This is a genomic window from Streptomyces sp. NPDC005263 (assembly GCF_042872365.1).
Lineage (GTDB): Bacteria > Actinomycetota > Actinomycetes > Streptomycetales > Streptomycetaceae > Streptomyces.
Window position 1 is genome coordinate 574,734 of record NZ_JBIAKJ010000002.1, and the last position, 226,895, is coordinate 801,628.

192 protein-coding genes, 3 tRNA genes and 5 pseudogenes (2 of these 200 cut by a window edge) are annotated in these 226,895 nt (G+C 71.2%); 100 read left to right on the forward strand and 100 right to left on the reverse strand.

Translation table 11 applies throughout. The annotated features are described in order from the left end of the window. On the reverse strand, window positions 1-276 hold the 5' end (the start) of the coding sequence (locus ACFYRY_RS09875; RefSeq protein WP_389142014.1) for a glycogen debranching N-terminal domain-containing protein. Its footprint begins 1,662 nt before the window's first position; only the first 276 of its 1,938 coding nucleotides appear in the window; it begins with the start codon at window positions 274-276; the stop codon falls past the left edge of the window. Window positions 277-533: 257 nt separating this feature from the next. Beyond that, window positions 534-2,021, reverse strand: a pseudogene (locus ACFYRY_RS09880) (hypothetical protein); the annotation flags it as partial. Window positions 2,022-2,144: 123 nt separating this feature from the next. On the opposite strand from ACFYRY_RS09880, the gene ACFYRY_RS09885 reads away from it, so the two are divergent. From ACFYRY_RS09885 to ACFYRY_RS09895, 3 genes are all read left to right on the forward strand, one after another. Further along, a complete protein-coding gene (locus ACFYRY_RS09885) occupies window positions 2,145-3,347 on the forward strand; it encodes an ROK family protein (RefSeq protein ID WP_389142016.1) in 1,203 nt (400 codons plus the stop codon). A gap of 417 nt (window positions 3,348-3,764) precedes the next feature. Beyond that, complete coding sequence (gene ppdK / locus ACFYRY_RS09890; protein ID WP_389142018.1) at window positions 3,765-6,512, forward strand: pyruvate, phosphate dikinase; 2,748 nt, start codon at window positions 3,765-3,767, stop codon at window positions 6,510-6,512. A gap of 143 nt (window positions 6,513-6,655) precedes the next feature. Beyond that, window positions 6,656-6,994: a hypothetical protein gene (locus ACFYRY_RS09895; RefSeq protein WP_389142020.1), complete on the forward strand. Its 339-nt coding sequence runs from the start codon at window positions 6,656-6,658 to the stop codon at window positions 6,992-6,994. A gap of 209 nt (window positions 6,995-7,203) precedes the next feature. On the opposite strand, the gene ACFYRY_RS09900 is transcribed toward ACFYRY_RS09895, so the two are convergent. After that, the gene (locus ACFYRY_RS09900) at window positions 7,204-8,748 is read right to left on the reverse strand and encodes a sensor histidine kinase (RefSeq protein ID WP_389142022.1); all 1,545 of its coding nucleotides are present in this window, start codon (window positions 8,746-8,748) and stop codon (window positions 7,204-7,206) included. A gap of 266 nt (window positions 8,749-9,014) precedes the next feature. Then, window positions 9,015-9,812 (reverse strand): annotated as a pseudogene (locus ACFYRY_RS09905) (response regulator transcription factor); the annotation flags it as partial. Between the two features lie 224 nt (window positions 9,813-10,036). Here ACFYRY_RS09905 and ACFYRY_RS09910 point away from each other — a divergent pair. From ACFYRY_RS09910 to ACFYRY_RS09920, 3 genes are all read left to right on the forward strand, one after another. Then, window positions 10,037-10,660, forward strand: coding sequence for a carbonic anhydrase (locus tag ACFYRY_RS09910; RefSeq protein ID WP_389142024.1), 624 nt, complete (start codon window positions 10,037-10,039; stop codon window positions 10,658-10,660). 68 nt (window positions 10,661-10,728) lie between these two features. Next, on the forward strand, window positions 10,729-12,492 hold the full coding sequence (locus ACFYRY_RS09915) for a SulP family inorganic anion transporter (protein ID WP_389142026.1): 1,764 nt from the start codon (window positions 10,729-10,731) through the stop codon (window positions 12,490-12,492). A gap of 35 nt (window positions 12,493-12,527) precedes the next feature. Further along, window positions 12,528-13,454 (forward strand): oxidoreductase, encoded by a 927-nt coding sequence (locus tag ACFYRY_RS09920; protein WP_389142028.1) that lies wholly within the window; start codon window positions 12,528-12,530, stop codon window positions 13,452-13,454. Here the strand turns inward: ACFYRY_RS09920 and ACFYRY_RS09925 are convergent. From ACFYRY_RS09925 to ACFYRY_RS09945, 5 genes are all read right to left on the reverse strand, one after another. After that, entirely contained in the window at window positions 13,420-13,953 is a 534-nt protein-coding gene (locus ACFYRY_RS09925) for a hypothetical protein (RefSeq protein ID WP_389142030.1), read from the reverse strand. The genes ACFYRY_RS09920 and ACFYRY_RS09925 overlap by 35 nt on opposite strands. 80 nt (window positions 13,954-14,033) lie before the next feature. Beyond that, window positions 14,034-14,393 carry a nitrite reductase small subunit NirD gene (gene nirD / locus ACFYRY_RS09930; protein ID WP_389142032.1) on the reverse strand — a complete coding sequence of 120 codons (360 nt, stop codon included), beginning with the start codon at window positions 14,391-14,393 and terminating at the stop codon, window positions 14,034-14,036. Continuing rightward, window positions 14,390-17,014 carry a nitrite reductase large subunit NirB gene (gene nirB / locus ACFYRY_RS09935; RefSeq protein WP_389142034.1) on the reverse strand — a complete coding sequence of 875 codons (2,625 nt, stop codon included), beginning with the start codon at window positions 17,012-17,014 and terminating at the stop codon, window positions 14,390-14,392. Before nirB ends, nirD begins: the two co-directional genes overlap by 4 nt. After that, a complete protein-coding gene (locus tag ACFYRY_RS09940) occupies window positions 17,014-18,264 on the reverse strand; it encodes an NAD(P)/FAD-dependent oxidoreductase (RefSeq protein ID WP_389142036.1) in 1,251 nt (416 codons plus the stop codon). The genes nirB and ACFYRY_RS09940 overlap by 1 nt, the downstream gene beginning before the upstream one ends. 215 nt (window positions 18,265-18,479) lie before the next feature. Continuing rightward, window positions 18,480-19,409 (reverse strand): NAD(P)-dependent oxidoreductase, encoded by a 930-nt coding sequence (locus ACFYRY_RS09945; protein WP_389142038.1) that lies wholly within the window; start codon window positions 19,407-19,409, stop codon window positions 18,480-18,482. A 97-nt stretch (window positions 19,410-19,506) separates the two neighbouring features. Here ACFYRY_RS09945 and ACFYRY_RS09950 point away from each other — a divergent pair, with 97 nt between their 5' ends. Continuing rightward, window positions 19,507-19,896 carry a winged helix-turn-helix transcriptional regulator gene (locus ACFYRY_RS09950; RefSeq protein ID WP_389142040.1) on the forward strand — a complete coding sequence of 130 codons (390 nt, stop codon included), beginning with the start codon at window positions 19,507-19,509 and terminating at the stop codon, window positions 19,894-19,896. Here ACFYRY_RS09950 and ACFYRY_RS09955 read toward each other — a convergent pair. The 3 genes from ACFYRY_RS09955 to ACFYRY_RS09965 form a co-directional block, all read right to left on the reverse strand. Beyond that, window positions 19,834-20,475, reverse strand: a complete 642-nt coding sequence (locus ACFYRY_RS09955; protein ID WP_389142042.1) for a class F sortase — start codon at window positions 20,473-20,475, stop codon at window positions 19,834-19,836. The two genes, ACFYRY_RS09950 and ACFYRY_RS09955, sit on opposite strands and share 63 nt — an antisense overlap. Window positions 20,476-20,623: 148 nt before the next feature. Beyond that, window positions 20,624-21,151, reverse strand: coding sequence for a hypothetical protein (locus ACFYRY_RS09960; protein ID WP_389142044.1), 528 nt, complete (start codon window positions 21,149-21,151; stop codon window positions 20,624-20,626). A gap of 283 nt (window positions 21,152-21,434) precedes the next feature. After that, entirely contained in the window at window positions 21,435-23,084 is a 1,650-nt protein-coding gene (locus ACFYRY_RS09965) for a M4 family metallopeptidase (protein WP_389142046.1), read from the reverse strand. Window positions 23,085-23,307: 223 nt separating this feature from the next. On the opposite strand from ACFYRY_RS09965, the gene ACFYRY_RS09970 reads away from it, so the two are divergent. Further along, a complete protein-coding gene (locus ACFYRY_RS09970) occupies window positions 23,308-23,727 on the forward strand; it encodes a gamma-glutamylcyclotransferase family protein (protein WP_389142048.1) in 420 nt (139 codons plus the stop codon). Between the two features lie 88 nt (window positions 23,728-23,815). Here the strand turns inward: ACFYRY_RS09970 and ACFYRY_RS09975 are convergent, their stop codons facing one another. Beyond that, entirely contained in the window at window positions 23,816-25,981 is a 2,166-nt protein-coding gene (locus ACFYRY_RS09975) for a molybdopterin oxidoreductase family protein (RefSeq protein ID WP_389142050.1), read from the reverse strand. Window positions 25,982-26,362: 381 nt separating this feature from the next. On the opposite strand from ACFYRY_RS09975, the gene ACFYRY_RS09980 reads away from it, so the two are divergent. From ACFYRY_RS09980 to ACFYRY_RS09990, 3 genes are all read left to right on the forward strand, one after another. Beyond that, a complete protein-coding gene (locus ACFYRY_RS09980; RefSeq protein WP_389142052.1) occupies window positions 26,363-27,919 on the forward strand; it encodes an amino acid adenylation domain-containing protein in 1,557 nt (518 codons plus the stop codon). Continuing rightward, window positions 27,916-29,175: a hypothetical protein gene (locus ACFYRY_RS09985; protein ID WP_389142054.1), complete on the forward strand. Its 1,260-nt coding sequence runs from the start codon at window positions 27,916-27,918 to the stop codon at window positions 29,173-29,175. Before ACFYRY_RS09980 ends, ACFYRY_RS09985 begins: the two co-directional genes overlap by 4 nt. 61 nt (window positions 29,176-29,236) lie before the next feature. Next, window positions 29,237-30,004 (forward strand): enoyl-CoA hydratase-related protein, encoded by a 768-nt coding sequence (locus tag ACFYRY_RS09990; protein WP_389142056.1) that lies wholly within the window; start codon window positions 29,237-29,239, stop codon window positions 30,002-30,004. Here ACFYRY_RS09990 and ACFYRY_RS09995 read toward each other — a convergent pair. Then, the gene (locus ACFYRY_RS09995) at window positions 29,991-30,764 is read right to left on the reverse strand and encodes a vancomycin high temperature exclusion protein (protein ID WP_389142058.1); all 774 of its coding nucleotides are present in this window, start codon (window positions 30,762-30,764) and stop codon (window positions 29,991-29,993) included. The two genes, ACFYRY_RS09990 and ACFYRY_RS09995, sit on opposite strands and share 14 nt — an antisense overlap. A gap of 221 nt (window positions 30,765-30,985) precedes the next feature. On the opposite strand from ACFYRY_RS09995, the gene ACFYRY_RS10000 reads away from it, so the two are divergent. The 5 genes from ACFYRY_RS10000 to ACFYRY_RS10020 all read left to right on the forward strand — a co-directional run bounded on the left by ACFYRY_RS10000 (window position 30,986) and on the right by ACFYRY_RS10020 (window position 38,332). After that, entirely contained in the window at window positions 30,986-31,852 is an 867-nt protein-coding gene (locus ACFYRY_RS10000) for a sirohydrochlorin chelatase (RefSeq protein ID WP_389143705.1), read from the forward strand. Window positions 31,853-32,270: 418 nt separating this feature from the next. Next, window positions 32,271-33,563: a deoxyguanosinetriphosphate triphosphohydrolase gene (locus tag ACFYRY_RS10005; protein WP_389142060.1), complete on the forward strand. Its 1,293-nt coding sequence runs from the start codon at window positions 32,271-32,273 to the stop codon at window positions 33,561-33,563. A gap of 135 nt (window positions 33,564-33,698) precedes the next feature. After that, window positions 33,699-34,964: an NAD(P)/FAD-dependent oxidoreductase gene (locus tag ACFYRY_RS10010; protein WP_389142062.1), complete on the forward strand. Its 1,266-nt coding sequence runs from the start codon at window positions 33,699-33,701 to the stop codon at window positions 34,962-34,964. A 46-nt stretch (window positions 34,965-35,010) separates the two neighbouring features. Next, window positions 35,011-36,915 carry a DNA primase gene (gene dnaG, locus ACFYRY_RS10015; RefSeq protein WP_389142064.1) on the forward strand — a complete coding sequence of 635 codons (1,905 nt, stop codon included), beginning with the start codon at window positions 35,011-35,013 and terminating at the stop codon, window positions 36,913-36,915. A gap of 103 nt (window positions 36,916-37,018) precedes the next feature. Beyond that, window positions 37,019-38,332, forward strand: coding sequence for an RNA polymerase sigma factor (locus tag ACFYRY_RS10020; protein WP_389142066.1), 1,314 nt, complete (start codon window positions 37,019-37,021; stop codon window positions 38,330-38,332). Window positions 38,333-38,482: 150 nt separating this feature from the next. On the opposite strand, the gene ACFYRY_RS10025 is transcribed toward ACFYRY_RS10020, so the two are convergent. From ACFYRY_RS10025 to ACFYRY_RS10040, 4 genes are all read right to left on the reverse strand, one after another. Then, on the reverse strand, window positions 38,483-40,411 hold the full coding sequence (locus tag ACFYRY_RS10025) for an ABC transporter ATP-binding protein (protein WP_389142068.1): 1,929 nt from the start codon (window positions 40,409-40,411) through the stop codon (window positions 38,483-38,485). Next, entirely contained in the window at window positions 40,411-42,144 is a 1,734-nt protein-coding gene (locus ACFYRY_RS10030) for an ABC transporter ATP-binding protein (protein ID WP_389142070.1), read from the reverse strand. The genes ACFYRY_RS10025 and ACFYRY_RS10030 overlap by 1 nt, the downstream gene beginning before the upstream one ends. 230 nt (window positions 42,145-42,374) lie before the next feature. Continuing rightward, the gene (locus ACFYRY_RS10035) at window positions 42,375-43,829 is read right to left on the reverse strand and encodes an FGGY-family carbohydrate kinase (RefSeq protein ID WP_389142072.1); all 1,455 of its coding nucleotides are present in this window, start codon (window positions 43,827-43,829) and stop codon (window positions 42,375-42,377) included. A 73-nt stretch (window positions 43,830-43,902) separates the two neighbouring features. Continuing rightward, on the reverse strand, window positions 43,903-44,208 hold the full coding sequence (locus ACFYRY_RS10040) for a YtxH domain-containing protein (protein WP_389142074.1): 306 nt from the start codon (window positions 44,206-44,208) through the stop codon (window positions 43,903-43,905). Window positions 44,209-44,366: 158 nt separating this feature from the next. Between ACFYRY_RS10040 and ACFYRY_RS10045 the strand changes: the two genes are divergently transcribed. The 3 genes from ACFYRY_RS10045 (at window position 44,367) to ACFYRY_RS10055 (ending at window position 44,768) form a co-directional block, all read left to right on the forward strand. Beyond that, window positions 44,367-44,439, forward strand: a tRNA-Asn gene (locus ACFYRY_RS10045). 6 nt (window positions 44,440-44,445) lie between these two features. Beyond that, window positions 44,446-44,518, forward strand: a tRNA-Asn gene (locus ACFYRY_RS10050). Between the two features lie 176 nt (window positions 44,519-44,694). Continuing rightward, window positions 44,695-44,768, forward strand: a tRNA-Ile gene (locus ACFYRY_RS10055). A 275-nt stretch (window positions 44,769-45,043) separates the two neighbouring features. Here the strand turns inward: ACFYRY_RS10055 and ACFYRY_RS10060 are convergent. The 3 genes from ACFYRY_RS10060 to ACFYRY_RS10070 form a co-directional block, all read right to left on the reverse strand. Continuing rightward, window positions 45,044-46,309, reverse strand: a complete 1,266-nt coding sequence (locus ACFYRY_RS10060) for an alpha/beta fold hydrolase (protein WP_389142076.1) — start codon at window positions 46,307-46,309, stop codon at window positions 45,044-45,046. Between the two features lie 122 nt (window positions 46,310-46,431). Continuing rightward, window positions 46,432-47,091 carry a response regulator gene (locus ACFYRY_RS10065; protein ID WP_389142078.1) on the reverse strand — a complete coding sequence of 220 codons (660 nt, stop codon included), beginning with the start codon at window positions 47,089-47,091 and terminating at the stop codon, window positions 46,432-46,434. Beyond that, the gene (locus ACFYRY_RS10070) at window positions 47,076-49,097 is read right to left on the reverse strand and encodes a histidine kinase (protein WP_389142080.1); all 2,022 of its coding nucleotides are present in this window, start codon (window positions 49,095-49,097) and stop codon (window positions 47,076-47,078) included. The genes ACFYRY_RS10065 and ACFYRY_RS10070 overlap by 16 nt, the downstream gene beginning before the upstream one ends. A 270-nt stretch (window positions 49,098-49,367) precedes the next feature. Here ACFYRY_RS10070 and ACFYRY_RS10075 point away from each other — a divergent pair, with 270 nt between their 5' ends. After that, window positions 49,368-50,495: a serine hydrolase domain-containing protein gene (locus tag ACFYRY_RS10075; RefSeq protein ID WP_389142082.1), complete on the forward strand. Its 1,128-nt coding sequence runs from the start codon at window positions 49,368-49,370 to the stop codon at window positions 50,493-50,495. Between the two features lie 170 nt (window positions 50,496-50,665). On the opposite strand, the gene ACFYRY_RS10080 is transcribed toward ACFYRY_RS10075, so the two are convergent. Together ACFYRY_RS10080 and ACFYRY_RS10085 are read right to left on the reverse strand one after the other, a co-directional pair. Continuing rightward, entirely contained in the window at window positions 50,666-51,364 is a 699-nt protein-coding gene (locus tag ACFYRY_RS10080) for a response regulator (RefSeq protein WP_389142084.1), read from the reverse strand. Continuing rightward, window positions 51,361-52,635 carry a sensor histidine kinase gene (locus tag ACFYRY_RS10085; RefSeq protein ID WP_389142086.1) on the reverse strand — a complete coding sequence of 425 codons (1,275 nt, stop codon included), beginning with the start codon at window positions 52,633-52,635 and terminating at the stop codon, window positions 51,361-51,363. Before ACFYRY_RS10085 ends, ACFYRY_RS10080 begins: the two co-directional genes overlap by 4 nt. A gap of 132 nt (window positions 52,636-52,767) precedes the next feature. On the opposite strand from ACFYRY_RS10085, the gene ACFYRY_RS10090 reads away from it, so the two are divergent. Continuing rightward, the gene (locus ACFYRY_RS10090; RefSeq protein ID WP_389142088.1) at window positions 52,768-53,334 is read left to right on the forward strand and encodes a class I SAM-dependent methyltransferase; all 567 of its coding nucleotides are present in this window, start codon (window positions 52,768-52,770) and stop codon (window positions 53,332-53,334) included. Window positions 53,335-53,589: 255 nt separating this feature from the next. On the opposite strand, the gene ACFYRY_RS10095 is transcribed toward ACFYRY_RS10090, so the two are convergent. From ACFYRY_RS10095 to ACFYRY_RS10105, 3 genes are read right to left on the reverse strand one after another with little or no spacing between them, the layout of a single operon-like run. Beyond that, window positions 53,590-54,768 carry a low temperature requirement protein A gene (locus ACFYRY_RS10095; RefSeq protein ID WP_389142090.1) on the reverse strand — a complete coding sequence of 393 codons (1,179 nt, stop codon included), beginning with the start codon at window positions 54,766-54,768 and terminating at the stop codon, window positions 53,590-53,592. Between the two features lie 60 nt (window positions 54,769-54,828). Continuing rightward, window positions 54,829-55,680, reverse strand: coding sequence for an alpha/beta fold hydrolase (locus tag ACFYRY_RS10100; protein WP_389142092.1), 852 nt, complete (start codon window positions 55,678-55,680; stop codon window positions 54,829-54,831). Window positions 55,681-55,728: 48 nt separating this feature from the next. Continuing rightward, window positions 55,729-56,547, reverse strand: a complete 819-nt coding sequence (locus tag ACFYRY_RS10105) for an oxidoreductase (protein WP_389142094.1) — start codon at window positions 56,545-56,547, stop codon at window positions 55,729-55,731. Between the two features lie 216 nt (window positions 56,548-56,763). Here ACFYRY_RS10105 and ACFYRY_RS10110 point away from each other — a divergent pair, with 216 nt between their 5' ends. Then, window positions 56,764-57,342, forward strand: a complete 579-nt coding sequence (locus tag ACFYRY_RS10110) for a TetR/AcrR family transcriptional regulator (protein ID WP_389142096.1) — start codon at window positions 56,764-56,766, stop codon at window positions 57,340-57,342. Between the two features lie 68 nt (window positions 57,343-57,410). On the opposite strand, the gene ACFYRY_RS10115 is transcribed toward ACFYRY_RS10110, so the two are convergent. After that, complete coding sequence (locus ACFYRY_RS10115; RefSeq protein WP_389142098.1) at window positions 57,411-58,244, reverse strand: hypothetical protein; 834 nt, start codon at window positions 58,242-58,244, stop codon at window positions 57,411-57,413. A 360-nt stretch (window positions 58,245-58,604) separates the two neighbouring features. Here ACFYRY_RS10115 and ACFYRY_RS10120 point away from each other — a divergent pair, with 360 nt between their 5' ends. Then, complete coding sequence (locus ACFYRY_RS10120) at window positions 58,605-60,791, forward strand: SdrD B-like domain-containing protein (protein ID WP_389142100.1); 2,187 nt, start codon at window positions 58,605-58,607, stop codon at window positions 60,789-60,791. A 74-nt stretch (window positions 60,792-60,865) separates the two neighbouring features. Here the strand turns inward: ACFYRY_RS10120 and ACFYRY_RS10125 are convergent, their stop codons facing one another. After that, window positions 60,866-61,915, reverse strand: coding sequence for a Dyp-type peroxidase (locus ACFYRY_RS10125; RefSeq protein WP_389142102.1), 1,050 nt, complete (start codon window positions 61,913-61,915; stop codon window positions 60,866-60,868). 244 nt (window positions 61,916-62,159) lie between these two features. Here ACFYRY_RS10125 and ACFYRY_RS10130 point away from each other — a divergent pair, with 244 nt between their 5' ends. Next, window positions 62,160-63,542, forward strand: a complete 1,383-nt coding sequence (locus tag ACFYRY_RS10130) for a right-handed parallel beta-helix repeat-containing protein (protein WP_389142104.1) — start codon at window positions 62,160-62,162, stop codon at window positions 63,540-63,542. Then, window positions 63,539-64,273, forward strand: a complete 735-nt coding sequence (locus tag ACFYRY_RS10135) for a hypothetical protein (protein WP_389142106.1) — start codon at window positions 63,539-63,541, stop codon at window positions 64,271-64,273. Before ACFYRY_RS10130 ends, ACFYRY_RS10135 begins: the two co-directional genes overlap by 4 nt. 169 nt (window positions 64,274-64,442) lie before the next feature. Here ACFYRY_RS10135 and ACFYRY_RS10140 read toward each other — a convergent pair whose 3' ends face one another. Both ACFYRY_RS10140 and ACFYRY_RS10145 read right to left on the reverse strand, forming a co-directional pair. Continuing rightward, on the reverse strand, window positions 64,443-64,976 hold the full coding sequence (locus ACFYRY_RS10140; protein ID WP_389142108.1) for a class I SAM-dependent methyltransferase: 534 nt from the start codon (window positions 64,974-64,976) through the stop codon (window positions 64,443-64,445). A 220-nt stretch (window positions 64,977-65,196) separates the two neighbouring features. After that, a complete protein-coding gene (locus ACFYRY_RS10145; RefSeq protein WP_389142110.1) occupies window positions 65,197-66,630 on the reverse strand; it encodes a glycoside hydrolase family 43 protein in 1,434 nt (477 codons plus the stop codon). 713 nt (window positions 66,631-67,343) lie between these two features. Between ACFYRY_RS10145 and ACFYRY_RS10150 the strand changes: the two genes are divergently transcribed. From ACFYRY_RS10150 to ACFYRY_RS10180, 7 genes and pseudogenes are all read left to right on the forward strand, one after another. Continuing rightward, window positions 67,344-68,948, forward strand: coding sequence for a carboxylesterase/lipase family protein (locus ACFYRY_RS10150; RefSeq protein ID WP_389142112.1), 1,605 nt, complete (start codon window positions 67,344-67,346; stop codon window positions 68,946-68,948). Window positions 68,949-69,192: 244 nt separating this feature from the next. Further along, entirely contained in the window at window positions 69,193-71,301 is a 2,109-nt protein-coding gene (locus ACFYRY_RS10155; protein WP_389143708.1) for a molybdopterin cofactor-binding domain-containing protein, read from the forward strand. 22 nt (window positions 71,302-71,323) lie between these two features. Then, window positions 71,324-71,779 carry a (2Fe-2S)-binding protein gene (locus ACFYRY_RS10160; RefSeq protein ID WP_389142114.1) on the forward strand — a complete coding sequence of 152 codons (456 nt, stop codon included), beginning with the start codon at window positions 71,324-71,326 and terminating at the stop codon, window positions 71,777-71,779. Window positions 71,780-72,059: 280 nt separating this feature from the next. Continuing rightward, window positions 72,060-73,136, forward strand: a pseudogene (locus ACFYRY_RS10165) (urease subunit alpha); the annotation flags it as partial. Between the two features lie 152 nt (window positions 73,137-73,288). Then, window positions 73,289-73,729 (forward strand): Lrp/AsnC family transcriptional regulator, encoded by a 441-nt coding sequence (locus ACFYRY_RS10170; protein WP_389142116.1) that lies wholly within the window; start codon window positions 73,289-73,291, stop codon window positions 73,727-73,729. Window positions 73,730-73,780: 51 nt separating this feature from the next. Beyond that, a complete protein-coding gene (locus ACFYRY_RS10175) occupies window positions 73,781-76,750 on the forward strand; it encodes an aminotransferase (RefSeq protein WP_389142118.1) in 2,970 nt (989 codons plus the stop codon). Window positions 76,751-76,907: 157 nt separating this feature from the next. Next, the gene (locus ACFYRY_RS10180; protein ID WP_389142120.1) at window positions 76,908-77,423 is read left to right on the forward strand and encodes a zinc-binding dehydrogenase; all 516 of its coding nucleotides are present in this window, start codon (window positions 76,908-76,910) and stop codon (window positions 77,421-77,423) included. Window positions 77,424-77,608: 185 nt separating this feature from the next. Here ACFYRY_RS10180 and ACFYRY_RS10185 read toward each other — a convergent pair whose 3' ends face one another. After that, window positions 77,609-78,253: a hypothetical protein gene (locus tag ACFYRY_RS10185; RefSeq protein WP_389142122.1), complete on the reverse strand. Its 645-nt coding sequence runs from the start codon at window positions 78,251-78,253 to the stop codon at window positions 77,609-77,611. Between the two features lie 367 nt (window positions 78,254-78,620). Here ACFYRY_RS10185 and ACFYRY_RS10190 point away from each other — a divergent pair, with 367 nt between their 5' ends. Further along, entirely contained in the window at window positions 78,621-79,439 is an 819-nt protein-coding gene (locus ACFYRY_RS10190; protein WP_389142124.1) for an SDR family oxidoreductase, read from the forward strand. Between the two features lie 36 nt (window positions 79,440-79,475). Beyond that, window positions 79,476-80,360, forward strand: a complete 885-nt coding sequence (locus tag ACFYRY_RS10195) for a helix-turn-helix transcriptional regulator (RefSeq protein WP_389142126.1) — start codon at window positions 79,476-79,478, stop codon at window positions 80,358-80,360. 285 nt (window positions 80,361-80,645) lie between these two features. Here the strand turns inward: ACFYRY_RS10195 and ACFYRY_RS10200 are convergent, their stop codons facing one another. Further along, on the reverse strand, window positions 80,646-81,554 hold the full coding sequence (locus ACFYRY_RS10200; RefSeq protein WP_389142128.1) for a LysR family transcriptional regulator: 909 nt from the start codon (window positions 81,552-81,554) through the stop codon (window positions 80,646-80,648). A 132-nt stretch (window positions 81,555-81,686) separates the two neighbouring features. Between ACFYRY_RS10200 and ACFYRY_RS10205 the strand changes: the two genes are divergently transcribed. Together ACFYRY_RS10205 and dctA are read left to right on the forward strand one after the other, a co-directional pair. Further along, entirely contained in the window at window positions 81,687-82,805 is a 1,119-nt protein-coding gene (locus ACFYRY_RS10205; RefSeq protein ID WP_389142130.1) for a PrpF domain-containing protein, read from the forward strand. Further along, window positions 82,802-84,244 carry a C4-dicarboxylate transporter DctA gene (gene dctA, locus ACFYRY_RS10210; protein ID WP_389142132.1) on the forward strand — a complete coding sequence of 481 codons (1,443 nt, stop codon included), beginning with the start codon at window positions 82,802-82,804 and terminating at the stop codon, window positions 84,242-84,244. Before ACFYRY_RS10205 ends, dctA begins: the two co-directional genes overlap by 4 nt. Window positions 84,245-84,366: 122 nt before the next feature. On the opposite strand, the gene ACFYRY_RS10215 is transcribed toward dctA, so the two are convergent. Together ACFYRY_RS10215 and ACFYRY_RS10220 are read right to left on the reverse strand one after the other, a co-directional pair. Continuing rightward, window positions 84,367-85,347: an NADPH:quinone reductase gene (locus ACFYRY_RS10215; protein WP_389142134.1), complete on the reverse strand. Its 981-nt coding sequence runs from the start codon at window positions 85,345-85,347 to the stop codon at window positions 84,367-84,369. A gap of 2 nt (window positions 85,348-85,349) precedes the next feature. Further along, entirely contained in the window at window positions 85,350-85,925 is a 576-nt protein-coding gene (locus ACFYRY_RS10220) for a PadR family transcriptional regulator (RefSeq protein ID WP_389142136.1), read from the reverse strand. Window positions 85,926-86,091: 166 nt separating this feature from the next. Between ACFYRY_RS10220 and ACFYRY_RS10225 the strand changes: the two genes are divergently transcribed. Next, window positions 86,092-86,898 carry an alpha/beta fold hydrolase gene (locus ACFYRY_RS10225; protein ID WP_389142138.1) on the forward strand — a complete coding sequence of 269 codons (807 nt, stop codon included), beginning with the start codon at window positions 86,092-86,094 and terminating at the stop codon, window positions 86,896-86,898. Between the two features lie 57 nt (window positions 86,899-86,955). On the opposite strand, the gene ACFYRY_RS10230 is transcribed toward ACFYRY_RS10225, so the two are convergent. Next, on the reverse strand, window positions 86,956-87,744 hold the full coding sequence (locus ACFYRY_RS10230) for a DUF1963 domain-containing protein (protein WP_389142140.1): 789 nt from the start codon (window positions 87,742-87,744) through the stop codon (window positions 86,956-86,958). A 302-nt stretch (window positions 87,745-88,046) separates the two neighbouring features. Between ACFYRY_RS10230 and ACFYRY_RS10235 the strand changes: the two genes are divergently transcribed. Next, window positions 88,047-89,051 carry an SGNH/GDSL hydrolase family protein gene (locus tag ACFYRY_RS10235; RefSeq protein ID WP_389142142.1) on the forward strand — a complete coding sequence of 335 codons (1,005 nt, stop codon included), beginning with the start codon at window positions 88,047-88,049 and terminating at the stop codon, window positions 89,049-89,051. Window positions 89,052-89,196: 145 nt separating this feature from the next. On the opposite strand, the gene ACFYRY_RS10240 is transcribed toward ACFYRY_RS10235, so the two are convergent. Continuing rightward, the gene (locus ACFYRY_RS10240) at window positions 89,197-90,063 is read right to left on the reverse strand and encodes a LysR family transcriptional regulator (RefSeq protein ID WP_389142144.1); all 867 of its coding nucleotides are present in this window, start codon (window positions 90,061-90,063) and stop codon (window positions 89,197-89,199) included. 93 nt (window positions 90,064-90,156) lie between these two features. Between ACFYRY_RS10240 and ACFYRY_RS10245 the strand changes: the two genes are divergently transcribed. From ACFYRY_RS10245 to ACFYRY_RS10255, 3 genes are all read left to right on the forward strand, one after another. Beyond that, on the forward strand, window positions 90,157-90,894 hold the full coding sequence (locus tag ACFYRY_RS10245) for an SDR family oxidoreductase (protein ID WP_389142146.1): 738 nt from the start codon (window positions 90,157-90,159) through the stop codon (window positions 90,892-90,894). Between the two features lie 268 nt (window positions 90,895-91,162). Further along, entirely contained in the window at window positions 91,163-91,834 is a 672-nt protein-coding gene (locus ACFYRY_RS10250) for a hypothetical protein (RefSeq protein ID WP_389142148.1), read from the forward strand. Window positions 91,835-92,030: 196 nt separating this feature from the next. After that, window positions 92,031-92,687 (forward strand): sigma-70 family RNA polymerase sigma factor, encoded by a 657-nt coding sequence (locus ACFYRY_RS10255; protein ID WP_389142150.1) that lies wholly within the window; start codon window positions 92,031-92,033, stop codon window positions 92,685-92,687. A 20-nt stretch (window positions 92,688-92,707) separates the two neighbouring features. Here ACFYRY_RS10255 and arsM read toward each other — a convergent pair whose 3' ends face one another. Then, window positions 92,708-93,553, reverse strand: coding sequence for an arsenite methyltransferase (gene arsM, locus ACFYRY_RS10260; RefSeq protein ID WP_389142152.1), 846 nt, complete (start codon window positions 93,551-93,553; stop codon window positions 92,708-92,710). A gap of 105 nt (window positions 93,554-93,658) precedes the next feature. On the opposite strand from arsM, the gene ACFYRY_RS10265 reads away from it, so the two are divergent. From ACFYRY_RS10265 to ACFYRY_RS10275, 3 genes are read left to right on the forward strand one after another with little or no spacing between them, the layout of a single operon-like run. Continuing rightward, the gene (locus ACFYRY_RS10265; protein ID WP_389142154.1) at window positions 93,659-94,030 is read left to right on the forward strand and encodes an ArsR/SmtB family transcription factor; all 372 of its coding nucleotides are present in this window, start codon (window positions 93,659-93,661) and stop codon (window positions 94,028-94,030) included. Further along, a complete protein-coding gene (locus ACFYRY_RS10270; protein WP_389142156.1) occupies window positions 94,027-94,779 on the forward strand; it encodes an aquaporin in 753 nt (250 codons plus the stop codon). The genes ACFYRY_RS10265 and ACFYRY_RS10270 overlap by 4 nt, the downstream gene beginning before the upstream one ends. Before the next feature lie 28 nt (window positions 94,780-94,807). Then, the gene (locus ACFYRY_RS10275; RefSeq protein WP_389142158.1) at window positions 94,808-95,230 is read left to right on the forward strand and encodes an arsenate reductase ArsC; all 423 of its coding nucleotides are present in this window, start codon (window positions 94,808-94,810) and stop codon (window positions 95,228-95,230) included. 115 nt (window positions 95,231-95,345) lie between these two features. Here the strand turns inward: ACFYRY_RS10275 and ACFYRY_RS10280 are convergent, their stop codons facing one another. After that, a complete protein-coding gene (locus tag ACFYRY_RS10280) occupies window positions 95,346-96,266 on the reverse strand; it encodes a MerR family transcriptional regulator (RefSeq protein ID WP_389142160.1) in 921 nt (306 codons plus the stop codon). 139 nt (window positions 96,267-96,405) lie between these two features. Here ACFYRY_RS10280 and ACFYRY_RS10285 point away from each other — a divergent pair, with 139 nt between their 5' ends. The 4 genes from ACFYRY_RS10285 (at window position 96,406) to ACFYRY_RS10300 (ending at window position 102,207) form a co-directional block, all read left to right on the forward strand. Next, complete coding sequence (locus tag ACFYRY_RS10285; RefSeq protein WP_389142162.1) at window positions 96,406-97,944, forward strand: alpha/beta fold hydrolase; 1,539 nt, start codon at window positions 96,406-96,408, stop codon at window positions 97,942-97,944. A 139-nt stretch (window positions 97,945-98,083) separates the two neighbouring features. Next, on the forward strand, window positions 98,084-100,297 hold the full coding sequence (locus ACFYRY_RS10290; RefSeq protein ID WP_389142164.1) for an MMPL family transporter: 2,214 nt from the start codon (window positions 98,084-98,086) through the stop codon (window positions 100,295-100,297). A 4-nt stretch (window positions 100,298-100,301) separates the two neighbouring features. Next, a complete protein-coding gene (locus ACFYRY_RS10295; RefSeq protein ID WP_389142166.1) occupies window positions 100,302-101,504 on the forward strand; it encodes a sensor histidine kinase in 1,203 nt (400 codons plus the stop codon). 1 nt (window position 101,505) lies between these two features. Next, the gene (locus ACFYRY_RS10300; protein ID WP_389142168.1) at window positions 101,506-102,207 is read left to right on the forward strand and encodes a response regulator; all 702 of its coding nucleotides are present in this window, start codon (window positions 101,506-101,508) and stop codon (window positions 102,205-102,207) included. A gap of 33 nt (window positions 102,208-102,240) precedes the next feature. Here ACFYRY_RS10300 and ACFYRY_RS10305 read toward each other — a convergent pair whose 3' ends face one another. Then, window positions 102,241-102,663 carry a hypothetical protein gene (locus tag ACFYRY_RS10305; RefSeq protein WP_389142170.1) on the reverse strand — a complete coding sequence of 141 codons (423 nt, stop codon included), beginning with the start codon at window positions 102,661-102,663 and terminating at the stop codon, window positions 102,241-102,243. A 155-nt stretch (window positions 102,664-102,818) separates the two neighbouring features. Here ACFYRY_RS10305 and ACFYRY_RS10310 point away from each other — a divergent pair, with 155 nt between their 5' ends. After that, a complete protein-coding gene (locus ACFYRY_RS10310) occupies window positions 102,819-107,186 on the forward strand; it encodes an HAD-IC family P-type ATPase (RefSeq protein WP_389142172.1) in 4,368 nt (1,455 codons plus the stop codon). A 4-nt stretch (window positions 107,187-107,190) separates the two neighbouring features. Here ACFYRY_RS10310 and ACFYRY_RS10315 read toward each other — a convergent pair whose 3' ends face one another. The 5 genes from ACFYRY_RS10315 to ACFYRY_RS10335 all read right to left on the reverse strand — a co-directional run bounded on the left by ACFYRY_RS10315 (window position 107,191) and on the right by ACFYRY_RS10335 (window position 113,472). Further along, window positions 107,191-107,511, reverse strand: coding sequence for a hypothetical protein (locus ACFYRY_RS10315; RefSeq protein ID WP_389142174.1), 321 nt, complete (start codon window positions 107,509-107,511; stop codon window positions 107,191-107,193). 158 nt (window positions 107,512-107,669) lie between these two features. Further along, complete coding sequence (locus ACFYRY_RS10320) at window positions 107,670-110,426, reverse strand: alkaline phosphatase family protein (RefSeq protein ID WP_389142176.1); 2,757 nt, start codon at window positions 110,424-110,426, stop codon at window positions 107,670-107,672. A gap of 4 nt (window positions 110,427-110,430) precedes the next feature. Beyond that, the gene (locus ACFYRY_RS10325; protein WP_389142178.1) at window positions 110,431-111,813 is read right to left on the reverse strand and encodes an ABC transporter permease; all 1,383 of its coding nucleotides are present in this window, start codon (window positions 111,811-111,813) and stop codon (window positions 110,431-110,433) included. Beyond that, the gene (locus tag ACFYRY_RS10330; RefSeq protein ID WP_389142180.1) at window positions 111,810-112,754 is read right to left on the reverse strand and encodes an ABC transporter ATP-binding protein; all 945 of its coding nucleotides are present in this window, start codon (window positions 112,752-112,754) and stop codon (window positions 111,810-111,812) included. Before ACFYRY_RS10330 ends, ACFYRY_RS10325 begins: the two co-directional genes overlap by 4 nt. A gap of 283 nt (window positions 112,755-113,037) precedes the next feature. Then, window positions 113,038-113,472 (reverse strand): Lrp/AsnC family transcriptional regulator, encoded by a 435-nt coding sequence (locus tag ACFYRY_RS10335; RefSeq protein ID WP_389142182.1) that lies wholly within the window; start codon window positions 113,470-113,472, stop codon window positions 113,038-113,040. A gap of 79 nt (window positions 113,473-113,551) precedes the next feature. Between ACFYRY_RS10335 and ACFYRY_RS10340 the strand changes: the two genes are divergently transcribed. Genes ACFYRY_RS10340 through ACFYRY_RS10350 form a run of 3 tightly spaced genes read left to right on the forward strand, consistent with a single transcriptional unit; the run spans window position 113,552 to window position 115,470 of the window. Beyond that, window positions 113,552-114,307 carry an AzlC family ABC transporter permease gene (locus ACFYRY_RS10340; protein WP_389142184.1) on the forward strand — a complete coding sequence of 252 codons (756 nt, stop codon included), beginning with the start codon at window positions 113,552-113,554 and terminating at the stop codon, window positions 114,305-114,307. After that, on the forward strand, window positions 114,300-114,626 hold the full coding sequence (locus ACFYRY_RS10345; protein WP_389142186.1) for a branched-chain amino acid transporter permease: 327 nt from the start codon (window positions 114,300-114,302) through the stop codon (window positions 114,624-114,626). The genes ACFYRY_RS10340 and ACFYRY_RS10345 overlap by 8 nt, the downstream gene beginning before the upstream one ends. Window positions 114,627-114,660: 34 nt before the next feature. Further along, window positions 114,661-115,470, forward strand: coding sequence for a thioesterase family protein (locus ACFYRY_RS10350; RefSeq protein WP_389142188.1), 810 nt, complete (start codon window positions 114,661-114,663; stop codon window positions 115,468-115,470). Window positions 115,471-115,559: 89 nt separating this feature from the next. Here the strand turns inward: ACFYRY_RS10350 and ACFYRY_RS10355 are convergent, their stop codons facing one another. Together ACFYRY_RS10355 and ACFYRY_RS10360 are read right to left on the reverse strand one after the other, a co-directional pair. After that, the gene (locus ACFYRY_RS10355; protein WP_389142190.1) at window positions 115,560-118,781 is read right to left on the reverse strand and encodes an NPCBM/NEW2 domain-containing protein; all 3,222 of its coding nucleotides are present in this window, start codon (window positions 118,779-118,781) and stop codon (window positions 115,560-115,562) included. 271 nt (window positions 118,782-119,052) lie between these two features. Then, window positions 119,053-119,637: a hypothetical protein gene (locus tag ACFYRY_RS10360; protein WP_389142192.1), complete on the reverse strand. Its 585-nt coding sequence runs from the start codon at window positions 119,635-119,637 to the stop codon at window positions 119,053-119,055. 161 nt (window positions 119,638-119,798) lie between these two features. Between ACFYRY_RS10360 and ACFYRY_RS10365 the strand changes: the two genes are divergently transcribed. Beyond that, complete coding sequence (locus ACFYRY_RS10365; protein ID WP_389142194.1) at window positions 119,799-120,521, forward strand: anti-sigma factor family protein; 723 nt, start codon at window positions 119,799-119,801, stop codon at window positions 120,519-120,521. Window positions 120,522-120,641: 120 nt separating this feature from the next. Further along, window positions 120,642-121,187 (forward strand): hypothetical protein, encoded by a 546-nt coding sequence (locus tag ACFYRY_RS10370; RefSeq protein ID WP_389142196.1) that lies wholly within the window; start codon window positions 120,642-120,644, stop codon window positions 121,185-121,187. On the opposite strand, the gene ACFYRY_RS10375 is transcribed toward ACFYRY_RS10370, so the two are convergent. Beyond that, the gene (locus ACFYRY_RS10375) at window positions 121,120-122,001 is read right to left on the reverse strand and encodes a UbiA family prenyltransferase (RefSeq protein ID WP_389142198.1); all 882 of its coding nucleotides are present in this window, start codon (window positions 121,999-122,001) and stop codon (window positions 121,120-121,122) included. The genes ACFYRY_RS10370 and ACFYRY_RS10375 overlap by 68 nt on opposite strands. A 108-nt stretch (window positions 122,002-122,109) precedes the next feature. Here ACFYRY_RS10375 and ACFYRY_RS10380 point away from each other — a divergent pair, with 108 nt between their 5' ends. From ACFYRY_RS10380 to ACFYRY_RS10390, 3 genes are read left to right on the forward strand one after another with little or no spacing between them, the layout of a single operon-like run. Beyond that, the gene (locus tag ACFYRY_RS10380; protein ID WP_389142200.1) at window positions 122,110-123,186 is read left to right on the forward strand and encodes a type III polyketide synthase; all 1,077 of its coding nucleotides are present in this window, start codon (window positions 122,110-122,112) and stop codon (window positions 123,184-123,186) included. Between the two features lie 7 nt (window positions 123,187-123,193). Beyond that, window positions 123,194-123,751, forward strand: a complete 558-nt coding sequence (locus ACFYRY_RS10385; protein ID WP_389142202.1) for an isoprenylcysteine carboxyl methyltransferase family protein — start codon at window positions 123,194-123,196, stop codon at window positions 123,749-123,751. Then, window positions 123,736-124,764, forward strand: a complete 1,029-nt coding sequence (locus ACFYRY_RS10390; protein WP_389142204.1) for an NAD(P)/FAD-dependent oxidoreductase — start codon at window positions 123,736-123,738, stop codon at window positions 124,762-124,764. The genes ACFYRY_RS10385 and ACFYRY_RS10390 overlap by 16 nt, the downstream gene beginning before the upstream one ends. A gap of 68 nt (window positions 124,765-124,832) precedes the next feature. Here the strand turns inward: ACFYRY_RS10390 and ACFYRY_RS10395 are convergent, their stop codons facing one another. Next, window positions 124,833-125,117 (reverse strand): SHOCT domain-containing protein, encoded by a 285-nt coding sequence (locus ACFYRY_RS10395; protein ID WP_389142206.1) that lies wholly within the window; start codon window positions 125,115-125,117, stop codon window positions 124,833-124,835. Between the two features lie 288 nt (window positions 125,118-125,405). On the opposite strand from ACFYRY_RS10395, the gene ACFYRY_RS10400 reads away from it, so the two are divergent. From ACFYRY_RS10400 to ACFYRY_RS10445, 10 genes and pseudogenes are all read left to right on the forward strand, one after another. After that, a complete protein-coding gene (locus ACFYRY_RS10400) occupies window positions 125,406-125,849 on the forward strand; it encodes a hypothetical protein (RefSeq protein WP_389142208.1) in 444 nt (147 codons plus the stop codon). Between the two features lie 197 nt (window positions 125,850-126,046). Beyond that, a complete protein-coding gene (locus tag ACFYRY_RS10405) occupies window positions 126,047-126,886 on the forward strand; it encodes an SDR family oxidoreductase (protein WP_389142210.1) in 840 nt (279 codons plus the stop codon). 51 nt (window positions 126,887-126,937) lie between these two features. After that, a complete protein-coding gene (locus ACFYRY_RS10410; protein WP_389142212.1) occupies window positions 126,938-128,389 on the forward strand; it encodes a cytochrome ubiquinol oxidase subunit I in 1,452 nt (483 codons plus the stop codon). Next, entirely contained in the window at window positions 128,386-129,435 is a 1,050-nt protein-coding gene (locus tag ACFYRY_RS10415; RefSeq protein ID WP_389142214.1) for a cytochrome d ubiquinol oxidase subunit II, read from the forward strand. The genes ACFYRY_RS10410 and ACFYRY_RS10415 overlap by 4 nt, the downstream gene beginning before the upstream one ends. Further along, on the forward strand, window positions 129,432-129,980 hold the full coding sequence (locus ACFYRY_RS10420) for a gluconokinase (protein ID WP_389142216.1): 549 nt from the start codon (window positions 129,432-129,434) through the stop codon (window positions 129,978-129,980). Before ACFYRY_RS10415 ends, ACFYRY_RS10420 begins: the two co-directional genes overlap by 4 nt. A 49-nt stretch (window positions 129,981-130,029) precedes the next feature. Further along, window positions 130,030-130,518: a hypothetical protein gene (locus ACFYRY_RS10425; protein WP_389142218.1), complete on the forward strand. Its 489-nt coding sequence runs from the start codon at window positions 130,030-130,032 to the stop codon at window positions 130,516-130,518. 64 nt (window positions 130,519-130,582) lie between these two features. After that, a complete protein-coding gene (locus tag ACFYRY_RS10430; protein WP_389142220.1) occupies window positions 130,583-131,806 on the forward strand; it encodes an RNA-guided endonuclease InsQ/TnpB family protein in 1,224 nt (407 codons plus the stop codon). A 60-nt stretch (window positions 131,807-131,866) separates the two neighbouring features. Further along, window positions 131,867-131,965 (forward strand): annotated as a pseudogene (locus ACFYRY_RS10435) (RHS repeat-associated core domain-containing protein); the annotation flags it as partial. 118 nt (window positions 131,966-132,083) lie between these two features. Continuing rightward, the gene (locus ACFYRY_RS10440) at window positions 132,084-132,248 is read left to right on the forward strand and encodes a hypothetical protein (RefSeq protein ID WP_389142222.1); all 165 of its coding nucleotides are present in this window, start codon (window positions 132,084-132,086) and stop codon (window positions 132,246-132,248) included. A gap of 505 nt (window positions 132,249-132,753) precedes the next feature. Further along, window positions 132,754-133,302, forward strand: a complete 549-nt coding sequence (locus tag ACFYRY_RS10445) for an RHS repeat-associated core domain-containing protein (protein ID WP_389143711.1) — start codon at window positions 132,754-132,756, stop codon at window positions 133,300-133,302. A gap of 516 nt (window positions 133,303-133,818) precedes the next feature. Here ACFYRY_RS10445 and ACFYRY_RS10450 read toward each other — a convergent pair. Further along, window positions 133,819-134,037, reverse strand: a complete 219-nt coding sequence (locus ACFYRY_RS10450) for a hypothetical protein (RefSeq protein ID WP_389142224.1) — start codon at window positions 134,035-134,037, stop codon at window positions 133,819-133,821. 461 nt (window positions 134,038-134,498) lie between these two features. On the opposite strand from ACFYRY_RS10450, the pseudogene ACFYRY_RS10455 reads away from it, so the two are divergent. Further along, a pseudogene (locus ACFYRY_RS10455) lies at window positions 134,499-134,645 on the forward strand (VOC family protein); the annotation flags it as partial. Between the two features lie 51 nt (window positions 134,646-134,696). On the opposite strand, the gene ACFYRY_RS10460 reads toward ACFYRY_RS10455, so the two are convergent. Beyond that, window positions 134,697-135,128: a DUF6325 family protein gene (locus ACFYRY_RS10460; RefSeq protein ID WP_389142226.1), complete on the reverse strand. Its 432-nt coding sequence runs from the start codon at window positions 135,126-135,128 to the stop codon at window positions 134,697-134,699. 223 nt (window positions 135,129-135,351) lie between these two features. On the opposite strand from ACFYRY_RS10460, the gene ACFYRY_RS10465 reads away from it, so the two are divergent. Beyond that, window positions 135,352-136,737 carry a hypothetical protein gene (locus tag ACFYRY_RS10465; protein WP_389142228.1) on the forward strand — a complete coding sequence of 462 codons (1,386 nt, stop codon included), beginning with the start codon at window positions 135,352-135,354 and terminating at the stop codon, window positions 136,735-136,737. On the opposite strand, the gene ACFYRY_RS10470 is transcribed toward ACFYRY_RS10465, so the two are convergent. After that, window positions 136,721-137,683 (reverse strand): DUF389 domain-containing protein, encoded by a 963-nt coding sequence (locus tag ACFYRY_RS10470; RefSeq protein ID WP_389142230.1) that lies wholly within the window; start codon window positions 137,681-137,683, stop codon window positions 136,721-136,723. The two genes, ACFYRY_RS10465 and ACFYRY_RS10470, sit on opposite strands and share 17 nt — an antisense overlap. A 128-nt stretch (window positions 137,684-137,811) precedes the next feature. Between ACFYRY_RS10470 and ACFYRY_RS10475 the strand changes: the two genes are divergently transcribed. The 3 genes from ACFYRY_RS10475 to ACFYRY_RS10485 all read left to right on the forward strand — a co-directional run bounded on the left by ACFYRY_RS10475 (window position 137,812) and on the right by ACFYRY_RS10485 (window position 142,451). Then, window positions 137,812-138,744: a cyclase family protein gene (locus tag ACFYRY_RS10475; RefSeq protein WP_389142232.1), complete on the forward strand. Its 933-nt coding sequence runs from the start codon at window positions 137,812-137,814 to the stop codon at window positions 138,742-138,744. Between the two features lie 214 nt (window positions 138,745-138,958). After that, window positions 138,959-140,545, forward strand: a complete 1,587-nt coding sequence (locus ACFYRY_RS10480) for a GMC oxidoreductase (protein ID WP_389142234.1) — start codon at window positions 138,959-138,961, stop codon at window positions 140,543-140,545. An 88-nt stretch (window positions 140,546-140,633) separates the two neighbouring features. Next, window positions 140,634-142,451, forward strand: a complete 1,818-nt coding sequence (locus ACFYRY_RS10485) for a glycoside hydrolase family 15 protein (protein ID WP_389142236.1) — start codon at window positions 140,634-140,636, stop codon at window positions 142,449-142,451. Here the strand turns inward: ACFYRY_RS10485 and ACFYRY_RS10490 are convergent. Beyond that, window positions 142,411-143,706, reverse strand: a complete 1,296-nt coding sequence (locus ACFYRY_RS10490) for a chloride channel protein (RefSeq protein WP_389143714.1) — start codon at window positions 143,704-143,706, stop codon at window positions 142,411-142,413. The genes ACFYRY_RS10485 and ACFYRY_RS10490 overlap by 41 nt on opposite strands. A 346-nt stretch (window positions 143,707-144,052) precedes the next feature. Here ACFYRY_RS10490 and ACFYRY_RS10495 point away from each other — a divergent pair, with 346 nt between their 5' ends. The 3 genes from ACFYRY_RS10495 (at window position 144,053) to ACFYRY_RS10505 (ending at window position 147,066) form a co-directional block, all read left to right on the forward strand. After that, the gene (locus ACFYRY_RS10495) at window positions 144,053-144,511 is read left to right on the forward strand and encodes an SRPBCC family protein (protein WP_389142238.1); all 459 of its coding nucleotides are present in this window, start codon (window positions 144,053-144,055) and stop codon (window positions 144,509-144,511) included. A gap of 201 nt (window positions 144,512-144,712) precedes the next feature. Next, window positions 144,713-146,047, forward strand: a complete 1,335-nt coding sequence (locus tag ACFYRY_RS10500; RefSeq protein WP_389142240.1) for a hemolysin family protein — start codon at window positions 144,713-144,715, stop codon at window positions 146,045-146,047. After that, entirely contained in the window at window positions 146,044-147,066 is a 1,023-nt protein-coding gene (locus ACFYRY_RS10505; RefSeq protein WP_389142242.1) for a hemolysin family protein, read from the forward strand. The genes ACFYRY_RS10500 and ACFYRY_RS10505 overlap by 4 nt, the downstream gene beginning before the upstream one ends. A gap of 93 nt (window positions 147,067-147,159) precedes the next feature. Here ACFYRY_RS10505 and ACFYRY_RS10510 read toward each other — a convergent pair whose 3' ends face one another. Next, the gene (locus ACFYRY_RS10510) at window positions 147,160-148,215 is read right to left on the reverse strand and encodes a glycoside hydrolase family 5 protein (RefSeq protein WP_389142244.1); all 1,056 of its coding nucleotides are present in this window, start codon (window positions 148,213-148,215) and stop codon (window positions 147,160-147,162) included. 545 nt (window positions 148,216-148,760) lie between these two features. Next, a complete protein-coding gene (locus ACFYRY_RS10515; RefSeq protein ID WP_389142246.1) occupies window positions 148,761-149,438 on the reverse strand; it encodes an ANTAR domain-containing protein in 678 nt (225 codons plus the stop codon). 229 nt (window positions 149,439-149,667) lie between these two features. On the opposite strand from ACFYRY_RS10515, the gene ACFYRY_RS10520 reads away from it, so the two are divergent. Both ACFYRY_RS10520 and ACFYRY_RS10525 read left to right on the forward strand, forming a co-directional pair. Then, window positions 149,668-149,982 (forward strand): STAS domain-containing protein, encoded by a 315-nt coding sequence (locus ACFYRY_RS10520; protein WP_389142248.1) that lies wholly within the window; start codon window positions 149,668-149,670, stop codon window positions 149,980-149,982. Beyond that, complete coding sequence (locus ACFYRY_RS10525; protein ID WP_389142250.1) at window positions 149,979-151,028, forward strand: anti-sigma factor RsbA family regulatory protein; 1,050 nt, start codon at window positions 149,979-149,981, stop codon at window positions 151,026-151,028. Before ACFYRY_RS10520 ends, ACFYRY_RS10525 begins: the two co-directional genes overlap by 4 nt. Before the next feature lie 31 nt (window positions 151,029-151,059). Here the strand turns inward: ACFYRY_RS10525 and ACFYRY_RS10530 are convergent, their stop codons facing one another. From ACFYRY_RS10530 to ACFYRY_RS10565, 8 genes are all read right to left on the reverse strand, one after another. After that, on the reverse strand, window positions 151,060-152,097 hold the full coding sequence (locus ACFYRY_RS10530; protein ID WP_389142252.1) for a rod shape-determining protein: 1,038 nt from the start codon (window positions 152,095-152,097) through the stop codon (window positions 151,060-151,062). Window positions 152,098-152,264: 167 nt separating this feature from the next. Then, the gene (locus ACFYRY_RS10535) at window positions 152,265-156,653 is read right to left on the reverse strand and encodes an SAV_2336 N-terminal domain-related protein (RefSeq protein ID WP_389142254.1); all 4,389 of its coding nucleotides are present in this window, start codon (window positions 156,651-156,653) and stop codon (window positions 152,265-152,267) included. 73 nt (window positions 156,654-156,726) lie between these two features. Continuing rightward, window positions 156,727-157,749 carry an AAA family ATPase gene (locus ACFYRY_RS10540; RefSeq protein ID WP_389142256.1) on the reverse strand — a complete coding sequence of 341 codons (1,023 nt, stop codon included), beginning with the start codon at window positions 157,747-157,749 and terminating at the stop codon, window positions 156,727-156,729. Window positions 157,750-157,850: 101 nt separating this feature from the next. Further along, complete coding sequence (locus tag ACFYRY_RS10545; RefSeq protein WP_389142258.1) at window positions 157,851-159,548, reverse strand: trypsin-like peptidase domain-containing protein; 1,698 nt, start codon at window positions 159,546-159,548, stop codon at window positions 157,851-157,853. After that, on the reverse strand, window positions 159,545-160,018 hold the full coding sequence (locus ACFYRY_RS10550; protein WP_389142260.1) for a CU044_2847 family protein: 474 nt from the start codon (window positions 160,016-160,018) through the stop codon (window positions 159,545-159,547). The genes ACFYRY_RS10545 and ACFYRY_RS10550 overlap by 4 nt, the downstream gene beginning before the upstream one ends. 73 nt (window positions 160,019-160,091) lie before the next feature. Continuing rightward, complete coding sequence (locus ACFYRY_RS10555) at window positions 160,092-161,447, reverse strand: carboxyl transferase domain-containing protein (RefSeq protein WP_389142262.1); 1,356 nt, start codon at window positions 161,445-161,447, stop codon at window positions 160,092-160,094. After that, window positions 161,440-162,918 carry an acyl-CoA synthetase gene (locus ACFYRY_RS10560; protein ID WP_389142264.1) on the reverse strand — a complete coding sequence of 493 codons (1,479 nt, stop codon included), beginning with the start codon at window positions 162,916-162,918 and terminating at the stop codon, window positions 161,440-161,442. The genes ACFYRY_RS10555 and ACFYRY_RS10560 overlap by 8 nt, the downstream gene beginning before the upstream one ends. A 51-nt stretch (window positions 162,919-162,969) precedes the next feature. Next, complete coding sequence (locus ACFYRY_RS10565) at window positions 162,970-164,340, reverse strand: SLC13 family permease (RefSeq protein ID WP_389142266.1); 1,371 nt, start codon at window positions 164,338-164,340, stop codon at window positions 162,970-162,972. A 192-nt stretch (window positions 164,341-164,532) separates the two neighbouring features. On the opposite strand from ACFYRY_RS10565, the gene ACFYRY_RS10570 reads away from it, so the two are divergent. After that, window positions 164,533-165,240 (forward strand): FadR/GntR family transcriptional regulator, encoded by a 708-nt coding sequence (locus ACFYRY_RS10570; RefSeq protein WP_389142268.1) that lies wholly within the window; start codon window positions 164,533-164,535, stop codon window positions 165,238-165,240. Between the two features lie 122 nt (window positions 165,241-165,362). Here the strand turns inward: ACFYRY_RS10570 and ACFYRY_RS10575 are convergent, their stop codons facing one another. Next, a complete protein-coding gene (locus ACFYRY_RS10575; protein WP_389142270.1) occupies window positions 165,363-166,454 on the reverse strand; it encodes a serine hydrolase in 1,092 nt (363 codons plus the stop codon). 3 nt (window positions 166,455-166,457) lie between these two features. Continuing rightward, window positions 166,458-166,973, reverse strand: coding sequence for an ArsR/SmtB family transcription factor (locus ACFYRY_RS10580; RefSeq protein ID WP_389142272.1), 516 nt, complete (start codon window positions 166,971-166,973; stop codon window positions 166,458-166,460). Between the two features lie 148 nt (window positions 166,974-167,121). Between ACFYRY_RS10580 and ACFYRY_RS10585 the strand changes: the two genes are divergently transcribed. Beyond that, entirely contained in the window at window positions 167,122-167,991 is an 870-nt protein-coding gene (locus ACFYRY_RS10585; RefSeq protein WP_389142274.1) for a RimK family alpha-L-glutamate ligase, read from the forward strand. 48 nt (window positions 167,992-168,039) lie between these two features. Here ACFYRY_RS10585 and ACFYRY_RS10590 read toward each other — a convergent pair whose 3' ends face one another. Together ACFYRY_RS10590 and ACFYRY_RS10595 are read right to left on the reverse strand one after the other, a co-directional pair. After that, window positions 168,040-168,687, reverse strand: coding sequence for a dihydrofolate reductase family protein (locus tag ACFYRY_RS10590; protein WP_389142276.1), 648 nt, complete (start codon window positions 168,685-168,687; stop codon window positions 168,040-168,042). A gap of 182 nt (window positions 168,688-168,869) precedes the next feature. Continuing rightward, window positions 168,870-169,988 (reverse strand): FAD-dependent oxidoreductase, encoded by a 1,119-nt coding sequence (locus tag ACFYRY_RS10595; protein ID WP_389142278.1) that lies wholly within the window; start codon window positions 169,986-169,988, stop codon window positions 168,870-168,872. 53 nt (window positions 169,989-170,041) lie between these two features. On the opposite strand from ACFYRY_RS10595, the gene ACFYRY_RS10600 reads away from it, so the two are divergent. Beyond that, the gene (locus ACFYRY_RS10600) at window positions 170,042-170,743 is read left to right on the forward strand and encodes a TetR/AcrR family transcriptional regulator (protein ID WP_389142280.1); all 702 of its coding nucleotides are present in this window, start codon (window positions 170,042-170,044) and stop codon (window positions 170,741-170,743) included. Here the strand turns inward: ACFYRY_RS10600 and ACFYRY_RS10605 are convergent. Both ACFYRY_RS10605 and ACFYRY_RS10610 read right to left on the reverse strand, forming a co-directional pair. Beyond that, the gene (locus ACFYRY_RS10605; protein WP_389142282.1) at window positions 170,715-171,323 is read right to left on the reverse strand and encodes a hypothetical protein; all 609 of its coding nucleotides are present in this window, start codon (window positions 171,321-171,323) and stop codon (window positions 170,715-170,717) included. The genes ACFYRY_RS10600 and ACFYRY_RS10605 overlap by 29 nt on opposite strands. Before the next feature lie 207 nt (window positions 171,324-171,530). Continuing rightward, window positions 171,531-173,360 carry a hypothetical protein gene (locus ACFYRY_RS10610; RefSeq protein ID WP_389142284.1) on the reverse strand — a complete coding sequence of 610 codons (1,830 nt, stop codon included), beginning with the start codon at window positions 173,358-173,360 and terminating at the stop codon, window positions 171,531-171,533. Window positions 173,361-173,658: 298 nt separating this feature from the next. Between ACFYRY_RS10610 and ACFYRY_RS10615 the strand changes: the two genes are divergently transcribed. Together ACFYRY_RS10615 and ACFYRY_RS10620 are read left to right on the forward strand one after the other, a co-directional pair. Then, entirely contained in the window at window positions 173,659-174,432 is a 774-nt protein-coding gene (locus ACFYRY_RS10615) for an IclR family transcriptional regulator (protein ID WP_389142286.1), read from the forward strand. Then, a complete protein-coding gene (locus tag ACFYRY_RS10620; protein WP_389142288.1) occupies window positions 174,429-175,283 on the forward strand; it encodes an SMP-30/gluconolactonase/LRE family protein in 855 nt (284 codons plus the stop codon). The genes ACFYRY_RS10615 and ACFYRY_RS10620 overlap by 4 nt, the downstream gene beginning before the upstream one ends. A gap of 70 nt (window positions 175,284-175,353) precedes the next feature. On the opposite strand, the gene ACFYRY_RS10625 is transcribed toward ACFYRY_RS10620, so the two are convergent. The 4 genes from ACFYRY_RS10625 to ACFYRY_RS10640 all read right to left on the reverse strand — a co-directional run bounded on the left by ACFYRY_RS10625 (window position 175,354) and on the right by ACFYRY_RS10640 (window position 179,735). Further along, a complete protein-coding gene (locus tag ACFYRY_RS10625; RefSeq protein WP_389142290.1) occupies window positions 175,354-176,751 on the reverse strand; it encodes an NAD(P)/FAD-dependent oxidoreductase in 1,398 nt (465 codons plus the stop codon). A gap of 14 nt (window positions 176,752-176,765) precedes the next feature. Then, window positions 176,766-177,944, reverse strand: coding sequence for an MAB_1171c family putative transporter (locus ACFYRY_RS10630; protein WP_389142292.1), 1,179 nt, complete (start codon window positions 177,942-177,944; stop codon window positions 176,766-176,768). Between the two features lie 64 nt (window positions 177,945-178,008). After that, complete coding sequence (locus tag ACFYRY_RS10635; protein WP_389142294.1) at window positions 178,009-179,220, reverse strand: MAB_1171c family putative transporter; 1,212 nt, start codon at window positions 179,218-179,220, stop codon at window positions 178,009-178,011. Then, the gene (locus ACFYRY_RS10640) at window positions 179,217-179,735 is read right to left on the reverse strand and encodes a toxin (RefSeq protein WP_389143718.1); all 519 of its coding nucleotides are present in this window, start codon (window positions 179,733-179,735) and stop codon (window positions 179,217-179,219) included. The genes ACFYRY_RS10635 and ACFYRY_RS10640 overlap by 4 nt, the downstream gene beginning before the upstream one ends. Window positions 179,736-180,050: 315 nt before the next feature. Here ACFYRY_RS10640 and ACFYRY_RS10645 point away from each other — a divergent pair, with 315 nt between their 5' ends. Then, entirely contained in the window at window positions 180,051-181,565 is a 1,515-nt protein-coding gene (locus ACFYRY_RS10645; RefSeq protein WP_389142296.1) for an alpha-N-arabinofuranosidase, read from the forward strand. Window positions 181,566-181,575: 10 nt separating this feature from the next. On the opposite strand, the gene ACFYRY_RS10650 is transcribed toward ACFYRY_RS10645, so the two are convergent. Next, the gene (locus ACFYRY_RS10650) at window positions 181,576-184,608 is read right to left on the reverse strand and encodes a beta-galactosidase (protein ID WP_389142298.1); all 3,033 of its coding nucleotides are present in this window, start codon (window positions 184,606-184,608) and stop codon (window positions 181,576-181,578) included. An 86-nt stretch (window positions 184,609-184,694) separates the two neighbouring features. Here ACFYRY_RS10650 and ACFYRY_RS10655 point away from each other — a divergent pair, with 86 nt between their 5' ends. The 4 genes from ACFYRY_RS10655 (at window position 184,695) to ACFYRY_RS10670 (ending at window position 187,528) form a co-directional block, all read left to right on the forward strand. Next, on the forward strand, window positions 184,695-185,153 hold the full coding sequence (locus tag ACFYRY_RS10655; protein ID WP_389142300.1) for an RrF2 family transcriptional regulator: 459 nt from the start codon (window positions 184,695-184,697) through the stop codon (window positions 185,151-185,153). A 154-nt stretch (window positions 185,154-185,307) separates the two neighbouring features. Then, a complete protein-coding gene (locus tag ACFYRY_RS10660) occupies window positions 185,308-186,219 on the forward strand; it encodes a sulfite exporter TauE/SafE family protein (protein ID WP_389142302.1) in 912 nt (303 codons plus the stop codon). A 163-nt stretch (window positions 186,220-186,382) separates the two neighbouring features. Further along, window positions 186,383-187,033, forward strand: coding sequence for a DUF4360 domain-containing protein (locus tag ACFYRY_RS10665; RefSeq protein WP_389142304.1), 651 nt, complete (start codon window positions 186,383-186,385; stop codon window positions 187,031-187,033). An 81-nt stretch (window positions 187,034-187,114) separates the two neighbouring features. After that, window positions 187,115-187,528, forward strand: a complete 414-nt coding sequence (locus ACFYRY_RS10670; RefSeq protein ID WP_389142306.1) for a hypothetical protein — start codon at window positions 187,115-187,117, stop codon at window positions 187,526-187,528. 35 nt (window positions 187,529-187,563) lie between these two features. Here ACFYRY_RS10670 and ACFYRY_RS10675 read toward each other — a convergent pair whose 3' ends face one another. Further along, window positions 187,564-188,631 carry an ArsR/SmtB family transcription factor gene (locus tag ACFYRY_RS10675; protein WP_389142308.1) on the reverse strand — a complete coding sequence of 356 codons (1,068 nt, stop codon included), beginning with the start codon at window positions 188,629-188,631 and terminating at the stop codon, window positions 187,564-187,566. A gap of 189 nt (window positions 188,632-188,820) precedes the next feature. Here ACFYRY_RS10675 and ACFYRY_RS10680 point away from each other — a divergent pair, with 189 nt between their 5' ends. Continuing rightward, window positions 188,821-189,180: a hypothetical protein gene (locus ACFYRY_RS10680; protein ID WP_389142310.1), complete on the forward strand. Its 360-nt coding sequence runs from the start codon at window positions 188,821-188,823 to the stop codon at window positions 189,178-189,180. A 291-nt stretch (window positions 189,181-189,471) separates the two neighbouring features. Next, window positions 189,472-189,900 carry a peptidoglycan-binding protein gene (locus tag ACFYRY_RS10685; RefSeq protein WP_389142312.1) on the forward strand — a complete coding sequence of 143 codons (429 nt, stop codon included), beginning with the start codon at window positions 189,472-189,474 and terminating at the stop codon, window positions 189,898-189,900. Window positions 189,901-190,011: 111 nt separating this feature from the next. Here ACFYRY_RS10685 and ACFYRY_RS10690 read toward each other — a convergent pair whose 3' ends face one another. Both ACFYRY_RS10690 and ACFYRY_RS10695 read right to left on the reverse strand, forming a co-directional pair. Further along, complete coding sequence (locus ACFYRY_RS10690; protein WP_389142314.1) at window positions 190,012-190,251, reverse strand: DUF397 domain-containing protein; 240 nt, start codon at window positions 190,249-190,251, stop codon at window positions 190,012-190,014. Beyond that, window positions 190,248-191,087 (reverse strand): Scr1 family TA system antitoxin-like transcriptional regulator, encoded by an 840-nt coding sequence (locus ACFYRY_RS10695; RefSeq protein WP_389142316.1) that lies wholly within the window; start codon window positions 191,085-191,087, stop codon window positions 190,248-190,250. Before ACFYRY_RS10695 ends, ACFYRY_RS10690 begins: the two co-directional genes overlap by 4 nt. Before the next feature lie 129 nt (window positions 191,088-191,216). Here ACFYRY_RS10695 and ACFYRY_RS10700 point away from each other — a divergent pair, with 129 nt between their 5' ends. After that, entirely contained in the window at window positions 191,217-191,711 is a 495-nt protein-coding gene (locus ACFYRY_RS10700; RefSeq protein WP_389142318.1) for an ATP-binding protein, read from the forward strand. 50 nt (window positions 191,712-191,761) lie between these two features. Here ACFYRY_RS10700 and ACFYRY_RS10705 read toward each other — a convergent pair whose 3' ends face one another. Beyond that, on the reverse strand, window positions 191,762-192,556 hold the full coding sequence (locus tag ACFYRY_RS10705) for an intradiol ring-cleavage dioxygenase (RefSeq protein WP_389142320.1): 795 nt from the start codon (window positions 192,554-192,556) through the stop codon (window positions 191,762-191,764). Window positions 192,557-192,703: 147 nt separating this feature from the next. On the opposite strand from ACFYRY_RS10705, the gene ACFYRY_RS10710 reads away from it, so the two are divergent. Continuing rightward, window positions 192,704-192,997, forward strand: coding sequence for a hypothetical protein (locus tag ACFYRY_RS10710; protein WP_389142322.1), 294 nt, complete (start codon window positions 192,704-192,706; stop codon window positions 192,995-192,997). 55 nt (window positions 192,998-193,052) lie between these two features. Here the strand turns inward: ACFYRY_RS10710 and ACFYRY_RS10715 are convergent, their stop codons facing one another. Beyond that, on the reverse strand, window positions 193,053-193,421 hold the full coding sequence (locus ACFYRY_RS10715; protein ID WP_389142324.1) for a VOC family protein: 369 nt from the start codon (window positions 193,419-193,421) through the stop codon (window positions 193,053-193,055). A 63-nt stretch (window positions 193,422-193,484) separates the two neighbouring features. On the opposite strand from ACFYRY_RS10715, the gene ACFYRY_RS10720 reads away from it, so the two are divergent. Further along, window positions 193,485-193,955: a MarR family winged helix-turn-helix transcriptional regulator gene (locus ACFYRY_RS10720; protein ID WP_389142326.1), complete on the forward strand. Its 471-nt coding sequence runs from the start codon at window positions 193,485-193,487 to the stop codon at window positions 193,953-193,955. Between the two features lie 67 nt (window positions 193,956-194,022). Here the strand turns inward: ACFYRY_RS10720 and ACFYRY_RS10725 are convergent, their stop codons facing one another. Next, window positions 194,023-194,619 (reverse strand): NADPH-dependent F420 reductase, encoded by a 597-nt coding sequence (locus tag ACFYRY_RS10725; protein ID WP_389142328.1) that lies wholly within the window; start codon window positions 194,617-194,619, stop codon window positions 194,023-194,025. A gap of 56 nt (window positions 194,620-194,675) precedes the next feature. Continuing rightward, window positions 194,676-195,509, reverse strand: a complete 834-nt coding sequence (locus ACFYRY_RS10730) for an inositol monophosphatase family protein (RefSeq protein ID WP_389142330.1) — start codon at window positions 195,507-195,509, stop codon at window positions 194,676-194,678. Window positions 195,510-195,646: 137 nt separating this feature from the next. On the opposite strand from ACFYRY_RS10730, the gene ACFYRY_RS10735 reads away from it, so the two are divergent. Continuing rightward, window positions 195,647-196,546: a LysR family transcriptional regulator gene (locus ACFYRY_RS10735; protein ID WP_389142332.1), complete on the forward strand. Its 900-nt coding sequence runs from the start codon at window positions 195,647-195,649 to the stop codon at window positions 196,544-196,546. 88 nt (window positions 196,547-196,634) lie between these two features. Here ACFYRY_RS10735 and ACFYRY_RS10740 read toward each other — a convergent pair whose 3' ends face one another. From ACFYRY_RS10740 to ACFYRY_RS10775, 8 genes are all read right to left on the reverse strand, one after another. Continuing rightward, window positions 196,635-198,524, reverse strand: coding sequence for an aminotransferase class I/II-fold pyridoxal phosphate-dependent enzyme (locus ACFYRY_RS10740; RefSeq protein ID WP_389142334.1), 1,890 nt, complete (start codon window positions 198,522-198,524; stop codon window positions 196,635-196,637). 198 nt (window positions 198,525-198,722) lie between these two features. Then, a complete protein-coding gene (locus ACFYRY_RS10745; protein WP_389142336.1) occupies window positions 198,723-199,871 on the reverse strand; it encodes an aldose epimerase family protein in 1,149 nt (382 codons plus the stop codon). 138 nt (window positions 199,872-200,009) lie between these two features. Further along, the gene (gene mmsB, locus ACFYRY_RS10750; RefSeq protein ID WP_389142338.1) at window positions 200,010-201,254 is read right to left on the reverse strand and encodes a multiple monosaccharide ABC transporter permease; all 1,245 of its coding nucleotides are present in this window, start codon (window positions 201,252-201,254) and stop codon (window positions 200,010-200,012) included. After that, complete coding sequence (gene mmsA, locus ACFYRY_RS10755; RefSeq protein WP_389142340.1) at window positions 201,251-202,801, reverse strand: multiple monosaccharide ABC transporter ATP-binding protein; 1,551 nt, start codon at window positions 202,799-202,801, stop codon at window positions 201,251-201,253. The genes mmsB and mmsA overlap by 4 nt, the downstream gene beginning before the upstream one ends. Before the next feature lie 40 nt (window positions 202,802-202,841). Beyond that, a complete protein-coding gene (gene chvE, locus ACFYRY_RS10760; protein ID WP_389142342.1) occupies window positions 202,842-203,954 on the reverse strand; it encodes a multiple monosaccharide ABC transporter substrate-binding protein in 1,113 nt (370 codons plus the stop codon). 141 nt (window positions 203,955-204,095) lie between these two features. Next, window positions 204,096-205,064: a hypothetical protein gene (locus ACFYRY_RS10765; RefSeq protein ID WP_389142344.1), complete on the reverse strand. Its 969-nt coding sequence runs from the start codon at window positions 205,062-205,064 to the stop codon at window positions 204,096-204,098. Window positions 205,065-205,175: 111 nt separating this feature from the next. Continuing rightward, a complete protein-coding gene (locus tag ACFYRY_RS10770) occupies window positions 205,176-206,180 on the reverse strand; it encodes a zinc-binding dehydrogenase (protein WP_389142346.1) in 1,005 nt (334 codons plus the stop codon). Next, window positions 206,177-207,337, reverse strand: coding sequence for a mandelate racemase/muconate lactonizing enzyme family protein (locus ACFYRY_RS10775; protein WP_389142348.1), 1,161 nt, complete (start codon window positions 207,335-207,337; stop codon window positions 206,177-206,179). The genes ACFYRY_RS10770 and ACFYRY_RS10775 overlap by 4 nt, the downstream gene beginning before the upstream one ends. Before the next feature lie 291 nt (window positions 207,338-207,628). On the opposite strand from ACFYRY_RS10775, the gene ACFYRY_RS10780 reads away from it, so the two are divergent. Continuing rightward, on the forward strand, window positions 207,629-208,798 hold the full coding sequence (locus ACFYRY_RS10780) for a hypothetical protein (RefSeq protein ID WP_389142350.1): 1,170 nt from the start codon (window positions 207,629-207,631) through the stop codon (window positions 208,796-208,798). A gap of 41 nt (window positions 208,799-208,839) precedes the next feature. Here ACFYRY_RS10780 and ACFYRY_RS10785 read toward each other — a convergent pair whose 3' ends face one another. Further along, window positions 208,840-209,283 (reverse strand): MarR family winged helix-turn-helix transcriptional regulator, encoded by a 444-nt coding sequence (locus tag ACFYRY_RS10785; protein ID WP_389142352.1) that lies wholly within the window; start codon window positions 209,281-209,283, stop codon window positions 208,840-208,842. A 94-nt stretch (window positions 209,284-209,377) separates the two neighbouring features. On the opposite strand from ACFYRY_RS10785, the gene ACFYRY_RS10790 reads away from it, so the two are divergent. Then, window positions 209,378-210,400 carry an NADP-dependent oxidoreductase gene (locus ACFYRY_RS10790; RefSeq protein WP_389142354.1) on the forward strand — a complete coding sequence of 341 codons (1,023 nt, stop codon included), beginning with the start codon at window positions 209,378-209,380 and terminating at the stop codon, window positions 210,398-210,400. 284 nt (window positions 210,401-210,684) lie between these two features. Here the strand turns inward: ACFYRY_RS10790 and ACFYRY_RS10795 are convergent, their stop codons facing one another. Then, the gene (locus ACFYRY_RS10795; protein WP_389142356.1) at window positions 210,685-211,836 is read right to left on the reverse strand and encodes a serine hydrolase domain-containing protein; all 1,152 of its coding nucleotides are present in this window, start codon (window positions 211,834-211,836) and stop codon (window positions 210,685-210,687) included. A 242-nt stretch (window positions 211,837-212,078) separates the two neighbouring features. On the opposite strand from ACFYRY_RS10795, the gene ACFYRY_RS10800 reads away from it, so the two are divergent. Further along, entirely contained in the window at window positions 212,079-212,906 is an 828-nt protein-coding gene (locus tag ACFYRY_RS10800; protein WP_389142358.1) for an EI24 domain-containing protein, read from the forward strand. Here ACFYRY_RS10800 and ACFYRY_RS10805 read toward each other — a convergent pair. After that, window positions 212,857-214,104 (reverse strand): pyroglutamyl peptidase, encoded by a 1,248-nt coding sequence (locus tag ACFYRY_RS10805; RefSeq protein WP_389142360.1) that lies wholly within the window; start codon window positions 214,102-214,104, stop codon window positions 212,857-212,859. The two genes, ACFYRY_RS10800 and ACFYRY_RS10805, sit on opposite strands and share 50 nt — an antisense overlap. A gap of 122 nt (window positions 214,105-214,226) precedes the next feature. Between ACFYRY_RS10805 and ACFYRY_RS10810 the strand changes: the two genes are divergently transcribed. After that, complete coding sequence (locus ACFYRY_RS10810) at window positions 214,227-214,556, forward strand: YrdB family protein (protein WP_389142362.1); 330 nt, start codon at window positions 214,227-214,229, stop codon at window positions 214,554-214,556. 61 nt (window positions 214,557-214,617) lie between these two features. On the opposite strand, the gene ACFYRY_RS10815 is transcribed toward ACFYRY_RS10810, so the two are convergent. Beyond that, entirely contained in the window at window positions 214,618-215,193 is a 576-nt protein-coding gene (locus ACFYRY_RS10815) for a TetR/AcrR family transcriptional regulator (protein ID WP_389142364.1), read from the reverse strand. 104 nt (window positions 215,194-215,297) lie between these two features. Here ACFYRY_RS10815 and ACFYRY_RS10820 point away from each other — a divergent pair, with 104 nt between their 5' ends. After that, window positions 215,298-217,727 (forward strand): glycoside hydrolase family 3 protein, encoded by a 2,430-nt coding sequence (locus tag ACFYRY_RS10820; RefSeq protein WP_389142366.1) that lies wholly within the window; start codon window positions 215,298-215,300, stop codon window positions 217,725-217,727. Window positions 217,728-217,842: 115 nt separating this feature from the next. Here ACFYRY_RS10820 and ACFYRY_RS10825 read toward each other — a convergent pair whose 3' ends face one another. Together ACFYRY_RS10825 and ACFYRY_RS10830 are read right to left on the reverse strand one after the other, a co-directional pair. Further along, the gene (locus ACFYRY_RS10825) at window positions 217,843-218,814 is read right to left on the reverse strand and encodes an aldose epimerase family protein (RefSeq protein ID WP_389142368.1); all 972 of its coding nucleotides are present in this window, start codon (window positions 218,812-218,814) and stop codon (window positions 217,843-217,845) included. Window positions 218,815-218,853: 39 nt separating this feature from the next. Further along, entirely contained in the window at window positions 218,854-219,741 is an 888-nt protein-coding gene (locus ACFYRY_RS10830) for an SGNH/GDSL hydrolase family protein (protein WP_389142370.1), read from the reverse strand. Between the two features lie 444 nt (window positions 219,742-220,185). On the opposite strand from ACFYRY_RS10830, the gene ACFYRY_RS10835 reads away from it, so the two are divergent. Then, complete coding sequence (locus tag ACFYRY_RS10835) at window positions 220,186-220,680, forward strand: DUF3145 domain-containing protein (RefSeq protein WP_389142372.1); 495 nt, start codon at window positions 220,186-220,188, stop codon at window positions 220,678-220,680. Window positions 220,681-220,825: 145 nt separating this feature from the next. Here the strand turns inward: ACFYRY_RS10835 and fabF are convergent, their stop codons facing one another. The 5 genes from fabF to fasR form a co-directional block, all read right to left on the reverse strand. Beyond that, window positions 220,826-222,106 (reverse strand): beta-ketoacyl-ACP synthase II, encoded by a 1,281-nt coding sequence (gene fabF, locus ACFYRY_RS10840; protein WP_389142374.1) that lies wholly within the window; start codon window positions 222,104-222,106, stop codon window positions 220,826-220,828. A 98-nt stretch (window positions 222,107-222,204) separates the two neighbouring features. Next, on the reverse strand, window positions 222,205-222,453 hold the full coding sequence (locus ACFYRY_RS10845; protein ID WP_030678203.1) for an acyl carrier protein: 249 nt from the start codon (window positions 222,451-222,453) through the stop codon (window positions 222,205-222,207). Window positions 222,454-222,534: 81 nt separating this feature from the next. Continuing rightward, entirely contained in the window at window positions 222,535-223,566 is a 1,032-nt protein-coding gene (locus ACFYRY_RS10850; protein WP_389142376.1) for a ketoacyl-ACP synthase III, read from the reverse strand. 17 nt (window positions 223,567-223,583) lie between these two features. After that, the gene (locus tag ACFYRY_RS10855) at window positions 223,584-224,540 is read right to left on the reverse strand and encodes an ACP S-malonyltransferase (protein WP_389142378.1); all 957 of its coding nucleotides are present in this window, start codon (window positions 224,538-224,540) and stop codon (window positions 223,584-223,586) included. Between the two features lie 89 nt (window positions 224,541-224,629). Next, complete coding sequence (fasR, locus tag ACFYRY_RS10860; RefSeq protein ID WP_389142380.1) at window positions 224,630-225,832, reverse strand: fatty acid biosynthesis transcriptional regulator FasR; 1,203 nt, start codon at window positions 225,830-225,832, stop codon at window positions 224,630-224,632. A 192-nt stretch (window positions 225,833-226,024) separates the two neighbouring features. On the opposite strand from fasR, the gene ACFYRY_RS10865 reads away from it, so the two are divergent. Beyond that, the gene (locus ACFYRY_RS10865) at window positions 226,025-226,675 is read left to right on the forward strand and encodes a pirin family protein (RefSeq protein WP_389142382.1); all 651 of its coding nucleotides are present in this window, start codon (window positions 226,025-226,027) and stop codon (window positions 226,673-226,675) included. Here ACFYRY_RS10865 and ACFYRY_RS10870 read toward each other — a convergent pair. Continuing rightward, window positions 226,672-226,895 carry the end of a serine hydrolase domain-containing protein gene (locus ACFYRY_RS10870; RefSeq protein WP_389142384.1) on the reverse strand. 610 nt of this gene lie beyond the right edge of the window, so 224 of the gene's 834 nt are visible here — the last part of the coding sequence; its start codon lies beyond the right edge, outside the window — the gene reads right to left on this strand; it ends in the stop codon at window positions 226,672-226,674. The genes ACFYRY_RS10865 and ACFYRY_RS10870 overlap by 4 nt on opposite strands.

Sequence of the window (226,895 nt, forward strand, 5' to 3'; positions counted from 1 at the left end):
CGCGACGGCCTGTTCGCGGAAGAGCGTGCATGCGGGCGGCTCATCGCGACCGCCGCGCGGCACCAGCACACAGCGCGCGGTGTCCCCGTCGGCGACCGGCGACAGCGCCTCGGGCACCGCGCCGTCGACGGTGAGCTGCCACCGGCTCAGGTGCCGGGCGTCGCGCACGAACAATCCGTCCGGGGAACCGCCGCCCCGATGGCCGCTGATGTCCCCTCCGTCGCCGACGGCGGCGAACGTCCCGCCGTGCACGAGCAGATGATGCCGGTCCGTCATCCCCGGTCCCCTCCCTGGTCTGCCGTGACTGTGGTGCCTGCCATGACTGTGGCTTTTGCGTCTGCTGTGACGTGGGTGTCTGCGATCGCTGCGGTGTCTGGGGTCTTGGTGGTCGCGGTGGTGACCGCGGTCTCTGAAGTGCCTGTGGTGACTGAGGCGGCGCTCGCGGTCTCTGTGGTGAATGGGGTGACTGAAGCATCCGCGGTGTCGGCGGTGGCCGCGGCGGCTGCGGCTTCCGCGGTGTCCGCGGCATCGCTGTGCAAGAGGTCGAGCGCGAGCGCGGCGGTCCAGCTGAAGCCGGTCGCCCCGCAGGCCTCGCCGGTGTACGGGTCGACGTACTCCGCGAAGTCGGTGGCCTCGGCGAACTCCAGGGTCGTCGCCCGCAGCGCGTCGGCGTGCGCCCGCTCGCCGTGTGTGCGCAGCCCGCGCTCCACCAGCCAGCTCGTGTTGAACCAGGCCGGTCCGCGCCAGTAGCGGTGCGGGTCGAAGGACTCGCCGAGCAGGTCGTAGCTCGGGACCAGGTGGGTCGTGTCGCCGAGGCCGAAGTGCGGTCCGCTCAGGGTGCGGACCAGTGCCGTCGTGATCTCCCGGGGCAGGCCCGGCAGCAGCAGTGGGACCAGTCCGGAGACGCTGCGCTCGGGGATCAGCTCCCCGCCCGGCCGCTTTCCGCCCCGCAGGTCCCGGCACAAGAACATCCCGGCCGCCGGGTCCCACAGCCGCTCGACGAGCGCCGCCGTCAGACGTTCCGCGTGCGCGTGCCGGGCCGTACCGTTCGCGCCCAGTTCCCGCGCGATCCGGGCGAGCGCGTGCTCGGAGGCGATGAGCAGGGCGTTGAATGCGGGGTCCTCGACCGCGAACTCGCCGCCGTCGGCCCCATGGCCCCCGGCTGCGTCGACCCCATGGCCGCCGGCTGCGTCGACCCCGTGGCCCCCACTCGCACCGGCCCCATGATTCCCGCGGGTCCCTGTCCCACGGCCCTCGCCCGGCCCGTCCCGGTACCCGCGATCCCGGTAGTCGGCCGCCAGCCGCACGTACCGCCCGTAGTCCAGGTCCGTCGGCCGGTCCTCCGCCGCCCCGTGGTCGAGGTCCGCGCGCCGGAAGGAGCGGGCCGGGGCGGGTGCAATCCGGCTCAGCGGGGCGTCCCAGCAGGGGCTGTTGTCCATACCCTGTTCCCAGGGGTGCACGACGGACGCGAGAGAGCCCCCGCCCAGGTCCCGCCGGTGCAGCAGATACCGGTGCCAGGCCGCCAGCCGGGGATACATCCGGGCGAGGAAGCCGCGGGCCCGGGACAGCCCTGGGTCGGCGCGGTGCACCAGCCAGGCCGCCAGCGCGTGCACCGGTGGCTGCACGATGCCGGAGGTCTGTACGGTGCGCGGGGCGCCCGCGGCTCGCCCGGCGGTCGAGGAGCGCCAGAAGTCGGGGCTCGGGAAGTACGCGTCCAGCGGTACGGAGGGGTTGAAGACGATGTGCGGCACCCGGCCGTCGTCCCACTGGGCGTCGAGCAGTGTCTCCAGCTCCGTCTGCGCCCGCAGCGGTGACAGATGGCGCAGCCCGATCGCGATGAACGCGGAGTCCCAGGACCACTGGTGCGGGTACAGGGAGTGGGAGGGCACCGTGGACCGGCCCGTCCAGTTGCACTCCAGCACCCGGGCGGCCCTGACATGCAGCGACTTTCTCCTGGGGGTCGGATCGTATACAACGGCGGGCTTCGCCGGGCGCGCGATGAGCTGGGTACTGCGATCCACTCGGGGCTCCCCGAAGACGTAAGGTCGACCGACCAGTTCGGCTGTGACTACCGTAGGGTTACGTCTATTTAACACGCAAAACTCAATATGTAACGCAAGATTGAGAAACACAAGGGGGTGTACATGACTGGTCGAGGTCAGTTCGGCGCCGGAGAGCTGCTGGCACTGGTACGCAGTGGCCGGGCGACGACCCGCGGTGCGCTCCAGCGGGCCACCGGTCTCTCACGAGCCACCGTGGGCCAGCGTCTTGACCGTCTCTTCCGCGCGGGCTGGCTGCGCGAGGGCGCCGGCGGCCCGGTCGACTCACCGCTCGGCGGCCGGCCCTCCATCACCCTGGAGTTCGACGACTCCCACGCCGTCGTACTCGCAGCTGACCTGGACACCCGGCACGCACGCTCCGCCGTCCTGTCGCTGACCGGCGAGATCCTGGCGGAACAGGCCGGCACGCTGGTCATCGGGGACGGCCCCGAGGCGGTGTTCGGCGAGCTGGGCCACTGGTTCGCCGAACTCCTGGAGAAGGCGGGCCGCCGAGCGGGCGACGTCTGCGGCATCGGCCTCGCGGTGCCGGGCCCCGTCGACACCGGCACAGGCCGGGTCGTGCAGCCGCCGATCATGCCGGGATGGGACGGCTATGACATACGTGGCCGCCTGGCGAGGGCCTTCACCGAGCACACGGGCGTGGGTGCGGTGCCGGTGCTCGTCGACAATGACGCCAACCTGATGGCGTACGGCGAACAGCGCACCGCGTACCCCGACTGTTCGGCGTTCGTACTGGTCAAGGTCTCGACTGGGATAGGCGCCGGAGTCGTGGTCGACGGCTCGGTCTACCGGGGCATCGACGGAGGCGCCGGCGACCTCGGCCACATCCGGGTCCCGGCCGGCGCGGACGCGCTGTGCCGCTGCGGTTCCTACGGCTGTCTCGCCGCCGTCGCCAGTGGCGGTGCCGTGGCCCGGCGGCTGGCGGAGACCGGCGTGCCGGCGGCGTCCGGCTCGGATGTGCGGGACCTGCTGGCGTCCGGACACCCCGGGGCGGCGGCGCTCGCGCGGGACGCGGGCCGACAGGTCGGGGACGTCCTGGCGACCGTCGTCACCCTCCTCAATCCGGGGGTTTTGATGATCGCGGGGGATTTGGCCGGAACTGCCTTCCTCACGGGCGTGCGGGAGCTGCTGTATCAGCGGGCGCTGCCGCGCTCCACCGCTCATCTGGACGTCGTCACCTCGCGGCTCGGGGAGCGGGCGGCGCTGATCGGTGCGGGGGCGATGGTGGTGGAGCACCTGTACGCGCCGGATCGGGTGGAGGAACGACTGCTGGCGTTGGGCGTGTGACCACCTCGTTTCCGGCGGTGTTTCGGTCCGGATACATGTCCGCATGGTGAAATCCCGGCGTCTGTGACAGCGTGATTATCGCCACCCTTGATAAGGCTTACGCTCAGATGAGCAGCTCGTGATCGACTGCACTTCTCCAAACTGTGGCACTCAGTGCCACGGCTTGATCGTTCATCGATCGAAATCAGACGGGCTCGAAGCCGCTCAGATGAGCGGTATGGCGACTGCCTGAGTCCCCCTGCCTTCAAGAAGTGAAAACATGATCCTGTCTCCGCTTGCCAAGCTTTGACTTTCGATCCGGTGGCGGACGAGTGGTTACAGGCGTATGACGCGCAAGTGGACGTACCCAGGCGCCTTCGATCTGGGTATGTTCCTGGCCGTCAGGGCAGCCACCGCGTCCTCGAGGAGTCGAGACCCGTGTCGGAAAACAAAGATCTTCATGGAGCCGAGCCGGCCGCGAGCGTTGAGGGCGTGAAGTTCGTTTACGACTTCACCGAGGGCAACAAGGACCTCAAGGACCTCCTCGGTGGCAAGGGCGCCAACCTCGCCGAGATGACCAACCTGGGTCTCCCGGTACCTCCGGGCTTCACGATCACCACCGAGGCCTGCAAGGTCTACCTGGACAGCGGCGTGGAGCCGGCGGCACTGCGTGACGAGGTCAGTGCGCACCTCGACGCGCTGGAGCAGCGCATGGGCAAGAAGCTGGGCCAGGCCGACGACCCGCTGCTGGTCTCGGTCCGCTCCGGCGCGAAGTTCTCGATGCCCGGAATGATGGACACCGTCCTCAACATCGGGCTCTCCGACAAGTCGGTGCAGGGCCTGGCCAAGCAGGCCGGTGACGACCGTTTCGCCTGGGACTCCTACCGTCGCCTCATCCAGATGTTCGGCAAGACCGTCCTCGGCGTCGAGGGTGACCTCTTCGAGGACGCGCTGGAGGCGGCGAAGACGGCCAAGAAGGTCACGGTCGACACCGAGCTGGAGGCCGCCGACCTCAAGAAGCTCGTCAGCAAGTTCAAGAAGATCGTCAAGGCCGAGGCCGGCCGGGAGTTCCCGCAGGACCCCCGGGAGCAGATGGACCTCGCCATCCACGCGGTCTTCGACTCCTGGAACACCGACCGCGCGAAGCTCTACCGCCGCCAGGAGCGCATCCCGGGCGACCTCGGCACGGCCGTCAACGTCTGCTCGATGGTCTTCGGCAACCTGGGCCCCGACTCGGGCACGGGCGTCGCCTTCACCCGCGACCCCGCCTCCGGACACCAGGGCGTCTACGGCGACTACCTGCAGAACGCCCAGGGCGAGGACGTGGTGGCCGGCATCCGCAACACGGTGCCGCTCGCGGAGCTGGAGACGATCGACAAGAAGTCGTACGACCAGCTGATGCAGATCATGGAGACCCTGGAGAACCACTACAAGGACCTCTGCGACATCGAGTTCACCATCGAGCGCGGTCAGCTGTGGATGCTCCAGACGCGCGTCGGCAAGCGCACCGCGGGCGCCGCCTTCCGTATCGCCACGCAGCTCGTCGACCAGGGCCTCATCGACGAGGCCGAGGCGCTTCAGCGGGTGACCGGCGCCCAGCTCGCGCAGCTGATGTTCCCCCGCTTCGACGAGGACGCGAAGGTCCAGCAGGTCGGCCGGGGCATCGCGGCGTCGCCGGGCGCGGCGGTCGGCAAGGCGGTCTTCGACTCGTACACCGCCGTGAAGTGGTCCCGTTCCGGCGAGAAGGTCATCCTGGTCCGCCGTGAGACGAACCCCGACGACCTCGACGGCATGATCGCGGCCGAGGGCATCCTGACCTCCCGCGGCGGCAAGACGTCCCACGCGGCCGTGGTCGCCCGCGGCATGGGCAAGACGTGTGTGTGCGGCGCGGAGGAGCTCGAGGTCGACACCAAGCGCCGCCGGATGACGGTGCCGGGCGGCCACGTGGTGGAGGAGGGTGACCTCATCTCCATCGACGGGTCCAGCGGCAAGGTGTACCTGGGTGAGGTTCCGGTGGTGCCGTCTCCGGTCGTCGAGTACTTCGAGGGCCGGATGCACGCCGGCGCCAACGACGCCGACGAACTGGTCGAGGCCGTGCACCGGATCATGGCGTTCGCCGACCGCAAGCGGCGCCTGCGGGTGCGCGCCAACGCGGACAACGCCGAGGACGCGCTGCGGGCGCGGCGCTTCGGCGCCCAGGGGATCGGGCTGTGCCGTACGGAGCACATGTTCCTCGGCGACCGCCGTGAACTGGTCGAGCGCCTCATCCTGGCCGACACGGAGGTGGAGCGCGAGGAGTCCCTCAAGGCGCTGCTGCCCCTCCAGAAGCAGGACTTCGTGGAGCTGTTCTCCGCGATGGACGGCCTGCCGGTGACGATCCGTCTGCTGGACCCCCCGCTGCACGAGTTCCTCCCCGACATCACCGAACTCTCGGTCCGTGTCGCCCTGGCGGAGTCCCGCCAGGAGCCGCACGAGAACGAACTGCGCCTGCTCCAGGCCGTGCACCGCCTGCACGAGCAGAACCCGATGCTGGGCCTGCGGGGCGTACGCCTCGGCCTGGTCATCCCGGGCCTGTTCACGATGCAGGTCCGCGCGATCGCGGAGGCGGCGGCGGAACGCAAGGCGGCGAAGGGCGACCCGCGCGCCGAGATCATGATCCCGCTGGTGGGCACGGTCCAGGAGCTGGAGATCGTCCGCGAGGAGGCGGACCAGGTCGTCGCGGAGGTCGAGGCGGCGACGGGCACCAACCTGAAGCTGGCCATCGGCACGATGATCGAACTCCCGCGGGCCGCGCTGACCGCCGGTCAGATCGCGGAGGCGGCGGAGTTCTTCTCCTTCGGCACGAACGACCTGACCCAGACGGTGTGGGGCTTCAGCCGGGACGACGTCGAGGCCTCGTTCTTCACGGCGTACCTGGAGAAGGGCATCTTCGGAGTCTCCCCGTTCGAGACGATCGACAAGGACGGGGTCGGTTCCCTGGTGAAGCTGGCGTCCGAGGCGGGCCGCGCGACCCGCCCCGACCTGAAGCTCGGCGTCTGCGGCGAACACGGCGGCGACCCCGAGTCGGTCCACTTCTTCCACGAGGTGGGCCTGGACTACGTCTCCTGCTCCCCGTTCCGGATCCCGGTGGCCCGACTTGAGGCGGGGCGGGCGGCGTCCAATTCCACGGGGAGCGACCACCGGTAGGCCCGTAGGCCGTTACGGCCACTGAACCCCGGAACCGCCGCCGGTCACCCGACCCTCACCGACCGCGGCGGCGGTTCCGGATCGTGAAGAGAGGGCGGCACCCTTGTGCGGGGGTGCCGCCCTTTCGGCGTTGAGCCTGTCGAATGCCCGCCAGGTCCGTCGCCGTCCGTACCCCTCAAGTTCGCTTCGCCGACGCGGCCTCGGCCAAAGGCTGGGACAGTCTCGCCCAACAGGCCCGGGAGAACACCTACCGCGCCTGGACCACCATGCGCACCGACCCCGGGCCGGTCAACGAGACGCCCGGCACCACCGGCTCAAGGGCAGCCTGGCGCACGGCACCCACGGCGGACAGACCCTGCGAGCAGTGGCAGATCGAGGTGACCGGCGGAGGCCGCATCTGGTACCTCCTGGACACAGCCCGTGACACCTGCTGGATCACCTTCGCAGGCACGGGACATCCACGAGCCACAGACCGCCGCTGAACCGGCACGGCGAAATTCCACCGCCTCCTTCCACCGGGCCTCCCACTGCGCCCTGTCACCGCCGCAGGCCCGCACATAGGCCGGCGCCATCCGGCAGCAGTATCCAAGGGGTGGCGAGGTCGCAGTCCGGATCGCCCGTCTTGTGAGGGGATGAGCGTGACGCCGGCTGGTGAAGTGTGCGGGGGTCCGGGGTGCTTCTTGACGTGGCGTCATGAGCGGCTCACCTGGCCGCCACCGGTCACCGACGGCTCCCGGCTCACCGACGGCTCCCGGCCGAGCAGTGGTGCGGGCTCCCGGCGGCGCGGGCCCGTTCGGCCCGTGGTGTGACCCCCCGAAGACGGCTGTGCGGACGGGAGGCGGATCACCACGTCCAGGCCGCCGGTGCCGGCGGTGCGCAGGCTCGCCTCGCCGCCGCTGGCGTGGGCGAGCCGTTGGACCAGGGCGAGGCCGAGGCCCGTGCCGCCCTTGGGGGCGCCCGGCGCGCGCCAGAACCGGTCGAAGGCGCGGGCGCGTTGCTCCTCCGTCATGCCCGGGCCCTCGTCGGCGACGTGCAGGTCGACCCAGGACGGGCGGGCGTCGCGCAGCGCGCGCCGGGACGGGGCGTGGCGACGCAGTTCGATGGTCACCGTGGTGGCGGGCGGGGAGGCCCGCAACGCGTTGGAGAGCAGGTTGTCGAGGATCTGCTCGAGGGACCCCGGCAGTGCGAGGACCGAGCCCTCGCCGCCCGCGAACAGCACCAGGGAGACGCCCTGTCGGGCGAAGAGCGGCGCCCAGGTGCGGTGGCGTTCCGCGCAGACCGCGCCGATGTCGACCGGCCCCGGCGTCGCCGCGTCCTCCTCCAGTCTGGCCATCGCCAGCAGGCCCTCGACCATCCGGGCCAGGCGGTCCGTCTCGGTGACGGCGGCGGTGAGGCTGGAGCGGCCACGGTCCAAGATGTTCGGCTCCAGGTTCTCCAGGCGCAGCCGCAGTGCCGCGAGGGGCGTCTTGAGCTGGTGCGAGGCCTCGCCCGCGAACGCGTGCTGGGAGTCCAGGAGATGGGCGAGGCGGGCCGCCGTACGGTTGAAGGCGGCGGCCAGGCTGCGGACCTCGGGCGGGCCCTTGGTCACCGTCACCGTCACCGGGGCCGCGCGGCCCCCGAACGCCAACTCGTGCGTGGCGCGCTCAAGTTCGCGGATCGGGCGTCCGGTCCAGCGGGCGATCGCGAACGCGGCGAAGGTGACCGCGGTGAGGACGCCGAGACCGCCGAGGGCGAGCAACAGCCAGATGTGGTGGACGCGTTCGTGCACCGTCCGGGTCGGCACCGTGAGCCACACGGCGCCCTGCGGCTGGACACTGTGGCCGACGGGCGCGGCGACCGACAGGTACTGCACCCCACCGATGGTGGAGGTGCGGACGTCCACCGTGGACGTGCCGCGCAGCGCCGCCGCGATGCCCGGGCGGGAGGCCAGCGCGTGCGAGGCCTGGGCGGTGAGCGGGTGCGAGGTGGCCAGGGGGGCGCCGGTGCCATCGACGACCACCACCTTCCCGCCGATCCGGGTGGCACAGTGCACCACCCGGCCGGGCAGGTCCTGCTGGGCCCGCCCGGCGGCCAGGGACAGGGCCGCGTACGCCGAGACCGACTCGGCCTCGTCCTTCGCCGCGGTGATCACCCGCTCCCGCTCACCGCGCGAGTACACGAAGCCGAGCGGGATCTCCAGGCACAGCAGGACGAGCGCCGCCAGGCTGAGATAGCTGACCAGCAGTCGGCGGGTCACGGCCGCGCGTCCCAACTGGAGTGCGGGCCCACGGTCGGCCGGCGGCGCGGGCCTTCGGCGGACCTGGAGCGTGATCCTTCGGCGGGACGGACGTGCCGGCCGTCGTAAGACCGGGGGTCGTGTGAGCCGTCGTAGGGCCGGGGGTGGTGCGAACCGTCGTAGGGCCGGCTGTGCGGGGCCTCGTCCGGGCCGGTGTAAGGGCCGGTGTGCGGGCCCTCGAACGGACCGCCGTGCACGCCCTCACCCGGCCCTGGGCGCGCGGCGTCGTTCGGCCCGGTGTGCACCGCCAGTCGGAAGCCGACCCCGCGCAGGGTCTGGATCCAAGCTGGGTGGCCCAACTTCCTTCGCAGGGCGGCGACATGGACGTCCAGTGTCTTCGTGGGGCCCTCGTAGTGCGGGTCCCACACCCGGTCCAGGATCTGCTGCCGGGAGCAGACCGCGCCCGGGTCCTCGGTGAGCAGCGCCAGCAGGTCGAACTCCTTCGGGGTGAGCGAGAGGGGCACCTCGCCGACCCAGACCTGCCGGGTGCGGCGGTCGACGACCAGCGGGCCGGGTTCGTCCGACGACGACGCCGCGACCGGCGCCGACATCGGTTCCGGTCCGGACGGCGTCGGCTTGGGCGCTCCCTGCGCCGCTGCCATGCCCTGCGCCGCTGCCATGCCGTGCGGCGCTGCCATGCCGTGCGTTGCTCCTGTGCCGTGCGCCGCCCACTGGGTCCGTCGCGTCACCGCTCTTACCCGTGCCACCAACTCCCGTACGCTGAAAGGTTTCGCCAGATAGTCGTCGGCGCCCAGCTCCAGGCCCAGCACGCGGTCGGCCTCCTCTCCGCGCGCGCTGAGGATGAGGATGGGAACGTCGGAGACCTGGCGGATGCCCCGGCAGACGTCGATGCCGTCCATGTCCGGCAGTCCCAGGTCGAGCAGGACGACATCGCCGTACGGACCTCTCAGGCCGTCGGTGCCGGTGGCCACGTGATCGACCGTCAGCCCGAAGTGTCCGAGCCCTTCGGCGAGTGGTTCGGCGATCGTCTCGTCGTCCTCGATGAGCAGCACTCGTAGGCCCATGCGCCCCGTCTCTCCATGAATACGTGAATCGGTGTGAATCCAGGCAGCCCGTATCCGCAATTCGCATCCTGGCACCGACACGCTACAAGACGACAGTCCCCGTGCGCGCCCCGACAAAGAATGTTCAATTCCTGTCCGGGCTCTGGGGTTCACTTAACCTTCCGCTGGTGTGGGCTCCCCTACGGTGTGGTGACCGGAACGAACTCCCTGATGAGGCGGCTGAGTTGAAGGCACTGTTGGATCGCGCCCGCACATTCACACAGCGGGTCGAAAGTGAGCGCGGAGAATACCGGAAACTGGCCGACGGGCAATATCCCGAGGCACTCTTCATTACCTGCTCGGACTCGCGGGTGATACCCGCACTCATAACCGGCGCCCGGCCCGGTGAGATATTCGAGCTGCGGAACGCGGGCAATATCGTCCCGTCGTACGGGCGGCCGGGGGCGTCGGGTGAGGCCGCCACCATCGAGTACGCGCTGGAGGTGCTCGGGGTTCAGGACATCGTCGTGTGTGGTCACTCACACTGCGGGGCGATGGGCGCGCTGAAGTCCGGCGACGACCTGACCGCGCTGCCGGGCGTGGACGCCTGGCTCGACCTGGCCCGCCCGGAGCTGGCCGGGGTGCTCACCGGCACGTCCGGCACCTCGGCGACCTCCCCGGCCCCTTCCCTGTCGGACGTGGCGCAGCGCAACGTCGTCAACCAGCTGGCCGCGGTGCGTACTTACCCGATCGTGCGGCAGCGGATGGAGGAGGACCGGCTGCGGCTGCACGGCTGGTACTACGAGATCGACACCGGTCGGGTGTACGAACTCGACGACGACGGCCGCTTCCGGGTGCACGCCGGATGAGCGGGGCGCACGCGCGGGGCCGGACGTGGGGCGGGCCGACGACCGCGACCAGGAACGCGGCGAACGCGATGACCGCGACACACGCGACGGACATGACGAAGCCGACGGCGACGGCGACGGCGACGGAGGCGGCGGCAGCAGCGGATCCGGACGCGGAGGTGCCGGTGTCCCGCCTCGGCAAGGGCCCCAAGGCCGACCTCGGCACCGAGATCACCGCCTCCCTCGTCGTCTTCCTGGTCGCGCTGCCGCTGTGCATCGGCGTGGCCGTCGCCTCCGGGGTGCCGCCCGAGCTGGGGATCATCTCCGGAGTGATCGGCGGGCTGGTGGTCGGGGCGGTGCGGGGCAGCACGCTCCAGGTCAGCGGGCCCGCCGCCGGACTCGCCGCGCTGGTCGCGGAGACCGTCGGGGAGCACGGCGTGGCCATGCTCGGGGTGATCGTGCTGTGCGCCGGGATCCTGCAGATCGTCCTCGGGCTGGTCCGGCTCGGCCGGATGTTCCAGGCGATCTCCCTCGCCGTGGTCCAGGGCATGCTGGCCGGCATCGGACTGCCGCTGATGTTCAGCCAGGCCTACCCGATGGCCGACAGCAAGGCGCCCGGCGTCCCGATCGAGAACATGGCCGGGATCCCCGGGCTGGTCGCGGACATCCTGACCGACCGGCAGGCGATGATCGCCACGCTGCTCGGCGTCGTCACCATCGTGTTGAGCTTCGTGTGGAAGAAGGTGCCCGGACCGGCGAAGAAGATCCCGGCCGCGCTGGTCGCCGTCGGCATCGGTATCGCGGTCGCGGCGCTGCCCGGGGTGGACGTGAAGACCCTCCAGGTCGGCAATCTGCTCGCGTCCGTGCAGGTGCCGGGCGCCGAGCAGTTCGCGCGGCTCACGGACGGGGCGATCATCACGTCCGTCCTCACCTTCACGGTGATCGCCTCCGCGGAGAGCCTGTTCACGGCGGCCGCGGTGGACCGTATGCACAGCGGCCCGCGTACCCGCTACAACACCGAGCTCATCGCCCAGGGCGCCGGGAACACCGTCGCCGGTGTCCTGGGCGCGCTCCCCATCACGGCCGTGGTCGCCCGCAGTTCGGCCAACGTCCAGGCGGGCGCGAAGACCCGGCTGTCCCGGACGCTGCACGGGCTGTGGCTGCTCGCCTTCGCGATGCTGCTGCCGCAGGTGCTCGCGCTGATCCCGATCTCGGTGCTGGCCGGCGTGCTGGTGCACAGCGGCTGGAAACTGTTCGGGCCGGCGGAGTTCCCGAAGATGTGGCGCCAGGACCGCGGCGAGTTCGCGGTGATGACCCTCACCACGCTGGTCATCGTGGCCACCGCGCTGCTGGAGGGCGTACTGGTCGGGCTCGCCGCGGGGATCGTGCTGGCCGCGCTCAGGATGTCGCAGACCGTGATCCGGCAGCACGTCGCGGACGACACCGCCAAGGTCGTCATGGCCGGCAACGCGACCTTCCTGCGCCTGCCGAAGGTCATCGAGGCCCTGGAGGCCGCGGCGGCCTCCGGCAAACCGAGGATCCGCCTCGACCTGACCGGCGTCACCCACCTGGACCACGCCTGCCGCAGCCAGATCGAGGAGTTCACCACGCAGCAGCGGGGGAGCGGTGTGCGGGTGGAACTGCTGATGCCGGGTCCGGCGGCAGCCCAGGCCACTCCCGACCCCGTCGAGCAGCAGGCACCCGTACGACCCCCGGCGCCCACCCCCACCCACGATCACCATGGCGCGGCCTTCGCCCCGAGCCCCGACGTGGGCCCGGGCCCCGGTGCCGAATGGTTCTACCTGGACACCCGTCCCCTCCCGGACGATTACGCGGGCGCTCCCCGCTCGTAGGCTGAACTCATCCGTTCAGCCGAGGGAGGTCGGTCATGTCCGGCTGGAGCGCCAAGGACGTCCCGGACCAGAGCGGCCGGGTCGCCGTCGTCACCGGAGCCAACAGCGGCATCGGGTACGTCACCGCTCGGGAGCTGGCCCGCCGGGGCGCCCGGGTGGTGCTGGCGTGCCGCAGCGAGGCCCGGGGCGCCGAGGCGGCCGGCCGGCTGGCCGCCGAAGTACCGGGCGCGCGGGCGGAGGTGGTCCGTCTGGACCTGGCGGACCTGACCTCCGTACGGGAGTTCGCGGACGCCTTCTCTTACGACCGGCTCGACCTGCTCGTCAACAACGCGGGCGTGATGGCGCTGCCGTACGCGACGACGGCCGACGGGTTCGAGACGCAGTTCGGTGTGAACCACCTGGGCCACTTCGCGCTCACCGGGCGGCTGCTGCCCAGCCTGCTCGGCACCCGGGGCGCGCGGGTGGTGACCGTCGCGAGCGTGGCCCACGCGCTGTCCAATATCGACATCACCGACCTCAACAGCGAGCGCCGCTACCGGCGGTGGACGGCCTACGCCCGCTCCAAGACCGCCAACCTGCTGTTCACCCACGAGTTGGCGCGCAGGCTGGCCGCTCACGGTTGTGACGTGGTCGCGGCGGCGGCCCACCCCGGGTACGCGGACACCAACCTCCAGAGCGCGGCGCCCCGGGTGTCCGGCCGCAAGGGCAGCGAACGGTTCATGCGGATCGGCAACCGGTACTTCGCCCAGTCCGCGGAGGCGGGCGCGCTCCCCACGCTCTACGCGGCGACCGCGCCCGACGTGCGCCCCGACTCGTTCACCGGACCGTCCCTCGCGATGTGGCGCGGGGCCCCGGGACGGTCCTGGCGGGCTCCGTGGACCCTCGACGATCGTGCGGGTGAGCTGCTGTGGGGTGCTTCCGAGCAGCTCACGGGGGTGACGTACGAGGCGCTGAAGGCCTGACGGGCCGGGCGGGGGCGGGGTGCCCGGCGCAGGCGTCGTGCGTGGTGTGCAGCCGCCGCAGGTCCTGTAACGCCGCCATCGGGAACGGGTGCTCCTGCCACAGCTCGCGGTAGCCGTCCTCGCCGTGCCGCTCCAGGACCCCCTCGGCCGCCCGCAGGACCGCATGGGTCAGCTCGGCCCGGGGATGCGTGGACCGCCACGCCAACTCGCCCGCCGAATCCGGGAGGCCCAGGCTCACGGCCAGGTCCTCGAGCAGGTAGACCGACAGCACCACGGTCGTCTCGTCCGGGTGACCCAGGACCCAGCGGATCTCCGTCGACACGGCGTCGAAGAAGAACCTCTCCGTGCGCCACGGGCCGTAGAGGGCCGTCATGCCGAACAGGAGGTCGGCGAGGGCGTCGGTGAGGTAGTCGAAGGTGAACGACTTCGCCGAGATCCCGTCGGCGAGCTCACACGAGGCTCCGCCGGAGCTCAGTGTCCAGGTGAAGTGCAGTGCCACAACGGCGTTACCCCCCGTGCCGGTCCGATGGCCGCCGACCATTATCGATCAGGCGGCTCCGGCTCGGGCTGCCGCTCCGGCTAGGAGACCCGCACCTCGTACGTCGCGACGCGTACCGTCTCGTCGTCCAGGCACACCCCGGTCTCCAGGTCGAAGCGCTGCTTCAGGAGGGGGGAGGCGACGAACGGTCGTCCCTGGTGGGTGCCGGTCAGGCCGCGGGAGAGGACCGCCGCGCCGCCGAACGGGTCGCGGTTGTCGATGGCGTACAGCCGGCCCGCGCGGTCGCGGAAGAGGGCGGCCTGGTGGCCGTCGGGGAGCAGTGCCGCCACCCCGCGGCCCGGTAGCAGCGCGCCCAGGTCGCAGACGGTGAACCAGGCGTCGTCGCCCGCGTCCAGTTGGAGTTGGACCTTCAGGTCGGTCGTCTCGGGTGCCAGGGTCATCGCTGGGCGCTTCCTTCCAGGACGTCGGCCGGGTTGTCGGTGGGCCGCATGCCGATGGACAGCAGCGGCAGGTCGGGCTTGATCTGGTCGCGCTCCGGGATGAAGCCGACGACCGGGTCGGGGGTGTCGGGGGCGTTCACGAAGGAGACGAACCGCGACAGCTTCTCGGGGTCGTTGATGGTCGTCGCCCACTCGTCGGCGTAGTGCGCGACGTGGTCCGTCATCAGCGACTCCAGCTCCTCGCAGATGCCGAGGGAGTCCTCCACGACCACGTCCCGCACGTGGTCCAGGCCGCCCGGGATCCGCTCCAGCCAGGTCGAGGTGCGCTCCAGACGGTCGGCGGTGCGGATGTAGAACATCAGGAACCGGTCGATCAGACGGATCAGTTCGGCGTCCGAGAGGTCCTGCGCGAGCAGGTCCGCGTGGCGCGGGGTGGCGCCGCCGTTGCCGCCCACGTACAGGTTCCAGCCGCCCGCGGTGGCGATGACGCCGAAGTCCTTCGACTGGGCCTCCGCGCACTCCCGGGCGCAGCCCGACACCGCCGACTTCAGCTTGTGCGGGGAGCGCAGGCCCCGGTAGCGCAGCTCCAGGTCGATCGCCATGCGCACCGAGTCCTGGACGCCGTAGCGGCACCAGGTCTGGCCGACGCAGGACTTCACGGTGCGCAGGGACTTGCCGTAGGCGTGCCCGGACTCGAAACCGGCGTCCACCAACCGGGTCCAGATCAGGGGGAGTTGTTCGACGCGGGCGCCGAACATGTCGATCCGCTGACCGCCGGTGATCTTCGTGTAGAGGCCGAAGTCGCGGGCGATCTCACCGATCACGATCAGGCCCTCGGGGGTGATCTCACCGCCGGGGATGCGGGGGACGACCGAGTACGAGCCGTTCTTCTGGAGGTTGGCGAGGAAGTGGTCGTTGGTCTCCTGGAGCGCCGCCTGCTCGCCGTCGAGGACATAGCCGCTCGCGCCGATGGTCGGGGCGAGGGAGGCGATGATCGAGCCGACCGCGGGCTTGCAGACGTCGCATCCGTCACCGCCCCGGGCGCCGTCACGGCCGTAGCGGTCCAGCAGGTCCTGGTAGGTGTTGATGCGCAGGGCGAGGACGATCTCGTACAGCTCCTCGCGGGTCTGCGCGAAGCAGCCGCACAGGCCCTTGTCGACCTCGATGCCGCCTGCCTCGAGTTCGGCGTTGACCAGCTGGCCGAGGACCTTGACGCAACTGCCGCAGGTGGTGCCGGCCTTGGTGCACTTCTTCACCTCGGGCACCGTGGTGCAGCTGTGCTCGGTGACCGCGCCGCGGATCGTGCCCTTGGTGACGTTGTTGCAGGAGCAGATGATCGCCTCGTCCGGCAGCGCGGTCGGGCCGAGCTGGGTCGGCGCCCCGGCGCCGGCCGGCAGCACCAGCGCCTCGGGGGAGACGGGCGGCACGGAGCCGGTGAAGGCGCGCAGGGTGCCGTACGCCTCCGCGTCGCCGACCAGGATGCCGCCGAGCAGCGTGCCGTCGCGGCCGATGACCAGCTTCTTGTACAGGCCCGAGCGGGAGTCGGAGTAGACGACGTCCAGGCAGTCCTCGGCCGTGCCGTGCGCGTCACCGAAGGACGCCACGTCCACGCCGAGCAGCTTCAGCTTGGTGGACAGGTCGGCGCCGGTGAACGTCAACTGCTCAGTCTCGTCCTCGGCGATCGTCGCGGCCGCCGCCTCGGCCTGCTCGTAACCGGGGGCCACCAGGCCGTACACCCGGCCGTCGGAGGCCAGCGCGCACTCGCCGATCGCGAACACGTGCGGGTCGGAGACGGTGCGGCACTGCTCGTCGACGGTGATGCCGCCGCGCTCGCCGACCGTCAGACCGCAGTCGCGGGCCAGCTGGTCGCGGGGGCGGACACCGGCGGAGAACACCACCAGGTCGGTGGCGAGTTCGGAGCCGTCGGACAGCTTCATGCCGGTGACCGCGCCGGACTCGTCGACCACGATCTCCTGCGTGCCGACGCCCGTGTGGACCGACAGGCCCATGTCCTCGATGGTGCGCAGCAGCGCCGCGCCACCGCCCTCGTCGACCTGGACCGGCATCAGGCGGGGCGCGAACTCCACGATGTGGGAGGTGAGCCCGAGGCCCTTCAGCGCACCGGCCGCCTCGAGTCCGAGCAGGCCGCCGCCGACCACCGCACCGGTCGTCCGCGTCTTCGCGTACTCCTCGATCGCCAGGAGGTCCTCGATCGTGCGGTAGACGAAGCAGCCCTCGGCGTCCTTGTTGGGGACGGGCGGGACGAAGGGGTACGAGCCGGTGGCGAGCACCAGGACGTCGTAGTCGACGACCAGGCCCGAGCGGGCGGTCACCCGGCGCGCCTCACGGTCGATCGTCTCCGCCGGGTCGCCGACGTACAGCTCGATGCCGTGGTCCTCGATGAACTCCATGTCGGTCATGGAGAGGTCCTCGGGCGACTTGCCGGAGAAGTACGAGGTGAGCGCGACCCGGTCGTACGCGGGGCGCGGCTCCTCGCACAGCACGACCACGCGGTGCGTGGCGGTCAGGCCGCGTGCGGCGAGCGCTTCGAGGAAGCGCTGGCCGACCATGCCGTGGCCGACGAGCACGATCGTGGGGGTGCCCCCCAGGGTGGCGGTCATCAGGAGCCTCCGTCGTTGGTGAGCAGGTGGAGCAGGGGGCCGCCGTCGGACGGGAGCGGCTCTGCTCCCTCCCAGGCGCGCGCGAGCGCGCCGACGGTGCCGAGTTCGCCGACGAGGACCCCGCCGACCAGGCGGTCGTCGCGGACGACGACCTTGCGGTAGGTGCCTCGGGTGGCGTCGGCGAGCTGGACCACGTCGTCGCCGGGAAGGGCCTCCGTCTCGCCGAACGCGGCGAGGTCGAAGGCGCTCTGTCCGGCGAGGGTGAGCCGGGTGAGTGAGCGGGTGCCGGTGTAGCGGGCGCCGAGGTCGCCCGCGCCGCCCGCCCCGCCTGCCGCGCCCGCCTCGCCCGCGAGCAACTCGGCGAGGATGTCGGCCTGTTCGAGGGCCGGAGTGGCCAGCCCGTACACGGTGCCGTCGTGCTGGACGCAGTCGCCGACGGCCCGGATGTGCGGGTCGGACGTACGCAGTTCGTCGTCCACGACGATCCCCTTGCGCACGTCCAGGCCCGCGGCCTGGGCGAGACCCACCCGCGGGTGGACCCCGCAGGCCAGGACCACCAGGTCGGCGTCGAGGGTGTAACCGTCGGCCATCTCGACCGAGCGGACCACGCCGCCGACGCAGCGCACGTCCCGCACCCGGCACTCGGTGTGGATCTCGACGCCGAGGTCCTTGAGGTGCCGGCGGACGAGCTTGGAGGCCGACGGGTCGAGCTGGCGCTCCATGAGCCGCTCGGACTGCTGGGCGAGGACGACCTGGGCGCCGCGCAGCGCGAGCGCGCGGGCCGCCGAGACCCCGAGGAGGCCGCCGCCGATGACGACCGCCTTCGCACCCGGCCGGACCGCCTTGGACAGGCCCAGGCAGTCGTCCATGGTGCGGAAGGCGTGGACGCCCTCGGGGAGCACGTGGTCGGGGGTGAACAGGCCGCGCAGCGGCGGGAGCACCGGGTTGGAGCCGGTGGCCAGGACCAGGGTGTCGTATGCGATCTTCGAACCGTCCGCGCACTCCACGGTCCGTCCGTCCCGGTCGATGCCGGTGACCTGGGCCCGGACCAGGTCGGCGGGCGCCGGGAGGGCGATCACCTCGGGGCTGTAGCGCCCGGCCAGCACTTCGGCGAGGAGCACCCGGTTGTACGGGCGGTGCTCCTCGTCGCCGACGAGCGTCACGGGTGTGCCCAGCTCACCGAGCCGCCGGGCGAGACGGACGCCCGCGAGGCCGGCGCCGATCACCACCACACGCGTATTCGAGGTCATGTCTAGGAGCGTGCGGTGTGGGTGTTACCCGATCGCATCACGTCTGTTTCCCGCGGGGAACGCTGCCCTCAGCGGGGACGCGAGGCGGGTGTGAGGGTTCGGGACGGGCCTGGGGGGTGCGCTGTGAGGGTTCGGGACGGGCGCGAGGGGAGCGCTGTGAGGTCCGCGCCCCCCCCCGCACACCCCACCCGCACAGCACCCCCTCGCTCGCCCTTCTAGGAAAGCTCCCGTCGCTCACCGGAGGTCAGGAGCAGATCGACCAAGCCCGTGGTGTCCTCGGCACCGTGACCCTGACCCGCCGTCAGGCGCCGCTCCATCAGCGCCAGGTACGGCGTCAGCAGCTCGGCGCTCACGCCCTGCTCCTCGGCCGTGCGCAGCAGGGTCGCGTTGCCGGTGACCTGCATGGCGAGGTCGGAGACGACGTCCTTGGTGTAGTCACCGGCCTCCAGCCGCTCGGCCACCCCGTACGCCATGGGCGCCATCGCGGTGAGCCACGACACGAGCAGCGGCGCGAAGTCCTTCGGGGCGATGTCCTCCCGGCGGATCAGCGCGAAGGCGTGTGTGACGCCGGCGAACATCCCGCTCATCGCGCTCAGCAGCGCCACGTCGTGCAGCGCGGCGAACCCCGGGTCCGCGCCGGTGTACCTGGCCTGGGCGGGGACGGCGAGGGTGTCCCGGTGCTCCTCGAAGAGCGCGGCACACCCGCTGTAGAAGACGTACGCCCCGGAGTCCGCGGCTCCGATCATCGGCGGTACGGCCATGATCCCGCCGTCCAGGAAACGGGCCCCGCGCGCCTCGGCCCAGGCGGCCCGGTCCCGCCCCTCGGCGGGCGTCCCGGTGGTCACGTCCACCAGGTCCCGGCCCGTGAGGTCGGCCCCGTCGAGGGCCTCGCCGACGGACCCGTCGTCGAGGAGACAGACCACCACCAGCCGGTTCGCGGCCACCGCGGCGGCGGCGTTCGGCGCGACGGTCGCGCCCTCGGCGGCCAGCGCCTCGGCGCGGGCGGGGGTGCGGTTCCAGACGGTCACGGGGTGGCCGGCGGCGAGCCAGGCGCGGGCGAGGGCGGAGCCCATCGCGCCGGTGCCGAGGAGCGTGAGGGGAGCCGAGGAGGAAGGTGTGCGCGGGGCAACCGCGTTGTCAGTCATGGCGATTAGGCTCGTCGCAGGGCAACGGCCCGCTCAAGTACGTACTTCCGAGTGGGTGGTTACCACCGGGAAAGAGTCCAGGCGGGGGAGGGGCGGCATGACGACCGTACGGCGGCCGGGGGCGTACGTCTGCGGGATCGACGCGGCGATGGATGTGATCGGCGGCAAGTGGAAGGTGCTCATCCTGTGGGCGCTTGACGTCAGACCGTGCCGCTTCGGCGAGCTGCGCAGAGAGCTGCCCGGCGTGACGGAGAAGGTGCTCGCGGCGCAGCTGCGGGAGCTGGAGGCGGACGGCGTCGTGCACCGGGAGGCGTACGACGAGGTACCGCCGCGTGTGGAGTACTCGCTCACGCCCCTGGGCATCTCCCTGAATGAGGCACTGGGGCCGCTGGGCGCCTGGGGGCGGGTGAACGTGCTGGCGGGCTCAGCGGCTGCCCGTGAGGTGCGCGAAGACGACGACGTTCCCCTGATAACCGGTGCTCCGTGAGTAGCCGCCACCGCAGGTGATCACCCGCAGCTCGGGCCGCGCGGCGGCGCCGTACACCTTCTTGTCCGGGAAGTTCCTCGCCTGGTAGGCCTCCACCGCGTCCACCGTGAAGACGGCGACCGTGCCGTCACGCCGGTCCACCTCGACGGTGGCGCCCTTCTTCAGCGCGCCGAGGTCGTAGAACACCGCGGGACCGTCGGCGTTGTCGACGTGCCCGGCGACGATCGCGGTGCCCGTGTCCCCGGGGGTGGTGCCGGCCTCGTACCAGCCGGCCAGGTTCTTGCGCGCGGCGGGCGGGACGTCGAGTCGGCCGGCCGGGGTGAGACCGAGGCCCGTCAAGGGCGCGTTCACCCGGATCGAGGGGATGCGGATCCGGTCGGGCGGGGAGGGCGGCAGCGCGGGCGCGCCCGGCGCCGCGGACCGCCGGGTGCCCTGCCCGGCGTCGCGGCCCGCGTGCGCCTGCGCGGCGGACGGCTGCGGCGGGGCGTGTGTCTCGGCGCCGCTGCGCAGCAGCCAGGCCCCGGTGCAGAGGGCCGCCGCGGTGACGGCCGATATGGTGGCGTTCTGGACCCTGCGCATGCGCTCGACCTCTCTCCTGGCCGGGGCCCCTTCCCTCCTGCCGGGGCCCATTGCTGGGGGTCCCCTCCCCCTCCGGGCCGCGAGGGGCGACGGACCCGGAGGGGGAGGGGACACGCGGTACCGGCGGACGGACGGCGGAGGGTGTCCGTCAGATCCCGTCGCCTCTCGCCCGGCGATGCAGGAGCCAGGTACCGCCCGCGGCGGCGACGGCGAGAGCCGCCACGCCGGCCGCGGTCTGCACGGGATCGGGGCCAAGTGCGCCGCCGACCCCCGTCTTCACACTCCCTCGCGGATACACCTGCTCGCGCTGGGACGTCAGCGTGACGACCAGGTCACCGGTCACCCGCCGCCCGCTCACCGCGCAGGTCGCGACGATCTCGTAGGTCCCCGGCTGCGCGCTCGGCGGCACCCGGAACCGCCCGAGCGCCTCGCCCTCCCCCTCGCGGGCGCTGGGCGCCATGGTGAACACACCGGCGCCCACGGCTCCCGCGTCGCCCGCCGCCGTGTTGATGTCCCCGCAGGCCGCCGAGGTCACGGTGGCCTCCCCGCCCGGCACGACCGAGGACGGTGACACCTCCAGTCCGGTGGTGTCACCGCCGTACGCGGGTACGGCGGTGAGGCCCGCGGCGGCCACGGCGAGCGCGGCAGCGGTCAGCGGGCGGGCGGTGCATCGCATCGGTGCTCCCTCGAGCGGTTTCGGTGGGACTGCCCTTCCGAGGTAAGTGGCACCGAGCCCGAACCGCTCCCTGAGGGATCGTCAGAAATAGGATGAATGGGTGCCGAAAAGGAGCCGCCCAGACCTGAAGCACCTGGCGTTTCGGCTGGTCACCGGCGTCTGGAGGAGGCGCGAGGGAAGACGCTCCGATGGGCGGAGGGGGAAGGGGGTGAACGGGTGACGGACGGCTGCCCCGGCCCTGAGGCCGGGGCAGCCGTCCGTCACGCACCCACAGTCACATCCATCACTTCACATTGACCGCGCTCCACGCCGCGCCCACCGCGTCGTACTCGGTGCTGCCGGCCCCGTAGAGGTCCTTCGCCGCGTTCAGGGTCGCCGTGCGGGCGGCCGCGTAGTTCGTCGAGGACGTCATGTAGACCGTCAGCGCCCGGTACCAGATCGCGCCCAGCTTGTCCCGGCCGATCCCCTTCACTGCCTTGCCGTCGTGGGTGGGGGAGTCGTAGCTGACACCGTTGATGGTCTTGGCGCCGCTTCCCTCGGCCAGCAGGTACGCGAAGTGGTTCGCGACCCCGGACGAGTAGTGGACGTCGAGGTCGCCGAGCGAACTGCTCCAGTAGTCGGCCGACTTGCCGTCCTTGGACGGCTTGTCCATGCGGCGCAGGGCGTCCCGGCCGAAGCCGGAGCGGACCACCTTCTCGCCGATCAGGTAGTCGCCCGGGTCGGAGGGGTTGTCGGCGTGGAACTCCACCAGGGTGCCGAAGATGTCGGAGGTGGCCTCGTTCAGGCCGCCCGACTCGCCCGAGTACGCCAGCGCCGCCGTCTTCGACGTCACACCGTGGGACATCTCGTGGCCGGCCACGTCCAGGGACACCAGCGGACCGAACGCCTTCCCGTCACCGTCGCCGTACGTCATGCAGAAGCAACTGTCGTCCCAGAAGGCGTTGTTGTAGTTGTCGCCGTAGTGCACCCGGTTGTACGAGCCCTTGCCGTCGCCCGCGATGCCGTTGCGGCCGTGGACGTCCTTGTAGTAGTCCCAGGTCTCGTCCGTGCCGTACTGCGCGTCCACCGCGGCCGAGGCGCGGTCGGCGGAGGTGCCCGTGCCCCAGTGGTTGTCCGGGTCGATGAAGACCTTCGAGGGCGCCGGGCTCGGGCAGATGGTCAGGACGCACAGGTCGGTCTGGTTCGCGGCGTCACCGGTGTACGTGTTCCCGCGCGTGGTGTCCTTCAGCTGGAACGTCGATCCCGACAGCGTCGTCTCCAGCGGAACCGTGCCGCCGTACAGGGACTTGCCGTCGCCCGACGCCGTCTCGATGGTGCTCCAGGCGTCGATCTGGGATCCGTCACCGGCGTCCGTCAGGACCGTCCGCGCGGCGGGGTTGCCGAGGGAGTCCTGCGCGACGGCGTTCGTCCGCCAGGCCAGCTTCGGGGTGCCGTGCAGGGTGTCGACCACCAGCTGCGACTTGGCGGTGATCCGGCGCAGGGTCTCGCCGAGGTTGACGGAGCGCAGCGCGTTCACCGCGAGGTCGGCGGCCTTCGGCGCGGACAGCTTCGGTGTGACACTCGCGAGCGAGATCACGCCCTTGGTGGCGAGGCTGGCGCCGCGGTAGCTGCCGTCGGGGGCCAGGTGCACCACGAAGTCGCCGCCGAGAACGGGCAGTTGGTGGTACGTACGGTCGTAGCGGACGTGTTGCGTGCCGTCCGCGTCCACCACGACGTCCCGGACGGTCGTGGCCTGCGCGTCGCTCAGACCCAGCGCCGCGGCCCGGTCCGCGAGCACCGACGCCGCGTTCTCGATCGCGGTGGCCCGGGTCGGCCGGTCGGCCGCGTCGGCGGCGGGGCTGAGTGCGGCGGCCAGCAAGGTGGCGGTGGTGGCGGCTGCGCCGACGGTGGCGAGACGACGGGAACCTCGGGCGTACGGCCGTATCCGGCTCATCGGTCTCCTCGGAAAGGCGCCTGAGAGGGCGTGAGGGCGTGAAGGGGGGCGCGCGGAACGTGGGGTGGCGCATGACGTGAGAGCGCGGAGGGGCGTGAGAGCGCGGAGGGTGGGGGCGCAGGACGTGGGGGCTTCGCAGATCTTGATCAAGATTTAAGGCGCCGTAGACATGCCATGTCTATGGCGCCGATGGGGAGGTGTGTGAGGAGTGAGAATCGTTTCTGTGACCGACCGGGAACTGCCCTTCTTCGTCTACGGGACCCTCCGCCCCGGCGAGCCCAACCACGACCTCTTCCTGCGCGGCCGCACCCGCTCCGAGGAGCCGGGCCGGCTCGACGGCGCGGTGCTGTACGAGGGGCCCGGCTATCCGTACGCCGTGGAGGACCGCGGGGGAGTGGTGCACGGCGAGGTCGTCACCGCGCTGCCCGAGGTGTACGGGGAGTTGCTGGTCGCGCTGGACCGGCTGGAGGAGTACGTGCCGGGGGATCCGCGCAGCCTCTACGCACGCGTGGAGCGCGAGGTGATCCTCGACGGCGACGGGCGGACCGTACGGGCATGGGTGTACGTCGCGGCGCCCTGGGTGGCCGCCCGTCTGCGCGCCGGCGGGAAGCCCATCGGGAGCGGCGACTGGTCGGCACGGTGAGCCCATAGGGAGTCGGCGACTGGTCGGCACGGTGAGCCGGAGCCCCGCCGCCCCGCCCCGCCCCGCCCGGACGCGCCCGCCCGGCGGCCTACGACTCCACCGTCTCCAGCCGCACCGCGCACGCCTTGAACTCCGGCATGCGTGACGTCGGGTCGAGTGCCGGGTTGGTGAGGGTGTTGGCGCGGCCCTCGCCGGGCCAGTGGAAGGGCATGAACACGGTGTCCGGGCGGATCGCGGTGGTGATGCGAGCCGGCGCCACGGCACGGCCCCGTCGGGACACCACGGCCACCGGGTCGCCCTCGGCCGCACCGAGCCGCTCCGCGAGCCGGGGATGCAGTTCGACGAACGGACCGGGCGCGGCGGCGTTCAGCTCGTCGACGCGGCGGGTCTGGGCGCCGGACTGGTACTGGGCCACGACCCGCCCGGTCGTCAGCAGCACCGGGTACTCGGCGTCGGGTTCCTCGGCGATCGCCCGATGCGAGACGGCGACGAAACGGGCCCGGCCGTCAGCGGTGGCGAAACGGTCGAGGAAGAGACGGGGGGTGCCGGGATGCGGCCCGGCGGCGGCGTCGTCGCCCGACGCCCCACCCACGCTTCCGGCTGTGCCCGCGTCCCTGCCCGCGTCACCGCCCCGCGCCCCGTCCCCGTCCGCCGCCGGACACGGCCAGAACACGCCGTTCTCCTCCACCAGTCGGCGATAGGTGATCCCGGAGTAGTCCGCGGGTCCGCCCGCGCTGGCCCGACGCAGCTCCTCGAAGACCTCCTCGGGGTCGGTCGGGAAGCCCTTCTCCACGCCGAGACGTGCGGCCAGTTCGTGCATGACCCGCAGATCGCTGCGGATGTTCTCCGGCGGGGTGATCGCCTGCCGGCGCAGCAGCACCCTGCCCTCCAGGTTGGTGGTGGTGCCCGTCTCCTCCGCCCACTGGGTGACCGGCAGGACGACGTCCGCGAGCTCGGCGGTCTCCGAGAGCACCACGTCACAGACGGCGAGGAAGTCCAGCGACCGCAGCCGCTCCTCGATGTGCGCGGCGCGCGGCGCCGACACCACCGGGTTCGACGCCATCAGCAGCAGTGACTTGATGTCGGTGCCGAGCGCGTCCAGCAGTTCGTAGGCGCTGCGCCCGGGCCCGGGCAGCGAGTCGGGGTCCACGCCCCACACCTCGGCGACATGCCGCCGCGCCGCCGGATCGTCCAGCTTGCGGTAGCCGGGCAACTGGTCGGCCTTCTGGCCGTGTTCGCGCCCGCCCTGCCCGTTGCCCTGCCCGGTCAGGCAGCCGTACCCGGACAGCGGACGCCCCGCACGGCCGGTCGCCAGGCACAGGTTGATCCACGCGCCCACCGTGTCCGTGCCCTTGGACTGCTGCTCGGGCCCGCGCGCGGTGAGCACCATCGCGTTCTCCGGCTCGCAGAACATCCGTACCGCTTCCCGGAGTTGCGGAACGGACACCCCCGTGATCCGTTCCACGTACTCCGGCCAGTGGGCCATCGCCGCCGCGCGGGCGTCCTCCCAGCCGGCCGTGCGCTCGGCGACGTACGCCTCGTCGACCCGTCCCTCGGCGACGATCAGGTGCAACAGCCCCAGCGCCAGCGCCAGATCCGTGCCCGGCCGGGGCGCCAGATGCAGGTCGGCCTGCTCGGCGGTCCTCGTGCGGCGCGGGTCGATGACGATCAGGGTGCCGCCGTTCTCCCGCAGCTCGGTGAAGAACCTCAGGGACGGCGGCATGGTCTCGGCGAGGTTGGAGCCGACCAGGATCACGCACCCCGTCCGCGGGATGTCCTCCAGCGGGAAGGGCAGCCCGCGGTCCAGCCCGAACGCCTTGATCCCCGCGGCCGCCGCCGACGACATGCAGAAGCGGCCGTTGTAGTCGATCTGGGAGGTGCCGAGCACCACCCGCGCGAACTTGCCGAGCGTGTACGCCTTCTCGTTCGTCAGGCCGCCCCCGCCGAAGACCCCGCACGCGTCCGGGCCATGTTCCGTACGCGTGCGGGACAGGCCCTCGGCGATCCGGTCCAGCGCCTCGTCCCAGGTGGCGGGCACGAGCGTGCCCGCCGAGCGCACCAACGGGGTGGTCAGACGCACGGCCGACGCCAGCACCGCGGGCGCGGTACGGCCCTTGCCGCACAGCGCCCCCCGGTTCACCGGGAAATCCGTCCGCTCGCCGACCTCGACGGTCCCGTCCGGCGTGGGCGTCAGGTTCATCCCGCACTGCAGGGCGCAGTACGGGCAGTGCGTGGGCGTCACGGAGTTCTCCATGCCACTCAGCGTGCTTCCGACGTGTTACGCGCCGGGCGGCACCGTGTTACGCGGCCGGGACGGCGACCTCCCCGCCCGCCTCCGGGCGCCGTGAGGCGCACAGCGGCCCACCCCCGAGTCGTCGCAGCCCGATACGGAAGTTGCCTCTGTTGCGAAAGTCGGCGGATGTGGCTCATTTCACCGCATGTGTGTCCGGTCATGCCTTGTTGAGGGTTGAAGCGCAGCGGTCGCAGTCTGGATTTCGCGCGCGACTCCGCACGGCGTTCGACACCCGGGCCCAGCCGCTTGATCTCGGCTGCACCCATGCGCGGCTTCACCCGCGTGTGGCCGACCGTCACTCGAAACAGCCAGCAAGTCAGCCAGCCAGGAGGTCCCCCAACCATGCCCCTGCGCCACTTGACACCCCGCGACCAGCGCCTTTTCCGGCTCTACGGCCACGGCCCCGCCGTCCCCGTGCCGGACCCCCTGATCCACCATGCGGTCGAACGCCAGGCCCTGGCCAGGCCCCACGCCGTGGCCGCCGAACACCTCGGCGCGACGATCACCTACGGAGAGCTCGACCGGGACGCGGACGCCGTCGCCGCCCGCCTCACCCGCGAGGGCGTCCGCCCCGGCGACCACGTCGGACTCTTCGTACGCCGCTCGATCCCGATGCTCGTGGGCCTGCTCGGCATCCTGAAGGCGGGCGCCGCCTACGTCCCCCAGGACATCGCCCTGGCACCCCCGGCCCAGCTCGCCCACGTCGTCCGGGCCGCCCGCACCAGAGTGGTCCTCACCCTCACGGAACACGCCCACCGCGTACCCCGGCCGCCCGGCCACCGCCTGATCGCGCTCGACGAGCCGCTGCCGCACCTCCCCGCCCCCCGGCGCCGCGCCGAGCCCGGCGAGCCCCGTGCTCCCCGCCCCGCGGTCCGCCCCGACGACGGCTGCTACGTCCTGTTCACCTCCGGCACCACCGGCCGCCCCAACGGCGTCAAGGTCACCCACCGCAACGTCGCCAACATCCTGTTCACCGAGCCCGGCGGCCTCGGCATCCGCCCAGGTGACCGCGTGGCGCAGCTGCTGAACATCGCCTTCGACATGGCCGCCTGGGAGATCCTCGGCTGCCTCGCCCACGGCGGCACCCTCGTGATCCGCGGCAAGGACATCGCGGCCACCGCCCGGACCGCCACCGTGCTGATCGCCACCCCGACCGTGCTGTCCGGCGTCGACCCCGCGAGCTGCCCACGGGTGCGCACGGTCGCGGTCGCCGGGGAGCCCTGCCCGCGCCCGCTGGCCGACCGCTGGGCCCGGCGGGCGGCCTTCTTCAACTGCTGCGGACCGACCGAGACGACGATCGTCAACACCATGAGCCGCCACGATCCGGCCGCCCCTCTGCTGACCATCGGCCGTCCGACCCCCAACAACACGGTGTACGTCCTCGACGCCGACCGCCGCCCCCTGCCCATCGGCGAGGTCGGCGAGATGTGGGCGGGCGGTGACTGCGTCTCGGCCGGCTACCTCGGCGACGACGCGCTCAACCGCGAGCGGTACGCCCCCGACCCCTTCCTCGGCGGCGAGCGCCGGATGTTCCGCACCCGCGACCTCGGCCGCTGGACCCCGGGCGGTGCCCTCGAACACCTCGGCCGCACCGACGACCAGGTCAAGGTGCGGGGCTTCCGCGTCGAACTCGACTCCGTCTCCTCGGTGCTGGAGTCCGTGCAGGGCTGCGTGCGCGCCGTGACACTGAAGCAGGACGCGCGCCGCCTTGTGTCGTTCGTCTGCCCGGCGGACGTCGATTCGGACGCGGCCCGCCGCGCGGTCGCCGCCGCCCTCCCGTACTACTGCGTCCCCGCCGAGATCCTGCCGCTCGCCTGCCTCCCCGAGACCGACCGCGGCAAGATCGACAAACCGGCCCTGCTGCGGCTGGTCGAGCGGCGTACGGCGGCGGCCCGATGACCACGTCACTTCGTCGGGAGACCGTCGACCTGCCGCCGCTGCTGCCCGCCCACCGCCGCCTGCTCAAGCACCCCCGCCTGATGCACCACAACCGGCTGGCGGCACTGGTGATCCTGGTCAACCTGGTGTTCCTGTACGCCGGCCGGCCACTCAGCACACCGACCCTCGGGCACGCCTCGCTCGCCAACCTCGCCCTCGCGGTGGTGATCCGCCAGCAGTACGTCGTCAACGCGCTCTTCCGGCTGGCCACCCGGCCGCCGACCAACTGGCCGCTGCGGATCCGCTGGACGCTGGGAAAGGTCTACCACTTCGGTGGCCTCCACGTGGGCGGGGCGCTGGCCGGGGCGGGCTGGTTCCTGGCCCTGGCGGTCGCGGTGACGACGGACGGCGACAACGGCCTGCTGATCGCCGTCAGTTGGACCCTGGTCGCCCTGCTGGCCGTCATCGTGGCCACGGCCCTGCCGCCCTTCCGCTCCCGTCACCACGACCTGTTCGAGAAGATCCACCGCTTCGGCGGCTGGACGGCCCTCGTCCTCTTCTGGACGCACACCCTGCTGTCCACCCCGGGCCCGGTGCCGCTCGCCGTCCTCGCCGTCGTCACCTTCAGCGTCGCCCTGCCCTGGCTGCGGCTGCGCAAGGTCGACGTGCGCGTCGAACGGCCCTCGCCGCACGTCGCCCTGGCCCGCTTCGACTACGGCGAGACACCCTTCGCCGGCTCCTCCACCGCCGTCAGCCGCAGCCCGTTGACGGAGTGGCACTCCTTCGCCAACGTCCCCTCGCCCGGCGAGTCCGGCTTCCGGCTCACCATCTCGCGGGCCGGCGACTGGACGGGCTCGTTCATCGACGACATGCCCGCACGGGTATGGGTGAAGGGCATCACCACGGCCGGGGTCGCCAACATCGAGACGCTGTTCACCAAGGTGGTCTACGTGGCCACGGGCAGCGGCATCGGCCCCTGCCTGCCCCACCTGCTGGCCGCCGAGGTCCCCTCCCGCCTGGTCTGGGCGACCCGCGACCCCCGCACGACCTACGGCGACGCCCTCGTCGACGAGATCCTCGCCGCCCAGCCGCACGCCCTCGTCTGGGACACCTCCCGGCACGGCAAGCCCGACATGGTCCGCCTCGCCTACGAGACGTACCGCGACTTCGGCGCCGAGGCGGTGATCTGCATCTCCAACAAGAAACTGACCTGGCAGGTGGTGCACGGCCTGGAGCGACGCGGGATACCGGCGTACGGCGCGATCTGGGACTCGTAGACCGGCCCGGAATCCCATAACCCCGGAGCCCCGAACCCCGAACCCCGGAAAGGGGAAACCGATGAACACCGTCAAAGTCGAACGCCACGACCGCGTGGTCACCGTACGGCTGCACCGCCCGCACGTCCGCAACGCGCTCAGCGGCGAACTCCTCGCCGAACTCCTCGACGTCCTGCGCCCGTTGGACACGGACCCCGAGGTCGGCTGCCTGGTCGTCACCGGCTCGGAGCAGATCTTCGCGGCCGGCGCCGACATCAGGGAGATGGCGCCGAAGACCGCCCCGGAGATGGTGGCGGAGGACTACTTCGGCGCCTGGGAGGAGTTCGCGGACCTGCGCACGCCGAAGATCGCCGCCGTCAACGGGCCCGCTCTGGGCGGCGGTTGTGAGCTGGCGATGATGTGCGACCTCGTGATCGCGGGGGAGTCGGCGGTCTTCGGCCAGCCCGAGATCAGGCTGGGCGTGATCCCCGGCATCGGCGGCACCCAGCGCCTGACCCGGCTGATCGGCCGGGCCAGGGCGATGGACCTGGTCCTCACCGGCCGCACGATGGACGCCCGGGAGGCGGAGTCGGCCGGTCTGGTCTCCCGGGTCGTGCCCGACGCGCGGGTCCTCCCGGAGGCCCTGGCCGCCGCCGCGACGATCGCCTCGTACAGCCGTACCGCGGTCAGGGCGGCCCGCGACTGCGTCGACCGCGCCCTGGAGAGCGGGCTGCGCGACGGCATCCGCTACGAACGGCGGGTCTTCCACGCCCTGTTCGCGACCGAGGACCAGAAGGAGGGCATGGGCGCGTTCCTGGAGAAACGAGCCCCTCGCTTCACCGGCCGGTGACGGCGCCCGCGGGGGCGGGAAGTGAGGCTCCGCCCCCGCTCCCGCTCCCGCGGCGCGCCGCCGCCAACGCCCGGCCGACGCCGGGTTCCTTCGGCCCGAGGAACCGCGGATCCGGCTCGAACACCACGTCCAGGGCGGCCTTGCCCGCCGCGAGGATCTCCCGGACGCCCCCGTAGTACCAGGTCACATCGTGCTTGGCGGCGACGCCGACACCGTAGGACGTGACACCCGCCGCCCGGCACAGGGCGAGCGCCCGTCGGATGTGGAAGTCCTGGCTGATCAGCACGGCCCTGTCGACGCCGAAGATCTTCTTCGCGCGGACGCAGGAGTCCCAGGTGTCGAAGCCCGCGTAGTCGCTCACGATCCGCGTGTCCGGGACGCCGTGCCGTGTCAGATAGGCGCGCATGGCGTCGGGCTCGTCGTAGTCCTCACGGCTGTTGTCGCCGGTGACCAGGACCACCTCGATCCGGCCCTCCCGGTACAGCCGCGCCGCCGCGTCCAGCCGGTGGGCGAGGTACGGCGACGGCTCGCCGTCCCACAGACCGGCGCCGAAGACGACGGCGACCTCGGTGCGGGGCGCGTCGGCCGTGGTGCGCAGCCGGCCGTCCGTCGAGACGTACAGCCAGGTGGCCGGCAGCAGGGCCAGCACGCACCCCGCCATCACGGCCTGCACCAGCCGCCGCTGCCCGGCGCGGGTACGCGGCAGACGGGGTCGCCGCAGGAGTCTTCGCAGGGGTCTTCGGAGCTTCGGCGGACGCATCGACGGTCCCTCCCCGGTCGGTCCTTCGGCAGTCAGAGACGACCGCCAAGGCCTCCCGGTTCGTCGGCCACCCTGTGATCAGCTTCACCTGGGGAGATGGAACCGCAGGTCACGGCACCTCACAGTGCCCTGGCACCCCACCGTGAACCGCCGGAAAACACCCGTCATTCCCGTGCAACGGGAAGGCAACCTCCCGCCGTCACCATCGACACATGACGGCGATGCGCAAGTCGGAAACTCTTCGCGACGGGTCCACGACCCTCGACAGCACGGCGCACCACATGAACCCGATCAGCAGCCGGCTCGCCACCCGGCTCGGCCTCGTCGCCCTCGACGGCCGACGCCACCCCGAGCCGCCCGCGCTCGTCGTCGTGGCCCACGGCAGCCGCGATCCGCGCACCCTGAGGACCGTCCACACACTCCTCGACCAGGTCCGCGAGCTGCGCCCCGGCCTGCCCGTGCGCCTCGGCCACATCGAGCTGAACGCGCCCCTGCTCCCCGACACGCTCGCCTCCCTGGGCACCGGCGACGCCGTCCTCGTACCGCTGCTCCTCAGCCGCGGCTACCACGTCAAGCGGGACATCCCCGAGATGGCCGCCGCAGCCCCGGCACGCACCCGCGTGGCCGCCCCGCTCGGCCCGCACCCGCTGCTCGTGGACGCCCTGTACGACCGCCTCGTCGAGGCCGGCTGGCGCACCCCCGTGGACGAGGCGACCCGCCGCACCAGCGCGGTGGTCCTCGCGGCGGCCGGTTCCCGCGACCCCGACGCGGCCGCCGACACGGGCCGCACGGCGCACCTCCTCGCCGAACGCCTGGGCGTCCCGGTGATCCCCGCGTATGCCTCAGCGGCCAAGCCCACCATCGAGACGGCCGTCCGCGCGCTGGCCGCCCGAGGCCGCCACCGGGTCGCCGTGGCCTCCTACTTCACGGCCCCCGGCCTCTTCGCCACCCAGTGCGCGGACAAGGCCCCCTGGATCGCCTCCGCCCCCCTCGCCACCCACCCCGCCCTAGCCCGCCTCCTCCTCCACCGCTACGACCAGTCCCTCGCCACACAGACCATCCCGGAACCCGCACTGGCGTCAGCCTGAAACCCCGGATAAGCGCGCCCACCCAGAGCTGGCGTCGCCCTGAAACCCCGGACGAGCACACCCACGTAGGGGCGCGGGGAACTGCGCGACCAACCACATCGCACCCGCACCCGCCCCACACCGGAACCAGGCAGACGCGTAGGCCCCCGACGCTGACCACTGGCGTCAGCCTGAAACCCCGGACGAGCACACCCACCTAGGGGCGCGGGGCTGTATCGATATGCGGCTCCGCCGCGGGGCGCGAACCACCACATCGGACGCGCACGGGCGGCGCCCTGAAACCCCGGACGAGCACACCCACCTAGGGGCGCGGGGAACTGCGCGAACAACCACATTGGACCCGCACCCGCCGCACAACCGGAACCCGGCAGACGCATAGGCACCCCCGATTGTCAGCACCTGCGCTTACTGTCAAGACATGGAAGGCACCGCACCCGAGCACCCCCACACCCCACCCCCCGGCTACGACCCGACGTCAGTCGCCCGCTGGGCCGCGGAACCAGACAAACGCCCCGGCCGCACCGCCTTCCAACGCGACCGCGCCCGCATCCTGCACTCGTCCGCCCTCAGACGACTCGCCGGAAAGACCCAGGTGGTCACACCAGGGACCCGGACCCCCGCCTGGGACGCCAGCCCCCGCACCCGCCTCACCCACTCCCTGGAATGCGCGCAGGTGGGCCGGGAACTGGGCGCGGCCCTCGGCTGCGATCCCGACCTGGTCGAAGCGGCCTGCCTCTCCCACGACCTGGGCCACCCCCCGTTCGGCCACAACGGCGAACAGGCCCTCAACGAGTTCGCCGACGACTGCGGCGGCTTCGAGGGCAATGCCCAGTCGCTCAGGCTCCTCACCCGCATCGAACCCAAACGCTTCGTCGCCGAGGGCTCCGTCGGCCTCAACCTCACCCGCGCCGCCCTGGACGCCGCCACCAAGTACCCGTGGCCCCGAGGCGCCCACCCCACCGACCCCCGGTCCCCGAAGTTCGGCGTCTACGAGGACGACCGGCCGGTGTTCGACTGGGTCCGTGAGGGCGCCCCCGGCACTCGTACCACCTTCGAGGCCCAGGTCATGGACTGGGCGGACGACGTGGCGTACTCCGTGCACGACGTCGAGGACGGCCTGCACGCCGGCCACATCGACCCCGACCTGCTGCACGCCGAACCGGAACGCCGCGCGGTCTTCGCGGTCGCCGTCGGCCGGTACGTGGCCGCGGACACCGACCACGCCGAACTCGCCGCCGCCCTCGACCGGCTCCTCGACCAGGAGTGGTGGCCGCACGGCTACGACGGTTCGGCCGTCGCCCAGGCCCGCCTCAAGGACGCCACCAGCCAGCTCATCGGCCGCTTCTGCCTCGCCGCCGAGACCGCCACCCGCGCCGCGTACGGCACCGGCCGGCTGACGAGATACGGCGCCGAACTCGTCGTACCGCGCGAGACCCGCCTGGAGTGCGCCGTCCTCAAGGCGGTCGCCGACCGGTACGTCATGCAGCGCGCCGAACAGGAGCGGCTCCGTGCCGACCAGCGGATCGTGGTCGCCGAACTCGCCGAGGCGCTCACCGCCCGCGCCCCCGACGGGCTCGACCCGCAGTTCCGGGCCCTGTTCGACCAGGCAGCGGACGACCGTGCGCGCAAGCGGGTGATCGTCGATCAGATCGCCTCCCTGACCGACGCGTCAGCCCGTTCGCTTCACGCCCGTCTGACCGGGCATCTGTGATGCTGAAGCGACAGGGGTGACATGACGCGTGCCCGAATGTGACCCTCCGTGGCCTGATCGGGTCACTCCCTCTTCCCGCATCACACTCCGTGCGGGACGCTCGCATGTGGCGGCACGCTTATGAGGAGGCAACAAGTGGTCGACGCGGATCAGACATTCGTCATCGTCGGAGGCGGACTGGCCGGCGCCAAGGCGGCCGAGACGCTCCGAGCGGAGGGCTTCACCGGCCGCGTGATACTGATCTGCGACGAACGCGACCACCCCTACGAGCGCCCGCCGCTGTCCAAGGGCTACCTGCTCGGCAAGGAGGAACGCGGCAGCGTCTTCGTGCACGAACCGGCCTGGTACGCGCGCAACGACATCGAGCTGCACCTCGGCCAGACCGTGGACGCCATCGACCGTAAGGCCAAGACGGTCCGCTTCGGCGAGGACGGCACGCTCGCGCGCTACGACAAGCTGCTCCTCGCCACCGGTGCCGAACCCCGCCGCCTGGACGTCCCCGGCACCGACCTCGCGGGCGTCCACCACCTGCGCCGTCTCGCCCACGCCGAACGCCTCAAGGGCGTCCTGGCCGCCCTGGGCCGGGACAACGGCCACCTCGTGATCGCGGGCGCTGGCTGGATCGGCATGGAGGTCGCGGCGGCGGCCCGGGAGTACGGCGCCGAGGTCACCGTCGTCGAACCCGGGGCGACCCCGCTGCACGGCGTCCTCGGCCCCGAGCTCGGCAACCTCTTCGCCGAACTGCACCGCGAGCACGGCGTCCGCTTCCACTTCGGCGCCCGGCTCACCGAGATCGTCGGCCAGGACGGCATGGTGCTGGCCGTCCGCACCGACGACGGCGAGGAGCACCCCGCGCACGACGTCCTCGCCGCGGTCGGCGCGGCCCCGCGCACCGCACTCGCGGAGGCGGCGGGACTGGAGCTGGCCGTCCGCGCCGACGGCGGCGGCATCGCGGTCGACGCCCGGCTGCGCACCTCCGACCCCGACATCTACGCGGCCGGTGACGTGGCCTCGTTCCACCACTCCCTCTTCGACACCCGGCTGCGCGTCGAACACTGGGCGAACGCCCTCAACGGCGGCCCGGCGGCGGCCCGCGCGATGCTCGGCCGGGACGTCACCTACGACCGGGTGCCCTACTTCTTCTCCGACCAGTACGACATGGGCATGGAGTACTCCGGCTGGGCGCCCCCGGGGTCCTACGACGAAGTGGTGATCCGGGGGGACGCGGGCAAACGTGAGTTCATCGCGTTCTGGGTGAAGGAGAACCGGGTGCTGGCCGGGATGAACGTGAACGTGTGGGACGTCACAGAGCCGATCCAGCAGCTCATCCGCTCCAAGGCACAGGTGGACACCGAGGCGCTGGCGGACCCGCACGTCCCGCTGGACCGTCTGGTCCCGTGAACCGACGGGGCGATCGACTGTCACCCCATCCCCGTAGAATCCATGCGTGGCTGGACGGATCAACGACGAGGACGTGAAGGCGGTACGGGACGCGGTCCCGATCGACGCCGTGGTGTCCGAGTACCTCCAACTGCGCAACGCGGGCGGCGGAAACCTCAAGGGCCTGTGCCCCTTCCACGACGAGAAGTCGCCGTCCTTCCAGGTCAGCCCCAGCAAGGGTTTCTTCCACTGCTTCGGCTGCCAGGAGGGCGGCGACACCATCACGTTCGTGATGAAGGTCGACCACCTCTCCTTCTCCGAGGCCGTCGAGCGCCTCGCCGCCCAGGCCGGCATCACCCTGCGCTACGAGGAGGGCGGCTACAACCCCGCCCACCAGCGCGGTGAGCGGATCCGCCTGGTCGAGGCCCACAAGATCGCCGCCCAGTGGTACATGGAGCAGCTGGCCACCAGCCCGGAGGCCGACACCGGCCGCGCCTTCCTCGCCGAGCGCGGCTTCGACCAGGCCGCCGCGGAGCACTTCTCCGTCGGCTACAGCCCCCAGGGCTGGGACCATCTCACCCGCCACCTCCGCGGCAAGGGCTTCACCGACAAGGAGCTCGTGCTCTCCGGCCTCTCCCAGGAGGGCCGCCGCGGCCCCATCGACCGCTTCCGCGGCCGGCTGATGTGGCCGATCCGCGACATCGGCGGCGAGGTCGTCGGCTTCGGCGCCCGCAAGCTGTACGAGGCGGACAACGGCCCCAAATACCTCAACACGCCCGACACCGCGATCTACCGGAAGTCCCAGGTGCTGTACGGCATCGACCTGGCGAAGAAGGACATCGCCAAGTCCAGCCGCGCGGTGGTGGTCGAGGGCTACACCGACGTCATGGCCTGCCACCTGGCGGGAGTGACCACGGCGATCGCGACCTGCGGCACCGCCTTCGGCGGCGACCACATCAAGATCCTGCGCCGGCTCCTGATGGACAACGGCTCGGCCCGCGTGATCTTCACCTTCGACGGCGACGCGGCCGGCCAGAAGGCCGCCCTGCGCGCCTTCGAGGACGACCAGAAGTTCGCCGCCGAGACGTACATCGCGATCGCCCCCGACAACATGGACCCCTGCGAGCTGCGCCTCGCCAAGGGCGACGAGGCGGTCGCCGACCTGGTGGAACCCCGCACCCCGCTCTTCGAGTTCGCGCTGCGCCAGATCGTCGTCCGCTACGACCTGGACACACCGGCCGGCCGGGCCGCCGCGCTGGACGAGGCCGCCCCCATCGTCGCCCGCATCAAGAACAGCGGCGCCCAGCACGAGGTCGCCGTCCAGCTGGCCGGCATGCTCGGCATCCTCGACACCCAGTTCGTGGTCAAACGCGTGGCGCAGCTGGCCCGTTGGGCCCGCGACCGAGGCGGCCGGGGCCCCGCGCCGACCCGCGGCCCGGGGCAGCAGCAGTACGAGGCCGCCGCCCGCCCCGCCCCGTACGGCGCCGCCCTGAACCTGCGCAACCCGGTCTACGCCACCGAGCGGGAACTGCTCAAACTCGCCCTCCAGCGCCCGGACCTGGTCTCACCCGCCTTCGACGCCTACGGCATCGACGAGTTCACCGCCGCGCCCTACGCGGCGGTACGCGAGGCGATCATGGAATCGGGCGGTGTCGAGTTCGGCGTACCGGACCCCCAGGAGTACCTGGTCCGGGTCCGTGGGACAGCCCCGGACGACGCCGTCCGCGCGATGGTCACCGAGCTGGCCGTCGAGCCCATCATGCGGCGCACGGTGGACGAGGTGTACGCGGGCATGGTGCTGGTCACCGTCCGCCGTCGCGCCGTGGAGCGCCGGATCCGGGACGTCCAGTCCCAGATGGCCCGGCTGGCGGCGGGCGGCGATCCGGCCCAGTCGGCCGCCGTGCAGAACGAGTTGTGGGTGCTCCAGCAGTACGACCAGGCACTACGCGAGCACGGAGCCGCGGCGCTCTGAGGAAACCGCTCGGGCCGGGTCACCGCGCGGTCACGGGCCGGACTCAAAAAGTCACCGCACGCCCCTCGTGGCGGCGATGTGTCGTACTCCACACTGGGTTGCGGTGCCTGAGTCCTCGGAGCGCGACCGATCCGTTCCCAGCGGATCCCACACCCCCGTGGTCGCGCTCATCGCGTACGGGACGGACAGCGGCGAGGCCGTCGACTCCGCCCCCGAAGTACCGCTGCCGCACACCTCAGCAGCGATCATCCTGGAGGTCGCCCCCGTGCAGACCCAGACCCTCACCCAGACCGACATCGGTACTGACGACACGGAACCGGACCCCGAGACCGACGTCCTCGCCGCGGTCCCCCCGCAGAGCCGTGCCGTGCACCATCCCGAGGCGGAGCCGGAGACCCCGGCCGAGCTGGAGGAACCACCCCCGGACGCGGTCGAGAACGCCGAGGCCCCCGAACCGGAACCCGTCGAACCCCCCGAACCGACCCGCGCCAAGGCCGACACCGGCGCGCCCTCCTCGGACCTGTTCCGCCAGTACCTGCGCGAGATCGGACGCATCCCGCTGCTCACCGCGGCGGAGGAGGTCGACCTCGCCCGCAAGGTCGAGGCCGGTCTGTTCGCCGAGGAGAAACTCAGCACCACCCCCAACCTGGACAGCGAACTCGCCCTCGACCTGGACCGGCTCGTCGTCCTGGGCCGGATGGCCAAACGACGACTGATCGAGGCGAACCTGCGGCTGGTCGTCTCGGTCGCCAAACGCTACGTCGGCCGCGGTCTGACCATGCTCGACCTGGTCCAGGAGGGAAACCTGGGCCTGATCCGGGCGGTCGAGAAGTTCGACTACGCCCGCGGCTACAAGTTCTCCACGTACGCCACCTGGTGGATTCGCCAGGCCATGTCCCGCGCCCTCGCCGACCAGGCCCGCACCATCCGCGTCCCGGTCCATGTGGTCGAGCTGATCAACCGGGTGGTCCGCGTCCAGCGCCGGATGCTCCAGGAACGGGGCTACGAACCGACGCCGGAGGAAGTCGCCCACCACCTCGACCTGGCGCCGGAACGCGTCAGCGAGGTCCTGCGGCTGGCCCAGGAGCCGGTCTCCCTGCACGCCCCGGTCGGCGAGGAGGACGACGTCGCCCTCGGCGACCTCATCGAGGACGGCGACGCCACCAGCCCGGTCGAGTCGGCGGCGTTCCTGCTGCTCCGCGTGCACCTGGAGGCGGTCCTCTCCACCCTCGGCGAACGCGAACGCAAGGTCGTCCAACTCCGCTACGGCCTGGCGGACGGCCGCCCGCGCACGCTGGAGGAGATAGGCCGCATCTTCGGCGTGACCCGCGAACGCATCCGCCAGATCGAGTCGAAGACCCTCAACAAACTCCGCGACCACGCTTTCGCCGACCAACTCCGGGGCTACCTGGACTGAGGAACCGGCCCACCCGGACCGGGGCGGGCGATGCCGCCCCGTTTCCCCAGCCCCTCCGGCTTTCCCCAGCCCCTCCGGCGTTTGAGGAGCGGGGGCCTGGGGGCAGAGCCCCCAGGTACGGGACGGGTAGGGGCGGCGGGGGCGAAAACGCTAGTCCACCTCGGCCACCGCCTGCGCGAACTGCGCCTTGTACAACCGCGCATACGCCCCGTCCGCCGCCAGCAGATCCGTGTGCGCGCCCTGCTCGACGATCGCCCCGTTCTCCATCACCAGGATCGTGTCCGCGTCCCGGATCGTCGACAGCCGGTGCGCGATCACGAACGACGTACGCCCGTGCGCCAGTTTCGCCATCGCCTTCTGGATCAGCACCTCGGTGCGGGTGTCGACGGAACTCGTCGCCTCGTCGAGGACCAGGATCACCGGGTCGGACAGGAACGCCCGCGCGATGGTGATGAGCTGCTTCTCACCGGCGCTGACCCCGCTGCCCTCGTCGTCGATCACGGTGTCGTAGCCGTCGGGCAGCGTCCGCACGAACCGGTCCGCGTGGGCCGCCCGCGCCGCCTCCTCGACCTCCCCGCGGGTGACCTCCCGCGAGGCGCCGTACGCGATGTTCTCGGCGATCGTGCCGCCGAACAGCCAGGTGTCCTGGAGCACCATCCCGATCCCGGCGCGCAGTTCGTCCCGGGACATCCTCGCGATGTCGACGCCGTCGAGGGTGATCCGCCCGCCGGAGACGTCGTAGAACCGCATGAGCAGGTTGACCAGCGTGGTCTTGCCCGCTCCCGTCGGCCCCACGATCGCGACCGTGTGTCCGGGCTCCACCGTCAGCGACAGATCCTCGATGAGCGGCTTCTCGGGGGCGTACCGGAACGACACGTGCTCCAGCGCCACCCGACCGCGCAGTTCCTCCGGCCGCACGCCCGGCACCGGCTCCGCGTCCTGCTCCTCCGCGTCCAGGAGTTCGAAGACCCGCTCGGCGGAGGCGACACCCGACTGCACCAGGTTCGCCATCGACGCGACCTGCGTCAGCGGCATCGAGAACTGCCGCGAGTACTGGATGAAGGCCTGCACGTCACCGATGGACAGCGTGCCGGTGGCGACCCGCAGCCCGCCGACGACCGCGACCAGCACATAGTTCAGGTTGGACACGAACATCATCAGCGGCTGCATGACCCCGCTGTTGAACTGCGCCTTGAACCCGGCCTCGTACAACGCGTCGTTCTGCTCGGCGAACCGCTCGGCCGACTCGTCCTGTCGCCCGAACACCTTCACCAGGGTGTGCCCGGTGTACATCTCCTCGATGTGCGCGTTGAGCTTGCCGGTGGTGCGCCACTGCTGCACGAAGTGCGGCTGCGACCGCTTGCCCACCCGGGTGGCCACCACGAACGACAGCGGCACGGTGACCAGCGCGACCAGCGCCAGCAGCCACGACACCCAGAACATCATCACCAGCACGCCGATGATGGTGAGCACCGAGTTGATCAGCTGGCCCATCGACTGTTGGAGCGTCTGCCCGATGTTGTCGATGTCGTTGGTGGCCCGGCTGAGCACCTCACCGCGCTGCCGCTTGTCGAAGTACGACAGCGGCAGCCGCGACAGCTTCGTCTGCACGTCCTCGCGCATCCGGTACATGGTCCGGTTGACCGCCCGGTTCACCAGCCGGGTGGCCACCGCCATCAGCAGACCGGCGATGACGAACACGGTCAGCGCGATCAGCAGCACCTCCCCGACGGCACCGAAGTCGATGCCCTTGCCGGGGGTGAAGTCGGTGCTGCGGAGCATGTCGGCGACGGAGCCCTCGCCCCGCTCCCGCATGGACCGAAGGACCTCCTCCTTGGTGGCCCCGGCCGGCATCTGCCGCCCGATGATGCCCGAGAAGACCAGGTCGGTGGCCTTGCCGAGGATCTTCGGCCCCACCACCGACAGGCCGACGCTGACCACCACGCACATCAGCAGCGCGTAGATCGTCAGCCGTTCGGGCTTGAACTGGCCGATCAGCCGTTTGCCCGACCCCTTGAAGTCCATCGAGTGCTGGTCGGGACCCGCCCCCGCCATCATCCGTGTCGCCGCCCCCGCCATCAGGCAGCCTCCGCTTCCGTCAGTTGGGAGAGCACGATCTCCCGGTAGGTCTCGTTGTCCGCCATCAGTTCGTGGTGGGTGCCGGTGCCGACGACCCGGCCCTCGTCGAGGACGACGATCCGGTCGGCGTCCCGGATGGTCGCCACCCGCTGGGCGACGATCACCACGGTCGCCTCGGCGGTCTCCCGGGCGAGAGCCGCCCGCAGAGCCGCGTCGGTGGCGTAGTCGAGCGCGGAGAAGGAGTCGTCGAAGAGGTAGATCTCCGGCCGTTGCACCAGGGTGCGGGCGATCGCGAGCCGCTGCCGCTGACCGCCGGAGACATTGGTCCCGCCCTGCGCGATCGGCGCGTCCAGCCCGCCCTCCAGCCGCTCGACGAAGCTCTTGGCCTGCGCCACCTCCAGCGCGTGCCACAGTTCCTCGTCGGTGGCGTCCGGATGGCCGTAGCGCAGGTTCGTGGCCACCGTGCCGCCGAACAGGTACGGCTTCTGCGGCACCATCCCGACCGTCTTCGCCAGCAGCCGCGGCTCGATGGCCGCCACGCTCACCCCGTCGACGAGCACCTCCCCGTCGGTCGCGTCGAACAGCCTCGGTACCAGCCCCAGCAGCGTGGACTTGCCGCTGCCGGTGGAGCCGATCACGGCGGTCGTCTCACCGGGCAGCGCCACCAGGTCGATCGACTTGAGCACCGGCTCCTCGGCCCCCGGGTAGTGGAAGCCCGCGCCGCGGATCTCCAGATGGCCGTGCCGGCGCAGTTCCCTGACCGGGGCCTTCGGCGGCACCACGCTGGACGAGGTGTCCAGGACCTCCGCGATGCGTTCGGCGCACACCTCCGCGCGCGGCACCATCATGAACATGAAGGTGGCCATCATCACGGACATCACGATCTGCATCAGGTAGGAGAGGAACGCGGTCAGATCGCCGATCTGCATGGCGCCGCTGTCGATGCGGTGCGCGCCGAACCACACCACGGCGATCGACGAGAGGTTCACCACCGTCATCACGATGGGGAACATCAGCGCCAGCAGGCGGCCGGTACCCAACGACATCTCGGTCAGGTCGGTGTTGGCCTTCCGGAAGCGCTGCTGCTCGTACTCGTCCCGCACGAACGCGCGGATGACCCGGTTGCCGGTGATCTGCTCGCGCAGCACCCGGTTCACCGTGTCCAGACGCACCTGCATGGATCGGAACAGCGGGCGCAGCTTGCGGATGATCAGCGTCACACTGATGCCCATCACCGGTACGACCGCTACCAGCACCCCGGACAGCGGTACGTCCAGACCGAGCGCCAGCACGATCCCGCCCACGCACATGATGGGCGCCGACACCATCAGCGTGAACGTCATCAGGGCCAGCATCTGGACCTGCTGCACGTCATTGGTCGTACGGGTGATCAGCGAGGGCGCGCCGAACTGGCCGACCTCGCGGGCCGAGAAGGACTGCACCCGGTCGAAGACGGCGGCCCGGACGTCCCGGCCCATCGCGGAGGCGGTCCGGGCGCCGTAGTACACGGCACCGATGTTGCACACGACCTGCACCAGCGAGACGCCGATCATCAGGGCGCCGAAGGACAGGATGTAGCCGGTGTCGCCCTTCACCACGCCGTCGTCGATGATGTCCGCGTTCAGCGTGGGCAGGTAGAGGGTGGCGCAGGTCTGCAGGAACTGCAGCAGCACCAGCAAGGTGATGGGTTTTCTGTAGGGCCTGAGATGGGCCCGCAGAAGTCGTATGAGCACGCTGTGTCTCTCGGAGTCGACGGTGGGGCGGCGATGGTTTGGTTGCCCCTGGCCCCTATCGTCGGACACTCCACCCGCGTTACCTCAACCGAATTAAGCCGACGTGGTGTCCCGTTCGGCTCTACGGGGGCTCCTCCTACCGGTTTCTTACCTTCCGCCACGGCGCGTCCGATGGATCTCGGAGGCCGCGGAGACCCTCTGAAGGGTCCTGGAGACCCATCTGAAGGGTCCTATGTCCGGAAGACCCCCGGATGCGTCTGCTCCCGCACCGACACGAACTGCTGCCGCACCGCCTGCCCCACCGCCAGTTCCTCACCGGGGTCCAGCACCTGCGCGGCCGCGCCCTGCCAGGCCGGCGGGGTGCGCGGATCGAGCGTGCCCTGCGACACCCCGAGCGACCAGGCGGCCTGCCGGGCGGCACCGATCGCCGCGTAGTCGGCGGGCTGCGGCACCACGACCTGCGTCCCGAACAGGGCGGGCGCCGAGGCCTGCACGGCGGACAGCTCGGCGGCCTGCCCGAGCAGGAAGATCCGCCGCACCTCCACACCACGGCCGCGCAGCACGTCGAGCGCGTCCGCGAGTCCGCACAGCATGCCCTCGAACGCGGCCCGCGCCAGATGCTCCGGCTTCATCGACTCGCGCCTGAGGCCCGACAGCGTCCCGGCGGCGTGCGGCAGGTTCGGGGTGCGCTCACCCTCCAGATAGGGCAGCAGCACCAGCCCGTGGGCCCCCGGAGTCGACTTCATCGCCAGATCCGACAGGCTCTCCAGGTCGGAGACCCCGAGCATCTCGGCGGCCCCGCGCAGGGTCCGTACGGCGTTCAGGGTGGTGACGACGGGCAGGTGCATGCCGGTCGCGTCGGCCAGGGAGGTGATCATCCCGGTGTTGTCGACGAGCGCCTCGGGGTGGACGGCCATCACGGACCCGGAAGCCCCCAGCGACACCACGGCGTCCCCGAACCCCAGGCCCAGCCCGAAGGCGGCGGCCATGGTCTCCCCGGTCCCGGCGGAGATCAGCAGCCCCTCCGGTGTCGTACCGGCCGCGTCGGCGGGACCGATCACCTCGGGCAGCATCGCCTGGTGGCCGAGCGCCAGCTCGACCAGGTCGGGCCGGTAGCCGCCGGTGGCCGCCGACCAGTACCCGGTACCGGAGGCACCGCCCCGGTCGGTGGTCCTGCGCACCGGCCGGCCGAGCAGCTGCCACACCAGCCAGTCGTGCGCCTGCAGGAGGACGGCGCAGCGTCTGGCGTTGTCCGGCTCGGTCCTGTTCAGCCAGCGCAGCTTGGTCACCGGCTGCGCGGCCTGCGGAACACAGCCCACCGCCTGTGCCCACGCCTCGCGTCCGCCGAGCGCGTCGATCAGATCGGCCGCCGCGACCTGCGCCCGCTTGTCCCCGCCGACCATCGCCGGCCGCACCGTGTTGCCCTGGGAGTCCAGCGGCACCACGGCGTTCTGCTGCGCGGACACGCCGATGGCCTGCACGCCTTCCAGGAGACCGCCACCGGCGGCTTCACCGAGGGACAGCAGCCAGGCCTGCGGATCGACGTCGGCAGGCCGCCCTCCGCCCTCGGCGTTCTCCACCGGATGCGGCGCATACCCCTGCCTGAGCACGGCACCGGTGTCCGTGTCGCAGACGACGATACGAGTGAAATCGGGTGAACTGTCCAACCCGGCGACTATCCCCATGGCCAAAATTCTGCCGCACTGTGAGCGCTGTCGCTGCCGGGCCGCAGGGGTGGACCCGTTCCACGGGTGTTCCTCAGGTGCTGCTGGTACCCCAGTCGTCCGCGCCGGAGCCGTCCGCGTTGCGTTCGCGCAGGGATCGCACCCGCTGTGCCACCGAGTCCGGAACCCGGTCGCCGACCTTGTCGCTCACCACGTGGTACGCCTTCCCCGCGAACTGCCGGCCCTGCTGTGCGGCGGACTCGGCGGTGTTGCGGACGGCGGGGTTCTGCGAGACCTGGAGTGCGGACTTCTTCAACTGCTCGTAGCGCTCGCGCCCGGCCTTCGTGCCCAGGACGTAACCCAGAGCGAGCCCGACGACGAACGTGAGCCGGTAGCGCATGGCGGCCACCCTTCCCTTGTGTGTTCCTAGGCCTGGTGTCGGTGCCGGAGGGGAACCGATTGGCGGAGCACCCCCCTGCTTGCGCTAATGTATGTGTCGCAGCGAGCGCCCGCCCCCTGGCGAATACCCAGGGAGTTACGTTCGATGCAACGAGGCAATCCTCCGTAGCTCAATTGGCAGAGCAGCCGGCTGTTAACCGGCAGGTTACTGGTTCGAGTCCAGTCGGGGGAGCTTCGATCTTCCGTAGCTCAATTGGCAGAGCAGCCGGCTGTTAACCGGCAGGTTACTGGTTCGAGTCCAGTCGGGAGAGCAGCGTGAAGAGGGCCCCGGAGGGGTCCTTTTTCATGTCCGGCGGAACCGTGCGCGACGCGGCGCGGTCCTCAAGGACGTGCACGCCGGGCGAAGTCGACCATCCGAAGCAGGAGATCGTATGAGCGGCTATGCTGCGGCAGACGGCGCGCACACATGTGCGCGACACGCCGTTATGGGGCGGTAGCTCAGCCGGTTAGAGCAGCGGACTCATAATCCGTCGGCCGTGGGTTCGAGTCCCACCCGCCCCACCTGTGCAGGTCTCTGACCTGCGGAAACGTTCCCTTTTGGGTGTCGGATCGTCAACTTTGCCTGCACGGACAGCAGGCGTCAGGCCGTCGCCGTGGAAGCGAGAGGGTCGAAGGCTGGTCGCGCAGAACAGCGAGGTCGGTCATGGCCTCGCCGCCGTCGGCGAGCATCACCCCCCGGCCGGTCGCGACCCGTCCGGGATCGTGCCCAGCTCCGCGTGGCCGCAGCCGGCGCAGTGCGTCGGTGAACGCGCAGGCTGGACAATCCGGCACCGGACTCAGCCGATGCCCGTCGGTAGCGGTTCGTCCAGGAGGAAGGTGCGCAGCAGTGCGGTGTAGCGGCCGGGCTGTTCGCCCGAGATGGAGTGTCCGGCTCCTTTGACGGTCACCAACTCGGAGCCCGCGAGTGTGTGTTGGTACTCGGCGGTCACAGCGGGCTTGATGAAGTCGCACTCCCCTCGCATGATCAGAGAGGGGACGCGCAGGGTGCGCAGACGGGGCCGGGGGTCGGGGAGCTGCTCGAAGTCCCTGACGGTCATCTGGTTGCTGTAGAAGCCCTGAGGGTTGTCGTGCGCCGTGGTGGGCGAAGCGCCCTCGCACGAGGTGCTGTCTTTTCCCTGGAGGGCGACCTCGTGCATCCAGTGGTCGACCTCGTGGTCGCCGACCAGCGCGTGCGCCGCGCCCGGGTTGATCTGGAGGAGCAGGCTCGCCGCGATGACGCGAGGTGCGCTGTTCAGCCGGTCGAGCCGTACCTGCTGTGCGGGGGAGAGGCGGCTCCAGGGTTCCCCGGCCTTGGGGCCGGGGTATTGACGGCCCCACAGCGCGCCCGGCGAGGTGAAGACCGCTTTGGCGACGTGCTCGCCATGGGCGGCCAGGTACTGGGCGGTGAGCGATCCGCCCCAGGACTGGCCGACCAGGATGATCCGGTCGGCGCCGAGCGTGCGCCGGATCGCTTCCAGGTCGGCGACCTGGCGGGCGACGGTGTATCCGGTGACGTCCCGCAGCCGGGTGGAGCGGCCGGCGCCGAGCTGGTCGTAGGAGTAGACGTCGAAGCCGTCCGCCGCGAGTTCACGGCCCCCGGTGGGGACGCCCTCGCCGGGGGTGCCCGGACCGCCGTGCAGGAAGATCACCGGGGTCGGTCTGGCCTTGCCTGTGGCGGGGGCGTGGACGTAGGCGATGCGTGAACCGGTCGGCAGATCCCAGAACCGCACGCCGGGCGGGGCGGGGGCGGCCGTCGTGGTGGGCATCGGATGGAGGACGGTGACGGCGGCGAGGACGGCGACGGCCGCGGTCAGGCCGACCGTGAAGAACGCGGACGCCCGCAGGGCCGGGCGGCGGGCGAGGCCGAACAGGGCGAACGCCGCCCGGCCCAGCAGCCCGCCGGCCAGGGCGCCGCAGACGAGGCCGACGATGACCAGGACCGGCACGCTCGCGGTGACGAACGCCGCGGCGAGGAAACCGGCCACCGCCACGGCGGGGGTCAGCAAGAGAGCCAGGAGCAGCAGGACACCGCCGGCCGCACGGTGGGGAAGTATGCGTGACATGTCTTCGAGGCTAGGAAGCCGACGCGGGCGATCCGTCCAGCTCAGGGACGGTCCCGCCGCGTCTGAGGGCCGCCCTGCGGCGGGGGTCACCCCCCACCTCACGGCGGGGTGCCGGATTCACCTCACGGCACGCTGCCGGGCCGGATCAGCCCCGTCTCGTACGCGGCGATCGTCGCCTGCACCCGGTCGCGTACGCCGAGTTTGCCGAGGAGGACGGAGACGTGGTCCTTCACGGTGGGCGGACTCACCCCCAGCACCGCCGCGATCTCCGCGTTGGACAGCCCCCGCGCGACCTGCCGCAGCACCTCCGTCTCGCGCGGGGTGAGCAGGTCGAGCCGGGCCGGGTCGAGCGGACCGGGCTCGTCCGCGAACCGGTCGATCAGCCTGCGGGTCACCGCCGGATCGAGCAGCGCGGCGCCCCCGTGGACCACCCGTACCGCGTCGATCACCCGCTCCGGCTCGGTGTCCTTGAGCAGGAAACCGGCGGCCCCGGCGCGCAGCGCGGCGAACAGGTAGTCGTCGAGACCGAAGGTGGTGAGTACCAGAACACGGGTCCCGGGGCTGCGTTCGGTGATCGCGGCGGTCGCCGCGAGCCCGCCGATCCCCGGCATGCGGACATCCATCAGCGCGACGTCCGGCCGCGCCGACAGCGCGAGTTCGACCGCCGTGTCGCCGTCCGCGGCCTGCCCGACGACGCACAGGTCGGGTTCCGCGTCGAGGATCGCCGCGATCCCGGCCCGTACGACGGCCTGGTCGTCCGCGACGGTCACTCTGATCGCCATGGGAACGCCTCCGGAAGCCACACGCGTACCGCACCGCGGCCGGTCGTCGAGAGGGTACCGCCGGCGGCGTCCGCGAGGGCGCGCAGCCGCCGCTCCACCGCGGGAACGGCGGGTGCCGGACCGGAGACCTCCACGCCGTCGGGGAGCGTGCGCACGGTGAGGGTGACGCCCACGGCCATGAGCGCGGAGGCGGTCCGGTACGCGAAGACCTCCACGGCGGCGGGCAGCGGACGGCGTGCTCCGACGTGCCGGACGACGCCGCCGTAGCGCGCGGCCAGCGCGGTGATCCCCGAGACGGTGGGCGGAGGGGCGTCGTCCGCGTCACCTGCGTCGTCCCCTGTTCGCAGCCCCGACAACAGGTCCCGCAGAGCGGTCAGTCCGGCGCGGGCCTCGTCTCGCACGGCCCGCAGATCCCCTTCCTCCGCTGCGGCGACGACCGCCCGCGCGTGCCGGAGTGCTGTGTCCCGCAGCGCGGTGGCGAACAGCAGACGCTGCGCGGACACCGCCGCGTCGGCGTCCCCGTCGAGCAGGACCCGCCGCCGGGCGTCCGCGGCCCGCAGCCGCTCATGCCGCCGGGCGGTCCGGCGCCCCCACGACCAGACGGCGAGGGCGGGGAGGGCCAGCATGCCCGCCAGTACGGCCCAGGCCGCCGTCCGGCTGCCGGTGATGCCGCTGCCGCTTGCCAGCGCGAGCCCGCCCACGGCGGCCACGGCGAGCGGCGCGCACAGGCCTCGGCGCCACGGCAGACGCACTCCGACGCTGTGGACGAGCGTCAGCTCGACCCACCCGTACACCAGGAAGATGTCGCTCACCGGCGGCTGGGTCCAGCCCGCCCGGTCGCAGGCCCACCACAGCAGCAGCGCCGACAGCACCGCCGTGAGCGCGCGGCCGGGCGCCCGTGAGCGCCAGGCCAGCGGCACGGCGTGCAGCCCCGACAGCACGACGGTCACCAGTGCGGGCAGCAGGCCGCCGAACGGAGCCGGTACGTCGGCCGACAGCAGGCTCGCACCGAGCGACAGCGCGATCGCCAGGGCCACCAGCGCGTAGTCGAGCGCGGCCGTCCCACGCCACAGAGGCCACCGGCGGAGGGGAAGAACCGTCGCCGCCGGCAGCGCGGCCCGCACGCTCCAGCCCGCTCCCTCACCATGAGGTCCGGCGCGGAACGTCCCGCCCGTCGCGGTGACCGTGGCCGCCAGTCCCGCGAGACCGCGCCCGGTCCCGAGGCCCGGCTCGACGGCCGTACCGCCGTCGTCCGTGACGGTGACGACGAACAGGTGATCGCCGCCGGCCCGTACGGGCTCGTCCCGGTCGTCCGTCGGCTCGATCCGGACGCGCACGGTCGCGCCCGCGGCGTACCGGGCCGCGTTGGTCAAGGCCTCCCGGACGACCCGGTACGCCGCTTCCGTGCTGCCCGCCGGTGCCTTGCCGACCGTGCGCCGGTAGTCCACCGCGTGCGCGGCGGCCAGCGCGTCGACCTCGGTGAAGCCGGCCGCGGTCGCGTCCAGCCCGGTGAGGCGCTCCAGTTCGCGGACGGCCTCCCGGCCCGCCTCGTCGGCGTGGCGCAGCGCGTCACCGGTCCGTTCCCGGTCGGCGAGCCTGAGCGCGGCGCCCGCGGCCACCACGATCCCGGTCAGCCGATGCGCGGCCACGTCGTGCAGCTCCGCCGCCAGCCGGTCCCGTTCCGCCAGCGCCGCGAACAGCGGGACCGCCGCCGTACCGGCCTCGTAGTCCGCCCGCGCGGACCGGCGGGCCGACCGGTACCGGCGGGAGCGGCCCGTCGCCCAGACGACCGCCACCACCCCACCGGCCGTCAGCGCGACCCCTGCCACATAGTGCGGCGGTTCACCGCGTACGGCGGGGATCGCGGCGACGGCCAGCGTGAGCACGACGGCTCCCGTGAGGGACGAACCCGCGGTCCTGCGTACGGCCAGCAGATGGACCGTGATCAGCGCGCACACCGCCGCGACGAGGGCGAGGACCCACACGTGCCCCGCGAAGCCGTTCACCGCACCACACCGACGACGGGCGACCGCTCGACGCTCCCCATTCCGGCAGGCTAACCCGGCTGCCGCCGTGCCCGACCGAAACGGCGAAGCCAGGGGGACCCCTGATCCCGGCCTCGGGGTGGCCGGACCGTTGTTCGGGGAAATCCCCTCGTCCCCCGGGTGGATTCGTCGTACCGGCGTGGACGGGCACCATCGTCCACGCCGACGGAGATCTCAGGGAACAGCGAGGGAGGGAGAACCATGAGGGGCTCACGATTAGGGACATTGGCGATGCTGACGGCGTGCGCGCTGGTTTCCACGGCGGGCGGCGCGGTCGCCGCACCACCTGCCGTGGTGCCGGACGGAACCGCGTTGCGGGCGGCGCTGGACCGGGTGACGGCAACCGGAGCGATCGGCGCGGTCGCCGAGGTCCGGCAGGGCGACGCCGTATGGCGCGGCAGCAGCGGCAAGTCCAGGATCGGCGGCCGGCAACCGGCCCCCGGCGACGGCCGATTCCGCGCCGGAAGCGTCACCAAGACGTTCACCGCCACCGTGGTGCTCCAACTGGTGGGCGAGGGGCGACTGCGCCTGTCCGACACCGCCGAGCGGTGGCTCCCCGGACTCGTCCCCGCCCCCGGAGGCGACCGGATCACGGTCCGGGACCTGCTCCAGCACGCCAGCGGCCTGCCCGAGTACACCGACGGCCTGCTCGACGGCGACGCCCCGCGTGACCGCTTCCACACCTGGACCCCGGCCGAGCTGGTCCGACGGGCCGTCAAGGACGGCGACCGGGACCGCCCTCTGCTGTTCCCGCCGGGCACCGATCACCACTACTCCAACACGGACTACATCGTGCTCGGCATGATCGTCGAAAAGGTCACCGGCCGTTCGTACCGCACCGAGATCGACCAGCGCGTCATCCGGCCCCTCGGACTCCGGGACACCCGTCTGCCGGGCTCCTCTCCCTTCATCACCGGGCCCCACTCCCACGGCTACGAACCGGTGGAGAAAGCGGACGGGACACTCGTCGCGGTCGACTACACCACCGTCAACATGTCCGTCGCCGGCGCCGCGGGCGAGGTCATCTCCACCACCGCCGACCTCGACCGCTTCTTCCGCACCCTGCTCGGCGGCGGTCTCCTGCGCCCGGCCGAGCTGCGCGAGATGACCGCCGACCCCAGCGGCGGCGGCTGGGGCCTGGGCCTGGAGATCGCCACGCTCCCCTGCGGCACGATCGTGGGCCACGGCGGCGGCACCCCCGGCTACCGCACCATCTCCTTCCACACGCTCGACGGCACCCGCCAGGTCACCGTGGACTGGACCGACTGGGGCACCGACGCCGGCGCCGACCCTGCGGCCCTCGCCCTGATGACCGCCGCCCTGTGCCCCTCTGACACCCGGTCCGCCACGGTGTCCTGACGCGGAGGGCGGGACTTCCGCGCCGACGCTGCACGGCATCGTCTGCCGGGTCGGCGCGCCGGCCACCCGCCGGCTGCTGGACCCTGGCGCAGGGCAGGAACGCGGGACCCACCAACAGTAGTTCGGGAACCACGGCGACATGGGCGGCCTGGCGCTCTGCCCGTCGCTGTTCAGTCCCCGGCCCGTATCAGCCCGCTCTCGTAGGCGAAGATCACCGCGTGGACGCGGTCGCGGAGGCCGAGTTTGGTCAGGATGCGGCCGAGGTGGGTCTTGACGGTCGTCTCCCCGACGAAGAGACGGCCGGCGATCTCGCCGTTGGCCAGCCCCCGGGCGACCAGGGCGAGGACTTCCCGTTCCCGGTCGGTGAGCGCGGCCAGGCGGCTGCGCTGGGCCGGCACGGGCGCGGGGGAGTCCCGGACGAAGCGTTCGACCAGGCGCCGGGTGAGTGAGGGAGCCACCATGACGTCGCCCCGCAGCACCGCCCGGACGGTCACCAGGATCTCCTCGGCGGGGGCGTCCTTGACGAGGAAGCCGTTCGCACCGGCCCGCAGGGCCGCGTAGGCGTACTCGTCGAGGTCGAAGGTGGTGACGACGAGGATCTTGGGCCCATGGGGCTGCGCGCAGAGGTGTTCGGTCGCGGCCAGCCCGTCCAGACCGGGCATGCGTACGTCCATCAGGACGAGGTCCGGTTCCAGGGCGGCCACGCCCGTGATCGCCGCGTGGCCGTCGGCGGCCTCGCCCACCACGGTGAGGTCGGGCTGGCTGTCGACGACCATGCGCAGTCCCATCCGGATCAGTTCCTGGTCGTCGCAGATCAGCACCCGGGACGATGCCGGAGCGGGAGTCGGGGTCGGGGTCGGGCCGGTCACGGGGTCGCCGCGCTGGACTCGGGCCGAGTGGGACGCAGGGTCGCGGTGACCCGGTAGCCCCCGTCGGGTGTGGGTCCGGCGTCGACGCTCCCGCCGTACAGGGCGGTGCGTTCGCGCATGCCGGTGAGTCCGTGACCGGAGGAGAGCGGTGGGGCGGGGTGCTCCGGGACGGTTCCCCGTCCGGCTCCGGCCGAGTTCTCGACCCGGACGCGGACCAGCCGCCCGGGCCCGTCGGAACCGGTGTCGACCCGTACGAGGATCGTGGCGTTCGGCGGCGCGTGCTTGACGATGTTGGTGAGCGCCTCCTGCACGATGCGGTACGTCTGCGCGGTGAGATCCGCCGGGAGGCCGACCCGCTCTCCACGCAGGTCCAGCCGGGCGCGCGTGCCGTTCGTGTTGAGGCGCCCGACCAGCCGCCGAAGATCGGCCGCGAGGGACTCGGCGGCCCGACCGTCATCGAGGCCGGGGCCCGGGCCACCGGTGGGGACGTCCGTGTCGGGGGTGCGCAGCACGTCCAGCAGCCGGCGCAGTTCGTCCAGGGCCTCGCGGCCGGTCGCGCTGATGACGCCGAGGGTGCGGTCGACGACCGTGGGGTCGGCGTGCCGCATCAGCCTGCCGCCCTCGGCGTTCAGCACCATCACGCTCACGCTGTGCGCGAGGACGTCGTGGATCTCGCGGGCGATGCGCGCCCGTTCCTCGGCGACGGCGACCCGGGCCAGGGCGAGTCGCTCCGATTCGGCGAGCGCGGCCCGCCGCTCGAACTCGGCGGCATAGGCGTGCCGGGCACGGACGTACTCGCCGAACACCCAGGCTCCGGCCAGCAGGAGCCCCACCGCGAGCGGGGTGAGCCAGGCGCCGCGGGCGCCCGGGCCTCCGTAGTCCCGTTGCCAGGCGGGGATCCACAGCGCTACGCAGCCGGCGGTACAGATCACCGTCGCCGCGGCGGCGCGGCGCAGGCCGCGTACCGTGAGGGTGGCCAGGACCGCGGCCAGGGCGACGGCACCGCGTCCCGGTTCCTGTCCCCACACCTGTCCGAGGTACTGCGCCCAGAACGCGGCCGTCACCAGGGCCGCGACCAGCACCGGCCGGTGGCGGCGCCACAGCAGGGGCAGCACCAGCGCCACGTACACGACCGCCTGTACCCAGACGGGGCGCCAGCCCGGCTGCGGGCGGATCCCCGGGGGCACGGCCACCAGCACGACCAGCAGCAGGTCCGTCAGCCACGGATGTCCACGCCGCAGGCGTGGCAGGGTCTCGATCAGCCGTTGCACCGCCTCACGCTACGGCCGGGGCCCGCTCCCCGGCATCGTCCTGGCGGGCGTCACGGGGTCCTCCCGCAGTCGTACGGACACCGGCCGGGGATACGACGTGCGGCCACCCCGGGCGCTTCCAGCATGGCCGGCATGGCGATCACCACCGAGTTCCTCAGACGGCCCCTCATGACCGGTGCCGTGGCGGCCAGCTCACGGCGGCTGGCGTACGCGATGACCGAGGGCATCGGCTTGGAGCGGGCCCGACTCGTCGCCGAACTCGGCCCGGGGACCGGGGTGTTCACCGACGCGATCCTCGCCCGGCTCGCACCCGACGCACGGCTCGTCGCGGTCGAGCTCAACCCGGTGCTCGCGGCCCGGCTGTCGGCCACTCGGCGCGACACTCGGCTGACCGTGGTCCAGGACACGGCCGCCGACCTGGCCGCCGTGGTCGGCGAACCGGTCGACGCCGTGGTCTCCGGGCTGCCGTGGACGGTCATGCCGCAGGACCGGCGCGGGCACATCCTGGACGCCGTGGCCGAAGTCCTCGCGCCCGGCGGCCAGTTCACCACCTTCGCCTATCTGCACGCGGCCTGGACCCCGCCCGCCCGTCACTTCACCGCCGAACTCGCCTGCCGCTTCGACCGGCTCGAGCGCTCGAAGGCGGTGTGGGCGAACCTCCCGCCCGCTTTCGTGCACCGGGCCACCCAGAGGCCATGACCGCGACCTGGAGGATCGGCGAGCGGGACGCGAACATCCGCGCGGCGATGGGGCGGAGGTTGCCAGTCCAACGCGCCGTCCGGGGAGCCCTGGCAGTTCGTCACCTGAGACGAGGACGACGCCCTGCGGCAGAAGGCGGTACTTCTGTCAGCCTGCCCCGTTCAGCTCAAGTTCTTGACCTGGCACGGCCGGTCTCACCGAACGGCCTGCCGATGTTCCCCGCCGACGGGCAGGCCGCCCCGCGGGCGCCGTAGGTCAGGTGTTCCTGTCGGCGACCAGGGGGCCTGAGGGGATGGGCGTCGCACGCGCGTCCCGCGCCGACCGGCGCTCTTCGAACACGGCCAGGGCGACGACGGTCGCGGCGGCGATGACGGCCGACAGGTACGCCGGGGCCGTCGTCGTGGCGGCGCAGCCGATGACCAGAGCGGACAGCGCGAGCAGCCGTGACCAGAGCAGGTCGTCGAACAGGGTTGCCCCGTGCCATGCCTGCGGGACGAGGTAGAGGGCCGGCCCGCCGAACAACAGCAAGTTCGTGGTGATACCGGCGTGTTCCAGGGGATGGGCGATGACGCGTTCATCGGCCACGGCCACGGCGATCAACCCGGCTACCGAGGCCATGAGGCTGATGACGCCGCTGCGTGCGGCCCGCATCGGGTCCTCGGTCCTCTGGAAGTGGCGTACGACGCGCTCGGAGCGGCTGAAGAACAGCCAGAACAGCGCGACCGTGCCGGTGAGTGCCACACCGCTGGTCAGCAGGGTCATCGGCTCGTACGGGGCCGCGGTGAGCGCGGTGCCGGTGGTCATGACCGTCTCACCCAACGCGATGATCACGAACAGGCGTCCGCGCTCCAGCAGGTGCCCACCGGCGAAGCCGACCTGCCGCGACTGCAGACGGCGGCCGGGCAGCGGATGTGCCGTCCAGGTGCCCGCCAACTCGATCGTCAGCGCCGCGGCCCACCATGCCAGCCGCGCGCCGCCGTCGACCGCCGCGCCGGTCAGCCACAGGGGCGCGGCCGCGACGAACCAGACCAGCACGCGAACGAAATGCTCCTGGTTGACCTCGTCGAGGCCCACCCCGAGCAGCCATACCGTCCGGCCGAGGTGAATCAGCAGGAACGTGACGACGAAGACCCACCCGGCGTCACCGAAGGCTCGCGGGATCGCGGCGTTCATGAACAGCCCGACGAGCGTGACCGCCAGCAGCATCCGCCGGGTCCGCGGGTCCTCGGCCGGGACGAGGGTGACCGCCCACGCGGTGTACGCCCACGCCGCGTAGACCGCGAGGTAGAGGACGAGGGTCTGGGCGGCGCCGGTCCACGTCGGGTGTGCCAGCAGCTGATGCGACAGCTGGCCGATCGCGAAGACGTAGACAAGGTCGAAGAACAACTCCAGCGGCGTGACCTCGCGGCGCGCCGGATCGCTGGTCGACTCCACGATGGGCTCCTCGTTCGGGGAGGCGTTCCGACTCCCGTGATGTCGGGCTTCGTTCAGTGGTCAGTCGGCGAGGAAGGCCGTCACCTGGGCGGCGAAGTCCTTGGCGTGCTGGAAGAGGAAGGCGTGGCCGGCGTCGCTGTAGGCGACGAGAGTGGCGTGGGGCAGGTGCTGCACGGCGGTGTAGGAGGCCAGGGGGGTGATCATCACGTCCTGCATGCCGGTCGCGTACAGGACGGGCTGGCGGATGGTCGCCAGGTCCGCTCGCACCTGCTCGAAGGGAATCGCCGCGTCCTTCGCGATCGCGGAGATCTGGCCCATGGTCGCCGCCTCGGACACCTCCGGGAGCCCGGTGGCCAGCCGGGTGGCCACCCTGGCGAGGTGGGCGTGACCGGCGGCGCGTCCCGTCTCCGTCTCCGGGAAGAACAGGAACACCAGGTCGTCCCCCGTGACCTCGGGCTTGGTCATGGTGGCCCGTACCTTCGGGTCGGGGTCGGGCGCGCCGGGTACCGTGCCGCCGGGGTTGGCGGCCGCCACGACCAGCCTGCGCACCAGGTCGGGCCGTCGTCGGGCGATGTCCTGGGCGACGGTGCCGCCCAGCGTCCAGCCGAGCAGGTCGACCTGCGTGAGGCCGAGGGCCTCGATGAACTCGACGGTGCCGTCGGCGAGTGACTCGATGGAGTCGCGCGGGGTGCCGGTGGTGTAGCCGGTGCCGACGTTGTCGAACACGATCACGTCGTGCTCGGCGGCCAGGTGGTCCAGGAGCTCCGGGTCCCACCAGTCGAGGGTTCCCCGGACCCGGTTCAGAAGGACCAGCGGGGTGCCGCCGGTCGGGCCGAGGCGCCGGTAGGTGAAGGTCGCGGAGGGACCGTCGACGGTGAGGTCCTCGGCAGCGTCTGCCTGATAGGTGCTCATGTAGAGCCTCGCTTTCCTGTCGTTGTTTCTGGAGGCGGGTGCCGAACGTCAGGCGGCGGGCAGGCGGTTGAGCTTGCGCAGCTGCTGGTCGAACATGCGGGAGGGGACCATGCGGCGCATGGTGCGGACGCGTCCGGTGATGGCGCCGGCGGTGTAGCGCAGCTTGGGCTTGGAATCGGTCGCCGCCGCGACGATCTTCTTGGCGACGACGGAGGGGTCGTCGCCGTCCCTGACGGCCTGGGCCATGTACTCCTCGAAGACGTGGCGCTGGTGGGCGTACACGTCCAGGGGCTGGTCGGGGCGGACGCTGGCCGCGTCGAACGCGGTGCTGGTCCAGGCGGGTTCGACGAGCAGGACCCGCACGCCGTGCTCGCGGACCTCGTGGTCGACGGACTCGGAGTAGCCCTCGACGGCGTGCTTGGAAGCGGCGTAGACGGCCATGTAGGGCTGCGGCATGAACCCGACGATGGACGAGATGTTGATGACGCGTCCTCTGCGCCCGGCGCGCATGTGGGGCAGGACGGCGTTGGTCATGCGGATGACGCCGAGGACGTTGATGTCGAAGAGGCCTTGGGCCTGCCGGGCGGAGCTTTCCTCCGCCGCGCCCGCAGAGCCGATGCCGGCGTTGTTGACCAGGACGTCGATGCGTCCGAACCGGTCGATCACCTCTCCGACCGCCGCGGTCACCGACGCGTCGCTGGTGACGTCGAGGTCGAGGAAGGTCACGCCCGTGAGCGGGGTGACGTGCGCGGTGTTGCGGCTGGTGCCGATCACCTCGTGGCCTGCCGCGGCCAGCGCGAGGGCGGCTGCTCTTCCGATGCCGGAGGACGCGCCTGTCACGAGGGCTACCGGTCGTGTTGTCGCCATTGGGGGCTCCTGACTGCTGGGGTTGACGTCGGGTTGACGTCGTCCTTGCGGTGAGGGAGGGATCGCGGTGCCGGTGGCTAGCGAGCCTCAATCAGCTTCACCAATGTATCAGCTTCTCGCTTAACAGCAACAGCAAAGTATCAATTAATCGGGTACTGGTAGCACTCACGTATCCTGTACGAGGGACCGGGTTGGCGAACCAGACAGGAGGCAGACATGGGCCGAGCGCTGCGGGCGGATGCCGAGCGCAGTGTGCGCGCGATTCTGGAGGCGGCGGAGCAGGTGTTCGCCCAGGACGCCGGCGCCTCCATGGAGCAGGTCGCCGAGGCGGCGGGGCTGACCAGGATCACCGTTCACCGCCGGTTCGCGAACCGGCAGGCCCTGCTGGAGGCGCTCGCAGTCTCCGCGAAGCAGCAGCTCATCGACGCCATCGAGGAAGCCCGGCCGGACGCCGCTCCCGCACTGGTGGCGCTGTACCGAGTGACGGCGAACGTCCTGCGGGTCAAGAACACCTGGCGCTTCACCCTCAATCACGCCACGGCTCACACCCCCGCCGCAGCCGCCCTCTGGGACGAGATCGACACCCACACCGTCCATCTCATGAATCGGGCGCGGCGCGAGGGGCTGCTCGCCCCGGATGCCGACCTGGAGTGGACGAAGCAGGTGTACTACGCCCTCCTCAGTGAGGCCATCAACAGACCCGGCGCGGAGCAGGGCCCTGCCGCACAGGACCCGGACGCACTGGCCACGCTCGTCATCGACACCCTCCTGCACGGCGCGGGGCCACGCGGCTGAGCCGCAAGTGGGCGCTGGAGTTCAGGCCGCGGCCGGTCAGGTCCCGCTTGTCCTCGTCGGTCAGGGCGTCATCCCATGCGGCTGTCCAGGAACCGGTGGAGGGACGACGTCATGCTCTCCACGAACGAGTCACGGGTCCGTTCGGGGATCAGGTCCAGGGACAAGTACGGGTTGAGGTCCTCCAGTTCGACGAGGAGCAGTTCGTCGTCCTGGGTGCGGCAGGCGTCCACGCGCTGGATGCCGTGGTCGAGGGTGTTCCAGTCGATGAAGCGCCGGGCGAAGGCGAGGTCGGCGTCGGTGGGCTCGTAGAGTTCGAGGACCCAGCGCCGCTCGGGGTCGGGGGCGTGGAGGGCGTACTGGAAGGCGTCGTCGACGTAGTAGAAGGACACCTCGTAGCGGAAGTCGACGCGCGGTTGGACGAGGATGTCGCCGTAGGCGAGGTCGTCCAGTTGCTTCCCGGGTACGAAGGTCAGGCCGATGGAGTCCGCGCCTGCCTTCGGCTTGACCGCGTACTGGCCGACCTCGGGCAGCAGTTGCAGGTCCTCGGGCCGGTCGATGGTGGGGATGACCGGGAATCCGGCGGCGGTCAGGTCCAGCAGGTACTGCTTACCGGCCATGTCGCCCCGGCCGGACAGCGGGTTGTAGATCCGGGTGCCGCGGGCTGTGGCCTGTTCCCGGAAAGCGTCGTACTCCTTCTGGTAGTGCAGTACAGGTCCGCTGTTACGGACCACTACTCCGTCGAAGGCGTCCATCAGTGAGGCGGCGTCCAGCGGGTGGCACAGGGCGATGTCGAAGGCGTCCCGCAGTCGGGAGGTCAGGTAGATGTCCTCGTCGCAGTAGCGCCGGCCCCGGGCTTGGTAGGCGAGGTCGGTCACGAACAGAACTGTGCGGCGGTCGGACATCGCGGATCTCCTCAGGTCGTGCGGCGAATCTACAGGGGTACGGGTGTGCGACCGGGTTCGGCGGCGCGCGCGGCGGAGGCGCGTGATCCCCAAGGTGCCGGGCTGCTGCCCCCCGTCAGCGGGCAGGGGGTCACCCATTCGGCCGATAGTCACTGTCAGTGTTCTAGTTGTTACTCTGAGCTAGTGGTGCGGCTGTGGTGGGGCGAGGGTGGTCGCGTTGTCCTGGGGCTAATAACCGGCCTGGAATCCGAGGCCTGACCTGCGCCTGTCCTGCCGAAGGCCACTGAACACCCGGTGCTCCGAGCGGAAGTCGCTCAGGGACCCACTCCATGGCGAGTTCGAGGCAGAGATGGGGATTACGTGATCAGACGAACAGCCTGGCGGGCGGTGTTGGCACTGAGCTGTGCCGGGCTCATGCTGGCCCCCGCCACGCCGGCCTCCGCCCAACCGGGCGAGGGCAAGCTGACGGTCAATGTGTTAAGGGAGTTCGCCGCGAAGGGCACTCTCAACCCGCAGATCCAGACCGCCTTGGCCGGCGCGACCATTCGCGTCACGAGCGACCATTCAGGGGAGACGCGGACCTATCCGGTCGGTCCCGACGGGACCATCACGATCGACTTCGACACCTGGAGACGCTCCAGGGGCAAGTACAAGGTCGAGCTGATCGACTGGCCGAACAAGTACAACCAAGCCACCGGCCAGGGGTTCCTGCAACCGGCGTTCGCCGGCACGGGACTGTCCTCCCACCTGAACTTCGTGGACATGGAAGAGGGACAGGACGCCACGCTCAACCTGGCCGTGTGGAATCCCGAGGACTACTGCCAGGACAACCCGACCCTGGTCACGGCCTGCCAGCAGGCGGCGACCAAGCCGGGCCAGAAGACGCTCGTCACCTTCCCGTACAACTCCCGCGGTGACACCCAGGGCAGCACGACGAACCCGACGACGATCGCCACGGTCACGGACACCGGCGCTTTGTACGGGCTGGCCTACCGCAAGAAGGACAAGCGGCTCTTCTCCGGTGCCTACGCCAAACGCCACACCGAGTACGGACCCGGCGGCCAGGGTGCGATCTACGTGACCGACCGGACCACCGGCGCCACCAGCGTGTTCGCGACGGTGCCGAACGCGGGAACCACCGCCCACAACCAGGGCAACCGGGTGGACGCCCCGTTCTCCAACCGGCCCGGCAAGGAGTCCCTCGGCGACATCGAGATCTCCTCGGACGGCTCGGAGCTGTACGTCGTCAACATGAACGACGGCAATCTCTACACCTACGACGCGACGCAGGCCACCGCCGGCGCACCCAAGCGCGCTCCCGTCCAGATCCCGGATTCCGCCTGCTCTCCTCCTGGTGACTGGCGGCCGATGGGGCTGGGTGTGCGTGACGGTGTGGTGTACGTGGGCGGCGTCTGCTCCGCCGAGAGCACACAGGATGTCACCAAGCTGCGGGCGGTGGTGTGGACGTACAACCCGGCCACTGCCACGTTCGGCGCCGCGCCCATCGTCGACGAACCACTGAACTTCCCCCGCGACCCGGCGAACGATCCCACGCCGGGCGACTGGAAGCCGTGGACGCGGGACAACCTGGCCCAGTTCCCCATGGGGAACGTGACCTACCCGCAGCCGATGCTCAGCGACATCGAGATCGAGCGTGACGGCGGCCTGGTCCTGGGCTTCCGCGACCGGTTCGGCGACCAGTCCGGGCTGGTGATTCCCAACGCCAACCCCAGCGGCCCCGTGGAGAGCACCGTCACCGGCGGCGACATCATCAAGGTCTGCCGCAAGTCCGACAGCACCTACCACTGGGAGGGCAGCGCCGACTGCCCCCGTCCCCGCGGCGGCAACGAGTGGTTCACCGGCGACACCTACTACACCGGGACCGGCCATCGCGAGACGGCGTGGGGCGCGCTCGCGCTGCCGATGCAGCAGGACACGATCGCCAGCACCTTCCTGGACCCGTATCGAACCATCAACTCCGGCGGGACCGGGTGGTTCGACCGCACGACGGGCCACCGTGACGCGACCCGGGACGGGTTCGGGGTCGTCTACGCCACCGACGGCGGCTTCGGCAAGGCCAATGGCCTGGGCGACCTGGAACTGCTGTGTGATGACCCGCCGGTGCAGATCGGCAACCGGGTCTGGCTGGACGACGGCGGCGGCACCCAGAACGCCAGGTACGACGAAACCCTCGGCATCGAGGGTGTGACCGTCACCCTCAAGGACTCGACCGGGCGGGTCGTCGCGACGAAGAAGACCGACGCCAAGGGCGAGTACTACTTCGACCACCGCGACGGGCTCCTGCCGAACACCGACTACACGGTGGAGTTCGACAAGTCCACCGCCGACACCAGCAACCTGCCGGGCGGCATCACCATCGCCGACCTGATGTGGACGCGCACCACGGGCAGTAACCCGGCGACCAACTCGGACGCCGAGCCGGCCGGCGGCGACGAACAAGCCCCGACGGCCGTCGCGAGGGTGACGACCGGTCCGCCCGGCTCGGTCGACCATGACCTCGACGCCGGGATGTGGGCAGGCACCTGACAGCCGCCGAGCCACCTGGGAGGATCCGGGCCGCGCCCGTACGGCGGCCCGGATCCTCCTGTTTCTCACCCGGTTCAGGAGAACAGTGGCGCACCGAGCGGACGTTCGGCCGAGAAGCCCGGCAGGACGAGAAAGGTGCCGGAGGCGGTGGCTGTGGCGAAGGCGGACAGGTCGTCGCCGTCGTCCAGGCGCTGCTGCGTCGCCACGAAGGTGCGCAGTTCACGCTGGAAGCAGATGAACAGCAGGCCGCGGTCCTCCGGCCCGTTGGCGTAGCTGTAGCCACGCCGCAGCATCAGCCCGCTGCCCGTGCCGTTCGGGTGGGCACGCCGCGCGTGCGCCATGGCCGGAACCAGGTACCGGCCTTGCGCGGACTTCGCTCCCAGATCCATGGGCGTGTCCGGGCCGCCGCCGCTGAGCGGCGCACCGTCCTCGCGGCGCCGACCGATGGTCCGCTCCTGGTCCGCGAGGTCCTCGGCGAGGAAGCGTGCCACGTCCAGCCGCAGGCGCCGCACCACCGCGACCGTGCCGCCCCGTACCCGGGCCGGGCCGGGAAGCCACACCTCTCGCTCCAGCTCCGCAGGGGTGCGCGGCACCACCATCCCGTCCAGGAAGCCCAGCAGGTTGCGCATCGGTACCCGCTGCTCGGCAGGTCCGGGCCGGGCGGGGGGCCGGAAACCCTGCTGGGCCCAGCCCGGCACCGCCGAGTGCTCCTGAAGCCAGGCTCTCAGGGCGCCGTCGGCCAGCGTCACCACCTGCGGGTCGGACGCGCAGACCTGGACCATCAGGTCGCCGCCCCGGGCCGAGTCCGGCATCTCTTCCCGGGCGAAACGGGGGAGTTCACGGGCTCCGGGCAGGCGGCTGTCCACGGCGGTCACGACGCGCGGGCCCACCCCGACGGTGACCGTGAGGTCCCCTGGCGGGAAGCCGCCGAGGGTGGCATCGCCGCCGTGTGTGGTGAGCGTCAGGACGCGTGTGCCGAGTTCGGCGAGCAGCCTCCCGTTCCGGCGCACACTGAGCGTGTTCGGGTGTGCGGCCGCGGGCAGGTCGTACACCGACAGGGCCACGTGCTGCTGGGGCTGCACCGGACGGTCCACCCCGGCCTGGCGACTGCCCCGAGCGGACACGGTCACCCTCTCCGGCGCGGAAGACGCCGGAGAGGCGTCGTCCGGGGAAGGGGCCGGCCGTCCCCGCGCACCGACCGCGTATCCGGTGATCCCGGCAGCCACCGTGGCCGCCGTACCCCTCACCAGCGCCCGGCGTCGCGACAGCCGCTCCTGTGTACCTGATTCACCCAACCGAGTACTTTCCGTGGTCATTCGAGCACTTTAAGCTAAAGCTGCTGCCCATACGGATCGGAAGAAACCGCACATGATGCCGCTCATCGCCCGCCGGGCGCACGGCCGTTGGCGTGCCGCGACGTTGGCCGGCGCGCTGGCTGCCGTGCTCCTGTGCGGCGGCTGCTCGGGGCCGTCCACCACCGACGACGGTCACGCCTCTGCCCGCACGGCCCGGCCCGCCACCATCCGCGTGCCGGCCCAGGCGGCCACCATCAGCGCCGCCCTCACGCTGGCCCGCCCCGGCGACCTGGTACTCGTCTCACCCGGCGTGTACCACGAGAGCGTCCAGGTGCGCACCGACCGCGTGGTGCTCCGGGGCACCGACCGCAACCGCGTCGTCATCGACGGCCAGGGCCGACGCTCCAACGGCATCGTCGTCACCGCCGCCGGCGTCTCCGTGGAGAACCTCACCGTCCGCAACCACCTCCTCAACGGAGTTCTGGTCACCGGCATGAGCGACGCCGACGGCGGACTCGCCCGCGGCAGCGACGGCTACCAGCCCCTCGACCCGGCCCGCTTCCCTCCCCTCGACGGCTTCCGCGTCCGCTACGTCACCGCCCACGCCAACGGCCTCTACGGCATCTACGCCTTCAACGCCCAGCACGGGGTGCTCGAGCGCAACTACGCCTCCGGCAGCGCCGACTCAGGCCTCTACGTGGGCCAGTGCAAGCCCTGCCACATCCTCGTCCAGGACAACATCGCCGACCGCAACGCCATCGGCTACGAAGGCACCAACGCCAGCGGACCCATCTGGGTGCTGCGCAACCGCTTCACCCGCAACCGGGTCGGCATGACCGTCGACACCGACTACCAGGAAGCCTACGTACCACAAACCGGCGGCGTGGTCGCCGGCAACCTTGTCTCCGACAACAACGCCCCCGACACACCCGAGCAGGCCGACGGCGGCTTCGGGATCGGCATCGGCATCGCCGGCGGGCAGCACAACACGCTTCTCCGCAACCGCGTCACCGGGAACTCACGCGCCGGCATCGTGCTCACCTCGCACGAGGACGTGCCTCCCCTGGGCAACAGACTGAAGGACAACACCCTGTCCGCCAACGCGGTCGACATCACCTACCAGGCCTCCGCCCGCGCCCCCGGCCAGGGAAACTGCCTGCATGGCAACACCCTCCACCGCACCCTCCCGGAAGACCTCACCCGCACCGCGCCCTGCCCCGCTGGAAACAGCCGGACCTCCGCAACGGCGCCTTCCACCCGCACCGCACCGCCACCAGCCGGAATCGCCTTCCTGGACGTGGCCCCGCCCCCCGCCCAGCCACAACTCCCGCACGCGCGCACCGCATCCCCCACCCCCGCCCTTCATCTGCCCGGCGATGTCCGAACCGGCCGCGTACCCCTCCCCGCCCCGGACCTGCTCGCCACACGTCCCCGCCACGACGCGACCGCCCGATGAGACTTCCACGCCGACACGCTCCGCGAGCCGTTTCCGCCCGGGGTGTCGCGCTCACCCTCGTGGTCCTGCTCGGCGGCACAGCCTGCACCGACGACAAGCCCCCCGCCCCCGCCCCCGCCCCCGTCTCCGCGACGACCGACCCCGCCCTGACCACCCCTCAGGCCGAACTGCTCGCCCTGACCCGGTTCACCAACTACCGGCGCGGCTCCACCCAGGTCACGGCCGACATCCCGTTCCAGGGACACTCCGCCCAGCTCACCGGCCGCCTCGACTGGCGCCACGGGACCGGGCTCGCCGTCCTCCAAGGCAACGGCGGCGTACTGGAACACGGACGCCACCTGCTGCGCTGGGACCGCACCACCGTCTCGGTCCAGTACGACTGGACCGGCCCCCTCCCCACGCACCCACCCCGCGACGGCTGGACCCAGCGCGCGCTCACCGCCCACGCCTCCCCCATGGACACCAGTCTGCTCTTGCTGCTCAACCTGGCCGCCGACCGGCCCGACAACGCCCAACTGCTGCTCCACAGCGGCGCACGCCGTCTCAGCCAGGAGAGAGTGGACGGCGTCCCCGTCACGGTCTTCGCAGGCCCATCCAGCACCGCCCCTGGTGCGGTGCGCTCCACACCTGGCCGCACCCTCTACTGGATCGACGGGAACGGGGGACTGCGCCGCTTCTCCGCCCGGCCGGGCGGCGCCGACGGCTGGTTGGTGGCGACGTTCACCGCGTGACCGCTTGCCGCTCTCCCCACGGGCAAGGAGCCATGTGCCTCGTCGGGCGCTCGTCCGCTGGTGGCAACAGCGACCGAGGACCAACCCCACATCCTGTCCGCGTACATGTCCGGGAGATCGATGACGATGAGGGGCAGCGGCTCATCCTCTGCGCGGGCGCGTCCTGCGTTCAGGCCGCGGCACGGAAGACGTACGCCGTCATGGGGGCGGTGACCGGCCCCGCGCCCAGACGGGCCGTCATCTCTTCGATGACGGTGGTCCGGACGGCCGGTCCGCCGCCGCGCTCCTCAACGGCCGCGCGCACCGGAGTCCCGGTGAGGTACCCAGTGGCAAGGTCGGCGGTCGACGCGGCCCGGCCCTGAAGCGTCAGCTCCTCCTCGTCCTCGACAGCGAACCCGGCGGCCGCCAGATCAGCGGTCACGACAGCGGGGTCGGCATAGCCGTGCGGAACCGTCTGGAAGAACCGTGGCGGCTCGACCGGGAAGGCCCGCTCCAGCCCGGCCTGCAGCGCGACTTCGAAGGCGTGCGTCCCGAGCGGGCCCCAGGTGTTGAACAGGAACCGGCCGCCCGGGGCCAGCACCCCGCGGACCTCGGTGAAGGTCTCGATGCGGTCGGGAAAGAACATCACGCCGAACTGGCAGACCACCAGGTCGAGGCCTCCGTCCGGGAACGGCAGCCGCTGCGCGTCGGCCTGCTGCCACACCGCGCCAGGGGCCCGGGTCGACCCGAAAGCGACCGCATATACCCCGAAGCACGGCACGAGCTGTTCAACGAGACCAACCGCGCCGAAGTCGAGGGTGACCTGGTGGCCTGGCTGGAGCGCGCCCTCGCGCACATGGACAACGAGCGGGTGCTGCCGTGAGCTTGACTTTGAAGGGGATGCCGGCGCTCTCCCGTGGAGGCGTCGGCACCCCGGTTTCAGGTCAGTTCGTCACGCGGAAGGTGGCGTCGCCGCGTGCCGTCGCGGTAGTGATCGGGTCGAGTCGCAGCTCGTAGGCGTAGTGGCGGATGTAGCGGTCGGGGTAGTTGATCGACTGGAACGACGACCAGGTGGAGTCGGCGAGTCCGGCCACCTGGCGGAAGGTGGCGTCCTGGGCGAACTGGCTGCTGCCGTCGTTGTGGACCAGCTGGAAGTCGTAGTTGGAGTGCCGCAGGAAGTACCCGGGCATGTTCACCGACTCGAAGGAGACGGTGCCGGAGCCTGCCAGGCCGGGCCGCAGCCGGAACTGGGAGTCCTGAACGGGGCTGACGTCAGGGTCGATGCGCACGTCGAAGTCGGTGTGGTGCACGTATCGGTCCTGGAAGTTGTACGACTGGATCCGGTTGGCCGCGGTATTGGGCCAGCGGGCAAGCACGCGGCTCTCCTCGGCGGCCGTCAGGTTCATGATCCAGCCGTGGCGCTTCTTCGTGCCGCCCATGTTGTAACTGGTCGACGCCTGCTTCTGGTAGGCGGCGGGGTCGGACGGGTCGGTCGTCAGGACCGGCATGTAGCCGCCGCTGCTGGCGTACTGGTCGAGGTAGAGGGCCCACTTGTCGGTGCCGTTGAACTTCATCCACATCGGGCCCTCGACCATCGACCCGGTCAAACCGATGCCGGAGAGGTTGCCGAGGTCGGTCCACGTCCCCAGGATCGAGTTGCTGCCTTCGAGCGTGATCTGCCCGTCGCCGGAGGCCCGTACGTAGCGGTAGTCGCCGACGCCCGGTGGCACCTCGATGATCTGGGTGTCGATGATTTCCTGGGTGCCGGGGCGCTCGATGTAGGTCTGCGGGGTGGTGATGGTGCGGAAGTCGCTGGTGTGGGCGTAGTAGATGCGGTGCTTCGTTGCGCCGTTGAGGGGCACGTTCGTCGCCCAGTACAGGACGTAGTCGTTGCTGGCCGGGTCCCAGATCGCCTCCGGCGCCCACGCGTTGCGCCCGTCGGGGATGGCGCCGGCGACGTTCAGCAGCCGCGGCTGCGACCAGTTGACCAGGTCCGTCGACTCCCACACCACGAGGTTGCGGCTGCCGTTGTTGATGGACCCCGGCCAGTCCTGCCCGCAGTTGATGCACAGGTCGGTCGCGATGATCCAGTACTTGCTGCCGTCGGGGGATCTCACGAACGCGGGGTCGCGCACGCCCTTCGTGCCGACCGTGGAGCGCAGGACCATGCCGCCGCCGTTGAGGTCGTTCCAGTGCACGCCGTCCGTGCTGTGCGAGAGGTACATCTGCTGGTTGGTCGACCCCTCTCCGGTGAAGTGCACCATCAGGTAGCCGGGGTCGGCGGCGGCGGCTTCCTGAGGTGTGATCAGGGATTGGGAGGTGAAGTAGAGGCCGACGGCGACCAATGTCGCCGCGAACCGGGTGAGCACTCTTGCCATGTGGGTTCCCTGTTTTCTGCGGGTGCCGGGGCGGGATGAAAGCGGAGTGTCAGGCACCTGGCCAACTGGAGCCGGCGGACGAGCTGTTCCATAACGGCAGATGCGGGAGTAATGCTCATGACAGAGACAACTGTGTTTCGCCCCTCTGGAGGGGGTGTGGGGGCGAGGCGGAAGGATCCGGCGAGGGCGCGCCTTGTTCGAAATCTCGTACATCGTTCGTGAATTCGGCGAAAAGTTAGATGGGGTAAGAACGGGTGTCAAGAGGGAGGGTCAAGAGAAGCGGCGTTGCCTCCGCCCCCGCCCTGAGCTCGACCGGCCATGGACCCCCGCTTGAACTGATGCGCTTATCGCATGGACAGATCTCGGTTCGATGCTGGACGCCGATCCATGGATGCTCCGAAACTCTCGCGTAACACCTTGGCCGGCGTCTCCCCGCCCAGCCCCGCCCATCGCCGCCGAGGGCCGTCCCCGAGAAAGCGAGCGCCGCATGCCGGCAGCCCTGGGCTTCGTCACGATCGCCGTCCTCCCGCTGCTCACCATGACCGAACGCGCCTCGGTACTGGTCGCTCTGGTCCTGCTTCCCGCGCCGGCGGCGCTCATCGGCGGCTCAGCGGGCGATCTGATGCCGGCCCGGCCCCGGCCTGGTTCCCTCCCCCCCCAAGGGCGTCGGCCGCACGGCCGCCGTCGGCACCCGAGCAGAGAGGTTCCCATTCATGACTGCCAGCAGAATCCGTACTGTCCTGGGCGGCGCGTTAGCCATGTCCCTCGCCGTCGTCGGGCTGCTGCCCGCGACGGCGTCCGCGAGTGCGCCGACCGTGGTGCCCACCGACAAGGGCGCTGTGCGCGGCGCCACCTCGAAGGGCGTCGAGAGGTTTCTCGGCATCCCCTACGCGGCGGCGCCCACCGGCTCCCTGCGCTGGAAGCCGCCGCGGCCAGCGGCGCGGTGGACCGGCGTTCGGGAGGCGGCCGACTTCGGCAATCCCTGCCCCGTACTGCCCAGTGGCAACGGACCACGCAGCGAGACCGAGGACTGCCTCGACGTCAACGTGTGGCGGCCGTCGGGCGTGCGGGCCGGCGCCCGCCTTCCGGTGCACGTCTTCATCCACGGCGGTGGCCTGACCAACGGCAGCGGCTCGCAGAACGACGAGTCGAAGCTCGTCAAGGAGACGGGGGTCATCGGCGTCTCGCTCAACTACCGACTCGGCGCCTTCGGCTTCCTCGGCCTGCCCGCTCTCACCGAAGAGGGCGGTGAGAGCGGCAACTACGGGTTCATGGACCAGCAGGCCGCGCTGCGCTGGGTGCAGCGCAACATCGCCGCCTTCGGCGGGAACCCCCGTGAGGTCACCATCGACGGCGAGTCCGCGGGCGGTTGGTCCGTCTGCGGTCATCTGGTGTCGCCCGGCTCACGCGGCCTGTTCGCCCGCGCCATGATCCAGAGCGGCTCCTGTACCAGCGGGCCGCAGGCCCGGGCGGAGGCCGTCGGGACGGCGTTCGCCCGGCAGGCGGGCTGCGAGGGCACGGCTCAGGCGGCCGTCCTCGGCTGTCTGCGGTCGGCTTCGGTGGGTACGCTCCTCGACGCGAGCCGGACCTTCTCGGCCGGATTCGTGGACGGGACCCCGACGTTCCCGACCGGAGCCAGCGAGGCGCTGGACAGCGGGAGGTTCGTTCGTGTGCCCGTGGTCGTCGGTGCCACGCGTGACGAGGGCCGCACCTTCGCCGCGGGTTACATAGGTGCAGGCAAGGAGGCCTACCTCTCCTTCGTCCAGGGCGTCGCCGGCGCCCGCGCCGACGAGGTCCTCGCCCGTTACCCCTGGCCTGAAACGTCCGACCGGTACACCGCGGCGTATCTCGTCGGCGGGATCATGACCGACTCGGGGATGATCTCGGGGATCGGCGGATGCGGGCTCCGCTCGCTCGCCCGGACCTTCGCGCGGTACACCCGCACCTACGCGTACGAGTTCAACCACCGGACCGGCCCTGGCCTGACGCAGATCCCCGGCTACGTATGGGGGGCCGGCCACGCCGCGGAGCTCGCCTACATCTGGCCCAGCTTCCACAACGGCACACCCATCGCCCCGCTGTTCAACGCCGACGAACGCCGACTCGCCCGCGAGATGACGCGGTACTGGGGCGCGTTCACGAAGACCGGCCGGCCGGCCGTCGCCCGGCAGACGGTCTGGCCCGGCTATCACAAGGACAAGGGCCTGATGCTGTCGCTGCGGGCTGGGGGCAGGAGTGCCCTGATCGACGACGACCAGTACTCGACGGAACACCAGTGCGCGTTCTGGGAGACGATGCCGGGCACACAGCACTCCTGACGAGGCGGGGACTGGAAACGGAGCCGCCACCGCGCCAGTCCCCGGCCAGCGGGACGTACGAGCCTGCTTGTTGCGGCCGTGGAAGGCGGCGGCGGGTGCTCCGGCGACCACCGGACGGAACACATCCAGCCGGCTCGGCTGCCGCAGGCAACCCCGAAGAGCGCTGCTCCCTCATACCAGTCGAACCGCCGGGATACTCGGAGAGGAGCGTTCCTTGGCCCGTCAGTGGTCCCGCAGAAAGTTCGTGGTCTACTCGCTCGCGGCATCCACGCTGACCGTCGCCGCGCCGCTCGGTTGTGACGCGGGGCCGGCGGAAGGCGTCGAGCCCACCGCGACCGCGACGCGCCGGCCGTCCGACGTCCTGGTGACCGGCGCCGACGAGGAGATGCTGGTCCTCGAAGTCACCGAAGCCAACAGGGTCGTCGTACGACTGCCGCGCGTCGAGGTCGGCCAGGGCGTCACCACCGCGGTGGCCATGATGATCGCCGAGGAGCTGGACGCCCGGCTCGCCGACGTCGACATCCCGCTCGCCGACGCCCGTGCCAAGGGCAACCAGTTCACGGGCGGCTCGAGCTCGGTGACGTCGCTGTACGGTCCGGCCCGTGAGCTGGCCGCCCTGGCGCGGGCCAAGCTGGTGACCGCGGCGGCCCGGCGCTGGAACCTCCCCGCGCGCTCCCTGCACACCCGCGACACGAAGGTGGTCGCGCCGGACGGGCGTGCGGCCACCTTCGGTTCACTGACCGCGAGCGCCGCCCGGATCACCCGGCCGTCCGTGTCGAGCAGACCCAAGCCCGCCTCCCGGCACCGGGTGATCGGGCGGCCGACGACCCGGATCGACGCCCGGGACATCGTCACCGGCAGGGCCGAGTACGCCGGGGACCTGGCGGTGGCCGGAGCCAAGCCGACCGTGGTGGCCCGGCCGCCGACGCTGGGCGGGAAGCTCGTCTCGGTCGACTCCCGGGCCGCACGCGCGATGCCGGGCGTTTATGCCGTCGTAAGGATCGCCGGCGGCGTCGCCGTGGTGGCGGAGTCCTTCCACCACGCCTTCCAGGCGAGGGACGCCCTGCGGATCACCTGGGCGCCGGGTCCGCTCGTGGCGCTCTCCGACGCCGCGATCCGCTCGCGGCTGCGCGCCGCCGTCCCGCGACTCGGCAACCCGCCGCGCGGATCGGTGCAGACGGAGGGCGAGTTCGAGTTCGCCTTCGTCAGTCACGCCCCCATGGAGGTGCTGACCGCGGTGGCGGACGTGCGTGCCGGTCACGCCGAGATCTGGTTCTCCTCGCAGACGCCGATGGACGCGCGCGAGAGCATTGCCTCGGCGGTCGGGCTGCCCGCTTCGAAGGTGAAGGTCCACGTCGTCCGAGGCGGCGGCTCCTTCGGCCGGCGGCTGAACCACGACGCCGCGATCGAGGCGGCCCTCATCTCGAAGGCGGCGGGCCGGCCGGTCAAGCTGATGTGGAGCCGTGCCGACGACATCCGGCACGGCCGGATGCGCCCGGCCAGCCACCACCGGATCCGGGCCAGCCACAAACAGGGCAGGGTGGTGGCGTTCGCCCACGCGATGGCCTCGGTGAGCGAGTCGCACCAAGGGCGGGGCCTTTCCGCTCAGGGGCACGCCGGCAACAGGGTGACGCCGGCCGTCGCACCTGCTTCCGGTCCGCTGCCCAGCGACAGCGGCCTGTACAACTTCGGCCGTGTGTCCGGGGACTCCGGATCGGTCGAACTGGCGATACCCCTCGGCGCCTGGCGGTCGGTGGACTCGGGGACGATGCGGACCGCGGAGGAGATCGTCGTCGACGAGGTCGCGAGGAGCCTGGGGAAGGACCCGGTCGCCTTCCGGCGCACCACACTGAGGAGCAAGGCCGTCAAAGCCGTGCTCGACAAGGTCGCGGACGCCGGTGGCTGGGGCCGGTCCCTGCCGGCCGGCCGGGCACAGGGCGTCGCCGTCCACGAGGAGTACGGCTCCTGCGTGGCCTGCCTGGTCGAGATCGACGCCACCGACCCGAAGAACCCTCGGGTGACCAAGGTGGTGATGGCGGCCGACGTCGGGACGGCCGTCAATCCGCGCGGCCTCGAGGCCCAGCTCATGGGCACCGCGATCGACGGCATCTCCACCGTCCTTCGGGCCGGACTGCACATCGACCGGGGCGCCGTCCGCGAGAGCAGCTACGCCGACTTCCACTACGCCCGCCAGCGGCACGCCCCGTTGCGCTTCGAGGCGCACATCATGCCCTCCCGGCGGGAACCGGGCGGGGCGGGCGAACTCGGCGTCCCGGCCGCGGCCGGCGCCGTCGCCAACGCCTATGCCCGGGCGACCGGTTCCAGGCCCCGCCGCTTCCCGCTCAACTTCTGACCCGACCTCAGAGAAGGTGCTGATGCCGTCCTACTCCTTCGTCCTCAACGGGAAGCCGGTCACTGTCGAGGCCCCGTCCGACATGCCGATGCTCTGGGTCCTGCGCGACATGCTCGACGTCACGGGACCCAAGTACGGCTGCGGCGTGGGCGTCTGCCGTGCCTGTACGAGCCACCTCGACGGCGAGGAGATCCAGCCCTGTGTGGTGCGGGTCGCGGACTGCGCGGGCCGTGAGGTCACCACCATCGAAGGCCTGGCCGACGGCGACCGGCTGCACCCCGTGCAGCAGGCGTGGCTCGACTGCGACGTCGCGCAGTGCGGCTTCTGTCAGCCGGGCCAGATCATGGCCGCCGCGGCCCTTCTGAAGAAGACGCCCCGGCCGACGGACGCGGACATCGACGGCATCGAGAACGTGTGCCGCTGCGGTACCTACTCCCGGATCCGCGAAGCGATCAGGAAGGCCGCGGCGAAGGGCTGACGTCGGCCGCGGCGGCACGTCGACCCGGGCCTCCCGTCCCCTGCGGGACCGTGACCGCAGGGACGGCCGAGGCGGGAGGGCCACCGCGGAGCCCTGGCCAGGGCGCCCCCCGCAAAGCCGGGTCGCATAGGCTGGTCTGTCTCCTTGTCACCGGTGAAGAGGCGCAGGCTGCGGCGGCGTGCGCGCGCCGTCCGTCCGAGGGGAGGCGTTGGGGCTCGGCACCGAGGTCGTCCAGGCGATCATCTACAAGGACTATCCGGTGATCCAGGGCATCATCCTCGTCGTCGGCATGCTCGCCGAGGGCGGCGCGTCCGGCTTCAAGGTGCACGAGGACATGGGCGCCCACACCCGCGCCCTGGACACCGCCTTGCGTGTCGCCGAGGAACACGACATCCAAGTGGCCCTGCACAGCGACGGGTTGAACGAGTGCCTGTCGGTCGAGGACACCCTGCGCGTGCTGGAGGGCCGGACCGTCCACGCCTTCCACATCGAGGGCTGCGGCGGTGGACACGTGCCGAACGTGCTGAAGATGGCCGGCGTCCCGAACGTCATCGGCTCCTCCACCAACCCCACCCTCCCCTTCGGCCGGGACGCTGTCGCCGAGCACTACGACATGATCGTCTCCGCGCATGGCCTCAAGCCCGACTTTCCCGGTGACGCCGCCCTGGCCCGCGACCGCATCCGCGCCGGGACCATGGGCGCCGAGGACGTGCTGCACGACCTCGGCGCGATCGGCGTCACCTCGTCGGACGCGCAGGGGATGGGGCGGGCCGGCGAGACCGTCCGCCGTACGTTCGCGTTGGCCGGGAAGACGAAGGCCGAGTTCGGCGCTCCCGACGACCACGACAACGAGCGTGTCCTGCGGTACCTGGCCAAGCTGACGATCAACCCGGCCATCGCGCACGGCCTCGCCCGCGAGGTGGGGTCGATCGAGGTCGGAAAGCTCGCCGACATCGTGCCGTGGCGGCCGGAGTACTTCGGCGCCAAGCCGCAGCTGGTGCTCAAGGCGGGCTTCCCGGCGTACGGCGTGGTCGGTGACCCGGACGCCGCCACCGACACCTGCGAACCCCTCGTCCTCGGCCCGCAGTTCGTGGCCCGCGGCGCCACGCCCGCTGACATCTCGGTCGCCTTCGTCGCCCAGGCGGCCCTCGACCAGGGCAACGACTTGATGCCGACCCGGCGCCGCAGGGTCGCCGTACGGGGCACGCGCGGCATCGGGCCTCCCGACCTGCGCCTCAACTCCCGTACCGGAGCGGTCGATGTGGACCAGCGCACGGGACTGGTCACGCTCGACGGGGAGCCGCTGCGCTCCGAACCGGCCGAGTCCGTCTCCCTCAACCGCCTGTATCTCCTCTGAACGTCACAGTCTGTGAGGGTCACTCATGGTCGAGCGGGATCCTGATTCGATCGATTCCATCGTCTCCACGCTTGAATCGAGCACAGAGATCCGGCGCTGTGCTTGGGACAAGCGCAATGCCTGCCGTTCACGCAGGAGAGAGGTGCCGCCGCATGGACGACATCGACCGGGCCATCCTGCGGGAGCTGCAGGTCGACGGCCGGATCCCTTATGCCGATCTGGGTCCGAAGGTGGGTCTGTCACCCTCGGCCGCGAGGCTCCGGCTGCAGCGGCTGATCGACACCAAGGCGGTCCAGGTCGTCGGAGTGACCGACCCGATGACCATGGGCCAGCAGGCGATGGCGCTCCTGGGCTTGCGCATCGACGGCGATCCCCGGGCGGTCGCCGATGAACTGTCCCAGCACGACGAGGTCGTGTACACGGTTCTGACGGCCGGCGGCTTCGACCTGTTCGCGGAGGTGGTGTGCCCTCAGCCTCGGGATCTTCTGGACTTCATCAACGACGTCGTGCGGCCCGTCGAGGGCGTCACATCTGTGGAGAACTTCCCCTACTTCGGGATTCACACGCACCGCTTCCTGTGGCACGTCGACTGAGGCGTCCGAGTGTCCGAGCCCTGTTCGCCCGCACCGGCCGAGGAGCCCCGCATGCCGCCCGACGAGTACCGCACGATCGACTTCTTCACCGAGGACGCCCTTCCCGCACCCCGCATGGCGCCGGCCGAGGCTGAGCTCATCGCTGCCGAACACCTCGGCATCACCGCTCGCGCGCAGGCGCTGGGCAGCCAGCAGGACGCCAACTTCCTGTTGCACGCCGGCGACGGGACGCCCGAGGCGGTGCTGAAGATCTCCAACCCCGCCTTCGGCGCGGTGGAGATCGACGCCCAGGACGCGGCAGCCGACCTGATCGCCTCGGCCTGCCCGGAACTGCGCATCGCCACGGTCCTGCGCCGCCCTGACGGCTCCCCGCTGCGCACGACGGTGGACACCGACAGCGGTCCGGCCGTCGCGCGCCTGCTGCGCCACCTGCCCGGCGGCACGCTCTCGGGACCACGGCACCTGTCTCCCGGCACCGTGGCGGGCATGGGCACGCTCGTCGCGAAGGTCAGCACCGCCCTGCGCGACTTCCGGCATCCGGGCCTCGACCGCGTGCTCCAGTGGGACCCGCAGCACGCCGATCGCGTCGTCGCCAAGCTCGCCGGGCACATCGCCGAACCCGACCGGCGCACCGCCGTCCGGACCGCGACCGCCGAGGCCTGGGCGCAGGTCCACAAGCTCGCCGCCACGCTGCCGTCGCAGGCCGTGCACCTGGACCTCACCGACGACAATCTGATCCGCCGTCCCGACAGCCGTCCGCCCATGCCGGACGGGATCATCGACTTCGGTGACGTGACCACGAGCTGGGCGGTCGGCGAACTCGCCGTGTCCCTGTCCTCGATGCTCCACCACGACGGTGTCGAGCCTCACCACGTGCTGCCGGCCGTCCGCGCCTTCCACGCCGTTCGGCCGCTCTCCCCCGAGGAGGCCGAGGCGGTGTGGCCGCTCGTGGTCCTGCGCGCCGCCGTCCTGGTGGTCAGCGGGCGGCACCAGGCCGCCGTCGACGAGGACAACGTCTACGCCAAGGCCGCCCTCGACCGCGAATGGCGCATATTCGAACAGGCCACCTGGCTGCCCCTGCCGGTGATGGTCCGCCTCATCAGGGACGCGACCGGCATGGCCGACCTGCCTGCCCGGACCGCGCGGGCCGATGCGCCGGTGTGCCCCCTCCTGCGGGGCCTCGTCGCCGACGACATCACCCTCCTCGACCTGTCCACCGACGCCGATTCCATGGACCACGGAGCGTGGACGGACACCGGCACCGAGGCCCGGCTGGTGACCTCCGCGCTCGCGGACGGAGCGGCCGCCGCAGCCACCCGGTACGCCCATGCGCGACTCACCCGGACACCGGCGCTGTCGGCGGTGTCCACCGCCACGGTGCCCACCGGAGTCGACCTCTGGCTCGGCCGGGATGCCGTGCTGCAGGTGCCCGCCGCGGGGAAGGTTCTCGCCGCGGCGCCGGGCCTCGTGGAACTCACCTACGGCGCGCAGGTGCTGTCGTTGTCCTTCCCCCGCGCGGTCCAGCCCCTGGTCACCCCCGGTGCGACGGTGCGGGCCGGCGAGGACATCGCCCACCTCGGCTCCGGTGCCCCGGTCCACGTCGCGCTGCACGACGCCGACGGCCCCGCCGCCCCGCGCCTGGTCCGTCCCGAGTACGCCGCCGGCTGGCTCGCGCTCACCGCCGACCCCGCCCCGCTCCTCGGCCTCCCGGCCGACTCCGACCGCACGCACGAGAGGGACCTGCTCGACCGGCGTGCCGCAGCGTTCGCCACCGTGCAGGAGCACTACTACGCCAACCCCCCGCGGATCGAACGTGGTTGGCGCCACCACCTGCTGTCCACCGACGGCCGGTCGTACCTCGACATCGTCAACAACGTCATCCCACTGGGCCACGCCCACCCCCGCATCGAGCAGGCGGTGGCCCGGCAGTTGCGGCGGCTCAACACCAACTCGCGCTTCCACTACGCCTCAGTCGTGGAGTTCACCGAGCGCCTCGCCGCCCTCCTCCCCGATCCTCTGGACACGGTGTTCCTCGTCAACTCCGGTTCGGAAGCGGTGGATCTGGGCCTTCGCCTGGCCATCGGGGCCTCCGGCCGACCCGACGTCGTCGCGCTGCGCGAGGCGTACCACGGCTGGACGTACGCCTCCGACGCTGTCTCCACCTCGCTCCAGGACAACCCGAACGCCCTGGCCACCCGCCCGAGTTGGGTGCACACCGTGGACTCGCCCAACTGCTACCGCGGCCGCCACCGCGGGCCGGATGCCGTGCGCTACGCACCCGAGGCCGTCGCGGTGATCGACGAACTGGCCGCCGCCGGCCGCCCGGCGGGAGCGTTCATCGGCGAGACCTTCTACGGCAACGCCGGAGGAGTCGCCCTTCCCGACGGCTACCTCGCCCAGGTGTACGCGGCGGTACGGCGTCACGGCGGCCTCGCCGTCGCCGACGAGGTCCAGGTCGGATACGGCCGCCTGGGACACTGGTTCTGGGGCTTCGAGCAGCAGCAGGTCGTCCCCGACATCGTCTGTGTCGCCAAGGCCATGGGCAACGGACACCCCCTCGGCGCCGTCATCACGTCCAAGGCGGTCGCGGACCGGTACCGCGACCAGGGCTACTTCTTCTCCTCCACCGGCGGCAGCCCCGTCTCCAGCATCGTGGGCCTCACCGTCCTGGACACCCTGCGCGACGAGGACCTCCAGGGCAACGCGGCGCGCGTCGGCGGCCATCTGAAAGACCGGCTCGAGGCACTGGCCGACCGCTACGGCATCATCGGCGCCGTCCACGGCTCGGGCCTCTACCTCGGCCTCGAACTCGTCCGGGACCGCGTCGGCCTGGAACCCGCCACGGAAGAGACCGCCGAACTCTGCGACCGCATGCTCGACCTCGGCGTGATCGTCCAGCCCACCGGGGACCACCTCAACATCCTCAAGATCAAGCCACCGCTGTGCATCGACACCACCGCAGCCGACTTCTTCGCCGACATGCTCGACCTGGCCCTCACCCAACTCGGCCACTCCCGCTGACACCGCACATCCAAAGGGCCGCGCCCGGTGGCCTGTACGGCATCCAGCCGAGGCAGAGCCCGCGCACCGACCGGCTGTCGTCGGTCTGGCAAGCCCGTCGCGAACAGGCCCCGTCGTCACGACCGGGCCTGTTCGTGTGTGACGCACCCTGCACGCGGTGATCCAGCTCGCCCGATGGGCCGGCGCCACCGTGATCAGCACGATCAGCGGCCCGGAGAAAGCCCGGCCGGCCACCGCCGCCGGGGCCCACCACGTGATCAACTATCGCGAGGGTGACCCGGCCGCCGAGATCCGCAAGATCGCCCCGGGCGGCGTCGACATCGTCGCCGAGGTGGCGCTGGGCGCGAACCTCGCACTGGACCTGGCCGTGCTGCGGGCACGCGGCACGATCTCGACCTACGCCAACGACGGTGGCAAGCCGGTCGAACTGCAGGTGCTGCAGAGCATGGTGCTGAACATTCGCTTCCAGTTCCTGGTCCTCTACACGGCCGGACCGGAGGCACGCGCCGCGGCCGTCGAGGACGTCGCCACGGCCGTCCGCGGCGGCGCGCTGCCGGTCGGCGAGGAGCACGGCCTGCCGCTGATCCGCTTTCCCCTCGACCGCACCGCCGACGCGCACCGAGCGGTGGAGAGCGGTGCGGTCGGCAAGGTCCTGGTGGACGTCACATCGTGACGCCCAGTCGGCCACCGTGCGAACGCCGCGGCCGTCCCGGGGACCCGGCCCTCAGGAGTTCTGCTGACCAGGGCGTATTCAGGCCCCGCACAGGTGCCGGACCGCGACGGGGCGTGCGGCCCGGCACGTGAGTCCCGGAGGGGCACCGCACCGCAGACGTGGTACGGAACCGGGTGTACGGGGTGTCAGAAGTGCCGCAGGCGCAGCAGGAGCTGGCAGCCGCCCGGACGGTTATCGGTGTCGATCTTCACGGTGACGGGAGTGCCGGCGAAGGCCGAGTGGGTCACGGGTGAGGAGTCCGCGCACTGGGCCGCCTCACCGTCGGCATAGAGCTGAACGTCGAGGACGATCCTGCCCGTCACGGTGAAAGTGAGGTCGCACCAGCCGGGCTGGCTGTCGGTGTCGACCCTGACCGGTGTGCCGAACGCCGGGATCGGCAGCATCGGCACCGGGTTGGGATCCAGGTTGGGCCCGCACTGGTTGACACCGCCGGTACTGCGGGTGAGTCGATAGCTGATGGAGGAGCCCGCGAGGGTGCCGTCCGGATCGGTGACGCCGAACGCCAGCTGACAGCCGCCGGGACGGTTGTCGGTGTCGAGGCGGATGGCCTCCGTCCAGTTCGGCGAGGTGGCCCACTGCTCCCCGGTCCTGCCTTCACACTGACCGGTGCCGTCGGGGTTGAACTGGATGCCGATCTGCGGTTCGGCGCTCAGCGGGGCGGCTTCCGACGCGTACGCCGCTGTACTGGACAGGCCGCCGACCATGAGTGCGCCTGCGGCCATGACGAGGGCCAGCGATCTGAGGCGTCCGGTCATCCGTAATCCGCTCATACGAGAGTCTCCTCGGGATGTGTGGGCGCGACGGCTCGGCCCGGCGCGCCGCTGTCGAGTGCCGACCGGCCGGCACGCCCGGCTGGTCCAGACCGCAGTATTGAGCGCTGACACCTCACTCGTATCGCCGTGAACACGCCAATCTTTGGGCCAGGGTCGAGACAGGTGTCAAGCCGGTGGATCTGCGGCCGGCGCACCAGGCAAGGGGGGCTCTCGCAGTACCTGTATCGCCAGGGTCTCCCGGACGTGCACAACGCCTGTCAACATGAACACGCACTGCGGCTTTATCTCCCATCAGTTCAATTCAGCCCCCCTAATTGCGCGACCGTGCCGGCGCGTTCTTCCACGGCAGAGGGAACGGATATCAATGGCGGACAGCCAATTCACCAACCAATTCACCACTCACGCAGAACTTTTCGATCTGGGTGGGAAGTGCGCCCTTGTCACTGGCGGCACCCGGGGTATTGGGATGATGATTGCGCGCGGCCTTCTTCAGGCAGGCGCCCGCGTGGTCATCAGCTCACGCAAGGCAGACGCGTGTGCGGAGGCACAGCATCTACTGTCCGAATTCGGCGACGTTCAAGCAATCCCCGCCGACCTGTCCAGGCGCGACGAGTGTCAGCGCCTCGCTGATCTGGTCCAGGCCGACTCGGAACGCCTGGACATCCTTGTCAACAACGCGGGAGCGATGTGGCGCGAGCCGCTGGAGACGTTCCCGGACGAGGCCTGGGATACAGTGCTCGACCTCAACCTCAAGTCGCCGTTCTGGCTGGTGCAGGCACTGCTCCCGGCACTTCGTAAGGCGGGCACCGCCGATGATCCCGCACGGATCATCAACATCGGCAGCATCGCCGCCATCCACGTCGCCCCGTCGCCCAACTACTCGTACGCCAGCAGCAAAGCGGCACTCCATCAGCTCACCAGGGTGCTTGCCAGAGAGCTGGGCCCACAGCACATCACGGTGAACGCGGTAGCGCCGGGAGTGTTCCCGTCGCAGATGATGGCGACCACTCTCGATGCCATGGGGGACACGATCGCTGCGGCGGCCCCTCTGCGCCGGGTCGGCCGCGACGACGACATGGCGGGTGCCGCCGTGTTTCTCGCCAGCCGGGCTGGGTCCTACCTCACGGGCGCCATCATCCCGGTGGACGGCGGCACCGCAACGACCGCAACAAATATCCATTAGGCTGCGGGACGGGCTTACGGTGAGGAGATAACCGCGATGGATCTACGCACCGAGATCCGGGAGTTTCTCAGCTCACGTCGCGCCCGCATCGCACCCGAGCAGGCGGGCCTGCCCGCTTACGGCGGCAACCGTCGGGTCAAAGGTCTGCGCCGCGAGGAGGTCGCGCTCCTGGCGGGGGTATCCGTCGACTACTACGTGCGCATGGAGCGCGGCAGCCTCGCCGGTGCCTCCGATGGCGTGCTCGACGCGTTGGCCTCTGCCTTGCAACTCGACGAGGCCGAGCGCGACCACCTGTTCCACCTCGCGCGCCGATCCAGGGGGCCCAGCAGCCCACGCCGGCGCAGGCCTGCCGTGACGGTGCGCTCGACGCTGCAGCAGGTGCTCGACGCGATCTCCGATGCGCCGGCCTGGATCGGTAACGGCCGTTACGACGTGCTCGCCATGAATCAACTCGCTCGCGCGCTGTATTCACCGGTGCTGGCCGACCCGCGACGGCCCGCGAACACAGCGCGGTTCGTCTATCTGAACCCCGAGGCGGCCAGAGATTTCTTTGTCGACTACGACCACGTTGCCGGTGCCGCGGCCGCGAAGCTGCGCATGGAAGCCGGCCGCAATCCGCACGACGAGGAGCTGATCACCCTGGTCGGCGAACTGTCGACGTGCAGTGAGCTGTTTCGGCAGCGGTGGGCATCTCAGGACGTGCGGCTGCACCGGTCCGGCCGCAAGCGGGTGCACCATCCGATCGTGGGCCGGCTCGACTTGGACGTCGAGTCCCTGGAACTGCCCGCCGAACCCGGCCTGCACCTCAACGTCTACACCGCACCCGCGGGCACACCGACCGCTGACAATCTGGCGCTCCTCGCGACATGGGCGGCCACCCAACAGACGCTGGCGACCGAGCTCGAAGCACACAACGGATAGTCCAACCTCTTCGCGCTAATACGGACGCGTGCGCGGGTATGGGCCGTCAGGGTCGAAGGTGCGCATGATGCGGCCACAGATGTCGTACAGCTGCCCGGATTGCGGCGACGATCGGCACGTGGCCACACCGGAGGTCACGGCGCTTCTCACCAAGTGGGGCCCGCGTATACCCAATGAGGTGCGCAGGTTCGACGTCGGCGAGGGGGACCCCTGATCGACAAGGGTCGCCAAGATCCTCGAAGGACTCGTCATCGTCGGCCGTTGCTCGTGGGTGAACGCGGCGCTTCATCGCCTTCCGGCGGCCGCCGCGCTGTCGCGCAGGAAGCCTGCGAAGGCTTCGGCGGCCGGGGTCAGGGCGTGGTCGCTCATGCGTACCAAGAGGATGCGGCGCACCGGGGCGGGGGGCAGGAGCGGCAGGACGCTGACGCCTCCTCGGATGCCCTCCAGGGCCAGGGTCGGGGCGAGGGCGACGCCGATTCCGGCGGCGACCATGGCCTGGGCCTCCTGGTAGTCGTGGGCCTCATAGGCGATCTGCGGCTCGAAACCGGCCGCGCGGCAACTGCGGGTGAGGGCCTCGGCCACCGGGTGGTGGTCGGCACGGGTGATCCAGGCGTCGTCGGCGACATCGGTGAGCGCGGCCGAAGAGCGGCCGGCGAGGGGGTGGTCCTCGCCGACGAGGAGTGCCGGAGGGTCGTCGACGAGCGAGGTGACGACGATGTCCTCGCGGTCGATGCGGTTCCAGCCGTAATCCCACATCAGGGACATCTCGATCTCGCGGTTCTCCAGCATCGCCCACAGCCCCGCGATACGGGCGCTGCGCACCGTCAGCCGCACGTCGGGATGCGTCTGGCGGAAGGCGATCACGGCCCGGGGGAGGAGGGAGGCGCCGACGGTGGGGAAGGTTCCGACCCGGAGCGTGCCGGCCCGCAGTCCCGCGAAGTCGGCGAGTTCGTTCTCCGCGGCCGTCAGTTCGCGCTCGATCCGCTCTCCCCGCTCGGCCAGCGCGCGTCCCGCGTCGGTGAGTGTGACGCCCCGCGCATGACGCTCGAGGAGCGGTTGTCCGGCCTCCGACTCCAGGCGGCTGACCTGCTGCGACACCGCTGACGGCGTGTAGTTGAGGGCGCGTGCGGTCGCCGTGACCGAGCCCCGTCGGGCGACCTCGGTAAAGAGCAGGATGCGTCGGACGTCGAGCATTCCGTCACCTCCAGCGTTCACTTCAACTTAATACCCATGCAGATTTCCGAGATTGTACTTCACGCTGTCCGCGCCCACTGTGGATCGAACCCCGCACGGAAGTGCCGGCGGGGTTCCCACGAGGAGTCTGTTGTGTTGCGTCTGCAGGGCGAGATGATCCGCGGAGGTACCAGCAAGTGCTGGATCTTCGACCACCACGACGTGGTGGCGACCGGTGTGGACGCCGACACCCTGCTGCTCGCCGCTTACAACGCCGCTGACCCCCGCCAGATCGACGGCGTCGGCGGTGCCTCCTCCACCACCTCGAAGGCGGCGATCGTGCGAACCTCGACGAAGCCGGGTGTCGACGTCGAGTACGCCTTCGCGCAGGTCGGCATCGGTGACGAGCGGGTGGAGTGGACGAGTAACTGCGGCAACTGCGCCACCGCCGTCGCCCTGTACGCCGTCCACAACGGCCTGGTGCCGGTCACGTCGGACTCCACGACGGTGCGGATGGTCAACGTCAACACCGGCGCCAGGCTCAGCGGCACCATCCCCACGCCGGGGTGTGCTGCCCCCGACGCGGGGACGGCCCGGGTGCCGGGTACCGCCGCGCTGGGCGTGCCGGTGCTGCTCGGCTTCGAGGACCCGGCCGGTACGTCGACGGGCCGTGCCCTGCCGACCGGTCACGCCCTGGACACCCTGATCGGGCCCACCGGCACCGTCGAGGCGTCCCTGGTCGACGCCGGCGCCCCGGCGGCCCTGTTCGAGGCCAAGGCGTTCGGACTCGACGGCACCGAGTCCCTCGCCGAGTTCGCCGCGGCGGTGCCCGCCCTGACCGTGCTGCGCCGACAGGCCGCCCTGGCCATGGGCCTGGCCCAGGAGAGCGACCCCGTCAGCCACGCCGTCCCGAAGGTAGGAGTGGTCGCCCGTCCTGTCGCCTACCGCACCACCGATGGCACCCTCGTCCAACAGGACGAGTACGACCTGGCCGTCCGCATGGTCTCCATGCACGCGCCCCACCCGGCGATCGGTCTCACCTCGGCTGTCGCCCTGGCCACCGCAGCCGCCACCCCCGGCACTCTTGCCCACCGCGTCGCCCGGCAGACCGCCGAAGGGACGCTGCGCCTGGGCACCCCGGCCGGTGTCATCACCGCCCGAGCCGTCCCCGCGGCCAAGGGTGCGTCCCCCACGGTGCTGCTGCACCGCGCCGCCCGCCGCATCGCCCGAGCCGAACTCCTCGTTCCCGTCCTGGAAGGACGCCCCGCATGAGCCGCAACGACGCTGCCCCGGGTACCGTCAACGCTCCGCCGAGCCGCCTGCGCAGGCTGCTGTCCCTGCTCTACGTCCAGTGCCTGATCGGCGTCCTGGCCGGGGCCGCCGTCGGCTGGCTGTGGCCGTCGTTCGGAGCCGAGCTCAAACCCCTGGGCGACGGGTTCATCGCGCTGGTCCGCATGATGATCGCGCCCGTCATCTTCTGTACCGTCGTCCACGGCATCGCCTCCATGGGCAACGCCCGCGCCGTCGGCCGGGTCAGTCTCAAGGCGCTGGTCTACTTCGAGGTCCTGACGACCGTCGCCATGGTGATCGGTCTGGTCGTCGTGAACGTCGTCCAGCCCGGCAGCGGGCTGCACGTCGATCCCTCGACCCTGTCGACCGAGGGGCTGCCGCCGGAGGCGACCGCGAGCCACGAGAGCCTCTCCGCGTTCCTGCTCGCCATGATCCCGGACACCCTGCCCAGCGCGCTGACCGGCCACGAAATCCTGCCCGTGCTGCTGATCTCGGTGCTGTTCGGCTTCGGCCTGAACGCCGCCGGCGAGGCGGGGGCGGGGATCACCCAGGGCATCGAGAAGCTCTCCAAGGTCCTGTTCACGCTCATCCGCTGGATCATGCGGCTGGCCCCGATCGGTGCCTTCGGCTCCATGGCCTTCACCATCGGCAACTACGGCCTTGACACCCTGCGCCACCTCTTCCTGCTGGTCGGCTCCTTCTGGCTCACCGCCCTCTTCTTCGTCCTGGTCGTGCTGGGCACAGTGATGCGCGTCAACGGCCTGCGCCTGCTGCCTTTCCTCCGCTACATCAAGGAGGAGCTGCTGATCGTCCTGGGCACCTCGTCCTCGGAGCCGGTGCTGCCGCGTCTGATGGCCAAGCTTCAGCACGCGGGCGCCTCGAAGCCGGTCGTCGGGATCACGCTGCCTGCCGGGTACTCCTTCAACCTCGACGGCACCGCCATCTACCTGACCATGGGCTCGGTCTTCCTCGCCCAGGCCCTCGGCATCGACCTCAGCCTCACCCAGCAGTTGTCCATGCTCGCCGTCATGCTGCTCACGTCCAAGGGTGCCGCAGGCGTCACCGGCTCCGGCTTCATCGCCCTGGCGGCCACCCTCAGCGCCGTACCGCACGTGCCCGTCGCCGCCCTCGCCCTGATCTTCGGCATCGACCGCTTCATGTCCGAGGCCCGCGCCCTGACCAGTGTGGTCGGCAACAGCGTCGCCACGCTCGCGGTGGCCAAGTGGGAGGGACAGCTGGACGAGGAGCGTGCCAAGGCCGTCCTCCGCGGCGAACTCCCGTACACCTCCGCTCCCGAGATCGACCACGCCCCCGAGCCGCAGGTAGAACCGACGCCCGACGCGAAACCCGAGGCGGTCGAGGACGCCGACCTGAAGGCGGCGACCGGGGCGGACCGTGAGCCGGTGCCCGCCGCCGGCTGACACGCCCCTCAGGGCCGGTCCGGAGCGTGCGCTCCGGACCGGCCCTTCTCAGGTTTCGTCTCGCCCGCGACATCGTGCAGGGCCAGGTCCGTGTTCACTTTCGAGAAGCCGCCCGCCAGTCTCTACTGGGGGATGTCGATCAGGACGCGGCCGCGGCCGCCGGCGTCGATGCGGTCGTGGGCCTGGGCGATGTCGGTGAGCGGGAAGCGGTCGCCGACATCGACGGTGAGGGCGCCGACGGCTGCCGCGGCGGTGAGATCCCGGGCGGCCTGGCGCTTGGCCTGGTCGGGGAAGTCGTCGCTGCCGAACAGCCGCAGGGTGACGTTGTTGAACAGCAGGGTCCAGAAGGGGATCTCGGTGCGGTCGTCGCGGGTGGCGTACGCGGCGATGACGGCGCCGTTGGCGGCGACGGCGTCGTCCAGGTCGGCGTTGTCGGACAGGGCGACCTCGACGATCCGGTCCACGCCGTCGGGTGCGTGGGCGCGGATCGCGGCGGCCGGGTCTCCTGAGTCGAGGGCGACGGCGTGGGAGACGACCGCGGAATCGATCCGGTCCAGGTCGGTGCCGCGTCGGACGGTGCCGATGACCGTGGCCCCGCCCCAGCGGGCGAGCTGGGCGGCCAGCGAGCCGACTCCGCCGAGGACGCCGTTGACGAGCACGAGTTGGCCGTCGACGGGGCCGTCGGCGAAGACGGTGCGGTGCGCGGTGATGCCGGGGATGCCCAGGCTCGCGCCGAGGTCGTCGGGCAGGTGGTCGGGCAGCGGGACGGCGAGGTCGCCGGGGACGACGGTGTACTGGGCGGCGGTACCGAAGGGGCGGTAGGACTGGGCGCCGTACACCCACACGCGCTGCCCGACGCGGCGCGCGTCGACACCGTCGCCGACGGCATCGATGATGCCGGCGGCGTCGCTGTGCGGGATCACCCGCGGATAGGGCATGGCCGAGCCGGTCCAGCCGCGCCGCTTCTTGGTGTCGCCGGGGTTGGCGCCGGAGACGGTGACGCGGACCCGGACCTCACCGGGGCAGGGGGTGGGGTCGGGCACCTCCCCGAGCTGGAGCACCTCGGAGGCAGGGCCCTGCTGGTCGTACCAGGACGCAAGCATGTTCAGTCCTTCCGGTCACGGGTGTGGGTCTGGGGGCGGGGCTGCTCGTCCGTCCCTCGGATGCCGTCGCCGTTCAGGACCTCGTGGAGCCAGGCGCGCTCGGCGCGGCTGATGGCGCGGGCGGTGAGCAGCATGCCGCGCCGGTAAGGGTCGGTGACCTGCTCGGCGCGCAGCGGCGCGTCGCCGTCGTAGAAGAAGCTGGCGGGGGCCTCCAGGAAGTCCAGGCGGCGTCGGAGCACGGCGTGTTGCTCGGCGCTGTCGGGCAGCAGGGAGAGGAACGCCAGGATCGTGAACCAGCGGGAGAAGTCGGTGACCTCGTGCTCGGCCGGTTCCCGCAGCCGCCGCAGCATGTCCTCGCGTCCGGCCGTGGTCAGGTTCAGCACGTAACGGCCGCCGCCCGCCTCGATGGCAGGGCGCCGTTCGATCAGCCCGGCCTTCGTCAGCCGGTTGATCGCCGGGTAGAGGGTGCCGTCGCTGACCGGACGGCTGTAGCCGGTCAGGTGCGTGATGCGGCGGCGCAGCTCGTGACCGGGCAGGGGGCCCTCGGCGAGGAAGCCGAGAATCGCGAGTTCAAGCATGACTCCAGGGTCTCACATCGAAACGATGTGTACATTGATTCGATGTTACGGTGAATGCCCTCCGTGCCGCCTGCAGAGCCGCCCCGGTCGGGATGGCCGCCGCGCCGCACTCCTCCTCGAGAGCGCGACACAAGCAAGAAGACGCGACCACAAGGAAGAAGAGACCATGACCGCCCCTGCTCCCCGCCGCGCCCACGTAACCTCCACCGACGGCACGAAGATCGCCGTCACGATCACCGGCCAGGGCCGCCCCCTGGTTGTCTCACCGGGTGCCCTCAACGCCGCCCAGGACTGGCAGGTCCTCGCCGACCTGTTGGCCCCGCGCTTCACCACCTACGCGATCGACCGCCGTGGCCGGGGTGCCAGTGGGGACAACGGCGAGCACACCATCCAGCGGGAGGCCGACGACATCGCCGCCGTCCTCGACCTCGCCGGGCCCGACGCGATCCTGCTCGGCCACTCCTACGGCGGACTGGTCACCCTCGCCCACGCCCTGCACCAGCCCCCGGCGGCGTTCATCCTCTACGAGCCCCCGATCCCGCTGGCCGGCCCCGTCGGCGGCCACGCACTCGCCCCCTTCGAGGAGGCCGTCCAGGCCGGCGACCTCGACCAGGCCCTCACCCTCGGGCTGCGGAACTTCCTGAAGTTTCCGGACGAGGCCATCGAGGAGTTCCGCCAGACCCCGTTCTGGGCCATCCGCGCGTCCATGACTCCGACGTGGGCCCGCGAGATGCGCGCGATGGACAGCTTCGGCGATGACCTCACCCGCTTCGCCGCCCTCGACGTCCCGACGCTCCTGGTGACCGGCGAACTCAGCCCCCGCTGGCTGACCGATGTCTCCCGCCGCCTGCACCAGGCCCTGCCCGACGCCCGCCTCGTCGAGATCCCCGGCGAAGCCCACGACGCCTTCCTCACCGGCCCCCATGCCCTCGCTGACGCCATCGCTGCTTTCGCCGGCGGCCTGCCTGCTTGAACGTCATCTACGGCACCTCACGTCGTCATGCCGGCGGAGGCCACCGCCTTGTGCTGATCAGCACTGCTGTGTGTGTTCCAACGCCGTGTAGCGGCGCGCGGTGATGTCCTGCCTGGTGCCTGTGATCAGGTTCAGGGTGTAGACGTTGTAGTCGATCGCCTGGCCGGCGATCTGGGCGAAGAGGACGAGGTCACCCTCGTCGGGGGGCATGTCGTAAGGGTCGGAGAAGCCGCCGAGCTGGGCGCACACGCCGAACTTGGCGCCCCCGGCGGCCAGTTCGAGAACGGCGCCCTCGAACTCGTCCAGTATTTCTTCGTTGCCGTTGCCGTTGCCGTCGTTCAGGAAGGCGCGTCTCGCGGGGGCGTAGGACCAGTCGTGGTGCAGGGTCAGTCCGGCGACGGGGTAGAGGGTCTGCGGTTCGTAGACCTTGACATGCGCGGTTTCCCCGCCGAGGTCGTAGGCCGAGGGGCGCTCGGTGGTCTGTGCTCCGGCGGGCACGTGGAGCACCGCGGAGGACTCCGGCTCGTACTCGATCTCGGAGAAGAAGAGCAGGTGGCCGTCGGTGGGGAGCTCGATGTCCAGGACGTCGTGCGGCAGGGCCGCGCAGTCGACGGTCAGGACGAGGGGTTCCCTGCCGTCGGGCCAGTCGACGTCGTCCGGGAGCGAGGGCAGCCCGCCCGTGCGGGCGGCCGGGCGGGCGGATTCCCGTTGGGCCGGGGACAGTTCGTCGAGGGAGAGCAAGTAGACGCACGGGCGGGAGTGGGCGAGCAGCTCGGCTGCGACCGTGTTCGGGACGCCGTGCTTCTGGGCTGTGTCGTAGACGAGTTGCTCGCTGATCGATCTCATGCGCGTGATCGTGCCAGGGGGCACTGACACTCGGTCGGAGGTTGGCCACCCGGCGCACTCGCCGTGGCCCGGAGCCTCAGCACAATACGCTCGGGTGGTTTACCCGGCGCACCCGTCCGGGGAGCGCATACTCTCGCATAACTTCACTGTGTAGCCGCGTGGCTACTTTGAGTGAATGGAGAGCGCGGATGCGTTCAACGTCCATGGGCCGACTGGCAGCCCTCGTCTCGACGGCTCTTCCGGCCCCTCCTGGGGGAGCCGTGCGGAACCCTGTCTCCCGCCTGCGAACGAGAGCACTGGCCGTGGGACTCACGCTGGCGGTGTCCGCGCTTGTGCCCTCGGGCTCCGCCGGTGCGGCTGATCAGTACGAGTGGGCCGCGCTGGGTGACTCGTACACCGCCGGCGTGTTCGTCGGGGACCCGCAGCCCCCGCTCGGCGACGCGTCGCGGGACGGCTGCGACCGCACCACCGACGCCTACCCCGGCGTTGTCGACCGGGAGCTCGACGCGTTCCCGCCGGGCAAGTACGTCCATCTGACCAACGTCAGCTGCGGCAACGCCACCATCGCCGACATCGCCGACGCCAAGCAGACGCCGATCAGCCCGGTCCAGCCCCCCGCCGGAGGCTGGCCCGCAGTGGACCCGCAGGTCCAGCGAGCGAAGCTCGACGACAAGACCGACGTCGTCACCGTCGGCGTCGGCGGCAACAGCCTGCCGTTCGGCGGCATGCTCCTCAAGTGCCTCGAACTGGGCGCGACGCCCGGCAAGTCCTGCCGCGAGCACTACACCAGTCCTCCCGAGGGGGAGGAGAGCATCAACCACAAGCTCGCCAGGGTCCAGGACGAGTACATCCACATGCTGGCCAAGGTGCACGAGGCCGCGCCCAACGCCAAGGTGATCACCGTCGGCTATCCGGCCGTCCTGCCGGAGGAGAGCAGCGCCTGCAACCGCCTCGCCCTCACCGAGCTGGGCTCGATCAAGCACGCCGACGTCGACTGGCTCCGTGACGACGTCCTCAAGCGGCTGAACAGCACGATTCAGCGGGTCACGTCGTTCTTCGGTGACCAGTACGTCGACGTCTACTCCTCCAGCGTGGGCCACGACGCCTGCCAGCCCGCGGGCACCAAGTGGGTCGAGGGAATCTGCGGCGACGCCGAGGACTACTGGCCCGCCAAGCTCCCCGGCACCCTGCTGAACTGCGGTCTCATCCACAAGCGTGTCACCCTGGTCCACCCCAACGCCGCAGGCCACGCCAACACCGCCGCCCACGTCGAACGAGCCATCCGCATCGCCCTCCTCGACCACTGACCAGCAGGCCGAACCCGACGCCACAGCCACGGCACCTGTACGGAAACGCGGCCGGAACGCACGGCCGACCAGTACAAGCGCCGTGGCTCTTGCAGGAGAGCGCGAGCCCGGGCCTGTTGTGGGGGAGCTTCGTAGGACGGGAGGTTCACAGCTGAGTGGCCGTGCGGATCAGCCCGGCGAGGACATGGGAGCGGCTGTGTGCGGGCCAGGCGATGTGGGTGACGACGGGGGGTGCGTCGGTCAGGGGGACGGCGGCGTGCTCGGCCCACAGCCAGGCACGGGCGGAGTCCGGGAAGACGGCCATGGTGCGGCCGAGGGCGATCAGGTGCGCCAGCTGCGTCTGGTCGTGGATCTCGGGGCCCGGGCCGGGCGGGTAGGTGCCGTGGCCGCTGGGCCAGCGGGCGGGCGGAAGGCCGGGGATGTCGCTGACGTCGGCCATGGACAGAGTCCGGCGTGCGGCGAGGGGGTGCCCGGCGGGCAGGACGGCGATCTGACCCTCGGTCATCAGTTCCTCGCTGTCGAACCCGGCGAGGGAGTTGAACGGCGTGTGCATCAGCGCCGCGTCGGCGCGGCCGTCGCGCAGCATCTCACCCTGCTCGCACATGCCGCTCGGCAACACCTCGAGCTCGGCGGCGTCGGGCGCGGCCGCGTAGGCGTCGAGGAGCTTCTGCAGCAGCTCGTGGGACGCGGCGGCCTTCACCGCCAGCACCAGGCGGTTGCGGGGGCCGCCCGGGGCGTCGGCGCCACCGGCGCGACGGGTGCGGCGGGCCGCGGCGGTGGTCGCGTCGAGGGCGGCGCGGCCCTCGTGCAGCAGTACCTCTCCGGCGCCGGTCAGCAGGACGCCGCGGCGGTTACGTGTCAGCAGCGAGACACCGAGGCGCCGTTCGAGCTGCTGGATCGCCCGGGACAGCGGCGGCTGGGCCATGCCGAGGCGCTCGGCGGCGCGACCGAAGTGCAGTTCCTCCGCTACGGCCATGAAGTACCGCAGCTCGCGGGTCTCCAAGGTGTCCATCGCCACAGCGTACGTCGGTGATACCCGCCGGGTATGACAGAGCACCGAATCGGTGTTGGATGCGCCGCTCGTCCGCGGGCGAACATCAGCGGCATGAGCGAAACGAAGACCGCGCTGGTGACCGGCGCGAACAAGGGGATCGGGTACGAGATCGCGAACGGGCTGGGCGCCCTCGGGTACCGCGTGGGCGTGGGAGCCCGCGACGAGGCCCGGCGCGAGACCGCCGTCGAGAAACTGCGCGCCGCCGGGGTGGACGCGTTCGGGGTGCCGCTGGATGTGACCGGCGATCAGAGCGTCACCGATGTCGCGGAACTGATCGAACGGCGGGCCGGGCGCCTGGACGTCCTGGTCAACAACGCCGGAATCTCAGGAGAAACGGGACCGGGGTGGGAGCAGGACCCGACCACGCTCGACCTCGACCTGGTCCGCACGGTCGTGGAGACCAACGTCCTCGGTGTCGTCCGGGTGACCAACGCGATGCTGCCGCTGCTGCGGCGCTCGACCTCGCCGCGCATCGTGAACGTCTCCAGTTCCGTGGGCTCCCTGACCCGGCAGGCGGACCCCGACATCGAGATCGGCCCCGTCATGGCGGCCTACGCGCCGTCGAAGTCCTTCCTCAACGCCGTCACCGTGCAGTACGCCCGGCAGTTCGCCGGGACGAACATCCTGATCAACGCCGCCTGCCCGGGCCTGGTCGCGACCGACTTCAACGGCTTTTACGGACCCCGTACTCCTGAGCAGGGCGCGGCCACGGCGATCCGGCTCGCCACACTGCCCGACGACGGCCCGAGTGGTGCGTTCTTCGAGGACGACGGCGTCATCCCCTGGTGAACGCGAACCTGCTGTGAGCATGCGGTGAGGGCACGGTCTTGCGGCCCGGGCTCGTCGGCTCGCTCGAAGTCGCCGTCGGCGTACCGCTGTTAATACCGGGCATGGCGGTTTCACATGACGCCTCATCCGTAGGAGTCGGGCGGACGGCCCGTCGAGTTCCGCCGAGGTGCTGTGGTCTGTCTCACCCTCTTCGGGATGAGTGGCGGACCCGGTTCCTGCGCGTACCCACCCTTGACGAGCGGCGCTCGGATGCGAGGATGAGGCCGTCATGACTGCTGGGTGGCGTGCGCGCACGATACGTGCCGGGGTGTTCGCGGCCGTCTGTGTGCTGCTCGCTGCTCTGGGGCACGCGCTGATGTCGGCCTCCACCGTGCCGTGGTGGACGATGGCCGCCGGATTCGTCGCCACGAGCGGTGCCGGCTGGTGCCTGGCGGGCCGGGAGCGCGGACTGCCGCTGGTGGTCGGCGCCGTTGCCGTCGCGCAAGGGGCACTTCACTCGGCCTTCTCCTGGGGCCAGTCGGCCGTATCTGGGTCCGGGCTCGGATCCGGGCTCGGATCCGACAGGGGCTCCATGGATTCCATGGGCATGGGCGCCATGGGGTCCATGCCCATGGGTCACGCGGCGCACGCCGAGCCTCTCGGCCACATGACCCACGGCACCAGCGGTATGTCGTCGTTCGGCATGCTTGCGGCCCACTCGCTGGCCGCCGTGCTGACCGGTCTGTGGCTGGCGTACGGGGAGCGGGCCGCGTTCCGTGTCCTGCGGGCCGTCGCCGGGTGGCTCGCCGCTCCGCTGCGGCTGCCCCTCACCGCCCTCTTCGTCCCACCACGCCGGCCCAGTCTGCGGCCGACGCGTGAGCGTGCGGAGCGTGTGCCGTGGCTGGCGCTCGCGCACACGATCATCTCTCGGGGGCCTCCGGCCGGGATCGCTGTCGTCTGAGACAGCTGGTTTCCCGAGGCCGTCCCAAGGGCGCCGCGACTGCGGACGCCGACGCCTCGGGCACGGGTCGTGCACGCCGTACGGCTCTTCCCACTCCCGTCCCGGGACCTTCGTATCGGCACACCTCGCGTCCGCAATGTCCGGGCGCGTGCGCCGCGTTGCCGGATCGGTCCCGGCCACCCGAGAAGGACCTCAGGTGATCACTCCTGTCCTGCCCGTGCCGCGCCCCAAACGTCCGGCGGCACCTGCCACGGCCGAGCAGCCCGCCATGACGGCGGAGTCCCAAGACCCTGCCACCGCCTGGGCGTTGGCCGCCCGGACCGGCGATCCGGACGCCGTCGACCGCTTCGTGCGGGCCCTGCATGCCGACGTCCTCCGCTACGTCAGGCACCTCTCCGCCGACCGGCAACTCGCCGACGACCTCGCGCAGGACACGTTCCTGCGGGCGCTCGGCAGCCTGCACCGGTTCGAGGGGCGTTCGTCGGCACGTACCTGGCTGCTGTCCATCGCGCGCCGCACGGTCGTCGACAGCCTGCGGTACGCCGCCTCCCGGCCACGGTCGGCCGACGTGGACGACTGGACGGTCTGGGCCGAGCGGGCTCAGCCGAGCGGTCTGCCCGGCTTCGACGACGGTGTGGCGCTGCTCGACCTGCTCGACGCACTGCCCGCCGAGCGCCGCGAGGCCTTCGTCCTCACCCAGCTGGCCGGGCTGTCCTACGAGGCAGCCGCCGAGGCCGGCGGCTGCCCGGTGGGCACGATCCGCTCCCGAGTGGCACGGGCCCGGGCCACATTGATCGCGCTCCTCGACGAGGCCGAGGAACTCGAGAGCTGCCCGGCTGCCGTCGCCGCATGAGGACACTGGCCTCGGTGACGTCAGGCGGGGTGGACCGCGGTCCCCGCCGGAGCGCAGCAGGCGTCGACGCCGCAGCAGGCGCCGGCCGATGCCGCGCTCGGGGCCGGTTCCCCGGAGTGCAACGGCTTGGTGGCACGGACGATCGCGGAATGCATGCGGTCGGCGACCGGGTGGGTCGGGGTGATCTCGACGTCGGTGAACCCGGCGCTCTCCAGGCCCTCCCGGTACTCGGCGAAGGACAGCGCACCGGCGATGCAGCCGACGTGGTCGCCGCGCTCGGCACGCTGCTCGGGGGTGAGGGTGTCGTCGGCGACGACGTCGGAGACGCCGATGCGGCCTCCGGGCCTCAGTACGCGGAAGGTCTCGGCGAAGACAGCGGGCTTGTCGACGGACAGGTTGATCACACAGTTGGAGATCACCACGTCGATGGTGTTCGCGGGCAGCGGGATCATCTCGATGGTGCCCTTGAGGAACTCGACGTTGCTCGCGCCCGCCTTCCCGGCGTTGGCCAGGGCCAGGGCGAGCATCTCCTCGGTCATGTCCAGCCCGTACGCCTTCCCCGTCGGGCCGACGCGGCGGGCGGACAGCAGGACGTCGATCCCGCCGCCGGAGCCGAGGTCGAGGACGCGCTCGCCCTCGCGCAGTTCGGCGACGGCGGTCGGGTTGCCGCAGCCGAGGGAGGCGGCGACGGCCTCGGCGGGCAGGGTGTCGCGCTCGTCACCCGCGTAGAGGGTGGAGCCGAAGTTCTCATCGACCTCGACCGGCTCGGGCCCGCAACACGCGGTACCGCCCTCGGTGACCTTCACGGCGGCCGCGGCGTACCGCAGACGGACGGTTTCACGCAGGTCGGTGGATGGATCCGTCATGGCTCACTCCTGGATGAGGGGGCGTGGTGGCGCCCCGGAACGGCCTGTATTGACATTCTTTGATTCAACCTTGCGCCTTGAATCGAAAAACGTCAACATAGAGGCATGTCGAAACAAGAGCTTGAGGTGATCGGCCAGGAGGCAGCTTGCTGCCCGGGTCTGACTGCCGCGCCGCTGGGCGACGAGCGAGCGGTCGAGCTGGCGAAGGTGTTCAAGGCCCTCGGGGACCCGGTCCGGTTGCGCCTGCTGTCGATGATCGCCTCGCGGGACGGCGGCGAGGTCTGTGTGTGTGAGATGACGCCCGCGTTCGACCTGTCCCAGCCGACGATCTCCCACCACCTCAAGCTTCTGCGGCAGGCCGGACTCATCGACTGCGAACGCCGCGGGACCTGGGTGTACTACTGGGTGCTGCCCGGCGTCCTGGACCAGCTCGCCGCCTTCCTGCGCACCCCGCAGACCACCGGGGCGACCGCGTGAGCGTGTCCCTGAGCCGCCGTGTCGCCGCCGAAGCCCTCGGGACCGGGCTGCTGACGGCGGTCGTCGTGGGCTCCGGGATCCAGGCCGCCGAGCTGTCGCACGACGTGGGCGTGCAGTTGCTCGCCAACTCCCTGGCCACCGTCTTCGGCCTCGGCGTGCTGATCACCTTGCTGGGGCCGGTCTCCGGCGCGCACTTCAACCCCGCCGTCACCCTCGCCGCCTGGTACACCGGTCGTCGCCGCGGCACCGGCCCGACCCCGCGCGAGGTCGCCGCGTATGTGTCCGCCCAGTTCGGCGGCGCGATCGGCGGCACGCTCCTGGCCGACGCGATGTTCGCCCGGCCGCTGGTGACGTTCTCCACTCACGACCGATCCGCGGGCAACCTGTGGCTGGCCGAGGCCGTCGCCACGGCGGGGCTGGTCCTGCTGATCTTCGGACTGGAGCGCACGGCCGGCACCACCGCGCGGAGCGCCTCGCTCGTTCCCGCCGCGGTGGCCTCCTACATCGGGGCGGCCTACTGGTTCACCTCCTCCACCTCGTTCGCGAACCCCGCGGTGACGGTCGGCCGAGCCTTCACCGACACCTTCGCCGGGATCGCTCCCGCTTCCGTCGCCCCGTTCATCGCGGCCCAACTGGTCGGCGTCGTGCTCGGGTTGGGTGCCGTGGCCGCGGTGTACGGCCGCCCCTCACCGGCCGAAGTAGACGCCGTCGTCGTCCCGCCCGCGGCGCCGGAACCCATCTCCCCATGACCTCCCACCACCCGCAAGGACACCTGCCATGAGCCGTTCCGCACCGCGCCCGTCCGTGCTGTTCGTCTGCGTTCACAACGCAGGCCGCTCCCAGATGGCCGCCGCCTTCCTCACCTACCTCGCCGACGACCAGGTCGACGTGCGCTCGGCCGGTTCGGCTCCCGCCGACGCGGTGAACCCGGCCGTCGTCGAGGCGATGAACGAGGTCGGTATCGACATCTCCTCCGAGATCCCCAAGGTCCTCACCGTCGAAGCGGTCCAGGCGTCCGACGTCGTGATCACCATGGGCTGCGGCGACACCTGCCCGGTCTTCCCCGGCAAGCGGTACCTGGACTGGCAGCTCGACGACCCCGCGGGCCAGGGTGTGGACGCCGTCCGGCCGATCCGGGACCAGATCGAGCAGCGGGTGCGCGGCCTGCTCGCGGAGCTGGGTGTCCCCGGCACGGCGTGATCGCGAGGCCGTCGACAACGGCCCTTGTCTGACCGGGCGTTGACGGTCCAGTGCGTTGATGGCCGCACGTCGTGGGGCGTGACTGGTCCGGCGTCGGGGCCCTCTTCCCTGCGAGCTACGCCGCTCCCGCGTTGTCCCGTTCCAGAGCCGCGCGCAGCCAGTCGTCCGTGACGCCCGGGGTCGGCTCCGGTCGGGCGCCCGGCGGCGTGAGCACCACCGCCATCAGGTCCCAGTACCGGTCCAGACGCGGACCGGCCGCGAGCCGCTTGGCCAGCAGGCGGCGGAACTCCCGGGTGTCCCTGCTGCCGTACGCGCTCGCGTACGCCGCCACGTAGGCGTCCAGCGCCTCGCCCAGGTGTGGAGCCCCGCGCGGCTGCCGTCCGGCGAGCTCGTACGCCTCGGCGAGGCCCGTGTACAGCGCGCCCGCCCCGTGGGCCCCGGCCGCCCGGTGCACCTCCGGCTGCGGCTGACGGCCGCCTGGGCAGGGGGCCGTCGTCATCGCGTGCAGCCGGGCGAAGGCGAGCACCTGAGCCGGGGCCGGCTCGTCGGGCAGCTGCGGAACGGCCACCTCCAGAAACGCGGCCGTCGCCCGGGCCGGCATCCGCGGCGGCAGCCAGGCACGCCAGAACCGGGCCAGCGGTGCCGTGCTCGGCGGGACGCTCACCGCGCCGATCAGCCGCAGCCGTTCCGCCAACTCCGCGGGCGGGCACTCCCGCACCAGCCGCAGTGACGCCTCCCGCCAGCGCAACGCCCTCAGCTCGCTGCCCAGTTCACGCAGGCGGCTCGCTACGGCGTCCTCCAGGACCCCGCCCGCCGCGCCCTCGTCCTCCAGGACCCGGCGTACCTCGGGCAGCGGCAGGTCGAGGGCGCGCAGGGAACGGATCAGCCGCAGCCGCTCCAGCGCCTCGGGGCCGTACCGGCGGTGCCCGCCGCCGCTGCGGGAGGCCTCGGGCAGCAGGCCCCGGTCGGAGTAGAAACGGACGGTCTTCACGGTGACACCCGCGCGCTCGGCGAGTTCGCCGATGCTCCAGAACACCTCGTGCGACGTGGACAGTTGAACCTCCCTCTGGGGGAGTTCCTACGGTACCGGCGCACGGACCGGGGGAACCCCCGGTCCGCGGACCACGGCGTACGCGACCGGCGCGACGCCATGTGACGGACCCGAGGAGAGTGCCATGACCGTGTTCATCGTGGTGGCAGGCGTGTTCACCGGCACCCATGTCTGGCAGGAGACGGCCGCGCGGCTGGCCGCGACCGGCAGCGAGGTGCACCCGGTCCCGCTCACCGGGGTCGACGCGCAACGGCCCGCCGCCTCCGCCCGCGTCGATCTGGAGACGCACATCGCGGACGTGACCGCGGTGATCGACGCGGTGGACGAGGCGTCCGGCCGGGACATCGTGCTCGTCGGTCACGACTACGGCATCCATCCGGTGGTCGGCGCCGCCGACCGGCGGCCACAGCGCGTTGCCCGCGTCGTGTACCTGGACTGCGGGATGCCGCAGAACGGCGTCCCGGCCCTGGCCGCCGTACCGGACCAGGCCCTGCGCGCCCAGCTGGCCGAGCTGGCCCAACGCGGCGAGGTCGAGGGGGAGTTGGCGCCGCCCGGCCGCGACGAGTGGCAGCGCTGGGGCAGTACCGCCGGTGTCGCGGACGCGGCACTGGACCGGCTGACCGCCCTTGCCGCGCCGCAGCCGATGGGCACCCTGCTCCAGCCGCTGCGGCTGACCGGAGCGGTGGCCGCGGTTCCCACCACCGGGGTGCTGTGCACCGGTAACGGCGTCGGCATTGACCTGCTGCAACAGCTCGTCGACCTCGGCGACCCCGCGCTGGCTCCCCTGACCGACCCTCAGGTCACCTTCTTCGAACTGCCCACGGGGCACTGGCCGATGCTGTCCCGCCCCGCCGAACTGGCCGACGTCCTGCTGCGGGCCGCGGCCGGCGAGGGGCGCCGCCTGCGACCCGTCGGCGCCGGCGAACCGCCCGCCCATCTGCGCCCCTTCCCGCTGGACGTGCCCGAGCTGCCCCGGGACCGCAGGGGCCATGTCGACCTGTACGTCCCCGACGCCGAGGGCCCCCGACCGGCCGTGGTCATCGTCCACGGCGGCCCGGTGCCCGCCGGCGCCCGGCCGACCCCGCGCGACTGGCCGACCCTGATGGGGTACGCCCGCCTGGCGGCCGCCGAGGGCATGGTCGGCGTGACCCTCGACCACCGCCTGCACGACATCGCCGACTACGAGCGTGCCGCGGCGGACGTCACCGCCGCAGTGGAACTGGTCCGAGCCGATCCCCGGGTGGACGCCGACCGGATCGCCCTGTGGTTCTTCTCCGGTGGCGGCCTGCTCACCGCGGACTGGCTGACCAAGCCCCCGACCTGGCTGCGCTGCCTGGCCGCCTCCTACCCGGTCCTGGCGCCGCTGCCCAACTGGGGGCTGACCGGCGACCGTTTCCACCCGGCCCAAGCGGTCGCGCACGCGGGCGCTCTGCCCGTCGTCCTGCTCCGCGCGGGACGAGAGACACCCGAGATCGCCGCCACCGTGGAGGCGTTCGTGTCCGCGGCCGCAGCCTCCGGGGCAAACCTGGAACTGGTCGACGTCCCGAACGGCCACCACGGATTCGAGACCCTCGATGATCCGGAGGAGATCCGCCCGGCCCTGCGCCGGGCGATGCGCTCGGTGGTGACCCACCTGACCCACCTGACCCACCTGGCCGGCTGAATCCTCGAGGTCCTGGTCCAGATCGCCTGCCGGAGGAACGGGTCGTCCGGCGCGGGGGCGGGGTCCACCAGTCGGTGGACCCGAGGTTCAACCTGACGAGGCTGTCGGCGCGAACCCCCCGGCGACCAGCATGGACGACATGAGGAATCTCCCTGTACGCATGGCTCGTTGGAGCGCCGGACACCCGTGGCGCGCGATCGTCTGCTGGCTCCTTTTCGTGGTTCTCTGCTTAGGAGTGGGCATCACCGTCGGCGGAAACCCGGCCACCACGGAGGACTTCCGGATCGGCGAGGCGGGCCGGGCGGAGGCGATGGCCGCCGAGGGCGGACTGCAGCAGCGCCCCGTCGAACGCGTCCTGATCACCGCGCGGCCCGGCACCGGACGCCTCGACCTGAACGCCGCCGAAGCCGCCGCCCGGGACGTCGCCGACCGGATGCGCGGGCTTCCCGAGGTGCGCTCGGTGGCCACCCCGGTGCGGGCGGCGAACAACACCGCTGTACGGGTCGACGTCACCATGAAGGGCCCGGAGCTGGAGGGCAAGAAGCACGTCGACGCGCTGCTCGCGCAGACCGAAGCGGTGCGGAAGGCCAACCCGGGACTGCGGGTGGAGGAGACCGGATCCCCCTCCATCGGCAAGGGCGTCGACAAGCTGCGCGGTGACGACCTGTCCCGTACGGAGATGATCGCGCTGCCGGTCACCCTGGTCACCCTGCTGCTGGTCTTCAGCTCCGTCGTGATGGCGCTCGTACCGCTGCTGCTCGCGCTCACCTCGATCGCCGCGGCCATCGGCCTGTCGATGCTGGCCTCGCACGTCTTCCCGGACGCGGGCGTCGGCACCAACGTGATCCTGCTGATCGGTCTGGCTGTCGGTGTCGACTACACCCTCTTCTACCTCAAACGGGAACGGGAGGAGCGGGCCGCATCGGGCGGCCGGCTCAGCCCGCAGGCCGTCGTCGAGCTGGCCGCCGCCACCTCGGGACGCGCGGTCGTGCTCTCCGGCCTCGCCGTCGCCGTCTCCAGCGCCACCCTGTTCCTCGCGGACGACGTGATCTTCTCCTCCATCGCCACCGGCGCGATCGTCGTCACCCTGGTCGCCGTGCTCAGCTCGCTGACCGTACTGCCCGCGCTGCTGGCCACGCTCGGCCGGCGGGCGGAGCGCCGCGCGGTGCGGCGGGAGGCGCGTGCGGCCAGGCGCGGCCGGTCCGCACGGCCCGAGAAGCAGCCCAAGACCGGCCCCGGCCGCCTCACCACCGCGGTACTGCGCCCCGTCAGCAAGCACCCCGCCGCCGCCCTCACCGGCACCGTCCTCGTCATGCTCGCCCTGGCCGCCCCGGTGTTCGGCCTGAAGCTGACCGACATGGGCCGTGAGACGCACTCGCGCTCCATCGTCGCCATGCAGACCTATGACCGTCTCAACGCGGCGTTCCCCGAGCTGAAGTCCATGCACCAGATCGTCGTACGCGCGGACGCCGACCGCTCGCCCGAGGTGACCGCCGCCCTGCGTGAACTCGCGGCGGACGTCGACGACGACCCGCGGCTGAGCGGAACCTCCCAGCTGTCCACCTCGCCGGACCGGCGGATCAGCATGCTCCAGCTTCAGGTGCCGTACTACGTGAGCACCGACCAGGCCCAGTCGTCCCTCCACGACATCCGCGACACGTTCGTACCCCGGACCGTCGGCAAGGTGGCCGGCGCCGAGACCGCGGTGACCGGGGACGTCGCCCGCTACACCGACTACCCCACGCACCAGCGGCAGAAGCTGCCGCTGATCATCGGGGCCCTGCTGCTGGTCACCTTCGCCATGACGGTGTGGGCGTTCCGCTCGCTGGTCCTCGGCCTGGTCGGCATCCTGCTCAACCTGCTCTCGGCCGCCGCCTCGCTCGGCGTGCTGGTCCTCTGCTTCCAGCACACATGGGCCGAGGGGCTGCTCGACTTCGACTCCACCGGCTCGATCGGTTCCCGCGTCCCGCTGTTCCTGTTCGTCATCCTCTTCGGACTGTCCATGGACTACCAGGTGTTCGTGATCAGCCGGGTGAGGGAGGCCGCCATGAACGGCGTACCCACCCGCAAGGCCGTGATCGACGGTATCGGCAGCTCGGCCGGCGTGGTCACCAGCGCCGCGGTCGTGATGGTGACGGTGTTCGCCAGCTTCGCCGCCCTGCACCTGATCGAGATGAAGCAGATCGGCTTCAGCCTGGCGGTCGCCGTACTGCTCGACGCGTTCGTCATCCGGATGCTGATCCTGCCCGCGCTGATGCTGCTGCTCGGTGAGGCCAACTGGTGGCCGTCACGCGGCGTCCGCCGGGCCCGGAGCCGGATTCCGGCCTCCCGTCCCCTGCAAAAAGTAAGCTGAGCCAATGACTGAGCGGCCGCAGCCCAACGACCGTTACTTCGCAGGCCCGTTGGGCACCTCGGATACGTTCCGTCTCTGGAACACCGTCTCCTGGGTCCTTCTCGGCCTGCTGCCCACGGCGGTCGCCGTACTGGACGCGGGGGAGGCGAAGCGGTACTGGTCGTGGGGCCTGCTGACGCTGATCGCCCTGTGCTACGCCGTCGTCCTCACCCTGCCGCGCAACCCGGTGCTGCGCCCCGCGGTGTTCCTCGTCCTGCTGTCGCTCGTCATGGGAGGCATCTCCTACCTGCTGGGAGGTGCCGCCGCGTTCTACGTCGTCTCCCTTCCGCACTTCTGGACCTTCGTACGCGGCCCGCGTCCCTCGATCGTCCTCAGCGGCCTCGGTGCGGTGACCACCGTGGTCGGCGGCACCCTGCGACAGGGCTGGAGCCCTCAGTTCCTCACCGGGAACACCGTGTCCACGGTCGTCGCCTACGGGGCGGGAGTCGCCCTCGGCCTGTGGCTGTATCGCTTCATCGGACTCAGCAACGCACGCACCGAGCAGCTGGCCGCCGAACTGGAGGCGACACAGCGGGAGTTGGTGGAGGCCCACCAGCGGCAGGGGGCGGTGGCCGAACGGGAACGCATCGCCCGTGAGATCCACGACACCCTCGCCCAGGGGTTCGCCTCCATCATCGTTCTCGCGGAGGCGGCCCGCTCCGCCGTCGCCACCGACCCCGAAAAGTGCGACCGGCAGCTGCTGTCCATCGCGCAGACCGCCCGGGAGAACTTCGCCGAGGCACGGGCGCTCGTCGGATCAGCGCCGCAGGGCGGCGTCGCGGCGGGCTCGGTGGCCGCGACCCTGCGCCGGACCCTGGAACGGTTCGCCGAGGACACCGGACTGACCGTCGCCACCGAACTGGCGGACGTCGACTGCGACCAGACGACCCGCATCGCGCTGCTGCGCTGCACCCAGGAATCCCTCGCCAATGTGCGCAAACACGCGGCCGCCACCACGGTGGGGGTCGTCCTGGCCCGGTATCCGCACGGCATCGAACTGGAAATCACCGACGACGGCCGGGGCTTCGTGGTCGACGAAGCCCACGGCTTCGGCCTCGTCGGAATGCGCAAACGGCTGGCCGAACTCGACGGTGAGCTGGCCGTCACCAGCTCCGTCGGGGACGGAACCCGCGTCCTCGCCATGATCCCCACAAACAGTCAGGACTGACATGGCAGACGTGACCCGACAGGCCGCGGCCGATGAGACGGCCGTGGCGGAGCAGGACAGAATCCGCGTGATCGTGGTGGACGACCACACGGTGATGCGCGCGGGCGTGGTCGCCCTCCTGGCGGACGAGCCCGGCGTCGCCATCGTCGGAGAGGCGGGCAACGGCAGGGAGGCCGTCGAACTCGTCGAAACCCTCGCCCCCGACCTGGCCCTCATCGACCTGCGGATGCCCGTCCTCGACGGCGTCGCCGCGACCGCTGAGATCGTCGCCGGCCCGGCGCGGACCCGGGTGCTGATCCTCACCACGTACGACACGGATGTGGAGATCGAGCGCGCCGTCGAGGCCGGCGCCGTCGGCTACCTCCTCAAGGACACCACGCGCGAGCAACTCGTCGACGCCATCAGGTCCGCGGCCCGGGGTGAGACGGTGCTCGCCCCCAAGGTGGCCGAACGCCTCGTCGCCCGCATACGGCGGCCCGCCCCGGTGTCCCTGACCGGCCGGGAACTGGACGTCCTGAACGCGGTCGCCGACGGCCTGTCCAACGCCGACATCGGCAAGCGCCTGGTCATCGGGGAGGCCACGGTGAAGACGCACCTCCTGCGCGTCTTCGCCAAGCTCGACGTCAGCGACCGTACGCACGCGGTGGTCGTGGCCCTGGAACGGGGCCTGCTGGTACGCCCGGACCGGGACGAACGGACGTAGGGCCGCGTACGGCGGCACGCGGCCCGGGTGCCGTCAGGCGCTCTGCCTGGCGGCCTCGGCCGGTTCGGAACCGCGGTCTTCCTGGGACTCCGCGCGCTGCGTCTGTGCTTCCCTTCCCTTTTCCCGCAGCAGCCAGGTCGCTCCGGCCACCGCGAGGGCGACCGGCCATTCGAGGGCCCCTGCCACGGTGAGCGCGCCCAGCCCGCCGTAGAAGGCGACGTTCTTGGTCATCGGCGTCGCGGGTGCGTCACGCAGCCGGGACGTCATGGTGCGGACGTCGGTGGCCAGGTCCTTCGGGGTGAGGTACGGGACGGGCACCGGGGCGTTGTAGGTGTGCATGATCAGGCCGGTACGCCCTTCGTGGACCTGCGTTCCCCCGGTGGTCTTCGTGGGCGATGGTTCCTGCTGCGTGGCAGCCCGGTCGGTGTCCTGCGCTGTCTCTGGCGCTCCACGCATGACATGACCTCCTCCTGTTCGGGGTAAGGCGAATAGGCGCCTTTTATTCAATATTGCCGCGTTTAGGGCAGTATTGGGGGTTCTGAAGCAGATCGATGGACAGCGTGACGCTGGGAAGCGGGTGACACACGGTGCGGATTCCGGGAAGCGGACTGTTGCGTGCTGTCGCCTCGTCCGCGGCCGGTGCGCTCGTGGGCACCGAGCGCCGTGTCCGTTTCTTCGACGAGCGGGCGCACATCGCCGTCCGGGGGCTGGGGGAGCGCGGCGACGTCGACGCGGAGCGGGTGGCGCGGGAGGTCGAGCAGCGGCTCGCGGCCCTTGGGTGCGTGCGCTGGGTGGTGACGAACACCGTCTTGGAGCACGCCGTCGTCGGCACCGAGGGCGCGCCCGACGCCGAGGAGACCGTGCGGGCGCTGACCGGCGCGGTGGAGGCGGTGGAGGCGGAACTCGGCCTGGACGGGCCGCTGCCCGAGCACCCGCTGTCCGGTGGGCCTCTCCGGCGGGCGGCGTGGGCCGTCGCCCTGCACGCGTCCGTCGTCCCCGTGGCCACCGCGCTGACGCTTGCCCGTCGCACCCCCATCCCGGCCGGCGTCGCGTCGCTGGCTCCCCTGATCGACACCCAGCCCCGGCTGCGCCGCCTGGTGGAGAACGCGGTGGGTGCCCGGAACGCCAGTGCGCTCATCGGCGGGCTGGCGGTCGTGGGAAACGTCGGCTCGGGCGGATTCCTCGGAAGCGGTGTGGACGCCGTCCGCAACGCTCTGCGGGTGCTCGAAGCGGACGCGGAGCGTGCCGTCTGGGCCGCGGCCGAGCCCCGCCTCACGGGAACCGCACGAGCGGCGGCCTCCACCGGCGCCCCGGCTTCGGCACCGGCACGCGAGGTGCCCCTGAAGGACAGCCCGGTCGAACGCTACGCGGATCAGGCGGCCGGCGTGGCAGCGGCGACCCTCGCCGGACTGCTCCTCGTGACGAGGCACCCCGTGCGGGCGGCGAGCGGGGCGCTGGCGGCGATCCCCAAGGCGCCGTCACTGGCCCGCGAGGGTTTCGCCTGTGCCCTGGGCCGGGGCCTGGCCCGCCGCGGCACCGTCGTCGCACGGCCCGCCGCACTGCGCGGGCTCGACCGGATCGGCGCCCTGCTCCTCGACACGGATGTCCTGGCGACCGGACGGTACCTCCTCGCCGATCTCGTCTCCCTCGACGACAACAACGACGACAACGACAACGGCGGCGCGTCGGCGGGAGAACTCGCGGCGACCGCGCACCGGCTCTTCGACGCCGGTGACCCGGACCGCGTGCGCCGGGACGGCCCCTGGGTGCTGGGCCCGCTCGACGACCTGTCCCCGCACGACTCCGCCGTCTCGTCGGCCGGCGACCGGCTCCGGCTGGGCGGCGCACACCTCGTGCTCGGCCTGGCGAAGGACCACCGCGTGGTGGCCCTGGCCGGTGTGGTGCCGGAGTTCCACGATGCCGCGAGCGCCTTCGTCCCGGCGGCCCGCCGAGCCGGACTCGCCGTCCTCGTCGCGGGCCGGCACACGGCGGACGCGGCGGTAGGAGAGGCCGACGGGGTGCTGGACGGAGGCGACCGGCTGCCCGGATCCGTACGCGCCCTGCAGCGGGACGGGACCGGCGTCCTGCTGGTCTCACGACATCGCGGCGCGCTACGGGCCGCCGATGTCGCGGTGGGTGTCACCGGCCCGGACGGCACGCCGCCCTGGGGTGCTGACCTGTACGTCGCACCCGATGCGGCGGCGGCCGTCGTCATCGTGGAGGCATGCCGTGCGGCGCGGGACGCGGCGCACCGCGGGGTCCGGCTCGCGCAGGCGTCGGCGGTCGTCGGCGCGACGGCGGCGCTGGCCGGACGGCCACGGCGCCCGGCGGCCCGCAGCATGATGGTGGTCAACGCGTCCGCCGCGCTCGGCACCGCGACCGGCGTCTGGTCGGCGCTGCGCGTGTTGCGCGGCCCCCTGCCGCGGGCTGCGCGCCGGTACCCCTGGCACGCGATGGACCCGTCCTCGGTGCTCGACAGAACCAGTGGCGAGGAGGGCGGCCTGACCGCCGCGGAGGCCCGGACGCGCGTCACCGCCCCGGGCGAAGGAGTACAGACCTCGTCACTGGCCAGGGCCTATCTCACCGAGATGGCCAACCCGCTCACCCCGATCCTCGGTGCCGGGGCGGCCCTGTCGGCGGCGGTGGGAGCCGTCCTCGACGCCGCCCTCATCGTCGGCGTCACGGCCCTGTCCGGGCTGATCGGAGGCTTCCAGCGGCATTCGACCGACCAGGCGGTGGCCAGGCTGCGCCGTGAGTCGTCCGTCATGGCCCGGGCGGTGCGGGACGGCGCGGAAACCACCGTCCCGGCCGAGGAACTGGTCGTGGGGGACGTGGTGGCCCTCACCACCGGCGACGTCGTCCCCGCGGACTGCCGCCTGCTGGAGGCGCACCACTTCGAGGCCGACGAGTCGGCACTGACCGGCGAGTCGATGCCGGTGGCCAAGGACGTAGCCCCCGTCCTGGCGTCGGACCTGACGGACCGTACGTCCATGGTCTACGAGGGCACCACCGTGGCCGCCGGACGGGCCCGCGCCGTGGTCGTCGCGACCGGCACGGACACCGAGGCGGGCCGTGCCGCGGTGGCCGGCCGGGGCTCCACGCCGGCGGTCGGCGTCGAGCGGCGGCTGGCCCGGATCACCCGCCCCACGCTGCCGGTGGCCCTCGGTTCGGCCGCGGCGGTGATGGCCGCCGGCCTGCTGCGCGGGCGCCCCGCACGGGACACGATCGGCACCGGCGTCGGCCTGGCGGTGGCCAGCGTTCCCGAAGGGCTGCCGTTCCTCGTCTCCGCGGCCCAACTCGCCGCCGCCCGCAGGCTCTCCACCCAGGGCGCCCTGGTACGCGACCCGCGGACCATCGAGGCGGCAGGCCGCACGGATGTGCTGTGCTTCGACAAGACCGGCACCCTCACGTACGGCAGGATCTCCCTCGTCGGCGTCTCCTCGGACGGCGACAGCCGCCCCCTCGAACAGCTGGCGGCGCCCCAGCGCGCCGTACTCGCCGCCGCCCTGCGGGCCACGCCGCGCGCGGACGGCGGCCACGGACTCGCCCACGCCACGGACAGCGCGGTGGTCGACGGCGCGCGGGAGGCCGGCGTGGACCGCGCGAACGGCGCGCCGGGCTGGCGGCGTACCGCCGAGCTCCCCTTCGAGCCCAGCCGCGGCTTCCACGCGGTCCGGGGCCGCGCCGGCGGCAGCTGGCTGCTGTCGGTGAAGGGGGCACCGGAAGAGGTGGCGGGCCGGTGTGCCACCCGCGGCGGACAGGCCCTGGACCGGGCGGGCCGGGACGGCATCCTGGCGGCCGGTGAGGACCTGGCAGCCCAGGGACACCGGATCCTGGCGGTCGCGGAGCGCCGGACCGACGACGGCTTCGACGGCGAGCTCACCGAGGAAGCCGTCACCGGACTGGACTTCCTCGGCTTCCTCGCGTTCGCCGACCGGGTGCGCCCCACCGCCGCCGACGCGGTGCGGCAACTGGCCGACGCCGGAATGCACATCGTCATGATCACCGGCGACCATCCCGGGACGGCCGCGGCCATGGCCGCCGACCTCGGTGTCCTGGACGGGCGGCGGGTGGTGACGGGCGCCGAACTCGACGCCCTCGACGACCGTGCCCTCGACGCACTCCTGCCCGAGGTGGGCGTCGTCGCCCGCGGCACGCCCGTCCACAAGGTCCGGGTGGTGCAGGCGTTCCAGCGCCTCGGCCGGACCGTGGCCATGACCGGCGACGGCGCCAACGACGCCCCCGCCATCCGGCTCGCCGATATCGGCATCGCGTTCGGTACCCGCGCCACACCGGCCGCACGCGCGGCCGCCGACCTCGTCGTGACCGACGACCGGCTGGAAACGGTCCTCGCCACCCTCGTGGAGGGCCGCGCCATGTGGGCCTCGGTACGGCAGGCCCTCGCGATCCTCGTCGGCGGCAATCTCGGCGAGATCGCCTTCACCGTCCTCGGGGCGGCCGCCACCGGCACCTCGCCGTTGACCGCCCGCCAGCTGCTGCTGGTCAACCTCTTCACGGACCTGGCCCCGGCCATCGCTGTCGCGCTGCGCCCACCCCGCCCCGAGACGGCGGCGCGGTTGCTCCACGAAGGCCCCGAGTCGTCCCTGGGCACGGCACTCACCGAGGAGACCGTCGTACGGGCGGTGGCCACCACCCTCGGCGCGACCACCGGCTGGCTCGCCGGACGGCTCACCGGGCGCGCGGCCCGCGCACGCACGGTCGCCCTGGTCGCGCTTGTGGGCTCGCAACTCGGACAGACGCTCCTGGCCGGCGGCCGCAGCCGGGCGATCCTCGTCTCCGCGCTCGGCTCCCTGGCCGCCCTGGCCTTCGTCGTCCAGACCCCCGGACTCAGCCACTTCTTCGGCTGCACGCCCCTCGGCCCCGTCGCCTGGGCCATCGCCCTGTCCGCAGCCGCGGCGGCGACCGTGAGCTCCCTGTTCCTGCCCGCGCCGGTCAGCAGGGTGCGCGCCTGGTTCTGATCGCTCAGGCCTCTTCCAGCGCGTCACCGAACTCGCGCAGCGCGCGGCCGTGATGGCTGTGGGCGAGCTTGTGGCCGACGGCTATGGCGAGGGCCACCGGCCATTCCATGACCTCCAGCGCGGTGAGCACGCCCAGCCCCGCGATGAACGCGAGGTGGTCCGGCGGCGGCAGTTCCAGCTTCTTGCCGCATATGTCGAGCACCAGGGAGTTGTGGGCGACGGCCGCGTCCGCCGCCGCGCGGGCGCCCTGGTCCTTCGAGTCCGTGTCCGGAGCGCCGGACTGGACGGGGCGGTACTGCCGTATGGCGCCGGCTGATGCGGTCATGGCGCTGTCCGTTCCGTCGGAAGCGTGTGGTGTGTTTGTCATAGATTTTACTGGATGTCCGTGGCGGACTCCCGGGGCCCGAGGGAAACGGGGTGAGCAGCCGACGGGCCCCTGGCCTGCGGTGACGCAGACCAGGGGCCCCTTGGCGGTCAGCCTGCTCAGCCGTCGGACTCCGACGAGGGGAGGAAGGCGCCGGGCACGTCCTTCGGCGCGAAGATCTTGTCCTCGCCCGGGTACGGCTTCTTCCAGTTGTGCGTCTGGTACCACGTGAGGTGGTTCATCTGCGCGGGGTTGGCGTAGTCGGGCCCGGCGTTAGGGCCGGTCAGCCGCTGCTTCGACTTCCAGGTGTCCCACTGCGCGGCGAGCGACTGCTCGTCCGCCGGCACCTTCGCCGACGGCACGGCCGCCGCGCTCGGGTCCTGCGGTGCCGGGGTGTCTACGCCGCAGGTGGGCGGGGTCTTCAGGCCGTCGGTCAGCGGGGTCCGGTTGGGCAGCGCCTTGAACGGCGTGTAGACCGGGCGCGAGGTGAACGCCCCACGCATCGGGCTGGCCGCGCTGTCCTTCTGGTTCATCGGGTGGATCCCGAGGATCTGCTCGATGGTCCGGATCATCGTGATCTGCGAGTAGTAGTGGTTGTCGACGGTGCCGTGCTGGGCCCAGGGGCTGATGATCTGGATCGGGGCACGGTGGCCGTCGACGTGGTCGAGGCCGGCCTGGGAGTCGTCCTCGACGACGAAGATCGCCGAGTCCTTCCAGTACTTGCTGTGCGAGATCTCGTCGACGATCCGGCCGGTGGCGAGGTCGTTGTCGGCGACCTGGGCGGGCGCGCTGGCCGGGCCGCCGGTGTGGTCGCTGGAGAGCCAGAACATGTTCAGGTTCGCCGGACCGTTCTTCTCGAAGTCCTGCTTCCAGATCTGCTCCCGGTAGACGTCCGGGACGCTGGTGTCGAACTTCGGGAAGCCGGGCACCGACACGCTGTTGAGCGACGGGATCGGCGAGGACGAGTTCAGCGGGTAGGCGGTGTCCTGCCCGGTCGCCGCCATGTTCTTGGAGTCGCAGTACAGGTTCTGCCAGCTCGCGTCCGTCGGCTTGGTCAGGAACTGCTGGAACTCACCGAAGTCCCGCACGGACTTGCCGGCCGCCTGCGCGCCGGTCCACAGGAAACCGGTCCGCTGGTGGCCGAGGGCGTCGTCCTCGGTGTCGTAACTGCGCTGGTACTCACCGGCCGAGGACTCGGTGTACTCCGGGTCGTCGGCCTGCATCAGCCAGTTGTGGCCCTCGGCGGAGTTCGTGCCGATGTCGTACGTGTTGTCGTACAGCCCGAACTGCTCGGCCAGCGCGTGCTGGTTCGGCGTCACGTTCTCGCCGAACTCCGCCAGCGACGGGTCGCCGTTGCCCTTCGGGATGTCACCGTAGACCTGGTCGTAGGTCCGGTTCTCCTTGACGATCAGGAAGACGTGCTTGATCGTCGACGGGTCGCCGAGCCGCTGCGGGACGGCCACCGGCTGCGCGTGGCTCGCGCCCTTGGTCTGCGTCACCGAGCCGGCCGTCCAGCCGTTCTGCTGGAAGACCTTGGCCGTCTGGGACTTGACGACGTTGTCGCTCGGCAGCGTGAACCGCTCCAGGCTCGACGTCGTGTCGTGGGTGCCGTGCCCGGCGCTGGTGGTGGGGCGGCGGGCGTCGATGCCGCGGGTGTTGGAGACGACCACCTGGTTGCCGACGGTGGCGATCTCCGCCGGGAAGTAGTCCGTCGGGAGCAGCCCGACGTAGCTCACCGGCTCCTGCGGGCTCTTGTACCGGTAGACGGCGACCGCGTTGGCGCGGCCCAGCGTCACCAGCAGGTGACCGTCGTCGGTGAGCGTCACCGCGTCCGGCTCGTAGCCCACCGACGCCTGAGGCCACGGCTGCGTCGCGATGGTCTGCACGACCTTGTCGTTCGCCGTGTTGATGACCGACACGTCGTTGGTGGCCGTGTTGGTGACGAACAGCGCGTTCTTCTTGGCGTACAGCGCGGTCGGGTGCAGACCGACGTTGATGCTTCCGACCGAGCCGGCCGGGTGGGCCAGGTCGATGACACTGACCGTGCCGGTGGTGGTGGCCGCCGTCTTCGGGTCGGCCGGTACCTGGGTGCCGTACGAGTTGATGGTGGTGTCGCCGGGCTTCGCCGGGCGCCCGCCCTCGTTGCTGACGTAGAGCTTGTCGCCGACCTTGACCAGGTCGCGCGGGGCGTTGCCCACGGCCCAGCTCTGCTTGATGGTGCCGCTCGCCGCGTCGATGGCGACCACGCGGTTCTGGCCGTTGACCGCGGAGTACACGGTGGAACCGTCGGGGGAGAACACCGCCTCGCCCACCAGAGCGTGCTTGTCCCCGTCCGCCGGGATGCCGACGAACGTCGGACTGGCGACACTGCCGTCCGGGTTCACCGTGAACTTGGTGTAGCCGTCGGTCTGGCCCAGCCACAGCTGCGAACCGTCGGGGGAGTACGTGGGGCCTTCCTGGCCCACGGCGTTGCCGCTGATGCGCGGGGTCGACGACGCGGAGCTGCCGACGAGTTGCTGCACCTTCCAGGTCTTCAGGTCGACGATGGACAGCGCGCTCCCGCCGTCCGTGACCGAGGCCGCGAGATGGGTCCCGTCGGGGCTCACCGAGGACGACATGATCTTGCCGTTGTTGATGACGAGGCGGTCACCGTACGGGGCGATGTACTGGTCGCTGGAGATGACCTGGCCCTGATCGGTGTCCTGCCCGACCTGGTCGGTGCCGAACTGGTGGGTCTGGGCGAAAGCGGTGCCGGCGGCGAGGAGGGCGACGGCGGTGGTGCCGGCCGTCAGCAGGGGGGTACGGCGGCCGAGGCGTCCGAGGAGAAAGCCGGAACGTTTCTCCTCAACGCGCCTGCGGCGGCGTCTTACCTGCATGGGGTTATCCCTTCGGGGTGGTGGACAGCAGGTCGACGTTGCCGTCGAACTGCCACAGCGGGTTCGGTGCGTCCCCGACCGGGGTCCGCACCAGGAAGTAGCCGTTCACTTCCTTCGGTCCGTCGCCGTCGGCGACGAACCGCCCGTCGGAGGTGACGTCGAGCTGGTAGACGGCCGTACCGACGGCCTCGACGCCGGGGAGGTGCCAGGAGACGACGCAGCGCCAGTCGTTGCCCGGTCCCTCGGCGGTGACGTGGCCGGCGCTCTTGTCGCACGCCGCGGAGGCCCGCAGTTGGGCCTCGGTGACGGCCGGGCGGCGGAGCTGCTCGGTCTGCAGGCGGTAGAGGTGGGCGAACGCCGTGGCGACCGACCGCTGCACCTTGGCCTGCCCGATCCCGGAACCCACGGACGGAGTCGACACGGCGACGACCGTGACCGTGAGGGCGACCAGCGCGACCAGCGGCAGCAGTCCGGTGGTGATCGCGCGGCGCCCGGAGCCGTCGTAGGTCAGGTTGGTGAAGTCGCGCCGCAGGAACAGGACGTAGGCCAGCGCGGTCGCGAGCACGGCCCACACCAGGCTGACAACGATGCCGATCAACAGCGGGCCGACCTGCGCCGGGCTGGTGAACAGGCCGTTCCAGGCGATGAAGGCGTAGCTGGGCAGGGCGAGGCGTACGGCGACGGGCAGCGGCAGCATCTGGGCGACCTGCATCGCCAGCGCGACGAGCGCCGGCAGCAGCAGTCCCATCGGTGACCGGCCCAGCGAGACCGACCCGAGCAGTCCGATCGCGGCGAGAGCCAGGGTGGGCGCGAGCACACAGACCCAGGCGAGGAGGACCTTCCCGGCGGCGTCCGCGGGCGCCAGCAGGTGACCGTCGAGGCCGACCAGCGGATGGTCGCCGACCGCCACGACCCCGCCGAGCGCACTGGAGCAGGCCAGCCCCGCCACCAGCAGCAGGATGACGCTGAGGCTGGCCAGCGTCTTCGCCACGAAGATGCGTTGGGGCGACCTGACCGCCACGAGCAGATGGCGCCAGGTGCCGAGCCGGTCCTCGGAGGCGAACACGTCGCCCGCGACCACCGACACCAGCAGCGGGAGCGCCCAGGTGCCCGCGAAACCGAGCATCACCAGCGGTCCGGCCCACCCCGTGGCGTGCATCCAGCGACCGAAGAGGGTGTCGGAGGGGAGCGTGCTCTGCCGGCTCACCGCGGCGACGAAGAGCGCCGGGGCGATCCAGCAGGCGAGGACGAGCAGCCGGATCCGCCATTGGGACACGAGCTTGACCAGCTCGAAGCGGTAGCCGCGGAGCACGGAGGCGCGGCCGGTGCGAGCACTGGCACCGGTACCGGCGTCGGTGGCGCGGTCGTCGACGGTGGTCGCGGTCATCCGTCCGACTCCTGCTGCTCGGTGAGGGCGAGGAACGCGGCTTCGAGCGGCGACACCACGGGGGTGAGTTCGCGCACCGCGACGCCCGCGTGCACGAGCCGCCGCACCAGGTCGTCGAGAGCGGGCACCAGCGCGCGGACGACGAGCCCCTCGCCGGTGGCGGGTCGTGCCCCGGCGCCGTCGACGACGTGGATCCCGGCGGTGTCGGCGGCCTCCTCGCGGGCGGCCCGCGCGTCGGAGGTGAGCAACCGGTAGTCGAGTTCACGGTTCTCGGCGGCCAGCTTGCCCAGCGGGCCGGAGAAGACGACCCGTCCGGTGGCGAGGATGGTGACCTCCGAGCAGAGCGCCTCGAGGTCGTCCATGCGGTGGCTGGAGAGCACCACGCTGGTTCCGTCCGCCGCGAGCCGGTCGAGGACACCGTGGACGTGCCTCTTGCCGACCGGGTCGAGGCCGTTGGACGGTTCGTCGAGCACGAGCAGCCGGGGCCTGGTGAGCAGGGCGGCGGCGAGCCCGAGCCGCTGACGCATGCCGAGGGAGAAACCGCGGACCCGGTCGTCGGCGACATCGGTGAGCCCGACCTGGTCGAGCACGTCGTCGATTCCCGCGGTACGCCCGTCCCCACCGCGCAGATGGGCCAGCGCGGCCAGGTTCTGCCGGGCGGTGAGCGAGGGGTAGAGACCGGGTCCGTCCACGAAGCCGGCGACACCGTCGGGAGCGGCGAGCGCCCGTCCGACCGGCGTACCCAGGATCTCCAGCCGTCCGCTGTCGGCGACGGCCAGGCCCAGCAGGAGGCCGAGCAGTGTCGTCTTGCCCGCGCCGTTCGGTCCGACCAAGCCGTGAATCTGGCCCTGCGTCACATCCAGATCGATGCCGTCGAGTGCGACGACGTCGCCGAAGCACTTGGTGATCCCGCGCGCCCGGACGGAAAGGGGTCTGTCCATGGGTCCCTACTTTCGAAGCCTTCAGGGACCTTAGGGATTTCTTGGAGGGCAAGCAGGAACGCCCGATTGAACGTTGATGGAACGGGAGGCGATCCGGCCGCTGTCACGCCGATGACCTGCTTATATGCCGCGCGCGTGCGGGCACGGCACCGCCCCTCAAACCCTTTGCCGGGTAAGGCGTCGGCAAATCGACGTGCACGAATGGGCCAGCGGCGAACCAGAATTGAGCAAAGTGCGGATGCCGTGAGTCAGGTCGAATTACGCAGGCCGTTGTTCCACCCGTTCAGCCCTTCACCGTCTTCATCGTGAAGTGCGAGGTGACGTTCTTGATCCGCGGGATGGTCATGACGTGCCGGCTGAGGAAGGTCTCGTACGCGGCCAGGTCGGCGACCGCGACGCGTACGAAGTAGTCCGGGCTGCCGAACAGCCTGCGCAGCTCGATGACTTCGTCGGCCTGCGCCAGGGTCTGTTCGAAGTGCTCCACCGTGTCCGCGTCCTGGGTTTCGAGGCTGAGGTCGATGAGCACCTCGAAGGAGCGGCCCACGGCCGCGGGGTCGACGACGGCCCGGTAGCCGCGGATGACGCCGTCGGCCTCCAGACGCTGGACACGCCGCAGGCACGGCCCGGTCGTGAGCCCGACCCGCTGCGCCAACTCGACGTTGGTCAGCCGCCCGTCCCGCTCCAACTCGGCGATAATTGCCAGATCGATCGCATCCATGGGAGAAGATTGCACTCCGAACCCGGAGATGAGCAATCTTCGCAACCATATGGCGGGCGATTTCCGGGACGATAAGCAGATGCAACACGACGTTCCCGCCCGCACAGCGGCAGCGGAAGCCGCTCCGCCTCCGGCCGACCGGCGGCAGCGGATCGCCGCCGGAGTCCGGGACTCCTTCTCCGCCGGACTCGGGATCTTCCCCCTGGGCATCGCCCTGGGCCTGCTGATCATCCAGGCCGGGCTGCCCTGGTGGCTCGCTCCCGCCCTGTCCCTGGCCGCGTTCGCCGGCTCCCTGGAACTGCTGCTGGTGGGCATGACGGCCACCGTCACACCGCTGGCCGCCGTCGCACTGACGGTCCTCGTGGTCAACTTCCGGCACGTCTTCTACGCCTTCTCCTTCCCCCTCCACCTGGTCAAGCACCCGGTCGCGAAGGCGTACGCGGTCTACGCGATGATCGACGAGGCATACGCCGTCAACGCCTCCCTGCCCGAGGCGGAACGCTCGGCGCCCCGGCTGCTGGCGATGCAGATCGCCTGCGAGACCTACTGGGTCGGCGGCGGCCTGGTCGGCGTCGCACTCGGCGCCGCGCTGCCCGCTCCGGTCAAGGGCCTGGAGTTCGCCCTGTGCGCCCTGTTCACCGTGCTCACCCTGGACGCGTTCCGCTCGCGCCGCGAACTCCCGTCCGCCCTGCTCGCCGGCGCCAGTGCCGCGGTCGCACTGGTGCTGACCCCGGGCCTCGCCCTGTTCACCGCGATGTTGCTGTTCGTCGGCCTGCTCCTGGTGCGCCACGCGCTCACCGCCACCCGCCCCGCCAAGGAGGCCGCCGGTGCCTAGCACCTCGTACCTCATCGCCGTCCTGGCCATCGTCTTCACGATCACCCTGGCCCTGCGCGCCCTGCCGTTCGTGGTCCTGCGCACCCTGCGCGGCTCGGCGATCGTGCGGCAGCTGTCGGTGTGGATGCCCGTCGGCATCCTCGCGATCCTGGCCCTGACAGCCCTGCGCGGCACGATCACGACCGACCCGCACGGAACGGGATACGCGCTGCTCGCGGTCGCCGTCACGATCGGCGTCCATCTGGCCTTCGGCCGCCGCACGATCCTCAGCGTGGGCATCGGCACCGCCCTCTACGTCGTCCTGCTCAACACACTGTGATCAACCTTGCGATCCACCCGAGGAGAAACGTCCGTTGAACACCGGCACCCAACCCGCCTCCGGCAGCTACTACGAGCGCGTCGACGAGCACCACTACAAGCCGACGGTCCACGCGGGCGGCGCCTGGGACCCGGACGAACAGCACTTCAGCCCGCTCGGCGGCCTCGTCGTCCACGCCATCGACCGTCATCTGGCCGCGCGGCCGGGCAACGGCCTGGCCCTGGCCCGGATCAGCTACGACATCCTGGGCCGTCTCGCCCTCGACGAGTGTGAGATCCGGGTGGAGAGTGTCCGCCCCGGCCGCACCATCGAGTTGCTCGAAGCCGTGGTGCTCATAGCCGGCCGCCCGGTGGTCCGGGCCCGCGCCTGGCTCCTCGCCACCCTCGACACCGCCACCGTCGCCGGCGGCCCCGACGACCGGCTCGGCGGTCCCGAGGCGCTCACTCCGTGGCCGATGACGCAGGTGTGGCCCGGCGGGTACATCGCCTCTCTGGACGTCCGCCCGCTCGCACCGCCCCAGCCCGGCCGAACGACCGCCTGGGTCTCCACCCGCTTCGACCTCGTCGCCGGCGAGTGCGCCAGTCCACTCGCGTCCTACGTCGCCCTCGTCGACACCGCCAACGGCATCGCCGCACGACAGCCGCCCACCGCCTGGATGTTCCCCAACGTCGACCTGACTCTGCACCTCCACCGCCAGCCCGAGGGCCGGTGGACAGGCCTGGACACCACGGTCACCTTCGGCCCCACCGGCCAAGGCCTCACCAGCACCGTCCTGCACGACGTCAACGGCCCGGTCGGACACGCCCAGCAGATCCTCACGGTCCGGCCCATGCCTCCCCACTGAACGCGCGCCGACAGTCCCGCCGACCCGACACATGCCGAACGGGCGGCGCCGTGACGGCCGCCGCCCGCTCGGGGTCGTTCCGCTCCTCCCTATCCCGTGCAGGTGAGCCGGGCGTCGGCCCAGTCCGCGTGGTCGTGGGCGTTGCCGTCGCCGCTGTCCGAGACCGCGAGGTCCAGCTGCTGGGCACCTGACACGTCGACGTCCAGCGACAGGGGCTGTGAGGTGCCGGTGAGGACGGGGGTCGTGGTCAGGGTCCGGCCGTCCGCGGTCACCGAGAAGGTGACCGAGCCGTACGGGGCGACCTCGTCGTCGATGCCGACGGTGGCGGTGAACTTGCTGCAGTTGCCGCCGAGGAAGAACGCCACGTCGCTGTTGGCGTGCGTGCCGAGGCCCTTGTCGTGGACGGTGCCGCGGATCGTGATCGGCAGTCCGTCGCCTGCCGCCTGCTCACCGTTGGAGGTGTCCCGTTCCACCGGGCCCCAGCCGTTGCTGCTGGAGACGAACGACAGGTCGCTCAGATAGGGACTCCCGGTGGGCGGCGGGATCGGCACCTCGGTCTTGGCGGTGCCGTACGTCCAGTGCTGCACCCCGTCGCGGACGTAGGTGGCGAGCGGTGTGAAGGTCTCGGACACCGGGGTGGCGGGGGCCGTGGGCGCGGTGACCGTCCAGCTCGCCGTGACCGAGTGCCCCGGGGTGACCTTCGAGAAGGTCACCGGTGTGGTGGCGGCGACCGTCCAGCCGTCGGGAGCGCCGGGCCGCAGGGTGATGCCGGTGGCCGCGTCGCCCGACGAGGGGACGGAGAACGTGGTCTTGAGGGTCGCCGACTCGCCTCGGTGGATCGTCGCCGGCAGGTCCGCGGCGAGGGTCGCCGGGGCAGGGGCGGCCTGCTTCACGGGGGTGACGCTGAGGTTGTCGAACTCGTCGGTCTGGTAGCCGACCACGCCGATGCCGACCTGCCCGGAGGCGTACGCGGAGTCGTCCACCGCGCCGACCGGCTTGCCGTCGACGCTCGCGGTGATCGTGGTGCCGCTGAAACTCAGGCCCAGGGTGTGCCAGTGCTTGGTGCCGAGGGCCCGGGTGGTGCCGTCGGCGAGGGTGGTCAGCCGGCCACTGGTGTCGCTCTTGACGATCGACCACTTACCGGTGTCGGAGACCCGCAGGAAGTAGCCCGCCTGGTGGGACTGCGGCCGCTGCTGTTCGCCCGCCCGGCCGAGGAGCTCGACCGTGCCGGGCTGCTCCAGGTAGACGTCCGAACTGACCGTGTAGTTCTTCCAGTCGGTGTCGCCGAGGAGCGCGAACGCGTCGCTGTCGTCCTGCCACTCGATGGGCTGCTGTGCGGCCATCTGCCGCACGCACTGGCCGGAGCGTCCGCCCCCGCACGGCGCGGTCTCGAAGGAACCCTGCATGTCGGACAGGTACTTCGCCTCCCGCCCGGGGGTGTTCTGCTCGAAGGAGTCCTTGTAGGGGAGTGCGAGGTGACCCTTCGGCGGACTGACGGCGGTGCCCTTGCCCTGGCCGGTGGTGGTGGTCAGGGAGTAGACGTATCCGGGCTTGAGGGTGACCGAGAAGTGCCCGTCCTGGGGGGTCACGTCATCGGTGTGCACGAAACCGCCGGAGGTGTTGCCGGACGTCAGGTCGGTGGCCCAGATGTGCACCGTGCCGGTCGGCAGTCCGCCGCTGACCGTGAAGTCGGCGGTCTGGGCGCTGCTCGCGGTGGAGGTCTCCAGGATGGTGCTGTACGCCGAGTTGTCCGGCGCCTTCAGGGTGACGTAGCTGCCGTTGACCCGGTCCCCGCCGAGGTATCCGCTCGCCTTGTCGACGAACGTCCAGCCCGGCTTGGTGACTTGGGTGACCTGGGCCGTCGTCCAGAGGCTGGTGCCGAGGTCGTACGCCCCGGACCACGGCTGGTTCGCCACCGCGAGGCCGACCGTGTCGTACGGCAGGTTGGGGTAGATCGCGGCCAGCAGCGGCCAGTTGAGGTACGCGGTGAACTTGCCGTCGAGGTAGCCGCGGGTGATGGAGCGGATCAGGGCGCCGGCGCCGGTGTTCTCGTCCAGGGAGCCGTTCTCGCTGGCCCACAGGGGTTTGCCGGTGGCCTGGGCGTTGGCCGAGCTGGGGCAGGTGTTGGCGCTGCCGCCGTCGCCGCCCTCACAGGGGTAGTGGACGCCGACGACGTCGACCGCCTTGGCGAAGTCCTGGTCGTTGACGATGTCGTCCGCGACGTCCAGGCCCGAGTCGGCCCCGACGATCCGCACCGGGAGATGCTTGGCGGCGAGGGTCGCGTGCAGCTTCTCGTACCAGGGGATGTCGTAGCCGCGTTCGTTCCAGCCGCCCAGGTAGTCGATGTCCAGGCCGTGCTGGCGGGCGCAGCCCAGCCAGCTGGTCAGGTAGTCGATCATGTCCTGGGACCAGAAGTCGCCGCCGCCCGCGGAGTTGGAGGTGTTGCCGATCCAGCCGGGGGCGCCCCAGGCCAGGCCGTACAGCTTGATGTGCGGGTTGCGCTTCTTGGCCTGCTCCATCAGCCACCACTCGTAGCCGCTGTCGCAGTGCACGGTCCCCTTGGTGTGCTCGATGCTGGGCTCGGACCCGTCGGTGGAGTTGGTGTCGCCGCCGATCTCCACCTTGAGCATCTGCAGGGCGGCGCCGTAGCCCGGCTTGAAGAGGTAGTCCAGGATGCGGCTGCGCTGCGGCTCGGGGTAGTTGATGAGCAGCCGGGAGTTGCCTCCGCCGCCGCTGATGGCGCCGATGCCGTCGAAGGTGCGGCCGGTGCCGGCGCCGTCCACCGCGATGTCGGTGTCGCCGGGAACGGGTGCCTCACCGACGAAGTCGACCCGGTCGACGGTCACCGCGGTGCCACTGGAGGCGGCGTTCTTGCGGCCGGTCGAGGTGAGCGTGAAGGTGTGCGGGCCGTCGGACAGCGTGGGGCTGGTCCACACGGCGGCGTCCCCGGTGCGGGCGGCGCTGTAGAGGTCGACGTCGACGGGGGTGCCGCCGTCGACGGAGACGGCGGCGATGCCATGACCGGGGTCGGTGATCGCGTGGAAGGTGAGCTGGGTGCCGGTGAAGGCGAAGTCGACCGAGTCGCCGGTGGTCTCGGTCCAACTGTTCGTGCCCTCATAGGGGTTGGCGGGCGCGCCCTCGCCGCTCGCGTGACCCCAGCCGGAACCGTGGTAGTCGAACTGGTCCCGGCCGCTGCCCTGGACGGAGTCGTCCACAGTGACGGTGGTGGCGGCGGTGGTGTCTGCGGCGGGTGCCTCGTCGGCCCCGGCTCTGGCCGTGGCCGACATCAGCAGGACGGCGGCGAAGACCACGCTGCCCAGTCTGGTTGCACGACTCCATGGGGCTTGGGACATGCGCTCTCCCGGTGATGCAAGGGGAATGGAGGGAACAGCTCCGCGCACAGTGCTACAGGGGCTCACGCAGTCGGACAATGGTTCAGACAGAATTCAACAGAAGATTGCATCGCGCTCAGGCCGACAGGGTCTGTTCCGTCGCTGCGCACGAGACGGCCCAGCCCTACGTCTTCGGGTGACGTGCTCTCACCTCCCCCGCGTAGGGCGAACAGCGACTCGATCGCGGCGGTCAGTAGCCGTTGCCTCCCGAGTCACTCGGGGACGTGCTCGGTGCGGTGCCGGTGATCGGGGTGCCGCCGGGGCTGACCACGTACCAGGCGCCGCCGAAGGCCGTGCTGCCCTGGCCCTCGAGGTCGCCGGGCTTCTCGTCCTGGGCGAAGCGGTAGAGGGGGTGCCCGTTGTAGGTGACCTGGGTGGTGTGGTCGCTCCGGGGGGCGGTGCCGACCATGGCGGCGTGCAGGCCGTGGGCGCTGGGGTGTCCGCTGGTGGTGTCGGGCGGCCAGGCATGGGCGCAGGTGCCGTAGCAGTGCGAGGTGGTACCGCTGTCGGCCTCGAACAGGTACAGGGTCCGGCCGGATCCGTCGACGAGGATCGGGCCGAGGGGGGAGCTGTGTGCCCGCAGGGCGACGGATCCGCTGGTGGCGGGTGCCGAGCTGCTGGACGGAGCCGATGAGCTGCCGCTGTAGGAGCTTCCGCATCCGGCGGCGAAGGCCGCGAGGGCGGTCGCGGTCACGGCGATGATGGCGGCGCGGTTCATGACGTCCTTCTTTCCGCTGGAACCCCCTGCCGCGAGGGTGCGGTAGGGCTGGTCCACCGGCCCACCATTGGGTGAGTCTGTAGTCAGATACGTTGGTTAGTCCTAGTTTGTTCAACTTGGGCTGTCATTCGGTGGGGCTGTCATTCGGTTCGGTAGGGCTGTCATTCGGTCCGGTGGGGCTGTCATCCGGTAGGGGGCGGAGGTGAGGTGACGACGCGATGGCGTGTCGCGAGAACCTCGCTCTCGGCGCCTACCTGCTGGGGGCCCTGGAGCAGGCGGAACGCGCGGCGGTGGAGCGCCATGTGGCCCACTGCGCGGACTGCCGCGCCGAGCTGATGGAACTGGCGCCGCTGGTCGGGCTCCTGCAACCGCTGCGCGACGAGGAACTGCGGAGGGCGGAGCGCGCCGCGCAGGCCGCCTCGTCGACCGGTCCGGCCGGTGACTCCGCGGCCCGCACTGCCGCGGACCGCTACACCCCGGTCGCGGTGCCCGAGCGGATCGGTACGGCTCGGGCCGTGTCCCGCGTGGTGCGGCGCGCGAGGGTCCGCCGGGCCCTGATCGCCTGCGCGCTCGCGGTCGCGGCCGCCGCTTCGGGCGTCGGCGTCTACCTGGGTACGCAGGACCCGCACCCCGCGGCGGTCCCGTCGGCGGTCACGGTCTCCACCGTCGACCCGACCACCCACGTCACCGCGTCCGCCGCGCTCACCCCGGACCTGACCGGCACGTCGATCCGGCTCCGTCTGTCGGGGCTGCCCCCGGCCGACTGCCGCGTGGTGGTGCACGCCCGCGACGGTCACACCGAGACGGCCGCCAGCTGGACGTCCGGCTATGCCTCCGCGGTCAGTGTCCCGGGATCGTCCTCGGTGGGCGTGCGGGACATCGCCCGCATGGACGTCGTCACCAGCTCGGGTCGGCTCCTCGTGGAGCTACGGCCCCGGTGAACGGGACCTGCTCGAAAAGCGAGGCGGCCGCCCCACTCAAAAAGGTCGACATATCGATGAACAGCCAGGTGTCCTGACACGTACCCCTGATAGGGGGCCCGGACAGCGGAGGAGGCGTCGATGACAGCCCTCGGACCCCACACGGACACCTCGCCCCAGCTGCGTCGGACCCCCGCCTTGAACATCTGCCTGTGGCTGCTTCGCCTGCTCACCGCAGCCGGTCTCGCAGTGGACGCCTATGTGCACGCCGACCTCGCCGCGACCTACGACCCGGTCAGCCGGACGGTCGGCCAGGGCGACCTGTTCCGCGTCGAGGCCGGCGCCGCGGCACTGGCCGCCCTGCTACTGGTCCTCTTCGGCACCCGGCCCCTCGTATGGGCGTACGCGCTGCTGGTCGCCGCCGCCGGTCTCGGCGCGGTGCTGCTCTACCAGTACGTCGACGTCGGCCCCCTGGGACCGCTGCCCGACATGTACGAGCCCCTCTGGTACCCGGAGAAGACCGCGTCCGCGGTCGCCGAGGGGGTGGCCGCGCTCACCGCCGCGGCGGGGCTGATCCTCGCCGTCCGCCGACGCGCACGACGGCGACTTCCCGGCACGCCTACGCCAGACGCGCGCCGCGGAGCAGCAGAAGGGCGACATCGCCGGCGGCCAGGCCCAGGCAGATGAGGAAGGGGGCCCGGCTCCGCCCGGCCGGCCACAGGGCGACGGTGAGCGAGAGCGCGCAGGTCACCGCGAGCCCGGCTCGCGCGGGGATGCCCACGGGTCCCGCGGGGCCGAGGACCAGCACGGCCGACCCCGCGGCCAGGGCCGCCGCCGCCAGTGTCCGCGCGCCGCGGTGGCCACCGCGTTGCGGCAGGCCGCGGATGCCCGCCGCGAGGTCGTCGTCGATGTCCGGCAGGACGTTCGCGGCGTGGGCGCCCACCCCCAGCAGCGCGGCGCCGGCCGACGCCCACCAGTGCGGCCACGGGGCCCCCGGCAGCGAGAGGGTGACGAACGCGGGCAGCAGACCGAAGGCGACCGCGTACGGCAGCCACGACCAGAGAGTGCGCTTGGCGCCGAGGTTGTAGCCCCAGGCCGCGGCGACGCCGACCAGATGCGCGCTTCCCGCCTGCCACCCGTTCGCGAGGGAGAGCGGCACACAGGCCGCGAGGGCGCAGCCCGCCGCGATGGTCACCGCCCACGCGGAGACCACGCCACTCGCCAGTGGCTTGTCGCGACGGGTCGCGGCCAGGTCCCGGTCGGCGTCGATCAGGTCGTTGCTCCAGCCCACCGACAGCTGCCCGGTGAGCACCGCCGCCGCGATCAGCGCCGTACCCGCGCCGCCCCGCCCGGACGCGGCGGCCAGCGCGGTGACCACCACGGTCACCGCCGCCGAGGGTGCGGGATGAGCGGCCGACAGCAGCCCGAGCGCGAGCCCGGGCCCGCGGCGGCGGGGCTCCGCCCGGGCCGGGGTCGTCGCGGGAACTCCGACGCTGCGCACGCCCGCATGCTAGGCCCGGCGGGCTCGCACCCTCCGTCGCCACACACGCGAAATGCCGGTGATGTGAACTAAGCGAGGATTCCTCATGGTCATCTTTATTCTTGCCGGATGACGCGTATCGCCGCTGTTGACGGAGTGCTCCCGGCCCACCGCTACCACCAGCGCGAGATCACCGACGCGTTCGCGGCGATGCGCCGTCCCGGAGCCGGCGCCCCGGAGCGCGACCGGGGCATGCTGGACCGCCTGCACGCCGCGGCCGGTGTCCGCACCCGGCATCTCGCCCTGCCCCTGGAGCGGTACGCCCAGCTGGACGGCTTCGGCCAGGCCAACGACCTGTTCATCGAGGAGGGCCTGCGGCTCGGCGAGCAGGCCCTGCGAACCGCGCTGGACCAGGCCGGACTGAGCCCGCACGACGTGGACCTCGTCTTCGCCACCTCGGTCACCGGAATCGCGGCCCCGTCACTGGAGGCCAGACTGGCCGGGCGCCTGGGGCTGCGGCCCGACGTGAAGCGCGTGCCGGTGTTCGGCCTGGGCTGCGCGGCCGGAGCCGCCGGGCTGGCCCGGGTCCACGACTACCTGCGGGGCCACCCGGACCAGGTCGCGGTGCTGCTCTCGGTCGAGTTGTGCTCCCTCACCCTGCAGCGCGGTGACATCTCCACGCAGAGCATGGTGGCCGGTGCGCTCTTCGGTGACGGGGCCGCAGCCCTGGTCGCCGTCGGCCAAAACCACCCCCGCCACCAGGAGTACGCCGGACCCGAGGTGGTGGCCACCCGCAGCCGCCTGTACCCCGGCACCGAGGGCGCCCTCGGCTGGGACATCCGCGACGGCGGCTTCGGGATCGTCCTCGGCGCCGAACTGCCGGAACTGGTCCGGCTCCACGTGGGCGAGGAGGTGCGCTCCTTCCTGTCCGGGCACGATCTCAAGCCCGACGACATCACCGGCTGGGTCTGCCACCCCGGGGGCCCCAAGGTGCTGGAGGCGCTCCAGGAGACACTCGGCCTCGGCACCGACGCGATGGAGCCGGCCTGGCGCTCCCTCGCCGAGGTCGGCAACCTCTCCTCCGCCTCCGTCCTGCACATCCTGCGCGACACCCTGGACCGGCGCCCGCCCCCGCCCGGCAGCCCCGGCCTGATGGTGGCGCTCGGGCCGGGCATCAGTTCCGAACTCGTGCTCCTGCGCTGGTAGGTGAGGGATGACCGCTTACACCGTGCTGATCCTGCTGGTGGCCGCCGAGCGGATCGCCGAACTCGTCGTCGCACGCCGCAACGCCTCCTGGAGCCGCGCGCGCGGCGGCGTGGCGTACGGGGACGGCCACTACCCGGTGATGGTCGCCCTGCACACCGGACTGCTGGTCGGCTGCCTCGCCGAGACCCAGCTCGCCCCGGTGCCCTTCCAGCCGCTCCTTGGCTGGCCGATGCTGGCGCTCACGCTCGGCGCGCAGGCACTGCGCTGGTGGTGCATCAGCACCCTCGGGCCGCGCTGGAACACCCGCGTCATCGTCGTGCCCGGCCTGCCGCTGGTCAGCGCCGGACCCTACCGGCTGCTGCGCCACCCCAACTACGTCGCCGTGGTCGTGGAGGGACTCGCCCTGCCGCTGGTCCACGGGGCCTGGCTGACCGCCACCGCCTTCACCCTGCTCAACCTGCCCCTCCTGGCCGTCCGGCTGCGCTGCGAGAACGCGGCCCTGGCACAGTCCGCCCCATCCGCGGCCGCCACGGCCTGCACGGACCCGACGTGCTCGACCTGCTGATCGTCGGCGGTGGCCCCGCCGGACTCGCCACCGCGATCCACGCCGCCCGCGCCGGACTCGACGTGGCCGTCGCCGAACCCCGGCCGACGCCGGTCGACAAGGCCTGCGGCGAAGGGCTGATGCCGGGCGCGGTGCGGGCCCTCGCCGACCTGGGCGTCGCCCCGCCCGGGCACCCGCTGCGCGGCATCCGGTACCTCACCGCCGAGGGAGACGCCGGGCACGCCGAGGCCGGCTTCCGGCACGGACCGGGCCTGGGCGTGCGGCGGACGGACCTGCACGCGGCGCTGGCCCGGCGGGCGGCGGAGCTGGGCGTCCCCGTGCACCCGGTCAAGATCGACGCGGCGACGGTCCGGCAGCACGCCGACCACGTCACCGCGGCCGGGCTGAGGGCCCGCTACCTCGCCGCCGCCGACGGCCTGCACTCGCCCCTCCGCCGACACCTCGGCCTGGGCCTGCCCGACCCGCGCCCACCCCGCTACGGGCTGCGCAGACACTTCGCCCTCCGGCCCTGGACCGACCACGTCGAGGTGCACTGGTCCGCGCGAGCCGAGGCCTACGTCACCCCGCTGGGGCCGCAGCTGCTCGGCGTGGCCATCCTGACCGGGGAACGGGCACCGTTCGACATGCAGCTCACGAGTTTCCCCTCGCTGGCCGCCCGCCTGCCCACGGGCGCCTCCACGGCCGTACGCGGCGCCGGACCGCTGCGGCAACGGGTCCGCGTCCGGGTGACCGGACGGGTCCTGCTGGTCGGTGATGCCGCGGGCTACGTCGACGCTCTCACCGGCGAAGGCATCTCCCTGGCCCTGACCGGCGCCGCCCAGCTCGTCCGCTGCGTGCGCGAGGACCGGCCCCTGGCGTACGAACACGCCTGGCGCCGGGCCTCACGGCGGCACCGCCTGCTCACCGAGACCCTGGTACGCCTGCGCGCCCGCCCCGGGGCCGCCCATCTGATCGTCCCCGCCGCCGTACGCCTGCCCTCCCTGTTCACCGGGCTGGTCAACGGCCTGGCGTGAAGCACGCCCGGCGGGCACGTTCCGCACCGCGCCGGTCGGCAGCCGCGTCAGGAGCTTCGTCAGCCGCGTCAGGAGCTGAGGATCCGGCTCTTCTGGGTCTCGAACTCGGCCTCGGTGAGGACCCCCTGAGACTTGAGCTCACCGAGTTGCTTCAGCTGATCGATCTTGCTGCTCATGTCGTCGGACGGCGGGGCGGCAGCGGGCTCGGAGTACCGCACCTGCTGCTGCGGGGCCTCTTGGGAGGCCTGCTCGGCCCATCGACCCTGCTGGCGGCGGGACACCCGGTTGGACACGGCGGTCGCTGTACCGGCCACCACGGCTGTGCGGGCGACCCCGCGGATCAGACCTGGCACGGCGGTTTCCTTTCTCGCGGGAGAGCGGGGAGCGGGTGCCGGGAGAGGGGGTCGGAAAGGCGCGAGAGACAAACAGCTCTCCGACACGACCCGCAATTCCCGGGCACACCGGACCCTCCCATTGCATCACCGGGGGACTTTCCCCGCACCTCGGCCCCGGAGCTGTCCCGCGTAATTGTCGGTGTTCTGCCGGGCCGCGATTCTCGTGCCAAGCTGATGTGTGGGCCGTCGGCCGCTACAGAAACCACAGTGGCGCGATCGGCTGGGTCTATGTGGGAGGAGCCCGAAATGACCACGACCGGAATGCACCGTGGCGGTGCCGGCAGTAGCACTGAAGGGGCGTGGGTGGCCGGCTGGACCGCCTTCGCCGGGGTCATGATGATCTTCAGTGGGGTCATGGCGATATTCCAGGGAATTGCCGCCATAGCCCATGACAACGACGTTTTCGTTCTCACCAACGACTACGCCTACAACTTCAACCTGACGAGCTGGGGCTGGATCCACCTCGTCCTCGGCGTCCTGGTGCTTCTCGCCGGTGTCGCCGTGTTCGGTGGGCGGACGTGGGCACGGGTGGTCGGAATCGCCCTGGCAGGCCTGGCGATGATCGCCAACTTCATGTGGCTGCCGTACCAGCCCGTGTGGTCCATCGTGCTGATCGCCCTGGACGCCTTCGTCATCTGGGCGCTGTGCATCGGACCACGCGGAACGGGCCGGGAGACTCGCCTCGATTAGGGCCCGCCCTGTTCGACCGCGCCGTTGTGAATCCGTCGTACGGGGATTGCGCCGTTCGGCGCGGGACGGCACCCCGAGTGACTGACCGAGGACGCGCCACCATGCCGTACTGACTCACCTGTGTTTTCGTGGTCGGGCGGATCCGAGTTCTCCACGAGTTCCGCGATGTCCGCATCGGCACTCACAGGGAGACACGAGTGGAAACCAGCGGCAGTGACGGTCGGCAGCCCCCCGCGTTCCAGCTCCTCAAGGGCCAGAAGGCACTGGTGACGGGTGCGAATTCCGGTATCGGAAAAGCCACCGCGATCGGTCTCGGACGGGTCGGCGCCGATGTGGTGGTGAATTACGTGGCAGGGCGGGACGCCGCGGAAGAGGTGGTGCGCGAGATCGAGGCCTTCGGTGTCCGTGCCTACGCACACGAGGCGGACGTGTCACAGGAGGACCAGGTCGTCGACATGGTGTCCCGGATGGTCAAGGAGTTCGGGACCATCGACGTCATGGTGGCCAACGCGGGGCTCCAGCGCGACGCCGCCATCACCGAGATGACCGTGGACCAGTGGCACAAGGTGCTGGACGTCAATCTGACCGGACAGTTCCTGTGCGCCCGCGAGGCCGCCAAGGAGTTCATGCGGCGCGGTGTCGTCCCGGAGGTCTCCCGGTCCGCGGGGAAGATCATCTGCATGAGTTCGGTCCACCAGATCATTCCCTGGGCGGGCCACGCGAACTACGCGGCGTCCAAGGGCGGCGTGCAGATGCTGATGACGACCCTCGCCCAGGAACTCGCGCCGCACGGGATCCGGGTCAACGCCGTCGCCCCCGGGGCGATCCGCACCCCCATCAACCGCAGCGCCTGGGACACCCCCGAGGCCGAGGCCGACCTGCTGCGACTGGTGCCCTACCGCCGTGTCGGCGACCCCGACGACATCGCGAACGCGGTCGCCGCACTGGCGTCCGACCTCTTCGACTACGTCGTGGGGACCACGCTCTACGTGGACGGCGGCATGACGCTGTTCCCCGGGTTCGCCACGGGTGGCTGACCCCCGCTTCCCCGCCGCCCGCAGCCATCCGGTTCGAGCCCCGAGGCCCATGTGAACAGCGCGATCGACCACTTCCTGGCGGACGGCCCCGCCCAGCTCCTGCCCGCCCGGGAGCTGATGGCCTTCACCCTGGGCTCCCACATCCTGCTCGTGCCGTTCGGTGTGGCCCTGCCCGCCATCACCCTCCTGATGCACTACCGCGGACTGCGCCAAGGCGACGCCGTGGCCCTCCTGCTCGCCCGGCGCTGGTCGGCGGTGATGGCCGTCCAGTTCGCCATCGGGATCGTCACCGGCACGGTGCTCTCCTTCGAGTTCGGTCTGCTGTGGCCGGGCATGATGGGCCGGTGGGGCGACGTCTTCGGCCTCGGCTTCGGAATCGAGGCGTGGGCGTTCTTCCTCGAGGCGATCCTCATCGCGATCTACCTGTACGGCTGGCGGCGGCTCAAGCCGTGGACGCACTTCTGGCTCGGAGCGCCCCTGCCGCTCGCCGCCCTCATGGGCGCTTTCGGCATCCTGGCCGCGAACGCCTGGATGAACACCCCGCGCGGCTTCACGCTCGACCGGTTCGGCAACCCCGTGGACGTCGACGTGCGGCAGGCGGTCTTCACGCCGATGTTCGGACCGGAGTACTGGCACTTCGTGGTCGGCGTGGTCCTGACCGCCGGGTACGTGGTCGCCGGGGTGTACGCGGTCGGCTGGCTGCGGGGCCGCCGGGACCGTTACCACCGGCTCGGCTTCACCGTGCCGTTCTCGGTCGCCGCGATTCTCACGCCCGTGCAGTTCGTGCTCGGCGACTCGATCGCCCGCTCCGTCTTCCACAAGCAGCCCGTCAAGTTCGCGGCCACCGAGATCGTCTGGAAGACCGACACCCATGTGCCGGAGTACCTGTTCGGGCGCCTGCACTCCGACGGTTCGATCTCCGGCGGGATCAGAATCCCCCAACTGGACTCGATCCTCGCGGGGTTCAGCCCCGGCACCAAGGTGACCGGACTGACGTCGGTCCCCGCGAGCGACCGCCCGACGGCGACTCAGGCCACCATCGCGCACTGGGCGTTCGACATCATGGTGAGCATCGGAAGCCTGCTCGTGCTGCTCGCGCTCTGGTACGGCTGGTGCAGGCTGCGTCGCCATGACCTGCCCAGGTCGCCGTGGTTCTTCCGGTGCGCCGCACTCGCCGGGGCCGCCTGTCTGCTGACCGTGGAGTGCGGCTGGATCACCACCGAGGTGGGCCGCCAGCCCTGGATCGTCTACCAGCACATGCGGGTCTCGGAGGCGGTGACGGACACCCGGGCGGGGTCCCTGTGGGCGATGTTCGGCGTCGTCGTGGTGGTCTACGTACTCGTCCTCGGTTCCTTCCTGACCATCCTGCTGAAGATGAGCAGCCGATGGCGGCGGGCCGACGAGGACGCCCTCCGCGGAGCCGCCACCGAGGACCTGGAGGGCGACACGCCCTACGGGCCCCGCCCGTTGTCCACGACCGGCGGGGAGGAGGGGCGCCGATGATCGCGGACGTCGTCGCGTGGGTGCTGCTGGCCGCGGTGGCCGCCTACGCCTGCGCCGGCGGCACGGACTACGGCGCCGGGTTCTGGGACCTCTTCGCGGGCGGCGCCGAACGCGGCAGACGGCCCCGGTGGCTCATCGACCACGCCATGGCGCCGGTGTGGGAGACCAACAACGTCTGGCTCATCTTCGTCCTGGTCATCATGTGGACCGGCTTCCCGGTGCTGTTCCAGACGGTCTTCACGGCCATGTGGCTGCCGCTGGCGCTCGCGGCCGTGGGACTCGTCCTGCGCGGCGCCGGCTTCGCTCTGCGCAAACCCACCAGCCGTCTCGCCCGGCGCAGGATCTATGGCGCCTTGTTCGCCGTCTCCTCGCTGCTGACACCCTTCTTCCTCGGAGCGGCGGTCGGGGGACTCGCGACCGGCCGGGTGACTCCCGGCACCAAGGCGTCCGCCGACGCCTGGTCCAACGGGACCTCCGTGATCGCCGGGCTGCTGACCATCGCCGCGACCGCGTTCCTCGGAGCGGTGTTCCTCAGTGCCGACGCCCGCCGCTTCGACGCCGCCGACCTCGTCGGCTACTTCCGGCTGCGGGCCTGGTGCAGCCTCGTCGTCATCGCCGTACTGGCACTCGTCGGCCTCGCCGTGACCCACGACGACGCGCGGTACGTCTACGACGGGCTGACCAGCGGAAGCGGTCTCGCCCTCGTCCTGGCCGCCGCCGCCTGCGCGGTGGTCACCGCGGGGCTGCTGTACCGGGGGGTGGCCGGGTGGGCCCGGTACACCGCGGTCGGCAGTGTGGCTCTCGTCGTCGTGGCGTGGGGGCTCGCCCAGCGGCCCTATCTCATCCCCACCTCGCTGACCGTGTCCGAGGCGGCCGGCGCGTCGACGACCTTGCGCTGGCTGATGCTGGTCACCCTGGTCGCGGTGCTGCTCGTCGGGCCCCCGCTGATCCTGCTCTACCGGCTGGACACCCGCGGGATCCTGGAGCCCCTGGCCGAGGCGGATCTGCGGCAGACGTCGGCCGGCCGGGAACCCGAGAGCCGGTGACCGGGGCCAGGGACGGCCAAGGCCCGCCGATCGTGCTGGTCCTGGGCGTGTCCGGTTCCGGGAAGACCACCGTCGGCAAGGCCGTCGCCGAGCTGCTCGGACTGCCGTTCGTCGAGGGCGACGACTTCCACCCCGCCGCGAACGTCGCCAAGATGAGCGCCGGTCAGCCACTGGACGACGCCGACCGCGGGCCCTGGTTGCGTGCCCTCGCCGACCGTATCCGTCACTCCGTCGAGGCCGGCGAAGGTCTGGTGGTCGCCTGTTCGGCCCTCAGACGCGTCTACCGCGACCGGCTTCGCGCGGCCGCCCGCTCCCGGCTGTGGTGCCTGTACCTGGCCCTGGACCGGGACACGGCGTGGCACCGGGTCTCCCGGCGCACCGGTCACTTCATGCCCGCGCGGCTGGTCGACTCGCAGTTCGACACGCTGGAGCCCCTGGAACCGGACGAGCCCGGCATGACCCTGGACGCCACCGCCGACCTCCCGACGCAGCTCACCCGCGTCCGGGCCGCCGTCGGCCGCTCCGGCGAGCACCCGTCCCGCTGAGCGGCCGATCAAACAACCTCGTGTGCCCAGGGGTTACGCGAGCATTCATGTGAGGCAAGTCAGTACTGGAGGCAAGAACGGCAACGCCACCACCATCGCCTACTCCGGCGCGTTCACCTCGAAGGTCACCGCCGCCTCCGGCCGCACCCTGACCTTCGCCAACGACGGCAAGCAGATCACCAAATCACCGACAACACCGGCCGGTCCGCCACCTACACGTGGGTCCGGGGACGATCTGAAGACGTTCACCGACACCGACGGCAAGACCACCGTCTTCGACTACGACACCTCGCACCGCATGACGAAGGTGACCACCCCAGAGGGCCGCGAGACCCGCTTCACCTGGGACACCAACCGGCTCGCCTCGATCACCCGCGTCGTCGACAAGACCGCCGGAACCGGTGCCACCACCGCCTTCCGCTACCGGACATCATTCGCAGTGCTCCGCCTTCAGGCCGGGGGTGAAGCGAATCGTGTGGCTGCGACGCGGAGTGTCGCGGTCTCGTTCCGGCGGAGCCGGACGCGGCGCGCTTCGTGACGGTGACGGATCGTGCACATGTTCCCGGTGACGACGTGGGTTCGACTTACCTAGTGTGATGGTCATGCAGCTCCGGTACGCCTTCCGCGTGTACCCCGACGCCGCTCAGCAGGCCGCGCTGGCCAGGGCGTTCGGGTGTGCCCGCGTCGTGTTCAACGACGCCGTGCGTGCCCGCGAGGACGCCCGTAAGGCCGGGCGGCCGTTCCCGACGGCCGGGCAGCTGTCCACCTGCCTGATCACAGAAGCGAAACGGACGCCGGAACGGTCCTGGCTGGGTGAGGTGTCGGCCGTCGTCCTGCAGCAGTCCCTGCGGGACGCCGAGAGGGCGTACCGCAACTTCTTCGCCTCCCTCAAGGGTGCGCGGAAGGGCCCGAGAATGAGCCGGCCCCGGTTCAAGTCCCGCAAGGACGCCCGGCAGTCGATCCGGTTCACCGCCAACGCCCGCTGGAACATCACCGACAGCGGCCGTCTGAACCTGCCGAAGATCGGCGCGGTGAAGGTGAAATGGTCCCGCACCCTGCCCGCCACCCCCACCTCCGTCACCGTCATCAAAGACGCCGCAGGCCGGTTTTTTGCCTCCTTCGTCATCGACACCGACCCTGCCGCCGACGCGGCCCGGATGTCGGAGACCGACGGCAGCATCGGTATCGATCTCGGCCTCACCCACTTCGCGGTCCTCTCCGACGGCACGAAGATCGACTCCCCCCGCTTCCTTCGGCGCGCGGAGAAGAAACTGAAGAAGGCCCAGCAGGATCTGTCCCGCAAACAGAAGGGATCCAAGAACCGGGCCAAGGCCCGCCTCAAGGTCGCCCGCGCCCACGCCAAAGTCGCTGACGCACGCCGCGAGTTCCACCACCAGCTCTCCACGAAGCTGATTACCGAGAACCAAGGGATCGCCGTGGAGGACCTGTCGGTGGCGGCACTGGCCCGCACCAGGCTGGCCAAGTCCGTGCACGACGCCGGATGGTCATCGTTCATCAGCATGCTCCAGTACAAGGCGGAGCGGTACGGACGCACCCTGGTGAAGATCGGCCGGTTCGAGTCGACCTCCCAGACCTGCTCCACCTGTGGGATCAAGGACGGGCCCAAACCCCTGAACGTCCGGGAATGGACCTGTAGCGCCTGCGGCACCGTCCACGACCGGGACACCAACGCCGCGATCAACGTGAAGACGGCCGCCGGACTGGCGGTGACGGCCTGCGGAGCGCCGGTAAGACCAGGAGCAATCCCGGCACAGCGCGAAGAAACAGGAAGCCACGGATTCCCGACCCAACCCCGTGCCGCGTAGCGGCACAGAAACGGTCGGCAAGGCCAGAATCCTCGGGCTTCAGCCCGAGGAGCAAGTCAATACGACCCCCAACTCGGCCGCTTCACCCAGCCCGACCCCTCCGGCAAGGAGAGCAACCTCTACGCCTACGCCGCCGGCGACCCCACCAACAACGTCGACCCGCAAGGGTTGTCCTTCTTCGACGCGGTGGGCAAGGGATTCGACATCTATGACATAGGGAGCATGGCCAAGGACATCGACGAGCAACTACACGGACGCTCTCGCCACGGGAGTCGGAATGGCGGCCGACGCCACCGCGGAGGCCGGCTGCGGAGCGGTAGCCGCCGCCGTCAGCGCACCGACCGCAGGAGTGGGCGGACTGGCGGTCGGCGCCACCTGCTTCGGAGTTGGGTACGCAGCCGGTGAGTTCGGTGAGAAGGCTGCCAGCAGCGTCCTCAATTGATGGCGGGGCCACTCGTGAGAATAGGAGCTAAGGGAGCAGGGCAGGGAACCCCTAGCTTCTGGATCATCGCAATCATCCTTGTCGTGATTGTCGGGGGGCCTTCCTGGTGAGTAAGGCGCGTAAGAGGTAGCGCCTGTCTTCTCTCGGCTCCCCGCCGGGTCTTGGCACGGTTCACCGCCGGTCCGGACCCGGCTCTCAAGCTCTGAGTGTTCAGCCGCACGGCCGAAGGCGATGACTGGTGTCCGACGCCAATTCCGCTAGTGCCACATCGGGAGTACTTGCGAACACCCGCCCTGACGGCTCCGGCAGCGCTTCGGCGTACACCTACGAAGGATCGAACAACAATGACTCCCTCACGCACGGTAGCTTGACGTTCACCACCGCTGCGACCGGGACGACGCGTGAGAACGCCACCGGTTTCGTCCGCGAACCTTCGGGCACCTTGACCGCCATGACCTCCGGCGGGGCAAGCCAGTACTAGCTCACCGACGTCCAGGGCAGCGTCATCGACCTCGTCGACGCCGGCGGCAAGCGCACCGCCACCTACAGCTACGGCCCCTACGGCGAGGCCCGCACCACCACCGGCACCGACCAGCCCTACCGCTACACCGGCACCTACCTCGACCCGTCGGGCTTGTGCAAGACGGGTGCCCGCTACGACCCCCAACTCGGCCGCTTCACCCAGCACGACCCGTCGGGCAAGGAGAGCAACCTCTACGCCTATGCGGCCGGAGACCCCATCAACCACAGCGATCAGAGCGGTCTTCTGTCTTTTGACATAGGTGGAGAGGGATGCTTCTGGCTGTGCATCGGCGGCGGAGTAAGCATCAATGAAGACGGAAGCCTGCACCCGTATGTGCAGTTCGGCGCCGGCACTCCCGGACTCAGTGCCGATGCCAGCTTGGCGTCTGGCTCTGCAGACAGCGGCTGGACAGGCGAGGTGTCTTGTGGCGTCGGCCCGGCGGAACTCTCCGTTGCCACGGACGGATCCGAGGGAGTAGGAACGGGAGGAAGCTCGGGCAAATGCTCTGCATCGGCAAAGTACACATGGTGAAAAATAGACGGAGGGCGCAGTGACCCCACTATTGTTTCTTGCGAACAACCGCCCAGATGGGCCGTCCTGGTCACCTTTCCTTGCAATTGGAATGGTTGTCCTGTTCGGTATCGGTGCATTTGTTCTCTACGCGAGAAGCCGCCGCCGCAAATAAATCTCGCAGGGAGACGGCTGTATGCGCATTCTAGTCGGAATCATCATCGCGGTTATGGGCGTTGCCATTGCGCTTCTGGGGCCACGGTTCGGGAGAGAAGTTGGCTCACGGCCAGGGCGTCGCTTTGAAGCGTCGAACTCGCTTGCATTTCGTCTTGTTGGTGCGGCGATGTTGATTTTGGGGATCGTGTACGCCGCCGGGTGGTCAAGCTAGGATAAATTTACCGCCCGCATTTGGGCGCTTCGTCTGAAATTTGACAAGGCGCCCAAATTATCGCCTCCCTGGGAACACCACCGGTTTCGTCCGCGAAACCTCGGGCCTCGCAGCGGGGGCGGTCACGTTGGTGGCGCTCGCCTGACACGCTACTCATGCTTCTGCCTGTATCGCTCACCAGCCCGAAACGCTCTGGCCCGCATATGCCCGACCACCCACCACCACAGCAGAATCACCGGCGCGCAGAGCAGGGACAGCAGCATCGCCTTGCCCAGAGGGTGATTTAAGCCAAGCCGCAGATACAGCACGCCGACTATGTACAGACCGAGCGCGATGAAGACGTACTTCAGAGACTTCGTCTGGGTCATGAAACGCAACTACCCCTGTCTGCACAAGACATGGCAGGGTCACCCCCGGGAACCGGCAGTCCGGGAAGTAGAGGCGCGGTCGTTCCCTCAATATTGGTGCGACCGAGACACGATAGTGGTGGGCCTCAAAGCCAACATGGGGTGAGGCCCACCGCATCTCCCTCGTACCGGGCGATTGCAGCGCTGCGTCTGCCGCCCCTGAGGAGAGGGGCGAGCGGACTCGGACAGGTAGGTGCAGGTAAATTGTGGCAGCTAGCAGACGGTTATGGAGAGGGGTCCTGGATACCCGAAGGTTGGGAACTGTTCGTATTTCTCGGATCCATGACCGTGGTGGCAATCATCGTCGTTTGTCGCGCGTCGGCGCAAAAAATGAGGCCGAAGAATGAGAGAAGTTTCGGGAGGGCTGGTGAGAATCGTTGCCTTCAGGCGTGGTTGTCGGGGGTAGGAGCAAGGGCCTTGCGGTGACCACGCTGCTCGGCCTCGGTGCCGTCACGATCAATGTGGGCCAGGGCTCAGACCGGAACTAGGTGGTCATGGCCGACCCCGAGGGCAACGAGTTCGACGTCCTACGCACCCTGGCACCGCCGCACCACCAGCCTGGGGAGTAGAGACGCGGACGTTCCCGGTGGCGCCACCACACCCGCGCCGGTGGTTGCCCACTACGCCCGCGGCTGACCCGGATCCGTGGCGTCCAGCGCGGCCAGGACGGCCGGTACCGGGATGCGCCCGGAGGCGACAAGTTGCGCGCCGCCGTGGCGCAGGGCGGTGGCGAAGGGCGCGGCCCACAGGTTCTCGTAGACCAGGATCCCGGCGGAGTTGCCGGGTTCCAGGGCGGCCGCCGCCTCCTCGATGTCGTCCTGGCCCAGCAGGCCGGACCGGGCGCCCTCGAAGACGGCCAGGTCCAGAGCGCCGTCGCCGGTGAGATCGGCGATCTCCAGGCCGACCACGGATCCGTCCTGCTCCTTTCTGACGAACAGCAGATCGAGGATCCGAATGAGGCCGCGGTCCACCAGGTCGACCAGGAGCGGAAATCCCTCGCCGGTCATCCGGTTGCCGGGAAATTCGACGACCAGGTAGTCGATCGGTCCCATTGCGGCGGTCTCATCGTTCACGGCATCGTTCACGGCATCGCTCACAGCGTCACCCCTCGGCGGTCATGACATGAAAATCCCCCTGCCTCAGAATTCCATTGCATCACCGGACGCGAGCCGCCGCACCTCAGTGCGGTGACCGACCCGGAGGACCGACCCGAAAGACCGACCCGAAAGGCCCGGCCAGGTCGCGGGGCCGGATCCGCGCGGGTCTCCTGTGACCATGAGCAGCACACCCCCACCGGGCCCGGACGAGCCCCCCGAGGGCCCGCCCGGCGACCGGCCGTCCGGCTCGGCGCGGAAGCGCGACGGGCCGGACGAGCTGGACGAGCTGCGGCACCGGGTGTGGGCCCTGGAGAGCACCGAGCGGGCGCCGGCCACGCGGCACCACTGGTTCCGGTCGACGGGGTCCGCCCTGCTGATCCTCCTCGCCGCGCTGCTGTCACTGCTGGCCGTCGTCGCGGTCTGGGCGAACAGCATCGTGCGGGACACCGACCGCTACGTCGCCACCGTCGGGCCGCTGGCGAGCAACCCGGACGTGCAGAAGGCGGTCACCAACCGGGTCACCACGGCGGTCCTGGCGCAGATCGACGTGGAGGCACTGGTCAAGGAGCTGGAGAAGCTGGCGTCCCAGCAGGGCGCCCCGCCGAAGGCCGCCGCCCTGTTGGGCAACCTGAAGGGCCCGATCACCAGCGGACTGACGAGCCTGGTCAGCGACACCGTCGAGCGGGTGGTCTCCAGCAACGCCTTCGACACCCTCTGGGTGGACGCGAACCGCAGGGCCCACAGCGCGCTCGACGAGGCCCTCACCGGCGAGTCCGACTCCGTGGTGTCCGTCGAGAACGGCAAGGTCGCCATCGACGTCGGACCGATCGTCGCCGAGGTCAAGGACCGGCTGGTCAGCGCCGGGTTCGCACCGGCAGCCGCCATCCCGGCCGTGCACACCGAGTTCGTGGTTTTCGCCTCGAAGGACGTCGGCGAGATCAAGTGGTACCTGAGGGTGCTGGAGATCGTCGGCAGCTGGCTGCCCCTCATCGCCGTACTGATCGCCGCCGCGGGCGTCTACCTGGCCGTGCACCGCCGCCGGGCCCTGATCGGGGCCGCCCTGGCGGTGTTCGCCGCGATGCTGGTGCTGGGCATCACCCTCAGCGTCCTGCGGTCCGTCTACCTCGACCATCTGCCCGCCGGGACGTCCGAGGCCGCCGCCGGCGCGGTGTACGACGCGCTGGTGAAGTTCCTGCGCGCGGGCGTACGAGTGGTGGCCGCGGTGGCTCTGGTGACGGCCGCGGGCGCCTTCCTGGTCGGCCCGTCCCGGGGCGCCGTCCTCACCCGTACGGGCTGCCGCAAGTCCGTCGGCGCCCTACGCGACGTCTCCGTGTCGGCGGGATTGAGGCTGGGCCCGGTCGGCCGGTTCGTCCACCGCTACAAGCAGTGGATCGGCGGCGTGATCCTGGTGGTCGCCGCGATCGTGCTGTTCACCTGGACCTACCCGACCGTGGCGGTCGTGGTGTGGACGCTGGTGATCGTGCTGGTCGCCTTCGCGATCCGCGAGTTCCTGGACAGCGACGACACCCCCGACCAGCCGTCCGCCGCTACGCCGACCGCCTGACCGCGCGCCCCTGCCGGCGTGCGCTCACCCGGCGCCAGATCGCCCGCTGGCACCTGAGCGTGCCGGTGCCGACCAGGATCAGTACGACGATGTTGAGCAGCAGTTGGAGCAGCGAACCCCGGGCCTCGTCCCAGCTGGCGAACGCCACCGAGACCCCGATGTCGGCCGCCGCCGGAATGGTCGTCACCGAGATGAAGACGCCGAGCAGCGCGCTCGTGCGGGCCTCGGCCAGCGAGACGATGCCGACGATCCCCGCCAGCACCGCCACCACGGCGGAGAAGAAGTTCGGGGTGTTGATCAGATTCGAGACGGGCCTCAGCCCCAGTTCGAAGGCCTCCGGCTGGAGTCCGAAACCCCGCACGAGGAGAGCGAAGAGGAAGGTCGCGGCGACGGCCAGCGAGAACCCCACCAGCAGTGCCATGAGGCCCTGCCGGACACTCGGCCAGGCGCGCTGGTCGATACCGAGCGCGATGCTGGTGATGGCCCCGTACTCCGGTCCGACCACCATGGCCGCGACGATGAGGATCTGCGAGTTGGTGATGATGCCCACCGCGCCGATGAGCCCGGCGATGACCAGGAAGAGATAGAAGCTCGGGGGGTATCTGCCCCCGGACCGGATCCGGGCCTCCACCTGCTCCCACACGGGCGCACGCAACCGGGCCCCGAGCTCCTCGGCCCCGGTCCGGGCCGCACGCTCGGAGAACACCGTGTCCACCGGATCGAGGACGACGGAGCCACGGTGTTCCAGCCCGAGGTCCCGCAGCCCGCCCAGCACCTCGTTCGCGGCTCCGGTCAGCACGTCGCACTCGATCGCGTCACCGTCGGGATTGCGTACGGTGCCCGTGTGCAGGAGCAGGTTCAGGACGCACGGCTCGGCACCCAACAGGGCCATGGCGCGGTCCGTGAGGTCCGGCGGGCACACCGCCCGGACATGGATCATGTCCATCCGGACCTCCGCGGATCGGTGCGGTGCGCCGGCCGGTCGCCCCGGCAGTCGCCCATCCATTAACGAGGCGGCCCCCGGACCCGGCAACTCGGCGTGCGAGGACCCGGCGACTGCCGCAGGGTGGGGGCATGTGGTCGCCCAGCGAGCTGAGCGAGGCCGACTTCCGGCACCTCCACCGTCATCTGCGCGCCAAGGCCCCCGGCGGTGCCTCGCGCCGCGGCGCCCTGGCCAGGATCACCGGGGAACAGGTGCTGGCGGCCGTCCGCGAGGTGCGGACGGGACGTACGGTGTCGCTCGCCGCGCCCGTCGACACCCGTGGCGGCCCCGACAACGCCGACCCGGCCCGGCACCGGCTCACCGCTCCGGCTGACGGGCATCCCGGTTCCAGGGGCCTGGAATTCGCCCGGGACCGGTTCGCCATGAATGTCCACGGCGATGTGGACAGTCACCTCGACGCGCTGTGCCACGTCGTCTACGACGGCACCCTGCACGGCGGCCTGCCGGCGGCGGACGCGCTGTCGCCGGACGGCGCGAGTGCCCTCTCCGTCGACCTGGCGAGTGACGGCATCGTCGGGCGCGGGGTCCTCCTCGACATCCCCCGGCTGCACGGTGTTCCCTGGCTCGAACCCGGAACACCCGTGAAGACCGAGGACCTCGTCGCCGCGGAGGCGCGGCAGGGGGTCCGGGTCGGCCGGGGCGACATCCTCCTGGTACGGGTCGGACACCGCCGACGGCGGGAGGAACTGGGGCCCTGGGACGTCGCCGGCGCGCGGGCCGGACTCCATCCGACCGCCCTGGAGTTCCTGGCCGAACGGCAGGTGGCCGTGCTCGGCGGCGACGGCAACAACGACACGGCACCCAGCGCGGTACCGGGGGTCGCGTTCCCGGTGCATGTGCTCGCCGTGCACGCGATGGGACTGCATCTGCTGGACTACCTGCGGTTCGAGGACCTCGCGCCGCTCTGCGCCGAGGCAGGCCGCTGGTCCTTCCTCTGCGTGATCGCGCCGCTCCGCCTGCCCAAGGCGACCGGCTCCCCGGTCAACCCCCTCGCGATCCTGTGACACCCGGCCACTCGGCCACCCGGTCGGCCACCCGAACAGCCCAACTCGCCGGAACCAGCGCCCGGGGATACGTTGGGGATCGGGCCTGATGCGCCCATTTCAATCTTCTCGACCCTTTCAGGCTTTCTGGATTTTCAACCCCTTTTCAACGGATTCAACGGATTCAACGGATTCAACGGCAGGACCGGAGCACGTTCCGAGGACGGTGGCCGGCATGACCGACGCACTGCACTACGACGTCATCGTTATCGGCACCGGTGCCGGCGGCGGCACCCTCGCCCACCGGCTGGCACCCACCGGAAAACGGATCCTCCTTCTCGAACGCGGTGACTATCTGCCCCGCGAACGCGACAACTGGGAATCCGACGCGGTCTTCGTCAAGGGCAAATACCGCGCCCCGGAGTTCTGGTACGACAAGGACGGAAAAGAGTTCCCGCCAGAGGTCAATTACTACGTGGGCGGCAACACCAAGTTCTACGGCGCCGCGCTCTTCCGGATGCGCCCCGAGGACTTCGGCGAACTGCGCCACCACGACGGTGTGTCCCCCGCCTGGCCACTGAGCTACGAGGAACTGGAGCCGTACTACACGCAGGCCGAGCACCTCTACCTCGTCCACGGCCGGCACGGCGAGGACCCGACCGAGGGCCCCACCAGCGCCCAGTACGCCCACCCGCCGGTCCAGCACGAGCCGCGGATCCAGCAACTCAGCCACGACTTGGAGAAGCGGGGCCTGCACCCCTTCCACCTCCCCATCGGGGTCAACCTCACCCAGGACGACCGGGGCCGGGCCACCCACACCAGCGCCTGCATACGCTGCGACCGCGTCGACGGCTTCCCCTGCCTGGTCGGCGCGAAGTCCGACGCGCAGGTCATCTGCGTCGACCCCGCCCTCGAACACCCCAACGTCGAGATGCTCACCCACGCGGACGTGCGGCGCCTCGACACGGACCCGACCGGCCACAGTGTCACCTCGGTCGTCGCGACCGTGGGGGACGGCGACCCCGCCACCGTGGAGTTCAGCGCCGACATCGTGGTGGTCGCCTGCGGCGCCGTCAACTCCGCCGCCCTGCTGCTGCGTTCGGCGGGCGAACGGCATCCCCGGGGCCTGGCCAACAGCTCGGACGTGGTGGGCCGGCACTACATGCGGCACAACAACCTGGCCCTGATGGCCGTGTCCAGGGAACCGAACGACACCCGGTTCCAGAAGACCCTGGCGCTGCACGACTGGTACCTGGGATCCGACGACTGGGACTACCCCCTCGGCGGCATCCAGATGCTCGGCAAGTCCGACTCCGAGCAGATCCACGGCGAGGCACCCCGCTGGGCCGGGACGGTGGCCCCCGACATGCCGTTCGAGGTGCTCGCCCACCACGCGGTCGACTTCTGGCTGTGCGGTGAGGACCTGCCGCTCGCCGACAATCGCGTCACCCTGGACCGGGACGGTGGCATCCATCTGGCCCTCGACGAGAAGAACAACACCGCCGGGCTGACACGCCTGCGGCACAAACTGCAGGACATGCTCGGCCACTTGGGCATGCACGAGCACCATCTCCTGTCGCACAGCATCTACCTGCACAAGGGGATGCCCATCGGTGCCACCGCGCATCAGGCGGGCACGGTCCGCTTCGGCCACGACCCCGAAAGCTCCGCTCTCGACGTCACCTGCAAGGCCCACGACCTCGACAACCTCTATGTCGTCGACACGAGCTTCTTCCCGAGCATCGCGGCGGTCAACCCGTCGCTGACCGCCATCGCCAACGCCCTGCGCGTCGGCGACCACATCGCGGAGCGACTGCGCTGACCCGAGAAGGGCCACGAGGTACGCGTCGACGCCGCCCCCCCCCCGCCGGGCGGACAGCGGCTGAAGCACCCGGGAAAGGGAGACCGACATGGACCGCTACCCGCCCATCGCCGACCACGGGCTCGTCGGGGACCTGCAGACCGCCGCTCTCGTGACGTCCCAGGGCGTGATCGACTGGTTCGCGGCGCCGCGCTTCGACTCACCCAGTGTCTTCGCCGCCCTGCTCGACCACGACGGCGGCGGCTACTTCCGCCTCGCCCCGGACCACCCCGAGGGGACCTGGAGGCAGCTCTACTACCCGGACTCCGCCGCCGTGGTGACCCGCTTCATGTCACCCGACGGAGTCGGCGAGATCATCGACCACATGCCGGTCCAGCCGGGCCCGACCGCGACCGACCGGCACCGCCTGGTGCGCGTCGTACGCGCGGTACGCGGCACCGTACGCTTCCGCCTCGAATGCCGGCCGCGGTTCGACTACGCGCGCGCGGCCCACGAACTGGACCTGACCCCCCGCACCGCGACGTTCCGGGCGCCCGGAGCGACCGCCTACCTCCAGGGCGGCATCCCGTTCGAACGGGACGGGCAGGACGTCCGGGGCACCATCACCCTGAACGGCGGGGAGTCGACGGCCGTGGTGTTCACCGTCTGCGCGCCGGGCGGCGAGGCGCCACCGCCGCCCACCACCGAGCAGATCACCGAGGAGCTCTGGAAGGACATCGACTTCTGGCACAGGTGGGTGCGCGTCTCACGCTACCGCGGCCGCTGGACGGAGATCGTGCACCGCTCGGCCATCACCCTCAAACTCCTCACCTACGCGCCGACGGGCGCGCCGGTCGCCGCCGCCACCATGGGACTGCCGGAGCAGGTCGGCGGTGAGCGCAACTGGGACTACCGGTACACCTGGGTGCGGGACGGCTCCCTGTCGGTGCGGGCCCTGCTCGACCTCGGCTTCGTGGAGGAGGCGACCCGCTTCACCCACTGGCTCGGCGACCGCCTGGCCGCCCACGACGGACCGGACGGCGAACCCCTCCAGATCATGTACCGGGTCGACGGCGACCCCCATCTGACCGAGGAGATCCTGGACCACTTCGAGGGCTACCGGGGCTCCTCCCCGGTCCGGGCCGGCAACGCGGCCTCGGACCAGCTGCAGCTCGACATCTACGGCGAGGCCCTCTACGCGCTGGCCGAGGGCCGCCAGGTCGGCGAACAGGCGGGCTACCACGGGTGGAAGGGCCTGGCCGCCACCCTGGACTGGCTCGCCGACTCCTGGGACCGGCCCGACGAGGGCATCTGGGAGACCCGGGGCGGACGCAAGGACTTCACCTACAGCCGGGTGATGTGCTGGGCCGCCTTCGACCGCGGTCTCAAACTGGCCCACGAGTTCAGCAGGCCCGCCGACACCGCGCTGTGGACCCGGGCCCGGGACGCCATCCTCGAACAGGTCATGGAGCGCGGCTGGAACGACAAGGAGCAGGCCCTGGTCCAGCACTACGGCGGCAACGTCCTGGACGCCTCGCTGCTGCTCGCGCCCCGCGTCGGATTCCTGTCCCCGCGCAGCCCCGGCTGGCTCAACACCCTCGACGCCATGGACCGCGTCCTCGTCTCCGACAGCCTGGTCTACCGCTACGACCCCGAGGCCTCCCCGGACGGACTGCGCGGCTCCGAAGGCACCTTCAGCCTGTGCACGTTCCTGTACGTCGACGCCCTCGCCCGCGCGGGACGCCTCACGCAGGCCCGCTACACCTTCGAGAAGATGCAGACGTACGCCAACCACGTCGGCCTGTTCGCCGAGGAGATCGGCCCCAGTGGGGAGCAACTGGGCAACTTCCCGCAGGCCTTCACCCACCTCTCCCTCATCATGGCCGCTACGACGCTGGACGACGCTCTCGACCGGGACGCGGCCTGAACTCAGGGATTCCCGGCCCCTGCGGCAGTAACTCCGTGGTCACGAACGACACCACCGTGGCCAGCACGATCACCGGCACCGTCTCCGAGTTGCCCACCATGAGGACGACCAGCACCACCGTGCTGACGGGCAGCCGCAGCGCGGCGGCGCACGCCGACGCCATCCCCGCCGCCATCCCCGCCACGACACCCAGCCCCGGCAGCGGGGACAGCAGCACACCGACCGCTCCGCCCAGGAACAGGGAGGGGAAGGTCGGACCGCCGCGAAGGCTTCCCAGGCACAGCGTGTACCCGACGCCCTTGAACGCCAGCACCGCCACCAGAGCGCCGACCGACCACGCATGGGGGTCCTCGGCGAGTTGGTCCAGGGTGGTCTGGCCGGACAGGGAGACCTCGGCCGGCGAACGGCCGGTGACGACGGCGTAGAGCGCCGCGCAGCCCGCCGCGCCGAGCGCGCAGAGCACCGTGTTGGGCAGCGGACGCACCGACACGAAACGCGCCGTGATCCGTCCGCCCACCATGATCCAGTGGACGGCCGCCCCGATGACGAGCGCCATCAGCGCCGACCACACCACGGCCCCGGTGTCGAGCAGGGGCGGAGGGGGCAGCCCGATGTCGAGGCTCCCGGTCTTCAGCCCGGTCCAGTGGCCGAAGCCCGTGAACACGATGGCGCCGATCCCGCTGGACAGCAGCGCGGGAAGCATCACCGCGAACAGCTGCGGCCCGCCTACTCCGGCCACCTCCATGAGGATCACGGCCGCCACCAGCGGACTCCCGAAGATCGCGGAGATGGCTGCCGCGGCCCCGGCGGCCCCGAGCAGCGCCGTGCTCGCCTCGGTCGCCGGAGCGCGTACGAGGTCCCGGAAGACCAGCGCCAGACCACCGCCGAGCGCGATCAGAGGCGCCTCGGGTCCGAGTACGGCGCCCAGCGGCAGGCTGGCCAGCGCGGCGACGGCCACGCCGGGGACAGCGGCTTTCGACGCCCCGCCGGAGTGCAGGCCGGCCGCCGGAATGTGTCCTCCTCGGCCCGGGAAGCGCAGCACGACCAGGGCGACGACGGCACCTGACACCACCGCCAGGGGAAGGGGCCACCACCACGGCGGATCCGTCCACCCGAGATCGTGCGGCCAGTCCACCCAGATCAGGTTCTCCAGCTCATGGAGCAGGACGAGGAACCAGAACGCGAGCAACGACACCGGGATCCCGATCAAGCCGCAGAACACCAACGCCCGCCGGTACTCGGGCCGGCGCAGCATGTTCCGCAACTGGTCGGCCTCCTGCGGCTGGTTTCCCGGAGCGGTCCCAGCCTCTCCGGGCTTCTGCTCGGTGATGGCAGTTCTCCTGAGTCGGCTGTGTCGGTGGTGTCGGCTGTGTCGGCTGTGCCTGCCGGGTCCGCGGGGAGGTGATCAGGCCGGTGGCAGCGCGAGATTACCCACCGGATCGCCCGATACCACTCCGAGCGCCGCCACAACGCCCCAAACCACTCCGGATGGACGCGTGGTGCAGGGGGTGCGCCGATCCGGGGTACTCGGCTCACCGTCCATGGCCCCCCATCGACGGGTCCGCTGTCCGGGCCCGTCACGATCCGAGGAAGGCGAAACCATGAGCACAGTGAAGGAAGCGGTCGAGGTCGCCGTCCCGATCCGTACCGCGTACAACCAGTGGACCCAGTTCGCGGAGTTCCCGAAGTTCATGGACGGCGTCGAAGAGGTGCGTCAGCTCGACGACACCCACAACCACTGGACCACCAAGGTCGGCGGCGTGCGGCGCGAGTTCGACACGGAGATCGTGGACCAGCTCGCGGACGAGAAGATCGCCTGGCGCACGACCGGCGGCGACGTCAAGCAGATGGGCATGGTGCGCTTCCAGAGCGTGGACAACCTGCACACCCGCGTGGAACTCATCATGGACATCGAGACGAGCGGACCGGCGGAGAAGGCCGCTGACCTGCTCGGAGTGATGGATCGGCAGGTCAAGGGCGACATGCGGCGCTTCAAGGAGTACATCGAGGCGCGCGGCGGCGAGTCCGGTTCCTGGCGCGGCCGCGTCACCCCGGGCTGAGGACCGCCGCGGGACTCCCCCAGGGGGCTTTGCTCATCCTTTACCATGGGTGCGAACGTCGTACCGACATCGCATCGACGTCGTACCGAGTGTCGTACCGAGAAGGAGCCGTAGTACCGCAATGGGTGAGCCTCCCAGTACCAGCCGTGCCACACCCCGTCGGCCGCGTCCCGCGGTCACTGAGGAATCGGGGGTGGCACGGTGACCGAGATCCTGCTGCTCCTGTTGGCCCTCCTGCTCACGCTGGCCTGCGCGGTGTTCGTCGCGGCCGAGTTCTCCCTGACCACCCTGGAACGCGGTGACCTGGAGCGGGCCGTCGAGGCGGGTGAGCGTGGCGCCGAGGGCGCGTTGAAGGCCGTACGCCGGCTGACCGTCCAGCTCTCCGGCGCCCAACTCGGCATCACCGTCACCTCGCTGGTCATCGGCATGCTCGCCGAGCCGTCGCTGGCGGCGCTGCTGCGCGGCCCGCTGGCGGCGCTCGGCCTGGGCGGCGCCGCCTCGTCGGTGGCGAGCGTGCTGGGCGTGGCCCTGTCCACCGTGGTGCTGATGGTGGTGGGCGAGCTGGTGCCGAAGAACTGGGCGATCTCCCGGCCGCTGCCCGTCGCCAAGGTGGTCGCCGGACCGCAGCGCGGCTTCACCGCCGCCTTCGGCCCGTTCATCCGGCACCTGAACAACACCGCGAACCTGTTCGTACGACGCTTCGGCCTGGAGCCCGCCGAGGAGCTGGCCTCCGCGCGCGGCCCCGAGGAACTCGTCGCGCTGGCCCGGCACTCGGCCGCCGAGGGCGCCCTGGAGGCGGACGCCGCCGAGCTGTTCGTCCGCACCCTGCACCTGGGCGAGCTGACCGCGCAGAACGTGATGACCCCGCGCGTCGACGTCAAGGCACTCGAAGCCCACGCCACGGCCGCCGACGCCGCCAACCTCACCCACGCCACCGGCCTGTCCCGCTTCCCGGTCTACCGCGACACCCTGGACGACGTCGTCGGCACCGTCCACATCCGCGACGTCCTCGCCCTGGAACCGGACGAGCGCGCCGTCACCCCGGTCACGGACCTCGCCACCGAGCCCCTGCTGGTGCCCGACAGCCTGCCCGCCGACCGGCTCCTTGAGCGGCTGCGGGCGATGCGCACCATGGCCGTCGTCATCGACGAGTACGGCGGCACCGCGGGCGTGGCGACCATGGAGGACATCGTCGAGGAGGTCGTCGGCGAGGTCCGCGACGAACACGACCCGCTGGAGATCCCCGACCTGCTCCCGACCGTCGCCACGGCGGACGGCCGGGCGGTGTGGGAGGCGGACGGCGGCGTCCGCCTCGACCAGCTCACCGGCATAGGACTGACCGCGCCCGACGGGCCGTACGAGACCGTGGCCGGGCTCATCGCCACCCGCCTCGCCCGCATCCCGGTCAAGGGGGACACCGTCGACCTCGGCGGCTGGCAGCTCGACGTCCTGGGCGTCGAACACCATCGCGCGGACCGGATCCGCATCGTCGAACCGGCCCGGGTGCCGGCCCAGGTGGGGGAGGAGTCCCGATGACCGTCCTGCAACTCGCCGTCGGCGCCCTGACACTGCTGACCAACGCCTTCTTCGTGGGCGCCGAGTTCGCCATGATCTCCGTACGCCGCGGCCAGATCGAACCGCGCGCCCAGGAGGGGAACAAGCGGGCCCGGATGACCCTGTGGGGTCTTCAGCACATCTCCGCGATGATGGCAACCGCCCAACTCGGCATCACCGTCTCCTCGTTGGTGCTGGGCGCGGTCGCCGAACCGGCCATCGCGCACCTGCTGGAACCCGGCTTCGAGGCGGCCCGCGTTCCGGACGGCCTGGTGCATCCGATCGCGTTCGTCATCGCGCTCACCGTGGCGACGTATCTGCACATGCTGATCGGCGAGATGATCCCGAAGAACATCGCGCTGGCCGCGCCCGTCCCCACCGCGCTGCTGCTCGGGCCGCCCCTGGTGGCCCTCACCCGGGCCCTGAAGCCCGTCGTCTTCGGCATCAACGCCTTCGCCAACTCGCTGCTGGGGCTGCTGCGGGTCGAGCCGAAGGACGAGGTGGAGTCCGTCTTCACCGACGACCAGCTCGCCCGCATGGTCGTCGACTCCAGCGAGGCCGGACTGCTCAGCCAGGCCGACGGCGAACGGCTGCGCGACGCCCTGGAACTGGGCACCCGCCCGGTGGGCGAGATCCTCGTCCCCGCGCAGCGGATGCGCACCGTCGGCCACACCGTCACCCCCGCCGAGCTGGAGCGGACCGCGGCCGACGCCGGCTACTCCCGCTTCCCCGTCACCGGCCCCGGCAACACCCTGCTCGGCTACCTCCACATCAAGGACACCCTCGGCGTCACCGACCGGGACCGGCCGTTCCCGCGCACCGCCCCGCACCCGGTCACCCGGGTCCGCATCGACACCCCGCTGGACGACACCCTCACCGCCCTGCGCGCCGACGGCAGCCACCTGGCCGCGGTCACCGGCGAGTCCGGCGCGGTCCTCGGCTTCGTGACCATGGACGACGTCCTGTCCGAGCTGGTCGGACCGGCTCCGGCCAGGGTCTGAGCGAGAGGTCGCCCGCCCTGCGGACAGGGGAGAGGCCCCACCCCCTGTTCCGGGGTGGGGCCTCTCCAGTTCGCGCGGCCCGGTCGGGTCCGGTCAGGGCTGGACGGGCTTGCCGCGTCCCCACGCCCAGGCCAGACGGTCGGCGCCGGACTGGTTGGTGGTGGCGAGCCAGGGGCGGTCGGCGGGACCGGTGAGGGTCTGCAGGGAGTACGTGTCGTCGGTCCGCAGGCCCGGCCAGTACACGGAGCCCATCTTGAGCTCGCGGAAGGTGTCGGTGACGGCCTGGACGTAGTTGACGAAGTTGTTGGAGGGGTCCGGCTTGTTGTAGTCGAGGCCCGTGGTCATCGGGGCGCCGAACTCGTCCGCCACGGTCCGGTTCGCGCAGTCGCCGATGCGCACCTTGAGGTCGTCCACCCACTGGTCGTAGGTGGCGTAGTCCTTCCAGAACCCGTAGTGGTGCAGGGACAGGTAGGTGCCCTTGAGGCGGGGGTCGGCGCAGACCGAGGTGACGTGGTCGTTGTAGCCGGCGCCGCTGACGAAGACCCGGTCGCGCGGGACCGACGGGTAGGTCGCGAGCCACTTCGCGGCCATGTCGGCCCACTGGGCGTCGGTGTAGCCGTGCGGCTCGTTCATCGGCTCGAAGTAGACGCGCCGGTCGTTCTTGTAGGCGTTGACCACGGTCTTCCACATGGGCCAGTAGGTGGCCTCGTCGTCGATGAAGCCGTCCTTCTGCGCGCCGGTGCCCTCCCAGTAGGACACGACGACCTTGAAGCCCTGGTCGGAGGCCGCGTCGATGACCCCGCGGTACGACTTCCAGTAGGAGCCGTTGACCGTGTACGGGTTGATCGGCAGCCGCACGGTGTTGGCGCCGAGGTTGGCGCGGAACGCCGCGATGATCCGGGTCGCCTTCGCGTACGTCTGCTTGTAGCTGTCGGAGAGCGACAGGCCGGACAGGACGACCGGGTCGTCGGCGTAGTTGTCGCGCGGGTCGGCCCAGTTGACGCCCTTGAACTGGGTCGGGTCCAGGCGCGGCGTGGCGGCGGAGGCGGGGCTGCCGGCCAGGGTGGTGCCGCTGACCGCGGCGATCGCGACGGCCACGAAGACGGCACGCAGCCGGGGGGTGCGGGTTCTGCCAGGGGTCTTGCGCATCAGCTTGCCCTTTCAGGAGATGGCGGCTCGGCGCGTGAGGGGAGTCTGCGCGTAGGGGAGCGGCCGTCGATGGCGCTGCGGTGTTTGCGTAAACATGCTCGAACAAACGATCGGTGTTTACGTAAACATCGTGGCGCCGGAATCGTGGCATCCGGCTCCGTGCGCGTCAAGGTTTCCGGCGCGTAACGTCTCTCGCCCTCCGGCCGGAGCGTCCGACGGGACAGGAGTCAGCCGGGGGCGCGAGGGGTATGCCGGGGGCAATGGGATCGAAGACGAAGCACCGCCGGCCTGCCTCCACGGGCACGATTCCCCTCGCCTCGGCGAGGACGAGGCTGGTCGCATCGGGTGCGGGGTGGCACACCCCGTCCCCGTCGAAGGCTTGAGGAGGGCGTCATGAACCGTCAGATCCGCGTGCGTGTCAGCCGTAGGCCCGCCGCTCCACGCGACATGAAGATCGACCGCAGGACGCCTTCCGGGCGGCTGCTGCCGTACTGATCCCGTCGGCGGCGCCGGGAACGACGCGGCCACCGAGCCCGAGCTCGGACTCAGTGGCCGCGGCGGGCGATCGCCGTTTGTAAGGCCGCGCGGACTTCCGCGGGGGGCGGTGCGCCGTCGCTTGCGGTGCTGGCCGTGACCGCCGCGGCGACCGTGCGGAGTTTGGTGTTGGACAGCTGGGAGGTCTGCCGCAGGATCGTCCACGCCTCCTCGGACGTGCAGCCCTGGGTGGCCATGAGGATGCCCCGGGCCTGGTCGATCACCGGGCGGGAGGCGATCGCCTGGCGCAGCTGCTCGACCTCTTCCTTCAGCAGCCGTAGCTGCTCGGCGCGCTCCAGAGCCACCGCCGACGAGGACGAGGGGTGCGATGTGGTGGCGCGCGTGGCGTGCAGCGGGTCGGTGGTGTCCAGGCCGGCCAGTTCCAGGATGCGGCGCGGCTGACCGTCCCAGTTCGCGGTCGCCACCGGAACACCGTGCAGCTCGGCGTAGTCGCCGAGTGTCTCCAGGAACTGCAGTCCCGCGGTGTCCATGAAGACCACCCCGGTCATGTCCAGCTCCACCAGGCCGACGCCGGCCGGCAACTCGGCCAGTTTCCCGGCCAGGACGTCCGCGCACCCGCGGACCAGTTCTCCTCGTGGAGTGAGCACGGCTCGGCCCGCGTCCACGCGACTCTCGATGAAGAGAGCGTCCGCTCGCCCCTCGAGAGGTGTGTGTGCCGCTGAGGTCATGTCCCCGCCTTGTAGTTCACGGACGGTCTTCATGGCGTAGCCTGCCCCCTCATCACCGGACCGGTTTTCGGCGGGCGAGGGGGTGCTGAAGGTTCGCCTGCCCACCGTACGGTGGGCTACACACCTTCTTCGGATTGTCAGGGAGCGGCGTGGGTATGTGCGTTCCGTCCGGGAAGAGTGGGGAGACGGTGTGGGAATCCGGTACCGGGCACCGTCCGGGGTCGTTGCGGTGGCGCCTGAGCTGACGGTGTCACCGCTGACCACGCGCAGTGGGCTGCGCGTGTCGGGAGAAGTGGGCCTGGCGACGCACGAAGTGTGGGAACGTGCGCTGAAGCAGGCCGTGCGCGAGGACGGGGATGTGTACTACCTGGAGTTGTCCGCCGTGACGTTCGTCGATGTCGCGGGCGTCGGGGTGCTGGCCGCCGTCGCCCAGGAACTGGGGGACGGACGGCGGATGGTGCTGCACCGGCCGCCGCCGGCCCTGCGACGCGTGCTGGACATGTTCTGGCCCGACCTGACGTCGATCGAGGTGGCGAAGTCATGAGTTCCGTGGCCCAACCCTTCGAGCCGACCCGTCCCTTCCAGCCGGTCGAGCCCCTCGACACCAACGGCCCTCCCGGCGCCGCCGAGCCCTTGGACCACGCGGATCCCCTCGATCCCGATGGGCCCCGCGACCCCTTCGTCCACCCGGCGTTGTTCTACGGCGACGAGCGGGAGTACCTCGCGGGCACCGTGTCCTTCGTCCGTGAGGGACTGCGGGCCGGCGACCCCGTGGCGGTCGCCGTACCCGGGGACAATCTCGCCCTCATCCGGGACGCACTGGGCGCCGACGCCGACGCGGTGCGCCTGCTGGACATGACGGAGGCCGGCCGCAACCCCGGCCGGATCATCCCCGGCGTGCTGCGCGCCTTCGCCGACGCCCAGCCGTCCGGCCGCCGGGTGCGGATCATCGGCGAGCCGATCTGGGCGGGCCGCAGCGACACCGAGTACCCCGCCTGCGTCCAGCACGAGGCGCTGATCAACGCGGCCTTCACCGGCCGCACGGTGAGCATCCTGTGTCCCTACGACACCCGGCGCCTGGCCCCGCAGGTCATCGCGGACGCGTACGCCACCCACCCCACCGTCATCCACGGGGGCACCGGACCAGGGGCGGGCAGCGAAGCGTACGACCCCGACGGCGTCGTCGCCCGCTACAACGAGCCGCTGGCGCTCGTCGAGGACGTGCCCGCCTTCGCCTTCGACGCGGAATCGCTCTCACACGCCCGGCACGTCGCCACCGACGTCGCCGCCCAGCTGGGCCTGACCGGCGTACGGCTGCAGGACCTCGCGCTCGTCACCGCCGAGCTGACCACCAACAGCGTGGTGCACGGCGGCGGTTCGGGCGCGCTCAGGGTGTGGGCGCAGGACGGGAACGTGCTGTGCGAGGTGCGTGACAAGGGGCGGCTGACGGATCCGCTGGCGGGCCGCCGTCCCGCCTCCCGCGACCAGCGCGGCGGCCGGGGGCTGCTCATGGTCAACCTCGTGTCGGACCTGGTGCGGGTGCACATGGGGGCGGACGGCACCACGGTGCGCTGCTGGTTCGCCCTCTGACCGCAGGTCGGGTGGGGGATCCGTCCGTGGCTCAGGAGGCCAGCGGGTTCAGGACCAGGGGCTCGACCTTGCCCTCCAGCATGTAGCCGAGGCCCTGGACGGCGCACACGTCGGGCCGATCGGCGATGTGCACCGGCACGCCGGTGGCCCGCCGCAGCATGTGGTCGAATCCCGGCAGCAGGGCACTCCCGCCGACCATCATGATCCCGCGGTCGGTGAGGTCGGCCACCAGGTCGGGCGGGCAGTCCCGCAGCACCCGGCCGATGCCGTCCAGCACGGCGGTCAGCGGGGTCTCGATCGCGTCGCGGACGGCGGCGGTGTCGACCTGGACGGAACGGGCGAGACCGGTGGCCACGTCCCTGCCGTGGATCTCGGTCAGGGCCGGGCCCTGCGAGGTCAGGCCGTTGCCGGAGAGGGCGAGTTGCAGCGGCCGCACGGACTGGCTGGGCAGCATCAGTTCGTGATGGTGCCGCAGGTGCTGCACGATCGCGTGATCCACCGCCTCCCCGCCGACGGGAATGCGCTCGGCGGTCACGATCGACCCGAGGGAGAGCACCGCGACCTGGGTGGCGGCCGCCCCGCACATCATGATCATGGTCGCCTCGGGCTGTTCCACCGGCAGTCCGCAGCCGACGGCGGCGGCGAGCAGCGTGTCCACCAGCTCCACCCGCCGCGCGCCCAGCCCGACGAGCGTCTCGATCGTGGCGCGCTGGGCCAGCGGGTCGGCGTCGTGCGGGGTGCAGGCGGCCGCCCGCAGCCGGGGCTTGCGGCGCAGGGCGCGGCGGACCTTGTCGCCGAGCAGGTGCCGCAGCATGCGCTGCGCCATCTCGATGTCGATGACCGTGCCACCGGAGACGGGCCTGACGACGCGGATGTAGTCGGGAGTACGGCCCGTCATCCTCTCCGCGAACTCGCCGACCGCGATCAGCGCGCCGGTGCGGGTGTTCATGGCGGCGGCGGACGGCTGGTCGACGACGAGCCCGGCCCCCTTCACGTACACCCGCGTCCTCGCCGCACCCAGGTCGACGGCGAAGTGGCAACGGCGCAGCTGCTCCAGACTGGCGGTCATGGCAGATCCTCCCGAGAGCACAGACCGTGGGCCGCCGAGCGGCGGTCTCTTATGGCATCGTGCGGCGGGCGTGGGAGGCGGCGCGCCTTGTGGTGGGCCGGGCGGGGGGCCGCTGAATGGGGGTTTTGGCCGCCATGTCTGGTGTAAATCCGCCACGGGGGGTCGTGTCAGAGTGAGCGGGCGGCTTCCAGGAGCCTCGCCAGAGAGGGGACGGTGATCTTGCAGCCGGCCTCGCGCAGGTTCTGGTCCACGGTCGAGTTCCGGGCCAGGCCGATGAAACGGAGCCCGATGTGCTGGGCGGCGCTGAGCTCGGCGACCGTGGAGCCGATCAGCACGCCCGTGGCGGCGGGAGCGTCGCGGGAGCGCAGGGCGCGCAGGAGGCTGTCGGGGTGCGGCGTCAGCAGGCGCAGGTCGTCGGCGCGGCCGTGCACACCGGAGAGAGGCAGACGGTACGGCTCCAGGTACCGGTGGACGGCCTGTTCGCAGACGTCCGTGACTACCAGGACGCGGCGGCCCGCGCCGTGCAGGGCGCGTACCAGGGCGGGGGAGTTGTGGGTCGTGGGCGCGTCCGGGACAGCCCGCAGCTCGATCCGGTCGAGCTGGTCTCGCAGTGTCGGACCGAGCCGGTCCTGGGCGAAGGCACGCAGGACGTCCAGCGGGTGCACGAACACCTCCCGCCCGGCGCCGTCGACGGTGGGTAGCGGGCGGCCCGCCAGCGCGTCCTCGGGGTCGCGGTGCTCGGCGAGCACGGAGAGCAGTTCGAGCGCGGCCTCCCGGGCCGTCCGCGCCGAATACAGGCGGGTGACGGGTCCGTCGAAGCCGAGCAGCACCGTCTCGGTCTCGCCGAGGACCTCGGACAGCGGGCGCCGGGCGGGCGCCTCCCGCTGCGGCACGGGAGGCGATGAGCCCTCCGGCGCCAACTGCACCGAGCACGACACCGACAGCCCCGGCACCGGCCACGCTGTACGCAGCCCGGAGTTCACGGCTCGCTGGGCCGCGCCCGCCCGGCGCAGGGGATGGCGTCGGGTGATCCGGCCGGCCGCGAGAAGCAGATGGTCGAGCAGGGCCTCGGAGATCCGGGGCACCTCGCCGTGCACGAACTCGACCGGGTCGTCGACATGCCAGGACAGCTCCACGGCGGCCTGGAAGGCACCCTTGCCGGAGCTGGGCAGGGACACCTGGTGGATGGCCTGGTGGGTGGTGAGGTCGACCTCGTAGTACGTCGTCGCCCTGGGCGGGTGCGTGCCGTGCGGACGGGCCGGGTTGAGGAGGGTGAGGGGCCCGTCGGGCTGCGTGTGGACGATGGCGGTCCGGCCGGGCGCCGGGATGCCGAGGCCGTGCAGATCGTGGGTGATCAGGGGGCCCCGGACCAGGTCGCGGTCATCGGTCCGGGGCTGCGACGGGGCGAGCGAGCAGTACCAGGCAAGCGGCGGGGCGGGCCGTGGACCGCTGCCGTGCAGCGGCTGGAAGCGCTGGGTGCCGAGGGCGGCCGAACTCGCCGCGAACTGTTCGTACAGGGTGGGCGGGACGACGACCAGAAGGTCCGAGGGCGTGCGTTCCTGGAGAGCGGCCACCTCGGAGGGCGGGATGGGGTAGTCCCAGAAGGTCACCCGCAGCGGCGGTGGATCGGACAGTCTCGTGAAGACGTCGGCGAGCCCGCGCAGGACGGCGACCAGGACGGGGAGCAGGTAGGTCCCCGGGTCGGCGCGGACGAGGTAGCCGTTGTCGCGGACGCGCACGTCGTGCTGGTGGGTGACGCCGGTGCCGCGGGACAGGAACTCGTGCACCGCGTACTCCAAGGAGATACGGGCCTCCGGATGTCCGCTCAGGTCGTCGCTCTCGAAGAGGATCGTGGGACGCGGGGTGGTCGCGGCATCCAACTGGGCCAGTTCTTCGGTGAGTCGGTCGCGCAGGGTGCGCAGGCGTACGCGGGCCGCCTGCGCGGCCGGGCCGGGCACGCCGTCGAGAGGGTCGCCGTGGAAAAGCTCCAGGGCCTGACGGATCCGGGTGTGTCGGAGCTCGGGGGACTGATCGGGGTCGCGCCGGCTGAGCGTTTCGCACTGGTCCACGTCGATGTGCTGGTCGGCCGCGTGCAGCGCGTACCCGTCGGCGAGGGCGACGACGCCGCCGGGGGCGACCAGCCACCGGACCTGCGCGGCCAGGGAGTCGATGACACGCGCTGCCTCGCCGCCCGCGGGCGGGTCGTCCCACAGGCCCGCGGCCAGCTCGGTGTAGGTCAGGCGTCGGCCGTGCCTGAGGAGCAGCATGCACAGCAGAGCCTGCACCTCGGGCGCCGGCGGTGTCAGGGGCGAGCCCTGGTGGCTGATGCGGACGTCGCCGAGCAGGGCGAACCGGTAGGACTCGGAGGGCTCGACGTCCGCGAACGCCTCAGCCGCGACGCGGGCGGGTTCGCGCAGCACGCCGTCGGCGATCCGCTCCACCAGCTCCTGGTGCTCCGGCGGCGTCCCCACCACCCGTTGGGCCATCTCCTGGAGCATGCTGTCGAATGCGCGGTAGTCCCCGTCCTGGTCCAGGCCCTGGGACTGCTCGCCGAGGGCGAACCGGCTGATCAGCACGGTGCCGTCGGGTCGCAGCAGCAGCCCCAGCACGCCCCGCTGCCCGCGCACCAGTCCGCGGGCGTGCAGGGTCGCCAGCCCGGCCACTCCCTGACGGGCGAGGCGGGCGAACATGTCGAACGGCAGCCGGGTCCGGTCCCCCTCCACCACCTCCCGCAGCGTCACGCCGTCCACGAACTCCGCGACCAGATAGGGCTTCTGGCCGTCCACGCCGAAGTCCAGCACCCGCACCACGTACGGACTGTCGACCTCGGCCAGCGCGGCGGCCTCCCGCAGGAACCGCTCCCGATGCCGCGCCGCCTGCTCCGGATGCAGATGCACGACCACCCGCTCCCCGGTCCGCTCGTCCACGGCCTCCCACATCCGCTGACCCGGGCCACGGTGCCCGACGAGCCGGTAGCGCCCCGCGACCACCTGCTCCGGCCCGCCGGCCCCCAGCCGCCGCACCGTCTCCTCGCTGACCGTCGCGAACACCGATCCGGCGCCCGAGGAACCGCCGCCCGCCCCCGTCGCCGCCCGGAACTCCCCGGCGGCGAGTCCCGCCCGCTCGTCGATCAGTCCGCCGACCCGCGCCAGGAACTCCCGCGTACGGCCCCGGGCCGTACGCGGCAGTGAGCGCAGCAGCAACTCCCGCACGCCCTGCCTGAACTCGTAGGACCCCGGGGGCCCTGGCACGGCACGCAGCATGCCGCTGAGGATGACCTCCGCGAGATGCTGCGGGCGTGGGTCCCGGTCCACCGCGCGTTGGACCAGGCGCATCACCGGCACGGAGGGCACGGCCAGCGCGAGATGGCCGGCCAGGCGGAACGCCTCCGGGGACGCGGTCGCGCGGAACCGCAGCACCAGGTCCCGAGGGTCCGACTCGGTGATGTCCGGGGCCGGTTCGGCGGGGCGCCCCGGAAGGTCCGACAGCCAGGCCGCCGCTCCCGGGAACAGTCCACTGCCGGGGTCGGCGAGCAGCGCCGCCCAGTTGGCGAGCCAGGGCGCGCCCGGCTCCAGGACCGGGAGCGGGACGGCGGAGGTGGGTGGTCGCGGGGTCCCGGGGTCGTACGGCGTGAAGGTGAGCGCGCGGGAGGGAGCCGCCGAGCCCGGAGGCATCAGCAGGCCCGGTTCGGCGGGCAACGCCGTGCTGGACCACAGGTGTTCGGGAAGCGGCTGGACCACGGCCAACGGCATACGGGCCGCCCAGTGCCGCAAGGTGCCGTGCCAGCGCATGCCGGCCTCGCCCGGACGCCACTGCGGGCCCATGCAGTCGCTGACGACCAGGGTGACCGTGCGGCCGTCATCGAGGTCCGGGACCTGGTGGGCTCGGCCGTCGGGGCCCGCCGCGTGCAGGGTGACCGTGCGGAAGATGCCCGACTGAGCGAGAACGGCGTGCAGTTCGCGGACAAGGGGGCTCCAGACCGGCATGGTGGGACCGGTGTCATGCACGAGATTCAGGCGCAGCCAGCGGTCCGGGGCGGGACGCAGCACCGGCATCCAGGCCTCGGGGCGCGCGCCCAGCCGGGCGATCCGGTCGGCCGTCGCCCGCTCGTCCAGGACACGAGCCCGTTGTGAGGGCACCGTGCGTTTCAGAGGTCGCAACGCGCGCTGGAGCGCCAGGGGATGGTGCAGCATCGGCGGCGCGGGGGCGAGGAGGTGGGTGCCCCCGCTGTTCGACCCGGGGGCCGGTGTCGCCGGGGTGGGCAGGAGCAGCGGGACCCGGCCGTCGGGGTGTGTGGCGGGGGAAGTGTCCGGCGGCCGCGGGGGCAGTTCGGGCGCGGGCCGGGGCGGAGGCACGACGGCGGGGGCGTCCGGTGCCGGGCGCGCGGGCCGGGGTTCCCCTTCCGACGAGGTCGGTTCGCCCCCCGCACCATCCAACCGCCCGGCCAGCCACAGCAGTTCCGCGAGTTCGCGCGGCGTCGGCTCCGTCGATCCCGCGGCGGCGGTCAGTACGGCGGACAGCCGGGCGACAGGAGAGGCGGCACCGGTGCCGCTCATGGCACCCGAGTCACCCGTGTCGCCGGTGTCTCCGCCGGTCGCCCCTTCCGCCCCCGTTCGAGAGCCCTCCCGCTCAGAACCCATCGCCGTCCGCCGCCGCGCTGAGATATGGCATCAACTGCTCGGCCAGCTCGTCCCGGGAGCCGGAGTCGAGGCCGGCGACTCCGGTGAGGTAAATGGCGTTCAGGAGCTGGTCGGTGGCCAGCTCGCCGCTGCCCGAGCGTTCGAGGAAGCGGGTGATCAGGGACTCGGCCTCGCCGTCCGGGGTGCCGAGGTGGGCGCGGACGATGTCGGTCAGCCGGTCCCGGTCGGGACGGCGCAGCCGGAGGCGGACGCAACGGCGGAGGAAGGCGGGCGGGAACTCGCGTTCGCCGTTGCTGGTCAGGACGACGAACGGGAACGCTCGGCAACGGACCCGGCCGCGGGTGAGGGTGACGGGGCTGTCCGTGCCGTCGGCGAGGACCTCGGCGCTGCCGTCGTCGGTGGAGTGACGGGCGGCGCGGACCAGTTCGGGGATCTCGTACTGGCCCTCTTCGAGGACGTTCAGGAGGTCGTTGGGCAGGTCGAGATCACTCTTGTCGATCTCGTCGACCAGCAGGGCACGGGGGCGCCCGTAGGGGAGCAGGGCCGTGCCGAGGGGGCCGAGCCGGAGGTGGTCCTCCACATCGCCCCGGCCACGGTGGTCGCCTTCCGGTCCCGGCCGGGAGGCGTACAGGCGGGACAGGGGGTCGTACTGGTAGAGGCCGTCGGCGAGGGAGCTGCGGCTGGTGATGTTCCAGCGCAGGACCGGTCCGAGGCGCAGCTCGCGGGCGACGGCGTACGCCAGGGAGGACTTGCCGGTGCCGGGCGGGCCGGTGACCAGCAGCGGGCGGCGCAGACAGAGCGCGGCGTTGACCAGCTGGACGCTCTCGGGTGTGGCGACGTACGTCCTCGCGCGGTGCATACGGTCCGGGGACACGGCGGCCTCGTCGTCGGCGTCGGCGGGCGCCGGCAACTCGGGACCGCCGTCGAAAGCCCGCCACGGGGGAGGGGCGGGCAGCTCGTCGATGCCGTCGTGCGGCTCGCTCTTGCCGGTGTAGGCGGACCAGTGCGCCATGAGGTGGTCTCGGGCTCCTTCTTGCGGGGGCAGCTGTGGCGGGAGTTATGTGGTGGCGGCTCACTGACGTGGCTCACCGAGGGCCGCTCACCGAGCGCCGGTCAGGTCACGGGGGATCTGACATGCGCGGTGCTGTCGTGCGGGTCGGTGAAACAGCGCGGGTCGTCCCACAGCAGCTGGATGTCGCGGGCCCAGTGGCCGTCCTCGGCGTCGGCCTCCTCGCGCAGCATCAGGACGTGCCGAGGGAGTTCGGCGGGCGGTACGTGGGCGACGTGGGCGTCGAGTTCGTCCAGGAACGACGTGCCGGCGCAGCCGTCGGCCGTGCCCCCGCAGTCCATGTCCTGTCCGGCGCCGCAGCCGCTGCGCGACCACATGATCACCGGGGCCGGGGCGGTGAGCGAGGTGTCGAACTGCGGGCGGGTGCGGGTCGCGGTCGGCGCGGCGGCGAAACCGGCGAGACAGGCGTCGGGTCTGCGTAGACGCATCCGGAGACGGCCAGGTTCCTCCGTGCCGACGCACTCGACGCGGTGCACCCGCGCGCCCGGGGAGGCGTCCAGACGCTTCCAGGCGCGGGTCAGGACATGCCGGGTGCTGGTCTTGCGGCGGGCGTGGTCGGTGACGACCAGCGGATAGAGGCAGCCGAGCGGGGTGTCGTCGTCCGGGGCGCTCTCCCAGCGGTCGACCGGCCAGTCGAGCCAGTCACGGGGCAGCGCGAACGCGATCAACTCGTCGGCGCCGGGCGTCAGGCAGCGGAACGCGGCCTCGATCCGGTCCTGGACGTAGGCGCGCAGCCGGGGCTGCGGAACCGTGTCCGAGTCGACGGGGTGGCGGTGTCCTCCGCTGTACGCGGACACTTCCACCCGGACCAGGTCGTCACCGGCGCCGCTGTGCGCCAGCTCGACGAGGATGGGCGACCAGTCGGGGCCCTTTTCCTCGGCGGGCACGGGGGCCTGGAACAGGGCTTCGAGCCGGTCGGCGAAACGGGCGACGGTTCCCGCGGCGCCGGGCCCGTCGAGTTCGCACAGCACGAACAGCGCCGCCGACCGGAGGGAGTCGAAGCCCTCCTCGGGCGGCAGCGGGTCGAACGGGTCGGCGGCCGCGGTGTAGAGCCGTACCGGATCACACTCCACTCCCGCGCGGACCGCCCGTTCCACCAGCCCGCGCAGCCGCGCCCGGTCGGCGCCGGCATGGTCCGCGGTCGGCACCAGGCCCTCCAGGTCGGACCAGTAACGGACCATCACCTCGGTAGGCATCATCCGCCCGTTGGACACGCCCGGTGCGCCCTGAGCCGTGACCATGCCGACGACTTCGCCGGTGTCGACCAGCGTGACCGCCGAGCCGCTGAACCCCGGAGCCAGCGGCTGTCCCCCGGCCTGCCAGGCCTCCAGCTGGATCCACTCCCGGTTGATCAACTGCGGGGCGGTGATGCGGTACTCGGCGAGGGTGCCCTCGTCGAAGCCGACCGGGAATCCGTACACGACGAGCTTGCGGGGGACCGTCACACCGTGTGCCGTGCCGACGGGCGCCAGTGCGGCCGGGGCGATCGGCATCTCCCGGTCCAGCTCAAGGACTGCCAGGTCCCCCGGGTCGGTGTCACCGCCCGCCCAGCCGCCGTGGGCGACCACCTGGGCCGGGACGGCGGGCGTGCCGGGGCGTTCCGTGAACGTCACGGTCAGCCCCGCGCTCTGTCTCCGCACGACATGGGCACAGGTCAGCACCTTGCTCGGCGACACCAGGAAGCCCGCCCCCGCCACCTCGCCCCCGCACTCGATGCGGGCGTGCCACTCGGCGCTGTTCATGAGGCCGAGCTGGGCTCCGGCGCGGACGGGGAGGTCCGGGAGGGCGGCGAGGACGGAGGCGTAACGACCGCTGTGGGCCCGGGCGTGCCGATCGCAGCCGTGGACGCGGACGTATCCGTCGCAGCCGTCGCCGCGGACGAGCGCGCCTCCGTGGCCGCCGCCGGCGACCAGCTCAGCTTCACCACCAGGTGCCCCTCCGCCGTCCCCTTCGCGATGATCGCGCCGGTCTCCGCGGACAGTTTCACCCCGAACTCGATTTCGATCCCGTCCGGCCGCAGCGTGCCGTCCCTGAAGACGCGCAGCGCCGAGTCGGCGGCGGCCCGCACCCCTTCGAGGGCGCCCTCGAAGGTGCGGGTCGCCTGGACCGTGCCGTCGCCTCGGGAGACCAGCCGGGAGCCGGACCGTTCCTCCGCGGACTCGACCGACACCACGGCGCCGTCGGCGGTCTCGAACTCGACCAAGCGTTCCATGGCGCCCCCGTCGTCCTGTCTCGCGTCCCGTACCGCGCCCGCGCTGCTCTCGCAGCGCTGAGCGTCTCTATTGTTACGGACGGTACTGGAGGTTGTCGCCTGCCGCATGCCGGACCACGCCCAGTTCGGCCAAGTCCTGGGGCCGGATGCGGAGTTGGTCCGCCGTCGCCTCGATCTCCCCTTCCGGACGCTTCAGGATCGCCGCCGCGAGCTCGGGGGCTATGACCGAGAAGTAACTGTCCGGCGTGGCCCAGGTGTTGCCCGGTGCGGCCAGGGCCAGGGCGCCGCCGGAGCCGCCCTCGCCGATCAGCAGGGTGGTGATCGGCGTGCGCGCGGCGGCCACCGCGGCGAACACGTCCGCGATCGCCGCGCCCGCACCCTGCCGTTCGGCCTCGGCGTCGTTGGCCGCGCCGGGAGTGTCCACCAGGGTGAGCACGGGGATGCCGAGCCGGTCCGCGAGGCGGATCAGCCGGGCGGCGGTGCGGTAACCGGCCGGGCGGGTCGCCGTCCCGGTCTGCGCGGCGTACGCGACCGTACGGCCCTGGTGCTCGCCGAAGCCGCACCGCACACCCTCGGGGTCGGTGCCGCCGCAGCGGTCGCCGCTGATCGGGAGGCGGTGGGCGAAGTAGGCGTCCAGGTAGCGTTCGGCGCGCGGGCGTTCCGGTGCGCGGGCCCGTCGTACCGCGTCCCATCCGGTGGCCGGGAGGTCCGTCGCGCCGAGCGGGCCGGGGACCGGCGCGGGTTCGTGGGACGGTGCCGTCAGCAGGCGCAGCCACCGGCCGAGGGTGCCACGCAGCTCCTCGGGGGCCACCACCGCGTCCGCCGAGCCCGCCGCCACCTGCGCCTCGGCCGAGTACGCCGCCGGGTCCGCGTCCGGGGGCCGGACCCGGGAGCCCGCGAAACCGACCTGGGCGCCGGGCAGGGCGAGGATCACGTCGGCGCCCGCGCCCAGGGTGGCCCAGCCGCCGCCGGTCGTCGGGTCCCGCAGCACCGCGATCTGCGCCAGCCCCGCCTCCCGGGTCAGCGTCGACTGCCGTGCCACCCGCTGGAGTTGGGTCAGCGCGAGCATGCCCTCCTGCATCCGGCTGCCGCCGGTCGCGATCAGCGGGACCACCGGCAGACGGTGTTCGCGCGCGTACGTGTACGCGGCCTCCAGCCGGTCGCCGGTGCGTTCGCCGAGCGAGCCGCCGAGGAAACCGAACTCGAAGGAGACGAGGACCGCCGGAACGCCCTCGACGTGCGCGATGCCGCAGACGACGGACTCCTGCTCGCCGGTGCGTTCGGCGGCCCGCTCGCGTGAGGCGTCGTAGCCCCGCCAGCCGAGTGGTCCGTCGGGGCCGCCGTCCCGTGCCGGGTACCGGAGTTCGGTGAAGGTGCCCTCGTCGGTGACGAGGGTCAGGATCTCGCGCGCGGTCATCCGCTCAGCCATGACCCAGCGCCCGCTTCATGATCTTCCCCATGTCGTTGCGGGGGAGGGTGTCCAGGTGGTGGACCACCCGGGGGCGCTTGTGCGGGGCGAGACGCCGGGCCACATGGTCGGCCAACTCCTGCACCGTCGGGGGTGATTGGGGGTCGGCGGGCACCACCCAGGCCACGATCCGCTCGCCCAGGTCGGCGTCCGGCTCCCCGGTGACCGCGGCCTCCCGCACGCCCGGGTGCTCGAGCAGCGCGTTCTCGATCTCCCCGGCGCCGATCTTGTAACCCCCGCTCTTGATCAGGTCGGTGGCCTTGCGGCCGACGATGCGGACGTAGCCGTCGGGGTCGCGCACCGCCATGTCCCCGGTGCGGAACCAGCCGTCGGCGGTGAACGCGGCGGCGCTGGCGTCGGGGCGGTTCAGGTAGCCGGTGAACAGGTTCGGGCCGCGCACCTGGATCTCGCCCACGGTCTCGGCGTCGTACGACGTGATCGGTGAGCCGTCGTCCTCCACCAGCCGCAGCTCCACGCCCGGCAGCGGGACGCCGACGGTTCCGGCGCGGGCCTCGCCGTCCGCGCGGACGCTGGTGTTCATGAGCGTCTCGGTCATGCCGTACCGCTCGATGACGCGCTGCCCCGTCGCGGTCGTGATCCGCTCGTGGTCGTGCACCGGCAGCGCGGCGGAGCCGGAGACCAGCAGCCGGGCCCGGCTCAGCGCCTTGGCGAGCGCGGGTTCGTCGGGGAGGGTCTCCGCGATCCGGTGGTACATCGTCGGAACGCCGAACAGCATGGTCGCGCCGTCGGTCAGCTCGCGCGTCACGCCGTCCGTGCTGAAGCGGCCGAGGTGGCGTACGGATCCGCCGCGCCGCAGCGGGCCGAGGATGCCCAGGACCAGGCCGTGGACGTGGAACAGCGGCAGCCCGTGCACCAGCACGTCGGCGCCGGTCCACTGCCAGGCGTCGGCCAGGGCGTCCAGGGTGGTGGCGATGGCCCGGCGGGGGATCACCGCGCCCTTGGGCGGGCCGGTGGTGCCGGAGGTGTAGACGACGAGGGCGGGGTCCTCGTCGGACGCGTGGGTGTCGGGGAGCGGGCCGGTGGCCGCCGCGTCGGCGGCGGCGGGGTCGATGCTCACATCGAGGCGGGTCAAGCCGGCCAGGGCGGTGGGGAGTTCGTCGCCGGGCGCGGCGAGCACCAGGGCGGGCGCGCTGTCGGTGAGGATGTGCCCGAGTTCCTTCTCCCCGGACTTCGGGTTGAGCGGCACGGCGGCGACACCGGCCCGCAGCGCGGCCACCACGGCGACCGCGGTCTCCAGTTCCGCGGTCGCCCAGACGGCCACCCGGCCGTGGCCGGTCAGCCGGTGCGCCAGCGCGTCGGCGACGGCGCCGAGTTCCGCGTACGTCAGGGAGCGGTCGCCGAACCGCAGGGCGGGGCGATCGGTCGGGGCGTCGGTCGGGCCCTCGGTCAGGGCCGGGAACAGAGAGGACACGCGTCGTACTCCTTCACTTTGAACAGATACGGGCTGTTACGGTCCGCGGGCCTACCCCCAGCCCGGCACGACCATCACCAGCCACGCCACCGCGGGTACCACCGCCACCACGATGCCCCCGTAGACCATCAACTGCCTGAAGAAACGCTCGCGGTCGACGTCCGGAGCCGCGGCCAGCACCAGCGCGCCGTTCGTCGAGAACGGGCTGACGTCCACGACGGTCGCGGACACGGCGAGCGCGGCCACCATGCCGACCGCTCCGATCTCGCCCTGGGCGAGGAACGGCACGGCCAGCGGGATCAGCGCGCCCATGATCCCGACGGAGGAGGCGAACGCGGACACCAGCGCGCCGATGTAGCACAGCAGCACCGCGGCCAGCAGCGGGACGCCGATGCCGCCGACGCCCTCACCGGCCCACTTGATGGTGCCCATCTGGTCCAGGACACCCACGTACGTCAGGACACCGCAGATCAGCAGCACCGTCGACCAGGCGATCTGGCCCACCGCGGCGCGGCTGTCGTCCGGCCAGGCGGCGCTCAGCACCACGGCGAGGGAGATCGCGGTCAGCCCGGCGTCCAGGTCGAAGACGAGGACCGCGACGACGAGGGCGACCAGCGCGGCGAGGGTGGCGATGCGGGCGGGGGTGAGGCGGGCGGGGTCGGGGGCGGCCGGGGCGGTCTCGACGGTCCCCTTCTCGGGGGCGGCCACAGCGGTCCCGCCGGTCCCGGTCGACTTCCCGGAGGCGGAGGCCCCCTCCCCGGGGTTGCTCGCTGCGTCCCCGGTGTCGAAGGCCTCGTCCGCGGCCACCGCCCCGCGCGCCCACAGCGCCCGCCCGCCGAACAGGACGAACACCACGGCCGCGATGACGAGGTTGGCGAACAGTGAGGCGAGGAAGAGGGCGAGCTCGTTGCCGGGGAGGTGCTCGCGCTCGACGATGCCGTTGACGATCGTGCCGTAGATGCTGATCGGGGAGAAGCCGCCCGCCTGGGCGCCGTGCACCACCATCGTGCCCATGAGCAGGGGGCTGATGCGGTAGCGGGTGGCGAAGCTGAGGGCGATCGGCGCGACGATGGCGACCGCGGCCGGGCTGACCGCGCCGATCGCGGTGAGCGTGCCGGTGAGGGCGAACATCACCCAGGGGATCAGCGCCACGCGGCCCCGGACCAGCCGGATCGCGGCGTGCACCAGCCAGTCGGTGGTGCCGTTGGCGCGGGCGATGGCGAAGAGATACGTGACGCCGACCAGGACGACGAACAGGTCGCCGGGGAAGCCGGCGAAGATGCCGTCCGCGTCGAGGTCGGCGACGAGTTCACCGACCACGAAGGCGGCGGCGAAGGCGAGCGCCCCCATGTTGACGGAACGCGTGGTGGCGATGACGAACACCACGACCAGGACAAGGATCGAGACGAGTTCGGGGGACATACGGGCTCCCGTCGTTGGGTCCCGGAGCGGTAGCGGGGCAGAGGAAGGTGGCTGAGTGGCTGAGCCACTTGGAAGACGTTGGCGATCAGAGTGGGTGCGGCCGGGCCGCCCGTCAAGGGGGCGCGTCAAAATTGGCTCAGCCACTCGGCCACGACGGTGCCCGGTGTTACTCTCCCGACGAGAGGGGGACCCATGACCGACGCCCTGCGCCCCATGACGAAACAGCGCCTCTACGAGCAGGTGCTGGACCGGCTGCGGCAGTACGTCGCCGAGGGCGGTCTGAAGGCCGGTGACCGCCTCCCGCCCGAACGCGACCTGGCCCAGCGGCTGGGTGTCAGCCGGGCCTCGGTGAAGCAGGCGATCGTGGTCCTGGAGGTACAGGGCCTGGTGGAGGCGCGGCACGGCGGCGGCACGTACCTGGTCCGCGACAGCCTGGACGTCGAGCCCGTCGAGCGGATGGTAGAACGGCGCCGGCGTCTCCCGGACGTCCTGGAGGCCCGCGAGGCCCTGGAGACGAAGCTCGCCGAACTGGCCGCCGAGCGCCGCACCGAGCAGGACCTGACGGCGATGCGGTCCGCGCTCGATCACATGGCCGAGGAGATCGAGGCGGACGGCCACGGGATCGAGGGCGACCGCCTCTTCCACGCGGCGGTGACCGCGGCCGCCCACAGCAGCCTGCTCGCCGAGTTCATGCGCTCCATCGCCGAGCAGATCGCCGAGAGCCGCACCGAGTCCCTCCGCCAGCCCAGCCGCCCCGCCCGCTCCCTCGCCCAGCACCACGACATCCTCGACGCGATCGCCGACCAGCAGCCCCGCCAGGCGGCGACGGCGATGCGCCGGCATGTACGGACGGTGGCGAAGGTGCGGTTGCTGGACTGGGAACCGGAGGAGGAGCGGTAGAGCGGGAGCGGGTGGACTGGCAGGTTCAGATCACCAGGAGGAATCGGCCGCGTCCTGGCGCCGGGCGGCGACGGAGCCTTGAACGTGCCGCCCCCGGCGGGCCGACGGCCCCGCGAACGGGTTCACCCCTCCTCGAGTTCGGAGAGGAGGGAGAAGGTCAGTTCGTCGACCGGGCGGAGTGCGCCGGCGGACTCCTCGCTGTAGGTGTTCACCATCCCCACGACCGCCGTCATGCTCTGCCTGCTGAACGCCGCACAGGTGCTGAATCCGCCGGTGCCGCCGTTGTGCCAGATCATGGTCCGGCCGCCGGACAGCGTGCTGAGGTGCCAGCCGAGCCCGAGCCGCAGTTTCTGGTCGACGGTGAAGTGCGGGCGCTGCGTCAGTTCGATCGCGTCCCGCAACGGCGAGCGCCCCGGGCGCAGTTGTGCCCCGAGATAGCGGAGCATGTCGCCCGCGGTGCTGTAGATGGAGGTGCCCGCGCCGCTGAGGACGCGATCGTGCCAGTCGGGTACGGGATCCCCGGCGAGATGACCGATGGCCTTGCGTGAGGCCATGTCCGGCCTCAGGGTCGTCGTCGTGTCGGGAAGGCGCAGCGGCGCCGTCACCTCGCGCCGCAGCATGGCGTCGACGTCGTCGAAGGCCAGCGCCTGGCCGAGCAGGCCGAATCCGAGGTTCGAGTACTGGTGGACGCTGCCGGGCTCGGCGCTCAGGGTTGTCTCGGCGAGTCCTGCGGCAAGGCCGTCCAGTGTGTAGTGCGCGTAAGGGTCGTACGGATCCGCGTCCGCGAGAAGGTTCGGCGGCAGCGAGGGCAGGCCGGAGGTGTGGGTCGCCAGGTCGGCCAGGGTGATCCGTCGGGGGCCCTTGCGGGGGACGGGGAACCCGGGGGGCAGGACGAGCGGCGCGTCGAGGCGGGTCCTGCCCGCGTGGACCGCCCGGGCGAGAGCCGTGGCGGTGAGTGTCTTGCCTATCGAGCCGAGCTGGAACACCGTTCTGCCGTCGGGTGCCGAACCGTCCTGGGACGCACCCGCTATGTGTGTCCGGGCACCGCGGATGACTCCGCACACCACGCTGGGACTGTCGGCGGCCAGTGCGCGGTCCAGGTGACGCCGCACCCGCGCGGCCAGTTCGTCGTCCCCGGCCGCGGCGGCCGTTCCGGGTGCCAGCGGCCCCCCAACCGCGGCCGCCGTCACGCCCAGTAACTTCCGTCGGTTCATGAACTACTCCTTCATCGTCTTCGGGTCCGGCGCCGGCACCACGGCGGACAACAGCACGAGCAGCGGCACCACTCTGTCCGCGGGCACCCGGTACTGGCCGCGGCCGGCGGCCTGGAGCCAGCCGGCGGCGGTGAGTTGCTTGAGGTGGTGGTAGAGCTGCCCGGTGGTGTTCAGGCCTGCCGTCTCCTGCAACTCGGTCGCGGATCGAGTTCCTCGGAGCACCGCGCGCAACAGGCTGAGCCGCACCGGGTGTCCCAGCGCGGCGTAGGGCGCGGCGTGGTCCGCCCAGTCGGCTTCGAGCAGTCCCTCCGTCGCCGCACCCTGCTGCCATTCGTAGTGTTCGCCGGTGGGCAGATCCAGCGCGCCGGTGAACAGCACGTGCCCAGCTCCGTCGAGCCGTCGACGGAGCCCCTCAAGCGCCCAGAACACGTCGTCCCGGAGCGCCGCCGGTTCCAACTCCAGCCGCGACACCCGTTCTTCGAGCGCGGCGAGTCGCTCCGCCAGGGAGTCATCAGCCATGGCCCTTAGGCTACGTTATTCCGGAATAACGGAGAAACGAGATTGCGGCTTCGGGTGGTGAGCCCTCGCCCGGTCAGGCCGCCGTCATCGGGTTTCCGGGGGCCCGGTTAGCCTGCCAGTCGCACACCGTTCGAGAAGGAGTCCGCCCGTGCCCCGTATCGCCCTCGTCACCTACGACCCCCGGCCCAAGCCCAGCAAGGACCGTGATCTGCCGGTGCTGTTGGCGGCGCTGCGTGCGGCGGGGGCCGAGGCGGAAGCGGTGGTCTGGGACGACGCCGGGGTCGACTGGGCCGGGTTCGACCTGGCCGTCATCCGGTCCACCTGGGACTACAGCTGGCGGGCCGCCGAATTCGTGGCGTGGGCGCTCAAGTGCGGCGCGATGACGCGGCTGGCCAACCCGGCCGAGGTGGTGCGGTGGAACACCGACAAGCGGTACATAGGGGAGCTGGCGGCGGCCGGGGTGCCCGTCGTCCCCACCCGCTACCTCGCCCCCGGGGACCCCGCCGACCTTCCCGCGGACCGCGAGTACGTCATCAAGCCGACCTCCGGGGCCGGTGCCCGGTACGCCGCCCGCTACACGCCCGAGCAGCACGACACCGCCGTACGGCATCTCGCGCACATGCACCAGGAGGGGCTCATCGCGATGGTGCAGCCGTACATGCGGGGCATCGACCGGCACGGTGAGCGGGCGCTGCAGTTCTACGGCGGGCGGCTGCTGCACGCCAGCCGCAAGCGCGCCGTCCTCGCCTCCGGCACCGCCTACGACGCCGACAAGGTCGCCCATCCGGGACTGGAGCAGTGGACTCCGACGCCGGAGGAACTCGCCGTGGCCGAACAGGCGTTGGCCGCCGTACCGGACGACCCGGAGCTGCTGTACGCCCGGGTCGACCTGGTGGACGGGGAGGACGGCCGGCCGCGGGTGATGGAGCTGGAGCTGGTGGAGCCGAACCTGTTCCTGGACCTGCATCCGCAGTCGGTTCCGGCGGTCGTGGCGGCGATCCTCACCGCGGCCGGATAACGGACGCGACGCGTCCCGGCCCCGCCGTCGCGTTGTCGCTCCGGCGTGTCACTTGCGCCAGAAGAGGTGGTGCGTCACGCCGCTCGGGCTGGGCACGGCCTCCATGTGGAACCGGTCCAGCAGCTCGTCGGGCGAGTCCCACAGGCGCAGCCCGGTCCCGAGCTTCACCGGGGTGACGACCACATGCAGGGTGTCGACGAGGCCGGCGTCGAGGAACTCCCGGATGGTGGTCACGCCGCCGCCGAGCCGGACGTCCTTGCCCTGCGCGGCGTCCCGCGCCTGGGCGAGAACGGTGGCGGGGTCGGCGTCCACGAAGTGGAACGTGGTGTCGGAGAGCGTGAACGAGGGACGCTGGTGGTGGGTCAGGACGAACACCGGCGTGTGGAAGGGAGGCTCGTCACCCCACCAGCCGCGCCACTCGTCGTCGAGCCACGGGCCGCGCTGGGGCCCGAACTTGTTGCGGCCCATGATCTCGGCGCCGATGTTGTGGCTGAAGTCCCGGGTGAAGTAGTCGTCGAGGCCCCGGCTGCCCCCGGGCTCGGTGCGGTTGGGCCAGCTCGCCGTGGCGGTGGCCCAGGAGAAGAGCTTTCCCGGATCGATGTGGTGGCCGAAGGGCCGCTCCAGGGTCTGGTCCTCGCCGGCGGCGACGCCGTCGCTGGAGATGGTGAAGTTCTGCACCCGCAGCAGCTGATCCATGTGTGGTTCCCTCGTCAGGTCCTGTCGCCTCCTCGTACGCGTACGGTGAGGCGTCCTACATCAGGATGTCGAACGGGACGGGGCTGGATCGACAGCGGCGCCTGAGTTGTTTTCAAGAGTGCCCCGAGGGAGCGTTCACCTGCGTCGTTCGGCGGTATCGCGGCGCCCACGCGCGCCGGCCGTCAGGACGGCTGGACCTCTTCGAAGAGGGCGAGGGCTTCGGCGGGGTCCGGGCTCACGAGGCGCTCCAGACCGGCCGTCGTGATCTTCGCCCACCGGCCGGCCCGTGCCCACATCTGTTCCTCGAAGGCGCGGACGATGTCGTCCAGATCTCCGGGGCCGGTGGCGATGGACTCGGCGAGTTCGGCGCCTTCCAGCATCGCCAGGTTCGCGCCCGCCCCCAACGGCGGCATCAGATGGGCGGCGTCGCCCAGGAGCGTCACCCCGAGGACGTGGGTCCAGGTGTGGGCCACGGGCAGGACGTGGATGGGCCGGTGGACGAAGGCGGTGGCGTGACGGAGGAGGTCGAGGACGGGAGCGGCCCAGCCGTCGAACAGGGCCAGCAGGCTCGATCGCACGGCCTCGTCGTCGGCCAGGTCCAGGTTCGTGTGCCACTCCAGCGGCGCGCGGAACTTGGCGTACACCTTGACGTGGCCGCCGCTGTTGCGCTGGGCGACGAGGGAGCGGTTCACGCCGTACACAGCCAACGAACCGTCGCCGGTCAACCGGGCCAGGGCGGGGTGGCGGGTGTCGACGTCGTCGAGGGAGGCCTCGACCGAGGTGACGCCGGTGTAGTGCGGCGTCGCCGGCGAGACCGCCGGGCGCACCCGGGACCAGGCGCCGTCCGCGCCGACCACGAGGTCGAACGTCTCCTGCCGTCCGTCCGCGAAACGGACCAGGACGCCGCCCGGGGCCCCCGGCTCCACCTGCGTCACGCCCCGGCCCCACTGGACGTCAAGAGGGCCGAGTAGCAGGTCACGGAGTTGCCCGCGGTCGATCTCGGGATTGGCCCGGTCGTCCGGACGGGGGCGCCAGTCGCGCAGGACGGTCCCGTCCGTGTCCAGGATGCGCATGGCCTGCCCCTCGGGGCGGGACAGCGCCTGGAACTCCGCCGACAGCCCCGCCTTCTCCAGCGCGAGCTGGCCCAGCCCTTGGTGCAGGTCCAGCATGCCGCCAGGTGGACGGGCGTCGGGGCCGGAATCGCGTTCCAGGATGGTGACGGGACAGCCATGGCGGTGCAGGACACGGGCGAAGGTGAGGCCGGCGGGTCCGCTCCCGACCACGGCGATGCGATGTCTCATGTCGATACACTGTATTGTCTCGTGACGGTGTATCGCAATAGTACGGTGTGGTCATGACTGTGTGGGACCGGCCGGAGCCGCCGAACCGCCCCGTGCCGCTCGACCGTGAGCGGATCGTCGCCGCCGCGATCGCGCTGGCCGACGAGGGCGGGCTGGAAGCGGTGTCCTTGCGCAAGGTCGCCGCCCGGCTGAACGCCGGCCCGATGCGGCTGTACGGATACATCTCCACCAAGCAGGAGCTGTTCGACCTCATGGTGGACGAGGTCCAGGCCGAGATCCTCCCCGAGCAGCAGCCCGGTGACGGGCGGGAGGCGCTGCGCGTCCTCGCCCACCGCACCAGGCAGACCGCTCTTCGTCACCCGTGGCTGGCCGACCTGCTCGGCGGCCGCCCGGCCCTGGGCCCCAACGGCCTCGCCGTGACCGAGGCCACGCTGGCCGCCCTCGACGGCCTCGCCGACATCGACACCGTCATGCGCGCCGTGGAGACCGTCAGCGCCTACGTCACCGGCGCGATCAGGCGCGAGATCGCGAACCTGCGGGCCGAGCGCGCCACGGGCCTGTCCAAGCGTGACTGGCAGCGCGCCTCCGGTCCGCACGTGACGAGGATGCTGGCCACGGGCCGCTTCCCGGCGCTGAGCAAGGCCGTGCACGACGGCACCGACGTGGACGCCGAGACCTCCTTCGCGACCGGCCTGGACTGGGTCCTCGACGCCGTGTCCGCCAAACTCACCCGCCCGCCGACGCCCGGTCGTTGACCGCCACCCGTTGCAGCAGGCCCCAGGTGAACTCGGCGGCGCACTCCCATCGCACGCCGTGCGCGTCCGGAGCGGTGAACGCCAGGCCCCAGCGGGTCGGGGCGGTGCCCTGGAGGGGGCGGGCGGGGGCGAAGGCGCGGGCCGCCTCGTCGACCGTGCAGGACCAGGGGGTGAGGTCGTCGAGGGTGCGCAGCGCGGGGCCCTCGGCGGCGGGGGCCCGGATCAGCCACTCGTTCCAGACGGTGCCGTCCGGGGTGAGGAGGATCTCGAAGCGCAGGTCCGGCCAGAGGGGAAGGCGCCACAGGCGGGCCTCGCACTCCAGGTCGCCCACCGTGCGGGTGAGCACCGACTCGGGTTCGCCGAGGATCGAGCGGTAGCGAGAGGCGGCGGCGCGGGGCCGGGGGGAGCGGATCATCGCCTGCCACCGTTTGTTGGCCTCGCGCATGTCCGCGATCGAGACGCCCAGCTCGTGGCGGGCGTTCTCGACCAGGTCCGGGTTGTGGTCGGCCATGCGGCGCAGCAGGACCAGCTGGAAGTCGAGCGGGGTGAAGGGGCCGGCCGGACGGTTTCCTGAGGGCATGCCGTTCATCGTCGCGCAGCGGCGGGACCGACGACCAACCACAGCGACGACCAACCACACCGACGACCAACCACACCGACGACCAACCACAGCAACGACCAACCACACCGACGACCAACCACACGACGAACGCGGGACGACCGGGGTGCGGGGGCACTGTCGAGCACCCCGCGCCCCGGTCGTCGTAGGACCGTCGGCGTCAGCCGGTCACCGGCGGTTCTGCAACCGCAGCCGCAGCCGCGGCGAGAACCGGACCGCCGCGACACCCAGCGCCGCGAGGGCCGCCGCCGCGCCCAGCATCAGGCCGATGCCGCCCGTGCCGGTGCTGGCCAGGCCGCCCGTCAGCGGCGAGGAGTCGCTGGTGCCGGAGCCGCCGGTGCCCCCGGTGCCGTTGTCGTCCCCGGTGCCGCCGGTGACCCCCGTGCCGTGGTCGGCCGAGCCGGACGGGCTCGGGCTGGGGGACGCGGACGGGCCGTCGTTCTCCTCGACGACCTCGACGGTGAACTCGGCCGAGGCGCCGCCCTCGACCTTCGCGGTGACGGTGTACGTGCCCGTCGCCCTACCGGCGACCAGCTCGGGCGCCGTGGCCCTGCCCTCTTCGTCGGTGACCGCCTGGACGTCGACCTCACCGTTCTCGAACCGGGGGCCCTTCTTGGTGGCGTCGTCGATCACGAAGTCCACCGTGGTGCCGACGGCGGGCTTGCCCGAGTCGATCACCAGGGCCTCCAGCGCCTCGGCGAAGGGCTGACCCACCTCGGCCTGCTGCTCGTCGCCCGCGACGGCCTCCACCGCGTTCGCCAGGCTCCGCACGTGCACGGTGAAGTCGGTGGAGAGACCGCCCGGGGCCGTCGCGCGGACGGTGAAGTCGCCCTTCTTGCTGCTGGTGTGGATCGGCGGCGTCTGCACCCGGCCCTTGGCGTCGGTCGCCAGCACGACGGACGTGGTGTTCTCGCTCTCGCCGAAGTTCAGGCCCAGGTTCGCCGGGTCGTTGATCGCGAGCTTCACGGAGACGCCCTCGACCGGGCGGCCGTCCTTGTCCCGGACCACCGCGCCCAGCGGCGGGACCTCGTCCCCCGGCTCGACGGACTGCTCCGCGGCGGAGGTTGGGCTCAGTTCCGCGGGCGCGACGGCACCCTTCCACTGGACGACCGCCCGGCCGTTGCCGCCGGCGAGGTTGACGCCGCCCTCGGCCACCCCCTGGGTCTCCCGCCCCGACGCCTTCGACCAGAACGGGTCGTCCTTCGCGGGCGGCGCGTTGTGGTTGCCGCCCACCAGCCGCGCGTCGGTCACCCGGGCGGGGTCGGTGTAGCTGGTGCCGCCTCCGCCGCTTCCGCTGGCCTTCTCGTCCTCCGCGCCCGCGCCACCGCCGCCGCCCGCGTAGCCGGCACCGCCGCCGCCACCGCCGTTACGGCTCTTGCCGCCCTCCCCGCCGCGGCCGCCCGCGGTGGCGTCGGCTCCCGCGGCGCCGTTGCCGGCCCCCGCACCGCCGGTGGCCTTGTCCGCGCCCTTGCCGCCGAAGCCGGTCTCGGAGGCGTCCTGCCCCTTCTCGCCGCCAGCCGCACCACCGTAGGCCGGGCCCGGCATGGTGTTGCCGGAGCCGCCTCCGGCGCCGGCGACGACGAGCGCCTCGCCGCCGCTGGTGCGGACGGCGCTGCTGTTGCCGCCGCGCTGGGCGAAGCCGCCGCCCGCGGCACCGCCGAGCGCGTCGCCGAAGGTCGTTCCGGAGGCGTATCCGCCGACCGCGACGGCCAGCGCCTCACCGGGCGTCACCTTCAGCGTGCCCGCGGCGTACCCGCCCGCGCCGCCGGTCACGGTGTGGCCGCCCCAGCCGCCCTGACCCCACGCCCGCACGTCCAGCGCGTTCACACCGGACGGGACCTGGAAGTTCGCCTTGGCGCCGGTGAAGTCGAACAGCCGGCAGCCGGTGAAACCGGCCGTCGGTACGCACGCCGCGCCCGCGGCCGAGGTGCCGGGCGCCGCGGTGGCCGCCGCGGCGGGCAGGGCCGCCAAGCCGCCCCCGGTGCCGCCCAGCGCCATCAGGGCGACCGCCGCCGCGCCATGTCTCAGACGGACTCGGCGCGGTAAAAGGGAATCCCGCTTCATCAACCACTCCACAGCTCGACGCCGGGTGACCATCGAAGATCATCACCACATCTCCACGAGTAAGACCGTGGAGCGGAGAAAAGGTTGTACAGGTGGGGCGGAAGTGAGGCGTCTGCCCATTGCCCGGGTAAAGCTCAATGACTAGCCTGTGTTCGTCATGCCGATCGTCTGTTGAAATCTCGAACAGCCTGGGAGACGACAGACGCCTGAGAAACAAGGGAGGGGGCCGGTCGTGGGACGCCTTGTACCTGCGGTGACCCGGGCTCTCGACATTCTTGAGCTCTTCCTCGACGGAGACGGGACGCTCTCCGCTCCCGACATCGTGCGGCGACTGCAGCTGCCGCGCACCACCGTGCACGAGCTGGTCACCACACTGGCCGCCCGGTCCTACATCGTCCAGGTGCCGGGCCAGCCGGGACGCTACCGCCTCGGGGTGCGCCCGTACCAGCTCGGGAGCCGGTACGCCGAGCAGCTGGACCTCGCCGCCGAGGGCCAGCAGGTCGCCCGCTCGGTCGCCGAGACCTGCGACGAGACCGTGCACGTGGCCATCCTGGAGGGCACCGACGTCATCTACATCGCCAAGGTGGACTCCACGCACGCCGTGCGCATGGTCTCCGCGGCGGGGCGGCGACTGCCCGCCCACTGCACCTCCGTCGGCAAGATGCTGCTGGCCTCCCTCCCCGACCACGAGCTCACCGCGCGCATCCCCGAGGGCACCGACCTGGTCGCGATGACGTCCAACAGCATCACCGACCCGGACGCCCTGCGTGAGGCCCTCGCCGAGATCCGGCAGCGCGGGATCGCCGTGGAGAACCAGGAGTCCAACCCGGACGTCTCCTGCGTGGCCGCGCCGGTGCAGGACCGCACCGGGCGGGTCGTCGCGGCGCTGTCCATCTCGGTGCCGATGATCCGCTGGAGCGAAGCGCGCCGTGGCGAGCTGGAGCAGCTCGCCGCCAAGGGCGCCGCCGAGCTGTCGGAGCGCCTCGGGCACCGGAGGGTGGCATGACATACGCGTACGAGGTGGCCGTCCGCGCGGAAGCCACCCTGGGCGAGGGCCCGACGTGGGACGCGGCGGCCGGCCGGCTGCTCTGGATAGACATCCTGGGGTCCCGGATCAACACCTACGACCCGCTCTCGGGCCGGCGCACGACCCGCACGACCGAGCAGCACGTCGGCGCGGTGAAGCCACGGGCCGACGGCGGTCTGGTCCTCAACCTCCGGGACGGCGTGGGCCTCCTCGACCCCGACGACACCTTCCGCTGGCTGCGCCACGAGCCCGTCCCCGGCCGCCGGGCCAACGACGCCGCCGTCGCCCCGGACGGCTCCCTGTGGGCCGGCACCATGCGCTACGACGAGGCACCCGGCGGCGGCACACTGTCCCGGATCACCGGCGACGGCACCCTCGACGTGGTCCTCGACGACGTGGCGGTCAGCAACGGCACGGGCTGGAGCCCCGACGGCCGCCTGATGTACTACGTCGACTCGCCGACCCGTCGCGTGGACGTCTTCGACTTCGACGTCACGAACGGCCGGATCGGCGAGCGCCGGACCCTGGTCGAGATCGAGGACGGCGCGGGCTTCCCCGACGGCCTCACGGTCGACGCCGACGGCTGCGTGTGGGTGGCCCTGTGGGACGGCGCCGCGGTACGCCGCTACACCCCGGCCGGCGACCTGGACCGCGTGATCGAACTCCCGACCCCCAGGGTCACGGCCTGTGCCTTCGGCGGCCCCGACCTGACCGACCTGTACATCACCACGGCCCGGGTCGGCCTGGACGCACCCCACCCACTGGCGGGCTCCCTCCTGGTGGCCCCGGGCGCGGGCAAGGGGCTGGCACAGCCGGCCTTCGCGGGCTGACCGCCTCGCGCGGGCAGCGACCGCCCGCGCCAGGCGCGTCCCCGCCGGGCGCTCAGAGTGAAAGGGCCCCTCAGACCGCCACCCGCTCCAGCCCCCGCAGAATCTCACGCTCACCGGCGCTCAACGGGGGCTCCCGCAGCGGCGGGAGCAGGGAGCCGTTGAGGACCGCCAGCAGGGTTGCCGGGTGGAGCAACCGGGACGGGCCCGCCGTCAGGCTGGTCACGTCCCACAGTGCGGCGGCCGCCCGGTACGAGCCCGTCGCCGCCCTTGTCAGTCGTCGTGAGTAGCGGGTGACCAGCCGGTCGCCCGCGTTCGGCCGGGGGCCCCGGGTCCGCGGGTACCAGACGTCCTGCCCGACGGCCATCGCCCAGGCCGCGTCCACCGACCGCGCCGCCCCCCGCTGCACCCGCCGCGCCAGCCCGACCGAGCCCAGCCCGGACCGCCGCACCTCGTCCCTGAGGAACCGCGCCCCCAAAGCGGCCACCGCCATCCCCTGCCCGTACGCCGGGTTGAACGTGGCCAGCGCGTCCCCGAGCACCACGAACCCCTCGGGCCAGTGGGGCACCTTCTCCAGATGGCGCCGGACGTTGGACGTGCTGCGGCTGATGTGCACGTCGGTCAGCGGCTCGGCGCCGGAGATGAGCCGCCCGACGATCGGGTGCGGCAGGTCGAGGGTGTACTGGAGGAACCCCTCGGGGTCGGCCGGGGGTTCACCGCCGCGGGTGCCGGCGAGGCTCACCATCCACCGGCCGCCCTCGATGGGCAGCACCATCCCGCTGCGCCCCGGCCGGTTCACGTACGGGTCGGCCTGCACGATCGTCAGCGGGAACCGTTCGGCGCCCTCGGGCACGCGGTAGACCCGGGTGGCGTTGACGAGCCCGGAGTCCACGGTCCGTTCACGGACGTCCCCGACGCCGAGGCGCTCCAGCCAGTGCGTGACCCGTGAGCCGCGGCCACTGGCGTCGACCACGAACTCGGCGTCAAGTTCCGTCTCTCCCCGAGGAGTTGACAGCCGTACGCCGGTGACTCGCCCGCCCTCGCCGGTGAGTTCGCCCACCTGTGCCCGGCGCACCTCGACCTCGGTGTGCTCCAGCACCGCCGTGCGCACCGCCCAGTCCAGCAACGCCCGGCTGCACGCGAGCATATGGGGACCGTCGTGACGCCAGCGCCGCAGCCAGCCCTCCGGGGTGAGCGCCACGACGCCGGAACCGAGGGGGATGTCATGGGCGCCCGCGTCGAGCAGATGCCGGTGCATGCTGACGCCGGGCACCAGGTCCTCCATGGCGGCGAGGCCCCCCGCCATCAACAGGTGGGCGTGCCGGCCCTGCGGGAGTCCCTTGCGGTGGTCGGGGCCGTCGGGCAGGTCGTCGCGGTCCAGGACGACGACTTCGTCCGCGGTACCTGACAGCGCGGCCGCGGCCAGCATGCCGGCCAGGCCGGCACCGATGACGACAGCTCTACGCGTCATGGAACTCCTCGTGTTCAGCCAGGGGTGGCCTTCACCGTACCTTCGCGTACGGCGCTGACGTGGGCCGAACGGGTGAGTGCCTGCGCCAGCTCCACCAGCCCTCCGGTGCCGGCGACCTCCGTGGCGTACAGCCGGTACGCGCTCGGTGTGACCAGCGGCGTCTCCCGGGCGGCGGCGCGGCGGGCGGCGTCGGTCACCATCGCCGCCTCGCCCGCCAGGCGGGCCGCGTGCGGGTCACGTCCCGCGCGCAGGGCGCTGTCCGACGCTCCTTCGCGGATCCGGTCGTCGAAGTAGGGCGCGAGCGCCAGCAGGGCGTCGTGGATCGACACCTCACGCCAGCGCAGCCGGTCCCGGGGCGACTGCCACCAGGCGCTGGGCGGCTTCGGGGCGGTGGAGGCGAACCGCACCCGGCACCAGAGCGGGGCCAGCCTGCGATGGTCCTCGACGCTGTGCCAGTGCGCGAGAGCGGGCGGCAGCAGCCTCGGCAGCACGAACCCGGCGGAGAACAGCAGCGCGGCCAGCGCGGCCATCGGCGGGGCCACCGCGGTGGACAGGACATCGAGGTCGTGACCCGCCCAACGCGCCACGACGGCCGTGTACTTGGCCAGCTGGAAACCCAGCAGGTCCAGCACCGCGCCCGCGAGGATCAGCCACAGTCCGGCCCGCAGCAGCCCGGTGACCTCCTGGCCCCACTTGACGCACACCGTGCACATCGCCAGCATCGCCGCGCTGTGCCCCAGCAGGTAGAGCACGATCATCTCGCGCATGTACGGGGTGTTCGCGTAGTAGGTGTCGAGGTCGTTGAGCCGCTCGACGTGCGCGTCGGACAGCGTGAACAGCGCGACGATGACGACGATCAGCGTGCCGTACGCGGCGACCGCCCGCAGCGACAGACGCCGGATCCGCTCCGGCGAGCCGCCCCGCCAGTTGATCAGCAGGATGAGCAGGGAGCAGCTGTACGCCGAGAGCATGCCGTAGGTGAGCGGGGCGCCGAAGTTGGGGACGCCGGTGACCTCGTTGACGGCGGCCAGGGTCGCCGGGGCGGCGCAGACCAGGACGAGGGCGCCCAGGACGATGGACGCGCAGGTGGACAGGGTCAGCGGGTTCCGTAACGCTGCCGACGGCCTTCGGCGGAACAGGACCGCGCAGGACAGTCCGAAGACCGCTGCCGCCAGATACACGACGAGGCTCATGCCCGGGAACTCCGTTCGGACGGGGTGCGGCGGTGTGGGGGGAGGTGCGCCGCGGGCACCGTGTTCATGCCGTACCAGTGGGGGTCGTACCGGCGCGGACGCGGGCGGCCGCGACGAGCGGGGAGGCGGCCAGCGCGTCGGCGATGTCCGCGAGGGTGCCCGGGGCGGGCGCCCGGTCCTGGCAGCGCTGTGTCGCCGCGGGCGGCAGCAGGGGGCTGTCCCGCTCGCGTTCCTCCACGGCCGCCGCGGCGATGACCGCGGCCCACGCGGTCGCCTCGGCCCGCCGCGGGGCGACGGTCTCCAGGCCCGCGGTGTTCAGGCTCGCGGCCTCCAGGGCCGCGGCCTCCAGGGTCCGCTCGTACAGGTCCGGGTCGAAGAACGCGTCGAGGCTGCCGAGCGCGTTGTGGATGCTGGTCTGCCGCCACACCAGCAGGGTGACGGGGGAGGACCAGCGCGGCCGGGGCAGCCGCAGCGCGCGGCGGGTGAGGAACTCGTCCAGTTCCCGTTCCAGCGGCTCCAGGCGCGCGAAGTCCCGCCGCGCCCGCCGCCACTGGGTGGTCCGGGGTCCGACCAGCGGGATCAGGATGCCCACGACCGTCATCAGGGCGGCCAGCCCGGCTGAGGCCGGCGAGACGGTCGTACTGAGACCCGACCAGTCCCGTCCGGACCAGCGGGCCACCACCGCGGCGAGCTTGGACACGCTGTATCCGGCGTTGCACAGCGATCCGCAGCCCAGTACCACCAGGCCCGCCCGCAGCCAGCCGCGCACCTGGCGGGCCCAGCGCAGCGCGGACACCGAGGTGACGCTGACCGCGGCGAGGTGGCCGACCAGGTACAGCACGATCATCTCGCCGATGTACGGCGTTCTCGCGTAGTAGGTGTCCAGGTCGGTGCGGCGCTCCACCGGAGCGTCACCGAGGGCGAAGGTGACGGCGATGCCGAGCAGCACGAACGCGTACGCCACGATCCAGCGGCGGGTGACGCGGTGCACCCGCGGTCCGCCCCGCCAGTAGACGATCAGTACCTGGGAGGCGGCGCTGTACGCGGTGATCGACGCGTAGGTCAGCGGGGCGGCGAGGTTGGGGATGCCGCTGAGGTGGTTGACGGCGGCGACCGTCGGCTCGGCGCCGAGGAAGAAGCAGACCCCGGCCAGGCCGAGGACGGCACAGATCGCCCGCAGATAGGGGTCGTGCCGGTGGCGCACCAGGTCGGGGGCCTTCACCACGAGTCCGAGCCACAGCGCGCCACAACTGACGTAGTTGATCAGGCCGTTCATCTTCGGGTCCCGCGGTAGTTGAGCGCGGCGCCGATGCGTCCGGCGATGTCCTCGGCGCCCTCGCCCGCTCCGGGGCCGGGATCCGCCGGGGCCTCCAGCCAGGGCCGCAGCCGACCGCCCATCAGCATGCCGAAACGGTCGGCCTCCTGCTCGTCGTCCAGGCTGAAGTCGGTGCGCGCGGCGACGGTCCGGGGCGGGCCCTCGCCGACCGGCGACGGGGCGTGCGCGTCCTGCTGGTGCATGTGCCACACCTCATGACAGAAGATCACGATCTGGTGCCATACGGCGGCCCGCTTGTCGACGACGACGATGTCCTGGGTGTCGGCCTCCAGCCACAGCCCGCTCGCGGTGTGCGGCGGGAAGACCTCCCGGCGCACCACGACCTCACGGCCCCGCCACCGGCTGACGGAGTCGACGAGGGCGTCGAACAGCGCCTCGGGATCGGCGGGTACCGGGGCGCGCATCGGGCCGATGAGGACACCGGCGAGCCGGCGCATCTCCTTCTTCCGGCGCATCGCGTCGAGCTGCCGGGTCATCCGTTCCTTCAGTTACCTCACCTCCGGCACGGCGGTCGCGATCCAGAAGGAGTCGGTGTACGTGTCGAGGGCGAGGGCGTGTGTCACCGCGCCTCTCCTCCTCCCCCTTCTCGCTGCGAGTCGGCCGCTCGGCGGCGTTCCGAGGTTAGCGGCCCTGAACTGTCCGCGTCATGCGGGTGGCTCCCAAACCATTGACGCGCACGCGCGTCGAATCTACGGTTCCGTTCGAAGTCGCGGGCGTTATTCGACATGTCGAACAGTCCCTGCGACGAGACAGACCCCCGAGAGGACCCCATGAGCACCACCGCCCGTTTCACCCTCGATCCCGCCTTCACCGTCGGCGAGGTGAACCCCCGGCTCTTCGGGTCCTTCGTGGAACATCTCGGGCGCTGTGTCTACACCGGCATCTTCGAGCCGGGCCACCCCCGCGCCGACGAGGACGGCATCCGTACGGACGTCCTGGACCTGGTCCGCGAACTCGGCGTGACGGCCATCCGCTACCCCGGCGGCAACTTCGTCTCCGGCTACAAGTGGGAGGACTCGGTCGGCCCTGCCGAGGACCGCCCCCGCCGCCTCGACCTGGCCTGGCGCTCCACGGAGACCAACCGCTTCGGCCTCTCCGAGTACATCGGCTTCCTCCGCAAGGTCGGCCCCCAGTCGGAGCCCATGATGGCGGTGAACCTCGGCACCCGCGGCGTCGCCGAGGCCCTCGAACTCCAGGAGTACGCCAACCACCCCGCCGGGACGGCCCTCTCCGACCTCCGTGCCGCGCACGGCGACAAGGACCCCTTCGGGATCCGGCTCTGGTGCCTGGGCAACGAGATGGACGGCCCCTGGCAGACCGGCCACAAGACGGCCCAGGAGTACGGCCGCCTCGCCGCCGAGACGGCCCGGGCGATGCGTCAGATGGACCCGGGGGTGGAGCTCGTCGTCTGCGGCTCCTCCAGCCAGTCCATGCCCACGTTCGCCGAGTGGGAGGCAACGGTCCTGAAGGAGACGTACGACCTGGTCGACCACATCTCCCTGCACGCCTACTACCAGCCCGAGGACGGCGACGTCGACTCGTTCCTGGCCTCCGCCGTCGACATGGAGTCCTTCATCGAGAACGTGGTCGCCACCGCCGACCACGTGGGCGCGAGGCTCAAGTCCAAGAAGAAGATCAACCTCTCCTTCGACGAGTGGAACGTCTGGTACATCTCGGAGTGGCACGAGATCGAGAACTCCGGCGCGCGGGACTGGGCGGAGGCCCCCCGACTCCTGGAGAACAACTACAGCGTCCTGGACGCCGTCGTCTTCGGCTCGCTCCTCATCGCCCTGCTCCGGCACGCGGACCGGGTCACCGTCGCCTGCCTCGCCCAACTGGTCAACGTCATCGCCCCGATCATGACCGAGCCGGGCGGCCCGGCCTGGCGCCAGACCACCTTCTTCCCGTTCGCCCAGGCCGCGAAGCACGGCCGCGGCCAGGTCCTCGACGTCCGCGTCGACTCCCCGACCTACGACACGAAGAAGTACGGCGAGGCCGACCTGCTGCACGCCACCGCCGTCCGCGCCGACGACGGCACGGTCACCGTCTTCGCCGTCAACCGCGGCCGCACCGAGGCCCTCCCGCTGGAGGTCGCCCTGGCCGGCTTCGACCTGACCTCGGTCGTCGAGCACAGCGTCCTCGCCGACGCCGACCCGGACGCCCGCAACACTCTCGACGACCCCGAGCGGGTCGCCCCGCACACGGTCGAGGGCACCACCCTGACGGACGGCACCCTGACCGCCGTCCTGGAGCCGCTGTCCTGGAACGTGATCCGGCTCGCGTAGACGCCCTGGATCAGCGGCCGGGGGAGGCCACCGGTGTCACCGGCACCCCTCCGGCCGCCGCGCCCAGCAGCGTCAGCCGTACGTCCTTCGGGCCCGACTCCGTGGTGCCGTCGGACAGGACGGCCAGGGCCAGGGTGTTGGAGCCGCGGGTGCGCAGGATCCCGTTCGGGAGGACGAAGGTGTGCTGCGGGCCCACGTCGTTGACGTACTGGCCCAGGTTCCAGCCGTTGAGGAAGATCTGCGCGCGGTAGGCGCGGGCCGGGTCGTCGTTCAGGACCAGACCGATCGACGCGTCGGTCCCCGGGGCGACGGACAGCCGGAAGGCGGTCCGGTACCAGGTGACCCCCTGGCGGCGGTCGGCGCGCGGCAGCTTCGCCTCCTCCCAGTCCGCGTCCTTGAACCCCGGCAGGTGCCAGCCCTCCCGTTCGCCGTACAGGCCGCCGTTGTTCAGCGGCCCGCGCACCGGATCGGGTGCCGCCTCGCCCTGCACCCGCCACCTCACCTTCGGCGACGCGCCCTCGAAGGTGACCTCGGTCAGTCCGCGGGCCACCTTGTGGGTGTCGAGGGACTTGCCGTCCTGGTCGTGCTGCATCCGCCGGACCAGGACCGACAGGACACGCGCGGTGCCCGACTCGGCCGACCGCTCGCCCAGCTTCTCGCGCAGCGCCTCCGGCACCCGGAACGTGGCCGTGGCCGCCCAACTTCCCTGCCGTGCCGTGCTGTCGTCCGGCACCGGCATCCGGTGCGTGCCCAGCGGCTCCCCGTCCAGCCAGGCCATCAGCACGCCCTGGGTGCCCGTGCTGTAGGCGAGGGAGACGGACTCGACGGCGTCCGCGGCGGCGGTGAAGTGCCCCCGGTACCAGACGTCCCCGTAGTGGAAGCCGTAGTCGTCGGCGAACAGCACCGGCTGCCCGTCGGGCACGGGCGTGACGCTGTGCGAGGCCGTCCGGTCCGCGACCGTCCACGCCGAGTCGTCGAAGTCCGGCGCCGACTCCGGGTTCTCGACCCGGCGCCGCCAGCCGCCGTCCAGAGCGGGCAGCGAGACTCGTCCCACTCCCGGCAGCGGACGCAGGGCCAGCAGGCTTTGGGTGCCGCTGAGCCGGGTCGGCACCGGGTCCCCGTTCCAGGTGACCTGGGTGATCCCGCGCGGACCCCACACCTCCAGGCCGGTCGCCGCGACCGTGTCGCCGGTCAGCTCGACCCGGTCCCCGCGCAGCGCCACATCACGCACCAGCGCCGGGCCGTACACCAGCACCGAACCCGAGGGGGTGTCACGCGGGAACAGCCGCAGGGAGGTCGCGTCGTCCACGAAGAGCAGCAGCAGCGACCGGTCGTTCCCGCCGCCCTCGACCTTCACCCGGGTCAGCCCACCGGCGCCGAGCGGCGCGGTCACCCGCAGCAGACCACGGTCGTACACCCAGGCCGGATCGGGGTCCAGCCGGGTCGTCGTCGGCTCCTCGGGGCAGTCGAGGACGACCTGCCCCATCTCGCCGCGCGGGCCCGCGAACACGGCGATGTCCTGCCGCCCCGCGGTCACGCAGAACATCGGCTGCACGGTGGAGTACCGCAGCTTCCACTGCCCGAGGGACATGTTGGTCGCCAGCATCCGGGCGTCCTGGGCCGGGACCGAGACCGGCACGTCGAAGTCGGTGTCCGGCAGGGTCGTGGTGACCCGTTCGGAGCTGTCGTTGCGCAGGACGTACACCTGGGCGCCGGTGTCCGGGTTGGTCAGGTGGTACGCCTTGAGCCGCTCGTCCGCGGGTTTCACGTCCGCCGCCCGCTTCAGCCTGGCGAAGTCCGGCTGGCGCGCGAGCAGATGGCCGATCTGATGCATCGGGGCGAGCTTGGCGGTGGCGTTGCGCCCCTCGTCGAAGGCCGCCCCGTAGTCGTACGAGGTGTAGACGACCGGCGCGGGCAGCCAGCCCCAGGAGGTGCCGCCGAAGGTCATGTAGACGTTGTGCAGGGTGATGCCGTTGGCGAGATTGGTCAGGTAGAAGCGCCGCTCGTAGGCCGCGTCCCGGGTGCGCCGGACCTCGGCATACCCCTTGCCCTGGAAGGTGGATCCGCCCCACGGGTCGAACCAGCCCCCGCCGAACTCCGGCACGAACCCGGGCGTCCGCGGGCTCGCCGTCGCCCCGCCTCGGCGGCCACCGGCCCCGAAGTGCCCCAGGTCCGGCGGCACCTGCTCGGGCGAGGGGTACGCGTCGAAGCCGTACAGCCAGCGCCGCTTCTCGCCCCCGGTGTCGAAGGAGCCGGGGGTCCAGTAGCCGTTCGGGCCCTGGGCGTCGTGGCCCTGGGCGTTGTGGCCCTTGTCGTTGTGGAACAGCGGTACGTCGATGCCGTCGGCCCGCACCTTCTTGTACAGGTGGGACATGTAGTCACGGCCGGCCGGCTCGGTGACGTACGCGTCGTACTCGTTCTCGATCTGGTAGAGCAGCACGCTGCCCCTGCCCCGGGTGAACTGGTGCCGCGCGGCGATCCTGTTCACCTGGCCGAGCCATTCGTCGGCGTGCCGCAGATAGACCGGGTCGGAGGTGCGGGCCCGGCCCTCGGTAACCGTCAGCCAGCCGGGGAAGCCGCCGCCGTCGACCTCCGCGTTGATGTACGGGCCCGGACGCAGGATCACGTACAGGCCGGTCTCCGCGGCCGTCCGCAGGAACAGGTCGAGGTCGCGCACGCCCGTGAAGTCGTAGCTGCCGGGCGCGGGGGAGTGGTAGTTCCAGGAGACGTAGACGCTGACCGCGTTGTAGCCGTGCGCGCGCATCTTCTGCAGCACGTCCCGCCACAACGACGGGCTCGGCAGCCGGAACGGATGCATCTCGCCCGACCACAGGACCAGCCGACGGCCGTCCACGATCAGCGAGTACCGGTCGAAGCCGACCGTGTGCCGAACCCCGTCGGCGGCGGGCGGGCCCGGCGCGGGCCCGGTGGGCACCCTGCTGGAGGCGGCGATGCTGTTCGGGGTCCCCTCGCTGCCGCCCAGCGTGAAGCCGAGCGCCGCCGTGCCGGCGAGGACGCTGAAAGTTCTTCTGCTGAGCCCCAAGGGAGCGCCTCCTGTTGTGCCTGTATTCGTCCGCGACCCGTGGGCGCTGGGCCATTCTGCACGGGCGGACCCCGCACAATTGTCTTATGAGGATCTCTGCGCGGGCGGACTACGCGGTACGGGCGGTGCTGGAGCTCGCCGTACGGCAGGACGACGGACCGGTGAAGGCGGAGGCCATCGCCGCCGTCCAGGACATCCCGCACAAGTTCCTGGAGGGCATTCTCGGTGATCTGCGCCGCGCGGGTGTGGTCGACAGCCGACGCGGCGGGGGCGGCGGTTACCGGCTGGCCCGTGAGGCCGCCGAGATCACGGTCGCGGACGTGATCCGGGCGGTCGACGGACCCATCGTCTCGGTGCGCGGCGAACGCCCCACCGGCCTGGAGTACACCGGATCGGCCGAGCCCCTGCTGCCGTTGTGGATCGCGCTGCGCGCCAATGTGCGCCGCATCCTGGAGGGCGTCACGCTCGCCGACCTCGCCGCGGACGCGCTGCCCGAGCCGGTGCAGCGACTGGCGGCGGAACCGGCCGCCTGGGAGAACCCCTGAACGCGGCCTGAGAACACCCCCCGGACCCCCGCCTGGCCCGTACTCGGATCGACCCCCTAGGGTCGTGTCCCGTTCATCCCTACCGGACTGGTAGGAAATCCAGGGGGCCCAGGGGTCCGAGGACCCGAGGGGGCCCAGGAAGACGGGACCGACCTTGCGCACGCTCATCCTGCTCGCACTCGCGGGCCTCGGCGCCCAACTCGTGGACGGCAGCCTCGGCATGGCGTACGGCGTCACCTCCACCACACTGCTGCTGGCCATGGGCACCAATCCGGCCGCCGCCTCGGCCACCGTCCACCTCGCCGAGATCGGCACCACACTGATGTCGGGCGCCTCGCACTGGCGCTTCGGCAACGTCGACTGGAAGGTCGTCGCGAAGATCGGCGTGCCGGGGGCCGTCGGCTCCTTCCTCGGCGCGACGGTCCTGTCGAAGCTGTCCACCGAGGTCGCCGAGCCGGCCATGTCCCTGATCCTGCTCGGCCTCGGTCTGTACGTCATGTCCCGCTTCACCCTGCGCGGCCTGCCCGAGGACCGGCTGGGCAAACCGTTGCACAAGCGGTTCCTCACCCCGCTCGGTCTGGTCGCCGGGTTCCTCGACGCGACCGGCGGAGGCGGCTGGGGCCCGGTCGGCACGCCCGCGCTGCTGGCCAGCGGCCGGATGGAGCCCCGCAAGGTGATCGGCTCCATCGACACCAGCGAGTTCATGGTCGCCGTCGCCGCGAGCCTCGGCTTCCTCCTCTCCCTCGGCTCGCAGGGCCTGAAGTGGAGCTGGGTGCTCGCCTTCCTCCTCGGCGGACTGATCGCCGCGCCTGTCGCCGCCTGGCTGGTCCGCATGGTCCCGCCACGCGTGCTGGGTTCTGCGGTCGGCGGCGTGATCATCGTGACCAACGTTCGTACGCTGCTGCGGAGCGACTGGATCGCCGCGTCGGGCACGCTCAGCACGGTCGTGTACGTCGTCCTGTACGCGGTGTGGGCCGCCGCCCTCGCGTACTCGGTCCGGGCCCACCTGCGGGAGCGGGCGGCGCGGCCGGTCTCCACCGGGGAGCGGCAGCCGGTGCGGGTGTGAGGTCGCCGCAACAGAGTGAAATCAGCGTATGTGAATGGCTTGAGTTCGCCCTGACTGCTTCGTGTGGCTCTCCCTACGATGCGATCGCCCTCGACCTTCACAGGAACCTCATCGATCCTTCACAGGCCGTGGGCGTAGCCACCCCCCAACCCGAGGAGAGACCATGGCTGGTGGACTTCTGCTGAGCGGCGCGATAGCCGCTCTGCTCACCACCGCACTGCCCGCGCAGGGATCGTCCGGCGGGTTCGAGGACCCGCCCCCGGACAAGATCATCATCAAGGTCGCCACGGTGAACGGCTCCGGCTGTCCGCAGGGCACGGCCGCGGTCGCCGTCTCCGAGGACAACACCGCCTTCACCGTGACCTACAGCGACTACCTCGCCCAGGCGGGCGGCAACTCCGACCCCACCGCGTTCCGCAAGAACTGCCAGCTCAGCCTGGTCGTCCACGTCCCGGGCGGCTTCACGTACGCCATCGCCAGCGCCGACTACCGCGGCTTCGCCTCGCTGCAGCGCGGAGCGTCCGGCAACCAGAAAGCCTCGTACTACTTCCAGGGCTCGTCGGACACGGTGTCCAAGAACCACCCCTTCACCGGCCCCCGCGACGACAACTGGCAGGCCACCGACACCACCGACTGGCCCCAACTCGTCTACGCACCCTGTGGAGTCCAGCGCAACTTCAACATCAACACCGAGCTTCGCGTGAGTGCCGGCACGCAGTCGCCCGGCAAGGTCAGCTTCATGACGATGGACTCGACGGACGGCGACATCAGCACGGTGTACCACCTGGCGTGGAAGGAGTGCCCGAAGAAGTAGGGCACCCGCCAGACCCGCTTCGGTGGGGGCCTGAGTACGCGTACTCAGGCCCCCACTCCTGCCCTGTGCCACGGTGAGTGCATGGCGAAGACCAGGAGCTTCCGCGGGGTGAAGGGCACGATCGTGTCGGCACTGGGGGCCGTCGTCTGCTACTGGACCTGGACCTACCTGCTGGACTGGTCGGACGGCGTGCGTCAGGCCGGCGGCGACTCCGTCGGCGCGGGTTTCCTGGAAGCCTTGCTGGCCCGCCTCGTCGGTCTGCTGGCGCTGCCGGTTCTGCTGTGGGTGGGCATGCGGTTGCTGAGGGAGCGCGGCAACCATCTGCTCCTCGCGGCCGGTCATGCGGCGGCGTGGCTCATCGGTGGCTACCTAGTTGAACAGGGCGGCGTCAGCGACACGGTCACGACCCTGTGCCTGGCCCTGTTCGCGGGACTCGGCGGGCTGTTGTCCCTCGTGGAGGTGGAGCCGGCCGGGCTACCGGACCTGCAGGGCTAGGGCGTGTTGCGAGCTCTGTGGGCCTGCGGTGGCCTTCAGGCGTGCAGCGTGAGGAGGTTGAGCCCGGTGCTGGTGGGCGTGTGCACCGCGCTGTTGCGATGCCGCTGAGTGGTGACCAGTCCGGCCTGTCGTAGAACGGTGGCGTGTTGGCTGACGCCGGAGGCGCCGATGCCCAGAACCCCGGCGAGTTCGGCCGTGTTGCATCCGGGATGGGTGGCGATGGCATGGAGGACTGCGGCGCGGGTCCGGCCCAGCAGCGCGGTCAGAGCTGCGGGTGCGCCGTCGGCCGTGGACTCGGTGGAGAAGGGGGTCAGGGGGGTGAGGGCCGCACCGGAGTTGGCGGGGTAGGTCAGGAAGGGCTGGGGCTCGGCATCGGGGTCGATGACCGGTGACTCCGACCCGAACAGTGAAGGCACCAGCAGCAGCCCCCGGCCCTCCAGCCGCAGGTCGCCTTGCATGCCGGAAGCCATGGCGACTTCCAGCGTCGGCGGTGTCCACCGGATGCGCGGCGGGTGCAACCCGGTCAGCAGGCGCTCGACGCCACCGTGGAGCAGCTCGCGTATCCGGACGGCACGGTCGGCGGCAAGGCTGGTCACCACGTGGGGCCAGTACGGCGCCATGACCGTCGTGTGGAGGAGACGCATGCTGTCGGCCAGCTGCTGCAGCACGAGTGGGTCATCGTCCAGCCGCCGGGCCCAGGACGGCAGCGGCTGGTGTTCCGCGAGGGCTGCCAGGGTCTGACGGATCTCTTTCGGAGAGGTCGAGCGGATCTGTTCCAGCAGATCCTGTGGGTTGCCCGGTTGCACGCGGGCCAGGAAGTCCGGCGTCCATCCGCGCAACGGGATCAGATCGAGAGCCAGGCGCGATGCCGGCGGTAACCGGGAAAAGGACCGCCGTCGCCATACGTCGTAGCGGACCGGCTGATTCCGGTCCTGCAGAACCCGTACCGCATTGGCCAGTTCCAGCATCGGCCTCGGCGATTCGGCCACCCGGGTCCGGGCCAGATCCTCGGCGGTGAAATGGATCCGGTAGACCACTGCTTCCCCCATGCTCCAGCCATGCCTGGCGATCGCCAGTGATTGTCCCAACAGACCGTGATTCAAGCCAGGTTGAAACACCTCGGCCTTTCCTGCCTGAGTGGGACAGGCTCAGCAGGCAGGCAACAAGGCCCTTTGAACCCATCGAGCATCACGTCGACGCATCCTCCCCGGTTCACTCGCGGGGAGCCGCTCAGGGGGACGGGTGGTGCAGTCCGCTCCGCCGTCCCCTCACAACCGGAAGGGATCCACACGATGAACAAAGTACGTCAGCGCATCGCCCTCGCCGCCGCTGTCGCGGCCCTCGGCGGGGGTCTCTCCGTGGCCCCGGCCGCCGCAGCACCCTCGGGCGCGCTCGGGCTCGATAGCTGGGTTCGAAGCTGCGGCACTCGCTACTCAGCGATCACCACGAACGCCAGCGCGAAGACGATCAAGGAAAACAACGGTTCCTGCGCGGGAGACGCCTGGGTAAGGGCCAAGAAGAAGGGTGGCGCGTGGAGCGCCTGGCAACACAGCTCCACGCAGGTGGTGATAAACCTGGGCCCCGACAAGGTCGAGCGGGCTGAGCACAAGGGCTGCGCCGACTGCGAGGTGCACACCACCCTGCCCGACTGAGACTGCGACTCGGCCCCGCAACCGATGCCCCAAACTCTGATTGCTGAGGCATCGCCGACACCACAATCGGTTCAATGACCCTGGGCGCGCCAGGGCGGTCCCGTGGTGCCCGGACCGCGACGACCGCCTCGTGCTTTTGGCACTCGTTCACGCCGTGCTGCCTTCAGCGGCGGCTGTGCATTCTATTTCACTGGAGAGATAAAGTCATCCGGTGATACGTCAATAGGGTGAATCCGTACGCCGCTCGGCGTAGAGATGCGAGCCGCTGCGAACAGGATTAGCGTTGAAGTCATGACTACAACACAGACACGAGACGCCATTTACTACGTCGTAAAGGACGACAATCTCTCCGAGATTGCCGAGCTCTTCAGGACTACGGTCGCGAAGCTCAAGCAACTGAACAACCTTCACGGCGACATCATTCAGCCCGGGCAGCGGCTCATCATCTCCCATTCAGGAGACGGCACCGTGCCGTTCCCCGGAAAGAGGTGGTTCCATCGCAACCCGGACAACCCGGTCGTCCTCGCGATGGCTCGTCGCCTGGTGCAGGAAGGATGCGGCACCTATCATTCGCCGGAGCCGGACACGAAGTGGTCGCCGGCGGACAAGGCCTCGTACAAGAAGTTCCAGGAAAAGCATGGGTTTAGTGGCCCCGACGCGGACGGTTTCCCGGGGCCGAAGACCTGGAAGATGCTGAAGGTTCCCACGCCTCCCGCCTGACCGCGACGGCGTGAATTCGCCGACAAGAAGGAATGCCCCGCGCGAGCAGTTTCGCTGCCGTCGCGCGGGGCTCCCCGCATGAATCGGCCGGCGGTCGCATCCAGTTTGGGATCACCGCACCAGCGATACGAATTCCGTCCAGGCCGTGGGGGAGAGGGTGAGTCGCGGGCCCTGGGTGTTCTTGGAGTCGCGCACGTGGATGGTGGCGGGGGTGCGGGCTACCTCGACGCAGTCGCCGTCGCCGCTGCTGCTGTAGCTGGATTTTTGCCAGGCGACGGCTACCTCGACGCAGTCACCGGAAGCGCTGCTGCTGTAGCTCGACTTGAACCATGCCAGTTCGCTGGTGCTCATAATGCTCCTCGCATCCGCTGCAACAGGCTCATGGAGTCCCGGATGGTGAGTGCCTGCGAACGCATCCTGGCATACCGGCTTTGAAGGACGCTGACTACTTTCGAGTCAGAGATCAGCTGGCCGCACTCCTGCCCCTCGTTGTAGGCGAACCACCTGTTCCCGGGAGTCTCCAGCAGATGGATGGTGCCCTGTAGCCCGGCGTGCGACTCCTGCAGCAAGGGCATGACCTGCATCTCAACGTTCCGCAGCTCGGTGACCTCCAGTACGTGGTCGATGAGTTCGCGTGTGACCGCAACTCCGCCTGTACGCCGTAGGAACAGGTGCTCTTCGAGGATGAAGCTGAACGCCGTGTTTGGCCGCTCCCGCAGCAGCCGCTGTCGCTCCGCTCGCGCAGCCCACCGTTCCTCGATCTGTGCGTCGTCGAGCGGCGGCAGCTGGTCGGCGGCCAACGCCCGCGCGTACGCCTCCGTCTGAAGCAGCCCAGGAATCATCCGGCACTCGTACGTGTGCAAGGCGATCGCCACCGCCTCCAGCCTTGCCCACTGCCGAAACCAAGCCGCCAACCCCGGCTGCCGAGCCAGATGCCCCGCCGCCTTCCGTAACGCGCCCGTGTTCCCGAGGGCCTCCTCCGCGCGGTCCACGAATGCCGGGTCCGGCATGCGGCGGCCCAACTCCACTGACGCCACCGTGTGTTTGGAGAACCGGACCAGGTCCGCGAACTCCCCCCGGCTCAACCCCGCGTGCTCGCGCAACGCCTGGACGACCGCCCCGAACGTCCGCAGACTGTCGGACGACTCCGGCTCGCTCCCGACCGTACCCACCGCTCCATCGACCACCCCGGTCACCTCCCGCACACATGGTCACGGGCAGTCACCGGTACTGTCCAGTCCGTGACCGCGTACGCTCGCGCGGCGTACACGGCTCCGACCTGGTGAAGTCGGCCTCAGGCCGGTCAGATTGGGGGTGTGACATCACCTCCGACCCGCCAAGGTCCGGTTACCGTACGTACGTTCGCGCAGCGTCTCAGCTCCACCCCGCGCGGCGCCCGCCTGGCCCGGTACCTCGCCCTGAACCAACTCCACGCCTGGGGCATCCCGCACGGCAGCGACCCCTCCGACGCTGTCGCGCTGATCGTCGCCGAGCTGGCCGCGAACGCGGTGACCCACGGGCGCGTGCCGGGCCGGGACTTCGAGCTGAGGCTGGCGCTGGTCGTCGGCAGGGTGCGCGTCGAGGTGACCGACACCCGCCCGCAGCCACGCCCCCCGGCCCCGGCCGACGTACGGCACCGGCCGCCCTCTCCGCTCGCCGAAGCGGGACGCGGCCTGCTGCTCGTCGACGCGCTCGCCGACCGGTGGGAGGTGATCGACCGGAAGCCGCCGCCCGGCAAGACGGTACGGGCCGAGGTCGACCTGCCGGGATGGCTGACGCTGGTGCGGGGCGCGGAGGACGCCCCCGGATGACCGTACGTCCGGACGTACGGTCACCCAGGGCCGTCAGGACCGGGATCGCGTCAGCTCCGCTCCACGCCCAGCGTCAGCGTGCCGGTGTAGCCGGCGGACGGGGAGCTGCCCAGGGCGGTCAGGGTGAGGAGGCCGGACGCGGCGCCTCCGTCGTCGTAGATGGAATCCTGGGCGAGGGTGGTGCGGGTGACCTTGTTGGTCGAGTACGGCGACAGCGCGCCGACCTTGGCCGTGACCGTCTCGTTGAAGAAGAGCTGCCCGGTGTGCAGCTCCTGGCCGCCGGTGAACGAGCCGTCCGCGGTGAGCGTGACGTTCGTGTGCACCTTGACGTGGATGTGCACACAGCGGCCCCGGTACCAGCCGGGGTAGACGCTGGTGATGCTCGCGACGCCGCTGGAGTTCGTGAGCACGCCGCCGCGCAGGAAGGTGCCGTTGTCGGGCTCGTCGTGGCCGTTGTTGCCGACGAAGCCGGAGTACTCGCCGAGCGCGTCGCAGTGCCAGATCTCCACGAGCGCGTTGCTCAGCGGCACGCAGGTGTCGTCGTCGACGACGGTGAGGTTCAGCTTGAGCGGGAAACCTGTCTTGCCTTCGCTGATGTCGCTGCGGACGAGCTGTCCGTCGAGGTAGTAGGGGCCTTCGGTCATCTCCTTCGTGAGGGTGCAGACCGCCGCGGCGGCCACGGGCGCGGCGTCCGAGGCGGGGGCGGTGGGGGCCGCCGGGGCTTCCGGGACGGCGGCGACGGCCAGGGTGGCCGCGGTGGCGCCCGTGGCGATGAGGACGGTGCGGCGCCCGATCGGGTGGGACGCCCGCGCTTCTGACGTGTCGTTCGTGGGGGTGTCTGTCATGAACACGGCACCGTAGAAGGTGATGCTGTAGATCGGCTGTCAGTTGGGCAAAGTGACGGGCCGTCAAGTTGGTTGTCGGACACCGTGCCGCCGGGTCGGGGTACCGTGATGTGATAAAAGGGTCAAAAAGGGAGAAAGGGAGCGCGCATGGGGCTGACCGTGCGGGTCGAGAAGCGCATCGCCCAGGACTTTCCGGGGCGGGACGGCCGGGTGGTGGGGGAACTCCTCGCCGAGCTGGTGAACCACCTGACCGAGCGGGGTGACCGGGAGGACAAGGAACGCATCGCCGCCGCCACCCTGCTGTGTGGCCGGGGGCGGGTGGACCGCCTCCTCGACGCCGTCCAGCTGGCCAAGGAGGACTGGCGGGACGTCCTGGTCGGGGCGGGCCTGGCGGACCCGGGCTGGCGCGAGCAACTGGAAGCGGACTTCGGCCCCGGCTGACGCCCCGTCGGTGCTCTGTCGGCGGCCCGGGTGATCCTCGGCGGTGTTCGGCTGGTCAGGTGCGGTCGTGGAGAGTGACGTGGTAGCCGTCGGGGTCGGCGAAGGTGAATGTCCGCCCGAAGGGGCCGTCGATCGGCGCGGAGACGATGGTGTGACCGTCGGCGACGAGAGCGTCGTGGATGGCCTGGACGTCGGTGGCGTGGAGCCAGATCGCGGCACCGATGCCGGGCTGGGCGACGGATGCGAGATCGGTGCCGGGTATGACGTCGCGGAGCGCGAACGCGATCGGCTTCGTCTCGAAGACGACGGCGTGCGGAGGTCCGGCCGGCGAGCGGACGAGGCCGAGGTACTGCTCGTAGAACGCCTGCGAGGTGTCGAGGTCGCGCGCCTGGAGCGAGATGAAGTCGGGGCCGGTGGCGGGCATGATGATGCTCCTTCTTTGCGTGTCAGGATACTGACACGGGCCACCGTATGTCAGACTTCTGACATGAGTCAAAAGGGTGTCGGCGTCGACCTGGACACATCACTGGGCTACCTGCTGAAGGAGGCTTCGAGCGCCCTGCGGGTAGCCATGGAGGAGGTGCTGCGGCCACTCGGGATGAACGTGACGCACTACTCCTGCCTCGAGCTGCTGGCCCAACGGCCGGGCTTGTCGAACTCCGAGCTCGCGCGGGGCGCGTTCGTGACCCGGCAGACGATGAACGTGCTGCTCCAGGCCCTGGAACGGGACGGCTACGTGACCAGGCCCGCGGAGGCGCCCGTCGGGAAGGCTCTTCCCGCGCGGCTCACACCCCGCGGCCGACGGAGCCTGGAGAAGGCGACCGTGGCGGTCCGGTCCGTCGAGGTCAGAATGCTGGCCGGAATGACCGAGCCCGAGCAGTCGGGCGCGTTCCGGATCCTGCGGAGCATGATTCATTCCCTGCGCGACGGCGACGGCGACGGCGACGGCGACGCATAGCCCGTTCCGCGGCGCACCTCTCGCCGCATGGCCAGGACCGGGCTCGACCTCCCACCGCGTCAGGCTCTCAGCGGGCGATCGAGACGGCGAAGGGCGTGAATCCGCTGGACCGGATCACGTGGGGTACGAACAGGATCGCGGCCTCGGTGGCCCGCGCGGTCTCGATCCCGCCGAGGTCCATGAGCCACTCCTGCTGCCAGCCGAGGTCGGCGAGAAGCCCGCGTACGACCTGCTTGGCATCCGGGTCCTGGCCGGAGAGGAAGGCGGTCGGGGGCTCGGTGAGCGTGGCGGGCGCGGTCATCACCGTGTAGAGCATCGTGTTGAGCGTCTTGACGACGCGCGTGTCGGGGAGCGCTTCTTGAAGGTGCTCCGCGAGGCTCGAGCCGGGGTGGAGCAGCTCGGCCGGCAGTCCGTCCGGTCCGTCGACGGTGGCGTTGGAGACGTCCACGAGGATCTTGCCCTCGAGTTCCTCGCGCAGCGCGCTGAGCCGTTCCAGCGAACCGGCGCCCGGGGTGGCGTTGATGACGATCCGTGCTGTCCGGGCGGCGTCGGCGGCGGAGCCTGGTGAGCGGTCCGCCACGGTCACCTCGTGCCCGGCCCGGGTGAGAGCCAGGGCGAGGCTGCCGCCGACGCGGCCGTTTCCGAGAACTGCGATCACGGTCATGCTGATGTGGTCCTTCCGGTGCTTGTGGTTCGGGGGGGGGAGAGGGGGAGGGGGAGTCAGCGGGAGAGCGTGGTGACGGCGTCGGCGTGCACGCCGGGCGCGGCGGCCAGGAAGCTCTCGCTCTCCGGGGTCCAGGGGCGGCCCTCGGCGTCGGATATCCGCCCGCCGGCCTCGGCGACGAGCAGCGCCCCGGGCAGCAGGTCGGCGCGGGCCCCGGCGAACTGCCAGAAGGCGTCGATCCGTCCGGCGGCCACGTTCAGCAGGTGCAGGGTGGCGGGCACGGATGTCCGCACCACGAGCGCGTCGAAGAGCATTTCGGTGATCGAGGAGCCGATGCGCCGCACCACCTTCTCGTCCTCGTCCGGCCTGGCCTGGCTGGTGGCCACGAGGCTCAGGCCGAGGTCCGTGGTCGGGGACACGTGCAGCGGGCGGCCGTCGAGGTGGGCGCCGGCGCCGGCGAGCGCGGTGTAGGTCTCACCGGTCAACGGCAGGTGAACCGCGGTGAGCACCGGCTGGTTGTCGCGCACGAGAGTGGCGGTCACCGCCCACTCCGGCAGGGCGTGCAGGTGGTTGACATTGCCCTCGGCCGGATCCAGGACCCACCATTCGCCGGCGGGCAGGGCCCCGCCCGCGAGCTCGTCCTCCACCACGCGGGCGTCCGGGCGCAGGCGGGCGAGGCGGGGGCGCAGGACGTCGAGGGCCGCGTCGTCGTTGGCGGCGAGCGCGCGCATCAGCTCTTCGCGGGTGTCGTAGCGGACCACGTCGCCGAAGCGCTCCCGCAGCACCGAACCCGCCTCGCGCACGGCGATCGCGGTCTGCGCGAGCAGGTCGGCGTCGGACGCGGGGTCGGCGGTTGCGGCAATTCCGGTGGTCTGAATCGACTCGGGCATGGCGGTGCTCCCATCTGAGCAGGGGGGTTGTGAGGCGGGCCAGGCGAGAACCGTGTTGCTTCCGTGCCCGCATCTCGAAGGTATGAGGGCCCGTCATTAACTGCAAGTGCATGTAAAGCACGGCTAGGATGACTCTCATGCAACTGGATTTGAACCTGCTCGCCGCGCTCGACGCGCTCCTGGAGGAAGGCAGCGTGGCCGGAGCCGCCGAGCGCCTGCACGTCACCGCCCCCGCGATGAGTCGAAGCCTCGGCCGGATCCGGCGCACGACGGGGGATCAGATCCTGGTGCGTACCGGGCGCACGATGACCCCGACGCCGTACGCGATCGCCGTCCGGGAACAGGTGCACGAGCTGTTGCAGCAGGTCCAGGGCGTGCTGGCGCCGAGCCGCGCACTCGACCTGACGACGCTCGAACGCACCTTCACACTCCGCTGGCACGACTCACTCGTCGCCCTCAGTGGCCCCGCCCTTCTCGCGGCCGTGCGCGAGCAGGCGCCGGGCGTGCGGCTGCGCTTCATCGCGGAATCGAGCATCGACACCCCCGAGCTGCGCCGCGGCGAGGTCGACCTGGAGGCGAACGCCAACCGCCCGACCGCACCCGACCTCCGCGCCGATCGGGTGGCCGAGACCCAGCACGTCATCGTCGTGCGGCGGGGGCACCCGCTCACCCGGGTCAAGGCGGTCACCGCCGCGCGGTACGCCGAGGCAGAGCACATCACCGTCTCGCGGCGCGGCAGGCTCGGCAACGCCCTCGACGACGCTCTCGAACGGCTCGGCCTCACCCGACGGGTGGTGGCGACCGTGCCCACCGACGGGGCCGCGTTCGAGTTCGTGCGCGGCTCCGACCTTCTCGTCACAGCCCCTGAATCGACGACGCGTTCAGCGGCCACGGCCCTCGGTCTGACTCTGCTCCCACTGCCGCTCGAAGTGCCGCCCGCCGCGGTGTACCTGTCATGGCATCAGCGCTACGACACCGACCCCGCGCACGTCTGGCTACGTGATCTGGCGCGGACCGCGTTGGGCGCCCCGTCGTAGCCCACACCTTTGAAGATCGCCTGCCACTCGGTTGTTCACCAACCCGGGCAGGCACACGTCCCGGCGCGGACGCCGGGACGTCCGCGTCTCAGCCGGCCTGGCCCATCCCCGCCGCGTTCGGCCAGCTCTGGGCGTTGGGCCAGCCGGTCGCCGGGGCCGTGGTGAGGTCCGGTACGGGAGCCGGGCTGGTCATGCCGCGGACCTGGGCGGCGGTGAGGCCACCGCGGGCCGGGACGCCGGGCGGGGTCGGGCCGGGCGTGGGGGCGGCCATCGGGCCGCCTGACATCGGGCCCGACATGGGGCTCGCGGCCGGGGTCATCGGGCCCGACATGGGGCCGGTCATCGGGGCGGCGGCGGCCGCCGCCGGTACCGGCCGCGGCATCTGGCTGGGGACCGGTACCTGAGGCGGCGTCGGCATCTGAGGCGGCGCCATCTGAGGCGGCGTCGGCATCTGGCTGGGTATCGGCGCCGGAGCCGGCGTGGGTATCTGACCGGCCAACTGGTTGGGCATCTGGGTGGGCATCTGATTGGGCATCTGGCTGGGGACCGGCGCGGCCGGGGCGGGCGCCTGCGCCGGGATGCCGAGCTGCTGTGGGGCTGCCTGGGCCACCGCAGGCATCGGCATCCCGGCACCGCCGGTCTGACCCGGCCGGCCCGGCTGGCCGGCCTGTGCCGCCGCGGGCATCGGCATGCCGCCGCCGACGGGCGAGGCGGGTGCGAGCCCCTGCGCGCCGACGGACATGGCCTGAGCGGCAAGGCCCTGCATGCCGTGCCCGTTGGTGGCACCGACCAACCGGTCCACTGCCGCCGTACCCGAGCTGTAGCTGGTCCCTGTCGCCAGCTCGGGCACGGCGGCTCCCCTCCTGGTCCCGTAGAGCACCTGTTCCAGGCCGGACACCAGGCGACGCACGTCCACCTGGGGGCGCACCACGAGCCGCAGGAAGCGGCTGGAGGAGCCGATCTTGTTGCCGCACTCGCGGACGAGGATCCGGTGCTCGGTGAGCATCCGGTCCCGGACCACGGTGCCCTCGGCGCCGACCGGCAGACGCACGAAGAGGAAGTTGCCCTGCGACGGATAGACCGTCAGCCCGGGCAGGGACGACAGCTGTCCGGCCATGTCCAGCCGGTCACGGCGCACCTGCTGGAGGCTCTGCGCGTACTCGGCGCCGTGCTCCTTCAGGATGAACACCACATGCTCGGCGAAGGAGTTGAGGTTCCACTTGGGCAGCATCGAGCGGATTCGGCCCGCGAGCGCCGGGTTGGCGACCAGATAGCCGAACCGTATGCCGTGCAGACCGAAGTTCTTGCCGAGGCTGCGCAGCACCACCACGTTGGGCCGCAGCATGGCCTCGTGGACGACGCTCGGCTCGACCTCGGCGTCCGCGAACTCCAGGAACGACTCGTCGATGACGACCAGGTCCAGGTCGGCCATCGCGTCCATGAACTGCACGAGCGCGTGCTTGTGCAGGAAGCCGCCGTCGGGGTTGTTCGGGTTGCAGATCACGGCGACCCGGGTGCCGCGCGCGCGGATGAACTCGGCGTACTGCGCGAGGTCCAGGGCGAAACCGCTGGACTCCTGGAGCGGGAACATGTCGACCCGCTTGCCGGTCTCCATCGGCTGGTCGGTCCAGCGGCCGAAGGTGGGCACCGGGACGGCCAGCGACTCGCGCACCAGGAGATGGTCGATCCAGGTGATCAGCTCGGTCGAGCCGTTGCCCATCGCCACGCACTGCGGCGGGAGCTGGAGCAGACTGCACAGCTCGGCCGTGATGGTGTCGGCGCTGCTCGGGTAGTACGTGATGATCTCCCGCAGCCGCGCCGCCATCTCGTCGAACATGGCCGGGGTGGGGAAGTACGGGTTGCAGGGAATGCAGAAGTCGACCGGGCCGGTGCCCTCGCCGCCCTCCCTCGTCAACGCCGCCATCGACGGGCTGTGCGCCGCGGTGCTGCGGAACAGCGAGGTGACGTTGTCAGCCAAGGAGAGCCTCCGTATGGGGCGGGCCCGGCGGGGACGACCGGGCCCGTCGTCATTGGGTGGCCCGCGCGGGGGAGCACGGGCCGCCCTTACATACGGAGGCAGAGGTGACACCGTTCAACGCGTCCCAAAGGGGCGCGGGGAACTGCGCGACCAGCCCCAACGGAGCCGCAGCTCCTCATGGCCTACCCGGCGGAGCGCCTACGCGCCGAACGAGTGGATCGTCGTCGTCCGGTACGTCTGCCCGGGCCGCAGCACCGTCGAGGCGAACGACGGGTGGTTCGGCGCGTCCGGGAAGTGCTGCGTCTCCAGGCAGAGCGCGTCGCCCTGGCGGTAGGTGCTGCCGCTGGTGCCGACCAGGGTGCCGTCGAGGAAGTTGCCCGAGTAGAACTGCAGCCCCGGCTCGACGGTGGCGATCTTCAGGGTGCGTCCGGAGGACGGGTCCCGGAGGGTCGCGACATGCTCGGGCTTCTTGGTGATGCCCTTGTCGAGGGCCCAGTTGTGGTCGAAGCCCTTGGCGAGGACCTGCTGCGGGTTACCGGCGCGGATGTCCTCGCCGATCGCCTTGGACTTGCGGAAGTCGAAGGGGGTGCCGGAGACCTTCGCCAGTTCGCCGGTCGGGATGAGGCCCGCGTCGGTGGGCGTGTAGCGGGCGGCGGCGATCTTCAGCTCGTGGTTCTCGATCGAGCCGGTGCCCTCGCCGGCCAGGTTCCAGTAGACGTGGCTGGTGAGGTTGACGACGGTGGCCTTGGTGGTGGTGGCCTCGTAGTCGATGCGCCACTCGCCGTGCCGGGTGAGGGTGTAGGTGACCTTCGCCTTGAGCGTTCCCGGGTAGCCCATCTCACCGTCGACGCTGGTGTAGTGCAGGTGCAGACCGACGTCGGAGCCCTTGGTGAACGGCTCGACGTCCCAGACGTGCTTGTCGAAGCCCTGGGTGCCGCCGTGCAGGCTGTTGTCGCCGTCGTTGACGGAGAGCTGGTAGCTCTTGCCGTCCAGGGTGAACCGGCCCTTGGCGATCCGGTTGCCGTAACGGCCGATCAGGGCGCCGAAGTACGGGGTCTTGGCGACGTAGTCCTCGATGTTGTCGAAACCGAGGGAGACGTTGGCGTACTCGCCGTGCCGGTCCGGGATCTCCAGGGACTGGACGACGCCGCCCCAGGACAGGACCTTCATGCGGGTGCCGCCGTTCTCCAGCGACCAGCGGTAGACCTTCGTGCCGTCGGCGAGCTTGCCGAAGAGTTCCTTCACCGGTGTCCTGCCTCCCGTTGCGTGCGCGGTGCCACCGACGGTGGCGGCGGTGACACCGGCGGCGGCAGCCCCGGCGATGACGGTACGTCTGCTCAGTTCCACGTGCGGCTCCTCGTGAATGAGGGGAGTTGCCTCCCCGTACTGTGCGGTGCGTAGTCCTGCGACAGCGTTGTGCTGTTCCTGACAAAATCGGGTCCGGAAAGAGCCGGGGCCCCGCCGGTCGGCGGGGCCCCGGTCGTGCTACGAACCGACCTTGCGCTTGTTCCACACGTCGAAGCCGACCGCCGCCAACAGGGCCAGACCCTTGATGACCTGCTGCCAGTCGCTGCCGACGCTGAGGAGGTTCATGCCGTTGTTCAGCACACCGAGGACGAGACCACCGATGATCGCGCCGAGGACGGTGCCGACACCGCCGCTCATGGACGCGCCGCCGATGAACGACGAGGCGATCGCCTCGAGTTCGTAGTTCAGGCCCGCCTTCGGTGAGGCCGCGTTGAGGCGGGCGGCGATCGCCAGACCCGCCAGGGCCGCGAGCGCGCCCATGTTCAGGAAGACCAGGAAGGTGACCTTCTTGTCCCGGACGCCGGAGAGCTTCGCCGCCGGCAGGTTGCCGCCGATGGCGTAGATGTGGCGGCCGAAGACGGAGTTGCGCATGAGGTAGCCGTAGCCGACCACCAGCACGCCCAGGATCAGCAGGACGATCGGCGCGCCCTTGTAGCTGGCGAGCAGCATCGTCACGACGAGGATCGCGGCGACGATGCAGACCAGCTTGAGCAGGAAGAGGTTGCGCGGGACGACGTCGAGCGAGAACTCCCTCTGGCGCTTGCGGTCACGGACCTCCTGGAAGACCGCGAAGACGATCAGGGCCAGGCCCAGCAGCAGCGTCAGGTTGTGGTAGTTCGTGTTGGGGCCGGTCTCCGGCAGGAAGCCGTTGCCGATCTTCTGCAGTCCGTCCGGGAACGGGCCGAGGGTCTGCCCCTCCAGGAGGATCTCCGTCATACCGCGGAAGATCAGCATGCCCGCGAGGGTCACGATGAACGACGGTATGCCGAGATACGCGATGAAGAAGCCCTGCACCGAGCCGGCCACCGCGCCCACGACCAGGCTCAGCACCACGGCCACCGGCCAGGACACGTCGTGCTGCACGGTCAGTACGGCCGCGAACGCGCCCACGAAGGCCGTCACCGAACCGACCGACAGGTCGATGTGGCCCGCGATGATCACCAGCATCATGCCGATCGCGAGGATCAGCACGTAGCTGTTCTGCAGGACCAGGTTGGAGACGTTGCGCGGCAGCAGCAGGTCGCCGTCCGTCCACACGGCGAACAGGGCGACGATCAGGCCGAGCGCGATCAGCATGCCGTACTGGCGCATGTTGCTGCGCAGGCCGTCCAGGACGAGCCGCAGCAGGCCACCGCCCGCGCCCCCGCCTCCGCTCTTGCCCGGCGCCGGGGCCGGGGTCTTGGCGGTCACATCCGTGCTCATCGGGTTACCTCTTTGTCCTTAGTCATCTGGCGCATCAGTGATTCCTGCGAGGCCTCGGCCCGCGAGAACTCACCGGTGAGCCGCCCCGCGGCCATCGTGTAGATGCGGTCGCACATACCGAGCAGCTCAGGCAGCTCGGAGGAGATGAATACGACCGCCTTGCCCTGGGCGGCCAGTTGGTCGATGACCGTGTAGATCTCGTACTTGGCGCCGACGTCGATCCCTCGCGTCGGCTCGTCCAGGATCAGCACCTCGGGACCCGTGAAGATCCACTTGCTGAGGACGACCTTCTGCTGGTTGCCGCCGGACAGCTTGCCCACCGGTTCGGAGACGGTGGGCGCCTTGATGTTCATGGACTTGCGGAAGCCCTCGGAGACCCGCCGCTCCGCCTGCTCGTCGACGATCCCCCGCTTGGCCACCTTGCCCAGCGCGCTGAGCGAGATGTTGCGGTTGATGGTGTCGATGAGGTTGAGGCCGTAGTGCTTGCGGTCCTCTGTGACGTACGCGATGCCGTGCTTGACCGCCTCGGGGACGGACTTCGTACGGATCTCCGTGCCGTCCTTGAAGACCTGGCCCCCCGCGTACCGGCCGTAGGACCGGCCGAAGACACTCATCGCGAGTTCGGTGCGGCCGGCGCCCATCAGGCCCGCGATCCCGACGATCTCGCCGCGCTTGACGTCGATCGACACGTCGTCGACCACCTTGCGCTGCTGGTCGATCGGGTGGTGCACGGTCCAGCCGCGGATCTCGAGAGCCGGGGCCGAGCCCACCTCGCCCTCGTACGCGGTGCGTTCGGGGAAGCGGTGGTCGAGGTCGCGGCCCACCATGCCGGAGATGATCCGGTCCTCGCTGGTGTCCGACGCCTTCACATCGAGCGTCTCGATCGTCTGCCCGTCCCGCAGGATGGTCACCGAGTCGGCGACCTTGCGGATCTCGTTCAGCTTGTGGGAGATGATGATCGAGGTGATGCCCTGCTTCTTCAACTCCAGGATGAGATCCAGGAGTTTGCCGCTGTCCTCGTCGTTCAGGGCCGCGGTCGGCTCGTCGAGGATGAGCAGCTTCACCTTCTTCGACAGCGCCTTCGCGATCTCCACCAACTGCTGCTTGCCCACGCCGATGTCGGCGACGCGGGTCTCCGGGTGGTCGGAGAGACCGACCCGGCGCAGCAGTTCACTGGCGTGCTTGAGCGTGTCGTTCCAGTTGATCAGCCCTCGGGTGGCGTGCTCGTTGCCGAGGAAGATGTTCTCCGCGAGGGAGAGGTAGGGCACCAGGGCCAGTTCCTGGTGGATGATCACGATGCCGCGCTGCTCGCTGGCTCTGATGTCCTTGAACTCGCAGGTGTTCGACTCGAAGAGGATCTCGCCCTCGTACGTGCCATGCGGGTGAACGCCGGAGAGGACCTTCATCAGGGTCGACTTGCCGGCCCCGTTCTCCCCGCAGATGGCATGGACCTCGCCCTGCTGGACGGTCAGTGTGACGTCCGACAGCGCCTTGACGCCGGGAAAGGTCTTGACGATCGAGCGCATTTCCAGGACGGGTCCCGCCATGGTCGTGCCTTCCAATCTGTTGCTGCAGTGGGCCCGTCGGTCAGTTGAGGTCGGAGGCCTTGTAGAAGCCGGAGTCGACGAGCTCCTTCTGCCAGTTGCTCTTGTCGACGCTCACGGGCTGAAGCAGGTACGCGGGCACGACCTTCGTGCCGTTGTCGTAGGTCTTCTCGTCGTTGACCTCGACCTTCTTCTTGTTCAGCGCCGAGTCGACCATGTTCGTGGCGACCTGGGCGAGCTTGCGGATGTCCTTGAAGACGGTCTGCGTCTGCTGGCCCGACTTGATCGACTTCACCGAGGCGACCTCGGCGTCCTGGCCGGTGATGACGGGCAGCGGCTTGCTCGCCGTGCCGTAGCCGTCCGACTTCAGCGCCGAGATGATGCCGATCGAGATGCCGTCGTACGGCGAGAGGACCGCGTCGACCCGGCCGCTGGTGTACTTGCCGGTCAGGATGTCGTCCATGCGGCGCTGGGCGGTGGCGCCGTCCCAGCGCAGCGTGGTGACCTTGGTGAGCTCCTTCTGGCCGGACTTGATCACCAGCTGCTTCTTGTCGATGTACGGCTGGAGCACCTTCATCGCGCCGCCGAAGAAGTACCGGGTGTTGTTGTCGTCGTTGGAGCCGGCGAAGAGCTCGAGGTTGAACGGGCCCTTCTTGGAGCCGTCCTTCAGGCCGAGCTTCTCGACGATGTAGCTGCCCTGGAGCTCGCCGACCTTCTCGTTGTCGAAGGACGCGTAGTAGTCGACGTCCTTCGTGCCGAGGATCAGGCGGTCGTAGGAGATCACCGGGATGTTGGCGTCCTTGGCCTGCTGGAGGACGTTGTTGAGCGACTTGTTGTCGATCGCCGCGATGATCAGGGCCTTGACCCCCTGCGTGATCATGTTCTCGATCTGTGAGACCTGCTGGTCGGGCTCGTCCTCGCCGTAGACCAGCTTCGTCTTGTAGCCCTTGGCCTGGAGGTCCTTGACGACGTTCTTGCCGTCGGCGATCCAGCGCTCGGAGGACTTGGTCGGCATCGAGATGCCGATGGTCGCGCCCTTGGTGCTGCCCCCCTTGTCGTCGCTGCCGCCCTCGCTGTTCTGGCCGCAGGCGGACAGGGTCAGGGCGAGGGAGGAGGCGGCGGCTATGGCGGCGAGTGCGGCTCGACGGGTACGCATGATCATCATCCTTGATGTCGGTACGGGCTCGGTCCGGCACCGCGCGCTCCGTGGCGCCGATGGGAGGGAGACCGAGAAGAAAGGGCGTGTGGGATTGTGTGTGCCTGCGTCGGCTTTTGTGAAGGGGCGTTGTCCGGAACGTTATGAGGGCGTATCGAACCGACGCAGAGAGCCGGGCAGTCGGGAGCCCAGCGGTGCCATGTCGTCGCCCACTCCGTGCCGTGCGAGCAGATCCAGGGCGAGTCTGCCGCGCCGCACCCGTTCCCGGGCGGTGGACAGGGTCACATCGCGCAGGTGGTGCCCGTACGGGTAGATCGAAGGGGCCTTGGAGAGACCGAACTTCAGGTACAGCGGGGCGCCGCGGCGGATCAACTCGGCGACCTCGTACATCCGTACATACCCGCCGAGATCGTCGGGTGCCTCGATGTACATGTCCATCGGAGCGGCGGAAACCCGGCGGATCTCGGTGAGGTGATCGAGCGTCAGGTCGCTGGGCACGTTGACCGAGTCGGCGCCCAGGTTCTCGTACACCGCGTACGCGGCCGGGTTGACGGGCCCGATGAGGGCGCTCACCTTGAGGGTGGTGTCCGCCGGGATGATGCCGGCCGAGCGCGCCCGGTGCAGCGTCCACAGCACGCCCTCGTCGGCGACGAGCAGGCACTTGACGCCCAACTCCGTTGCCCGGACGGCGTCTTCGACACATCCGGCGACCGCATCGTGACCGCGGGCCCGCAGGCCCCCGCCGCGCGAGTCGGTCCGCGTCGAGCCGCCGATGTCCCAGGTGCCGCGCGGACCGGTGAACAGGCAGAGCTCGATGTCCCGTTCGGCGGTGGCCTCGACCATCTCGGTGATCTCGGCGTCGGTCAGCATCCACACGCCGCTGCCCTGGCTGATCCGGTGGATCGGCACGTCGAGACGCGAGGACTCCTTGAGGACGACGGCCAGCGCCTCCGGGCCCTCGCACGAGGGGATCTCGGTGCGCCAGCGGCCGCCGCCGGGGAAGGTGTGCGGCGAGGCGTCGGCGGGGTCGAGGGCGGGCGCGCCCAGGCCGAGGGCGGTGAGCGCCTGCTCACCGGGCCTACGGGCTGCCGTGGTGGAAGCGTCGGTCACAAGGAGTCCTTAGTGTTCGGTATGTCGGACGAAGTTCGCGGCTCAGGGGACGGAAAGACGTGGGGTACGCCGGTCCGGGGGCCGTCAGGTAACCGCCGGACCGGCGTACGTCTAGGGGCGCAGCAGCACCTTTCCGACCTTCGGGTCACCGGACCCGACCAGCTCGATGGCGCGCGGGAACTCGGCCAGCGGCAACTCGTGCGTGACCAGCGGCAGCGGATCGAGCAGCCCGGCCGCGAACACCCGGACCGTGTGCGCCCAGGCGTCCGGCGGCGCTCCGAAGACGGTGTGCACCTCCAGCTGCCGTACCACCAGGTCCGTCGGGTCGAGCCCCTCGGCGCCCGGCGCCGGGATGCCCGTCAGGACCAGCCGGCCGCCGCGCCTGAGCAGCGAGGCGGCGGTGCGCGCGGCGGACGCGGACCCGGCGGTCTCGATGACGACGTCGAAGTCCTCGGGGAGTTCCTGGTCCTTGGTGCGGAAGTCGGTGGCGCCGAACTGGCGGGACAGCGCCTCCCGGTCGTCACGGGTGCCCACGACCAGCAGCTCGGCCGGGGAGCCGGCCTTCAGGAACTGCACGGCGAACATGCCCAGCGTCCCGGTGCCGACCACGGCGACCCGCTCGCCCGGCAGGGCGTTCGCCTTGATCGCGGCGGCCGCGATGCACGCGGCGGGCTCCAGCAGGGCGCCCGCGGTCAGGTCGGCGTCGTCCGGCAGCACGTGCAGCAGGCGCGCCGGGAGGGTGAGCGTGGTGGCCATCGCCCCCGGCTGGGTGAACCCGGTCTCCTCGTACCCCGCCGTGCACAGCGTCGTCTCGCCCGCGTGACAGCGGTCGCACACCTGGCAGTTGCGGAAGCCCTCCCCGACGACCTTCCGGCCGACCAGGGACGCCGGCACCCCGGTGCCGACGGCCTCGACCGTCCCGGACCACTCATGGCCGGGGGTGAGGGGGTAACGCACGTATCCCTCGGGCCGGTTGCCCTGGTACACCTCGCGGTCGCTGCCGCAGATGCCCACGGCGTGGACGCGCACCAGCGCCTCCCCGGCCTCCGGCCGCCTGGCCTCGTGCGAGGTCAGCCGGTGCTCGCCGGGCGCCTCGATGACGACGGCGGAGCTCACTTCTGGGCGCCCTTCGGCTTGCGCTGCTCCCAGCCCTCGGCCCACAGGTCGAAGCGGGCCTGCTGCTGCGGGAACTCGGCGGCCGCGTCCACGTCCAGCTCGACACCGAGACCGGGCTTGTCGGACAGGTGGAAGTACCCGTCGATCACCTCGGGCGCTCCCTTGACGACCTTCTTGATCTCCGCGTCGGCGAAGTCGTTGAAGTGCTCAAGGATCTTGAAGTTCGGCGAGGAGAAGCCGACCTGGAGGGAGGCCGCGGTCAGCACCGGGCCGCCGACGTTGTGCGGGGCGACCAGCACGTAGTGGGTCTCCGCGGTGGCGGCCAGCTTCCGGGTCTCCCAGATGCCGCCGATGTGGCCGACGTCCGGCTGGATGATGTCGACGGCCTGGCTCTCGAACAGCTCACGGAACTCGATGCGATCGTGAATCCGCTCACCGGTGGCGACCGGGATGTCGACCTTGGCGGCGACCTTCTCCAGCGCCTTCAGGTTCTCCGGCGGAACCGGCTCCTCCAGCCACGCGGGCTTGAAGGGCGCGAGGTCCTTGGCCAGCCGGACGGCGGTCGAGGGGGAGAAGCGGCCGTGCATCTCCAGCATCAGCTCGGCGTCCGGCCCGATGGCGTCGCGCACGGCCTCGATGAGGGAGACGGCGTACAGGCTCTGCTCGTGGTCGAGCTCGAAGTGCCCGGTGCCGAACGGGTCGATCTTGAGGGCCTTGTACCCGCGCTCCATCACGCCCTGCGCGGCCTTGTGGTAGGCCTCCGGGGTCCGCTCGGTGGTGTACCAGCCGTTGGCGTACGCCTTGACCTTGTCGGTGACCTTGCCGCCCAGCAGCTGCCACACCGGCACGCCGAGGGCCTTGCCCTTGATGTCCCAGCAGGCCATCTCGATGACGGCGATCCCGGACATCACGATCTCGCCGGCCCGCCCGTAGTCGCCGTACTTCATGCGCTTGACGAGGTCTTCCGTGGCGAACGGGTCGGAGCCGAGAATGTGATTGGTCTGCGCCTCCCGCAGATAGCCGATCAGCGCGTCGGTGTGGCCCAGCATCCTGGTCTCGCCGACGCCGGTGATGCCCTCGTCGGTGTGCACCTGGACGTAGGTCAGGTTGCGCCACGGCGTACCGACCACGTGTGTGCTGATTCCGGTGATGCGCACGGCAGTTGCCCCTTGCTGCGTCGTCTGCTTCGTTCAGTTCGGTGAGTGTGTTCGAGATTTCGTCACACGTTCGAAATGCTGGCGTGACAGTAAGGACGGTGTGAGGTGAGTGTCAATGGGTCCACCGCATAACGGTTTCGACACTGCTTTCGGAAAGGCTTTCGACGGCGGTTTCGCCGCGTTGTCCCGACCTGGTCGCAAGTGGCCACGCCGAGGCGTCGGCTTCCCTACACAACTTTCACAGCTATGACTATGAGGGCTGTGTGAGAGGAACTTAATCTTCCACGCGTCATGGACTACTGCCAGCCGTGCCACAGGCACCTCAACGGCGCGCTCGCCTGCCCGGGGTGCGGCGCATCCGCCGAACAACTCCACGCACACGCGACGCGGGATCACGCGCCCGCGTGGTCGGGGTCGACGGGTGAGGGGCCGGCGGGTGAGGGGCCGGCCGCGGGCGGGGCGGGGTCCTACGGGGCGTACGAAGCGGCCTACGGGGCCGCCTACGGACCCGGCGGGGTGAGCGACGGCGGATATTCCGGCGAGGCTCCCACGGCCGCGTACGAGGCCCCCTACGGCGCCGGGGCCGAGGTGTTCTCGTATGAGGGCGCGGCGGAGGCGGTGGCCCCCCACGCCGACGACGCCGCGGGCGCCGACGACGCCGCGGATGCCGGGGCAGAGGCGCGGACGGTCGTCGACCGGGCCGAGGCGGTGGCGGAGCCGACCGGCGGCCGCGCGGCGCGTCGGCGCGCCCGGGGCCGTGGCGGCCGGGCCGTACCGGCTCCCGAGGGGCCCGAACGCGCCGACGGCACCCGGGAGTTGGACGACACCGAGGATGCCGACGGCGCGGCGGAGTACGGCGCCGCCGGCCGGTACGAGGACGACGACGCCGACGACGACCCGCACGCCTCCTCGGACGGTGCGAGCCGCCGCGATCGCAAAGCCGCGGCGCATCGACGCCGCCGACGCCGGACCCTCTTGATCGTCGCGGGTTTCGTGCTGGCCGCGGGCGGACTGAGTCTCGCGGAACTCGGCATGGACGCCCCCGGTTCCGCCCCGAAACCGGCCGCGGCCGGTGACGAGTCGGCGGCGGGCGACGCCTCCCCGGAGGCGGACGGGACGGGCAAGCCCTCGGGCGCCCCCAAGGGCGTCGGAGCCGGGGCGGCGGACTCGTCCTCCCCCGACCCCTCGGCGTCCCCGTCGGCCTCCGAGTCCGCCAAGGACGGTAAGGACGACAAGCACGGCAAGGACGGTAAGGACGACACGTCGGACGAGGGCACCGACGGGCCCACCGATGGCGCCGGCGCGCCGTCCGGCCCCGCCCCGGGCGGCTCGCCCACGGCCCCGGGCGGATCGGACCCGACCCAGGCCCCCACGCCCACGGCCGCCCCGACCACCTCGGATCCGAACCCGGAGCCACGCCCGACACAGACCTGCGACCGCTTCCTGTGGTGGTGCACGTGAAACGTTCGCTTCCGTAAATCTGTCAGCCCTGCGCCGCGGTGCTACGCCTCCGTGTGGACCATCCGGCGCAGCAGGTCCCGCAGTGCCTCGCGCTCCCCGTCGGAGAGGCCGGCCAGCGGTTGCCGGGCGAAGCGCAGGCCCTCCCGGAGTTCACGGGCCACCCGGCTGCCCTCCGTCGTGGCCGCCGCCAGCTTCACGCGCCGGTCCGTGGGATCGATGCGCCGTTCCACCAGGCCCCGGGACTCCAGCCGGTCCACGATGCCGGTCACGTTCGACGGCTCACACCTCAGCTTCTGGGCCAGCTTCCGCATCGGCAGCGGCTCCAGTGACAGCAGGCTGAGCAGCCGCGCCTGCGCGCCGGTCAGGGTGTGCTCCGCCGCGGCGTCCTCGTAGTCCTCGTAGAAACGGGCCACGACGTCGCCGATGAGTTCGACGACCTCCATGGTCAGCGCATCGGGACGGCGGGTCTTCTCGGGTGTGGCCATGCGATCCAGGGTACCCCGTTACTTGACATCCTGAAATATTCAGAGGCATGGTTGTTTCAGGTACTGAAGCATTCGCAGGAAAGGCGCACACCTCATGTCCGACAGCCCCACGCTCCCCTCCGTCGGCCGCGAATGGCGACTGCTCAGCCGTCCCGTCGGCTGGCCCAAGCCCGAGGACTTCGAGCTGGCCGAGGCGGCGATACGGCAGCCCGGCCCCGGCCAGGTCCTGGTGCGCAACGAGTACCTCTCCGTCGACCCCTACATGCGCGGCCGGATGAGCTCCGCCAAGTCGTACGTGGCCCCCTTCGAGCTGGGCAAGGCCATGCAGGGCGGCGCGGTCGGCGAGGTCGTCGCCTCCGAGGCCGAGGGCATCGCCGTCGGCGACCATGTGCTGCACTTCGGCGGCTGGCGCGAGTACGCCACCTTCGACGCCAAGCAGGCCGTCAAGGTCGACGCCGCGGCCGCGCCCCTGTCGACGTACCTCGGCGTGCTCGGCATGACCGGCCTCACCGCCTACGCCGGGCTGCTGCGCACCGCCTCCTTCAAGGAGGGCGACACGGTGTTCGTCTCCGGCGCCGCGGGCGCCGTCGGCAGCCAGGTCGGCCAGATCGCAAAGCTGAAGGGTGCCGCCCGGGTCATCGGCTCGGCCGGCTCCGACGAGAAGGTCAAGCTCCTCGTCGAGGAGTACGGCTTCGACGCCGCCTTCAACTACAAGCAGGGCCCGGTCTCCGAGCAGCTGCGCGCCGCCGCCCCGGACGGCATCGACGTCTACTTCGACAACGTCGGCGGCGACCACCTGGAGGCCGCCATCGGCTCCCTCAACCAGGGCGGTCGTATCGCGGTCTGCGGGATGATCTCGGTCTACAACAGCACCGAGCCCGCCCCCGGCCCGAAGAACCTCGCCCGCCTCATCGCCACCCGCGGCCGCATCGAGGGCTTCCTGGTCGGCGACCACTACGACCTCCAGCCGCAGTTCGTCCAGGAGGTCGGCCCCTGGGTCGCCTCGGGCGAGCTCAAGTACCGCGAGACCGTCGTCGAGGGCATCGAGAACAACCTGGAGGCCTTCCTCGGCGTCCTGCGCGGCGACAACACCGGCAAGATGATCGTCAAGCTCTAGGGGGCGTCCGTAAAGTCGCGTCGTCCGCCCGAAGGGCGGGCCCTGCGGCGTCCGGTGCGTGCTCTCGGCGTGCCGGGCGGACGCCCGCGTACTGGTCGTACTCGGGTGTTCGCCCGGTGCGGCGAGAGTGCGTGCCGGGCGTCGCAGGGCAGGCGGGACTTTGCGGACACCCCCTAGGGACACCCTGCGAACGGAGGCCGCACCCCACGTCCAGGGGTGCGGCCTCCGTCGTACCAACGAACGGGTGGGGGCGGCGTCACGGCCGCCCCTCGCCCGGTTCGCGGTCAGTTGGCCAGGGCTGCCGTGTGGGTCGCCCTGACCAGCCGTTCGTTCTCCGGTGCCGCCCCGCCCGGGAAGGCCATCCGGCGGCGTGTGTAGCCGTACGCCAGTCCGCTGCGCGGATCCGCGAAGGCCTGCGTGCCGGCCGCGCCGCTGTGCCCGAACGCCCCGGCGCCCAGGAACGGGTACCAGGCGTCCGCCATCGCCTGGAAGCCGAGGCCGTAGGACCTGTGCCCCCGCGTCACCAGGTCGTACCCGACCGAGTGGATCTGCCCGACCTCGGCGACGGTGTCCGGCTTCAGGAGCGGTGCCCGCCCGTCCACCTCGCTGATCGCCGCCGCGTACATCCCGGCGAGCCCGCGCGCCGCGCCGACCCCGCCCGCGGACGCCGGGCCCTTCGCGCGTACCGCACGGGAGTTGGCGTAGTCCTCCAGGGTCCCGGACTCGGGCGCGTGGCTGTTGAACGCGATGGAGGCCAGCGTGTGCGGCCCTCTCGGCACCGCGTCCAGGACGGCCTGCTGCGGCGCCGTCGGTGTCATCGGCTGCACCGGGCGGTAGCGGGGCTCCAGCGCCTGGGGCAGCCCCAGGAAGAAGTCCAGGGCGCGCGGGGCGCGGACCCGCTCCTCGTACACCTCCTGCAGGGTGCGGCCGGTGGCCCGGCGGACCACCTCACCGCTGAGCGCGCCGATGACCAGGGCGTGGTAGCCGAAGGCGGTGCCCGGTCTCCAGAACGGCCGCTGGTCCGCGAGGCGTTCGGCCATCACCCGGTCGTCCGCCAGCTCCTGGGCGGTGAACCCGGCGTCCAGCCCGACGAGGCCCGCCCGGTGCGCCAGCAGGTCCCGCAGGGTCAGCGTGTCCTTGCCCTCGGCGGCGAACTCCGGCCAGTAGTAGGTGACTCTGCGGTCCAGTTCGAGGGTGCCGTCCTGCACCAGGAGCGCGACCACCAGGTGAGCCGCCCCCTTCGTCGACGAGAACACCCCGTACAGCGACCCCGCGTCGACACCGTCACCGGCCCACAGGTCGACGACCTTGCGGCCGTGGACGTACGCGCACAACTGGCCCTCGTAGTCGGGGAGTTCCCCCGCGACGAAGGCAGCGAACTCCTCACGTACCGCCTCGAAGCCGTCCGCGACGGTGCCGTGGATCTCCTGCGTCATTCGCTCTCCTCACCTGAAACGCCACCCGCGTGTCCCCCTGGGCCCCGGCGTTCGGGCCCCCGCCGTCCGGCGGTCGGAACGGTTCTCGCAGGAACGTTTCTTGTCGTGCGCACGCGTACCTCCTCCAGGGCTTCCTGGGATCGGTACGGCGGGGCGTGCCTGTTCGACTCAACCGCGTCACACGCGTGGCCCGGCGACGGCGTGGGTGCGGCCCGCACCACCGGCCCCGATAGGGTTTTCCCATGCGCGATCTCGGGGCTGGATTCAAGTACCTTCTGAAGGGCCAACGCTGGATGGCCGGCCACGGCAGGCAGTACGGCTTCGGTCTGCTCCCGGGCCTGATCACCCTCGTCCTCTACGCGGGGGCACTCGTCGCGCTGGCCCTGTGGGGCGAGGACTTCGTCGCCTGGGCGACACCGTTCGCCGACGACTGGTCGAGCCCCTGGCTCGGACTCTTCCGCGGCTTGCTCACCGTCGTCCTGTTCGCCCTCGGCCTGCTCCTGTCGGTCGTCACCTTCACCGCGGTCACGCTGCTCGTGGGCCAGCCCTTCTACGAGAACCTCTCCGAGAAGGTCGACCGGGACGTCTCCCCGGACGGCACCGCGCCCGAGTCCGGGCTGCCGCTCTGGCGCGAGCTGTGGATCTCGGCCCGCGACAGCCTCCGTATCGTGCTGCGCGCCGCCGTCTGGGGCGTCCTCCTGTTCGCGTGCGGCTTCGTGCCGGTCGTCGGCCAGACGGTCGTCCCGGTGATCGGCTTCTTCGTCACCGGGTTCTTCCTCACCGAGGAGCTCACCGCGGTCGCCCTCCAGCGCCGCCGCGTCGAGCTCCGCGACCGCCTCGCCCTGCTGCGCGCCCGCAAGACCCTGGTGTGGGGCTTCGGCACCCCGCTGGCCGTGGCCTTCCTGGTGCCGTTCGTCGCGGTCTTCCTGATGCCGGGCGCGGTCGCGGGCGCCACCCTGATGGCCCGCGACCTGCTGGGCGAGGAGACCGGCGACGCCGAGGAGGACGCCGACGGCGACGTCAGTCCGCTTCCGCCGCCACCGTCAGGATCGACCGCACCTGGGCGATGATGTCCAGCCGGTTGCGCACGAACCCCGGATCGGTCACCGTTCCGCTCGCCGGATCGGTGTTCCCGGCCCCGAACTCCAGCACGGGCGTGTGCACATGCCCGCCCGGCAGCACGTCGTGGAGCCCGAGCCGGTCCCGCAGCAGCGTGGCCCGGTAGGCGATCTCGTTGGACAGGTAGTCCCCGCCGCCGCCCTTCCGGGCGGCCGATCCGGGCGTCGGCCCGTCCGGCCGTACGACGGGGCCGGTGCCGCCCGCCGGGATCTCGGTGACCTCGGTGTTGTCGTACACCGGGAACCGTCCGGTGTCGGCGGCCACGATCTTCGCGTACGGCAGGGTCGTCGTCGTCCACTGCGGCTGCGAGGCCGGGTCGGTGACCGGGACGGTCCCGGTCACGCCGATGCCGTCGTTGTCCGCGAAGCCGCCCCGCCAGGCCCCGTTGGTCCGCTCCACGTCGAAACGGCCCACGCGTCCCTGGCTCACGGTGGTGAAGAGGTCCACCTTCCTCAGGTACGGCCGCAGCGTCCGCTCCACCGTCTGGTCCGTGAAGTCCTGCCAGCGCACCGGGAACACCACGGTCTCGATCCGCGCGGGCCCGTCCGCCGTCTCGATCACCGTGCCGTCGAGAGCTAGCGCGGTGGCCCCCGACGGGTTGGAGATGCGGATGTCCCGGTCCAGGGTGAACGGATCGAACCCGGTGACCAGGATCCGCTTGGTCTTCTTCCCGCCCTCCGGCAGCCGCACCGTGGTCTGCCCGCGCGAGGTCCGCTCCAACTCGTCCCTCAGCGCGTCCCGTTGCGCGTCGGACAGGCCGAACCCGGGCTCCCAGGTGCGCACTTCGCGGGTCATCGCCAGCCGCGCCCAGTACAACGGCCGGTCGTCGTCCCGGCTGAGATCCCCGCCCGTCGGGCCCCGCCCCTGCGCCCGGTCCACGGCCCGCCGCCACAGCGCCGACCCCTCGCGCTCGACGATCTGCCGGGCCCGCGGGTACGACCGTGCGCCGCTCAGCCCACGCGCGAGCGCCGGTGCCGCGGCGTCGAACCCGGAACGCCGGAGGATCTCCCGGGGCACGGCCCCATCGAGCCGCTGCTCCTCGACGCTCGCCGCGGGCGCGGTCTCCACGGCGCTCGCGGTCGTCGGGGCGGAGAGGCCGGCCATCAGGGCAAGACCGAGAACCCCGGCCCGAACTCGTATGGAATGCACGGAGGTTGTGTCCTTCCGTCGCGGTGGGGGGACTGGCGCAGTATCGCCCGGCGGACGTGGATCACGCCATGGCGGAGCGCGCTGCTGGCCGTGGTCGCGGCAGCCGGGTGATACTGCCGCCCATGAAGCCGGCCAACCTGGGCGTTCTCTTCCTGATCGAGCTGGGCGCCCTCGTGGCCGTCGCCTACTGGGGGTTCACGCTCGACGCGCCGTCCCCGGTGACCTGGCTGGCGGGCCTCGGCGCTCCGGCCGTACTGATCGCGCTGTGGGCGCTGTTCGGGTCACAGAAGGCCCGGTTCAAGACGCGCGGTGCGGGCCGCGCCCTCTTCGAGACGGCCTGGTTCGGGGCGGGCGTCGCCGCGCTCTTCGCCGCCGGGGCGTGGCCGTGGGCGGTCGCCTTCGCCGCGCTGTGCGTGGTGAGCAAGACACTGGCCGTCGTCTGGGGTCAGTAGGGCGGCGGTTCGCGCCGCCGCCCGTCCGGGGCCAGTGACGCGGCCGTTCGCGTAGGCCGCCTCACTCCTCGCCGAGCAACCGCAGGAAGTCCCGGAACGCCCCCGGCATGTCCACCGCGTCCGGGTCCAGCAGCCACTGGTACTGCAGACCGTCCATCACCGCGACGAGAAGCGGGGCCGTGCGCTCCGGTGTGAGCCCGTTGGGCAGCCGGTCGCCGTACTCGGCGCGCAGCACCTGCGTCATGTTCGCCCGCACCTGCGCGTACCGGTCGGTGAAGTAGCCGCGCGTCGGATGATCCTCCGTCACGCTCTCGCCGAGCAGCGCCGAGAAGGTCTGGACGATGCCGGGCCGCGTCGCGTTGTACTCGACCAGCGAGGCCAGCAGGTCCAGCCGCAGCGGCCTGGGCGGCATGGCGTCCCAGCGGTCCCGCTTCTCCAGTACGGCGACGAGCAGGGCGTCCTTCGTCGGGAAGTAGTGCAGCAGCCCCTGCTGGGTCAGCCCCACCCGTTCCGCCACCGCAGCGAGGCTCGCCCCCCGGTAACCGCGCTCCGCGATCACCTCCAGTGCGGCCGTGACGATCGAGGCCCGCCGCTCCTCGCTCCTGACTCTCACGCTCATGCCGTCACCGTACGACACCGCATCCAGTCGAAAGTAACGGATACATAACGAAACCTACCGCTCTACAGGGAACCGATGCAGGATGAGGGCAACCGCACGGACTTCAACCAGGAGGCGCCGCCATGACGGGAACCCCGACATCCCCGGACATCGAGGAAGCCGTCGAGGCGGCCCTCGGCAAGCTCGACCTGGACACCAAGACCCGCCTCCTGGCCGGTCAGGACATGTGGTCCCTGCCCGCGGTGCCGGAGATCGGCCTGGAGTCCCTGGTCATGTCGGACGGCCCGATCGGCGTCCGCGGCGTCCGCTGGACCGCCGGTGACCCGTCCGTCGCGCTGCCCTCGCCGACCGCGCTCGCCGCCACCTGGGACCCCGACCTCGCCCGCCGGGCCGGCACCCTGCTCGCCCAGGAGGCCCGTCGCAAGGGCGTCCACGTGCTCCTCGCCCCGACGGTCAACCTGCACCGCTCCCCGCTCGGCGGCCGCCACTTCGAGGCGTACAGCGAGGACCCCTTCCTGACCGGGGAGATCGGCACCGGCTACGTGCGGGGCGTCCAGTCCGGCGGTGTCGGCACCACCGTCAAGCACTTCGTCGCCAACGACGCCGAGACCGACCGCTTCACCGTGAACAACCTGGTCGGCGAACGCGCCCTGCGCGAGCTGTACCTCGCCCCCTTCGAGGCGATCGTCGAGAACGCCCACCCCTGGGGCATCATGACCGCCTACAACTCGGTCAACGGCACGACGATGACCGAGCACCACCACCTCGTCAACGAGATCCTGCGCGGCGAATGGGGCTTCGACGGCGTCAACGTCTCCGACTGGACCGCCGCCCGATCCACCGTCGGCGGCATCGAGGGCGGCCTCGACCTCGCCATGCCCGGCCCCGACACCGTCTACGGCGAGGCCCTCGCCCAAGCCGTGCGGGACGGCGGCGTCGAGGAGTCCACGGTCGACGAGGCCGTCCGCAACGTGCTGCGGCTCGCCGCCCGCGTCGGCCTCCTGGAGGGTGTCGCCCCGGCCGTCACCGACCTCCCCGAGGCCGTGGACAGCGAGGGACTCGCCCGCGAGATCGCCCGGCGCGCCTTCGTCCTCGCCCGCAACGAGGACGCGGCCCTGCCCCTGCGGCCCGGGACCACGGTCGCGCTGATCGGCGCCGCCGCCCGCGACGCCCGGGTCCTCGGCGGGGGCTCCGCGACGGTCTTCCCGGACCGGACCGTCTCCCCCCTCGACGGGCTCACTGCCGCCCTGACCGACGGCAGCCTCAGCTACGCCGTCGGCGCCGACCCGAACACCGAACTCGCCGTCGCCGACAAGGGGTTCGAGCTGCGCGCCGTCTGCCGTGACGAGGCGGGCACCGTCATCGGGACCGGCGCCGCACCCACCGGCGCGCTCACCTGGATGGGCACGGACCTCCCCGAGGGCGTCACCCACGACACACTCCACAGCGTGGAGCTGACCGGCACCTTCACCCCGCGGGAGAGCGGCCCGCACACCTTCGGCATCAAGGGCACCGGCACCTTCACCCTCACCGTGGACGGCACCACCCACTTCGACGCCGTCCAGCGCCCCGCCGACGACGCCGACCCCTTCGAGACCTTCTTCGGGGCCCCGCAGCCCCGGGCCCAGGCCGAACTCACCGCGGGGCAGCCGGTCGAGGTCTCCCTCACCCACATCGTCGCCCTCCCCGAAGGCCCCGGCTTCAAGTCCCTCGTCTTCGCCCTCGCCCACCAGGCCCCCCAGCGTGACCCCGACGAGCTGATCGCGGAGGCGGTGGCCGCCGCCCGGGCCGCCGACACGGCCGTCGTCGTGGTCGCCACCACCGAGCGCGTCGAGTCCGAGGGCTTCGACCGCAAGGACCTGCGCCTGCCCGGCCGCCAGGACGAGCTCGTGCACGCCGTCGCCGCCGCCAACCCCCGCACCGTCGTGGTCGTCAACTCCGGCTCCCCGGTCGAGATGCCCTGGCGGGACGAGGTCGCCGCGGTCCTGCTGAGCTGGTTCCCCGGCCAGGAGGGCGGCGCCGCCCTCGCCGACGTACTCACCGGCGCGTTCGAGCCCGGCGGCCGGCTGCCCACCACCTGGGGTGCCCTGGCCGACGCCCCGGTCACCCAGGTCGTCCCGGTGGGCGGCGAACTCCCCTACAGCGAGGGCGTGTTCATCGGCTACAGCGCCTGGGAGAAGGCGGGCAGGACACCGGCGTACCCCTTCGGACACGGCCTCGGCTACACCGACTGGACCTACGAGTCCGTCGAGGTCCACGGCACCACCGTGAAGGTCCGCGTCCGCAACTCCGGCGAGCGAGCGGGGCGCGAGGTCGTCCAGGTCTACTTGGCTCCCACCACGCCGGACCCGGACCGCCCCGCCCGCCGGCTGGCCGGCTTCGCGGGCGTCACGGCCACCCCCGGCGAGACCGCCGAGGTCACCGTCCAGCTCCCGCGCCGCGCCTTCGAGATCTGGGACGAGGGAGCGTGGTCGTTTGTGAAGGGTTCGTACGAGATCCAGGTGGGCCGCTCGATCACGGACCGCCGGCTCACCGCGACGATTAACGTCTGATCCGGGACAAGTTCCCCCAAGAGCAGCCCCGGCCCGGGACCTGACACCTGGGCCGGGGCTCACGACGTCCACCGGGGCCACGGCCACCGGTAAGTGGGTGCCCAGGAGAGTGCTCCTAGCGCACCGAGAACCCGTACACCGTCTCCGACCGGAACGGCTCACCCGGCCGCAGCACCGTGCTCGGGAACTCCGGCCGGTTGGGGGAGTCGGCGAAGTGCTGGGTCTCCAGGGCGATGCCGTCACCAGGCGCGAAGGGCTCGCCCAGGTGATCCGCCGTGTACAGCTGGAGGCCCGGCTCGGTGGTCGCCACGGACAGCACCCGCCCGGACGCGGGGTCGTACAACTCGGCCACCTCCACGGGGTCCGCCGTCACGCCCTTGTCGAGCACGAAGTTCTGGTCGTACCCGGCACCCGTCCTGCGAGACTCGCGGAAGTCGAAGCGGGTGCCCGCCACCTCCGCCAGGGCGCCGGTCGGGATCAGGTCCGCGTCGACGGGGGTGTACCGGGAGGCGGCGATCCGCAGCTCGTGCCCGCCCGCGTTCCCGGACCCGCCCAGGTTGAAGTAGCTGTGGTTGGTGGGGTTCACGACGGTCGGCGCGTCGGTGACCGCCTCGTAGACGATCCGCAGCGCCCCGGACTCCGTCAGGGTGTACGTGGCCGAGATCTCCAGGCGCCCCGGGAAGCCCTCCTCGCCGTCCGCGCTGACCCGGCTCAGACGCACACCGTGCTCGACGGGCCGCCCGTCCCACGCCCGCTTGTCGAAGCCCTTCTCGCCGCCGTGCAGGGAGTTGGGCGGCTCGTTCAGCGGGAGCGTGTACGTCCGGCCGTCCAGGGTGAAACGGCCGCCCGCGATCCGGTTCGCGTACCGTCCGACCAGCGCGCCGAAGTACGGCTGCGGGTGGGTCAGATAGCCGTCCAGGTCCGCGAATCCCAGTACGACGTTCACCGCGTGCCCGTCCCGCCCCGGGACCTCCGCCGACTGCACGATCCCGCCGTACGACAGGATGCGTACCCGGACCCCCGCCCGCTCCAGGGTCCAGCGATGGACCGGAGTGCCGTCGGAAAGTGTGGCGAAGAGTTCGTTCATGTGCGGAACCTTAGGTCACGGCCGTGTGGCCACACCGGGTCACGCCTTCTTCCCGGTGACCGCCCGGTAGGCGATCTCCGCCAGCCGTGCCTGTCCGTTCACACTGGGGTGGAACCAGTCCCACTGGCTCAGCTGGCCGGTGCCGAAGCGGTAGTCATGCACCGCGCCCCCGTCGAAACGGCAGTGGCGGTCCTCGGCGCAGACCTCCGCCAGGACCGTGTTGTAGTCCTCGACCCGCCGCTCCACGGTGTCCCGCCGCTCGGTCGCCGCGGCGTCCAGCGCGTCCGCGTCGCCCAGCATCGACGGGCAGATGCCCAGCTTCCAGACCTGCTTGCCCACCGGGTTGGTCCGCCCCTGGGACCACAGCCGCTTGAGGTTCGGCACACTCGCCACATACACCTGCGTCCTGGGGGCCGCCCGGCGCAGGGTCCTCATCGCGTCCTTGAAGTCGGTGCGGAATTCCGCCACCGGTGTCATCGCCGAGGTGCTGGCCCGGCAGGCGTCGTTCGCCCCGACCATCACCGCCACCAACCCCGGCTTCCTGGCCGCCGCCTGCCCCATCTGACCAGGCAGATCCGACATCCGCGCCCCCGTCACCGCGTAGTTCCAGCTCCGCTCGGCCGCCTTCGCCCTCCCCAGCAGCCGTACGGCGAGACTGTCGACCTTGGCGCTGCCGCCCGTCGCCCACGACACCTCCGGGCAGTCCGTCAGGACCGCGCACGCGTCGAAACCGCGGGTGATGGAGTCACCCACGGCCGCGACCGAGGCCGGGCTGCTGTCCCAGGCGGGCGTCGGCTTCGCCTTGTGCGCGCCGGTGCCGCTCGGCCCCGGCGTGTTGCCGCCGACGGCGTCACAGCCGGTGACGCCCAGAACGGTCGCCGCCAGCACGGCGAGAACGGCACGCGAGCGATGGCCCTGCTTCCGCATCCGGTTGGTCTCCTCGGTGGTCGGGGTGGAGAGTGTGGTCGCGTGCGGTGCCGTCGGTCGTCGTGCCGTCTGCCGCTGTGGTGTCTGTAGCTGTGCCGTCTGTCCCGTTGTCGTGTGTCCCGTGGCCGTGTGTCCCGTTGTCAGCTGTCCGCCGTGTCGCCGTGTCGCCGTGTCGCCGTGTCGCCGGGGACGGCGGGGACGGCGGGAATGGTGGAAAACGTCGTCCGTCCATAACAACGCGCGGGAGTTCCCGAGGGGCGGCACGCAACGGTTCGCACCCGTACTAGCGTCCTGCCGGGTGAATGGCGGACGTTTCCGGGCATCGGGACGGACAGTACGTCACACTCCTTGCGCCCCCGCACGGTAGCCTCGCCATCAACGTGGCTGCCCGCCACTGACTGCCGTCCGCCAGTTCGCAAGATCCCGCTCTGCCCGGAGGTCCCGGTGACGACACGTGGAGTTCTGTACGTGCACTCCGCGCCGCGCGCGCTGTGCCCGCACGTCGAGTGGGCCGTCGCCGGGGTGCTCGGCACACGCGTCAACCTCGACTGGATCCGGCAGCCCGCCGCGCCCGGCACCTGGCGCTCGGAGTTCTCCTGGCAGGCCGAGGTCGGCACGGCCTCCAAACTGGCGTCCGCGCTCAGAGGATGGCACCTGCTGCGCTTCGAGGTCACCGCGGAGCCCTGCACCACCGCCGAGGGCGAGCGCTACAGCTGCACCCCCGAACTCGGCATCTTCCACGCCGTCACCGGCATCCACGGAGACATCCTGATCCCCGAGGACCGCCTGCGCGCCGCGCTGACACGGTCTCAGCACGGCGAGACGGACCTGGAGGCGGAGATCGCCAAACTGCTGGGCAAGCCCTGGGACGACGAGTTGGAGCCGTTCCGGTACGCAGGCGAGGGCGCCCCCGTGCGCTGGCTCCACCAGGTCGTCTAAAGAGACGTCCAGAGAACCCACCTCAGGGGCGCGGGGAACTGCGCGAACACCCCCCACGGCCCGCACCCGGCATCCGACAGACACCAGAACGGCGAATGGCCCGACCTCCCCTGGGAGACCGGGCCATTCGCCGTTCACGGCACTGTTACACCGAACGGAACGCCAGTACCACGTTGTGCCCGCCGAACCCGAACGAGTCGTTCAGCGCGGCGATACGCCCCTCCACCGGCAGCTTGCGAGCCTCACCGCGGACGATGTCCGCGCTGGCCTCCGCCTCCGGGTCGAGGTTCTCCACGTTGATGGTCGGCGGAGCCACCCGGTGGTACAGGGCGAGGACCGTCGCCACCGACTCCACACCGCCCGCGCCACCCAGCAGGTGACCGGTCATCGACTTGGTCGCGGAGACCGCCATGTGGTCCGCGTCGTCGCCGAACACCTTGCGCAGCGCCTTCAGCTCGGCCACGTCACCGGCAGGCGTCGAGGTCGCGTGCGCGTTGACGTGCACGATCTCCGCCGGGTCCAGGTCGGTGCGCTCCAGCAGGTTCTGCAGGGCCTTCGAGATGCCACGCCCCTCCGGCTCGGGCTGCACGATGTCGTGGGCGTCGGCGGAGATGCCCTGACCGACCGCCTCGGCGTACACCCGGGCACCGCGCGCGGCGGCGTGCTCGGCGGACTCCAGGACGATCACGCCGGCACCCTCGCCCATGACGAAGCCGTCACGGGCGGTGTCGTAGGGACGCGAGGCGCCCTCGGGGTCGTCGTTGTTCTTGGACATCGCCATCATGTTGCCGAACGCGGCGATCGGCAGCGGGTGGATCGCCGCCTCCGTGCCGCCAGCGACGACGACGTCGGCACGGCCGGTGCGGATCATCTCGACGGCGTAGCCGATGGCCTCGGCGCCCGACGCGCAGGCGGAGACCGGCGTGTGCACGCCCGCCCGGGCGCCCACGAGCAGGCCCACGTTCGCCGAGGGGCTGTTCGGCATCAGCATGGGGACGGTGTGCGGGGAGACGCGGCGGACGCCCTTCTCCTTCAGCACGTCGTACTGGTCGAGCAGGGTCGTCACGCCACCGATGCCGGAGGCGATGACCGCGCCGAGCCGGTCGGCGTCGACCGCCCCGTCGGACCCGTCCTCACCTGCCTTGCCGGTGAAGCCGGCGTCCGCCCATGCCTCCTTGGCCGCGATCAGCGCGAACTGCGCCGACCGGTCCAGGCGGCGGGCCTGCGGCCGAGGGATGACCTCGGTCGGCTCGACGGCGATCTGCGCGGCGATGCGGACCGCCTGGTCGGCGGCCCACTCCTGCTCCAGGGGCTTGACGCCGGACTTGCCGGCGACCAACCCCTCCCACGTGGAAGCTGCGTCGCCACCCAGCGGTGTGGTTGCGCCGATACCGGTGACGACCACGGTGCGATTGGTCGGGCTCACGGGAATTCTTTCTCCAACGGATCGGGAGGACTACCCCCGACGAGGCGGGGACATACGGCGCCACCGCCGGGTGGCGGGGCAGGCGACCGGCCTGAGGATCAGGCCTGGTGCGTGAGGATGTAGTTGGTCGCGTCACCGACGGTCTTGAGGTTCTTGACGTCCTCGTCGGGGATCTTGACGTCGAAGCGCTCCTCGGCGGCGACGACGACCTCGACCATGGACAGCGAGTCGACGTCCAGGTCGTCGGTGAAGGACTTGTCCAGCTGGACGTCCTCAACCGGGATGCCGGCGATCTCGTTCACGATGTCGGCGAGACCGGCGACGATCTCTTCCTGAGTGGCGGCCATGTCGGGCGCTCCTTCGTTGTTTTCCAGAGGGTGTTGGCTGTTCGGACTCCGTACCGGACCTGATGATCCGGCACACAGTGCCTAGGGGAGGGTAACGACAGTGGCGGCGTAGACGAGACCCGCCCCGAATCCGATGACGAGTGCGGTGTCGCCGCTCTTCGCCTCGCCGGTCGCCAGAAGCCGCTCCATAGCGAGCGGAATCGAGGCGGCCGAGGTGTTGCCGGTGGTGCGCACGTCACGGGCGACCGTGACATGCGCCGGCAGCTTGAGAGTCTTCACCATCGAGTCGATGATGCGCTCGTTGGCCTGGTGCGGAATGAAGACGTCCAGTTCGCTCGGGCTGATCCCGGCCGCGTCCAGCGCCTGCTGGGCGACCTTCGCCATCTCGAACACGGCCCAGCGGAAGACCGCCTGGCCCTCCTGCGTGATCGCGGGGAACTTGACGTTGCCCTTGCTGTCCAGCGGGAGCGTGGAGACGTCGCCGATCTGGAACTCGTTCCAGGGGATGGTCTGCTTGATCGTCTCGGACTTGTCGCCCTCGGAACCCCACACGGTCGGACCGATGTGCGGTTCGTCGGAGGGACCGACCACGACCGCGCCCGCGCCGTCGCCGAACAGGAAGGCCGTGGCACGGTCCTCCAGGTCGGTGAGGTCGCTGAGCCGCTCCACGCCGATGACGAGGACGTACTCCGCGGAACCCTCGACGACCATGCCCTTGGCGAGGGTCAGGCCGTAACCGAAGCCCGCGCAGCCGGCCGAGATGTCGAAGGCGGCGGCCTTGTCGGTGCCGAGCCGGTCGGCGATCTCGGTGGCGACGGCCGGGGTCTGCTTGAAGTGCGAGACGGTCGAGACGATCACGCCGCCGATCTGCTCGGCGGAGATCCCGGCGTCGGCGATCGCCTTGCCGGACGCCTCGATCGACATCGCGGCGACGGTCTCCTCGGCGTTCGCCCAGTGCCGCGTCTCGATGCCGGAGCGCGAGCGGATCCACTCGTCGGAGGAGTCGATCGTCTCGAGGATCACCTCGTTCGGCACGACCCGGACGGGGCGGTAGCCGCCCACTCCGAGGATGCGCGCGTACGGGGCGCCCTTGCTGGGCTTGATCTTCGCCATGCTCTCCAGGCTCCTTGTCAGGCGCCCGCCGCGTCAGCGGCAGGTGCAGCAGTCGCCGCGATGAGCGCGCGAGCGGCGTCGAGGTCGTCGGGGGTCTTGAGCGCCAGCGTCTGCACACCCGGCAGCGCCCGCTTGGCGAGACCGGTCAGCGTGCCGCCGGGGCACATCTCGATCAGCGCGGTCACACCGAGTTCCTTGAAGGTCTCCATGCACAGGTCCCAGCGGACCGGGTTGGCGACCTGGCCGACCAGCCGCGCCACGACCTCGGAGCCGGAGGCGACGGCCTGCCCGTCCTTGTTCGAGACGTACGTGACCGTCGGGTCGGCGGGCGTCAGAGCCTCGGCGGCCTTCGCCAGCGCGTCGACGGCGGGAACCATGTGGTGCGTGTGGAAGGCGCCGGCCACCTTGAGCGGGACCACCTTGCGGACGCCCTCGGGCTTGTCCTCGTTCAGCACGGCGAGCTGCTCCAGCGTGCCCGCGGCCACGATCTGACCGGCGCCGTTGACGTTCGCCGGGGTCAGGCCCAGCCGCTCCAGGTGCGCGACGCTCACCTCGGGGTCGCCGCCGAGCAGCGCGGACATGCCGGTGTCGGTCACGGCGGCGGCCTCGGCCATGGCCAGGCCACGGGCACGGACCAGACGGAGGGTCTCCTCGGCCGGGAGCACCCCGGCGAGGGCGGCAGCGGTCAGTTCGCCGACGCTGTGCCCGGCGACGGCACCGGCCGTGCGGGGCAGGTCAGCGGGGTCGTCGAAGAGCATGTACGCGGAGGCCAGCCCGGCCGCGACCAGCAGAGGCTGTGCCACCGCGGTGTCGCGGATCTCGTCCGCGTCACCCTCGGTGCCGTAGCGGATCAGGTCGAGCTGCACGGCCTCGGACCACGCCTCGAGGGCGCCGCGGACACCGGGGAGTTCGAGCCAGGGGGTCAGGAAGCCGGGCGTCTGGGCGCCTTGGCCGGGAGCGACGAGTACGAGCACTCTCACACTCTCTCTTGTGGACGGCCACGACCGCCCGTGAGGACAGGGACGAAGAACACGAGGGGGTTTTGTGGGCCCCCGACAAAAGTCTAGAGCTGGGGATCACCGTCTGCGAGACGCCCCAGGATCAGTGCGATGCGCAACGTGAACGCCGACCGTACATCGGAGGGTGACCATCCGGTGACGTCAGTCACACGTCGGAGCCGGTAGCGCACGGTATTGGGATGAACGAAGAGCATACGAGCGGCACCTTCGAGACTGCTCGCCTGTTCCAGATAGACGGAGAGCGTCTCCAGGAGCGCGGACCCCGCCTCCTCCAGTGGTCTGTAGATCTCCTCCACCAACTGCTCACGCGCGCCCGGGTCTCCGGCCATCGCGCGTTCCGGGAGCAGATCGTCCGCCAGAACCGGCCGCGGGGCGTCCTGCCAGGCGGAACACGCCCTGAGCCCGGCGGCGGCGGCCTGCGCGGACCGGGTCGCGGCGAGCAGATCGGACACCACCGGCCCCGCCACGACCGGTCCCGGCGCATAAGGCCCGATCAGCGACTTGGCCACGGCGAGGGGGTTGTCGCTGCCGCCCGCGATCACCACCAGCCGGGCGCCGAGCACGCCGGTGAGGACCTGGAGCTTGGCGTGCCGGGCGGCCCGCCGGATGGCCTCGACGGTCAGTTCGCTGTCACCGTCGGGCGCCGGGCCCAGCACCACGCACACGTGCTCCGGCGAGTTCCAGCCCAGTGCGGCGGCCCGGGACACCGCGCCCTCGTCGGCCTCGCCGCTCAGCACGGCGTTCACCACGAGCGACTCGAGCCGCGCGTCCCAGGCGCCACGTGCCTCGGCCGCCTGCGCGTACACCTGGGCCGTCGCGAAGGCGATCTCGCGGGCGTACACCAGCAGCGCCTCACGCAGCACGGACTCGTCGCCCGGGGCCGCGACCTCGTCGATCGCGGACTCCATGACCTCGATGGTGGTGCGTACCATCTCGACGGTCTGGCGCAGGGTGATGGCCCTGGTCAGCTCGCGCGGCGCGGTCCCGAAGACATCGGTGGAGATGGCCTGGGGCGCGTCCGGGTGCCGGAACCACTCGGTGAACGCGGCGATACCGGCCTGGGCCACCAGCCCGATCCAGGAACGGTTCTCCGGGGGCATCGCCCGATACCACGGCAGCGTCTCGTCCATGCGCGCGATGGCCTGCGCGGCGAGACTGCCGGACGACTTCTCCAGCCGCTTCAGGGTCGCGGGGTGCGAGTGGGCGGGCACGGCGGCGTCGGGGCGGCGGGTCTCTGGTTCGGGCACGGGGACAAGACTGCCTTATCGGGACGGGAGCATGCGTCGCCGGGTGCCGGGGAGGGCCACCGGGTCCCGCTTCACCGCACCGTGTGCGGCGGTGAAGCGGCGAACGGATGTTCCCGGCGGCCCTCGGTGTGGCCGGTTCGTACCGCCGGAATCCCGGCTTCGGCCCGGGGAGCATGTCAAGGTGGTGCAGTGATGGACGTACGGCACGCGACGGAGCGTTACCGAGGCGGCGCCCCCGAGGCCGGCATCGAGTCGCTGCACGCCTTCTCCTTCGGCCCGCACTACGACCCCGACAACCTCCGCTTCGGCGCGCTGATCGCCTGCAACGAGGAGCGCCTCGCCCCCGGCGCCGGATTCGACGAGCACCCGCACAGCCACACCGAGATCGTCACCTGGGTGGTCGGCGGTGAGCTGACCCACCGGGACTCGGCCGGCCATGAGACGGTCGTGCGTCCCGGCGACGTCCAGCGGCTCAGCTCCGCCGGCGGCGTCCGGCACGTCGAACGCAACGACGGGCCGGCTCCCCTGGCCTTCGTCCAGATGTGGCTGGCCCCGCTGAAGCCGGGCGGCGACCCGGCCTACGAGATCGTCCACGGCATCGCGGACTCCACGCCCTACGCCGTCCCGGAGGCGGGCGCGATGCTGCACGTACGGCGTCTGGGCGCGGGGGAGCGGACGGCGGTGCCGGACGGGGCGTATGTGTACGTGCATGTCGTGCACGGCGAAGTGAGCCTGGACGGCGCGGAGTTGGGCCCGGGCGACGCGGCGCGGATCACGGACGCGAAGGATCTGGAGGCGGTGGCGATCAGCGGCGCAGAGCTGTTGGTGTGGGAGATGTCCTAGTTCCGGGAGCCGTCCCGGATCTCCGCCAGCACCGCGTCCGTAAAGGCAGGCCACGCCTCGATCGCCCACGGCCCGAACGCGCGGTCGGTCAGCGCGACGCACGCCGCCCCCGCGTCCGGGTCGGTCCACAGGAACGTTCCCGACTGGCCGAAGTGCCCGAAGGTGCGCGGTGAGGACGAGGTTCCCGTCCAGTGCGGCGACTTGCCGTCGCGGATCTCGA

Bases quoted from the DNA above. Each gene is read 5' to 3' on its own strand.
- ACFYRY_RS10025 (WP_389142068.1), bottom strand. From the start codon at position 40,411: ATGGCGGGGGCGGCGACACGGATGATGGCGGGGGCGGGTCCCGACCAG.
- ACFYRY_RS10575 (WP_389142270.1), bottom strand. From the start codon at position 166,454: ATGAACCGACGGAAGTTACTGGGCGTGACGGCGGCCGCGGTTGGGGGG.
- ACFYRY_RS10665 (WP_389142304.1), top strand. From the start codon at position 186,383: ATGGCTGGTGGACTTCTGCTGAGCGGCGCGATAGCCGCTCTGCTCACC.
- ACFYRY_RS10365 (WP_389142194.1), top strand. From the start codon at position 119,799: ATGGCGTGTCGCGAGAACCTCGCTCTCGGCGCCTACCTGCTGGGGGCC.
- nirD (WP_389142032.1), bottom strand. From the start codon at position 14,393: ATGACCCTGGCACCCGAGACGACCGACCTGAAGGTCCAACTCCAACTG.
- ACFYRY_RS09985 (WP_389142054.1), top strand. From the start codon at position 27,916: ATGACCACGTCACTTCGTCGGGAGACCGTCGACCTGCCGCCGCTGCTG.
- ACFYRY_RS09915 (WP_389142026.1), top strand. From the start codon at position 10,729: ATGACCGCGACACACGCGACGGACATGACGAAGCCGACGGCGACGGCG.
- ACFYRY_RS10335 (WP_389142182.1), bottom strand. From the start codon at position 113,472: ATGGATGCGATCGATCTGGCAATTATCGCCGAGTTGGAGCGGGACGGG.
- ACFYRY_RS10245 (WP_389142146.1), top strand. From the start codon at position 90,157: ATGAGCGAAACGAAGACCGCGCTGGTGACCGGCGCGAACAAGGGGATC.
- ACFYRY_RS10300 (WP_389142168.1), top strand. From the start codon at position 101,506: ATGGCAGACGTGACCCGACAGGCCGCGGCCGATGAGACGGCCGTGGCG.
- ACFYRY_RS10465 (WP_389142228.1), top strand. From the start codon at position 135,352: ATGAGCAGCACACCCCCACCGGGCCCGGACGAGCCCCCCGAGGGCCCG.
- ACFYRY_RS10115 (WP_389142098.1), bottom strand. From the start codon at position 58,244: ATGTCCGACCGCCGCACAGTTCTGTTCGTGACCGACCTCGCCTACCAA.
- ACFYRY_RS10240 (WP_389142144.1), bottom strand. From the start codon at position 90,063: ATGGACACCTTGGAGACCCGCGAGCTGCGGTACTTCATGGCCGTAGCG.
- ACFYRY_RS10580 (WP_389142272.1), bottom strand. From the start codon at position 166,973: ATGGCTGATGACTCCCTGGCGGAGCGACTCGCCGCGCTCGAAGAACGG.
- ACFYRY_RS10160 (WP_389142114.1), top strand. From the start codon at position 71,324: ATGCCGTCCTACTCCTTCGTCCTCAACGGGAAGCCGGTCACTGTCGAG.
- ACFYRY_RS10135 (WP_389142106.1), top strand. From the start codon at position 63,539: ATGAGACTTCCACGCCGACACGCTCCGCGAGCCGTTTCCGCCCGGGGT.
- ACFYRY_RS09955 (WP_389142042.1), bottom strand. From the start codon at position 20,475: ATGCGCAGGGTCCAGAACGCCACCATATCGGCCGTCACCGCGGCGGCC.
- nirB (WP_389142034.1), bottom strand. From the start codon at position 17,014: ATGACCGCCACCCTGGGGGGCACCCCCACGATCGTGCTCGTCGGCCAC.
- ACFYRY_RS10545 (WP_389142258.1), bottom strand. From the start codon at position 159,548: ATGAACAGCGCCGAGTGGCACGCCCGCATCGAGTGCGGGGGCGAGGTG.
- ACFYRY_RS10430 (WP_389142220.1), top strand. From the start codon at position 130,583: ATGCAGCTCCGGTACGCCTTCCGCGTGTACCCCGACGCCGCTCAGCAG.
- ACFYRY_RS10450 (WP_389142224.1), bottom strand. From the start codon at position 134,037: ATGACCCAGACGAAGTCTCTGAAGTACGTCTTCATCGCGCTCGGTCTG.
- ACFYRY_RS10530 (WP_389142252.1), bottom strand. From the start codon at position 152,097: ATGACCGCCAGTCTGGAGCAGCTGCGCCGTTGCCACTTCGCCGTCGAC.
- ACFYRY_RS10320 (WP_389142176.1), bottom strand. From the start codon at position 110,426: ATGCAGGTAAGACGCCGCCGCAGGCGCGTTGAGGAGAAACGTTCCGGC.
- ACFYRY_RS09920 (WP_389142028.1), top strand. From the start codon at position 12,528: ATGTCCGGCTGGAGCGCCAAGGACGTCCCGGACCAGAGCGGCCGGGTC.
- ACFYRY_RS10480 (WP_389142234.1), top strand. From the start codon at position 138,959: ATGACCGACGCACTGCACTACGACGTCATCGTTATCGGCACCGGTGCC.
- ACFYRY_RS10785 (WP_389142352.1), bottom strand. From the start codon at position 209,283: ATGGCCACACCCGAGAAGACCCGCCGTCCCGATGCGCTGACCATGGAG.
- ACFYRY_RS10005 (WP_389142060.1), top strand. From the start codon at position 32,271: ATGGAAGGCACCGCACCCGAGCACCCCCACACCCCACCCCCCGGCTAC.
- ACFYRY_RS10415 (WP_389142214.1), top strand. From the start codon at position 128,386: ATGATCGCGGACGTCGTCGCGTGGGTGCTGCTGGCCGCGGTGGCCGCC.
- ACFYRY_RS10495 (WP_389142238.1), top strand. From the start codon at position 144,053: ATGAGCACAGTGAAGGAAGCGGTCGAGGTCGCCGTCCCGATCCGTACC.
- ACFYRY_RS10595 (WP_389142278.1), bottom strand. From the start codon at position 169,988: ATGAGACATCGCATCGCCGTGGTCGGGAGCGGACCCGCCGGCCTCACC.
- ACFYRY_RS10630 (WP_389142292.1), bottom strand. From the start codon at position 177,944: ATGAGCCTCGTCGTGTATCTGGCGGCAGCGGTCTTCGGACTGTCCTGC.
- ACFYRY_RS10215 (WP_389142134.1), bottom strand. From the start codon at position 85,347: ATGCTTGCGTCCTGGTACGACCAGCAGGGCCCTGCCTCCGAGGTGCTC.
- ACFYRY_RS10170 (WP_389142116.1), top strand. From the start codon at position 73,289: ATGGACGACATCGACCGGGCCATCCTGCGGGAGCTGCAGGTCGACGGC.
- ACFYRY_RS10485 (WP_389142236.1), top strand. From the start codon at position 140,634: ATGGACCGCTACCCGCCCATCGCCGACCACGGGCTCGTCGGGGACCTG.
- ACFYRY_RS09990 (WP_389142056.1), top strand. From the start codon at position 29,237: ATGAACACCGTCAAAGTCGAACGCCACGACCGCGTGGTCACCGTACGG.
- ACFYRY_RS10265 (WP_389142154.1), top strand. From the start codon at position 93,659: ATGTCGAAACAAGAGCTTGAGGTGATCGGCCAGGAGGCAGCTTGCTGC.
- chvE (WP_389142342.1), bottom strand. From the start codon at position 203,954: ATGCGTACCCGTCGAGCCGCACTCGCCGCCATAGCCGCCGCCTCCTCC.
- ACFYRY_RS10075 (WP_389142082.1), top strand. From the start codon at position 49,368: ATGCTGACGGCGTGCGCGCTGGTTTCCACGGCGGGCGGCGCGGTCGCC.
- ACFYRY_RS10225 (WP_389142138.1), top strand. From the start codon at position 86,092: ATGACCGCCCCTGCTCCCCGCCGCGCCCACGTAACCTCCACCGACGGC.
- ACFYRY_RS10330 (WP_389142180.1), bottom strand. From the start codon at position 112,754: ATGGACAGACCCCTTTCCGTCCGGGCGCGCGGGATCACCAAGTGCTTC.
- ACFYRY_RS10715 (WP_389142324.1), bottom strand. From the start codon at position 193,421: ATGCCCGCCACCGGCCCCGACTTCATCTCGCTCCAGGCGCGCGACCTC.
- ACFYRY_RS10820 (WP_389142366.1), top strand. From the start codon at position 215,298: ATGACGGGAACCCCGACATCCCCGGACATCGAGGAAGCCGTCGAGGCG.
- ACFYRY_RS10285 (WP_389142162.1), top strand. From the start codon at position 96,406: ATGACCGTGTTCATCGTGGTGGCAGGCGTGTTCACCGGCACCCATGTC.
- ACFYRY_RS09945 (WP_389142038.1), bottom strand. From the start codon at position 19,409: ATGACTGACAACGCGGTTGCCCCGCGCACACCTTCCTCCTCGGCTCCC.
- ACFYRY_RS10685 (WP_389142312.1), top strand. From the start codon at position 189,472: ATGACTACAACACAGACACGAGACGCCATTTACTACGTCGTAAAGGAC.
- ACFYRY_RS10175 (WP_389142118.1), top strand. From the start codon at position 73,781: ATGCCGCCCGACGAGTACCGCACGATCGACTTCTTCACCGAGGACGCC.
- ACFYRY_RS10295 (WP_389142166.1), top strand. From the start codon at position 100,302: ATGACTGAGCGGCCGCAGCCCAACGACCGTTACTTCGCAGGCCCGTTG.
- ACFYRY_RS09975 (WP_389142050.1), bottom strand. From the start codon at position 25,981: ATGGAGAACTCCGTGACGCCCACGCACTGCCCGTACTGCGCCCTGCAG.
- ACFYRY_RS10510 (WP_389142244.1), bottom strand. From the start codon at position 148,215: ATGCGCAAGACCCCTGGCAGAACCCGCACCCCCCGGCTGCGTGCCGTC.
- ACFYRY_RS10710 (WP_389142322.1), top strand. From the start codon at position 192,704: ATGGGGCTGACCGTGCGGGTCGAGAAGCGCATCGCCCAGGACTTTCCG.
- ACFYRY_RS10370 (WP_389142196.1), top strand. From the start codon at position 120,642: ATGACAGCCCTCGGACCCCACACGGACACCTCGCCCCAGCTGCGTCGG.
- ACFYRY_RS09960 (WP_389142044.1), bottom strand. From the start codon at position 21,151: ATGCGATGCACCGCCCGCCCGCTGACCGCTGCCGCGCTCGCCGTGGCC.
- ACFYRY_RS10380 (WP_389142200.1), top strand. From the start codon at position 122,110: ATGACGCGTATCGCCGCTGTTGACGGAGTGCTCCCGGCCCACCGCTAC.
- mmsB (WP_389142338.1), bottom strand. From the start codon at position 201,254: ATGAGCACGGATGTGACCGCCAAGACCCCGGCCCCGGCGCCGGGCAAG.
- ACFYRY_RS10325 (WP_389142178.1), bottom strand. From the start codon at position 111,813: ATGACCGCGACCACCGTCGACGACCGCGCCACCGACGCCGGTACCGGT.
- ACFYRY_RS10305 (WP_389142170.1), bottom strand. From the start codon at position 102,663: ATGCGTGGAGCGCCAGAGACAGCGCAGGACACCGACCGGGCTGCCACG.
- ACFYRY_RS10620 (WP_389142288.1), top strand. From the start codon at position 174,429: ATGACATACGCGTACGAGGTGGCCGTCCGCGCGGAAGCCACCCTGGGC.
- ACFYRY_RS10040 (WP_389142074.1), bottom strand. From the start codon at position 44,208: ATGCGCTACCGGCTCACGTTCGTCGTCGGGCTCGCTCTGGGTTACGTC.
- arsM (WP_389142152.1), bottom strand. From the start codon at position 93,553: ATGACGGATCCATCCACCGACCTGCGTGAAACCGTCCGTCTGCGGTAC.
- mmsA (WP_389142340.1), bottom strand. From the start codon at position 202,801: ATGGCGGGACCCGTCCTGGAAATGCGCTCGATCGTCAAGACCTTTCCC.
- ACFYRY_RS10150 (WP_389142112.1), top strand. From the start codon at position 67,344: ATGACTGCCAGCAGAATCCGTACTGTCCTGGGCGGCGCGTTAGCCATG.
- ACFYRY_RS10830 (WP_389142370.1), bottom strand. From the start codon at position 219,741: ATGCGGAAGCAGGGCCATCGCTCGCGTGCCGTTCTCGCCGTGCTGGCG.
- ACFYRY_RS10780 (WP_389142350.1), top strand. From the start codon at position 207,629: ATGGACTACTGCCAGCCGTGCCACAGGCACCTCAACGGCGCGCTCGCC.
- ACFYRY_RS10850 (WP_389142376.1), bottom strand. From the start codon at position 223,566: ATGGCGAAGATCAAGCCCAGCAAGGGCGCCCCGTACGCGCGCATCCTC.
- ACFYRY_RS10110 (WP_389142096.1), top strand. From the start codon at position 56,764: ATGGGCCGAGCGCTGCGGGCGGATGCCGAGCGCAGTGTGCGCGCGATT.
- ACFYRY_RS10720 (WP_389142326.1), top strand. From the start codon at position 193,485: ATGAGTCAAAAGGGTGTCGGCGTCGACCTGGACACATCACTGGGCTAC.
- ACFYRY_RS10105 (WP_389142094.1), bottom strand. From the start codon at position 56,547: ATGGCGACAACACGACCGGTAGCCCTCGTGACAGGCGCGTCCTCCGGC.
- ACFYRY_RS10000 (WP_389143705.1), top strand. From the start codon at position 30,986: ATGCGCAAGTCGGAAACTCTTCGCGACGGGTCCACGACCCTCGACAGC.
- ACFYRY_RS10795 (WP_389142356.1), bottom strand. From the start codon at position 211,836: ATGACGCAGGAGATCCACGGCACCGTCGCGGACGGCTTCGAGGCGGTA.
- ACFYRY_RS10060 (WP_389142076.1), bottom strand. From the start codon at position 46,309: ATGTCACGCATACTTCCCCACCGTGCGGCCGGCGGTGTCCTGCTGCTC.
- ACFYRY_RS10515 (WP_389142246.1), bottom strand. From the start codon at position 149,438: ATGACCTCAGCGGCACACACACCTCTCGAGGGGCGAGCGGACGCTCTC.
- dctA (WP_389142132.1), top strand. From the start codon at position 82,802: ATGAGCCGCAACGACGCTGCCCCGGGTACCGTCAACGCTCCGCCGAGC.
- ACFYRY_RS10555 (WP_389142262.1), bottom strand. From the start codon at position 161,447: ATGGCTGAGCGGATGACCGCGCGCGAGATCCTGACCCTCGTCACCGAC.
- ACFYRY_RS10690 (WP_389142314.1), bottom strand. From the start codon at position 190,251: ATGAGCACCAGCGAACTGGCATGGTTCAAGTCGAGCTACAGCAGCAGC.
- ACFYRY_RS10670 (WP_389142306.1), top strand. From the start codon at position 187,115: ATGGCGAAGACCAGGAGCTTCCGCGGGGTGAAGGGCACGATCGTGTCG.
- ACFYRY_RS10825 (WP_389142368.1), bottom strand. From the start codon at position 218,814: ATGAACGAACTCTTCGCCACACTTTCCGACGGCACTCCGGTCCATCGC.
- ACFYRY_RS10145 (WP_389142110.1), bottom strand. From the start codon at position 66,630: ATGGCAAGAGTGCTCACCCGGTTCGCGGCGACATTGGTCGCCGTCGGC.
- ACFYRY_RS09965 (WP_389142046.1), bottom strand. From the start codon at position 23,084: ATGAGCCGGATACGGCCGTACGCCCGAGGTTCCCGTCGTCTCGCCACC.
- ACFYRY_RS10035 (WP_389142072.1), bottom strand. From the start codon at position 43,829: ATGGGGATAGTCGCCGGGTTGGACAGTTCACCCGATTTCACTCGTATC.
- ACFYRY_RS10230 (WP_389142140.1), bottom strand. From the start codon at position 87,744: ATGAGATCGATCAGCGAGCAACTCGTCTACGACACAGCCCAGAAGCAC.
- ACFYRY_RS10810 (WP_389142362.1), top strand. From the start codon at position 214,227: ATGAAGCCGGCCAACCTGGGCGTTCTCTTCCTGATCGAGCTGGGCGCC.
- ACFYRY_RS09895 (WP_389142020.1), top strand. From the start codon at position 6,656: ATGCCCGCCAGGTCCGTCGCCGTCCGTACCCCTCAAGTTCGCTTCGCC.
- ACFYRY_RS10130 (WP_389142104.1), top strand. From the start codon at position 62,160: ATGATGCCGCTCATCGCCCGCCGGGCGCACGGCCGTTGGCGTGCCGCG.
- ACFYRY_RS10100 (WP_389142092.1), bottom strand. From the start codon at position 55,680: ATGAGCACCTATCAGGCAGACGCTGCCGAGGACCTCACCGTCGACGGT.
- ACFYRY_RS10635 (WP_389142294.1), bottom strand. From the start codon at position 179,220: ATGAACGGCCTGATCAACTACGTCAGTTGTGGCGCGCTGTGGCTCGGA.
- ACFYRY_RS09980 (WP_389142052.1), top strand. From the start codon at position 26,363: ATGCCCCTGCGCCACTTGACACCCCGCGACCAGCGCCTTTTCCGGCTC.
- ACFYRY_RS10490 (WP_389143714.1), bottom strand. From the start codon at position 143,706: ATGCTGCGCCGGCCCGAGTACCGGCGGGCGTTGGTGTTCTGCGGCTTG.
- ACFYRY_RS10645 (WP_389142296.1), top strand. From the start codon at position 180,051: ATGAGCACCACCGCCCGTTTCACCCTCGATCCCGCCTTCACCGTCGGC.
- ACFYRY_RS10735 (WP_389142332.1), top strand. From the start codon at position 195,647: ATGCAACTGGATTTGAACCTGCTCGCCGCGCTCGACGCGCTCCTGGAG.
- ACFYRY_RS10605 (WP_389142282.1), bottom strand. From the start codon at position 171,323: ATGCCCTCAGGAAACCGTCCGGCCGGCCCCTTCACCCCGCTCGACTTC.
- ACFYRY_RS10600 (WP_389142280.1), top strand. From the start codon at position 170,042: ATGACTGTGTGGGACCGGCCGGAGCCGCCGAACCGCCCCGTGCCGCTC.
- ACFYRY_RS10625 (WP_389142290.1), bottom strand. From the start codon at position 176,751: ATGACGCGTAGAGCTGTCGTCATCGGTGCCGGCCTGGCCGGCATGCTG.
- ACFYRY_RS10730 (WP_389142330.1), bottom strand. From the start codon at position 195,509: ATGCCCGAGTCGATTCAGACCACCGGAATTGCCGCAACCGCCGACCCC.
- ACFYRY_RS10440 (WP_389142222.1), top strand. From the start codon at position 132,084: ATGGCGGCCGACGCCACCGCGGAGGCCGGCTGCGGAGCGGTAGCCGCC.
- ACFYRY_RS10565 (WP_389142266.1), bottom strand. From the start codon at position 164,340: ATGTCCCCCGAACTCGTCTCGATCCTTGTCCTGGTCGTGGTGTTCGTC.
- ACFYRY_RS10655 (WP_389142300.1), top strand. From the start codon at position 184,695: ATGAGGATCTCTGCGCGGGCGGACTACGCGGTACGGGCGGTGCTGGAG.
- ACFYRY_RS10865 (WP_389142382.1), top strand. From the start codon at position 226,025: ATGGACGTACGGCACGCGACGGAGCGTTACCGAGGCGGCGCCCCCGAG.
- ACFYRY_RS10705 (WP_389142320.1), bottom strand. From the start codon at position 192,556: ATGACAGACACCCCCACGAACGACACGTCAGAAGCGCGGGCGTCCCAC.
- ACFYRY_RS10460 (WP_389142226.1), bottom strand. From the start codon at position 135,128: ATGGGACCGATCGACTACCTGGTCGTCGAATTTCCCGGCAACCGGATG.
- ACFYRY_RS10220 (WP_389142136.1), bottom strand. From the start codon at position 85,925: ATGCTTGAACTCGCGATTCTCGGCTTCCTCGCCGAGGGCCCCCTGCCC.
- ACFYRY_RS10590 (WP_389142276.1), bottom strand. From the start codon at position 168,687: ATGGATCAGCTGCTGCGGGTGCAGAACTTCACCATCTCCAGCGACGGC.
- ACFYRY_RS10505 (WP_389142242.1), top strand. From the start codon at position 146,044: ATGACCGTCCTGCAACTCGCCGTCGGCGCCCTGACACTGCTGACCAAC.
- ACFYRY_RS09940 (WP_389142036.1), bottom strand. From the start codon at position 18,264: ATGACCTCGAATACGCGTGTGGTGGTGATCGGCGCCGGCCTCGCGGGC.
- ACFYRY_RS10845 (WP_030678203.1), bottom strand. From the start codon at position 222,453: ATGGCCGCCACTCAGGAAGAGATCGTCGCCGGTCTCGCCGACATCGTG.
- ACFYRY_RS10800 (WP_389142358.1), top strand. From the start codon at position 212,079: ATGCGCGATCTCGGGGCTGGATTCAAGTACCTTCTGAAGGGCCAACGC.
- ACFYRY_RS09885 (WP_389142016.1), top strand. From the start codon at position 2,145: ATGACTGGTCGAGGTCAGTTCGGCGCCGGAGAGCTGCTGGCACTGGTA.
- ACFYRY_RS10550 (WP_389142260.1), bottom strand. From the start codon at position 160,018: ATGGAACGCTTGGTCGAGTTCGAGACCGCCGACGGCGCCGTGGTGTCG.
- ACFYRY_RS10400 (WP_389142208.1), top strand. From the start codon at position 125,406: ATGACCACGACCGGAATGCACCGTGGCGGTGCCGGCAGTAGCACTGAA.
- ACFYRY_RS10385 (WP_389142202.1), top strand. From the start codon at position 123,194: ATGACCGCTTACACCGTGCTGATCCTGCTGGTGGCCGCCGAGCGGATC.
- ACFYRY_RS09995 (WP_389142058.1), bottom strand. From the start codon at position 30,764: ATGCGTCCGCCGAAGCTCCGAAGACCCCTGCGAAGACTCCTGCGGCGA.
- ACFYRY_RS10790 (WP_389142354.1), top strand. From the start codon at position 209,378: ATGTCCGACAGCCCCACGCTCCCCTCCGTCGGCCGCGAATGGCGACTG.
- ACFYRY_RS10185 (WP_389142122.1), bottom strand. From the start codon at position 78,253: ATGAGCGGATTACGGATGACCGGACGCCTCAGATCGCTGGCCCTCGTC.
- ACFYRY_RS10610 (WP_389142284.1), bottom strand. From the start codon at position 173,360: ATGGCGCTGGGCGGCACCGGGGGCGGCTTGGCGGCCCTGCCCGCCGCG.
- ACFYRY_RS10195 (WP_389142126.1), top strand. From the start codon at position 79,476: ATGGATCTACGCACCGAGATCCGGGAGTTTCTCAGCTCACGTCGCGCC.
- ACFYRY_RS10290 (WP_389142164.1), top strand. From the start codon at position 98,084: ATGAGGAATCTCCCTGTACGCATGGCTCGTTGGAGCGCCGGACACCCG.
- ACFYRY_RS10640 (WP_389143718.1), bottom strand. From the start codon at position 179,735: ATGCGCCGGAAGAAGGAGATGCGCCGGCTCGCCGGTGTCCTCATCGGC.
- ACFYRY_RS10725 (WP_389142328.1), bottom strand. From the start codon at position 194,619: ATGACCGTGATCGCAGTTCTCGGAAACGGCCGCGTCGGCGGCAGCCTC.
- ACFYRY_RS10535 (WP_389142254.1), bottom strand. From the start codon at position 156,653: ATGAGCGGCACCGGTGCCGCCTCTCCTGTCGCCCGGCTGTCCGCCGTA.
- ACFYRY_RS10065 (WP_389142078.1), bottom strand. From the start codon at position 47,091: ATGGCGATCAGAGTGACCGTCGCGGACGACCAGGCCGTCGTACGGGCC.
- ACFYRY_RS10570 (WP_389142268.1), top strand. From the start codon at position 164,533: ATGACCGACGCCCTGCGCCCCATGACGAAACAGCGCCTCTACGAGCAG.
- ACFYRY_RS10090 (WP_389142088.1), top strand. From the start codon at position 52,768: ATGGCGATCACCACCGAGTTCCTCAGACGGCCCCTCATGACCGGTGCC.
- ACFYRY_RS10315 (WP_389142174.1), bottom strand. From the start codon at position 107,511: ATGACCGCATCAGCCGGCGCCATACGGCAGTACCGCCCCGTCCAGTCC.
- ACFYRY_RS10340 (WP_389142184.1), top strand. From the start codon at position 113,552: ATGCAACACGACGTTCCCGCCCGCACAGCGGCAGCGGAAGCCGCTCCG.
- ACFYRY_RS09950 (WP_389142040.1), top strand. From the start codon at position 19,507: ATGACGACCGTACGGCGGCCGGGGGCGTACGTCTGCGGGATCGACGCG.
- ACFYRY_RS10275 (WP_389142158.1), top strand. From the start codon at position 94,808: ATGAGCCGTTCCGCACCGCGCCCGTCCGTGCTGTTCGTCTGCGTTCAC.
- ACFYRY_RS10250 (WP_389142148.1), top strand. From the start codon at position 91,163: ATGACTGCTGGGTGGCGTGCGCGCACGATACGTGCCGGGGTGTTCGCG.
- ACFYRY_RS10680 (WP_389142310.1), top strand. From the start codon at position 188,821: ATGAACAAAGTACGTCAGCGCATCGCCCTCGCCGCCGCTGTCGCGGCC.
- ACFYRY_RS10200 (WP_389142128.1), bottom strand. From the start codon at position 81,554: ATGCTCGACGTCCGACGCATCCTGCTCTTTACCGAGGTCGCCCGACGG.
- ACFYRY_RS10475 (WP_389142232.1), top strand. From the start codon at position 137,812: ATGTGGTCGCCCAGCGAGCTGAGCGAGGCCGACTTCCGGCACCTCCAC.
- ACFYRY_RS10470 (WP_389142230.1), bottom strand. From the start codon at position 137,683: ATGGACATGATCCATGTCCGGGCGGTGTGCCCGCCGGACCTCACGGAC.
- ACFYRY_RS10525 (WP_389142250.1), top strand. From the start codon at position 149,979: ATGAGTTCCGTGGCCCAACCCTTCGAGCCGACCCGTCCCTTCCAGCCG.
- ACFYRY_RS10190 (WP_389142124.1), top strand. From the start codon at position 78,621: ATGGCGGACAGCCAATTCACCAACCAATTCACCACTCACGCAGAACTT.
- ACFYRY_RS10540 (WP_389142256.1), bottom strand. From the start codon at position 157,749: ATGGCGCACTGGTCCGCCTACACCGGCAAGAGCGAGCCGCACGACGGC.